The sequence below is a fragment of the Rhizobium brockwellii genome (assembly GCF_000769405.2).
Lineage (GTDB): Bacteria > Pseudomonadota > Alphaproteobacteria > Rhizobiales > Rhizobiaceae > Rhizobium > Rhizobium brockwellii.
Window position 1 is genome coordinate 223,721 of the sequence record NZ_CP053439.1, and the last position, 227,134, is coordinate 450,854.

The window sequence follows — 227,134 nt, forward strand, 5'->3', positions numbered from 1 at the left end:
CATTTCGGACTCCGGCTTCCGGTCGAGCATTTCTATGTCACCGGTTCCGGCATGCAGGCGATCCAGATCGCCGTGCAGGCGCTGACCTCGCCTGATGACGAACTGGTTTACCTCTCGCCTTCCTGGCCGAATATCGCCGCCGCTCTTGAAATCTCAGGTGCGCGCTCCGTTGGTGTCGAGCTGCAGTTTGAAGGCGGCAAATGGGCGGTCGATCTTGACCGCATCGAAACCGCGATTACGCCGAAGACCAAGGGCATCTTCATCAACACGCCGTCGAACCCGACGGGCTGGACGGCAACGAAGCAGGATCTTGGCGATCTCCTGGCGCTTGCCCGCAAGCACGACCTCTGGATCATGGCGGACGAAATCTACGCCCGCTACTATTTTGCCGGCGGCCGCGCCCCCTCTTTCCTCGATGTGATGGAACCGGACGATAAGATCATCTTCGTCAATTCCTTTTCGAAGAACTGGTCGATGACCGGCTGGCGCGTCGGCTGGATCGTAGCACCCCCTGAAATGGGCCAGGTGCTCGAAAACCTCATCCAGTATTCGACATCGGGGGTGGCGCAGTTCATGCAGAAGGGCGCCGTCGCAGCCCTTGATCAAGGCGACGATTTCGTCGCTGCCAATATCGCCAAGGCGGCCCGCTCTCGCGACATTCTCTGCGATGCGCTTGTCGCCACCAACCGCGTCGAGACACTGAAACCGGACGGCGCGATCTATGCCTTCCTGAAGATCGACGGCGTCACTGAGAGCCGCAAGGCAGCGCTCGACATCGTCGACAAGACAGGCGTCGGGCTTGCCCCCGGAACAGCCTTCGGACCGGGCGGCGAACTCTTCCTGCGCGCCTGTTTCCTGCGCGACCCCACGCAGGTGGCGGTCGCCGCCGAGCGCCTCTGCGACTATATCCTCAAGCTCTGAGAAGCGTCGGCCAAGTCGATTTTGTGCCGGAATCGCCGGATCGATAAAACTCTAGCAAAGCCCGAAATCGGCCTCTAACCACGACTCCAAACTTACCGGTTCAAAGGCCTTCCAAACGCCGTTCGATAAGAAAATTGGAAAGAAAAACCGGCGCCTGATGCCCCTGCTTATAAAAAACGAAAGCAGGGATGCGGGACATGGCAGTTTTGGTGACGGGCGGGGCCGGTTATATCGGCAGTCACATGGTTTGGGCGCTGCTCGATGCGGGCGAGGATGTGGTCGTGCTCGACCGCCTCTCCACAGGCTTTCGCTGGGCCGTGGCGCCGGCGGCGCGTTTCTATCTCGGCGACGTTGCCGATCCCGACATATTGAAAAAGGTCTTCATCGAAAACGACATCGAGGCGATCATCCATTTCGCCGGCTCTGCCGTCGTCCCGGTCTCGGTCGCCGATCCGCTCTCCTATTACGACAACAATTCCGGCAAGACCCGGGCGCTGCTGAGCGCTTCGGTCAAGGCAGGTATCCGCAACTTCGTCTTCTCCTCGACGGCGGCCGTCTACGGCCAGCAAAAGACCGACCTGCCGGTGAAGGAGACGGCCCCTCTCAATCCGGAAAATCCCTACGGCCAGTCGAAGCTGATGACCGAATTCATGCTGCGCGATGCCGCCGCCGCCTATGATTTCAACTATGTCGCGCTTCGTTATTTCAACGTCGCCGGCGCCGACCCGCACCACCGTGCCGGCCAGTCGACCTCAGGCGCCACCCACCTGATCAAGGTCGCCTGCGAGGCAGCGCTCGGCAGGCGCGACAGCGTCAATGTCTACGGCATCGACTATCCCACCCATGACGGCACCGGCGTGCGCGACTACATCCATGTCAGCGATCTCACGGATGCACATCTGAAAGCGCTGCAGCACCTGCGCAGGGACAAGGGCTCGCTCGTGGCCAATTGTGGTTACGGCAGCGGCTATTCCGTGCTCGATGTGCTGAACATGGTCACCCGCCTGCACGGGCATTCCTTCAAGATCCACATGGCGCCGCGCCGCGCCGGCGATTCGGCAAGCGTCGTGGCGGACGCTTCGCTCGCCCGGCAGGTGCTCGACTGGAAGCCCAGATACGATTCGCTCGAAACCATCGTCCAGAGCTCGCTCGATTGGGAACTGTTCCTGTCGAACAAGAATGTCGACGACCTGCACAGCATCCACCGGGCACTCGCCGCCGCTTCGTTCTGATCCGGGAACCCGTTTACCATCCCCGCGCCTGCGGGGGCGCATGCGTTACGTGAATAAGGAAAATCAAGCTTTCTCTGGCTGGCTCTGGCCAACGGAAAAGAGAAGATGAAGAACTTTCTGGCCTCATTGCAGCTGCAAAAAGACAATCCGACGCTTCTGCTGGCGCAGTTCCGGGCCCTGTCGTCGCAGATTCCCATTCTCTATGTCCTGTTGATTATCAACGCCCTTGCCGTGGCGATCACCCACCTAAAATCCGCCCCCCTTTGGCTCTCGCTCTACATTCCCGTGACCTTGAGCGTCGTCTGTGTCTTCCGTCTCTGCTGGTGGGAGATCAGGGGCAAGGAAGATGTGACCGCCGAGCGGGCCTACAGGCTGATGAAGATCACGATGGCAGGCGCCGGTATCCTGACCGTCGCTTTCGGCGGCTGGGCGATTGCGCTTTACCAATATGGCGATGCTTCCCAGCAGGGCCAGATCGCCTACTTCCTCGTCGTGACAGGCATTTCCTGCATCTTTTGCCTGATGCATCTGCCGATGGCGGCGGCGCTGACCACGGTCATCACCTTCTCGGCCATGGTCGCGACCTTCATGTTTTCGGGCAATCCCGTTTTCGTCGCGACGGCCATCAGCGGCCTCTTCCTGATCCTGCCCTTCCTCCGGGTGATCAACAGCTATTTCCAGAATTTCGTCGGTCTCGTGCAATTGACCGAGGAGCTGAAGCAGAAGCAGGCGGAAGCCGAGGAGTTGAACCTCGTCAACAGCCGCAACGCGCTGCATGACCAATTGACGGGCCTTGCCAATCGCCGCAGCTTCTTTCTCTCGCTGGAAAAACGGCTGCAGAAGGATCCGTCCTCGCCGCCCGTCCTCGGCATTCTCGATCTCGATGGCTTCAAACCTGTTAACGACGTCTTCGGCCATGCCGCCGGCGATCTCGTGCTGAAGGAGACTGCCCGCCGCTTCGTCGCGCTGGTCGGCGAAGAGGGCATCGTCTCCCGTCTCGGCGGTGATGAGTTCGGGATCATCTTCCCCTGCTCAATGACACGCCAGGCGATCGCCGATCTCGGCCAGGCGCTCTGCGCCGCCGTCCGCGACCCTTTCGAAATCCCCGACGGCTCGGTCCGCGTCTTCGGTTCCTGCGGCATCGTCTATCCCGATATCGGCGAGTACACCGCCGAGGATCTCTACGAGAAAGCGGACTTCGCCCTCTACCAGGTCAAGAGCAAGCGCAGCAGCGGCGTCGAATTCTTCTCGGCCGACCACGAGAAGATCCTGACGCAGCGCCACCTGATCGAACTCGAGCTACAGGCGAACGATTTCGCCAAGGAATTGAAACTCGATTATCAGCCGATCGTCGAATTGAGGAGCGGCCGCGTCGTCGCCTACGAGGCGCTGGCCCGCTGGGACAGCGCCCGCTTCGGCCGCATCAGCCCAGACGCCTTCATCCCCGCTGCCGAGCGCACGGCGGTCATCGGCCGCATGACCCGCATCCTTTTCGCCAAGGCGCTCGAAGCGCTGGCAATCATTCCACGGCATCTCAGGCTGTCCTTTAATCTCTCGGCGCGCGATATCTGCGACCACGAGACCTCGATGGCGCTGCTCGCCATGATCACCCGCTCCGGCATTGATCCGAAGCGCATCGAATTCGAGATTACCGAGACCGCGCTACTCTCCGATTTCGACACCGCCGACCAGGTGATATCTATGCTGCGCGCTGCCGGCATCTCGATTGCGCTCGACGATTTCGGCACCGGCTATTCGAGCCTCAGCCACATTCATCGCCTCGCCTTCGACAAGCTGAAGATCGACAAGTCCTTCGTGATGAACTTCGATCGCGACGCCCGTTGCATGAACATCACCCGCTCGGTCGCCAATCTCTGCCAGAACCTCGGCATTGCCTCCGTCGCCGAAGGCGTCGAAAGCGAAGAGATTGCCGAGGGATTGAAGGCGATGGGCGTTCGTCTGGCGCAGGGCTATCATTTCTCGCGGCCGCTGCCACTCGAACTTGCCATCGATTACGCCGCCCGGTGCGAGGCCGCAGCCTCTGCCCGCAAATCGCTGTCTGCCTGAGCTACCTTAAATCGACTGGAGCGATGCGTCATCGTCGTCTATTCATGGTCGTAGTAGATGAGGTGAACCATGCAGGACGGCGAACGGCAAAATGAAGTCATCATTGAACGGCGGGGTACCGCAGGCGTCATCCGGCTCAACCGGCCGCGAGCACTGAACAGCCTGACGTTGCCGATGATCCGCACGATCACCGCGGCCCTTCACGACTTTGCCGGTGATCCCGAGGTGGCGAGCGTCGTGGCGACGGGAGAGGGCGAACGCGGCTTCTGCGCCGGCGGCGATATCCGCGCCCTGCATGAGAGCGCCCGCGCCGGCGATGGCCTCGCAGGTACCTTCTGGCGCGAGGAGTTCCGCCTCAACCATATGATTGCCGCCTATCCCAAACCCTATGTCGCGCTGATGGACGGCATCACCATGGGCGGCGGCGTCGGCCTGTCCTCGCATGGCCGCCACCGCGTCGTCACCGAGCGCACGCGGCTGGCCATGCCCGAAACCGGCATAGGCTATGTCCCGGATGTCGGCGCCACCTGGCTGCTGCCGCGTGGCCCTGGCGAGGCCGGAACATGGCTCGGTCTGACAGGGCTCGATATCGGTGCTGCCGATGCGATCCACGCTCGCCTTGCCGACCTTCAGATCGCCTCGTCGCGGCTTGGCCAAGTGATCGATGCTCTCTCGGGCCTGCCGCGTGGCAGTTCATCCAGCGACGTCGATGCAGTGTTGCAGGGGCTTTCGGAGCCTCAGGGAGAAAGCCGGCTCAGGCAGAACGCGGCGGTGATCGATCGCGCATTCCGTTTCGACAGCGTCGAGGAGATCCTGGCGGCACTCGCAGAAGAGGAAGACGAATTCGCTGCCGAGACGCGCCGGGTGATGCTGACGCGTTCGCCGACCAGCCTGAAGCTCGCTTTGCGGCTGCTGAGAGCCGGTCGCCGCAGCGCCTCGCTTGCCGAATGCCTCGGCCGCGAACTCGGCGCCTGTCTGCAGATGCTTGATAATCCCGATTTCTTCGAGGGCATCCGCGCCGCCGTCATCGACAAGGACCGCAATCCGCAATGGTCGCCGGCAACTGTCGAGGCTGTGCAGGCATCAACGGTCGAGCATTTCTTGAAACCGGCCGAGCCGCCGCTTTCACTCTGAACGCTATCCAGTTATCGCCACATGCCGCGCATGCGGGCGCCGACATCGATGCGCACCTGCCGCGCCTGCGCTTGCGCGGCCTCCGATTTTCCTTGCGGCCAGCTGCAAGCTTCGAAGAACTGCAGCAGGGTCGCGGGAATGAAGCGGCTGCGTGAGGCATAGACATGCCGGTCGCCCTGCGAGTTCTGCCCGTAGGTGAAGAAGCGTTGCGGCACGACGAGGTCGAGACCATCCCGGGCGCGTGTCATGGCGACATAGAGCAGCCGGCGTTCCTCTTCGATTTCGGCGGTGGTGCCGACGGCGAGATCGCTCGGTATACATCCGTCGACGACGTTCAGCATGAAGACCTTCGTCCATTCCTGGCCCTTGGCGGAATGAATGGTCGACAAGATGAGATAGTCTTCGTCGAGAAGCGGCACGCCCGCCTGGTCGCTGGTCGCATCCGGCGGATCGAGGGTGAGTTCGGTCAAAAATCGCTCGCGCGAGGCATAACCGCTAGCGATCTGCTCGAGCTGCAGCAGGTCGGCCTGCCGCGTCGTCGCATCCTCGTGCAGCCGTTCCAGATGCGGCGCATACCATTGCCGCGCCAGGCCGATCTCTGCCGGCCAGCCGGCCTTGCCGGTCTTCAGCTCCTGCAGCATCGAAACGAACATTGTCCAGTCCTCGCCGGAGCGCGGCGGCGCTGGCATGGCGCCAAGAGCAGTAATCGGGCTGGCATCCTCGGCCATCAGGTCGAGCGTCTTCTGCGCCGTCGACGGGCCGACGCCCGGCAGGATCTGCATCAGCCGGAAGCCCGCCACCCGGTCGCGCGGATTCTGCGCGAAGCGAAGGGCGGCCAGCATGTCCTTCACATGCGCGCTGTCGAGAAACTTCAGCCCGCCGAATTTGACGAAGGGGATGTTGCGCCGGGTCAACTCGACCTCCAGCGGCCCGCTGTGATGCGAGGCACGAAAGAGCACGGCCTGCTGCTTGAGCTTCAGGCCTTCCTCGCGATTGTCGAGCACCATGTCGGTGATATACCGCGCCTGCTCGGCCTCGTCGCGCACGGTGACAAGGCGCGGCCGCTCGGACGATTGCCGCTCGGTCCAGAGATTCTTGGTGAAGCGCTCCGAGGCGAGATCGATGACGGCGTTGGCGGCGGCGAGGATCGGCTGCGTCGAGCGGTAGTTGCGGTCGAGCGTGACGATATTGGCGGCCGGGCTGAAGGCGGCGGGAAAATCGAGGATATTGCGCACCGTCGCGGCGCGGAAGGAATAGATCGACTGCGCATCGTCACCGACGACGGTCAGCCCCTGGCCTTGGGGCTTCAGCGCCAGCAGGATCGAGGCCTGCAGCCGGTTGGTGTCCTGATATTCGTCGACCAGCACATGGTCGAAGCGGCTGCCGATATCCTCCGCAATCATTTCTTCGCCAACCATCTGCGCCCAGTAGAGCAGCAGATCGTCGTAATCGAGCACGTTCTGGCTCTGCTTGGCCTCGACATAACTGGCGAAGAGTTCGCGCAGCTGTTTCTCCCACGTCGCGCACCAGGGAAAGACGTCGCGCAGCACGAGGTCGAGCGCGGTTTCCGAATTCACCGCCCTGGAATAGATGGCAAGGCATGTGCCCTTTGTGGGAAAGCGGCTTTCCGTCTTCGAGAAGCCGAGGTCGTGCCGGATGAGGTTCATCAGATCGGCGCTGTCTTCGCGGTCGTGGATGGTAAACCCAGGATCGAGACCGATCTGCTCCGCATAATCGCGCAGCAGCCGGGCGCCGATGCCGTGGAAGGTGCCGGACCAGGAAAGCGCATCCGCCATCACGCCGGCATTCGCACCAAGCACGTCGCGGCAGATGCGCTCGACGCGTCGTGCCATCTCGGCTGCTGCCCGGCGCGAGAAGGTCATCAGCAGAATGCGGCGGGGATCGGCGCCTTTGACGATCAGATGGGCGACGCGATGCGCCAAAGTATTCGTCTTGCCGGAGCCGGCGCCGGCAATGACCAGCAGCGGCCCGGCAATATGGCTGCCGTCGATGAGCGTGCCGTGCTCGACGGCCATGCGCTGCTGCGGATTGAGCTTTTCGAGATACATCCAGCCGTCCGGTCGGGCTCCCGCAGAATCACTGGGGAAAGATTAGATGTTCCTTGAATGTTCGCGATTGCCGCCTCTGTCAAGCGCCACGGCCCCCGAAGGCCTCAATCGGGGAAATCCGGGCCGATCTCGCGCCGCACCAGCTTCAGGCTGCGGTCGGGCTGAAGGATATAGGTTTCCTCGACGCGCTGGCCCGTCCCGTTGTAGAACTGGTTGTAGACGGCGCTGCCGACCGGCGACTTGCTGAGCTTCGTTCGCGGCTGGCCGCCATAGGTAATGCTGCCGGGAATGGGTTCCAGCGCCGGCGTATCGGCCGAGGAGCAGCCGGCAAGCATTGCCCCGGCAAACAAGGCGGGCAGAAACGCTTTCATCGTCATCATCCCTCTTTCGACTGCTGCCAGATATGGAAGCCGCGGCGCCTTTCGCCAAGGGGTGCCCATGCCACCGCGCACGTATCGCTGTCGAACAGGCTCTTCTTTTCCCGGGGACGCAACGAAATGCGTCGCTGCGGCGTTAACAGTCATCAACCAACATCAGGAAACGTTCACGGTGCTCGGCTTTCCAGCATTCACGGGGCATGGCGAGCCCCGCCGCCAGGGTCACAGCGATGCGGCGACGCGCGCCTCGGTGGAGAGCGCCCTTCATGCGGCCGCCGATATCGAAGTCGGCGAAATCACCGTCAGCCTATCGGGCTCCTATGTCATCCTGGAGGGCTTCGTGCGCCGGCGGGGCGATGTCGAGCGGGCGATCGAGATCGCCGAGGGCGTCGTCGGCCGAGGCTATGTGCGTGCTCGCTTGCTGCGAAGCTAATGCATGTCGCCTAAAGGTGTGCAGCGGTTTTAGGACAACGACCTGCATCAAATAAAAGTCCGGTGAAGGAGATGCTCCGCCGATCTGCGCGCTCATCTCTTTGCGATGCATGAAGGGAACCAAAATGCTCTCTCGCGTGTTGAAAGGCCGGACCTAAACGCTGGAGACTCTCATGCAGTTGCTTCCTCGCCTGTGGGCAACGACCTTGATAGTGGGGTGTGGTGTCTTTGCCGGCTCCGCCCATGCCTCGCTGGAAACCGGCACGAATTATTCCGCTTTGCCGAAGGACCAGATCGCCCTCAACGAATATACCTGGACCGTCGCCTGCCAGCCGGTAGAGCCTCACTATCTCCCCTCTTTCATTCGCGCGGCAGATGGCACGATCATCGGCGTCGGTTATGTCGAGATCGAGAATGAGAGCGGCGCGGATTGCTGAAAAAGGCGGTCCTGCTCGGACGAGGCTCGCCTGCGTTTCCGCAGAGAGTACGAGCCTTTAACCATCATCATGATGGCTGGGCATCTTCTATGAAGACACCTGTATTGGGCGCAACGCCTGTTGCATCAAATCCCGGCACGCATTTGTTGCAGGGTTAAACCAAAATTAAAGCCCAAAATTAAAGCATTATCCCGTTCCGGCACGCTTGCGCGCCCAGAAGGCGAAAATCGCCCGAAATTCCTTGCCGAAGTGCAGCGCATAACCCCGAAAATCGGAATCGATTTTCGGAAAGGATTATGCGCCAGTTCAATGCAACTTCAGCTTCGCCTCTTCGGCGGCCGCCAGAAACTCGGCTCTTGCTTCTTCCACGCTCTTGCGCCCATCGAGCGCTGCCCGGCAGGTGCTGCGGGCCTTGATATAACGAAGCCCGCGCATACTCGGCCACAGATCCGCCAGGCACTTCAGCGCATCGAACGGACCATTGACCGTTCGCGCATCCGCACCTTCGAAACCAACCTTGACCGGGCTGTTCCATCTTTCAGTTGCCATTGACGCTCCTCCACGATTGTCGACAGAACGAAGCGCAGCATCTCCCAGTTCCTCCGGGGAGACTTTGCGATAGTTAATACTCTAGCGTGATTTTTGCCGTCAGCAATGGTGAATCGTTGGTTGCTAATGAGGCGAAATGTCAGCTTGCGGGTGAGGTTGCGTGCGCACGCACGCCAAGAGGAATTTTTATCGGTCGCAAATAAGTTGTATAGCGCCGGCGCGCTGCCATCGCTACCATGTTCGGCAAGCTGAGGGCTCGACATGCGTTTAGATCGACAATTGATCCAGGCTGCTTTTCTCTACGGCGCGCTGGCAATGCCGGCCCTCGCCGGCGGCACGGCGCCGTCTGCTGAAGACGCTTTCTTCGCGCGTCTCTCCATCGAGGCCATCCCAAGACTGCAGCGGGAATATTTACGGGCGACCCTGCCTCGGCACGGTGAAGGGACGGCGATCGACCTCACTTCCCGTTTCATGTCGGAGAATGCGCCTCGCTGGTATATCGAAGGCATTGATGATGGAGTGTCCCCGCGACCCCACGCGCCGATTCCAGGCGAAGAAATGGTGGTAACCGGAGAACTGTTCGAACTGTGGCAGTTATCCCCGTTCATACCTTATCATCTCGAAGTAAGCGAGCTTCCCGATTGCGCTGCGTGGCTGTCCGGTTCATGCAGATGGCTGCCCCTCACCCTAACCCTCTCCCCGTAAAAACGGGGCGAGGGGACGTGCCCTGCGAGAGGTGAGCGGGAGACGGAGAGGTTGCGGCATATCCCCTTCGCCCCGTTTACGGGGAGAAGGTGGCGGCAGCCGGATGAGGGGCTGGTCTCGCCGATCTACTAAGTCGGAATGTTGCGTGTGACGTTAAATAACGCCCTCCGCCCAGTCCACACTTTTACAGCAGCGAACTGTTGTCCAGTTGTCGCCCGCCTCGCTGAGGAAGAAAAGTGATTTCCCGATATCTAAGAGAAAGCTGGTGCTGCCGAGTGGGATTGAACCACCGACCTCACCCTTACCAAGGGTGTGCTCTACCACTGAGCTACGGCAGCAGGACCAGGACCCGTGCGAGCCGTGTGGCTCAATCGCGAGAACGGGGGGCTATTGCCACAGCTTGGCGGCCAGTGCAAGCCGCAAATTCCAACTTCGCGTCGATTGCGATGACGGGCCTTTTGGATTGGCGCGAATTCGGCTAATCCTGTCGCATGAACGAAAAGACCGAAACCGGCCAGCAGAGCCGCAAACAGGCGATCGAGGCACAGGCGAAACTGCGCCGCGACCGCGCCGCCGAAAAGCTCAGGGAAAATCTGGGGCGACGCAAACAGCAGGTCCGCGCCCGCCGTTCGGGCCAGGCCGACGAAACAAATGGGCTGCCCGCCGCAAAAATGGACGAATCGTAATGTTCCGTCCGTCGCGAATTGAAGCGTGTCGAGAAATCCCCTAAACACCTCACTCCTTATTCCAAGGCAGAACTTTCAGGAAAGGCGGGCTCGGCCCGTAAGCGCACATGGATCGTATCAGAATCGTCGGCGGTAATGAGCTGAATGGCATCATTCCGATTTCCGGCGCCAAGAATGCCGCACTGCCGCTGATGATCGCCTCGCTTCTGACCAGCGATACGCTGACGCTCGAAAATGTGCCGCATCTGGCCGACGTCGAGCTGCTGATGCGCATCCTCGGCAATCACGGCGTCGACGTCGCCGTCAACGGCCGCCGCGAGCGCCAGGAAGACGCCTATTCGCGCACGATCCATTTCACCTGCCGCACCATCGTCGATACGACCGCATCCTATGAACTGGTCTCGAAGATGCGCGCCTCCTTCTGGGTCATCGGCCCGCTGCTGGCGCGCGAAGGCCATTGCCGCGTTTCGCTGCCGGGCGGCTGTGCCATTGGCACGCGCCCCGTCGATCTCTTCATCGAGGGCCTGACGGCGCTCGGCGCCACCATGGAAATCGATGCCGGTTACATCAACGCCAAGGCTCCGGCTGGCGGCCTGATCGGCGCACGCTATACCTTCCCGAAGGTCTCCGTCGGCGCCACCCATGTGATGATGATGGCGGCAACGCTTGCCCGCGGCACGACTGTCATCGGCAATGCCGCCCGCGAGCCTGAGGTCGTCGACCTCGCCAACTGCCTGAACGCCATGGGCGCCAAGATCACAGGTGCCGGCACCGCGACGCTCACCATCGAAGGCGTCACCTCGCTCTCCGGCGCCCGCCACCGCGTCCTGCCGGATCGCATCGAGACCGGCACCTATGCCATGGCCGTCGCCATGGCCGGCGGCGACGTCGTGCTCGAAAATACCGATGTGGCGCTGCTCGAAACCGCGGTGGAAACGCTGCGCCGCGCCGGCGCGGAAATCTCGTCGACCAACAACGGCATGCGCATCAAGCGCAATGGCGCCGGCATCAGGCCGGTCGATATCGTCACCGATCCTTTCCCGGGTTTCCCCACAGATCTGCAGGCGCAGTTCATGGCGCTGATGACCCGCTCTTCCGGCGTCTCGCATGTCACCGAGACCATCTTCGAAAACCGTTTCATGCATGTGCAGGAGCTTGCCCGCCTCGGCGCCAGGATCTCACTGTCCGGCCAGACGGCGAAGATCGAGGGTGTCCAACGCCTGCGCGGCGCGCCTGTTATGGCGACCGATCTGCGCGCCTCCGTCTCGCTCGTCATCGCCGGCCTTGCCGCTGAAGGCGAAACCACGGTCTCCCGCGTCTATCACCTCGACCGCGGTTTCGAGCGGCTCGAGGAGAAGCTGACCCGCTGCGGCGCCATCGTCGAGCGCATCAGCGAATAAGCACCGTTCATCCCGGTTGCGTAATTGGCCGCCGCGCCTTATTTCCCTTGTCTGACGCATCGCCATCCCGGAGGTGCCGGCTGGGGATGAGGCTGAATGACCGACCTGAAACTTGTTGCGCTCGATAACGAGGATCTTGCGATCATGTCCGCGCATATGCAGGACAGCGTCTTCAAGGTCGGCGACATCGACTGGTCGCCGCGCGACGCGCAGTTCGCGCTTGCCGCCAATCGGTTCGTCTGGGAAGGTGCCGAGCGCAAGCGCAAGGGTTTCGAGCGCCGCCGGGCTGCCCTGGTCTTCAAGCGCGTGCTTGCCGTTCGCTCGCTCGGCATCGATCGCGGCAAACGCGACGAGGTGCTGTCACTGCTGGCGCTGCGCTTCGAGCAGAAGGGCGAGGGGCCGGAGGGCACGATCGAGCTTTCGCTGTCCGGCACGGCCTCGATTGCGCTCGATGTCGAATGCATCGAAGCCCAGCTGGCCGATATCGGCGGCGCTTGGGAGGCCTCCTCCAAGCCTCGCCACCGCTGACATGACGCCCTAAAGTTTGAACATCGCAGTTTCGAGTTGAGAAGGAATATCGGCCTTGGCAATCTGGCTGGATCAGGCATCGGAAGGTTTCGAGCAGCATTTTGCCGCCTTTCTGACGACGAAGCGTGAAGTCTCCGAGGATGTGAACATCGTCGTTCGCGCCATCATCGATGACGTGCGCGCCCGTGGCGATGTGGCACTGGCCGAATATTCGCTGAAATTCGACGGCATCGATTACGCCACCGTCCCGATGCGTGTCACGCCTGAAGAGATCGACGCCGCCGTCGAGGCGGTGCCTTCGGAAGTGCTGGGGGCGCTGAAGCTCGCCGCACTGCGCATTGAATCCCACCATCGCCGGCAGCTGCCGAAGGATGATATCTACGAGGACGACCTCGGTGTCGGTCTCGGCTCGCGCTGGACGGCGATCGAAGCGGTCGGGCTCTATGTTCCAGGCGGCACCGCGAGTTATCCGAGCTCGGTGCTGATGAATGCGGTGCCGGCCAAGGTCGCCGGCGTCGATCGCATTGTCATCGCCGTTCCTGCCACAGGCGGCGCCGTCAATCCGGCAGTGCTTGCTGCCGCTAAGCTTGTCGGTGTCACCGAGATTTATCGTGTCGGCGGCGCCCAGGCGATCGCCGCTCTTGCCTATGGCACCGAGACGATCGCTCCGGTCGCCAAGATCACTGGCCCCGGCAATGCCTATGTCGCTGCCGCCAAGCGCCATGTCTTCGGCACCGTCGGTATCGATATGATCGCCGGCCCCTCCGAGGTGCTTGTCATCGCAGACAAGGACAACAATCCGGATTGGATCGCCGCCGACCTCTTGGCCCAGGCCGAGCACGATGTCAGTTCCCAGGCGATCCTGATCACCGATGATGCCGCATTCGGCAAGGCGGTGGAGCAGGCGGTCGAACGCCAACTGAAGACGCTGAACCGGGCTGAGACGGCGGCAGCAAGCTGGCGCGATTTCGGCGCGGTCATCCTCGTTTCCGATCTTAAACAGGCCATTCCGCTGGCAAACCGTATCGCTGCCGAGCATCTGGAGCTCGCTGTCGTCGATCCGGACCGGCTGCTCGACGGCATCCGCAATGCCGGCGCGATCTTCATCGGCGCCCATACGCCTGAAGTCATCGGCGATTATGTTGGCGGTTCGAACCATGTGCTGCCGACGGCGCGTTCGGCGCGCTTCTCCTCCGGCCTTTCGGTGCTCGATTTCGTCAAGCGCACCTCGATCCTGCGCCTTGGGCCCCAGCAGCTTCGCACCCTCGGCCCGGCGGCGATCGCCCTTGCCGTTTCCGAAGGCCTTGATGCCCATGCGCGATCGGTCGCGATCCGCCTCAACCTCGAAAGGTGAGGGCATGGCGAAGGGCGATTTCCGGCTTTGCGACGTCGTCCTTGACGATACGATCGGCCGTTCGACGCCCGATGTCGAGCATGAACGCGCCGTCGCCATTTTCGATCTGATCGAGGAGAACAGGTTTACGCCGCTCGGCCATGCCGGCGGCCCTTACCGACTGAACATCTCGCTGGTCGACTCGAAGCTGGTTTTCGCCATTACCACCGAAGAAGGCGTCGGCGTTGCCACTCATATTCTGTCGCTCACGCCCTTCCGGCGGATCGTCAAGGATTACTTCATGATCTGCGAGAGCTATTACGAAGCGATCCGTTCGTCGACGCCGAGCCGCATCGAGGCGATCGACATGGGCCGGCGCGGCATCCACAATGAAGGCTCGCAGACGCTGAAGGATAGGCTGGCCGGCAAGATAGAGGTCGATTTCGATACCGCCCGGCGCCTTTTCACGCTGGTCTGCGTGCTCTACTGGCGCGGATGACGGCAATGGAGCGCGCCGCCGACGTCGAGGAGGGAAAGCGGCCGGGCGCCATCCTCTTCATGTGCGGGATGAATGCCATCCGCTCGCCGATGGCCGAAGCGATCGCCCGTAGCATTTTACCTGCCAATACCTATATCAGGTCCGCGGGCGTTCGCGCCGGCGAGCGCGATCCCTTCGTGGATGCCGTGCTCGAGGAGATCGGGCTTTCCCTCGGGCGCCGCCAGCCGCAGACGCTGGAAGAGCTCGAGGATGATTATTTCGATCTGATCATCACGCTGTCACCGCAGGCCCATCATGCAGCACTTGAGCTGACCCGGTCGAATGCGGTCGATGTCGTGTACTGGCCGACCATGGATCCGACGGTTGCAATCGGAACGCGCGAGCAGATTCTGGAAAGCTATCGCGAGGTCCGCGATCACTTGGCCGGCCTCATCGAAAGCCGGCTACTCAAACGAAATGGCATTGCCGCACAATCGGCATGAAAACAAATAAAGGAAAGCCTGATCAACGAGGTTCACAAACCTGCGTTGATTGTGTAGTTTCCGCCCAAATTTTAAAGGCGCGCGCTGCGCTGCCTATTCAACCCACAGGAAGAAAACACTTATATGCCTAAAGAAGAAGTCCTCGAATTCCCGGGAATCGTCACCGAACTTCTGCCGAATGCGACGTTCCGCGTGAAGCTCGAAAACGAACACGAGATCATCGCCCACACCGCGGGCCGCATGCGCAAGAACCGCATCCGCGTTCTCGCCGGCGACAAGGTGCTTGTGGAAATGACGCCCTACGATTTGACCAAAGGCCGCATCACCTACCGTTTCAAGTAAGTTTGCCCGAGGGTCCTGCAAGGGTTCTTGCTCCCGTCTGCCGATGGTCGAGGTTCCATGGCGCTGAAATACAAGCTCATTCTGGCCTCAGGCTCGCCCCGGCGCGTCGACCTGCTCAACCAGGCCGGCATCGAGCCCTCGCGCCTGATGCCGATGGATATCGACGAGGCGCCGAAGAAATCGGAGCATCCGCGTTCGCTCGCCCGCAGGCTTTCGGCTGAGAAGGCTGAAGCGGCTCTTGCCGCCATCAAGGGCGATATCACCTGGAAGGGCAGCTATATCCTGTCTGCCGATACGGTGGTCGCTGTCGGCCGGCGCATTCTCGGCAAGGCTGAGTTCGCCGACGAGGCGTTGAACTCGCTGCATCTCCTCTCGGGACGCAACCATATGGTCTACACCGGCGTTTGCCTGGTGACGCCGGATCGCAAGATCCGTCAGAAGATCGTCGAGACCAAGGTCCGCTTCAAGCGTCTCTCCGGTTTCGAGATCGAAAACTACCTGGCCTCCGGCCAGTGGCGCGGCAAGGCAGGCGCCTACGGCATCCAGGGCCTCGCCGGCACCTTCGTGCAGAAGATGGTGGGCTCATACACCAATGTCGTCGGCCTGCCGCTTTATGAAACCATTCTGCTTTTGACCGGCGAAGGCTTCGATGTGCATAGCCGGTGGCCCGAGGGCTGAGCCCGACGGCCGATCGCATAGGACAAACCGATATGCCTGAAGACAAGAAAGCGGCCGCCAAGGTCGAACCGCTGCGCAAGACGCGCCCTTGCCCCGAATGCGGCAAACCTTCCCACCGCGAACATTACCCCTTCTGCTCAAACCGCTGCCGCGAGGCCGACCTCTCCCGCTGGCTGACCGGCGCCTATGCCATTCCGGTTGCCGACGACGAGACGAAGGCTGATTATCCCGATGACGAAAACTAGAGAATTCCGCCCGCGAAGCTCTTATTTTTCCTCATGAATCCGCAAAGCCGGCAAGACCGTCAAAAAAGAGTCATTTGACGCTTGCCATGGGCGAACAAGATGCTATAACCCCGCTCGCTTCCGGGGTGAACCAAGACCCTGCGGTTCCTTTTTCTGAAAGGGACCATCGGAAGCAGGTTAGCCCAGGTAGCTCAGTTGGTAGAGCAGCGGATTGAAAATCCGCGTGTCACTGGTTCGATTCCGGTCCTGGGCACCACTTTGATTTCCTTGCATAATTAGCAAATTTGTGGCTTTGATAAAAGCGCTAAACGTGGTTGCGAACGGCGAACTATGCTGTTCCGAGGCGGACGTGTTGGGCTGCCCTCCGTGCAGACAACCGTCCTAGAAAAGCCTCACTTGAAATCGCATCTGCGCAGGGCGAACGCATCGCGTCGCATACCGAACCTAACTATTTGCTTATAGAGAATTTTGATGTCAGCAATTCGCAAGCTCCTCTTCGGGCTGACTGCAGCTTTGGCCGTTGTGATTGTTGTCGGCGCCGGTTGGCTCTGGCAGGTCGCGGGCGTCTATGGGTTCAACACGATATTGCGCCGTGGCGGAACCTACTGGATCACCGTGAAGCCTGACGATGAGCGGCTATCGGCCTCGATGCAGCTGGCGTTGAAGAGCCCAGTCCCGGCCGTGCAGCCGGGGTCGCTGGTCTGGCAAGAACCAGAAATTGGCTTCGAGGTGGCGGAGCTGCCGGTGTTTGCCGATGGTCGTGAAGTCGATCGCATTTTCCTCAGCAGGATTGATCCGGCGCGCTTCCGCTTCGTCGTCCACAATGCGCCCAAGGGTGATGCGGGCATTGACGAATGGGAGCACGCCTTGCCCAAGGCCGTGCTGATCGTCAACGGCAGCTATTACGACATGCATGGCCGGCCCGACACGCCCTTCATCAGTGAGGGCGTTGCAATGGGACCGCAGCAGTATGATGCGAAGGCCGGCGCTTTCTTTGCAGACGCAAACTCCGCTGATATCCGTGATCTGACCCATCAAGATTGGGCAAGTGCCTTTGCGGGCGCGAGGAATGCCATGGTTTCCTATCCACTGCTGATTGGCAATGACGGGCAAACCCATGTGAATGTGAAAAGCCGCTGGCTGGCCAATCGAACCTTCGTCGCTAAGGATGGCTCAGGCCGTATCGTGATCGGCACCACAAAGGAGGCGTTCTTTTCTCTCGATCGGTTAGCGGAATTTCTCAAGGCGTCGCCACTTGATCTCAAAGTAGCCCTTAACCTCGACGGCGGACCCCTCGCGCACCGCAGCGTCCGATTGAACGGGTATAGCCAGAAATTTTATGCGCGATGGGAGGCGCAGGTCGACGACGACAACGTCAGATTGCTGCGCTGGCCGATTCCTCAGGCCACCTGGGCCATGCCAATGGTTTTGACCGTCGAGCACAAATAGTGAAAGGAACCGCAAGTCCGAGATGAGAATGCCGGGCTCCCGATATGGGGGGCCTGAAGGCGGCCAACAAACCCCTGTGTTCAGAAGTTAGTGTCGCCCTTTCAATGTCTTCGCCAGCATCTCGCTCAGTGTTGCCGCCGAGAGCATGGATTCGGCCAAAAGCTTCTTGAGCTTCTGGTTCTCTTCCTCCAGTGCTCTCAACCTTTTGGCATGGAGACCGACATTCCCGAACTGCAAGGATTGCCACCGATAGAAGGTCGGCTCGCTGATACCGTGCTTGTGGCAAACATCTGCCACTGTCACTCCGGCTTGGTGCTCCTTCAGAATACCGGTAATCTGGTCGTCGTCGAATTTTCGCTTGCCCATCACCGCCTCAGTCCTCGCGAAATGCTCTGTTGAAACTGTCGAGGAGTGGTCTGACGGCATAGAGCGCCACGCTGCTTTTGCCCGTTTCGATCAGTGTCTGCGCGGGCATGCCCGCGACCAGTTCGACATCTTTCATCTTCGCCAACCGCTCGTCCGTTACACGGATCGTCGCGGCAAAGTAGGGCTGGCCGCTCTGCGGATCGGTGAGACGGTCCGCTGATACATACTCCACTCGACCTTTCAGGAGTGGCACGCGCCGCTGATTATATGGAAGGAGGTGAACCTGTGCCTCGAGCCCGGCATGGACGAGATTGATGTCTTCCGGTCTGACGTGGGCAGACACGACAAGGCGATCGGAGCGTGGCAGAAGGTCGACGAGCGGTTCACCCGCGCCGATCACCCCACCTGATGTGTGGATGCGCAGGTTCATGATTGTTCCATCTTCGGGAGCACGGATATCGGTCCTTGAGAGTTGGTCGTCGATCGCCCGCAAACGCTCGCGCAGTTGCATGATCCGGCTCTCCGTATCGCGCATGCCTTGGGCGACTTCGCTCAACCGGTCGCTCTCAAGCTTTGCGAGATCGGCCTGTGACCCGCTGATCACCTGGTAGGCACGAGAGATCTGTGCCTCGACTTGACCCTGCTGGCCATCAAGGTCTGCTTTTTCCCGCTGGAGGTTGAGAAGTCTGCTCCTTCTTTCCAGTCCTTTGGCGCTGAGGATCGTAACCTGATCCAGTTCTTCCTGCGAGATTGTCGCTCTGTCGGCCAGTGCCGCCTTCTGCGCGCCAAGTCCGACGATTTCTTGCCGCACCTGCGCGATCTTTTCGTTGGCGATCTGAATTTCGGCCTGCATGACCCGGCGACGGGCTTCGAAGATTTTCTGTTGCCCGATCAGAATTGCGCTGACCGTGGGGTATTTGTCCATTGCTGCCCTGAGATCCTCAGGATAGGCGACATGGTCGCCGCCCGTCTGCTCCGCAAGCAGGCGGGCGCGGCTTCCTTCGGCGTCCCAAAGTTGCCCTTGAATGCTGTCGCGCTCCGAGCGGGACTTCGTATCGTCGAGCTCTATCACGATTTGTCCGCCCATGACCGCATCGCCGTTTTTAACGAGTATCCGTCGGACAATCCCGCCTTCCAGATGCTGAATGGTCTTGCGGCTGGACTCCGGTTCGACAACGCCGGATGCGATCGCAGCGCTTTTCAGCGGCGCCATGACCGACCAGATTCCCAATCCGACGATGAAGACCAGGATCAACAGGTTCCCCGTCCAGACAACACCTCTGAGCCCCGGCATCGGCGAAGGGGGGGCGGGTCCGCGCTGTTTCGACTCGATCACCGGCAAATAGGCCGTCTGTTGCTTGGCCAACCGCCGACCCGTCCTTGGCGAATTTGAAAATTTCGCCGGCGTTGCATCCAGTTGAACAAGGGCCATGGCAGCGTTTCTCCCTATGTTCCTGTTCGAGACGGTGGTTGAAGATAGGTTTCGTAAATCCGCTCGCTGTCGCCGACGGCAGCCACAGTCCCGTCACGCATGATGGCAATCTTGTTGGTGACTGGCAGGATCCCCATCCGGTGAGTTATGATAACGACGGTCATCCCCCTGGATTTCATGCGCTCGATTGCCGTGAACAGCATGCGTTCGCCGTCATAATCCAGGCTCGAATTCGGATCGTCGAGAACGATCAGAGACGGATTTCCATAGGCCGCCCGTGCCAAGCCCAGTTGTTGGCGCTGCGCTCGAAGGAGCAGGTTTCCACCTTCACCGATATCGGTCTCGTAGCCCTGGGGCAGCCGCATGATCGCGTCGTGCAATCCAACCAGCTTCGCGGCGTCGATCGCCTTGCCGGGGTCTCCTCCATCCAGCCGGCCGATCACATCCTTGATCGCTCCGCCGAAAAGTTCGATGTCTTGTGGCAGATATCCGACGTGGCGGGTCCCGCCACAAAGGCGCAGAGCCGATATATCCACTCCACCAAGAAGAGCGCATCCGCTCGTTGCTTGCACAACGCCTGCTATGACGCGACCGAGTGTCGATTTCCCTGATCCCGACGGACCGATGAGCGCTATGCAATCGCCGGGCGCGAGGCGCAATGTGATGCCTGTCAATATCGGCCGATTGCCGAATGGCTTGATATAGCTGACGTTATCGAGAACGAGGCCATTGGGTTCCGGTAGCGGCACCATTCGGGCATCGTGTTCAGATGCAACTGATATCAGCATTCTGTTCAAGCGATTGAAGGCATTGCGCGCAAACGTAAAGGAGCGCCACGCCCCTATTGCGCCCTCGATTGGTGCAAGCCCGCGCCCGAGCAGCAGGCTCGCAACGAAGATGATTCCAGCACTGCCATTGTTCGCGAGCACCAGCCACGTCGCCGATCCCATCATGAGGATCTGCGCCAGTGTGCGGATCGATTTGGAGAAACCAAGAATGATCTCCGTCCGATGCATCGCGATGTCCTGCGCCCTTCTTGCCATTTCCGCGTCGCGATAGACGATCAGCGCTGCGCCGTCCTGCATGCCCATTGCCCGGATCACCTCGATATTTTTGAGGGCGGTCGTAAATCGGATATAGCTCCTCGAAAGAGCAAGATTGGCGTGGGCAAGCGGCTCGCGCGTCGCCAGTTCCGTCATGACCGCAAACAGCAGAAGTGCAACTGCGCTCAGAAGACCGATGGTCCCAAGCAGCGGATGAACAAGAAAGAGCAGGAACAGGAATACCGGTGCCCAGGGAACATCAAAAAAGAGCGAGCTAGCCGGTGAATCGAGGAACTGGCGTAGTGCGGCCAGGTCCCTGTAGCATTCCGTGGCGCCTCCAGTATCGGCGCGAGCGGCATATTCGAACGATGCTGTCAGCACCAGGGGCCGCAGCCTGTGGTCCAGCCAGCTGCCGATGCGCGAAAGAGCTGCCCTGCGTACGATATCCAGCGTGGACCCGACCACCACGGCGATGGCGATGATCATCGTCAGCATCAGCAGCGTGTCGGCGCTTCGGCTCGACAGGACCCTGTCATAGATCTGCAGGAGATAGATGGAAGGCGCGAGAAGAAAGAGATTGTAGCCGCAGCTGTAGAGGAAGACCAACCCGAAGGCTCCGGCACAAGCCCGGAGCGCAACAACAAGCTGCGTCGGCGGGCGCGGTGGCTTTATGGAAATCGTTGTCATTACCAGATCTCGCTGCATTGGATACTGACGAGAAAAGACTGCGTGCTGGTTCAGCAATTCAGGAGGGTCGCCAGCCGAAACCGGCGACCCTCAGAGTCTGAGTTCATGAGCCGAGATGGCTGACGTCGATATGGCCGAAGGCGTTTATGAAATGATCCATATCATTGTTCACCGTCGTCGTTTCAGGGTCCGAGTGAACCAATGCTGACGAGATGTCGCCGCCGAGAGCCTGGTTGCCATTACCGCCGTTGCCGCCGACGCCTGCGAGGATGGTGGCATGCTGATCGGCCACGAGCTGCGTATATTGTGTCGCGGTCGTAGCCGCATTCACCGTAGCCGTGTCACCGCCGCTCGTGTTTCCCTGATCACCGTTGGAGTGAGCGTTTCCGCCCGCGCCGCCGGCGCCGCTGGTGAGCGATGCCAGGAAGCCGTTCTGGGCCTGGCTGAAGCCACCGGGTCCGCCACCGCCGGCGTCCCAATCTGCCGTCTGCCAAACATGATCGCCGTTGTGCAGATGGGTATCTGCCCCGTCGACCGTTTGTACCGGGTTCACATACGCAACCGGGTTGTAGTTAATGTTCCCATCGTTGTGGCCGTCACCGCCGTTGCCGGCATTCGCGTCACCCGCATCCGGGTTGTGGAGTTGAATCGTGTCAGATATTTGTGGAATAGGCATTGATTTCGCTCCTTCTACTTCGTTTCGTCCGTGTTCCTTTTACGGCGTCCCCTTACGGCGTGGGTATTCAGATGTCACCGCCAGCCAATACAACCGCGAGAGAATATTGCCTGCGATTTAATCTATGGGCTACCCGGATATTCGGTGACATTCCTTCGAATGTATACTTGAAGGTGCCGGAAAGTTATTTTGGATTAGTACGAAGTAATTTGGCGTGGGATGGAATGGTCATGATCTCTCGCCGAAGCGACGCCGCCTTTTTGAAGAGGCCGCCCCATAGCGAACCGGCTGTATTCCGGGGTTCTGATCAGGTAGCGCTTGGCAAAGACGATCTGTCCGGGTCTCAAAAAACGTTTATGTGCAATCGCGCGAAAGATGCGGGACCTCTAATCCGAAAGCGGATTGAGTGCTCGCAAACTCGCACAACGGGCGCTGCGGTCATGACAGCCAAATGGCTACAGTCCTAGCCGACGGGATGTAGACGAATTGCAGGCTCTGCTTTTCTGACGTTCAGATGCACAATGCCTGAACAATTCAGGCTGCATGGCGCCGCACGCTCGGTGGACGTGCGGTTGACCGCGGATGGAGACGGTAATGGCGGAAACTCGTTCCTTATTGGAAGACTTGCCCAAGGCGGGCACCGATCAACACCTCGCCTCCAATGTGGCCGCGGGGCATCTGGCGCTGGTGCCGACTTGGCTTCCATTGGATGTCGCTTCTGGTCCAAGCTCTAATTCAGCCGGCAGCGGTGGCGATGGGATAAGCGAAGGCGTGATCAGCAGCAACGCGTTGGCCGTCTTCATGCCGTCCAATGCCGCTATTGCGGGACCTCATTCGGGCGCCGATGCCTTCCAGGGCAATGATGCGCTGATCAATCAGCATCCCACCGAAATGGCCGGAATAGGCGGGAATGGCGGAAGCGGCAATGTTGCCATCGGCGGCGGCGATGGCGCCAATCATGCCGGCAGCGGGGGCAATGGGCTTTTCTACGGCGGACTCGTCAGCACCGAAGTCGCGCTGTTTGCCCCCGTGAATACTGCCGTGGCTGCAGGCCCCGGCGCGACGGCTCACGCTGAGCAATCGAATAACGCCCTGTTCCTGCAGGGCGCAACCCAGATCGGCGGCATGGGCGGCTCGGGCGGAGACCATAACGTCGCGAGCCATGGCCCGTCGATGAGCCCAGGAACTGCGCTGACATTGACCGGCGACTTTTATGCGGGTCATGGCGGCGATGGATATTTCGTCGGCACTATGGTCGACGTGAGTATCGCCATCTTCTCACCGATCAACATCGCCATCGGCGCCGCGGGCGGCGCGGCGGAGGCCCATCAGACAAACAATGTCATTTTCGATCAGGGCGCTGTACAGATCGCAGGCATCGGCGGCAATGGCGGTGGCTTCAACCTGTCGTCAGACACGATTTTCACCGGCAACCATGCGCTCGGCGGTGGCGGTGACGGGGTCGGATCGTCAACCGGCAGCATGGTCGATGTCAATTTCGGCTATTTCCATCCCATCAACATTGCCGTTCCCGCCGGCGGGACGGCGGACGCCCAACAGATCGATCATGTTCTCTATGACCAACATGCGCTCCAGTTGGCCGGCATCGCCGGCCACGGCGGAGAAGGCAACCTCACCGACGCCCATTCGGCGCTCGTAGACGACATTCTGGCCTTCATGCATAGCTAGAGCAGGATGATTTTAGGCCGGGTCGCCGAAAACCACTCACACTTTTCGGCATCATTCTCCAGCGGGTAGAATCCCAATTTGCATGGCAGTGGCTCAAATGCACGAAACCGTTCTTCGTGCGATCTTTCAAGCCATCTGTTGAATTGTTCCCCCCGCCCGGCATTCGTCTCCTTGGCCGACATGGCACTGAACGGCGGGCTCCCGAGATGCCGCACCTTCCACCATGACCTCATCAGCATTGCCGCCGATTTCGGCCGCCAGGGGCCGGACCTCTGCCCAGCACCCGGTGGTGCCGGCGCAGTGCTGCCTGAGTGAAGCAACTGGTATTATTGCGTCATTAGAGCGCAGTTTCACTAATCATAACGGGTAATCAGCGATCTCAGGCTTTTGTTGCTTTTCGCGTTTGTCGCTTTGCTGTCGGGTCTGCGACTGCTTTGAATTGAGATAGGGAAACAAAGCCCGGCCGATCGGCAAGTCGCTATATCCAATGGCGCTTTCCTGAATGGGTCTGTCGCAGATCGGGTGCCTTTTCAGTGCCTTTGAAAGCTTTGTTGACCCGCTTGCCGTACGTGAATTCAGCGAAAGCTGGAAAGTCTGCAGCGACAAGTCGAACCAGCAGGCCTTTATAAAAAATCTCTTCAATGTGCTCTGCAAGCCCAGTTATCTATCGTTGATATCTTATAAACTATAAGAATTATCATGAGAGGTCAGACTATTGATATCCGAAATACACTCGCTTTTTCTCATGACATGGAGTGAGAACAGGAATAATATGACCAGCTGTTGCGTTGCAAATATTCTTGGGGAGCACGCAAGTGTCCGACATTACTGGAAATAAGCGCCGTATGGGGCGCAATGCACCAACTGTGATCATCATCGAGCATTCTACATTGGCGCGCACGACCGTGGTGAAGCTTCTTGAGCGTGAACTCGTTGGATGGAACGTTATAGATTTGATCTCGACCGAGAGTCTCGATAGTGCTCTTGGAACTGAGGTGCGTTTGATTGTATTGGATCTGGCCGGCAGAGGTGTTGAGAGCACCAGCCTGCGTGACGATCTCGCGGCGATTGCTGCACGTTTTCCTGAGGCTCCTGTCACGTTGCTCTCGGGTTCGGATGACGCCATCATAGCCCGTCAAGCACACAAGATGGGCATCAGAGGCTTTTTCTCGACTTCACTTCCCGTTGACATTGCTCTTGCCGGTCTTCATCTCGTTCTGGCAGGAGGAACATTTTTCCCGCAGCTATTGGGAGCCGTTACAGCTGGCTCAAGCGAGCATAGTCCGGCCAGAAATGAGGCCGAAAAGAGCTTGGATGATAGGACGCAGTACCTGGCGTTTGCCGATTTCACTCCCCGGGAGGCGGATGTCCTCGCAGAGTTGCAATGCGGCTGTTCAAATAAGGTCATTGCAGGAAAACTCAATTTGTCGGGGCATACGGTGAAGATGCATTTGCAACACATAATGCGCAAGTTGCAGGCGCAGAACCGCACTGAAGTGGTTGCCCGCTTAATTCAAAGAGCCGCCGGTGGGCCCGACGTCTCGCCGGGTTAGGCGGTGTCGCCAGTACCGGGGAGCGGCGGGGCGTTCGTTTCAATGGGTCTCATATCGTGATGCCCTTTATGGGAACCGCGACTCCGCCTGTCCGTTACCTTTTGAGCAACGGAGAACATGGATATGCGCAAGAAAAAAGCCATCGTCGAGGCGGCGCTCGAGTCCGAGTACGAGCGCCAGGCACTGGGGATCATGAATACGGAGCAAGCTCTAAAGCTTGAGGATTCCGACGGTCTAGTCTTCAGTCATCCGGATAAAGAGGCCGGAGTGACGGATCATTTTGTCGATCAAGACGAGCTGCGCCGGTTGGTGCGGCGGTCAACCTCGCCGCTTCCCGTGCTTCAATCGCAGGATCGTACGACACGTTAGTCTCGAACCTCAAGCAATCATATAGCCGCCGTCCACCGGCATCGATATGCCGTTCACCATGGCAGCCTGGTCGGACAGCAGGAAAAGAACAACCTCGGCAATGTCTGCCGGCTCAGCGAAGCGCCCGACCGGAATTCGCTTCATCATCCCCGCGGCCTTTTCGGGATCGCTCCATGCCTTCACCGCCATTGGTGTCAACGTTACCGTTGGATGGACGCCGTTGGCGCGGATGCCGTGAGGCGCAAGCTCCTTTGCCATGACCCGCGTCAAGCCATCCAAACCACCCTTCGACGCACAATAGGCCGCGTGGTCAGGGATGCCGACGAAGGACGCGACCGACGAGACATTGACGATGGCGCCCTTGCGGCCCTGCTTGATCAGCGAGCGGGCATATTCCTGGGCGACGATCATCGGAGCACGGGTATTGACCGCGACAAGTCGATCGAATGCTTCGACTGTCGTCTCCAGGAACGGCTGGAGCTCGGTCGTGCCGGCGCAGTTGACGAGGAAATCGGCGGGAAGGGCAGCGATGACAGCCTCTCTGGTCGCATCGGCATCCGCGAGGTCGACTTGGATTGCCCGGCAACCGAATTCCCCTCGCAGCGCTTCGACGTCGGCAGCACTGCGGGTCAGGGCGACGACTTGCGCACCCCGTTCGGCGAGCATCCTTACAATTTCGCGTCCGATGCCTTTTCCGGCACCGGTCACGATCACCGTCTTTCCTTTAAACTCCATAGATCGTCCTCCTAAAGTCTCTGGCCTGTTTCCCGATCGAAGATATGCGCACGCCGGGGATCGATGTGGAAGTACATTGTCCGCCCCGGGTCGACCTCGATACGCTCGCGGATCAGGGCGTCGATCGGCACGCCTCCCGTGCGGCCGAAGATCAATGTCTCCGAACCGGTGGGCTCGAACACCGATACCTCCACAGGAACGCCATCCTCGCCGATCGTGATATGCTCCGGTCGGATGCCGTAGGTAACGGCTCTTCCTTCATCCACATTTGTATCTGCCATCGGAAGGGTGATGCCCTGGTCGGTAACGACGATCTTCCTGCCGTCGCGGGTGGCTATGCGGCCCTCAAGGAAGTTCATCGATGGGCTGCCGATGAAGCCGGCGACGAAGAGGTTGACCGGGAAGTCGTAGAGATCGAGAGGCTTGCCGATCTGCTCGACCCTCCCGTCACGCATCACCACGATCTTGTTGGCCATCGTCATCGCCTCGATCTGATCGTGCGTGACGTAGACGGTGGTGGTCTTCAGCCGCTGGTGAAGCTCCTTGATCTCGACGCGCATGGTGACGCGGAGTTTAGCGTCGAGGTTCGACAATGGCTCGTCGAATAGGAAGACCTTCGGGTCTCGGACGATGGCACGACCCATCGCTACGCGTTGACGCTGTCCGCCCGACAGTTGCTTCGGATAGCGGTCGAGATAACGCGTCAGATCGAGGATCTCGGCCGCCCTGCCGACCTTCTCGTCGATCTCCGCCTTCGGACGTTTGGCCATCTTCAGCGGAAAGCCCATATTCTCGGCGACCGTCTTGTGGGGATAGAGCGCGTAGCTCTGGAAGACCATCGCGATGTCACGCTCCTTCGGAGGAGCGTCGGTGACGACACGGCCGCCGATCCGGATGTCTCCGCTGCTGACCGTCTCCAGCCCGGCGATCATCCGGAGCAGGGTGGACTTGCCGCATCCGGAGGGACCGACCAGAACGACGAATTCCCCGTCCTCGATGTCGACGCTGACGCCATGCATGACCTGAAGAGAGCCATACTTCTTGGTGACGTCGCTAACCTGTACGTTTGCCAATGTCATTCCCCCTAAAGCAGCGTAGTTTGTGTTTTGATGTCGTTGACGGAATTCATCGGCTCATCCCTTCCAGACGACATAGGCGCCAAGGACCGCCGAGATTGCCGCCGCAAACCATACCGAAGGCCCGAACGGCTCGATGAACCGCATCCAGAACAGCGAGAGCGCGACCCAGATCACGATCGAGATGAAGAGTCGGTCGAACCAGTTCGTTTCGATCGGCAGAAATCCCGGCTTGCGTTCGTTATTTCCTGATTGAGACGTCATCGTTTCATCCTTTCACGGCGCCGAAGGTCAGGCCGGCGACGATGTGACGCTGGACCACCGAAAAGACGATGAGCGCCGGAACCAATGTCAGCATTGAGATCGCGGCCATGATGCCCCAGGCCGTCCCCGTCGTCGTCACATATTCAGACAGGCCGGTGGTCAGAGTCCGCGCGTGGAAGTTGGTGAGCGTCGCTGCCAGCAGGTATTCGTTCCACGCAAACACCCAGGTCAGGATCAGCGTCACCGCAAGTCCGGGCCGTGCCAAAGGGAAGATGATATCGTAGAGGACGGTCCATGGGCTCGCGCCGTCCATGTAGGCCGCCTCGTCCAATTCCTTCGGAATGCCTTCCACCGTCGGACGCAGCGTCCAGATGGCGAAGGGAAGGTTGAAGGAGCAATAGACCAGGATCATGCCCAGCTTGGAATCGGCGAGCGAGAAGTCGCCGATCCTGTAGACCTGCGTCAGCAGCAGGAAAAGCGGCAGGAGGAAGACCGCCGGCGGCGCCATGCGGTTGGTGATCGTCCAGAAGAAGATGCTTTCCTTGCCGGCGAGGTCGAAGCGCGTCAGGGCGTAGCAGGCAAGGAAGCCGAGCGTGGTGACGAGCAGCGCGTTGCCTGACGAAATGATCATCGAGTTGAGCATGTATCCGCGCAAGGTCGGATTGGTCAGCACGTCCTGGTAGTTCTTCCAGAAGAAGCTCCGGAGAATGACATCGGGCGTCGAGAACAGGTCGAAGGGCTGTTTCACCGATATGACGAAGAGCCAGTAGATCGGGAAAAGGGTCGCGAGGCTTATCAAGGTCCACAGGACGACCGGAAGCCAGGGAAAACGGGTCTTCATCGCGTCAACCTCTCTTCACGCGGGGCGCAATCAAACCGACGTAGAGCAGCCAGCAGACGACGATTGTGAGATAGAGGACGATGACGGAGATCGCCGAGCCGTAGCCATAATTCGTCTTGGGAAAGACTTCCTTGAAGATATGGACGCCGATGTAGCGCGTCGATGAACCCGGACCGCCGCCGGTCAGCATCAAAACTTCGTCGACGGTGCGTAGCGCATCCATCAGCCTGATGAACACTGTGGCGAGCATGGCCGGGCGGATCAAGGGGAGCGTGATGTGCCAGAAGATCTGGCTCTTGCCGGCGCCGTCGATCTGCGCCTGCTCGAACGGATCTGATGGAAGCGAGACGAGTGCGGCGATCAGCGAGAGGGTGACGAGCGGCGTCCAGTGCCAGATGTCCATGATGACAGTGACGGTGAAGGCCGCGACGGCGCTCTGGCCGATATTCAGATCATAGCCGAACCAGCTCCTCAGAAGATAGGGAATGATGCCGATGGACGGGGTGGTCATCAGCTTCCAGACTGAGCCGACGATGATTGGCGCCATGATCAGCGGCAGCGTATGGATCGTGCGAAACACCGCTTTTCCGGGAAAATCCTTGAGCAGCGCCTGGGCGAGGATGTAGCCAAGGACCAGCTCCGACACGACCGCGAAGAAGACGAACGTCAGGGTTATGCCGAGCGATGCCAGGAACTGCGGGTCGAAGACGAGCCGCCGATAGTTCTCGGCCCAGTTGAAAATCATGCCCGGATTGGCCGCGAACGGGTTCCATGAATGGAAAGAGACCCAGAGGACGTAGATGAAAGGAAAGATCCCGAAAAGTCCGAGGATCACTATGGTCGGTGACAGCAACAGCCACCCGAGCTTCTGCGAATGCATCGCCTATCCCCCATTGAACACTATGTCGACGTCCGCTCCATCGGGGAACGGAAGATGACGGGTCGTCGGAACGACCCGTCAAGTTGGGGAGGATGGTTTATTTGCGATAGCCGAGCGAGGTGAGCTCTTCTTCGGCCTTGGCCGCCATCTGGTCGAGGCCTTCATCGGGCCCGATCTTGCCGGTCAGGATGTCGTAGAAGATAGGAGCTGTCGCTTCACGCACCTGCGCATGGAAGGGGTACGGGGGAGCGCCGGCGAAGAGCTTGCCGTCGTCCTTCAGCATCGTGTAGAAGCCGCCGAGCTTGACGTCCATCTCCTTCACCTTCGGATCGTCGAACGTCGCCTTGTTGGTGATGCGCGGTGCGGCGATCGCCCAATCGGGCTGCACTTCGTTCTGGCCGATGAATTCGAGGAACAGCAGTGATGCTTCCTTGTTCTTGGACGTGACCGGAACGCCGAAGGCGCCGCCATCGTAGTAGCCGATATAGCCCTTTCCGGCTTTCGCGTCGTCCAATACGCCCGGCTCGAGCGGCGGCAGAGCGAATCCGACCTGGCCGACCACCTTCGACTGAGCTGGATCGCTTGCGATCCACGCGGCGTTCTCACCGTAGATCAGGCCCTGGGCGACGCGGCCCGCGGCGAAGGTCGTTGCGGTTTCCGTCCAGGTTGACTGCGTCGATTCCGGAGGAGCGATGTCGCGCAGGTGCAGCCAGTACTTCAACGCGGCCTTCGCCTTGTCGCCGTTCATTGCGCCGCCATGTTCGACCGTCGCCGCATAATTGTTCTTGGCGTCGATGCCCCAATTGTAGACGCCGAAGGTCGGCGCGATGGACTCGAAGAATTCATACCAGGACGCCGGATGGCCGGTATGTGCCTGAGCGGTTGTGCCCCAGAGCTCCATACCGTTGTCCTTGCCGTACTTCGTGAAGAATTCGGCGATCTCGGTGTATTCCGCGTGTGTGGTCGCCGGCTTCAGGTCCTTGCCGGTTTCCTTCTTGAAAGCTTCCTTGATCTTCGGATCTTCGAACAGGTCCTTACGATAGAGATACGCCTTCAGGAAGGCTTCCATCGGAACGCCGAAGAGATCGCCGCTCGCGTCCTTGAAATAGTCGGCAAAGCTGGTGAAGTTCGCATCGTCGTAGGTCGGCGCCTTGAGATCGGGCTGGTCTTTCAGCGTCTTCGTGATGTCGACGAGGAAATTCCTGGCGAGATAGGAGTAGATGATGTCCTGCTCGATGTAGACCATGTCATAGATGCCGGTCTTGGCTTCCATGTCCTTGATGGCCTTGTCGTACATTTGATCCCAGGACGTCGTCTCGATGTCGACCTTGATGCCGGTCTTCTTTTCGAATTCCGGAGCGAGCACGTTCCTGATGTAGTTCGATGGCGGAGTGCTTTCGGTGACCCCGTGCAGTGTCACGCCCTTGAATTTGGCGCCGGCGTCGGACCAGAAATCAGCCCAGGCCGGCGACGCGGTAGTGGCGAGGCTGAGCGTCAGCGCAAGCGCGCTAGCCTTCAAAGCATAGTTCATTTTCAATCCTCCCAAATTGCAGCGAGATCATTTCGCCGGTGCATTGTGTAGGCCAAAAAAACCGCCGGCGCAACATTTGTTGTCTAAACATGCAAATCATGGATCTATCCCATTGATTTTTGCAGAAACTAATTTCCGGCAGAGAGTGGAATGCATTAGTAAGAAGCTTAAAATATTGCATTGCAAGGTAATTTTGCAAAGCAGCAAAAGATTTTCAGCAAAAATTATTTGTTGTCTTGCCAAACTAAATGGCATAGCACTGTGCGCAGCCAAAGGCATTTTTTGGAGGAAAAGGCTATGCGTCGATTGGGTATCCATTCATTTGTATGGACAGGCGGCCAAACGCAGGAAGGGCTGGAGATGGCCCTCAACAAGACGGCCGAACATGGATATCGCACCATCGAATTTGCCTATCTGCGCCCCGAGAAATTCAATCTCGATCGACTGGCAAAGCTTGCGCAGTCGCTTGACGTGGAGATTGGCGTGACGATGGGCCTGCCGCTCGACAAGGATGTATCGAGCGAGGACATGTCTGCGGTGTCCGCCGGCAAGCAGACGCTGGCCGACGCCGTTCGGGCGGTCCGCGATATCGGCGGCAACAAGCTGGGCGGGATTCTCTATTCCGCGCACACCAAGTACAATCGCCAGCCGACGAAGAGGGGCTGGGACAACAGCGTCGCCGCGATTGCCGCGACTGCCGAAGTCGCGAGACAAGCGAACGTCGACCTCGTCCTGGAGGTTGTCAACCGGTTCGAGACCAACCTGCTGAATACGGCGGCGCAGGGGCTGAAATTCATCGCCGAGACGGGATCGGAGCATGTCCGTCTCCACCTCGACACATTCCATATGAACATCGAGGAAGCCAATCCGGCCGCCGCGATCCGCCTGGCCGGCGACAAGATCGGCTACTTCCACATCGGCGAGAGCAATCGCGGTTATCTCGGCGACGGCGTCATCAACTTCGATCTGATCTTCGACGCTCTGCTCGACATCGACTACAAGCGCGACATCGTGTTCGAAAGCTTCTCAACGACGGTCGTGGACGAAGGCCTGTCGCTCGCCTGTGCGATCTGGCGCGACACCTGGGAGGATAATGATCCGCTTGCGGCGCACGCGAAGCGCTACATCGAGCTGAAATATGACGAGGCCAAGCGCCGCCGCGCCACAAACGCGCGGCCCTGATTATCCCTCTGACAGCCTGTTCCAGTCGTGTAAGGGTTGGGCCGACTGAAGGGAATTGAAACATGAACGACACCGTCTCCATCGGAAGTTCGCCGCGCAGGATCCGACAGAACAATATCGTCGCCGCCTTGCAGACGATCTATGCCCACCGAAGCCTCAGCCGGGCGGATCTCGCCCGGAAGCTCGGGATGAATCGCTCGTCCTCGGGAGAGATCGTTGCCGAGCTGACGGAAGGCGGGTTCGTTCAGGAGTCGGACGAGAGCGGCAAGCAGCGCCTGGAGCATTCCCGTGCCGGTCGTCCTGGCATCATGCTCGAACTGGTCCCCGATGCCGCATTTTTCGTCGGGATCGAGATTGGCGTCGAGCATATATCGGCTGCAGTTGTCGATCTCTCCGCCGAAGTCCGGGCATGTCGGAAAATTGCGTTCGACACCATGTCGTCGACCGTGGAGGAGGCCATGGCGCGGGGCGTCGAGCTGATCATCGGCGCAATGGGGAAGAGGATGATCGGACGGTGCAAGGGTCTCGGCATATCGGCGCCGGCTCACATCCGGCCGGACGGAACCGTCACCCTCGCACCCATCATCGGCTGGCGAGAGGTGCCGTTGAAGGAGATTGGCCGATCCGCCTTCCTGGCCGCCTTCCCGGCCGCCGTTCCGATCGCGGTTGAAAACGACGCCAACGCCTTTGCGATCGGCGACAGCTATCGTCACGGCGTCGCGGGCGTGACCCTGTTCCTGCTGATGGAAACGGGCGTCGGCGGCGGCATCATGATCGACGGCAAATTATTCCGGGGCGGCCACGGCCTGGCGGGAGAAATCGGTCACACCCTGGTGCCGGGAAGCGGCGGTCAGAAGTTTGAGCAACTGATCGGTCGCGAAGTGCTGATCAGGCAGTATCGCGAGGCTATTGGACGTAAACACGTCGATCTGCAGGAGTTCCTCGGCGACGTTCATGACCGTGTTCCAGCCGCGGTCAATATCGCCGAAACCTGGTCGCGCCATCTCGCTTACGCATTGCTGCAGGCCTGTCGGCTGCTCGACCCCGACAGGATCGTGCTGGGTGGCTCTGTGGCATCCCTCTACCCGATGGTGGCCGCCCGGGTGGCGGTCCACATGTCGGAGGGCCAGAGTATACCTTTCCCCACGCCGGAGATCGTCGTGGACGATGATGCGGAGTTCGGTTCCGCCTTCGGGGCGGCGTGCATGTTGCACCAGCGCTTTCTGTCATTGGAGAGCGAGGAGTTCGGCGGCGAGGACGGTGCGCCGGTCCAGTCGGCGACGAGTTGACGACAGGAACTATCGAAAGCAGGATTGCAAATGGCTTCAGTACTGGCTCCGGACCAACTTGGTCCCACGGTTTGCGTAGGGGAGATCCTCGTCGAGATCGTCGCCACGACGGTCGGAGACGGGTTTCTCGAAGCCCAGCCGCTCGTCGGTCCGTTCGCGAGCGGAGCGCCGGCGATCTTCATCTCGCAATGCGGGCGCCTGGGCGGCAAGGCGGCAATGGTCGGCGCCGTCGGCGATGACGATTTCGGTCGTGTCAATACCGATCGCCTCAAACGCGACGGCGTCGACGTTTCGACGATCTCGATCGATCCGGATTATCCCACAGGAAGCGCCTTTGTCCGCTACCGCAAGGATGGCTCTCGGGATTTCGTCTACAACATCGCCACATCCGCAGCCGCACGCTTCGGCTGGTCTCAAACGGTCGGCGATCTCATCAATCGTAGCGGGCATCTTCACGTGATGGGCTCGGCTCTTTCTGTCCCCAGTGCGCGCGCGGTGATCGACAAGGCGGTCGACATCGTCAAGGCGCGCGGGGGAACGCTCTCGGTGGATCCGAATATTCGCAAGGAATTGAAGCTGGACGAGGACACCGAGCGCCGTTTTTCCAAGCTTGTCGCCGCCGCCGATCTGCTTTTGCCGTCCGGAGAGGAGCTTGAGCGTGCCGCAGGTGTCGAAGGCGAGGCAGAAGCGATCCGCCGCTTGTTCGAGATGGGCGTCAAGGAGATCGTGCTGAAGCGCGGCGCCGAAGGCGCAACCTATTTCGGCAGGGCAGGAGACCGCATCGACGCACCGGCATTTGTCGTTCAAGAGGTCGACCCGACCGGCGCCGGCGACTGCTTTGGGGGCGCCTATCTCACCTGCCGGCGGCTCGGAATGTCTCCGCAGCAAGCCCTGACCTATGGCTCGGCCGCCGGCGCCCGCAACGTGACGGTCCTGGGTCCGATGGAAGGTGCCGGCACGCAGCAAGAACTCGATGCGTTTATCGCTTCAACGGAAAGGCGCCCGTGATGCAGGTGCATCTCAACGAACTGGCCAGGCTGAGGATCGAAGGCCACCCGAGAGGCGTGACCTCCGTATGCTCCGCCCATCCGATCGTGCTTCGAGCAGCACTCCGACACGGGCGGCAACACGAGAGCACCGTCCTGATCGAAGCGACCTGCAACCAGGTCAATCACCTCGGCGGCTACACCGGAATGACGCCAAGCGACTTCGCGTCCCTCGTAATGAAGATCGCCGCGGAGGAAGGGTGCCCCGAAAAACTCATCATTCTCGGCGGCGATCATCTCGGCCCCAATCCGTGGCGCGACCGCCCGGCCGAAGAGGCCATGGCCGAGGCCGAGAAGATGGTTGCCGCCTATGCCGAGGCCGGGTTTCGCAAGATTCACCTCGATGCCTCGATGGGCTGCAAGGGCGAACCGGTAGCGCTCGACGACGAAACCACCGCTCATCGCGCCGCCCGGCTTGCGGCGGTCGCCGAGGCATCGGCAAAGAAGACCGGCGGCGCAATGCCGGTTTACGTCATCGGCACCGAAGTGCCGCCGCCAGGCGGGGCCGATCATGCCCTGACAGCGATCGAACCGACAGTGGCCTCAGCGGCGCTGAAGACGATCGAAGTCCACCGCCGGATCTTTGCGGAGGCAGGACTCGGGCAAGCGTTTGCACGGGCCATCGGGCTGGTCGTTCAGCCGGGCGTCGAGTTCGGCAATCAGAATGTCATCCTTTATGATCGCAGCAAGATAGACGCGTTGAAATCGGTGCTCACCGACGAGCCGCAGTTCGTCTTCGAGGCGCATTCGACGGATTATCAGGGGACCCGGCCGTTGACGGCGCTGGTCGAGGACGGCTTTCCCATTCTGAAGGTCGGTCCCGAGCTGACCTTCGTCCTGCGCGAAGCGCTCTACGCGCTGGATGCGATCGCTTCGGACCTCTTGCCCGATTACTGCCAGCGTCCGCTCTATGCGGCGATGGAAGCGCTGATGCTCGATCAGCCGGGCAACTGGAGCCGCCACTACCACGGGACAAACGCCGAGATGCGATGGCTGCGGCATTACTCGCTGTCGGATCGCATCCGCTATTATTGGGCGTCGGCTGAAGCACAAGATGCCGTCCGGCAGCTGTGCCAGGCGCTTCGAGGGCAAATCGTACCGCTGCCCTTGCTTTGGCAGCACATGCCGGCCGCACAGGAATTCGCAGATGCGCCACTCGATCCGGAACAGGTTTTGATCTGGAGAGTGACGAAGAGTCTCTCGGACTATCACGCCGCCTGCGGCGTCGCGAAGAATTAGCAATCAGGATCAAGACAGGAGGAGAAATCGATGACGGAATTGAATGGGAAGATCGCGGCGGTCACCGGCGCAGCGTCCGGAATAGGACTCGCTTCGACGGAGGCAATGCTTGCCGCCGGCGCGACGGTCGTGCTGGTGGACCGCGATGAGAAGGCCCTTGAGACAGTTTGCTCCCGGCTTGGCGAGCGCGCTATTCCGCTCAAGATCAACTTGCTGGATCCGGGCGAGTGTGCCGGAATGCTCGAGGGCATTCTGTCGAAGACCGGCAAACTCGACATCCTGCATGCCAATGCAGGCACCTATATCGGCGGCGACCTGATGGAAACCGACCTCGATACCATCGATCGGATGCTCAATCTCAACGTCAACGTCGTCATCAAGAACGTTCGAAACGTCATTCCCCACATGATCGAACGTGGCACTGGCGACATTGTCGTCACCAGTTCCGTCGCCGGACATTCGGCGATTCCATGGGAACCGGTCTATTCGTCGTCGAAGTGGGCGATGACCTGCTTCGTCCAGACGATGCGACGCCAGCTGCTGAAAAGTGGCATTCGTGTGGGGTCGGTTTCTCCGGGGCCGGTGATCAGCGCTTTGCTTGCGGATTGGCCGGAGGAAAACCTTCGCAAGGCCAAGGAGGCCGGAGCCTTGATCGAGCCCAAGGAAGTCGCCGACGCCATCATCTTCATACTGACCCGGCCGCGCAACGTCACCATCCGCGACATCGTCGTGCTTCCAAGCGCCTTTGACATTTGAGGAGACGTGAGATGAGCTACCAACAGAAATTTCGCGTCGACGGTGATCGGGCGGTGGTTACGGGGGGAGGGCGTGCGATCGGGCTCTGCTGCACCGAGGCGCTGGCGGAGGCGGGTGCCGCCGTCGTCGTCATCGAACGCAGCGAGGCCGACGCCGAGCAAGCGCTTGCGCTGCGCGACAGAGGCTACGACATCGAAGTCCGGGTCGGCGACGTCACCGACGCGGCTCGAATGGACGCAATCGCAACCGAGCTTGCCGATGCCGGCCGGCCGGCGACGATCCTCGTCAACAATGCCGGAATTGGCCAGAGCGGCATCCCGGCGCAGGATCTCACCGACGCCGATTGGCTGCGCATGATGGACGTCAATCTCAATGGCGTCTTCTGGTGCTCGCGTGCCTTCGGTCGTCCGATGATTTCGATGAAACGGGGCGCCATCGTCAACCTCGGCTCGATGTCTGGGCACATCTGCAACCGGCCTCAGCCTCAGACGGCCTATAACGTCTCCAAGGCGGCCGTCCATCACCTCACGCGCTCTTTGGCCGCCGAGTGGGCGCATCACGGCATCAGGGTAAATGCCGTCGCGCCCACCTACATCGAGACGCCGATGGTGGTGGCCGTCGAAGCCAATCGCGAGCGTATTCCGCTCTGGCTCGCCGATACGCCGATGGGCAGGATGGGAACGCCGGAAGAGGTAGCCAGCGCCGTTCTCTTCCTCGCATCGGGCGCCGCCAGCCTGATGACCGGATCAATCGTCAACGTCGATGCAGGCTTCACCTGCTGGTAGTGCTTGCGCGGACGAGGCGCGAGCGGCGCCTCGTCCGCATTAGGAGGCTTGCTGCGAACAAATCGACGAATGTGGAAACGTTACCACATTTTCTTGACTCGCAATTATGCTCCGTTTATTCGAATGTGGAAACGTTGCCACATTGGGAGGAAGCTTGATGAAATCCGCGCGGTTGAACCGACTTTTCGGCGTGTCTGGAAATTGTCTTGACGTTGCCATCGATCACGGCATGTTCAATGAACGAACTTTCCTCGCCGGCATCGAGAACATGAAGACGGCCATCGAGGTGATCGCGCAAGCGGCGCCGGATGCCATTCAGCTGCCGCCGGGAACGGCACCCATGCTGCAGGCTATTCCCGGCAAGCATCGTCCGGCATTGGTGCTGCGCACCGACATCGCCAACATCTATGGCAATCCCCTGCCGTCTCAGCTGTTTTCCGAAATGATCGACAGGGCGGTGGAACAGGGCGTTGCGTTGGATGCTGCCTGTGTCGTCGTCAATCTTTTGATGCTGCCGGACCAGCCGGAAGTCTACCGCGCCTGCGTGCGCAATGTGAACAGCCTGAAGCGCGAATGCGAGATCTACGGCATGCCGCTGATGGTCGAGCCGCTCGTCATGCAGGACAATTCCAAGGGCGCCTATATGGTCGACGGCGCGATCGACAAGATCCTGCCGCTCGTGCGCCAGGCGGCTGAACTCGGCGCCGATATCATCAAGGCCGACCCCTGCGACAATGTCGAGGAATATCACCGCGTGGTCGAAATCGCCCAGGGCCTGCCGGTGCTGGTGCGCGGCGGCGGCCGCGTTTCCGATCAGGAAATCCTGATCCGCACCAAGCAGTTGATGGAGCAAGGCGCCCGTGGCATCGTCTATGGCCGCAACGTCATTCAACACAATAATCCCGGCGGCATGACGCGGGCCTTGATGGCGATCGTCCATGACAAGGCTTCCGTCGAGCAAGCCTCGCTGCATATTGGCTGACGCGCGTCTGGGGAGGGCATGTCATGACGAAAATATTCCGCTTCGGCGTCATCGGCTGCGGTCTGATGGGGCGCGAATTCGCGAGTGCCGCGGCGCGCTGGCTGCATCTGGCCGATGTGAAGGCGCGACCGGAAATCGTCGCCGTCTGTGATACCAACGCGACGCTGCTCGACTGGTTCAAGGATCATGTACCGACGGTTCGGCAGTTCACCGCCGATTATAGGGAGCTTCTGGCCAATCCCGAGGTCGATGCGGTCTATTGCGCCGTCCCGCATGTGCTGCACCAGCAATTCTACATCGACGTCCTGAAGGCCGGAAAGCATCTTCTCGGCGAAAAACCCTTCGGCATGGACGCCGCGCAGAACCGGGAAATCATGGCGGTGCTGGCCGAGCATCCCGAACTCCTGGTCCGCTGCTCGTCGGAAATGCCGTTCTTCCCCGGCGCACAGAAGGTCATCGCGCTCGCAAAAAGCGGCGAGATGGGGGATATAATCGAAGTCGAGGCGGGTTTCCTGCACTCTTCGGATATCGACCGGCAGAAGCCGATCAACTGGAAGCGCATGGCCGAGATCAATGGCGACTATGGCTGCATGGGTGATCTCGGCATGCATGTGCTGCACGTGCCGCTGCGTCTCGGCTGGCGCCCGACGACCCTCCATGCGCAACTGGTCAAGAAGGTTACCGCACGTCCCGACGGCAAGGGCGGCATGCTGCCCTGCACCACCTGGGACAATGCCACGATCAGCAGCCGCGTACGCACCGGGGATCAGGATTTCCCGATGGTGCTGAAAACCTGGCGCATCGCGCCCGGCGAATCCAACACCTGGTACATCAGGGTTCTCGGCATGAAGAAAAGCGCATTCTTCAGCACGAAGTCGCCGCGCCAGTGGCAGTGGATGGATTATAATGGCGGAGCGCAGGCCTGGAGCACCGAGGATCTCGGTTATGGCTCGCTGTTTCCGGCCATCACAGGCAAGATCTTTGAATTCGGTTTTGCCGACGCCATACAGCAGATGTGGGCGGCCTTCGTCGATGAGCTTGCCGGCGGGGATGCGAACGGTTTCGGCTGTGCGACGCCGGCGGAAGCCCAGGCGCATCATGCGGTCCTGACGGCAGCCCTCAAATCCGGCCGCGAGGACGTCGTCGTACCGGTCGCGTATGGTGGGGCATCCGTCTGATGCAGCGCTCCGAGATCAACGCCGCGTTGCGGCGAGCAACCGAGACCCTCGAGCGCTGGCACTGGTCTCTGCCGGCATGGGGTTCCTGGACGGCGGCGGATTTTGCCGCTCATCCCGAGGTGTCGGCCTATTTGCGCGCTCATCAGCTGGGTTGGGATGTCACCGATTTCGGCTCGAACCGCTTCGCCGAATGCGGCCTCGTGCTGTTTAGCCTGCGCAATGGCATCGTTGATATCTGGGGTGAGCGGACCTATGCCGAAAAGTTGCTCTTCGTTGGCGAAGGGCAGGTTACGCCGACGCACCGTCATGCGGCGAAGATGGAAGACATCATCAATCGCGCCGGCGGCGATCTCGTCATCGAATTCGCCGCAACCGATGCCGATGGCAATGTGCTGACGGAGGATGTGACGGTGCCGGTCGACGGGCTGCCGCACCGGCTCGCTGCATGGGAACCGCTGGTTCTCCAGCCTGGCCAGAGCGTGACGATCCGCACCGGGCTCTACCACCGCTTTTACGGCAGGAAAGGCGGCGGACCTGTCCTTGTCGGCGAGGTCAGCCAGGTCAACGACGACAACAGCGATAATTTCTTTCTGGAGCCGATCGGGCGCTTTGCCGCGATCGAGGAGGACGAGCCGGCGCTCAGACCCTTGTGGAACGAAGGAGTCAGCTGATGCGAGCCGGGGAGGAGGTTTGCGATCGCGACGGCCAGAGGCAGGGCGGCATCGTCTGCGCGGGAAACTTCATCGTCGATCGCGTCCACACACTGTCCTATTGGCCCGAACAGGGCAATCTCGCCCATATCCTGCACCAGGATCTGGGCGTGGGGGGTGGTGCCGCCAATGTCGTCACCGATCTGGCCTCGCTTGGATTTCCAGGAAAGCTGGCGGCGGCGGGATGCATCGGCGCTGACCAGGACGGAGAAATCGTCAAAGCCCGCCTTACTGTTGCCGGCGTCGATGTCGGTGGGCTGACGGCGCTTGCCGACCGGGTGACGGCGCATACGCATGTCATGAATGTGCCCGGCCAGAACCGGACCTTCTTCTATCATGGCGGCGCCAACGATGCCGTCACGGATGAGCTTGTCTCACCCGCGGCCTTCGGCAAGGCCGGCTATCGGCTGTTCTATCTCGGCTACCTCATGCTGTTGCCGGGTCTCGACCGCATTGGCCCCGACGGCCGTTCGGGAGCATCGCGCCTGCTGGAAGCGGCGCGGCGCGCCGGGCTTACGACCTGTGTGGATTTCGTATCGAGCGAAGACCCGGAATTTGCGGCCAAGGTCGGCGTCGCTCTGCCCTTCTGCGATTATCTGATCATCAACGAGATGGAGGCGGGTCGGGCAACCGGCGTTACCGTTCGCGATGCGAAGGGAGATTTGATCGAGGCGGGGTTTTTGGAAGCGGGCGAGCGCCTGCTTGCGGCGGGCGTCGCCAAGGGCGCGATCATCCATGCGCCGGAAACCTGCTTCTGGTTTGCATCAGGCGCTTCCCCGATCATCACGCGTTCACGACCTGTCGATCCCGATGACATCGTCAGTACCGTCGGCGCAGGAGACGCTTTCTGCGCCGCCGTGCTCTACGGCCTGCATGAGAACTGGCCGGTCGAGCATATCTGCTGCGTCGCCCATGCCGCAGCTGCGCGTTGCCTCAAGGGGGCGACAGCCACCGATGGCATCCCCGACATGTCCGTTCTTCTTCGCGAGGCGAAGGAGACGAACCCGCAATCCGCTTAGCCCATTGGCGTCGCCTCAGGAGGGCGGCTCCGATCATCGTTCAGTCAAAAGGGGAGGAGCAAACATGAAGCTATTCGTTACGGCGGCCGCGCACGACACCTTTGCCGATTTAGGCGCGACTGGGGAGGGAATGCGATGACGTATGCGGAAACGGCGCGGCTCTCCGGCAAGGTGGCATTGGTCACGGGGGGAGCGAGCGGCATCGGCAAGGCGGTCTGCGAACGCTTCGCCGCCGAAGGCGCGAGGGTTGTCGTAGCGGATCTCGATGGTGAACGATGCGCACGGGTGGCGGAAGCGATCGGCCCTCAGGCCTGGGGTGTGGCGCTTGATGTAACCAGCCAGGACAGCATCGAAGAAGCTGCCCGCTTCACTATATCAACCGCCGGCAAGATCGACATCCTGGTCAATGCCGCCGGCATTTACGAGGTCGAGTCCATTCTGGAAATATCCCGGGAGCGCACCGCTAGGGTATTTCAGGTCAATATCGAAGGCCTGATCTTCATGACGCAGGCCGTTGCCCGGCACATGGTGGAGAGAGGGGAAGGTGGACGCATCATCAACTTCTCGTCCCAGGCTGGGCGTCGGGGCGAAGGACCGGCCGTGGCTTACTGCGCTTCCAAGGCGGCCGTCATCAGCATCACGCAAAGCTGCGCTCTGGAGCTGATCCGTTATGGCATCAACGTCAACGCCATCGCTCCCGGCGTCGTCGATACGCCGATGTGGGATGTCGTTGATGCAAAGCTCGGCAGCCGGGAAGGTTTGGAACCCGGTGACGTCAAGCGCCGCGTGGCCGCCGCCGTCCCGGCCGGACGATTTGGCGCCCCCCAAGAACAAGCTGCGATGGCGGCCTTCCTGGCCGGACCCGATGCAGCATACATCGTGGCGCAGTGCTACAATGTCGATGGCGGCAATGTCATGAGCTGAGCGCTTGACCCGTGCCCGGGATGGTCGATGCCGTGTGGCGCGTCATCCCGCGATACGGCTTTATCACGCACGAAGAGGCAATCGAACTTGATGTCTGGAGGAGTGGAATGAGGGCTGTACGCTTGGAGTCGATCGGGTCTTTGACCATGCGCAGCGTCGAGAAGCCGGTTGCCGGGCCAGGCGAGCTGCTGGTCCGGGTTGCGGCGGCCGGCATCTGCGGTTCCGATCGCCACATGTACAAGGGCGAATATCCGACAGCGATCCCCGTGACGCTGGGCCACGAATTCTCCGGAATCGTCGAAGGGATCGGCGATGGGGTGACACGGTTTACCGGCGGTGAGTTGGTGACGGTCGACCCGAATATTGCCTGCGGCACCTGTCGGGCTTGCACTCAGGCGCGGCCGAACTTGTGCGAGAGCCTGACCGCCATCGGGGTGACACGGGATGGCGGCTTTGCAGAATATGTGGCGGTGCCGCACGCGCAAGCCTTCATCCTGCCGGCCGACCTCGATCCCGTTCACGGCGCCTTCAGTGAACCGCTGGCCTGCTGTATCCACGCCATCGACAAGGCAAGGATCCGTCCGGGCGACAGCGTCGCGATCCTCGGCGGGGGCGTGATCGGCCTGCTCATGGTGCAACTGGCTCGCCTGGCTGGGGCAGGCGAGATCATTTTGATAACGCGGCAGCAATCCAGACGCCAAACGGCTCTGCGCCTAGGGGCGACGCACGCCTTCGATCCCATCTCTTCAGCTACAATCACTTCTGTTCGAGAGGTCACGAAAGGCGGCGCGGACGTGGTCATCGAGTGCGCCGGCGTCAGCGATACGCTGCAAAGCGGTCTGAAAATGGCGCGGCGCGGTGGTACCTTCGTGCTTTTCGGGGTCACACCGGCGGGTGTCGAGGTGCCGGTTCTGCCCTTCGATCTGCTGGTAAACGAAGTCGATATCAGGCCGGCCTACCTCAACCCCTTCACCCATTCGCGCGCTGCGGCAATGGTCGCGAGCGGGGCGTTGGAGCTGGATGCATTGGTCACCAAAACCATCGGTCTCGAGGAGGTCGCCGACGTGGTGGGCAACGCGCCATTGCCAGGCGAGATCAAGGTCATCGTCCGGCCCTAGCTTCGGGGTCCATCTCAGTTGCGGACGGGGCCGGTGGAATCGCGTTCGATCAGGGTGACCGGCACTTTTACGATCGCGCCTTGCCGAGATTCGTCTCCTGTTTGGTGCTCCTCGATCAGCGCTTCCAGCAGCCGTGCTGCCTGCTGTCCAACATCGCGGATCGGCTGTGCGACCGTTGTCAGCCGTGGAAAGACGTAGGCGGCCTCCGGCAGATCGTCGAAGCCCACGACCGAATAGTCGCCCGGAACGGAAAATCCGCGATCCTGGATGGCATGGATTGCGGCAATCGCCGAAACGTCGGTCGTGCCGATGATCGCGGTGACCTCAGGTCGAGACGCCAGCAGCTCCCGCGCCAACCGGTAGGTCTCTGCAAAGCTGTGCTCTTCCGCCATCGCCACGGTGGCAGGCGCGATCCCATCTTTCGCCATCTCCGCCGTGATGCCCTGAAGGCGAAGCTGGATCGGCTGGCTGTGGGCCGGCGCGCCGACGATGGCGATTGCCCGGTGGCCGAGATCGATCAGATGGCGCGCCATCAGCCGTCCGCCTTCCTCGTGATCGGCCATGACAGCGTCGTCAGCGATGCCGCTCAGCTCGCGGTCAATGGCGATGATCGGAATGCCAGCGTCCCGCAGCACCCCGAAATGCTCGATGCTGCCGAAGGCGCTTGCCACGATGACGCCGTCGACGCGCTGGGCGAGCAGCATCGAGATGTAGCGCACCTCATGGTCCATATTTTCCGCCGTGCTGCAGATCAGCGTCTGATAGCCATGCTGGAACAGTTCCTGTTCGATCGCATGGGCGAGGATGCCGAAGAAAGGCACCTCGATCGACGGCAGCATCAGTCCGATCATCCGGCTTGGTGCACCGCGCAGCATACGGGCACCCTTGCTGGGCGTGTAGTTCAGCGTTCGGATGGCCGCCTCGACCCGCTCCCTGAGCTCAGGCGAGGCATAACCGCTGTTGTTGAGCACGCGCGAGACCGAAGAGACCGATGTTCCTGCAAGTTTAGCGATATGTCTGATGCTGGTCGTCACGTGCTCGCATTTCTTTCTCTACAGCGCCGCGCGTCTTTTCAGGCGCGCAAAGGACGCTAGCATAGGAGCGGTCGAACATTCATGAGACGGGCTGCTGAAGTTCACCTTCATTTCATCATCCACTAGATCACTAGCGGGACGCCGCATCAAGCGCGCCGCTGGTGCACTTCCGTGCAGGCTCAGCAAAGACTTTTCCAGGTGCCGAATATTTTGGCGATCACCTTCCCATTTTCGCGTCGTAGCTGCCCATGGACAGTTTTTTGCTCGTCAGAAAAATCAAGGAGGTCGAAGAAGACGCTTTCATTTCGTTCGATATTTCCAAGGAAGAAAACGTCTTTTCGGACGACCGGCCCCTTCAGGGGAAACCAATTTTCCAAGGCGCGATCGGCCAATGCCTGATACTCGGCAAAGTAAAACAGGCCTGCGCCGTTGAACTCCTGCGAGGCGCTGGGATCGAACTGAAAGGCTCTGAGCGTTTTGTTGGCGGGGACCTGAAACCCGAAATGCGTTGCTGACCGCCCATTCCGGATGTCTGCAGCCTTCTCAGCCAGACGGCTGGGTTGGAACCGCTCTCCCTGCGGCTCAGGCAACGTCACGCGGGCGATCGAGTGATTGTTGTCTTTGATCGTTCTGTGAACGAAGGTTGAGATGAGTTCGATCGCGCCGACGCTTATTCCGTGGACGGACAACTCGTGTCGGGTCGACATCCGGGTTCGCGAGACTGCGGACAGTCTCGAGTGGATGGTCAAAATGTCGTTTGCCTGCACGACATCAAAACGTGCATCCGTCAGTGACGTTGCACAGATCGCGGCATAGGCCTCTTCTCCATCGGCCGTTCTGAAATCCGCATTGTCGAGCCCGAGATGACAGGCAAGCATCAGCCAGTGACGATGGCCGAGCTCCTTCATCAACCAGGTCTCCGATAGCCCGTTTCCATTCAGATGGGGCATGCCCAGCAATATATGCGGATCAAGGGCACGTTCCATCAGGTCGCGTGCTGAAGGTCCTGCGGGCGTAAAGTCGAGAAGGACTGCGCTCATGATCAGGCGCTGACCGATTGCTTGAGAGACGATGTCTGTGCCGAATGTCGCGCTGCGAGATGCCCCACCACATGTTCGGCATCCCTGCCGACGCTGAGGAACCGGCCCGAGCCCCAGGTCCAGAGCCAGGGAAGTCCCAGCACGTAGACGCCATCGACGGCAGTGACGCCGCGGCGATGAACGGGATAGGCGTTGCCGTCGAAGATCGGCAGTCCGACGAAGGACCAATCCGGGCTGAATCCCGTGGCCCAGATGACCGAGGTGATCCCCTCCGCCTTCAGGTCGAGTTCGGTAATCTCAGCCTCAGGCTCCCAGATAGGGACATAGGGGGATGCGGCCGGAGCATCGATGCCTTTCTCGGCGATATGCCGGTCAATCAGGGCATTGATGCCATTATAGACACGGTCGGCGCCGTCGAGATTGGCCTTCAGGTTCGGCTCGAACAGCATCCGGCCGGCGGCGATGCCGGACATGCGGCCATACAGCGCCATGCCCTCCAGCGCGAACTTGCGCAGATCGATATCGCGTCCGCCGTCGCGTCCTGTCAGGTAATGGTTGGTGTCGTGCTTCTTCTTCGTCATGCCATCATGTTCGACCGTGATGTCGTACTGGCCGATATCGGAAAGCCAGTCGACGACATCGCGACCGCGATAGAACCGGGCGCAACGCGGCGCATTGCCGGTGACGAGATGCACCTTGCGGCCGGCAAGATGCAGATCCTCTGCAATCTGGCAGCCGGACTGGCCGGAGCCGACCACGATGACCCCGCCGTCCGGCAGTTGATCGGTATTGCGGTAGGCGGCGGTGTGGATCTGCGTGATGTCCTCGGGCAGGCGCTCGGCAGCACGCGGAATGGCCGGATCCGCATAGAGGCTGGTGGCGATCACCACGGCATCGGCGGTCACCGCGCCAGCCGAGGTTTCGAGCCGGAACAGGCCGCCATGCTTTTCGAGCGACGTCACGCCGGTTTGCTCGAAGATCGGAGCATCGACCTTCTTCACGAAGCGGTCGACATAGGCAAGGATCTCGTCCTTGACCATAAAACCGTGCGGATCCGCGCCGTCATAGGGATGATCGGGGAGCTGGCACTGCCAGTTCGGCGTCACCAGGCAGAAGGCGTCCCAGCGTTCGTTCTTCCATTTATGCGCAACGGTCTTCTTCTCGAAGACCACATGGTCGACGCCGTGCCTCTTCAGGTAATGACTGGCGGACAGGCCGGCCTGGCCACCACCGATGACGGCGGTGCTGTAATGCTGCTTCAGGTTCTGGGGCATGGACTAGTCCTTTCAGAGGATGAAGGTTTTGCAGTGGACGCGGGCATCTGCGTCATTCAGGAAGGCGACAGCGGCGCTTTCAATTCGGGCGAGTTGGTCGTTTGCGGATGAACAGGCAAAACCAAACTTCGCCTCCACGCGATCACTGGCGATGGTAAGCGCCCTGCGGCTGCGATCGACGAAATCGGCGACCGAATAACTTTCACCCTCGGTGAAAAACTCACGGATGATCAGCGAGGGGGAATAACAGCTCTCTTCCTGGCCATCGGGCCAGGTTATGACAAAGCGCATTTCAGGCATGGTCAGGCTCCAGCAGCGTGTGATAGCGGGCAAGATGGGCTGTTGCGGTTTGCTGCCAGCCATGGCGGGCAGCAATCGCGAGACCACGGGGGATGATCTGCTCGCGGATCGGTGCGACCAGCGCCAGCGCCATGCCTTCGGCAATCGAGACCGGATGATGCGGATCGCACCAGATCGCATCGCCCGGACCCAGATATTCGGTGAAGGGCGCAATCGAGGATGTCACGACCGGAATGCCGCTGGCCATGGCTTCCAGAACGACGAGGCCGAAGCCTTCCTTGAGCGAGGGAAACACCAGCGCATCCGCCAACCGGTAGAGGCTCGGCATGTCGGCATCGGCGATCGCACCGGTGACGTGCACCGCCGCGGCGTCCCGACCGAGGCAGGCGAGGCACGAACGGAACTCCTCCTGATAGTCGCCATGGTCCAGGAGAGAGGCGCCGCCGGCAATGACAAGCTGGGCATCCGGCCGGATGGCGCGGACCTGACGAAAGGCTTCGAGAATACCAAGGGTGTTCTTTCGCGCCTCGATGCCGCCGACACTGAGGAAGATTGGCCCGCTTCCCAGCTGCAGCCTGTCGCGCAGAGCGACCTGCTCCCCGCTCCAGGCAGGCGAGAAGCGGTTGGTGTCGACGCCATTGCCGACCACTGTCGCCTCGATGCCGCGCTCGTCTCTCAGCCTGTCCTGCCAGAGGCGGCTGACGGCGAAGAAGATATCGGCCGCATCGATCGCGCGGTCCTGTAAAGCCATCAGGCGCGGATCGGCAAACTGGTCGATGTGGTGGACAGTGCGGGCAAAATTCGGGATCAGGCCCTGCAGCTTGAGGGTTGCCAGCGCATTGCCGGAAATGCCGTCATGGGCGTGGAACAGGTCGAAGCCATTGGTTCCGATTCTTCGGAAATAACCGACATAGTCGGCAATCCGCTGCTCGACCATTTGCGTCATGTACGCGGGTGCCGGAGGCACGGCAATGCAGGCCGTGCCGCAGGAGGGTTGACGAAAGAAGCCCGCCGCCTTGGCATCAGGCGCATGCAGGACCACCTGATGACCAAGCGAGGTCAGCGCTTCCGAAAGCTGCATGGCATGAACCACGCCGCCACGCGGATTGGTGGAATGGGTCAGCATGGCAATGCGGAGCGCTCGGTGCGACGGGAGGCTCATGCGGCGACATTCTGCCGACCGAGCTGCAGCAGCGGTGTTTCGGCATGATTGCGCACCACTGCACGGCTCTCGCCGTCGACCAGCGCGACTTCGGCGCCGGCCACGACCGCGCCGATGACCGCAGCGCTGATGCCGCGCGCGGTGAAGCGGGTGACGACATCGGCCGCGTGTTCCGGCGCGACCGAGAGCAGATAACCGAAGCTCGGAAAGGTGACGAGCCAGCGGTCGAGACTCACACCGGCGGGCAGGGGAATGGCGGTGAAGTCGATATCGATGCCGACACGGGAACATTCGGCCAGCATGATGGCGGTGCCGATGATGCCGCCCTGGCTGATATCCTTCGCAGAAAGCGCCAGCCCGGCCTCGGCGATCTCGGGCAGCAGCTCGAGGTCGCCGCGCAGGCGCGCCGGCGCGGCATCGGTGGCGGCTTCCCAGTTGTCGAAGGGTTCGCGGTAACGGCCGCGATGGTCGATCGCTGCAACCAGCACATCGCCGGGCCTCGCGTCGAAGCTCGTCAGCAGCGTCTTGGCGCGACCGAGAATGGCGACCGATAGCTGGCCGCGTTCGGTGCGGATATTGGTGTGCCCGCCGACGATCGGCACGCCAAAGGCGCTGGAAGCCGCCCGCATGCCTTCGAGAACGGGAGTCGCGCCAGCTTCGCCATTGGCCCAGACGGCATCAACCACGGCGATTGGCCGGCCGCCCATGGCAACGACGTCGGAGATATTGACCATGACGCCGCACCAGCCGGCGAACCAGGGGTCAGCGGCGACGAACTCGTTCATGAAGCCTTCAATGGCAAAAAGCAGATAACCGTCGCCATCGGGCAGCGCGGCGCAATCGTCGCCGACGGCAATCTGCTGTCCCTGCAGGCCGAGCCTTGCCGCGATCGTGCCGATATCCTGCTTGGCGGCGATGCCGCTGCTGGCCGAGAGTTTTGCCGCCAGGGCCCTGATGTCGATTGCGGCCATTCTCACGCGGCCTTTCTGGAAAGGGCGGTGAAGCCTGCCTCGGGTGTGGCGCAAGGCGGATAATAGGCAAGATCGGCCTTCATCCTGAGATGCGGCTTGCCATAGACCTCGAACTCCTCGATCACATCCCAGTGCAGCCTGCGGAACAGCAGACCGTTCTGCACCTGCACATTGGCGAGGAACGTGTGGCATCCGATCGCGTTGGCGGAGGACACTGCGAGTTTGATCAGGGTCGCCCCCAAGGCGCCGATCTTGCGGAAGTCCTGATGGACCGCTAGTCGCGAGCCCCACCAGAGGCCGGGTTCGGCCTGATGAATGCGCACCGTTCCGACCAGCTGATCGGCGGCAATGCCGAGCATGGAGAGAGCCACGATCGGGATTGCCTGATCGTCGATCGCGTCGCGGTCATCGCCCTCGAAGATCCGCTGTTCCTCGCAGAAGACGGCACGACGCAGCGCATGCGCTTGGCTGCGCTCCCAGGCGGAGGTTGCGAACTTCACCTGGAATTCGCTCGAGCGATAGGGAGCAAAGGTTTCGAGCATCATTTGGTGAGCATCCTTTCATAGGTGGAAAGGGCGGAGCAGGCGCCGCATTTGCCGCAGCCGGCCTTGATGTCGACGGCCTTCAAGCCGCTGGCGACCAGCATCCTGGACAAGGGCCCGAGGATCGAGTGCATGAAGTCGGGCCTCGGCGCCGGATGGCTTTCGAGCGGCGTGCCGGAGATCGGTACGAAGGGCACGACGAAGGGATAGACGCCGAGCGCAACCAGCTTTTCGCAGATGTCCAGAATGGCGTCACGGCTGTCGCCGAGCCCCGCCAGGATATAGGTCGAGACCTGGCCGCGCCCGAAGACCTCCACTGCGGCCTTGAACGAGGCCATGTATTTGGCGATCGAGACCTGCGCCTTGCCCGGCATGATGCGGGCACGCACCTCTGGCGTCACGGCTTCCAGATGCATGCCGAGTGCATCGACGCCGGCTTCTTTCATGCGGGTGAACCATATATCGTCTTCCGGCGGCTCACATTGCGCCTGGATGGGAATGTTGACGGCCGTCTTGATGGCGCGGGCGCTGTCGGCGAGGATCGCAGCGCCGCGGTCATCGCCCTTCGGCGTGCCGGTGGTCATCACCATATGCTTGACGCCGTCCAGTTCGACGGCGGCCTTGGCGACTTCCGCAAGCTGCTCTGGCGTCTTGTGGGCGATGGTGCGGCCGGCGGCCAGCGATTGGCCGATAGCGCAGAACTGACAGGTCTTGGTGCGGCTCTGATAGCGGATGCAGGTCTGCAGCACGGTCGTGGCAAGCACGTCCTTGCCGTGCAGAACGGCGATCTGCGAATAGGGAATGCCGTCGGCGGTCGAGCGCTCGTAGAAGCGCGGGCGCAGGGGAAAGGAAACCTCGCCCAGCACCGTACCATCCCGGCTGATACGGCTACGGCCCATCTCGTCCGGCTTTTCCACCAGATAGGGGCTCTCGAACGCAGGTGCGGTGTGAACCGGCACCATCACCGTCATGCCGTCAATGGTCAGCGCCTTGTGGTCGGAAGGTCCGGCACCACCGCGGCGGCTTTCATGTCCGGCCTTGGGGTCAACGAGCCGGGCTCCGTAGGACTGCAATTCGTTGATCAGAACCTCGGTCGGCAGACGTGTCGTATTCTCCATCGGAAAAGGTCCTTGCTTCGGCTGTGGGGAGGGATGGCTGGGTGGTGGTGACCATCGGCGCCGTGGCGCGGCCATCCATGACAAGATGCAGCAGCTCGGGTCGGGCATAATGGCCGACCGAATCCATCATCCGCTTGCGTTTGACGATCAAGCTCATGTCGAGATCGGCGATCAGGATGCCTTCGCCTTCTGTCAGCGGCGGCACGACGTGTTTGCCTTCGGGTGAGATGATCGCGGTCATGCAGCCGCCGCGCAGGGCCTTCTGCAGGCCGGCGTCGGACGTGATAGAGGCGATCTGCCCGTCGGTCAGCCAGCCGGTGGCATTGACCACGAAGCAACCGCTTTCCAGCGCATGGTGGCGGATGGTGACTTCCATCTGGTCGGCAAAAATCGGCCCGACCATCGAGCCTGGAAACTGGGCGATATGGATGTCCTCGTGCTGCGCCATCAGGGCGTAGCGTGCCAGAGGATTGTAATGCTCCCAGCAGGCCAGCGCCCCAAGGCGTCCGACGGCGCTGTCGACCACCTTCAGGCCGGAGGCGTCGCCCTGGCCCCAGATCATCCGCTCGTGAAAGGTCGGGGTGATCTTGCGACGCTTGAGGATGAGCGTGCCATCGGCATCAAACAGCAGCTGGGCATTGTAGAGCGATCCGTGGTCACGCTCGTTGACGCCGAGCGCCACGACGATGCCATGCTCGCGGGCGGCTGCCGAGACGGCATCGGTGGCAGCGCTCGGCACCGTGACGGCTTCCTCGTAAAGTCGCACGTGCTCCTTGCCGGAGAGAACAGGCGGTAGCACGAAAGAAAAATAGGGGTACCAGGGGACGAAGGTTTCGGGAAAGACGATCAGCTCGGCGCCTTTGGCTGCCGCTTCACGAATTGCATCCAGCACGCGGGCCAGTGTTTTCTCGCGTGAGGTCAGATCCGGCGCGATCTGCGCGGCGGCAACCCGGACGCTCGGTTTTTTCTCCATGACGAATCCTCGATTAACGGGGCATGAGGCGGAGCGCCAAGGCTCCGCCTCTTATTCTTCGGAGCGCCATGGTGCTTAGAGCGTCCAGGTATCCAGGATGAAGGCGCCGTCGCGGCGATGGATCAGGATCAGGTCGAGAACGTCGAGCGGGCTGATCGGCGTTATGCCGGGGATCAGCGCGCCTTCGCCATGGCCGTAGAGCGCCTGAAGGGCAAAACGGCAGGCATAGACCTTACCGCCTTCTTCCATGAACTTGACGATCTGGTTGTTGAAATTCAGATGGCCGGGAAAGGCCTCCGCACCGAGCGTCGGAAAACCGCGCTGGACGCCGAGCGTCACGCCCGGGCCGTAGAGAAGGATCGAGGTTTCGAAACCTTTCCGCTTCAGGCGTGTCGCCTGCAGCAGGTTGACGAATCCGATCGATCCTTCGAAGGCCACGGTATGGAAAGTGACGAGGGCTTTTTCGCCTTCGCCGGCCTGTACGTCTTCGAAAACCTTGTCCTCGTAATCGACAAGAAAATCGCCTTTTTGATTGGCTGGCTTGGTCACTGCGGGCATGGATGGCTCCTTGATTGAAATCCGATCCCCATCCGGGGAGCATCCATCCAATTGCAAGCGCCATGCCACATTGATTATGCATAAATAGCAGTCAAATATACCAATAATGCATTCAATTATGCGGTCAATAGTCAGGGTTAAAGTTTTAAAGCTAATTTTCTGGGCGATCGAATGCAAAAAGCGAATGCATGAAAGCTCAAAACGGATGCATTCAATTGATCGTCAATTGGTGCAGGGAGACATAATATTTGTTCGGCATGAGCCGCTTTCGCGCGCGGGGTTTCGGGGAAGTTCTGCGCGCTTGCTGCCTCTTCCGGCGCTGGTCACATGGCCATTCGACGGAGGGCCCTGCGTCCAAGATGCTTTGCTGCATCAAATCGGAAAATTCTAACTATATTGAATGCAATCAATAAATGTATTTGGATGTATTGCGAGGGCTGTTCGTGTGCCAACGGGGCAAGCCGCCAATTCCGTCGACGGAAGAGCGGAGGCTCGCCTGCGCTTCTCCTGCGTCGAAAGGGGATGCTTGGATTCCGTTCTCACCGATCACGGGCGTGTCGCTCTTAGCTTCGAGCATGTGTGCGCCACAACGAAACTGTTCGGATGTCTGGCTGTTCGGCATTGATCGACAAGGTTCACCTTGAAAGCTACAGGATAGACCCGATCGATAGCAGCACGTTGAGCGAACACTGATGAACGACACAGTTCTCCTTTTTCACGGCATTGCCCGGACGAAAAAAAGCATGGAGAAGCTCGCCAGCTTTTTGTCCGGCCACGGGTATCGGGTTGTGAATGTCGGTTACCCCTCCACCCGGTTTTCGATCAGCGACCTCGTCGACATCATTCGACCAGAGATCGACGACGCCGTGAAGAAAGCAGGCGATGGCCGGATCCACTTCGTCGGTTATTCGATGGGTGGGCTGGTCATCCGCGCTTTTCTCAGCCGCTATCGCCCCGCCAAGCTGGGGAGAGTTGTGATGGTCGGAACGCCGAACAACGGCAGTCAGATTGCCGATTTCCTCAAGAGCTGGCCCTTATACAGGAAGGTCTATGGACCGGCAGGCCAGCAGCTGATTACCGATCAAACCGCCATGACCGAGCTATTCGGCACGGTCGATTACGAACTTGGCATCATCGCCGGGAACCGGACCATCGACCCGGTCTCTTCGCTTATCATCGGCCTCAGGGTTCCGAATGATGGAAAGGTTTCGGTGGAGAGCACCCGTCTCGACGGCGCGGCGGACCATATCGTCATTCCGGCAAACCACACGTTCTTACCCGTCAACAAGATGATGTGGAGCCAGACCCTGTCGTTTCTGAAAGATGGACGGTTTACAAGCTGAATGACCAAATATTCAAACATCCGCCACATGCCCTCTGCTTAATCCCCCGCTGCACCGGTATCGAAGGAAATGCAATGACCGCCATCCTGCGAAAGAAAATTCACGGCGCGTCCACACGCGGACAGGTCATCGACGGTGCGCCCGATGTCGGCGTCGCCTATCAGGTGTTTTCCGATACGGTGATCGAAGACGTTATCGTCAAGAATTCTCCTCGCGGCTTTAAATTTCACAATGGCAAGAACCTAACCGTCAGGCGCTGCGAAACAGAGAATGTGAAGGGCGACGGCATCTACCTGACGAAGACGACGCACGTTTTGCTGGAGAATAATCGCATCGGCGCGGCCCCGGGCGAGGGAGCAGACTGCTGCCAGTTCGCTTATCAAAACAGCGACGACAATATCAGCTCCGATATCGTGATCCGCGGCAACCTCTTCCTGCAGTCGCCGGCGAGCGCATCGAACAAGGGCGCGCTGGTCTGCGACAAAACGCGAAAATACCTCGTCGAGTACAATTTCATCGGCGGCAAGAATTTCTCCTTTTCGTCGATCGGGGATGACGCCGTGGTGCGCAGCAACATCATGCGCGATGGCAGGATGAATGACTATTCCTTCGGCTACGGCGTCGCAGACAAGGCCGACCACGCCGGCCATCACATTTATGACAACTGGATCGAGAACACCAATCGTGGCATCAGCCTGAGCGGCTTTTCGGATCAGGAACGGGCATTTCGCAAAGACATCGATATCCACGACAACGTCATTAGCCAATGCGACATCGCGTTCTTCGCCAATCGACCGTGGTCCGGGAGCTTTCGGCGCAACATATTCCTGCGGTGCGAGCAGGATATCGTTCTCAAGGGAAACGGCAAAGCGACTGCGGGTGATATCGATGGCAATTATCGCAACGATGGCAGCTTTCTGAATATCACCCCGCCGCCGCTTCGCTTCAAGCCCGATGGCAACGCCTCCGTTGCCTCCGGCGAATGGACATCCGAGCCCGACGAAATCCGCATCCAGTGGCGGAACAAGGGGATCGATATCCCAGGCGCCAATCGGCCTTCCATTACAGTTGAGCCTGGCATGGAATTGTCATGCGTGCTGCTGGCCCGCAAGGCGCAGAACTGGATGCTAGCGATCGCCGAGACTGCCTATGACGACTTCACGCCGCGCGCATGGCAGGAACACAAGCTGCCTTGGCAGAAGCGCTATCTCTCGATTTAAGCGGTATGGCGCCCGCAGCCGCGCATCTTTATGAGGCGCGCGACGGGCGCTGTAGCATTTTGAATGGCTGCATAATCTATCCTCAAATCGATTCCGATTTAAGGAATTATGCGGTAGCCGCCGGGGGCCAGGCGACGAGCCATCGTCAAGCCTCACGCGGTCTCCGGTTTGCCAGCAGCCTCGGACGCAGTTCGGAAAGAGCAATCACGGTATGTGGCCAGAGAATAAAAGGTGCGAGCATCATCCCTGCCTCAGTCATGGACCCAAGCATGATCAGGATAATAATGACGATTTCCTTCCGTCTGACGCCTGATTCCTCTCGATCGGATTCGACGATCGTCATCTTTTTGAAGAGACGAGTCACCAAAAACAACACCCATGCGGCAATACCCGGAATGCCGATATTGAGGGCAAGCTCAAGATATGTGTTATGAGTCGACCGTGCGTCGAAGGTCACCTTGACATATTCTTCCATGACTTCTGGCTGGCGAAACATCGCAAATCCATAGCCTGTTATGGGCTTGTCCCATATCAGTGGAAGCAACTGTTCCCAGATGTTGGTGCGACCCGAGAAGGTAAGGTCTTTGCCGAAAGCTTCAGCAACGGCAGAGGCCACACCCAAATAAATGAAACTGGCGGCAAAACCCACGAGAACAAACAACAGGGCGACGACAAATGAACGAAAAAGGCGATTTGGATAGACGTGGATAATCCGGATGGCATACAGCATGACACTTCCGAACATCGTCAATACAACTGCAGTCGAGGACTTTGTCGCAACAATCAAAGCGAGGAGACAAAGCATCGCAGCCCAGCGTATAAGTGTGCTGTAACGAAGCCGGCCTTGCTTCTGCGTTGACAACAGACAAACAAAACTGACTGAGCAAAATTGCCCCAATGTATTCTTGTGGTAAAACGCCCCTTTTACCATGCCGGCATAGCTTCCGCGCATGATTGCGAATTGCGGGAAAGCGACAGTGTAGAGAACGTTGATAAATGCAGCGGCGATCGCAAAACGCCCAAGGATGCGAAATGCTTCGACGTTGCCATACCGCGCGCGAAAAAGAAGCGGCGGGACCGCAAGAACGATGACGGCGGCCAATCCCTTTAAAGACGCACCTCTGTCAATCGAGAAGACGATTGATGTCAGACAGGAAATGGCAACGATCCCGATGAGCGGTGAAATCCTTGAAAAGGTTCTCAGGAATTGCCGTTGTTCCAACAGAAAATACAAACCGGACAATGGGATAAGGCTGTAAAGCATCAACTTCATCGGTAGCGGGTCAACTGCCGCGCCATCATCGAAATTTGCAGGCAGACCGTACCACATGCTGGTCGCCCGCCAAAGGGCCGCGTAAAATGCGACAGTAAGAACCAGTTTCGCCAACACGTCTCTTCTGACGCGCCATCTGGAAGCAGTCCGCCGACGGTGGCTGCCTTGATAATAGTCTCGTGCTATAGACGCGTCTTGTATCGCCATTAAGAGCTCTTCTATCTCATGTTCCGGGATGTTCCTATTCGAAATAGGACTGAGCCAAAATTACAATTTACCTCTGTTGGACTCTGCATGCGACATTGAAATCATCGACACTGGTTTCTGCCTGCGACCCATATAAATCGATCGGTTGGCCACTCCCACAATCCAAAACAGCCGACACGTTGCTCTGCCTGCAGTATATGGTTGGCGTGAAATTCATGAACCAGATCAATAAGTTATTGCTTCAATTTCTGCCTAGGCTGCCATATGGGCGCCACTCTAAGCCATATTATTCGCCGAATCCAGTTTGCTAAACCTTCCAATATGTCGCGCCAACTGGTCCCAGCCATCCTGTCACGCGCTCGCAGCTGCGCAACGCCACTATTATTTTATGTGGGCCGCGCGCGCCGGGAGGTTGGCTGTTGTCGTCATTCGAAACCTCATTCCGCTCCCGGAACCAAAGAACGAATCCGCCGTTGATAGCCATGCCCAACCGTGTCCGGGAGACAGGACAGACATGGCACGTCAGACATTCTGGAAAGGGTATCTCAAGCTCTCGCTCGTCACCGCCGCCGTCTCGTTGACGCCGGCGACGACCGAAAGCAACAAGGTGCGTTTCCACGTCCTCAACCGCCAGACGAAGAACCGCGTCGAAAGCCGCTATGTCGACAGCGTCACACACAAGCCGGTGGCCGAGAGGGACCAGGTAAAGGGTTATCCGCGCGGCGAGGACGACTATGTGCTTCTCGAGGACGAGGAGATCGAGGAAGTCGGGCTCGAAAGCACCCGCACCATCGAGATCGACAATTTCGTGCCTAGCGGCTCGATCGATTGGATCTGGTACGACAAACCGCATTTTCTGGCGCCCGAGGACAAGGTGGGGGTGGAAGCCTTCTGTGTCATCCGCGAGGCGATGAAGGCAAATGACGTCGTCGGCATCGCCCGCCTTGTCCTCTATCGCCGTGAGCGTGCGGTGCTGCTGGAACCGCTGGGCAAAGGCATCGTTCTCTGGACTCTGCGCTATGGCGACGAGGTGCGTGATCCCGTGGCCGAACTCGACAGTAAAACTGAAATCGACAGCAAGCTGCTGGCGCTGATGACGCAACTGGTGCAGGAGGAGACGAAGGATTGGAGCCCGACCATGGTGCAGGACCCGATCCAGAAACGCCTGAAGTCGATGATTCGCGGCAAGCAGAAGAGCCTGAAGAAGGCGGCGCCCGCGCAAAAACCTGCACCGGTGAAATCGACCGGTAACGTCATCAATATCATGGATGCGCTGAAAAAGAGCCTGGCGGCCGAAGGCGGCCAGAAGCCGCGCCAATGAAAAAGTGGCCAGAGATTTCGGGAAACTGCATATATAAATCAAAGATTTAAAGCGCGCCGCGGGAATCCACTTTGACGCGCTTCAAGTCCAGCGGCTTCGCCGGCGCGACAAACCGATGCATTCGCGCGAGGTCGGATGCGCTTGAGATTGCCCATCTCCCGCCAGGGTCGAGGCCCTCTCAGCTTGCCTTCTTGCCGCGGCTGTCGCTGCGCGCCGGCGCCTTCTTCTTCGCCAGGGCCTTATTTGCTGGAGCCTTGCCGCTCATCTTGGCGCTCTGGCGCAGTGCTTCCATCAGGTCGACGACCTTGCGTTCCGGGGCCTGTTTCTTCTTCGGTGGCGCCCGGCCTTCGATCTTCGCCTTCACTAGCTCGACGAGGGCGGCCTCGTAGCGATCCTCGTATGTGCTCGGTTCGAAGCTGCCTTGTTTGGTGCCGATGATATGGCCTGCAAGCGCGATCATTTCCTTGTCGAACTTGATGTCGGGAATGTCCTCGAAAACCGTATCGGCCGCGCGTACCTCGTAGTCGAAATTCAGCATCGTCGCGACGATGTAGTCGTCATGCGGCCGGATCAGCAGCGTCCGGTTGCGCCGGAAAAGCACGGCTTCGGCCAGCGCCGCAACTTTGCCGTCACGCATGGCCCTGGCGATCAGCGACAGCGCCTCCTCGTCATGTTCGTCGACGGGTGCGAGATAGTAAGGGCGGTCGAAATAGAGCTTGTCGATATCGTCATAGGCGATGAAAGCCTTGATATTGAGGACCTTGTCGCTTTCTGGCATGATTTCGGCTATCTCGTCGCCCTCGATGACGATGTAATCGCCGTTCTCCATCTGGTAGCCCTTGACCTGGTCGCCCCGCTCGACCGGTTTTCCGGTCTCGCTGTCGACGAATTGCCGTTCCACCCGGTGGCCGGTCCTGCGGTTGATGATGTTGAAGGAGACGCGGTCGGAGGAGGAAACAGCGGTATAGAGCCCAACGGCGCAGGCAAGGTCGCCCACCTTCAGATGACCCTTCCAGCTTGCCCGAGCGGCCATTCCATCCTCCGTCGCCAATCAGAGCCGGCTGCCGCTCTTGTCGGTTTCGAGTTCCTGAAATGCCCAGCCGCGGCCGTCAGGCGCGGGATAGGCGAGCAGGGCATCACCATCGCCGATCTTCTGGCGCGATGCGGCGTCTTTGGCATGGATGATCGCTTCATCCGCTGTCGCATAGGTTTCCGAAAGTGTGTCGCCGAGCTTATAGGCCCAGCCATTGTCATGCGGCACGACCTGATAGGTGATATCGGCCATTTCGGATCTCCTCTTCTCAACTAAATAGGGCGCATGATGTCGTTGGCATCATGCTCAGTTCCGATTTGGTTTGCGCCGTTCATCGAGCGCAATGATCTTCTCCAGCGATGCGATATCCTCGCTGGTGAGGACGGGAACCGGATCGGCAGCGATTGCTTCCAGCACCTCCCGTGAGACGGCGCCGTTGCGGATTGCCCATTCCAGTGTCTCGCGCGTTTCGCGCTCGGCTTTCAGCTGCGCATAGAGCACAACGATCAGCCGATCGCGGGCATCCATCCGTCGGCTTTGGCGATCCATGCTGCGGACATCAGGCATCGCAATCCACCTTTGTCACTGATTTCGTTCAGGTGTATTCAACTGACGACGGATAGAAAGGTTCCGAAACCCAGGGGCGGCCGCTTGCCATTGCCACCTGAGGCGGAAATCACTATCTGCAAGATATTCGCAAGAGGATTTCAACATGGCCGATCTCAAGGCTCGTCCCCGCCCGACCGGCGCCACCGCCGTTCTCGGCCGTACCGGTTTCCCGCACGTCACTTCCGCGACCAAAGGCGAGCTCGATATCGTCACCGCGCCGTCGCAGCCGGGTTTCAATCCGCTCGATCTGCTCTATTCCTCGCTCTCGGCCTGCCTGGTGCTCAGCGCCCGTATCGCCGCCAGCCACATGGGTATTCTCGACAAGATCAGCGAGATCACTGCCGAGGTCACCGGAGAGAAGGCGACGGAAGGCCTTTCCCGCGTTGCCAAGTTCAACATCGCCTTTTCGATCAAGGGCGATATCGACGAGGAAACCCGACGGAAAATCGCCCATGCCGCCGAAGACGAGATCTGCACCGTGAGCAACACCATCCGCGGCAATCCCGAGTTCTCGACGACGATATCGGGGTAAGGCTAAATCTATATAATAATTATAGACAATCAGGGGAGGAGGATTGCGTGACCACTGCCCCGCTTCTATGCTCGGGCATCGAAAGCAATGATCCCGGCCACCATGCAGCCCAAGCCTCTCCCGACGTCTGAACAGCCCGTCGTCGCCATCATCGGCGGCGGTGTCTCCGGCGCCGGTGTCGCCTATCATCTCGCGCGCACCAACTGCGGCGAGCGCCCTGCCATCGTGGTCTTCGAGCCGCGCGCCGAACTCGGCCGCGGCCTTGCCTACGACACGGCCGATCCGGCCCACCGCATCAATGTTCCAGCCGCCAAGATGAGCCTGCAGCCCGACGACCTGGGCGAATTCCTGGCTTGGATCGAAGCCCGCGACGCCGTCGCCGGCGACCCTGAGGCCAGGCAGCCCGACGGCTCACTCTTCCCCCGGCGCCGGCTCTTCGGCGATTATGTCGCCTCGCTGCTGAAGCCGCTGCTGGAAGACGGCACCGTGCGTCATTGCCGTGCTGCGGTGACGGCTGTCGAACGCCGTGCCGGCCGCTGGTCTATCCTCGACGACAGAGGCGGCGTGACGGAGGCCGATATCGTCGCGATCGCCACCAGCCATCCGCCGCCGGCAGCCCCAGGCCGGCTTGCGACCCGGCTTGCCGCCCATCCCCGTTTCGTCGCCGACACCACCAAGCCGGGTGCGCTCGAGGTGATCCGCCCGCATGACCGGGTGCTGGTCATCGGCAATGGCCTGACGGCCGCCGATGTCATTGCCTCGCTTGCCGTGCGCGGGCATGACGGTCCGGTGACCGCGATCTCGCGCCGCGGTCTGCGGTCTCGCGGCCACGCGCCGGTTCCGCAGGAGCTCTTCGGCGATTTCGTCTCCAATGCGGCCCATTCCGCCGTGTTGCTGCTGAGGGGGATCCGCACCGCCGTAGATGCGGCGAAGGCGCAGGGCATAAGCTGGCATGGGGTGATCGATCAGGTGCGGGCACAGGGATACGATCTCTGGCAGGCGCTGCCGGTTGCCGAGCGCCGCCGTCTCGTTCGCCATCTGCGTCCCTATTGGGATGTGCACCGTTTCCGCATCGCGCCGCAGGTCGAGGCCGTGCTCGACGCGGCGATTGCCTCGGGCCGCCTCGATATCCTGGCCGGCTCGGTCGCCGATGCGCACATCGACGGCGAGTTCATTCTTTGCACGTTGCAGCCGCGTCATCAGCGCCAGCCGTTGGAGGGTCGCTATGACGCCGTCGTCGTCACCACCGGCCCGGCGCATGGCGGCATTCTCGAAACCCAACCCTGGCTCGCAGTCTTGGCGGAAAGCGGTCACCTGACGCTCGATCCGACCGGCCTCGGCCTTGCCTGCACCGAGCGCTCGGAGGCGATTGGCCGGTCAGGAAAGGCAGATCCTTCGCTGCTGATCTCCGGTCCGCTGGCGCGCGGCACCTTCGGCGAGCTGATGGGACTGCCGCAGGTGACCGAGCATGCCTTTTTCGTCGCCGGCGAGATCGCCGAAAAGCTGCGGACCAGCGCGACGAATAGGCATCCTGCCTGATTTTGCACCAATATGTCGCTCTTCGACTGTCCCCGGTGATCGACTTCTGATAGTCCCTCGGCCACCACTGCATAATTCCTTAAATCGAAATCGATTTAAGGATAAAATTATGCAGCAATAAGTGTTACAGCGTCCTTTGCGGCTCTCGAAAAGACGTGCGGCGCTGTAATATTCCGCCGGCCCGGCATTCGGGCGACCAGAAATATCGAGACCATGTCGCAGGCCGCTCCCACCCTTTCCGAAGCCTCGCCTTCCAATCGTTTCGCCCTTGCGGCGCTCCTTCTCGGTGGCGCGGCGATCGGCGGCTCGCCGATCTTCGTCAGACTGTCCGAAGTCGGCCCGATGGCGACGGCCTTCTGGCGCGTGGCACTGGCGTTGATCCCGATCGTCATCGTCTCGCTGCTGAAGAAGGAAAGGGGGCCGAAGCCGCAAAGCCTTTCCGACTATGGCATGCTCATTCTCCCAGGCGTCATGTTGGCGCTCGACCTCGCCGCCTGGCACCTTTCGCTCACCATGACGTCGGTCGCCAATGCGACGCTGCTTGCCAACCTCGCACCGGTTTTCGTCACGCTGATTGCCTTCGTCTTTTTCAGCGCGAGGATCAGCCGCGTCTTCGCGCTCGGGCTTGTTCTGGCGCTCTCAGGTGTCGTCATTCTGAAGGGCGGACCGTCAGCCATCGGCAATGGCGACCTTAGCGGCGATGGTATCGCGACGGTCGCCGCCTTCTTCTATGCCTGCTACATCCTTGCGATCGGCAGGCTGCGCAGCCGCTTCGATACGATCCGCATCATGCTGTGGAGCACGGCCTGCGCTGCCGTCTGCATCTTTCCGATCGGCCTGATCTATGAGGGACATATGCTGCCCGCGACCGTCTACGGCTGGTCGATCGTCTTCGGTCTGGCATTTATCAGCCATGCCGGCGGACAGGTGGCGATCACCTATGCGCTCGCCTATCTGCCGCCAGCCTTTTCCTCGCTGACATTGCTACTGCAGCCGGTCGTCGCGGCAATCCTTGCCTGGGCGCTACTTAACGAGGCGATCGGGACGATGCAGGCGCTCGGCGGCGCCGTCGTGCTTGCCGGCATCATGGTTGCCCGGACGTCCCGCGTTCAGGTGTGAAGCCGCGGCTGATCAGCGGTTTTCCTGCAGCAGCCATTTCTGGATGATCGGCACGTCGGCATCGCCGAGATCGTGGCCGCCGGGGATGACGTCGGAATCGACGGTGGCGCCCGAGCTCTTCAGCCTCTCTTCCAGTTGGCTCGCATATTTGCCGTAGGCATCCGTCTTGCCGCTGATGACGAGCAGGTCCGTGCCCTTCAGATCGGCATGCGGATAGTCGCTGAGAACAGGCATGGAGCGCAGCAGCACCGCCTTGTGAACCAGGTTCGGGTGCAGATAGAGCAGCGAGTTCAGAAGGTTGGCGCCATTGGAATAGCCGACATAGACGACCTTCTGAGGATCGAGCCCGTAGGATTTGACGGCGCCCTCGATGAAGGCTGCAAACGCCTCCGCCTCGGTCTTGATGTCGTTCTGGTCGAAGGAGAAGGGCGTAATGCGCTTGTACCAGCGCGGAAAACCTTCCTCCGTCGCCCGGCCGCGCACGCCGAGCAGCGTCGCCCGCGGCGCCACTTTGTTCAGGAGCGGCATCAGCGTCGTCTCATTGCCGCCGGAGCCGTGCAGCAGCACGAAGACGCTGCCGTCGGGATCCGGGGGCGTATAGAAGCGGTGGACGAATGGCAGCTCGCGATAATTGACACGCGGCTGGCCGGGCATCGAAAATTGCGGCAGCATCACCTTCAGGTCGTAAAGATTGGTGATGGCTTCGGGTGGCGCGAACAGCTTGCTCCCGAGGGCGGCCTGCTCTTCGTCCACAGTCATGCCCGGCTTGTCGGTCGCAAGCTCCACCAGCGTGCCGCCGGGCTCGCGGGCATAGAGCGAGCGGAAATATTTGCGGTCATGCATGTTGGTCGGCGATGCCTCGGTCGTCTCCAGAGCCTTGCGAACCGAAAACAGCGTCTCTTCGTCGGCGGCGCGGAAGGCGACGTGATCGACCGTGCCGGTGCCCAGCGCGCCGGACCAGAAACCGCGCGCATCGCGCACGTCGATGATGTCGCCGGATTGCGACACCAGCCTGTCGATCGTGCCTCGGCTGGCCTGGAAGCGGTAACCGAAATGGCTCTCGAGGAAGCTGCGGCTTTCGGCGGGCTTCTCCGTCAGCATGGTTGCGCCGCGCACGCGCTGGATGGCATGCTCGACCGGGATCGAGGCGCCGTGCCAGGCGGCCGGCGATACCAGGTTCTTTGCGCCGGTGAGCTTAAGGATGATGTTATCAGGATCCTTCAGCCGCAGGACGGGCTCGCCGAATTCGTCGGCCGGTCCCTCGGAGCTGAGACCGAAGCTCATGGCACGCGTCAGCCAGTAGCCGATGCTGGCGGGGTTGATCGACAGCGATATTTCACTGATCTGGCCATAACCGGCCCGGCCGGGCGCACCATCTTCCCAGGCGAGGAATGTCAGCAGCGAACCCGGCGTCCCCGCTGCATCGCCGTAGAAGAGATGAAGCTGCGTCGCGTCCTCGTAACCGGCTGTCTGCTTGACGAGCCGCATGCCGAGAAATCCCGCGTAGAAGTCCACATTCGCCTGCACCTTTCGGGTGACGGCCGTAACGTGATGTATGCCTGATACCATCGAGAGCAGTCCTGATTGAAGCGGCGTCGTCAGGAGCGCGAGTATGAGAGCTGCGAAGGTCATACCGTTGCCAATGACGATCGCTTAGTTTTGTTCCGCACAAAGCGCAAGCGAATCGCCGCGCTGCAACAACTCCAAATGCTCGACATCTTCGAGTGCCTCTTCCAGTTGCTGCAGGGTCGGCGGCTTGACCATATAGGCGCGCGCGCCGAGATTTCTGGCCCGCTGCATGTCGGTCTCATCGCTTGAGGTGCTGAGGATGCAGACGGGAATTTGCTTGAGGCGGACATCGGCAGAAAGCGCATGCAGCACCTCGAAGCCGTCCATGATCGGCATGTTGATGTCGAGCAGCATCAGGTCGATCTGCGGCACATCGGCGATGCCGGCGCGTTCTTCGAGCAGCCGCATTGCCTCGCGTCCGTTGGTGGCGACATGCAGGTTGAAATTCACCTTCTCGCGCCGCATCAGCTTGATCTTCAGAAGCTGGATGTCGGCCGGGCTGTCTTCGACCAGCAGCACTTCGGCGAGCCTGCCCGAACCTTCGCCGGGCTGCTCCGCCGGCCTGGCGCTGTGCGGGATGGCCGATGCGACGGATGGCGCGGGCCTGGTCTCGGCGAGCGGCACTTCGAGAATGAAGGTGGCGCCCGGCCCATTTTCCGCCTCACACCAGATCGAGCCGCCATGCATCTGCGCGATGCGGCGGCAGATGGCAAGGCCGAGCCCAGTGCCTTCGATGCCACGCCCGACAAGGCGCTTGAACGGCTGGAAGATCAGCTCGCGGTGCTCGGGATCGATGCCGGGCCCGTTGTCACGCACGGTAAGCCGGCAGATATCGCCCTGCGCTTCGCCTGTGATGCTGATCTCCGGAACCTTCTGTTCGCAATAGCGGACGGCATTCGACACCAGGTTCTGCAGCAGCTGGGTCAGCAGCGTCGCATCGCCCATGACCTCCGGCAGCGCCCCGCGGATGATGACGGCGCCGCGGCTTTCGGTCTGCTGGCGAAGATTGTCCTCCACCTGGTCGAGTACATCGGAGAGCGAGACCGGCCTGAGTTCCAGTCCGCCGGAGGCCTCAAGCTTGGTGAAGCCCGAGACCTTGACGATCAGGTCTTCCATATGGTCGGCGGCGCTGAGCACGTAATCGAGCAATTCCCGGTCTTCGGCCGGAAGCGCTGCAGAACCGTGCAGGATGCGGCTGAAGGATTTGATCGTCCGGAGCGGCTCCTTCAAATCATGGGCCATGGCGCGGGTGAAGATCTCCAGTGATTGCCGCTTCTGCTCCAGTTTCGCTTCCAGCATGCCGTGCATGATGGCGTTTTGAATGCAACGATGCAGCGTCTCGGGCGACAGCGAATCCTTTGTCAGATAGTCGCGTGCCCCGCTCTTCATCACCTCGACGGCAACGGTTTCGTTGCCCTGGCCGGTCAGCATGATGACGTTGGCGGCGGGATCATCCTCCAGGATATCGGCAAGAACGCCGAGCCCGTCGCGCCCCGGCAGCGAATAGTCGAGCAGGATGCAGTCCGGCCGTTTCCGGCCATTCAGCGCACGACCCTCTTCGCCCGTCTCCGCCTCCACGACGGTATAGGCAGTGCTGGAAACGCGGCCCAATATGCGGCGATAGACCTCGAGATCGTCAATGTTGTCGTCGATGATGAGAATAGAGCAGTGTTCCGCCAATCTGTCAGTCCTCGAGTGGCAGGATCGCGATTTCGAACCAGTATTCCTTCAGCCGCTGGATCGCGGCAAAGAGCCCGTCGAGATCCACCGGCTTCTGCACATAGGTATTGGCGCCGAGAGCATAGCAGCCTTCGATATCGCGTTCGTCGTCGGAGGTCGTGAGTATCACCACCGGGATCTTGCGCCAGCCGGCGTTCGACTTGATCGCCTCCAGCGTCTTGCGGCCGTCAAGGCCCGGCATGTTGAGGTCGAGCAGGATCAGCCCCGGTTTCGGCACCATCTCGGCGAGCATGTCGAGCGCTTCCTGACCGGAGGCCGCCCAGCGGATAGAGTTGCGCAGATTGGTGCGTTTGAAGGCGCGCATCGTCGCTTCGAAATCGTCTTCGCTGTCCTCGACGATCAGGATCGGTTGCGTATCACGCTGCTGCATTCTGCCCCTCGCGCTTTTTTCCCAGAGTGAAGTAGAATGTCGTGCCGGTGCCAACCTCGGATTCCAGCCAGATATCGCCATTGTGCCGCGCGATGATCTTGCGAACGAAGGTGAGGCCCGCTCCGGTCCCGTCGTCGGAATCCTGCGACTTTTCCAGCCGTTTGAAAATGCGGAAAATATCCTCGTGGAATTCCTGCGGAATGCCCTTGCCGTTATCCTTAACGAAAAACACGTTGCGAGCAACCGTGCCGTCCTTGCCGACGAACCGGTCAAGATAGCCGATCGAGACGAGCGGCGCCGGCTTGTCGTTGTATTTGATCGCGTTGGTGATGAGATTGCGGAACACTTCGGTCAGCCGCGTCGCGTCGCAGACCACCTCCGGCAGCCGGCCGTCGATGATGACCTTGGCGTGTCGTTCCTCGAGCAGCAACTCCATCGTCGCGACGACATCCTTGACGATCAGGCCGATATCGGTGCGTTTGACCGCCAGCTGCTGGCGTCCGAGCCGGGAGAAATAAAGAAGCTCGTTGACCAGTTTCTCCATGCGCTGGCTGAGACGCACGAGCCGGTTCAGCCGGCGCACGCCGTCCGCATCGAGCTTGTCTTCATAATCTTCCAACAGGAAGCGAGAGTGGTTGTGCAGGCCGCGCAGCGGCTCCTTGAGATCATGCGAGGCGATATAGGCGAATTCATCGAGGTCGTGGTTGCTGCGCTCAAGCTCGGCCGTATAGGCCTCGAGCTGGGAAAGCGTCGTTTTCATCCGTTCTTCCTGCCGGACGCGCTCGCTGATGTCGCGCACGATACCGACGAAGGTTCTTGTATGGCCGGTGACGACGGCGCTGATGGAAAGATCGATCGGAAAGACGATGCCGTTCTTGCGTCGTCCGGAGACCATCCGCGTCGTGCCGATGATGCGCTCCTCGCCAGTCTGCCGGTAGTGGGCGAGATAGCCGTCATGCTCGGAATGGTAGGGTTCGGGCATCAGCATCTTGATGTTTTTGCCGATTGTCTCCTGCGGGGAGTAACCGAACATGGCTTCAGCCGCCGGATTGAAATTCCTGATCGTTCCACGCTCGTCGATGACGACGACGGCATCGGGCGTGCCGCGTACCAGCGCGCCGAAGCGGACGCGCTCGGTTTCGAGGTTATAGTTGTTGCGCATGGAATAGAAGACGAGGATCGCGATCAGCCAAAGCGTGGCAGCCGTGATGGCACGGTTGGCGATTTCCTGCCAGAACGCCGCCTCGTTGTGCTTGACGGCGAAGAAGCCGAGCATCAAGAGCACGGTGCAGGCAAAGGCGAAGAAAAGCGGCGCGTTCCGGTTGCCGAACCAGAGCGCCGTCAGCACCAGCGGTACGTAGAGAATGCCATTGGCGACACCCAGCGGCGTATAGAGATCGACGAGAAGACCGGTGAAGCAGACCGCAGCCGGGATCCAGAGCGGGATCCGTGCCCGGTTTGCCGGCTGCATCCACCAGGAGCGGGCGAGAAGCCCCGATCCGAAGATCACCATGCCGACCGCCGTGTGCAGCGCCATCGCCGCATAGGGTCCCCAGCGGTAGCCCTGTTCGGCATCGGTGACATAGCTGGCGAGCGCGATCATGCCGAGCGTGATAACGACATAGCTCGTCAATTCCTGCACCACCTGGCTTCTCGACTTCTCCACCTGGAGCGAGAGCAGCAGCGAAAGATTGGCAATCAGGAAGACCAGCGCCGTGTTCGGCCCCATGCCGCCGCCGATCTCAGCGAGGAAATCCGGCGAAACCAGGAAGCGCGAGATCAACACGTCGACATTGTGAAAAGACCGCCCGATCGTGACGATTTCGACGAGGCGGGCCGCGGCGATCGCCGCCGCAAGCCCCATCGTGATCGCTGCCATTATTCGAAAACGGCGGGCGGCCAGTGTCGAGGCGACCAGCCCTGCGCCGGAAAGCACAAAGCAGAGCGCGGTGTTGAAAGCCATCGACGGAAAGCCGGGAAACAGCGAAATGACAATCTCGGCCTGCAGCAGCCAGCCGGTAAGCGCCGTCGCGCCGAGAAGCAACATCAGGCAGCCGACGGCAATCGCAAAGGCACGGTAGTGCTGTCTTGACTGGTCCTGCAGGTCCACGTTGCCCTGATCCTGCACCCCTGTGTCCTCCTTCGGTTTGCGCGGCCATCTTTTCCGAAATCGAGGAATACTCAATAGGCAAGGCAGGGCGGTGCCGCGCTTTTTGCGAAATGATCTGCGATGAGGTATATCGAATTTTAGTGGAACCGCGATATGGTGATGTCGAAGGACAGCGAGGTTCATTCGAACAATATCCAAATCACGGTGCTAGATGACCACCCTATTTTATGTCGATGACAGCAAGGATGACCTCTTCTATCTCGACTATATGAGCAGAAAGCAGCAGATAGACGTTGATCTATTCTGTTTCTCCGCAGCCGAGACGGCGCTGGAGGCTTTGGAGACGCGCGCGGCAGAAGGCAAGACCTCGCCCGATCTGCTGGTCGCCGATCTCTATATGCCGCTCGATAGCGGCATCGGCCTGATCACGCGATTGCGCCTGGATGATCGTTTCAAGGCGATGCGGCTTGCTATCTGCAGCGGATCGGATGCTGCCGAGGACCGCGCCCGCTCACTCGATGCCGGCGCCGACGTCTATCTGGAAAAGCCACTTGACCTTGCCACGATCATTCTCAATCTTGAGATGTAGAAAACGGCGAAAGCCGAAAGCCTTGTTTCCTCTCATTCGTCCAAGCCATCTGACAAACCGCAATTGACAAGGTCGAGGACGCATCACAAGATGCAACCGAAGCGAAGAATATGATAAGCGCTGAGAGAACCGATCAACCCGCGTTCGCCGCCACGAACATCAGCCAACCCCTTAGCTGAATGGGTCTATCGGCTCTCTCGCGCTTACGTCTGGCACTGCCTTCTCGCATTCATGGATGTTGAATGCAGGAAGAATACGATACCCAGGTAAGAACTACTGCCCCTCAGTAAAATCTGCCCGTGCATCACCTGTCGTTGAGATAATTGATGATTTCCGCCTTACATATCGAAAGTCCCCGTTTTCGATATCTCTCATCAACCGTCTCGCAATTTTTGTAGCTCTTCGCGTTTAAGACGTATATCCCAAGATTTCGGGATTAGAGGCATTGGCGGGAGGAGAGGAAGAGTAGGAATGAACAATGCCCCGGCAATTCCCTTTCATGCCGGACCAGAGCTGAGCCGGGCGATCAATCGCACCGATTTTTTCCGTCTGCTGAAATCGGCGGCGCAGCATTACAACTTCGACAATTTCGCGCTGGCCCGTATTTCCGAGGCTTCGGCCCCTTTCGGTGAACGTGATGTCGTCATCACCAACGTCGCCGAGCGGCGCGTCGGCCTTTTCATCACGACGTTGAAGGAAGCGCTGGGCACCGTCCGGGCAAAGACTGCCCAGTTCCTGGCAACGCCGGTCCATGGCAGGAGCGCACAGCCGGAAGTTTATCCGTCCGATCTTGTTTTCAACGAATTCCTGAGTGGCGTCTTTCTCTTCATCCCGCTGTTTACGCCGGAAGGGCGGCGATATTGCCTCGTGCTCAGCGGCGAGCGTCAGGAGCCGGATCAGAGTGAGATCGCCGACATACTTCTCGACGCCATGCGCATTTTCGACAAGCTCTACGAGGAAATCCTGACGCCGGAAATGTCCGGACGGCTGACGCAGCGCGAATCGGAAATCGTCAAATGGACGAGCGAAGGCAAGACGTCGGCGGAAATCGCCATCATTCTCGGTCTCTCCGAACATACGGTCAATTCGCACATCACCGCGGCCGCGCGCAAACTCGACGCTGTCAACCGCGTTCATATGGTGGCGATCGCCTTGAGGAATGGTTTGGTTTCGTGAAGTTGGTTTCGGGATTGGGGAAATGAGACGATGATCACCGAAACGGGCCGGAGGAACGCCGTAAAGGTTCTCTTTGTCGACGACGAATTCATCGAATTCCGCGCGCTCAAGAAGAAGATCGCCGATCTCTCCGAGCCGGCCGTCGAAGTCGAATATTCGCCATCGATCGGTGACGCGCTGGAAAAGATCCGCTTTGCGCGCTTCGATCTTATCCTGCTCGACAATCGCCTTCTGCCCAATGCCGATTTCCGCGAAACGGTACCGGAGCTGCGTGGCATTGGTTACACCGGCCCGATCGGCGTCGTCTCCACCGATATTTCGGGCGGCTATTTCCAGGAATTCCCGGATTACGGCGTCGATTTCCGCATCGGCAAGGACGAAATCGATGCCCAGACGCTGCAGCACATCATCCGCGAATATGTGACCTATGACGTCCCGGATTTCTGGAAGGACGATTATAGTATCTAACCATCAAGCGATGGGAAGACGGATGATGAAGCGACTGCCGCTTGCATCCGAATGTTCGAGACCGATATCGCCGCCAAGCGCCGCCAGAAACTCACGGGCCGTCGTCAACCCGAGACCGGCGCCCGGGACCGCTCCCGCCTTCGGCAATTTCCAGAACGGCTCGAATATCCGCTCCCGATAAGCTGGATCAATGCCTGACCCATTGTCGGAAATCCGGATGAACCAGTCCGTCCCCTCGCGCTCCGCGGCAATGGCCACATGCGGCGAGGCTTCCCCGCGGTAGGTGAGGGCATTGGTCAAAAGGTGCCGCAGCACCAGACCGAGGAGGGCACGGTCGGTACGGATGGAGGGCAGGCCGTCGCTTTCAAGCGTCGCCTCGGCGACCGCCGTCTCGTCGGTCAGTTCGCCCCAAACATTTTCGGCCAGCGCCTGCAGATCGACCTCTTCAGGCGTCACCTGAGGTGTGCCAGCGGCAAGGCTCATCAATGCCTTGGTGAGGCGCTGCGCCGTCTGCGCCTTTTCCATGATCATCCGCAGGCTCTGAAGCTGTTCGCCGTCGAGCGTCTCCTCAAGATCGTCGAGCAGCAGCTCGGCATACATGGCGATATGGCGGAGCGGCGATTGCAGGTCGTGCGAGGCAGTCGCGAGAAAACGCTTGATGCGCTCCTCGCTGTCTCCGGCAACGGTAGTTTCCGGCAGTCTTGTCGGGTTGGATGACATCTGGCGGCTTCCCCGATCTCAATTACAGCGTCCTTTGCGCGTCCTTTCAGACGCGCGAAGGACGCTGTAACACCTTGAATTGGAACATAATGCAGTAGTCGACAATAGAAAGAGGGCGCCGGCTCTGCAACCGGCGCCCTATCAAGGATGCGTCAACGGGATCTTAGCTCGCGGACTTGCGCGGGCGACCCTGTTCCGGCGGAATGATCTCGACGGCCGTATCGGTTGCCGATGCCGCCTTGGCATGGCGGCGGCGCCAGTCGCCGAGGAAGAGCAGGATGGGTGCCGCGATGAAGATCGACGAGGCGCCGGCCACGAGAATGCCGAAGACCATCGGGATCGCGAAGCTCGAGACAGCACTACCGCCCCAGATCGCCATCGGCACCAGTGCGAGGAAGGCCGTCGCATTGGTGTAAAGGCTCCGCGCCAGGGTCTCGTTGATCGACTTGTCGATGATCTCGCGCAGCGGCATCGACTTATAAAGCCGCATATTTTCGCGCATGCGGTCATAGACGACGACCTTGTCGTTCACCGAATAACCGACAAGCGTCAGAATGGCGGCGATCGCCGTCAGATTGAAGTCGAGACCGGTGATCGCGAAGAACCCGATCGCCTTTGTGACGTCGAGCACCAACGTGACGATGGCGCCGACGGCAAACGGCCATTCGAACCGCACCCAGATGTAGATGAGCATCGCGAAGCTTGCGATCACCACCGACAGGATACCGGCCCAGGCAAGCTCGCCGCTGACCTTCGGGCCGATGACGTCGGTGCCTTCGATGGTGGCGGTCGGATCGATCTTGGTGACTTCGGCCTTCAGCTTGGTTACCGCTGCCGTCTGTGCCTCTTCGCCGCCTTCCTGCCGTTGAGCGCGAACGAGAATGCTGCTTTTGTCGCCGAAGGACTGCAGAGTGATTTCGCCGAGGCCGAGACTATCAAGACCTTCGCGGAACTTCGCAAGATCGGCCGCGCCCTGGGTCTTGACGGCCATCTGGATGCCGCCGCGGAAATCGACGCCGTAGTTGAGGCCCGGATGAATGAAGAGCACGACGGAGGCAATCGAAAGCAGGGCCGAGACGGTGACGCCGAAGAAGCGCGCCTTCATGAACTCGATGTGCTTGTCATAGGGGCTGAACGGGATCAACGGCCTGATGTTCAGCACCTTGAGCTTGCGGCGGCGAGTGATCTCGATCATCGCCACCCGCACGAAGGCGACCGATGTGAACATCGAGATGATCAGGCCGAGCGCCATGGTCACGGCAAAGCCACGAACCGGCCCGGAGCCGAAAAAGAACAGGATGGCCGCAGCGATCAGGGCCGTCATGTTGCCGTCGATGATGGTCGAATAGGCGCGGCGGAAACCGGTATCGATGGCGGCGAAGGCGCTCTTGCCCTTGCGCGTTTCTTCGCGGATGCGCTCGTTGATGAGAACGTTGGCGTCGACCGCAAGGCCGATGCCGAGAACGACACCGGCAATGCCCGGCAGCGTCAGCGTCGCACCAACCAGCGTTAGCGCCGAGAAGGTCAGGATCGTGTGGATCAACAGCGCGATATTCGCCAGGAAGCCCCAGGTGCCATAGAGAACGAAGATAAAGACTGCGACGAGCACAAAGCCGACGATGCCGGAATAAATGCCCATCTTGATGGCATCGGCTCCGAGGTCGGCGCCGACGGTGCGCTCTTCGATGACCGTCAGCTTGGCGGGCAGGGCGCCGGCGCGCAGCATGGCGGCCAGCGTCGTGGCGCTATCGGCCGAGAAACTGCCGGAGATCTGGCCGGAACCACCGGTGATCGGCTCGCGGATAACAGGCGCGCTCAGCACCTTGTCGTCAAGGACGATGGCGAAGGGATTGCCGACGTTCTGGCGGGTGATCTCGGCAAAGCGGCTGGCGCCGGCGCTGTCGAAGCGGAAGCTGACGATTGGCTCATGTGTGTTCGGGTCGAAGCTGACGCGGGCATCCGAAAGGCGGTCGCCGGAGATTTCGACGCGGTCGAGGACCGGAAAGGAACGGCCTTCATCGTCCTTCAGCATGGTCACGCCGGGGCCGGGCGCATTGTTCGGCGACAGCATGTGGAACGACATCTTGGCGGTGGAGCCGAGAAGTTCGCGCAGGCGTGACGGATCCTGCGCGCCCGGAAGCTGGACGAGCACGCGATTGGCGCCGATGCGCTGGATAGTCGGCTCGGAGACGCCGACCTGGTCGACGCGCTGGCGGATGACTTCAAGGCTTTGCTGGACGGCATTGTCGACATTGGCGGAGATACCGGCCGGCGAGAAGCCGACGGTGATGGTGGCGCCGTTTGCGGTGACGGCCAGATCAGCCTGGCCGGCGCTGAGGCCGGTGCTGATCGGGTTGGCAAGCGTCTTGAGTTCGGTGACGGCAGCATCGCTCTGCGCGGCATCGGCAAGCGTCACGACGATCTGGTTCTGGCTGCGGACCACGGCCTTCGGCTGAATGCCCTTTTCGCGCAGCACGCGGCGCGCGTCCTGAAGCAGCGATTGCAGCCGCTCCTTGGTCAGGTCGGCTTCGTCGACTTCCAGAACGAGGTGCGAACCGCCGCGAAGGTCGAGGCCGAGTGACACCTGCTCATGCGGCAGCCAGGCCGGCACGCGCTGGAGGACGGATTGCGGCAGGACGTTCGGCAGGGCGATCAATAGGCCGAGTAGGATGATCACCGAATAGGTGACCACCAGCCATCGTGAAGTACGCATGTTGTATTCCTTGATATCGAGGGCCGGCGCTCGGGCGCTGGCGGCATGTCGTCAATGGTCGGAAGCGCCGATCGGCGCGAGCGTCAGGCAGCGACCGGCGGTGCGCGCGGCTGATGGGTCCTGGAGACTGCGGCATGAAGCGAGGCTTCAAATGCCGGAAAAGGCGCGGCTATGGTCCAGCCGGAAAAATCGACAACCGGGGCGGCGGCAAGGGCAAGCGGTCCGGCGTCATGCGCCGCCTGCTTCGGTGCAAGCCTGCGTTCAGTGGCAAGCAGCCCGCGCACGGCATCGCGCGCAGTCAGCTGCGGCGGCTGCGAATCCCGATCGGAAGAGGAAAGCGTATTGGCGGTGGCCGCCGGGGAGATCACCAGATTGCCGCCGAAAAGCAGGCCGAGATAGGCAAGGATGGCGACGAGGAGGGAAGCGGCGATACGGCTCGTCAGACGGCGCTGTTCCAGCTCCATCTTCTCCGTCCCGGCGATGTCACTCCCGTATCGGCTCAAAAGCGCGCCAATCTCTCATTCTCTTTCCGGCGGAGGGTCATCCGTCGGGGCAATTGTATCAGGCCCATGGCTGTCTTCATAGGGCACACTCTCATGATGCACTTGGGCGAGCCGGTCAACCATGCCAAGCGCAATTTCACGCTCACCCATGATGACGGTGTCGGCGCCATATTGCCTCAGCTCATCGACCTCTGCGTCAGAATGGGCGCGGGCGACGATGAGGATCGATGGATTGACGCTGCGTGCCTGCTCGGCGATGCGGCAGGCTTCGAAGGCGTTGGGGATGGCGATGGCAATGCTGCGGGCGCCGGAAAGATTGGCAAGGTCGAGGGTTTCCCGCATCACCGCATTGCCCGCCAGAGTTTCGATACCCTGCGCCTTCAGCTCGCCGATGCGCTTGTCGGAGTCCTCGATGACGAGAAAAGGTGTGGCTGACGACTTGAGATTCTGCCCGACGATGCTGCCAACCCGCCCGTAGCCGACGAGAATGGCGTGGCCGCGGAGAGCGGTCGGGTGCACCTCGTCATCTTCGGGCGGTATCTCCTCCGGCGCTGCTATTGCATCTGCAGCGGGAGCAGGGTCTGCCGCGACGTCTTCGCGCTTTGCACCATCCAGCAGCGGCCGCATGCGGTCACAGAGGAAGAACAGTAGCGGATTGAGGATGATCGAGATGATGGCGCCGGCAAGGATCAGATCGCGGCCTTCCTCCGGCAGCAGCCCCAGTTCGACGCCGAGGGCGGCGAGGATGAAGGAGAATTCGCCGATCTGGCCGAGGCTGGCCGAAATCGTCAGCGCCGTACTGAGCGGCTTCTTGAAGGCGAGCACGATGAGCAGCGCGGCGACGGACTTGCCGATGACGATGATGAAGATGGTGGCGAGGATCGGCAGCGGCTTGTCGATCAGGATGTTCGGATCGAACAGCATGCCGACCGAGACGAAGAACAGCACGGCGAAGGCGTCCCGCAGCGGCAGGCTTTCCTGTGCGGCGCGATGGCTGAGCTCGCTTTCGGCAAGCACCATGCCGGCAAAGAAGGCGCCGAGCGCCAGCGACACGCCGAAGAGCTTCGCCGCCCCGAAGGCGACGCCGAGCGCGATCGCCAGCACGCCGAGCCGGAAGAGTTCTCGCGAACCGGTATGGGCGATGCGATGCATCGTCCAGGGAATGAGCTTGCGGCCGAAGACCAGCATCAGCGCCACGAACAGCGCCACCTTCACCAGCGTCATGGCAATCATGCCACCGATGCCGAGATCGAGGCCGAACAGGCGGCTGAGCGCGGCTGAGAGCGGCTCGACGGGAGCGTGACCCTCACCGCCGATGCTGGCTGCGGCCGGGATCAGCACCAGCGCCAGCACCATGGCGAGATCCTCGACGATCAGCCAGCCGACGGCGATCCTGCCGCGCTCGGTCTCGACAAGGCGCCGCTCCTGCAGCGCCTTCAAGAGCACGACGGTGGAAGCGACCGAAAGCGCCAGGCCGAAGACCAGGCTGCCGCCGGTCGGCCAGCCCATGAAGGCGCCGAGCCCCCAGCCGAGCAATGTCGCAAAAGCGATCTGCACGATCGCGCCGGGCACGGCGATGCCGCGCACCGACAGCAGGTCTTTCAGGGAGAAATGCAGCCCGACGCCGAACATCAGCAGGATGACGCCGATTTCGGCCAGCTCCGGCGCAAGGTTCTGATCTGCCACATAACCTGGCGTATGTGGTCCGACGAGCACGCCGGCGATCAGATAGCCGACGAGCGGCGGCATCCGCAGCCGATGGGCGAAGGCGCCGAAGATGAAAGCCAGCACGAGGCCGCCGACGATTGTCGAAATCAAGGGCGTATCGTGTGGCATCGCTGTCTCCCGATCTGGAAATCCCGTTCGTAATATGACATATATGGTCTATATCGACCAATATGGGCAACTTGAAATCATGGGTCAAGGCGCAAGAGAAACAATTCTCACTCCCGCTCTCTGCCGCGCGGCGCGCGGCCTGCTCGACTGGACTCAAACCGATCTTGCCGAAAGGGCTGCCGTCTCGCGCAGCACCATCCGCGATTATGAAGGCCGGCACCACGACATCCACCGCGCGACGGAAGCGCAACTGCGCCTCGCCTTCGAGGAAGGCGGCGTCAAATTCGTGGAGATCGAAGGGGCAGGCACCGGTGTTTACCTGCCGACTGCATAAAATGATGCAGCAATTCAAAGTGTTACTGCGTTGCGCCTCTGAAAAGAGGCTTGGTGTTGTCATTGGGCAGACTGAACACGCTCAGGGCGCCAGGCAGGCGGCAGAGACCTTGTAGATGGAAAGCGTCTTGCCCTTGTAGTTGCCTTCCGTCGGCTGCCAGTTCTTCAGCACCTCGGGCGTCTCGGTGGCGCAGGTGAAGGCCCCGTCCGTCAGGAAAAGCACCTTGCCGGTGATGTCGGCGGGCAGAGCGAATTCCTGCTCGTAATAGCTCTCCGGAAGGCCCGCCGGCGCCCGCGCATAGATCCGGTAGGATGCATCGCGCAGCGTATAGAAGAGATCGGCGACCATATCGCGATTGTCGGTGACGATGATGTCGGTGCCGGCCTGAGCTGCGAGTGCGGCGGCCTCGCGGCTGACCTCGGCGCGGCCGAGATAGCGCTTCATCAGCGCGTCGCCGTTCGGCAGCAGCAACTGATGCGGAAAAATCGTCGCCAGCGGAAAGAGCAGGCTGGCGATGCCGTTGATGGTCAGCGACAGCCTGAGCCCCTTCGGCCACTTCAGGTAAAGCAGCCAGACGGCAAGGATGGTGCCGGCGACATAGGCGGTCACCGCCCAGTTGGCATAGGCCTTGGCGACCGTTGCCTGCAGCGTGATGAGCACGACGACCGGCATCGACAGCCAGACCAGCATCTTCTCGCGGTCGTCGCTCATGCCCTTGATCATGCGATAGACCGCCCAGAGCATCGCGAAGAAGATGATCGGCCCGACGACGCCGAATTGGGCGGAGAAAAATTCAAGCCCGCGACGGAGATTGATGCCGAGTTCGCTCCAATGGGCGATGTCCTGGGTATGGCGCACCGTCGTGTTGTCGTGCTGCAGGTTCCACCAGAGGTTCGGCAAGGCGACGACCGCCGCGACCGCGACTGCGATGATGAAATCCCGGATGGCGATGCGCGCCGCCGGAATGAGGAGGAGGGCAATCGCGCCGCCCGGAACGACGAACAGCACGGCATACTTCGTCAGGAAGGCGAGGCCGACGCCAAGGCCCATGACGAGCGCCAGCCCAACCGAGCGCCGCTGCGTCAAGCCGAAATAGGCAAGCAGCGCGATCGCGATGAAGAACAGCAGGATCACGTCGGTCGAGAAGAACACCGAAGACAGCGCGACGCCCGGGAGGGTGATGTAGGTGGCGCCTGTCCAGCCTTCGATCTCCGGCCCGACGAAACGTTTTGCCGTCTTCATCAGCACCAGTGCCGCCGCCATGTGGATCAGCGGTCCGAGCAGCCTGATCCAATAGATGGCGTTGGAGCCGGAAAGCTCGGTCATCGCCCGGATCACCCACGCAATCATCGGCGGCTTGGAATAATAGCCGAGGTCGAGGTTTTGCGACCAGAACCAGTACTGCGCCTCGTCGACGAAAAGGTCCGTCGTATCGAAATTGAGCATGACGACGCGCCAGAGCGTGAAGCCAAGAACGATGAGGAGACCAGATCTGGGGGACATGAACCGATAGTTCCGCTGACATGAAAGGCGCGAGTGCGATACACCAAAGGTGCCGGACTGCCAACGGGGAAGGGTGGCTCTAAAGCATGTCGCGCAAAACTGTGCAGCGTTAAAGCACGAGGAGCCTATCTGAAAGATTGCGACGCGTTTAGAACACCCGAAGGGCGCGGATGTCGCGGTTTGCGGCGATGGAATCGAGGCGTGCGACGGCTGCAAGCAGCGTCATTGCAATCAAGCAGGCACCCAATCCGAGAACAATCATTGCTCTGTCCTTGTCGACGTCATGTCTTGGTTATCCACCGGCATATAACACGGAGCTTGCGTGTGCCTTGTAGCAGCCATGCAACTCCGCAACAGTATTTGCTGCGAACTGCCTCGAATTGCTTGAAAAGCCTGTTCTCCGAAAGGCTTATTAACCTTCAAGCAAGGAATTAACCATAAACATTGGTCTATACGTCGGAATGGGAAGATGCACTCGTTCCCACCAGGCATGACGCCGTCCCGCCGTACCGGGTTGATCCGGTATCCATCTCTTCAGACAGCTCCGAAACATAGCTGATCAGGGGGCTTCGCTCCGCCGGTTGTAACCGGTGGTGAGGACCGTCTCAACGCTTCGCGTTCATCGGATGCTGCACAAGTTTTTGGCCGGGCTTTCGCCCGGAAAGTGGTTGGGGACAGGCGTTGAGGCAGGACATGCCATCAGATCAGGCTCGTGGAGCGCAGGCAGGCAGCTTGCGCGACCGCCTGCGCTTTGCCGGTCTCGATGCCGACCAGTGCGAGCTGGTGCGCCGTAACCGGCCGGCGCTCGAAGCGCATCTGAAGGCGGGCCTCAGGGATCTCTTCCACCGGTTCCAGTCATTCCCCGACGCCTCGCGCAATTTCGAGAGCGAACGCCAAGTCGAGCGTCTGCACGATCTGCAGTCCTCGCATTGGGACGTGCTGACGGATGCACGGTTCGACAGCCTCTATGCCGAGCGCGTCAAGGTGCTCTCCGATACCGAAAGCAAGATGGGTCTTGACCCGCGCTGGCACGTGGCCGGCCATGGCGTCATGCTGGAGCATGTTGTTTCCGGCCTCGCCGAGCAGATCGCCGGCCGTCCACTGCTGCCGTCGGCCAAGCGCCGCACCCGCGAAATCTCCGACCTGATGACGGCGATCATCCGCATCGTCATGGTCGATGTGGAAATTGCTGTCTCGCTCCGCTTCAATGCACTGCGCGCCGGGGAACAGCGCGCGCTTGCCGAGCAGCGCGCCGACAACGAGGCCGAGATCGCCCGGATCTTCGGCGATGTCATCGACGGTCTTTCCGCACGCGACCTGACGCGACGCGCGCCCGTCGACGGCGCCTATGCCGGGATCGCCGCCGCACTGAACGGTGCGTTGGATGGCCTCCAGGCCGAATTCACCGCCATCACCGAGCGCACGGTCAAGGCCGAAGCGGCGACGGGCTCGCTTGCCGGTCTGTCGCGGCAGTTCGCCGGCACCGCTTCCGGCCAGGCCGATCGGCTGCAGCTTTCCGCCGCCGCCCTTGCCGGCATTGCCGGCAGTGTGCGCAACGGTGCTGCCGACAGCCGCGCTGCCGAACAGGCGGCCGCCACGACGCGCGCCGCCGTCGAGGAAAGCGGTGAAGTTGTCGGCCGCGCGATCAGCGCCATGGCCGATATCGAGCAGTCGGCCGAAAAGATCGGCCAGATCATCGGCGCGATCGACGAGATCGCCTTCCAGACCAATCTTCTGGCGCTGAATGCCGGCATCGAAGCTGCTCGCGCCGGCGATTCCGGCCGCGGTTTTGCCGTCGTCGCCCAGGAAGTCCGCGCCCTTGCCCAGCGCTCGGCCGAAGCCGCCCGCGAGATCAAGACACTGGTGACGACGACCAAGGCGCAGGTCGACGCCGGCGTGCAGATGGTCGGCCGCACACAGGATTCGATCGGCAGCATCGTGCGCCAGGTCACCGACATCAACGCCGCCATCGCAGGCATCGCCACCCGAACCGGCGAACATGCCGCAAGCCTCGACAGCGTGACATCAGACGTCAAGGGCCTGGGTGGCGAGGTGGCCGATAGCGCCGGCCTGGCGGAGCGCTCGGCGCAAGGCGCCGACCACCTCCACAGCGTCATTCTCGAGCTCGGCCAGACGATTCGCGAATTCCGCATCGCCCGGGAAAACGCCACTGCCGGGCGCCCGACGCCGGTGCGCGTGACACCGCCGCGCGCCCTTGAGGGCGCGACCGGCCCGGCACCGGTCGTGGACGAATACGAAAATGACGATTTTGGCCTTCAGCAGGCGTTCGCAAGCGTCGGAGGTGGGCGGAATGTTTACTAACCTATCGGATGATTGCCTCAGCTCGTCTTTTCGGGCCGGGGACAAGGGGACAAGGAAAAGCTGATGGCAGCAAAGAAGAGTGGCAAAACGCTGGATTTGACAGCGGTGCTCGACCTCAACGAGGCTTCCGCCTTGCGCGATAAACTCCTCTCCCTCCGGGGTAGCGGTCTTTCGATAGACGCTTCCGGCGTCGAACGGATCGGTGCGCTTTGCGCCCAGGTTCTGATGTCCGCCGAGAAGACCTGGGAGCAGGACAAGCAGCCGTTCACCTTCTCCAAGGTGTCCGACGCATTTCAGAAAACCATGCAGCTGGTTGGCGTCAATATTGACCACCTGCTTGCCAAGGAGATTCGGCAATGAAGAAAAAAGTGCTGACCGTGGATGATTCCCGCACCATCCGAAACATGCTTCTCGTGACGCTGAACAATGCCGGCTTCGAGACGATCCAGGCGGAAGACGGCATCGAGGGCCTCGAGGTTCTCGAAGAGTCCAATCCCGACGTCATCGTGACCGACATCAACATGCCGCGCCTCGACGGTTTCGGCTTCATCGAAGGTGTCCGCCGCAACGAGAAATATCGGGCGATCCCGATCCTGGTCCTGACCACCGAAAGCGACGCGGAAAAGAAGAACCGCGCCCGCCAGGCCGGTGCCACGGGCTGGATCGTCAAGCCTTTCGACCCGGCCAAGCTGATCGATGCCATTGAGCGTGTAACCGCTTAAACCCAGGATTTGCTCCGATGGATATGAACGAAATCAAAGAGATCTTTTTCCAGGAGTGCGAGGAACAGCTCGCAGAGTTGGAATCCGGTCTTCTGAAAATGAATGATGGCGATCGCGATCCGGAAACCGTCAATGCGGTGTTCCGTGCCGTGCATTCGATCAAGGGCGGCGCCGGTGCCTTCGGCCTTGACGATCTGGTAGCCTTCGCCCATGTTTTCGAGACCACTCTCGATTGCGTTCGATCCAACAAGCTTGAGCCGAACCAGGACGTCCTGAAGGTGATGCTGAAGTCGGCTGACGTGCTCGCCGACCTGACGAACGTTGCACGCGACGGCGGCAGCGTCGATGAAAGCCGCAGCCGCGGCCTCGTCAGGGAGCTCGAGGCGCTGGCCAACGGTGAAATGCCGTCTCCCTCGGCGTCAGTCGAGGCGCCTGCGCCGAAGGCCGCCGCAAAGGCCGCTCCGGCGCCGACCCCCAAACCGACGGACGACAGCGGCTTTCAACCAGTCCCCTTTTCCTTCGACGATTTTGGCGGCGAGGGCGATGCGGGCGACATGCCGGCCTATGAAGTCATCTTCAAGCCGCGCTACGAACTCTATTCCAAGGGCAATGACGCCACCCTGCTGCTGCGCGATCTCTCGCGCGTCGGCGAAATGACCATCTATTGCAATACGGATGACCTGCCGGGCCTCGATGAACTCGATCCGGAAGGCGCTTATTTCTTCTGGAACGTCACGGTCAAGACGGACAAGGGCGAGGACGCCATCCGCACCGTCTTCGAATTCGCCGAGTGGGATTGCGAACTGACGGTGAAGCCGGTCGAAGAAGCAAGGGCCGACGCGACCAGCAACGACGAACTGCCGATGGTGCCGGTTCCCTTCGATCTGTCGATCCTGGATGAGACAGGCGCAACGGAAGAGGTTTCCGCCTCAGACGCGCGGGCCGAAGAGACGGCCGCCGCCGTTGCCGCCGCCGAAACTGCCTCCAACGTCACGCAGATGGCCGCAGCCGCAGCCCGTGTCGAGAAGAAGGAATCGGCAGCCGCCGCAGCGGCCGCAGCAAGCGCTGCCGCCCAGAACAATGCCGCCGGTGCCGGCCAGACGATCCGCGTCGATCTCGACCGTGTCGACCGCCTGATCAACCTCGTCGGCGAATTGGTCATCAACCAGGCGATGCTGTCGCAGAGCGTCATCGAGAACGACACGACCGGCACCTCCTCGATCAATATGGGCCTCGAGGAGCTGCAGCAGCTCACCCGCGAGATCCAGGACTCGGTCATGGCGATCCGCGCGCAGCCGGTGAAGCCGGTGTTCCAGCGCATGTCGCGTATCGTCCGCGAAATCGCCGACATGACCGGTAAGTCGATCCGCCTTATCACTGAAGGCGAAAACACCGAAGTCGACAAGACGGTCATCGACAAGCTGGCCGAGCCGCTGACCCACATGATCCGCAATGCCGTCGACCACGGCATCGAAACCCCTGAAAAGCGTGCGGCCGCCGGCAAGAACACCGAAGGCACTGTCCGCCTGACCGCCAAGCATCGTTCGGGACGCATCCTGATCGAGCTTGCCGACGACGGCGCCGGCATCAACCGCGAGAAGGTCCGCCAGAAGGCGATCGACAACGACCTCATCCCGGCCGACTCCAACCTGTCGGACGAGGAAATCGACAATCTGATCTTCCTGCCGGGCTTCTCGACGGCCGACAAGATCTCCGACATCTCCGGCCGCGGCGTCGGCATGGACGTCGTCAAGCGCTCGATCCAGGCGCTCGGCGGCCGCATCAACATCACCTCGAAGCCGGGCCACGGTTCGGTCTTCACCATGAGCCTGCCGCTGACGCTCGCCGTCCTCGACGGCATGGTGGTCACCGTCGCCGGCCAGACGCTGGTCGTGCCGCTGACCGCAATCGTCGAAACCCTGCAGCCGGAAGCTGCCGCGATCCATTCCTTCGGTGCCAACCATCGACTGATCTCGATCCGCAATAGCTTCTGCCCGCTGGTCGATGTCGGCCGCATCCTGAACTTCCGCGCCACCCAGGCCAATCCGGTCGAAGGCGTGGCGCTTCTGGTGGAATCCGAAGGCGGCGGCCAGCGCGCCCTGATGGTCGATGCCATCCAGGGTCAGCGCCAGGTGGTCATCAAGAGCCTGGAAGCGAACTACACCCACGTGCCGGGCATTGCCGCCGCCACCATCCTCGGTGACGGGCGCGTCGCTCTCATCCTCGATGTCGACGCGGTCGTCGGCGCCTCGCGCGGCCAGTCGCTCAAAGCGGAAATGTCGTTAGCAGCGGTGGGCTAAGGGAATGTCGTACACTGTAAAAAATCTGAACGAGGGGGATCGCGAGCTGATCGCGTTCCGCATCGGGGATCAGGAATTTTGCGTGAACATCATGTCGGTTCGCGAAATCCGCGGCTGGACCCCCGCGACCGCGATGCCGCATTCGCCTGGCTATATGCTGGGTGTCATCAACCTGCGCGGCGCGGTGTTGCCGATCATCGATCTTGCGGCGCGGCTCGGCATGAAGCCGGCCGATCCGACTGCCCGTCATGTCATCATCGTCGCCCAGGTCCGGCGCAAGGTCGTCGGCCTCCTGGTCGACGCCGTTTCCGATATTCTGACGGTGACCGATGAAACCATCCAGCCGACGCCCGAGATCTCCTCCGAGCTCGAGCGTCAATTTGCCCGCGGCATTCTCGCCATCGAGAAGCGAATGATCTGCCTGATCGAACTCGAATCCCTCTTTCCAGAGACCGAAAGCGAAGCCGCATGAGTGTAATGGGCGCAAAAGATCAGAGACAGGGATCCGACGAGGTCCTGGCGAGCGGAGAATATCCGCTGACGCGCCGCGACCTCACCGAGATCGCCGCGATGATCTATTCGGATGCCGGCATCTTCCTCAACGAGACGAAGGCGTCGCTCGTCTATTCGCGCTTGTCGAAGCATATCCGCAATCTCGGCCTGTCCGGCTTCCGGGAATATTGCGACCTCGTCGCTTCGCCGGCCGGTGCTGCGCCGCGCCGCGAGATGCTTTCGCATCTGACGACCAATTTTACCCGCTTCTTCCGCGAAAACCACCATTTCGATCACCTGCGCGACCATGTCCTGCCGGAGCTTCTGCAGCGGGCGAGATCGGGCGGCAGGGTGCGCATCTGGTCGGCCGCCTCTTCCGACGGGCAGGAACCCTATTCGATTGCGCTGACGGTGCTGTCGCTGATGCCGAATGTCGCCGATTACGACTTCAAGATCCTGGCGACCGACATCGACCCGAAGATCCTCGCAATCGCCCGGGCCGGCGCCTATGACGAAAATGCGCTCGAAACCGTGTCGCCGGCCATGCGCAAACAATGGTTCAGCGAAGTCGAGGTGCAGGGCCGCCGGAAGTTCCAGGTCGACGACCGCGTCAAGCGCCTGATCACCTACAACGAGCTGAACCTGATGGCGCAATGGCCGTTCAAGGGCAAGTTCGACGTCATTTTCTGCCGCAATGTCGTCATCTATTTCGACGAGCCGACGCAGATGAAGATCTGGCAGCGTTTCGCCGGGCTGCTGCCGGAGGGCGGTCATCTCTATATCGGCCATTCCGAGCGGGTTTCCGGCGAGGCAAAACACGTCTTCGACAATATCGGCATCACGACCTATCGCTATACGACCAAAGGTCTCGGGAGGAAGGCATGAGCGCTCCGGCAAGGGTTCTCGTTGTTGACGACTCGCCGACGATGCGGGGGTTGATCACTGCCGTGCTGAGTTCCGACCCCGAGGTCAACGTCATTGGCCAGGCCGGCGACGCTCTGGAAGCGCGAGAGGCGATCAAGCGGCTGAACCCCGACGTCCTGACGCTCGACATCGAGATGCCGAACATGAACGGTCTCGATTTCCTCGAAAAGATCATGACGCTGCGGCCGATGCCGGTGATCATGGTATCCACAATGACCCATCGCGGCGCCGAGGCGACGCTTGCGGCGCTGGAGATCGGCGCGTTCGACTGCGTCGGCAAGCCGGCGCCGGGCGAACTCAGGCCGTTTGGCGACCTTGCCGAGAAGGTCAAGGCCGCCGCACGCACGCAGCGCCAGTATTCCCAGCCTGTTGCCGCCGTCGCGCCTCCGCCCTCGGTCGCCGATTTCCGCGTCGGCCGCAAGATCGTCGCGATCGGCTCGTCGACCGGCGGCGTCGAGGCGCTGATTGCCGTGCTGCAGAAATTTCCGGCGAATTGCCCGCCGACCGTCATCACCCAGCATATGCCACCGACCTTCACCAAGAGCTTCGCCGAACGGCTGAACCGCCTCTGTGCGCCGGTGGTGCAGGAAGCGACCGACGGTGCCCGTCTCGAAATCGGCAAGATCTATCTGGCGCCCGGCGGCGAGCGTCACCTCCAGGTCAGCAACGCCTCAGCGCCGTGCTGCCGTCTCATTGATCGGGCACCGGTCAACGGTCACCGCCCCTCGGTGGACGTGCTATTCGATTCGGTCGCGGAACTGGCGGGCCGTAATGCCGTCGGCGTGATTTTGACCGGAATGGGCCGCGATGGCGCCGCCGGATTGTTGAAAATGCGCCACGCCGGCGCCAGAACGCTCGGCCAGAACGAAAAAACCTGTGTCGTTTACGGAATGCCAAGGGTTGCCCACGAACTTGGCGCCGTTGAGCAGCAGCTGCCGCTGTCTGCCATTGGTGAAGAAATATTGAAAATGACAGCCGCCCGAAAGGAAGGGACCGAATAAATGTCGATCGCGGAGAAAATCAAAGTTCTGATCGTCGACGATCAGGTAACGAGCCGGTTGCTGCTCAGCGACGCGCTGACCCAGCTCGGTTTCAAGCAGATCACCTCGGCCGGCGACGGCGAGCAGGGTATGAAGATCATGGCCGAGCAGCCGCACCACCTGGTGATCTCGGACTTCAACATGCCGAAGATGGATGGCATCGGCTTCCTTCAGGCCGTGCGCACCAACCCGAACACCAAGAAGGCGGCTTTCATCATCTTGACCGCCCAGGGCGACCGCGCACTGGTGCAGAAGGCGGCCCAGCTCGGCGCCAATAACGTGCTCGCCAAGCCGTTCACGATCGAGAAGATGAAAGCGGCTATCGAAGCCGTGTTTGGAGCCTTGAAATGATCACTGAGGGGGCAGTCCGCCGCGTGCACATCATTCAGGGCGAGTACAAGGTTCTGAGCGATCCGAATGCGGTCCTGTCGACCATTCTCGGTTCGTGCGTGGCTGCGTGCCTCAGAGATCCTGTCGCCGGTGTCGGCGGCATGAACCACTTTCTGCTGCCCGGTTCGGCGACGTCGCCGACTTCAGGCGGCGATGCCACGCGCTACGGCGTGCATCTGATGGAACTGCTGATCAACGGCCTCCTGAAGCAGGGCGCCCGGCGCGACCGGCTGGAAGCAAAAATCTTCGGCGGCGCGAAGACGATCTCGACATTCTCCAATGTCGGTGAGCAGAACGCGGCCTTCGCCGTGCAGTTCCTGAGGGATGAAGGCATTCCGGTGGTCGGTTCCTCGACCGGCGGAGAGCATGGACGCAAGCTTGAATATTGGCCGGTCTCCGGTCGTGCCCGGCAATACCCCCTGACCGGCGCCGAAACGCAGAGAACCGTCGCTCTCGAGCAGCGCCCCGCCGCTCCGCCGAAGCCCGTCGAAACCAGTATCGAATTTTTTTGATGGCGAGGATTTTCATATGACATTTACCCAGATGATGGAGCCGCCCGCGCCTGTCGAAGCGCTGAGCGACATCCTGATGCGCATCGTGTCCGAACTGCACGATGTCGCCTATCTCATCGAGCGCATCGAGCCGCAGCTTCTCGAAATCGGCGGCGCCGAAATCCTGAATTCGCCGGATGCCATGAAGGTCATGCAGGGCATCGATCTGGCCGTGCAGAAATCGCGCGGCCTTGCCGAATTTATCGACACCATCACCGGCGAAATCCCGCACGGCTGGGCAGTCGACGTCGCAACCGCGCTCAGCCTCGTCAAGCTGGCCGAGATGCAGAAGGCATTGGGCGGCGCCACACGCCACGGCCACTCCCAGCCACTGAGCAAGGCAGCCGGCGACTTCGACTTCTTCTAGAACGTCTCCGTTTTCTCCTTGTTCTTGCGCAATTCCGGACGCAAAACCGCGGCGCACTTTTGCTGGAATTACTTTAGGCCTTTTCGCTCCCGCACGCTCTCACGAAACGCTCGCACAAGTTTCGCCGACTATTCGTCTGATGAGGCAATAAGCCTGCTTTGTCTTTGACGGATCGTGCGAGAACAGAATGAATCTGTTAAATCAATTAGTTCAGATCTTTAAGAACTTCGGTTCCCTTGGCCGAACACGCCTGATGATTCTTGGAGGCGTCGGTGCCGTTTCCATTGCAATCGTCCTTGCGGCCGCTCTTTTCGTCAACAAGCCGGCACAGGAAACCCTCTATGTCGGTCTGGATTCGCCGGATCTCAATCAGATCAGCATGGCGCTTGCCGAAGCCAACATCAATTTCCAGGTCGGCACGGACGGCTCCAGCATCAGCGTCCCCGCGGGGATGACGGGCAAGGCCCGCCTGATGCTTGCCGAGCGCGGCCTGCCGAACAGCGCCAATGCCGGTTACGAACTCTTCGACAATGTCGGCTCCCTCGGCCTGACCTCCTTCATGCAGGAGGTGACGCGGGTTCGAGCGCTGGAAGGCGAAATCGCCCGCACCATCCAGTCGATCTCGGGCATCACCGCCGCACGTGTCCATATCGTCATGCCGGAGGTCGGAAACTTCCGCAAGGCGGAGCAGAAACCGACCGCCTCCGTCATGATTCGCGCAAGCGCTACCACCGGGCGCAGCGCAGCGACCTCGATCCGCCACCTCGTCGCCTCGGCCGTGCCGGGGCTTGACGTCGATGACGTGACCATCCTCGATTCCGCCGGCCAGCTGCTCGCGTCCGGCGACGAGGCGAGCAACAGCTCGCTGAACCGCTCGCTCAACATCGTCCAGAACGTCCAGCAGGAAGTCGAATCCAACATCGACAAGGCGCTGGCACCCTTCCTCGGCATGGACAACTTCCGCTCCAGCGTCACCGCCGATCTCAACACCGACGCCCAGCAGATCCAGGAAACGACCTACGATCCCGAATCCAAGGTCGAACGCTCGGTCCGCTCGACGAAGGAAGCCCAGCAGTCGCAGCAGAAGCAGTCCGACAGCGCGACGACGGTCGAGCAGAACATTCCGCAGGCAGCGCCCGAAGCCGGCGGTTCCGCCGGGCCTGAATCGCAGGACAAGTCCGACAAGCGCGAAGAGCAGACCAACTACGAAATCAACAGCAAGACGACGGCGACGACCCGCAACAGCTATAAGGTCGAAAAGCTTTCGATTGCCGTGGTGGTCAACAAGGGCCGCATCGCCAAGATGGTCGGCGAGCCCGCCGACCAGACCAAGGTCGACGCCTATCTTGCCGAAATGCAGAAGATCGTCGCTTCGGCGGCCGGCATCGACGCCAAGCGCGGCGACGTCGTCACCGTCACGGCCATGGACTTCCTCGAAAATCAGCTGCTCGAAGACGCCACCGGTGGTGTCCGCGTCATGGATATGCTGAGCCGCAATCTTGCCGGCATCATCAACTCGCTCGCCTTTGTCGCGGTCGCCTTCGTGGTGGTCTGGATGGGCCTGCGGCCTCTGGTGCGCAGCGTCAGCGGTAACGGCAGCTCCGCGGCTTTCGGCGACGCGACGCCAGAAGCAGCCGGCCTCGAGCTTCCGGACTTCGCGCCTGCATCGGGCGCGCCCGGAGGCGCTCTCATGGACGGCTTCGGGTCCGACTTCGGCTTCGACAGTACCGAGGACCTGCTCAGCCTCGGCGACGACGATGGAAACTTCAATCGGCGCGTCAAGGAAGGCCCGGAACGCAAGCTTTCCCGTATGGTCGAGATCAACGAGGAACGCGCCGCGAAAATCCTCAGGAAATGGGCGATCGACGAAGCAGCGTAAAACAAAGGCCGGGCAACCGGCCTTTTTTCATGTCGGTACCGAAGCTTGATTCCCTAACCGCTGTTTGCTGAAAAGCCGTGACTGGAGATGCGAGAGACCCGCCATGACAATCACGGTCGGGAATTCGAATAAGACGATAGACCCGACCAGTGAAATGCGGCTGTAGCGCGACATGATGAGATGGATTCGCGTAAAACGCGAAGCAAGTTGCGATGCCGCCAGAATCACCTTAGCCTCCCTGTATCTTGAAGGCTGGAACGAGCGGTCGAATCAGTGCATTGGCGACAGCGAAAGTAAATCCCTAGAAGTCGGAGATGGTGATTTGCATCGACTGGCTTACCCTTGGGTGATTCGAAATGGGATTCGAGCGGAACTTGACTTGAATCCCTTACAGAAAAATTGCTGTTGCACCGAGTTCGGTCGTTTCTCAGCCGCAGGACATTGCCAATGGATATGAATGTAATTCAGGCGAGCAAAGGCGAGAGGCAGATGGCGAATTTCGCGAGTGCGGTGGTGCCGGATTTGTTGCCGCGCGATGAGCTGCTCCAGCGCCTCCACGGCGTCGCCAGCACCGGCAGGTTGCAGTCTGGTCTGCGCGCACTGACGGACTACGTGGGTGCTTCGTACTACCTTCTGGCGCGCTGCGATCTCCTCCAGGAAAGTGGCCTCGATTTCATCGTTTCGTCTGACTGGCCTTTCGACCTGGTCAGGGACATCGCCAATGATCTGGTCCGCGGCTATGCCCGATCGACCGAGCTGGAAAAATGCATGCAGGTCTTCCAGCCGAATTTTGCTCTTCTGCCTGACAGTGCCGAGGTTCCGGATGGCGCCAGCCGCCAATATTGTTCGGTGACCTTCAATGTCGGCCGGTCGCGGCTGGCCTTGATGTTTCTGTTCGGCGAGGGGTTCATCCTTTCGCCGGAGCGCCTGCGCGATGTCGGCCTGCTTGCAGGTTATGTCGCGAGCTTCCTTCGCTGCGGCGGTACGAAGGTCGATCGCGATTTCGATTTGACCGACCGCGAGCTGGAATGCCTGTTCTGGATCGCCGAGGGCAAGACGAGCGACGAGATCGCGATGATTCTTGGAATATCCCGCAATACCATCAACAACTACATCACCAGCGTGATGCGCAAGACGGCGACCAAGACCCGGTCCGAGGCCATTGCCTTCGCCGTCCGCAATAATCTGGTATAGGGGGATCTATGGGGTATCCATCAGGCAGGACGATGAGCAGCGCCGAGCAGCTGCGCATGGTACGTGTGAACAGGATTTCCAGCCGGTCCGATCTTTTTCCGCGGCTGATCGCGATGCAGAAGCTCGCCGATGCGCAAGGCTTCGCGATCTTCCGCGTCAGCGGCTCGGGCATTCCGGCAAAGCAGCGGCTTGTCTGCGAACTCGAGAACTGGGGGTCTTCCAATGCCGGTTTCGGCAAGGCCTTCACGGATGCCTACGGCGATATTCTTCTCGACCATATCGACAAGTCGCTGCTGCCGCTCTCATGGGCCGGCGGTTACGATCGTGCGGCACCCGGACCGGCGGACTTCTCGCCGTTCATGACGCGGCTGCAGGACGGTATTCTGCCTTTCTCCGGACTTGCCTTTCCGGTGCGGCTTGGCGCCGTCGGCAACGGCTTCATCCTTTTCACCGGCGATGAGATCGATCCCTCGAGCGATACCATCGTCGAACTGCACGGTCGCTGCTGCCATATCATGATGGATCTGCTCTCGCTCGACGAGCGCCGCACGGCTGCTGCCGAGGCGCTCAGCGAACGCGAGATCGCCTGTCTTCAGCTGGCCGGCGACGGCCGCATCAGCGAAGAGATTGCCGACAAGCTCGGCCTCTCCGTGCACACCGTGAACGCCTATCTCGGCTCGGCGACCATCAAGCTCGATTCCGTCAATCGCATCCAAGCGATCGCCAAGGCGATCCGGCTCGGTTATATCAGCTGACCCGCGCAGTCCTTTTCAGACGCGCAAGCAACGCTGTAACGCTTTGAGTTGCTGTCCAAGGCGAATGTGAAAGCTCGACTGTCTTGAAGAAAGTCAGCCGGCCAGTGCCTGAGGCGGCTGGTTGACGCTGTAACGCGATTCCCGAAGGCTTCTTCTGAGGAATATGGTGTTCTCGTCAGGATCCGCCGAAGGGTCCTGGAATGCGATATGATTGATCTCGATGCCGGCGTGATCTTCGGCAAGGGTGAGCTGCGCGTAGACGGTGACGCCGCGTGGCTTGATTTCCAGATCGAGAACGACTTCGGGCTTGCCACCCCACTCCAGAGTATAGTTGCCGCCCAGGCCGAAATTCACCGTGCCCGGATGAAAGAAAAGCTCCGCCGCCGAAGCGACGAGATCGGAAAGGTTGCCGTAATACTCGAAGCGCAGCAGTGAAATAAGGTCAGAAGCATCCAGAAGGCGCAGTTCAGTAGCGACCGGGCTGATCGCGTCTGCGAGGATCTTTTCACGCTGGGTAGAGTGAGGGCATTTTTTCATTCGGCTTATCTTACCCGTTTGTTCTTGGCGTCCGCAGCGTAGACCCGGTGGATGAGCTCCGCTACCGCCTTATAGAAGACTGACGGGATGACACTATCGATCGAGACTTGCGCAAACATGGAGCGCGCAAGGGGCGGATCTTCGAACACCGGTATGCCGTTCTTCTCGGCGATCTCCCTGATTTTGAGCGCAATCAGGTCCTGACCCTTGGCCAGCACCACCGGCGCATCGTTCTCCTCACGCGCGTAACGCAGCGCCACCGCATAGTGCGTCGGGTTGGCGATCACCAGCGTCGCGCGGTCCACGTTGGCGATCATGCGCCGGCGCGCGCGGTCGCGCATCAGCGAGCGCTGCCGGCTCTTGACGAAGGGGTCGCCCTGCGCCTGCTTGTTTTCTTCTTTCACCTCGTGCCGCGTCATCTTCAGCTCGGTGAACCAGTGATGGCGCGTCCAGAAAAGGTCGGCGATTGCCACGATCGCGGTGGCGATCAGCATGACGATGATGATCTTGCGCATCGCCGCCATCAGTCGCACCAGAATCGTCTGCGGATCGGAGAACATTGCGTCGATCGAGCCGAAATATTCGCTCCTGAGCACGAAGAACAGGATCACCCCGACGACGACGACTTTGAACAGCGATTTTCCGAATTCGACCAGGCCGGGCACGCTGAAGAGCCGTGACCAGCCTTTGATCGGCGAGATACGCGAGGCCTGCGGGCGGATGCGTTCAAGCACCAGTGTCGGCAGATTCTGGAAGACGGAGGAGGCGATGCCGAACACCATGAACAGGATGAAGGCGGGCGCCACCAGCGCCGCACTTGCCCAGCCGATCCGGACGAACAGGGCCAGGACATCCGGCCCCGTCTCGATCTTCCACTGGTCGGGCTGTTCGAAGATGTCTCGCAGCGTTTCACTCATGCGTCCGACGCTGTCGGGAAGGAAGAATACGAGATAAATGTAGGTCCCAAGGATGGTCGCAAAGATCGAAAGTTCGCGCGAAGACGGCACGTTGCCCTTTTCCGCGGCATCGCTTTGCTTTTTCGCGGTTGGGGCTTCTGTTTTGCTGTCCTTGTCATCGTCTGCCAAGTCGCGGCCCTCCGTCAAAGAAATAGGCCGCAGCTAGTGCATGTCGCCCAAAAGTGTGCAGCGGTTTTGGGATGACGACATGCATCAAAACAAAGACCTAAAGCGCGTCGCAGAAACCGAGTTCTATGCGACGCGCTTTAGTGCGCGGTCCATTGCTGGAAGGGTAGTCGCCTATGGCATGGCGATCAACAGCCGCCTTTCGGCATGCCGGATTTGTCAACAGTCTCGACGTTTTAGGCGGCCGCCGAAGCGTCGCCTTCCTTTTCCTTGAGCTCGATCTGGCCGGAATTGGCCAGGCGAATCGCTTCCTGTGCCACGGCGCGGCGGGCAATCGCGATCTCGCGCGGATTGACGCCGCCCATGCCGCTCTGCAGATCCGATTCGATCATGCGGCGCTGACGTGGGCTGATGGCGGAGAGAACCGATTCGCGGATCTCGGGTGGCGACCCGCGCAGCGCAACGGTGAGCACATCCGTCGAGATGTCGTTGAGCAGCATGACGCGGCTGCGCTGCGGCATGTACATGAGGTCCTCGAACAGGAAGATCTTCGGGCGAACCTTGTTGACCGATTCGCGGCTGATCGATTCGAGCGAGCTGAGCAGCGTGTCGACCTGCGGCTTGTCGAGTTCGTTCATGAGATCGGCGACCTTCGTCGAGCCGGCTGCATTGCGCTCTGCCTCGACCTCGGCAAGCAGCGTCATGACCTGGTTTTCAATGATCTGCGCAGCTTTCGGGCTGACTGCCTTCATGTTGACCGTTCTGTTCATGATGTCGGCGCGGCGGTTGTCGGGAAGCTGCAACAGCACCTTGGCGCCGAAGGAGGAGGGCATCATCGAAAGAATATAGGCGACGGTCTGCGGATGTTCGCGCAGCAGGAACTGCGCGACGAATGTCGGCTCAGCCTCGCTGAGGCGATCCCAGATTGAGGTTTCGTAGGCCTGGAATGCGGTGCGGCGCCCGAGCAGGCTGTCGACTTCGTCGGGCGTCAGGCCTTCTTCCAGAATGGCCTCGATCGCCTTGGCGTTGTCCATCAGCCCGGCGCCCTCGGTGAAGAGGTCTTCGAACTCGGAGACGAGCAACAGCAGCTCGTCCGGCGGAATGGCGCGCAGCGACTGGGCGGATGAGATAATGGTCTGCAGCTCGGCCTGGGTGAAATATTTCAACAGCCGGCCGGCGACTCCCTTTCCCATAGCGAGAAGAACAGCCGCCGCCTTTTCAGCCTGGGTCAACGGTTTCCCGGCTAGCGCGCCGCCGAAATCGTCAAAGTCCATCATGGTCTAACCTCTCCGTCCCACACAGGGATCAGGCTTTTTTCGTACTCAAAACTTCTATCAGTTTCACACCGAATCGCGTGTCGTCGTTATCAAGCACCGTAATTTCGCCGCGGGCAATCCTGCGGCCATTCACCATGATCTCGACCGGTTCGCCGATCTTCTTGTCGAGGGCGATCGTCGCCCCTTCATTGAGGTTCATCAGGCCGGAGACCTGCATGCGGCTGGTGCCAAGCATGATCTGGACGTCGATCGGGATGTCCATGATCAGATCGAAGTTGGAATTCAAAGCGCTGCCGAGCGGGGCCGGCGACGCCTCGAAGGAGGAGCTGCTGCCGAAATCCATGCCGGCAGCCGGGCTGGCATCGCCGCCGCCGAAATCGCCGCCGAAATCGTCGCTGCCAAAGGGGGGTTCCGAAGTCTCGCCACCAAAGGCTGCCAGGTCTGTTCCTGCTGCGAAGGGCTCGCCCTGCAGGTCGTCGCCAAACTGCGACAGGTCGCCATCGGCATCCTGCTTCAGCACGCCGCGCAGATCGTCGATCGCCTGGTCGAGATCCGCTTCGCTGCCCGGAAGATCCAGGGAGAGGTCGCTGTTCTGCTGTGTTTTCTTCGTAGCCATGAAATCACTATTCCAGTTGAAACTTGCCTCAAACTGCCTTTGCAGCCCAAAAGCCAGAGAACCGATTAATTCATTAAATGACGGATGAGTTCGTCATCCGAGTTCATCGTATCCTTGACGCGGACCATGTAGTTTTCGCCTGAACGCCCGAACTCGCACACATACAATTCCTTGCTGTTGGCGCTGACCTCGACACGCACGTCGCCGTGGTCGCGGAACGGAATAACGTCGCCGACCATCAGCTTCGATATCGTGCGCAGCGTCAGGTCCTGCAGCCTGATCTTCGCCTCGAGCGTGACATGCGAGCGGCGGACCTGGTCGCCGAGCTGCTCGGTCCATTCCGCGGAGTTGCTGCTGGCCTGGCGTTTCGGCTTCGGCGGCGTCACCTTGGTCTTGAGAAGTGCCGTCTGCGGAACGATCAACGAAAATTCCGAAACGATGCCGGCAAGCGTGATCGACATGTTGATGGCGGCCGCGAATTCATCCGGACGATCCTCCTGCGGCCGGGCGCGCATGTCATGGGCGTGCGGGGCCGAAAGACTCGGTTCGAAACCGCCCGGCGCGTTAACGGCCGAGCGCAGCACCTTGGCGATCTTGTCGAAGACCATGACCGCCAGATCGAGCTCGATGATCGAAAGCAGCCGGTCGGCCGGTTCCTCGATCGTATCGGCGGTGGCGCCGAGCAGGTGCTCCATCAGCGTGATGACGAAGCCGTTGCCGCAGGCAAGCGTGATGTTCTGCGACCAGTTGCGCAACGTCGCATCGACCAGCGTGACGTTCGCGCTCAGGTCTTCGATCAGGTGGTTCTTGTAACCGATCTCGCAGCCGAGATAGTTGACCGTCACGTCGAGGCCGGTCTCGCTTTTGATGACGTCGGGAAAGAATTCGCTGTAGATTTCCCCGAAAGAACTGCAGATCTTGGCGACCCGGCCTCTGTCGCCGAGCCCGCCTGTCAGCTTGGCGAGAAGGGCAGGATCCATTACCGGTTTGTCATGCGAAGCATTGCTCATAGTCATTTAAGCCGCCTTGTTTTCGCCACCAGGGTTCATCATTTCCTGCTCGACCGCGTCGATGGAAGGACGCTCGTAAGCCGAGATCGTCTTGCGGCCGTATTCGAGAGCGACCTGCGGCACCGAGCCGTTCATATAGGCAAGCAGCGTCTGCTTGACGATGACGTAGAGGCGGTGCTGCTTGTTGCGCACGACCTTGATCTGGGAGACCAGCGGCGAGCAGACGCAGTAGGACAAGAGAATGCCGAGGAAGGTGCCGACGAGCGCCGAGCCGATCAGGTGACCGAGCACTTCGGGCGAATCGTTGATGTGGGCCATCGCCTTGATGACGCCGAGAACGGCTGCAACGATGCCGATCGCCGGGAAGGAATCGCTCATGATCTGGATCGAGTGATAGGGCTTCATCTTGTCGTGCATGATGGTGTTGAGCTCTTCGTCCATCAGCGCCTCGATCTCGTGGCTGCGGGCGTTGCCGATGATGATCAGGCGCACGTAATCGCAGATGAACGCCGTCAGTTCCTTGTTCTTCAGAACCGTCGGCGCCGACTGGAAGATCGTTGATTCGGCCGGATTGTCGATATGGGCTTCGATTTCGTTTCGCGACTTGGTGCGCAGGTCGCGCATCAGCGAATAGAGCACGCCGAGCGTATCGAGATAATTGCGTTCTTTCGGTACGGCGTGCCGGAAGGCTTCGCTGAGCGCCTTGCCGGAGTCCTTCACCACCTTCATCGGGTTCGCCATGATGAAGCTGCCGAGGCCGGCGCCGCCGATGATGAGGAATTCGAAGGGCTGGAACAGCGCGTCCACTTCGCCGCCCATCGCCATGAAGCTGCCGACGATACAGCCGCAAGTCACTATAAATCCGATAATGATGTTCATCGTCAGCCCAATCTGAACGTTGCTTTTCTTTGAGACGGATAGGATTTCTGCCTTGCGTGAGGCTGATGAAAGGCCCGATCGCAAGGCATTTCCGCGTGCCAGCTTCGCGCAAGCATCTGCGGTCAGTCTAAAGGAGACGAATGGGTGCCCGCGCCCGTTTCTGAGATGCCGCCTCAGCGAAATCCCGGCCGAACCACATCAGACGACCCCCGGCTTTTCGTTCCGTTCATCGCCAATGCTTGGAGCTTACCGACATGCAATCCGGTCTTTATGTTTCTCTGTCGTCGCAGATGGCCCTCGAAAAGCGTCTGAACACCATCGCAGACAACATGGCGAACGTGAACACGACCGGTTTTCGCGCCACCGAGGTGAAGTTCGACGAGATGGTGGCGAATACCAAGAACAAGCTGAACACCAAGGTTGCGTTCGTTTCCCAGGGCAACGACTATCTGAACGAGGGAAACGGCGAGTTGCAGCACACCGGCAACATGCTCGATTTCGCCATCAAGGGTGATGCCTGGTTTTCGCTCGATACGCCGGCCGGCCGCGTCCTGACGCGGGACGGTCGCTTCACGATCAAGGATACCGGCGAGCTCGTCTCGATCAGGGGATATCCCGTGCTCGACGCCGGCGGCGCGCCGATTCAGCTTAACACGAAGGGCGGCGAGCCGGCCGTGGGCACCGACGGCATCATCTATCAGGACAAACGCCAGGTCGCTTCGCTCGGCTTGTTCGAGGCTGATATCAGCAAGGGTTACCTGCGCTACGAAAACAGCGGCATCATGACCACCGACCAGCCGCGCGCCGTCGTCGACCGCTTCAATGTCGGTGTCGAGCAGGGTTATCTCGAAAACTCCAACGTCAACGCCATGCGCGAGATCACCCAGCTGATTGAAGTCAACCGCGCCTTCGAAAGCGTCTCGTCGCTGATGCGCGACAGCGAGGATTCCTTCAAGGAAGCCGTCCAGACACTTGGGGGCAGCCGCTAGGCGAAAGTTGAAAGTTAAAGCATGAGCACCACGCTACTGTCTGAGGACGACCTTTCCCCGAAGCTGGCGCATCTGGCGGGCCTCGTCGAGCGATACGCATCGCCGGAGTTCGCGGTTGCCCATGGCGGTCGCGTGCAGACCATCGCCGCCGGCCACTACACGGTTCACGGTCTCTCCCGCCACGTTCGTCTCGGCGAGTTCGTGGCCCATAAATCGGCGACCGGCATCCATCTCGGCGAAGTCGTGCGCGTCGAGCCGGAACTGATCTATGTCTGCCCGATCGAACCCGGCGAGCCGATCGGCATCCACGATACCGTCATCCGCAAGGGCGCCTTCCGCATTGCACCGACGGACAGCTGGTGTGGGCGCACCGTCAACTCGCTCTGCGAGCCGATCGACGGGCTGGGCCCGATCGCCGAGGGGCTCGATCGCCGCTCGATCTCCAATACCGCGCCGCCCTCGATGACCCGCAAGCGTGTCGATACCGGCTTCAAGACCGGCGTACGCGCGATCGACATCTTTTCGCCGCTCTGCCTCGGCCAGCGCCTCGGCATCTTCGCCGGCTCCGGCGTTGGCAAGTCGACGCTTCTATCCATGCTCGCCCGTGCCGATGCCTTCGACAAGGTTGTCATTGCGCTCGTCGGCGAACGCGGCCGCGAGGTGCGCGAATTCATCGAGGATACGCTCGGCAGCAATATGAAGAAGGCGATCGCCGTCGTCGCCACCAGCGACGAGAGCCCGATGCTGCGCAAGATGGCGCCGTTGACGGCGGTTACCATCGCCGAGCATTTCCGCGACAAGGGCGAGAACGTCCTCTTCATCGTCGACAGCGTCACGCGTTTCGCACATGCGATCCGCGAGGTGGCGACCGCCTCCGGCGAGCCGCCGATCGCGCGCGGTTATCCCGCCTCCGTCTTCACCGAGCTGCCGCGCCTCCTGGAACGTGCCGGTCCCGGTCCCGAGGGCGCCGGCACCATCACGGCGATCATCTCGATCCTCGTCGACGGCGACAATCACAATGACCCGATCGCCGATTCGACCCGCGGCATCCTCGACGGACATATCGTCCTGCAACGCAGTCTCGCCGAAGAAGGGCGCTATCCCCCGATCGATCCGCTCGCCTCGATCTCACGTCTTGCCCGCAAGGCCTGGACGCCGGATCAGGAAAAGCTGGTATCGCGGTTGAAGGTGCTGATCCACCGTTTCGAAGAAACGCGCGATCTACGCATGATCGGCGGTTACCGTCAGGGTGCTGATCCCGATCTCGACATGGCGATCAAGCAGGTGCCGATCATTTACGACGTCCTGAAGCAGTCTCCGGGCGATCGCGACTCGCTTGACGCTTTCGCCGATCTCGCCGGTGCGCTCAAGGCTGCAGCCGGCATGGGCAATCAGGGCGCCCCTATTCAGAGGAGAGGCTAGACGTGGCTGATTTCGACGACGAACGCATCGCTTCCCTGAAGCAGCGCAAGAAAGCCGCCATCCTGGATCGGTTTCTGACCTTCGCCGGCCTGGCGCTTGCCGGCGCCTCCGCCTTCTTTCCCTGGTACGTCTTCTTCAACGCAGACAAGTTCGGCATCAATGTCGCCAGCAGCAGCAACTCTCGCGAACTGCCGGACTGGCCGGCCCGCAACGTCTTCAGCGTATCGCCGCTTGCCATGGTCAACAAGAACGAAGCGGACAAGAAGGCCCCGCCGATCGATCCGCTGACGACGGCGACGGTCTCCGATCTCGGCAAGGAGCGCGATGGCCGCGCTATACAGGAGGATCAGCCGTTCCCCGGCAAATCATCCTTCCGCCTGCTGCATGTTTCCAACGGCCGGGCGCTGATCGAGGATCCCTCCGGCATGTATGTGGTGCGCATCGGCTCGATCCTGCCCGATGAAAGCCGCCTTGCGACACTCGAGCAGCGCGACGGCAAATGGGTGATTGTGACCTCCAAGGGCGAGACCTACCAGAACAATTGAACCTGTCCGCAAATCCAGGCAACAGGGGCTCCGCCGCGAACCGGCCGGAGCCCCTGTTCTTTCGATAGCGGCGGCGTTCGCACAAAAGCGTCTCGGAGCCTGAATTCCCGTAAGTCCCACGCAAGATTACCGCACTAGGTTCGGGACAGTAAAAACGGAGAGTTTCATGCAACCAATCCAACTTTTCGACTTGGCTTCGCGACAGGCGGAATGGCTGACGATTCGTCAGCAGGTTGTTGCCGGCAACATCGCGAATGCCAATACCCCGAAGTTCCACGCCAAGGACGTTACGCCCTTTGATGCGGTGCTCGACAATTCCAATATCAACATGGCGCGCACCAATCCGGCGCATCTGAGCGGCAACGATTTCAGCGACAGCGGCGATATCGATGTCAAGGAAGCCGCACTCGACCAGGAAATCGGCGTCCAGGAATCCGGCAATACGGTCGGTTTGGCCGAGGAGCTCTCCAAGTCGGGCGATATCAAGCGTCAGTACGATCTGAACACCTCGCTGGTCAGTTCCTTCAACCGCATGATGTTGATGACCGTCAGGAAGTAAAGTCATGGATCCGCTTTCAGCAGCAATGAAAATCGCCGGTTCCGGGCTCGAGGCACAGTCGACGCGCCTGCGCATCGTCTCGGAAAATATCGCCAATGCCCGCTCGACCGGCGACACGCCCGGTGCCGATCCCTATCGCCGCAAGACGATCACCTTCGGCCAGCAGATGGATCGCACCAACGGTGTCGAGACTGTCGGCGTCAAAAAGGTCGGCGTCGACGAAGGCGACTTCAGCACTGAATTCGACCCCAGCAATCCGGCTGCGGACCCGAAGGGCGTCGTCAAACTGCCGAACGTCAATATCCTGGTCGAGATGGCCGACATGCGCGAAGCCAACCGCTCGTATGACGCCAATCTGCAGACCATCAAACAGACCCGCGATCTCATCTCCTCCACGATCGACCTCCTGAAGAGCCAATAATAATGATCAGCAGCGTCCAGAACGTCAGCAACCTTTCGATGACCCGTGCGCTCGGCGCCGTCGACACCGAAAATTCCACCTCGTCGTCTGCCGCCACCATGTCGGGCGCCGCAGGTGCGGCCAACGGCATGAGCTTCGCCTCCGTCATGGGTAACATGGCGAGCGACGCGGTCAGCAGCCTGAAGGGTGCGGAAAGCATGTCCTTTGCCGGTATCAAGGGCACGGCGACGACGCGCGAAGTCGTCGATTCCATGCTCCAGGCCGAGCAGACGCTGCAGACCGCGATTGCCATCCGCGACAAGGTCGTCTCGGCCTTTCTCGAAGTCACCAAGATGCAGATGTAACTGATTTGAGGACGAACACATGAGAGCGCTCGCCATCGCAGCAACGGGCATGGATGCCCAGCAGACCAATCTGGAAGTCATCGCGAACAACATCGCGAACATCAATACGACCGGTTTCAAGCGCGCCCGCGCCGAATTCTCGGATCTTCTCTACCAGACCGAACGTGCCAAGGGTGTCGCCAACCGCGCCAACCAGGCCGTCGTTCCGGAAGGCGCCAATATCGGCCTCGGCGTCCAGACCTCGGCGGTGCGCAACCTGCATCTCCAGGGCGAACTGACCCAGACAGGCAACGATCTCGACGTGGCGCTGATCGGCAAGGGCTTCTTCCAGATCCAGTCGACCGACGGTACGACGCTCTATTCCCGCGCCGGCGCCTTCAACAAGAACGACCAGGGCCAGCTCGTCACCATCGACGGTTACGAGGTCCTTCCCGGCATCACCATTCCGACCGGCTCGACCGAGCTGACGATCAGCCGCTCCGGCCAGGTTTCGGCCAAGCTGCCGGGTGCGGCGGATGCGACCGTGCTCGGTCAATTGACGCTTGCCGACTTCGTCAACGAGGCGGGTCTCCAGCCGCTCGGCGACAATCTCTTCCAGGAAACGCCGGCCTCCGGCGAAGCCGTCATCGGCAATCCCGACGAGGAAGGTTTCGCTTACATGAAGCAGGGTTACCTGGAATCTTCGAACGTCGACCCGGTGAAAGAAATCACCGAGCTGATCTCGGCCCAGCGCGCATACGAAATGAATTCCAAGGTGATCACCACCGCTGATGAAATGGCCTCCATCGTCAGCAAGAACCTGAAGTAAAGGGAAGGGCCGAAACATGATGTTTTGCCGGGCAGGACACATCTCAGGATGGGTGGCGGCAGCCACGGTCGCAGTCGCGGGCATTTTCTTGCCCGCGGACGTGGATGCCGGCATGGGTTATGCCGTCGTTCCGACGACGATCATCTACCCCGGCGACACACTGTCGGCCAGCCAGCTTCAGGAGGTCGAGGTCACCAACCCCAACCTCGCCGGCGATTATGCCAAATCCCTTTCGCAGGTCGAAGGCATGGTTTCCAAGCGCACGCTGTTGCCGGGCCGCACAATCTCGGTTTCGGCCCTGCGCGACGCCTATACGGTGACCCGTGGCTCCTCGATCCGCCTGGTCTTCTCGCTCGGGGCGATGACGATCTCCGCCGCCGGCACGCCGCTCGAAGACGGCGCGACCGGGCAGGTCGTCCGCGCGCGCAATATGGATTCCGGCGTCATCGTCAGCGGCACGGTGCTTGCGGACGGCACGGTCCATGTGAGGGCAAAATGAAATTGTTCTTTCGTTTCGTTACTCTTGTCGCGGTTCTCGCCATGAGTTTGGCTGATGTCGCACCCGCCTGGGCGCTGACCTCCCGCATCAAGGACATCGCCTCCCTTCAGGCCGGCCGCGATAACCAGTTGATCGGTTATGGCCTCATCGTCGGCCTCCAGGGGACCGGTGACGGCTTCCGGTCCTCGCCCTTCACCGAGCAGTCGATGCGCGCGATGCTGCAGAATCTCGGCATCTCGACGCAGGGCGGCCAGTCCAACGCCAAGAACACGGCGGCCGTGATGGTCACCGCCAACCTGCCACCCTTCGCAAGCCCCGGCAGCCGCATCGACGTGACGGTGAGCTCGCTCGGCGATGCGACGTCGCTGCGCGGCGGCACGCTCGTCATGACCTCGCTTTCCGGCGCCGACGGCCAGATCTATGCCGTCGCGCAGGGTGCCGCCATCGTTTCCGGTTTTCAGGCGCAGGGCCAGGCGGCGACCGTAACCGAAGGCGTCACCACCGCCGGCCGCGTGCCCGGCGGCGCGATCATCGAACGTGAACTGCCGTCCCGCTTCAAGGATTCCGTTAATCTCGTCCTGCAACTGCGCAACCCCGACTTCTCGACGGCGATCCGCATCGCCGACATCGTCAACGGTTATGCCTCGGCGCGCTTCGGCGGCCCGGTTGCCGAAGCCAAGGATTCGCAGGAAGTCGTGATCCAGAAGCCGCGCACAGCCGATCTCACTCGGCTGATGGCCGATATTGAAAATCTCATCGTCGAGACCGATACGCCGGCCAAGGTGGTCATCAACGAACGCACCGGAACGATCGTCATCGGCTCCGACGTCCGCGTCTCGCCGGTCGCCGTCAGCTACGGCACCTTGACGGTCCAGGTCACCGAGACGCCGCAGATCATCCAGCCCGAACCCTTCTCGCAAGGCCGGACCGCCGTCCAGCCGCAGACCGATATTGCGGCCGAACAGACCGGTGGGCGCGTCGCGATCATCGACGGCCCCGACCTCCGGACGCTCGTCGCCGGCCTCAACAATATCGGCGTGAAACCGGATGGCATCATCGCCATTCTCCAGGGCATCAAGTCGGCGGGCGCCCTGCAGGCGGAGCTTGTGCTGCAATGATTGATATCTTCAACCCTGACATGACGGTTTTGCAACTGCTGCGCCGGCTCGCGCTGCCGGCCGCAGGTCTCGTCCTTCTGTCGATCCCCAGCGCCTTCGCGCAGGAACATGCGCCGGCTGGCGACATCACCTCCCAGGACGAGATCAAGCAGTTCTGCACCAACATCGCCGAGCCCGCCCGCGACCAGCGTTACCTCTTGCAGAAGCAGGAACTGGAAAAGCTTCGCGCCGATATCGACGCCCGCATGGCGGAGATGGACAAGCGCAAGGCCGAATACCAGGACTGGCTGAAGCGGCGCGATGATTTCCTGAAGCAGGCGGAAGCCGGCCTCACCGAAATCTACAGGAAGATGAAGCCCGATGCGGCCGCACTCCAGCTGCAGGACATGAAGATCGAGGTGGCCTCCGCCGTGATCATGCGGCTCGGCCCGCGTCAGTCGAGCCTCATCCTCAACGAGATGGACCCTCAGAAGGCTGCGGTCATCGCCAGCGTCATCGCCAGCGCGTCCGATCCCAATACGTCGAAGGACCCTTCATGAATATGCGTTTCCCGGCCGCGATCGCCGCCCTCGCACTCCTTGCAGGTTGCCAGTCTCCGACGGCGGTCAGCGAGATCGGCCGTGCGCCTGCCATGAGCCCGATCGGCAGCGGCCTTGCCTACGGCCAGACGCCGCAGATGGCGCTCTATCCGAAGCAGCCGCGCGCGGTGGCGCAGGGCTATTCGCTGTGGAGCGATTCGCAGGCCGCTCTCTTCAAGGATGCACGCGCACTCAACGTCGGCGACATCCTGACCGTCGACATCCAGATCAACGACAAGGCCTCCTTCGACAACGAGACCAACCGCAGCCGCACGAATTCGAGCGGCATGAACTGGGATGTCAACGCCCAGATCTTCGGCTGGACACCCGAGTCCAAGACCGACCTGACTTATGGTTCCGATACCAGCACCGACGGTAAGGGCAAGATCGAGCGCACCGACAAGCTGACCCTTCTGGTCGCCGCCGTCGTCACCGGCATTCTCGAAAACGGCAACCTTGTCATATCAGGCTCGCAGGAAGTCCGCCTGAACCAGGAACTGCGCATCCTGAACGTTGCCGGTATCGTTCGTCCGCAGGACGTCAATGCCGAAAACCAGATCTCCTACGACAAGATCGCCGAAGCCCGCATCTCCTACGGCGGCCGCGGCCGTCTGATGGAAGTGCAGCAGCCTCCGCGCGGCCAGCAGGCCGTCGATCTTTTCTCGCCGCTTTGAGGCTGAACGACGATGGCAGAGCCAGACGCAAGCGCAGGTCACTCGCAGAAGAAATCCGGCTCGCTGATGACGATCATCGGCATCGCCGTCCTGACCCTGCTCGGCGCCGGCGGCGGTTGGGCGGTCGGCACGATCGTCGCGCCCAACATCAAGGGTGCCAAGGAGGTCGAGCAGGCCAAGGATGCCGAGGCCAAGAAAAAGGCCGAGGAAGGCCTGGCGCGCATTTCGACCGAGGCCAACAACGTCGTCCAGCTCGAGCCGATCACCTCGAACCTCGCCTACCCTTCAGAAAACTGGGTGCGACTCGAAGTCGCGCTGCTGTTCAACGGGCCGCCGGATGTCAAGGTTTCAGAGGATATTCATCAGGATATCCTCGCCTATATCAGAACCGTTTCCCTTCAGCAGATCGAGGGGCCGCGCGGCTTTCAATATCTCAAGGATGACATACAGGAACGTGTTGACCTTCGCTCGCAAGGGCGGGTATCGAAGGTCATGTTCAGGACATTTGTCATCGAATGATTCGTCTCATAGTTTTCCTTGCCGCCATGATGGCGGTACCGGAACTGGCGGTGGCACAGCAGCTGCCGACTGACTTGTTGAATGTGCCGGTCGATGGCTCGGTCGCCGCCTGGATCATCCGCACATTCGGCCTGCTGACCATTCTTTCGGTCGCGCCGGGCATTCTGATCATGGTGACGAGCTTCCCGCGCTTCATCATCGCCTTCTCGATCCTGCGCTCAGGGATGGGCCTCTCCTCGACGCCCTCCAACATGATCCTTTTGTCGCTGTCGCTGTTCATGACCTTCTACGTCATGTCGCCGACCTTCGATCAGGCCTGGCAGAACGGCGTGCAGCCGCTGCTTGCCAATCAGATCAACGAGACCGAGGCGGTCCAGCGTATCGCCGAACCCTTCCGCACCTTCATGGCGGCCAATACCCGCGACAAGGATCTGGCGCTCTTTGTCGATCTGGCGCGCGAACGCGGACAGAATATCCAGACGACTGATCCGATCGACTACCGTGTGCTGATTCCGGCCTTCATGATTTCCGAGATTCGCCGCGGCTTCGAGATCGGTTTCCTCGTCGTGCTGCCGTTCCTCGTCATCGACCTCATCGTCGCGACCATCACCATGGCGATGGGCATGATGATGCTGCCGCCGACCTCGATCTCGCTGCCTTTCAAGATTCTCTTCTTCGTGCTGATCGACGGCTGGAACCTGCTCGTCGGCAGCCTGGTGCGCTCGTTCAGCTGATCGGCTGCCGCCGCTTGGATATTCGCCAATGAAAGAACCCGCCGGATCGCTCCGGCGGGTTCTTTCATTATGCAGCAATTCAAGGTGCTACAACATCCGTTACGCGTCTGAAAGACGCGCGGCGGCTGTAGTTGTCGAAATGCCTTACTCGGCCGCGAACGGTGCCGTGCGCGGCGGTAGCGCTGGAATGTCCATGTGATCGGGGGCAAGACCCTGCTTGGCGCGCTCGGCCATGATTTCATAGGCCTGCTCCAGATGGTCGCAGAACCGTTCGGCATCGAAGAGCGGCGCGATATAACGCTTCTCCTTGAGATGCGCCTTGTACTCAGCGATCCGTTCGGGATTTTCAGCCAGTTCGACGGCCATGTCCTCATAGGCCTGCAGGTCGTCTGCGACGAGATCGGGCAGGTCGATGGCCCTGAGCAGGCTCTCGCTGACGCGCGACGCGAAGTTGGTACCCTTGACGGTCAGAACCGGCAGGCCGCCCCAGAGCTGCTCCGAGGTGGTCGTATGGCCGTTGACGGGGAAGGTATCGATGCCGATGTCGGCCGCCTGCTGGCGGTCGATGTGCTCTTCGTACGGCGCGCGCGGGCAGAAGATGATCCGCTTGGCGGAGATGCCCGCCGCCTGGAATTGCTTCAAGAGGTTTGCCTGGTTGCGTGGCGTATTCGCCATCAGCCAGAGCACGCTGTTCGGCGCGCGCTTGAGAATGCGGCACCAGCTGCCGATCGTCTCCGGCGTGATCTTGCGGTTGCCGTTGAAGGACGCAAAGATGAAGGCGTCATCAGGCAGGCCGAGTTGCTGGCGGGTGACAGGACGCGGCTTCGGACGATGCATCGGGTCGTTCGGCTGATAGCTCTCCGGCAGCCGGCAGAATTTCTCATGGTAGAAGGGCTTGGCCACCTCGGGCAATACCGAATGGTCGCCGATGACGTAGTCGAGATCGATATTGACCGTGCTGCCGGGAAAACCGAGCCAGCCGACATGCACCGGTGCCAGCGGCAAGTTGAAGGCTGACGCGCGGCTGCCCGAAGTATGGCCCTTCAGGTCGACCATGATGTCGATATTATGCTCGCGCACCACTTCCAGCACCGCTTGATCGGAGAAGCCGTGAACCGTGACGATCCGGCCCCAGCGGCTGCGGTCGATCGAGTTGTGCTTGAGGTATTCCGGCCCCGTATGGCAGAAGAGCGTCACCTCGAACCGGTCCTTGTCGTGCAGTTCAAGGATGCGCTGCAAGAGCTTCATCGTCGCGTGGCGATCCCAGAAGTCCGATGACATGTAGCCGATCCGGATCTTGTCCGACCAACTGTTCGGCTGGTTGCGGCGGAGGGCCACCCGTTCCGGGTTGAGGGGGGTGGTGCCTATCGTCGCATATCGGTTGAAATCCTCGTTGCCGCACCAGTGCAGATGATAGAACGGGTTATCCTTGCGCAGGATCTCGATATCGCCCTTTGCGAGTGAGGCATCGATCACCGCCTGATGTTTGCCGGCCTCTTCGAACTCATTGAATTCGCGGGCGAAAACCAGATGCAGGAAGCGGAATGCAAGATTGCCTGGAAACCGCTTGAAGAGGTTGCGCGAGAGGGTCTGGTTGGTTGCGTCGTTCAGATCGTCGCTCAGTAGCAGGGCCGCTAGGCGCATATGATCGGGGTTGGCACTCTGCGACAGCACCGTCTTGAATGGACGGATGATATCCCGCTGCTGGCGCTTCAGATAGATCGCGGTGATGATGAAGGCGAGTTCCGGATCTTCCTGCGCCTTGCTGAGGTTTCGCATGGCGATCAGCAGAGCATCGTCCTCGCTGCCGGTCTCGTAGTGCAGCTTGGCCGCCTGCTTCTGGTATTCGTAGGAATTCGGTCCTTCACAGTTGCCGGCCAGGCCATAGGCTTTCGCGGCATCGGCCTTGAACCCGAGCTGCACGAGGTTCTTGGCCAGCAGCGCATAGGTCTTGGCGTCCTGCTGAATATCCATGAGCTGGTTGAGCGTTGCCAAGGACTGTGTGTAGCGGCCCATCTGGTAATCCTTGGATGCCGCAGAGAACGAAACTTTGCTGTTCAAAACCCAACTCCGTGAAGGAAATGTTCTGGCGTCGATCGCCGAGGCACGGACAGGCCGTCCTCCGCAAAAACGGGCGGATCGGTCCGATGGTGCTATCCCGGCGCCTGCCACATTGGCATTCGAAGCTTGCTTGAAACCGGTGCGCTTGGTGAGCCTCTGTTTTTGCGGGAAAATGCTGACTTTTGCCTAGGGAAAACGCTTGGTTTTCAAGAGAATTAGGATGCCAAGGAATATATTCAGCAAGCATTAACTATGCCCCGCGAGGAGCCGGCCTGGGGCCTGTATTTTTAAGGAGTTGGCAAGCATTGGCTGCGAAATTGCCCTGGACATGACGGGTTTGGGCCAAACAAAAAAAGGCGCCGAGTAGCATGAAGCTGGTCCGTCATCGCCGGTACTATAGTCCGGTATGTCCTCCTTTTTGTATCTAGTTTTCCAGGGGACAGACTTATGACAAGCATTAACACCAATACTTCCGCACAGGCCGCTCTCCAGACGCTGCGTAGCGTCAACCAGGGCCTCAACCAGACGCAGAACCACGTTTCGTCGGGCTATCGCGTTGAAAAGGCTTCCGACAACGCTGCTTACTGGTCGATCGCAACGACCATGCGTTCTGACAACAAGGCTCTCTCGGCTGTTTCCGACGCTCTCGGCGTAGGCGCTGCCAAGGTTGATACCGCTTACACCGCAATGGACAGCGCCATCGACGTCGTCGGCGACATCAAGGCCAAGCTGGTTGCCGCGACTGAAAACGGCGTCGACAAGGCCAAGGTCCAGGAAGAAATCGGTCAGCTGCAGCAGCAGCTCCTGAGCATCTCTCAGTCGGCTTCCTTCAACGGCGAAAACTGGGTTGCCGGCGCTAGCGGCACCAAGAGCGTCGTCTCCTCGTTCGTCCGCGACGGCTCCAACGCCGTTTCGATCAAGACGACCGACTACGTTCTCAACAGCGGCTCTGCGGGCAACGTTCTGTTCGGCATGAGCGGTGGCTCGGTCGAAACCTCCACGGGTATCCTCGGTACTTCGAATGGTGCGACCGGTTCTGTCTACGCAATGGACATCACCAACTTCACCTCCGGCCAGATCGCGTCGGCTCTGACCAACGTTGAAGCGGCCCTGAAGGCCATGACCAGCGCCGGCGCTGCTCTCGGTTCGCTCTCCAGCCGCATCGACGCCCAGGACGACTTCGTGTCCGCTCTCAGCGACTCGATCGACTCCGGTGTCGGCCGTCTCGTTGACGCCAACATGGAAGAAGAATCTTCCAAGCTCAGCGCCCTGCAGACCCAGCAGCAGCTGGCGATCCAGTCGCTGTCGATCGCGAACTCCTCTTCGCAGAACATCCTGTCGCTCTTCCGCTAAGACCGGTCGGCACAAGGTTTCCAAGTTTCGCGGCCGGGTCATCCCCGGCCGCGAAATGTTTTAATATAAGGTTAATGGAAAACCTTCTAAGCCTCAGATATTTTTGAGTAATTCCCGATCCTGATTTAGCTTTCTTTAACCATCTTGCTGTTTTCTAGGCCCATCGAAACGGCGAGTTAACCCTAACAGAGATGGTTAACAGGCATGATGCTGATCGCTGTGGGCCGGCCGAAAATCCGGAATGTCCCTTCTTAAGATCTGCCAACAAGGGGCAAGCAAACTATGACGAGCATCAACACCAATAACGCTGCAATGGCAGCCCTCCAGACTCTCCGTGGCATTAACCAGGGTCTCCAGGAAACCCAGGCTCACGTTTCGTCCGGCTATCGCGTCGGCAAGGCTTCCGACAACGCTGCTTACTGGTCGATCGCAACGACCATGCGCTCGGACAACAAGGCTCTCTCGGCTGTTTCCGACGCTCTCGGCCTCGGCGCAGCAAAGGTCGACACCGCTTACTCCGCCATGGACAGCGCCATCGATGTCGTCGGCGACATCAAGGCCAAGCTGGTTGCCGCGACTGAAAACGGCGTCGACAAGGCCAAGGTCCAGGAAGAAATCGGTCAGCTGCAGCAGCAGCTGATGAGCATCGCGCAGTCGGCTTCCTTCTCCGGTGAAAACTGGGTTGCCGGCGCTGACGGCACCAAGAACGTTGTTTCCTCGTTCGTCCGCGATGGCTCCAACGCCGTTTCGGTCGTCATGACCGACTATGTTCTCGACGACAGCTCCACGGGCAACGTTCTCTTCGGCATGAGCGGCGGTTCGGTCGAAACCTCCTCGGGTATCCTCGGTACTTCGAATGGTGCGACCGGTTCTGTCTACGCAATGGACATCACCAACTTCACCCTCGGCCAGATCCAGTCGGCTCTGACCAACGTTGAATCGGCTCTGAAGGCCATGACCAGCGCAGGCGCTCAGCTCGGCTCGATCTCCAAGCGCATCGAGCTGCAGGAAAACTTCGTGTCCGCCCTCAGCGACTCGATCGACTCCGGTGTCGGCCGTCTCGTCGATGCCAACATGGAAGAGGAATCTTCCAAGCTCAGCGCCCTGCAGACCCAGCAGCAGCTGGCGGTCCAGTCGCTGTCGATCGCGAACTCCTCTTCGCAGACCATCCTCACGCTGTTCCGCGGCTAATAACCCGCCGAAACATCGGCCCGCCGGTCTCCGGCGGGCATCCAGGAATCGAGCCGCGCTTCTATGGAGCGCGGCTTTTTTAATTTCCGTTAACCGTTGATTAACCATAATGCTGTCTTCTGCGATCAACGAGACGGCGGGTTAACCAAAATTAAGAAGCGGTTAACAGGCATGAGGCTGGTCCCCGTTCCCGGTAGCTTTCCGGAATGTCCCTTTTTTCCATCTGCCAACAAGGGGCAATCATTTTATGACCAGCATTTTGACGAACGTCGCGGCGATGGCCGCTCTTCAGACACTCCGCGGCATCAACGACAGCCTTGAGACGACGCAGAACCACGTATCGTCGGGTTACCGCGTCGAAAAGGCGGCCGATAACGCCGCCTATTGGTCGATCGCAACGACCATGCGTTCGGACAACAAGGCACTTTCCGCCGTTTCCGACGCTCTCGGCCTCGGCGCCGCCAAGGTCGACACCGCTTACTCTGCCATGGACAGCGCCATCGACATCATCAGCGAAATCAAGGCTAAGATCGTCGCCGCGACCGAAAAGGGCGTCGACAAGACCAAGATTCAGGAAGAAATCGGCCAGCTGCAGCAGCAGCTCCTGAGCATCGCGCAATCGGCTTCCTTCTCCGGTGAAAACTGGGTTGCCGGCGCTGACGGCACCAAGAGCGTCGTTTCCACCTTCGTGCGCGATGGCAACGGCAATGTCTCGGTCAAGACAACGGACTACATTCTGAACTCGAGCTCGTCGGGCAACGTCCTCTTCGGCATGACCTCGACTGGCACGATCGAGACGAGCTCCGGCATTCTCGGCACATCATCCGGTACAATCGGCTCGATCTACTCGATGGATATCAGCACGTTCGGCTCACCCGAGATCGCCATGGCCCTGACGTCAATCGAGGCCGGCCTCGAGGCGATGACCAAGGCTGCATCGCAGCTCGGCTCGATTTCCACTCGCATCGATCTGCAGGAAAACTTCGTCAGCGCGCTCAGTGACTCGATCGACTCGGGCGTCGGCCGCCTCGTCGATGCCGACATGGAAGAGGAATCGAGCAAGCTGACGGCGCTGCAAACGCAGCAGCAGCTGGCCATCCAGTCGCTATCGATCGCCAACTCCAGCGCTCAGAACATCCTCACGCTGTTCCGCAGCTAAATCAGGCGCTGAAGCTGGACCGAATCTTGCGCCATCGTCCGGCAGCAATCGAAAAGCCTCCCGAACCGCGCCCGAAATGGCGCGGTTCTTTCTTTTATATCAAAGCTTTGGTCGGCATTGCGATCGCGGCGCCAGGCTCGGTGCTGCGCTCTTGCCCAACAGGTTGTTATCGAGTTAACTTCGCCTCGAGTTGATTTGCTTTTGCGACACGCCGGTAGAAATTCTGCCGGAGGCATGACGCCGCTTCAGTCGCTGCCGGCAATCCGGCCTGCCCTTTCACCCCGATTCCGAGACCTGTCGATGACCGTTAAGATTACCAGCGCGGCCGCGGTGAATGCGCTTGCGGTGCTGCGCAGCATCAACAAAGAAGCCAACCAGACCCAACAGCAGGTGTCCTCGGGATATCGTATCGAGACGGCCGCCGACGATGCGTCCTACTGGTCGGTCGCGACCGTCATGCGTTCGGACAGCACCAATCTCGGAACGATCGGAGACGCGCTCGGTCTCGGCGCTGCCAAGGTGGATGCGACCTACACGGCGATGGACTCGGCGATCGATCTCATCGGCCAGATCCGCGCCAAGTTGGTTTCGGCAAGAGAGCCGGGCGCCGACAAGGACAAGATCAATGCCGAGATCAGCGAATACAAGGAACAGTTGCAGACGGTCGTCGAATCGACGTCGTTTGCGGGTGAAAACTGGCTGTTGAATGGCGACACCGCTGCGCCGCCGACATGGCAGGTCATCTCTGGCTTCGTGCGCGCTCCGACCGGCGAATATCAGGCCCAGACCATCGATTTCCCATCCTCGCAGACCATTCTCGTCGATAAGAACAATGCGAGCGGCGGCCTGCTGACCAAGTCGGTCGATGCCAATGCGATCAATAACAGCGGCACGACGTCGCGGAATTATTATCTGCTGAACGCCAACTCCACCACGCCGGCGACAGGTACGGAAATTGCGATTGGCAAGAACACGACCGATGCGCAACTGACCGACATGCTTGACGTCACCGACTCGCTGCTCTCCTCGCTGACGACGACGGCCGCGTCCATCGGCGTGATGAAGACGCGCATCGACGATCAGATCGACTATACCGCCGATCTGTCCGATTCGATCGACAAGAGCGTCGGTGCGCTCGTCGATACCGACATGGACGAGGCTTCGATCCGGCAGAAGGCGATCGAAACCCAGAAACAAATGGCCGTCGAAGCGATCTCGATCCTCAACACGGCCGCAAGCAAGATCCTGATCCTGCTGGAATAGGGGAGGGCGCGATCACGGGTGGCGGCGGTGCCATTCATCCTCGCGCAAGTTTGACTGCCTAGTTTCCGGCATGAAGGCATCGTCCGAATCCGTGCCGGCGCAAGGTCAGGCCCTTGCCCGTTTGGAAGGGGATGCCGGCGCACAACGTCACTTTAAGCGGGGGCGGGCATGCTGCATGCCTCCCGAATGCTGGATGGTTTTTTATGAGCATTGCGCTTTCCCGGTATTTGAAGGATTTCGGTGAACCGGAATCGTCAGCGCCGATCATCGACATGGATGATTTCGGCGGCGACGCTTTCCCCGAAATGCCGAGCGAACCGGCGATCGACGTCGAGGCGGAGCGCCGCGAAGCCTATACGGAAGGTCATGCCGCAGCGACCGCGGAATTGACTGACAAATACGAACGCGAGGCGCGGACGCTGGCGGAGGTCCATGCGCGTGAACTCGAGGAACTGAAGCTTCGCTACGAAGTCGAGGCGGCGGCGGTCATTGCGTCCCGCATCCGCGATATCGCCGAAGAGGTCGCTCAGCTGGTCAGCGCCGGCGCCGCCCAGGCCATTGCGCCTGTGATGACGGAAGCGCTTGCCGCCAAGGCTGCCGAAAGCCTGGCCGCCCTGCTGCGTGATGCGATCCTTGAGGGCGCGGCCGGAGCGATCGTCGTCAGAGGCCCGACCCGGCTTTTCGACACATTGAAAGCCGGGCTCGGCGAACATGCAGGCGTGGTTCGTCACATTGAGACCGAGGATATCGATCTTGCCGTCGAAATCGGCGATTCCGTCATCGTCACCCGTATGTCCGCCTGGGCGGCCAGCTTGAAGAAAGTTCTGGAATGAGCGAAGGCGAAAACCACCACCACGGCAAGAACGAGATCATCATCGTCAAGAGACATGGCGGCGGTGATCACGATGGCGCCCATGGCGGTGCGTGGAAAATTGCCTATGCCGACTTCATGACGGCGATGATGGCGTTCTTCCTGGTCATGTGGCTGGTCAATGCCGCCAACGAGGAGACCAAGGCCTCGGTCGCGACCTATTTCAATCCGATCAAACTCTCCGACGAAAAGCCGACCGAGAAGGGTCTGAAGAAGCCCGTCGACAACGCCGAGGGCGAGGAGAAGCAGGAGAAGTCGAAACAGAAGGAAGAAAATCCGAACGACGGCAAGGCTGCTGCCGATGGTGACGACCAGACATCGACATCAGGCGACCAAACCAATTATTCCGAGGCTGATTTCTTCGAAAATCCTTATTCGGTTCTGGCCGAGATCGCCCAGGAAGTCGGCCAGCAGGCCAATGTCAGCGCCAAGGGCGACGGCGGTGCCGCCGATTCCGGCCCGGCCACCGGCGCCGATGGCGGCGAGGCCTATCGTGATCCCTTCGATCCGGATTTCTGGACGAAACAGGTCGAGGTCACGACGGCCGGCAAGACGTTGCCGCCCGGCAAGAGCGACCAGCAGGCGGTCGAGAGCGAGACAAGCGAAATCGCCAAGGTCGAGGATATGAAGCCTATACCGCTGACCACCGATCAGAAGGCCGCCAAAGAAACGAAGGAAACCAAGGGCGCGGTCGAAGCCAAGGACGGCAAGGCGCCGGCCGGCAAGTCGAATGAGGACAAGAAGGCCGAAGCTCAGAAAGACGCCGATCATCAGAAGGATGCGGACAAGAGCGAGGCCGATACCGAGCAGCAGCAGAAGGAAGCAGAGCAACTGCAGGCGCAGATCGCCCAGCAGATCGGCGGTGTTGCAGGCAAGCTCGCCGAAGGTCTGACCGTGACGGCGTCCGAGGGCGGATTGCTGGTCAGCATCTCCGACCAGACCGACGATTCGATGTTCAATATCGGTTCTGCGGTTCCGCGCCAGGAGATGGTGCTGGCCATGGAAAAAATCGGCGCGATCCTGAAGGCGAGGGGTGGTGCGGTCGCCGTCCGCGGCCACACGGACGGGCGTCAGTATAAGGGCACGCAAAACGAGAACTGGCGGCTTTCGATGGATCGCGCCCAGAGCGCCTACTACATGCTTGTGCGCGGCGGGCTCGACGAGAAACGTATCTCGCAGGTCTCCGGCTTCGCCGACCGTCGGCTGAAGCTGCCATCTGACCCGTTCAACGCGACCAACCGCCGGATCGAGATTCTGGTGCAGGCGGATCAAGGATAGTCGAATGGCGCGTCGGCAGCATCGCTACGTCGGATTTGTGGCCCTTGGCCTGGCGATGTTTTCGCCGGCCGCAGGCAACGCGCAGGATCCGGACGACCTCGCGCCGTACAAGATGCTGCGGTCGCTGCAATTCGTGCAGGATTCCGTCGTCAGCGGCGATCATTCGGCCGGCGAAATGCAGCGCTTCATGCTGGGTACGATCGACGAACGGCTGCGCACCGTCGATCCTTCGATCTTCGACGACGACCGCAATGTCGACGCAGCGCTGATCTATGCGATGAGCGGCGGCAATCCCCAGACGCTCGAATATCTGATAGGCCACGACGTCAACGGCTATTTCGACAACCGCGTCACCGATGTATTGCGCAAATATCTGAGCGGCAAAGGGCTGCTCGTCGCCAAGACCCTGGAGGAGACGGCCAGGGAATATCGCGACAAGAAGATCGGCCCCTATCTTGCGCTGATCGGCGGCAACGTATTGATCGCGACGAAACCGACAGACGCGCTGGATCTCTATGACCAGGCGCGCCTTGCAGCACCCGGTACGATCGTCGAGGAGGCGGCATTGCGCCGCTCTGTCGCCATCTGCGTCGACAAGGGGATGCTTGATAAGGGAATGGCCTATTCGCAGCGCTATGTCAGACGCTTCCTGCATTCGCCTTATGCCAGCCAGTTCGCCGATCTTTTCGTCACGCTCGTCGTCGGTCACGATCACGACGTGAAACCGCAGGACGTCATCGATATCCTGTCCTTCATGGACGCTCCGCGCCAGCGCGAGGTCTATCTGCGCATCGCCCGCGCCGCCGCGATATCAGGCAAGCCGGAGCTGGCGCGCATGGCGGTCGGACGTGTGCAGTCGCTTGGCGCCGGCACCGACAATGCCTTCGGTCCGCTCGCGGATTTCTATGGCGGCATGGCCGGCCTTCCGACGGAGGATATCGACCGGGCGGCGAAGAATGTCAGCGGTATCGACGGCAATGCGCTTTCGCCGCGGGATCAGGCGCTGCAGGAGGCGGCGCGATCCGTTGCCGAGCAGATCCTGCGCGCTCCCGACCCGGCAAGCCTGACGCAAGCCTCGGATCCTAACACTGACCATCAAGAAATCACTTCTGAAAAGGCTGCAGCTATAGCTGCGCAACCGGGAGCGCCAGGCGCGCTTCCCGAGCCTGTTCCGGGAGGTGTGGCATCGACTGGCCAGGGCCAGGATACCGACCCCTCATTCAACGCATTTGTGACGACCAATCGATCCAAGCTCGACGAGATCGACGGTCTTCTGGCGCAGGAAGGCAACGAACAATGATGGATATGAGCGTCTCGGGCGGAGCCCCCGGTGCGGAGTCCGCCGCGATTGCGAAATCTGCGCGACCGGCCGGAAAAGACGATGCCGCCGGCCAAAGAAACGGCTTTTCCGACGCGCTTGCCAAGGCAAGCGGCAGTGCTGCCAATGACGATGCCGACGATGCGCAGCCGGATCAGGGCGTGGTTGCCGACGGAGGCGCTGAGAAAGTGGCGCGGACGATCCGCGGCCGCAGCAGCGCAAAGCCGTTGATCGATCTTGGCGACGCCGCGCTGAAGGCACAGGCGGAGGTGCAGCCGAAAACGATTGCCAGTGTTGAAAAGGCCGCGGCAAAGCCCGTAAAGGCTGAGATCAAAATGCCGGACGATCTCGCCTTCGGCAAGCTCGATCCGAAGGACAGTCCCGCAGGCGAGGTCGCTCCGGCAGCCAAGGGCGGCAAACACACCAAGGCCGATGCGCTGGAAACCGATACGGACAAAGCCAGCGACGATGATGACAGCGGCATTTCCGATGTTCTGGGTCTGCTGAAGCAGGAGCCCGCCGACGGGGCCGTGACTTTGCCGGCGGCCACCGCGCATCACGTGTCCGCCAAGGTCGACGAGGCTGGAGCGGCCGACAAGAAACTCGACGCCAAGGCGGGCGGCCATGCGTCCGACGCTCTTGCCGCCGTCAGCGGCAACGTCGAGAGCGGCAAGGCGGATAATATCAAGGTCCCCGGATCGGAAGCTGCCGAAGCCACTGATGGCAAGACATTCAGGATCAGCCGCGCAGATGGCCGCGGCGTGTCGATGGATGTCTACATCGGCGCCGATCAGGCCGGTCCGAAAGATAGCTCGAAGAAGGCCGATGTCGAAAACGTTTCGGTGCTCGAATCGCGTCGCTATATCGGCCTGATGCAGAATTCGAATTCCGCTGCGGTTACCGCCGCTCTCTCCGGCGATTCCGAATGGGCGCGCGCCATGGAGCCGAGCTCGGCTCTCTCCAACGCGGCGGAATGGACGAGCACCGGCAAGGTGGTCAATACGTTGAAGATCCAGATGAACCCGCTCGATCTCGGCCTGGTGACGGCGACCATGCGCCTGTCCGGCGACGCCCTGAACGTCGACCTTAAGGTCGAAACAGGGGCGGCCTATCGTCAAATGAAGGAAGATCACGGCAAGATTCTCGAAGCTCTGCGCAGCCAGGGCTACGCGGTCGAAAACGTCACCATCAGCATGGCGCCGGTCGAGCGTCCTGACGCTGGCAACCAGGGCCAGGCCTCCCAACAGCAATCGCCTCCCCAGCAGGGGCAGGGCGGCGAGGCGCGCGAGCGCCACAATCAGACGGCACAGCGGACGGACGGAGGCTTCAATGGTGCAGGCGAGACTGGTATTGAAGACGCTCGCACTGGCGGCGGCAGCGGCACTGGCGGCGTTTACCTCTGAGGCGGTTGCCTCCACCGGCGCCTGCGAACGCGAAATCCAGTCGGCAGCGGCCAAATACGGCATCCCGGAAGGCATCCTCTATTCGGTTGGTCTGACGGAAACCGGCCGCAAGGGCTCACTCTATCCCTATGCCATGAACGTCGAAGGCAAGGCGATCTTTCCGCCCTCGGAGCAGGACGCGATGCGGCAGTTCGATGTCGCCCGCAACAGCGGCGCCAAGCTCATCGACATTGGCTGCATGCAGATCAACCATTATTATCACGGCGAAAACTTCGGCTCCGCCGAGGAGATGTTCGACCCGCATCGGAACGTGGAGTATGCTGCAAAATTCCTCCGCAACCTGCATGAGCGTCACGAGACGTGGACGATGGCGGTAGCGAGATACCACGCCGGACCCAACAACAATCCGGCACAAAAGCAATATGTCTGCCGCGTCATCGCCAATCTGGTCGCCACGGGCTACGGCAAGTGGACTCCTAATGCGAGTAACTTTTGTCAAAATTGATTCAACTAAAGATAGAAGAGCCGTATTGTGACGAAACTGTGTCGCAATGTGGCAGGAATCCGGCATGAATCCCCTACGCAAGTCATATTTAACCAATCGTTAACTTTTCCACGAAATTTTGGTGCGCATAATCAGGCGTACCCACTAGATATAGATCAAATCGCTACCCGGATCTTAATCAATTATTAGTTTCTGCCATTAACTTTAACGAGTTGTCGCCGATTCGTGCGATTCGTACCCATAGATCATCGAAGTGCCACACTGATTCGGAGGCGGACGAATGATCGTAGTGGTTGATGAGCGTGAGCTCGTGAAAGATGGATACACATCTCTGTTCGGTCGTGAGGGCATTCCCTCCACCGGCTTTGATCCAGCGGAATTCGGCGAGTGGGTACAGACCGCCGCCGATTCCGATATAGCTGCAGTCGAGGCCTTTCTGATCGGTCAGGGCCAGCGCAACTTCGAACTGCCCCGGGCGATCCGGGATCGGTCGATGGCGCCGGTAATTGCGGTCAGCGATCAGCACTCGCTCGAAAACACCCTTGCGCTGTTCGACTGCGGCGTCGACGACGTGGTGCGCAAACCGGTGCACCCCCGCGAAATCCTCGCAAGAGCGGCTGCGATCCGGCGCCGGCTGAAGGCGATCACCAATTACACCGAGATCGGCGGGATCCGCGTCTTCTCGGATGGCCGCGACCCCGAGATCAACGGTGAAGTCTTCGCACTTCCAAGGCGCGAGCGCCGCATCCTCGAATATTTGATCGCCAATCGCGGTCGCCGGGTCACCAAGACCCAGATCTTCAATGCCATCTACGGCATCTTCGATGAAGAGGTCGAGGAGAACGTCGTCGAAAGCCACATCTCGAAGCTGCGCAAAAAGCTGCGCAAAAAGCTCGGTGTCGACCCGGTCGATTCCAAGCGCTTCCTTGGCTACTGCATCGATTGGGCCTGATTTTCTCGGCCGGGCGGCGGCGCCCGGCTGAACCGCATTAAGCGGCCTCGCAGCTCGAATGACAGACAGCTTCACGCAAGGCCCGACAAATACTCTCGTGCATAACAGGTAAAACGAGGTTTTCAGATGAGCATTTTCGGCAGCATGAAGACGGCAGTATCGGGGATGAACGCTCAGGCCAACCGCTTGAGCACGGTCGCCGACAATATCGCCAACGTTAACACCACCGGTTACAAGTCCGTGTCGACGAGCTTCTCATCGCTGGTTCTGCCCTCCTCGGGCGGCAATTACAATTCCGGCGGCGTTCAGTCCTCGGTCCGCCAGTCTGTCTCCGACCAGGGCGATATTTCCTACACCACCTCGGGCACCGATCTTGCGATCTCGGGCGATGGCTTCTTCATCGTTCAGGGGGCTGACGGCACGCCGGTTCTGACCCGCGCCGGTGACTTCACCAAGGACGACGAAGGCAATCTCGTCAATGCCGCCGGCTTCATGCTGATGGGCTATTCCTACGACGCCGGCTCTCCTGCTGTTGTCGTCAACGGCTTCGATGGCCTCGTTCCTGTCAACGTCAACCAGGAAGGGCTGACCGCCATCGCCTCGACCTCAGGGGTCTTCAAGGGCAATCTCGATTCTGGCGCCAACATCGCCCCGGTCGCTCCTGCGACGCTGCCGAGCGCCAACGCCGCCACCACGACGGCTGATACCAAGAAGTTCTCGATGGTCGCCTACGACACGCTCGGCAACAAGGTGATGTACGATTTCTACTTCACCAAGACCTCGGTCGCGGCGACGCCGCCGCCGGCACCTCCCGCCGTTAACAGCAGCTGGCAAGTTGCGATCTTCCGCAACGCCAATGCGGCAACGGGCGGCACGAGCTCCTTTCCATACAGCGCTGGCGGCGCCGTTGGCACAACCACGCTCGATTTCGACGCCACCGGCAAAATAACCAATTCGACGGGCTCTGTTAACATCGCCGATACGGTGACCGGTCAGACCATCAAAATGGATCTCTCCGGCTTCACGCAGCTCGGCGCCGCCTTTGCCGGCACGGGTACGCCGAACGGCCAGGCTGCAAGCCCGGTCAAGGACGTCACAATTGATGGCGACGGCATCGTCTACGCCAAGTACGAGGATGGCACGAACAAGCCGCTCTACCGTATCCCGCTCGCCAACGTCGCCAGCCCGGACAAGCTGACGCTCCAGAGCGGCAACGTCTACAGCGCCAACGGTCAGTCCGGCGTCACCGTCACCGGCTTCCCGCAGACCAACGGTCTTGGCACGATCAAGTCAGGCGCCCTCGAAGGCTCGAACGTCGACCTCGCCGGCGAACTGACCGAGATGATCGAATCGCAGCGCAGCTATACCGCCAATTCCAAGGTCTTCCAGACGGGGTCCGACATTATGGACGTTCTCGTCAACCTCAAGAGATAAGCAAGGTACCGGGTAAGCCATGTCGCTCACGTCAGCACTTAATACCGCGCAGAACATATTCAACAATACGGGCACTCAGAGCAGTGTCGTATCGAACAATATTTCGAATGCCGGCAACAAAGATTACGTGCGCCGGCAGGCGATGCTCACCACGTCCTTGAACGGCGCGCAGGTTGTCAAGATCGACCGGGCGCAGGAAGATGCGCTGCTGCGCCAATATCTGAAGACATCCTCTCAAGACAGCGCCCAGCAGGCGCTGCTCGGCGGTCTCGAGGACCTCAAGTCGATCGTGGGTGGCAACGACTACGAAACGTCGCCATCCACCTATCTCGGCGTTTTCCAGCAGAAGCTTCAGGCCTTCCGCACGACGCCTGGCAGCACCGTCGCCGCCCAGGGGGCCATCACCGCCGCCCAGGACGTCGCCAACTCGCTGAACAATGCCTCGCAATCCGTTCAGGACGTCCGCGCCACCGCCGACAAGCAGATCGCCACCGACGTCGATAAGCTGAATACGCTTCTCAGCGACTTCGAGAAGGCCAACAACGCGGTGAAGACCGCCACGGCCTCGGGTGCGGATGCATCCGGCGCCCTCGACGAGCGTGAGAAGGCTCTCAAGCAGATTTCGCAGATCGTCGGCGTCAACACGACGACGCGCGACAATAACGACATGGTGCTGAGCACGTCTGACGGGACGATCCTCTTCGAGACGGTCCCGCGCAAGGTGACATTCAAGTCTCAAGACGTCTATACCGCGACCATCACCGGCAATTCGGTCTATGTTGACGGTGTGGCACTTCCGCGCGGCAGCGGGTCGACGACGACGGGGCAGGGGAGCCTTCAGTCGCTCCTGCAGGTCCGTGACGAGATCGCTCCCAACTTCCAGAAGCAGCTCGATGAAATCGCCCGCGGCTTGGTCTCGCTCTTCAAGGAGCAGAGCACGTCGGGCACGCCGGCCTATGTGCCCGGTCTCTTCACCTGGAGCGGCGGCACGGTCGATACAGGCAGCGCTGCGGTTGCCGGCATGGCGTCGACCATCAGCGTCAGCAGCACCGTTATCACCTCGCAGGGCGGCGATCCGATGCGCTTGCGCGATGGCGGTGTCAACGCCAACGGCGTCGTCAACAATCCTACCCACCTCAGCGGCTATACGACAGACCTCGATCGTCTCTATACCGCCTTGGGCTCCGACATCGATTTCGATCCGGCGGCGGGACCGGCGGTCGGCTTCGACGCTACGACCGGCATCGATTCGAACGTCAGCATCATGGAATACGCCACGAATTCCCTCGGCTGGCTCGAGCAGTACCGCAGCAACGCGACGACGGCGGCGGAAAACACCTCGGCGGCGCTGTCGCGCTCCGACGAAGCCTATTCCAACGAGACCGGCGTCAATCTCGACGAGGAGCTGACGCTGCTCCTCGACATAGAGCAGTCCTACAAGGCGGCGACCAAGATCCTGAACGCCGTTGACGAAATGTTGAAGTCATTGCTGGATATTGCGAGTTAAGCCATGAAGAGCTCATTTATTTCAAGTTCGGCCATTCAGAACGCGATGCGGTTGACGATCCGTCAGGCGCAGAACCAGATGACGAAGGCAACGATGGAAGCGACGACGGGAGTCTATGCGGATATCGGTATCTCGCTCGGCGGCAATGCCGCGAGGAGCGTCGATTTCAGCCGCGAGGTCGACAGGATAGACTCGATCAAATCAAGCAATTCGCTCGTCACCGCACGCATGGAATCCTCGCAGCTCGGCCTTTCCAAGATGAAGGACGTCGGCGACGGCCTCGTTTCGAAGCTGACGGCGCTCCAGGGCAGCCACGATCCCGGCAGCATCACCGTCGCCATCCAGTCGGCGACCAGCGCCCTGTCCACGATGATGGACACGGCCAATACCATGGTAAACGGCGAATATCTGTTCTCGGGCATCAACACCGATGTGCAACCGTTGACCGACAAGACGACCGCGACGAGCGCAGCCATTGTCACGCAGTTGAACACCTATGCAACGGGCCTCGGCAAGGCGGTCAGTGATCTCACCGGCGCCGAAATGAGCACCTTCATCACCACGACGGTAGAGCCGATGTTCAGCCAGGCTGCCTGGACCGATCCGACGACCGGCTGGTCACAGGCATCGAGCCAGAACATGACGAGCCGCATCAGCAACTCGGAAGTGATCGAATCCTCGACCAATGCCAATTCCGAGGGCATGCGTTACTTCGCGCTCGCCTCGGTGATGACCTCGGCGCTGTTGGGCCAGGGTCTCAGCAGCGATGCGATGAGCACGGTGTCCAAGCAGGCGATCAGCTATACGACAAAGGCTACCAGCGGCCTCGTGACGCAGGCAAGCCAGCTCGGCCTTTCGCAGGAGCGCGTCAAGAAGTCCAATGACGCCCTCGACGCCCAGTCGAACATCATCAAGAACAAGCTCGTCGATCTCCAGGGGGTCGATCCTTACGAAGCCTCGACCCTGGTCAAGACTTTGGAAACGCAGCTTGAAACCGCTTACACGATCGTCTCGAAGATCCAGCAGTTGAGTCTCGTAAACTACCTTTGATGATCAAAGGCGCGCGATAAAGAAGGATGCATGAATGTATCAGTTCTCATATGCCGAAGTCATGCAGGACTCGGTGGCCGACGCGAAAGAGCGGGAATGGCAGGTTCTTGACCGGTCCATAGACCTGCTGGCGGCGGCGCGCGAAAAGGAAAAATACGGCCGGGAAGCCATTGAAGCCCTGTTTTATACCCGCCGGGTGTGGATCAGCTTCATCGAGGATCTCAAACATCCCGACAACCAGCTGGAGATCGGGCTCAGGGCCAACCTCATCTCGATCGCGATCTGGATATTGAAGGAATGCGACAGGATCAGAAGACGTCAGTCTAATAACTACCAGGGCATCATCGACGTTACCACCATCATCAGGGATGGACTTAAATGAAAAGTACACTTCGCATTTCTCTGAAAGCCGGAGAAAGAATCTTCATCAACGGCGCCGTCCTACGCGTCGACCGCAAGGTCGCGCTGGAATTCCTGAATGATGTGACGTTCCTTCTCGAAAACCACGTCCTCCAGCCGGAGGGTGCCACGACGCCGCTGCGTCAGCTCTATTTCATTGCGCAGATGATCTTGATCAACCCTGAGGGCAAGGACCACTCGACGGCGTTGTTCCGCAAGTCGATCACCATGCTGCTCTCCTGCTTCAAGAACGAGGAGATCCTCGCAGAACTGAAGCGCATCGATGCGCTCGTCTCGACGGGCCGCGCCTTCGATGCGTTGAAGGCGATCCGCGGCCTCTACGCGATCGAAGACAATATCCTCAACAACCACGAAATGCCGCCGACGATGGTCGAGCAGATTCGCAGGGAGATTGCACCATGGCGGTAGATGCCACATCAAGCGTCAGCACGACGGGCACTTCGAGCTCGACCAGCTCGGCCCAGCAGAAGGCGACGCTGAACTACGACAATTTCCTTCAACTGCTCATCGCGCAGATGAAGAACCAGGATCCGACCGATCCGGTCGACGCCAGCGAGCAGATGTCGCAGCTGGCGAGCTTCTCGCAGGTCGAACAGACGATCCAGACCAACACCAAGCTGGACACGCTGCTCGCCAGCTCGAGCCTCACCCAGGCCAGCAGCTATGTCGGCAAATACATGGAAAGCGCCGACGGCACCGTCAAAGGCACCATTGAATCCGTCAAGGTTTATTCCGACGGAATCATTGCGACAACCACGGCTGGCGGTAATATACTCGTGCAGGCGGGAATCACTGTTGCCGACAAGGCACCGACCAGCGATACCTGATACCCACGGCGCCGGTGCGCCGTATGGCTCGGTTGATACCAATCAATGGCGGTCCGGCCACGGCGGGGCCACTTCAAGGCGATATGAGGTTGCCTTCGGATGAATGAAGCTGATGCATTGGATCTGTTCCAGGCTGCGATCTGGACCGTCCTGATTGCCGCCGGTCCCGCCGTCATCGTCGCGATGGTGGTGGGTCTCGTCATTGCCTTGATCCAGGCGCTGACCCAGGTGCAGGAAGCGACACTGACCTTCGTGCCGAAGATCGTCGCGGTACTGATCACGGTCGGCGTCACTGCGCCTTTCGTCGGCTCGCAGGTCTCGATTTTCACCAATCTCGTCTTCTCGCGCATCCAGTCCGGCTTCTAGAGCATGTCGCGCAACAGTGTGCGGCGGTTTTGCGATAACGACATGCGCAAAAACAAAGGCCTAAAGCGCGAAGAGCGAATCTGAAAGATCGCGACGCGCTTTAGAGCAATTCCAGCAAAGTGCGCAGCGCTTTTGCCGGGGATTGCCTAGAAACAAAAGGTTAGAGCGGTTCTACGCTTCCATGAAAAGCTGAACCGCTCTGAGCCACCTTCGCGCAAGCTTCGCCATTTAACTCTCGATTCGAAATGGGCGGGCCGCATGCCCGCCTCCTCTCATGAAGAGACGGAATCGTCATGGCGCAACCACCCGCACTCCCCCTTCCGAAAGTCGCCCCGAATCTGCGCGATGTCGGTTTTGCCCTCGGCATCATCGTTATCATCTGCATCCTCTTCCTGCCGATCCCGCCATTCCTGATCGACATGGGACTGGCCTTCTCGATCGCCCTCTCGGTGCTGATCCTGATGGTCGCGTTGTGGATCCAGAAACCGCTCGATTTCTCGTCTTTCCCGACCATTCTTCTGATCGCGACGATGACGCGACTGGCGTTGAACATCGCGACGACGCGTGTCATTCTTTCGCATGGTCACGAGGGCCACGATGCGGCGGGCGGTGTCATCGCCGGTTTCGCAAGCCTGGTGATGTCCGGTGACTTCGTCATCGGTCTGATCGTCTTCCTGATCCTCATCACCATCAACTTCATCGTCATCACCAAGGGCGCCACGCGTATCGCCGAAGTCGGCGCACGTTTCACCCTGGATGCCATCCCCGGCAAGCAAATGTCGATCGACGCCGATCTCTCGGCTGGCATCATCGACGAGAGGGAAGCTCAGCGCCGGCGCAAGGAACTCGAGGAGGAAAGCTCCTTCTTCGGCGCCATGGACGGTGCGTCGAAATTCGTGCGCGGAGATGCCGTCGCCGGCCTGATCATCACTTGCATCAACATCTTCGGCGGCATCATCATCGGCTACTTCCGCCACGGCATGCCGATTGGCGAAGCCGCTGACGTCTTCGTCAAGCTCTCCGTCGGCGACGGCCTCGTCGCGCAGATGCCGGCTCTGATCGTCTCGCTCGCGGCTGGCCTTCTCGTCTCTCGCGGCGGAACCACCGGCTCCACTGACCAGGCGGTTGTCAACCAGTTGAGCGGTTATCCGCGCGCGCTCTCCGTCTCGGCCGTGCTGATGTTCATCCTGGCCCTGATGCCGGGCCTGCCCTTCGTGCCCTTCGTATCTCTCGGTGGTCTTCTCGCCTTCGGCGCCTGGTTCATCCCGCGTCAGGTCGAGGCAGAGAACATGCTTCGCCGCGAGCAGGAAGAAAAGAAGGTCGTCCAGAACAAGGAACTTGAAAAGGATTCGGTCAAGGCAGTGCTACGCACCTCGGAGATCGAGCTCGCACTCGGCAAGATGGTTTCGACGCGCCTGCTCGGCGCCCACCAGGAGCTCGCCTTCCGTGTCGGCAAGATGCGCAAGAAGTTCGCCACGCAATACGGTTTCGTCGTGCCCGAGATCAAGGTGACCGACGATATCGCCATCGCCGAGAAGTCCTACCAGATCCGCATTCACGGCACGACGGTTGCCTCCAATCTGTTGCGCGTCGGCGAAGTCCTCGTCGTGACCGGCGCCGGCCGCCGGCCGAGCATTCCCGGCGACGAAATCCGTGAACCCGCTTTCGGCATGCCTGCCGTCTCGATTCTCGAAAACTTCGCCGACGATCTGAAACGCGAGGGCTTCCAGCCGATCGACAACGTCTCCGTCGTCTTGACCCATATGAGCGAGGTCATCCGCAACAACCTGCCGCAGCTGCTGTCCTACAAGGACGTCAAGGTGCTGATCGATCGGCTCGATCCCGAATACAAGAAGCTTGCCGACGAGATCTGCTCGTCGCACATGTCCTATTCAGGCCTGCAGGCAGTGCTCAAGCTGCTGCTTGCCGAACGCGTCTCGATTCGCAACCTGCACCTCATTCTCGAGGCGGTTGCCGAGCTCGCCCCGCATGTCAGGAAAACCGAGCAGATCGTCGAGCATGTCCGCATCCGCATGGCCCAGCAGCTCTGTGGCGACCTCGCCGACAATGGCGTGCTGCGCGTCCTGCGGCTGGGCAGCAAGTGGGATCTCGCCTTCCACCAGGCCCTGAAGCGCGACGCCAAGGGCGAGGTGATCGAATTCGACATCGATCCGCGCAGCCTGGAGGAGTTCAGCGAGCAGGCCACCAAAGTTATCCGTGAGTTCATGGATCGCGGCCTGCCATTCGCCCTTGTAACGTCGCCTGAAACACGCTCCTATGTGCGCATGATCATCGAGAGGCTGTTCGCCACGCTCCCGGTCCTGTCGCATGTCGAACTGGCCAAGGGCATCGAGATAAAGATTTTGGGCTCTATTTCATGATAACAGACCCGCAAGGGACCGTTCTCGCGCTGTTTCTGGTTTTCTGCCGAATCGGTGGCTGTGTGCTGGCTCTTCCGGGTTTTTCCTCGGCGCGCGTGCCCGAACAGCTGCGCGTCTTCATCGCCGGCGCGCTGTCGATCGCCGTCATGCCGTTGCTCTGGGACACCGTCTATCCGGCCGTTCACACCGGTGCCGGAACCTATATCGGCCTGATCTTCAGCGAATCGCTGATCGGCGTGATGTACGGCATGCTGGCGAGGATCTACACGATCGGCATGCAGTTCGCCGCGACCATCATCGCGATGATGGTCGGCTACACCCAGCCGGGTTCCGCCGACATCGTCGAAGACACGCCGGAGACCAGCCTTTCCGGCTTCATTACCTTTGCCGGCATCATGATTCTCTTCATCTTGGATTTCCATCATATCGTGTTCCGCGCGCTGATCGATTCCTACACGACCATGCCCTTCGGCGGCATGATGCAGATGCGCGCGACGCTGATCTCCTTTACCGACACGCTGGAGCAGACCACCTACATCATGCTGCGGCTGGCGAGCCCGTTTTTGATCTACGGCATGATCTTCAACGTCTCGATCGGTTTCATCAACAAGCTGGCGCCGCAAATCCCGGTCTACTTCATTTCCACGCCCTATCTGCTGATGGGCGGGCTCTTCCTGATCTATTTCTCGATTGCGGCGATGGTCAGCCAGTTCGGCCAGTCCTTCGGCTCGATCTATATCGGGCGATGAGGCTGATATGATCGAAAAGAAGCGCTCCCAGAAGCTCAAGCGGCTACTCTCGGTGCAGCGGCATATCGAAAGAATGGCCGAGAACGACCTGGCCGAAACCAGCCGTCAGCGCGTCGAGGTCAATGTGGCGATGGACGACGTCATCCTCGCGCTCGGCTCGATGGACCCCGTCCACCACGCCTTCTCGCAGAATTACGCCGACCGATTCGGCAGGCTCACCATCAAGGACCAGCAGCTGACCGGCATGCAGCAGATCCACGAGATGCGGCTGACGCGCGAGCGCGCTAAGGGCGACCGCCTCGACGAGGGCATGCAGGAAGCTCTCGAAGCCGAGCGCCGCGAGGACGAGGACAACGCCGTCTACGATGTCATCGATCAGCAATTCGCAACGCCAGCCTCCAGCAAGCTTCAAAAACCATAGTCGTTACGATCTTAAATTCAGAGGATTGTAACGTGGCTATTTCGCCCCCCAGTGATCTGGTCCTGGACGTTGTCAAAGCTGCCGACCCCATGGAGGTCCAGGCAGCCCAGGAAAAGTTAAAGGCAAATCGTGCGGCCTTTGCCGCAACGAGCCTCGCCGAGAATGGCAAGGGCTTCTCCAATACGGTCGACGTTCTCGATCATATCGGCCAGAAGAGCGGCCTCGCCAACATCCAGAACCGCACCAAGGCCGAGGACGTTCCGGAAAGCTACCGGAAGTTCGAGGCCATGGTCCTGCAGAATTTCGTCAAGTCCATGCTGCCGAGCGAAAGCGAAGACGTCTACGGCAAGGGCGCGACCGGCGATATCTGGAAAGGCATGATGGCCGAGCAGCTCGGCAACACCATGGCCAAGGGAGACGGCATCGGCATCGCCAAGCAGATGTACAGCGAGCAGCTGCGCCGGCAGGAAGGCAAGATCGTCAATGCCTCCACCGACGACGATGATCGCAACACCGCGCTCAGCATGATCGACGACTTCCAGCGCAAGACCTTTGGCACGCCGACCGCCGAAGCCAAGACCGACAGAACAGGATGATTTTAGGCCCGTTGGGCTGAAATCTGAATTCTGTTCTCAATTACAGAGTTAGAGCGTGATGTCGTCCGAAAACCGCGCACATTTTCGGCATCATGCTCTAAGCGACGCATAACCGAGGGTACAATGGAAATAGTTTCGAACGAATACAGGATCAAATCCGTTCTCGGACGCCTCGAAATGATCATCGACAATGAGAACACCCGGATCGGCAACGATCCGCAATTCGATCTCAAGGTCTCCAATGCGCATAAGAGCCGCTGCCTCTACGAGCTGTCGATGCTTTTCCGGGATACCGATCCGGCCGAGCTTGCCGCTGCCCATCTCGATCAGCTGCACGGCCTGAAGAAGAAACTGGTTCTCAATGCCCGCCGCGTCGAGGCGCATCTCGAAGCGGTTCGCGCCGTCGCCGACCTCCTGAAGAACGCGGTTCAGGATGCCGATGCCGACGGCACCTATTCCCAGGAACAATTCGCCGCGCGTGGAAACTGATGATCAAGCTCGTCCTCACCGGTGTCTGGGTTTGCGCCATCACCTTGGCATCGGTCTATTTCTCGGTGTACCTGGCGACCGCGCCGGCACCGGCGGCTACAGATTCCAAGCAGAGCGCTCTTGAGCTGGTGAAGGGCGAAACGATCACGGTGCCGATCATCGGCAACGGTGCGATCACCGGTTACTTCCTCGGCCGCGTTTCGTTCATGATGAACAAGGACATGCTGAAAGGCGTGACGCTGCCGCTCGCCGAGATGACGACGGACGAGCTTTTCAGCCTGCTCGTCGGCAACAAGATGGTCGATATCGCCCACATCAAATCCTTCGATCCGAAGGCTTTCCGCGAGGAGATCAAGAAGGGCATGAACGAGCGCCTCGGCGGCGAATACGTCGCCGACGTGATGCTGGAGCAGCTCGACTATCTTTCCAAGGAAGAGGTCAAGGAAAGCTCCGCCGGTCAGCCGAAGAAGGTCGGCAAACCCGTCAAGATCGTCGAGACCGCACCGGCCGCCGAAGCACCGGCGCCAGCGGCCCACTAAACATCATTTGATCATCGACGACAAACGGCGCCCGAGGGCGTCGTTTGTCGTTGGCGCGCATGGTTAACAATCCACTTATACGAGCATTGAAATTCAAGGAATTTTCCTAAGGGTTGTTTGAAACCGTCCTGTTATATCAGGTGTCACAGCTTGGCATGCGCCGCTTATCCGAGATCGGAGCGACGCCGTCCCGGCGGGACGCGACCGGTCCTTTCGAGACCTCCGGTGCGGAATATGGGCTTGTTTTCCGGGATGTCGGGCGCATGCAGCACCCTCGGCAGGAGGTAGGAATGAATCTGATTGCAAACTTCGCGGTGCTCGCATCGCGGCGGACGATCTTCGATCTGCCGGTCTGCGATCTCGGCTGGGACGACGCCCTCGTTTTCATCAACGAGCTGGCCTCTATTCCCGTCGGCCAGACCGTGGTTTGCTTCGTCAACGCCCACAACATGCTGACGGCGTTGCGCGACGACGAATATTACCGGATCATGTCGCACAATCTGGTGCTGCCCGACGGAATCGGCCTCAACATCGCATCGCAGATCGCCCATGGTTCGCCATTTCCCGCCAATCTGAACGGCACCGATTTCGTGCCGGCCTTCCTGACCTTCATGGAGGCGCCGCGCCGCATCGGCCTCATCGGCGGCGAGCGTTCGGTCGTCGATGCGGCGGCGGAAAATTTCCGCAGGCACACGCCCTGGCACGAATTCGTCGTCGTTTCCGACGGTTACTTCGACAAGGTCGATCCCACTGATGTCATCGAGGAGCTCGAGCGCCAGAAGGTCGATATCCTGATCGTCGGCATGGGGACCCCGCTGCAGGAGAAATGGGTTCACGATCATATTCGCGCCGATCATGCGCGTCTGGTGCTGACGGTGGGCGCTCTTTTCGACTTCGTTTCCGGCGCCGTTCCACGTGCGCCGAGGACGGTGCGGATGATGCGCCTGGAATGGGCCTATCGCCTACTGCAGGAGCCGACGCGCCTCTGGCGCCGTTACATCATCGGTATCCCGGTCTTCCTCTTCCATGTCCTGCGCTACCGCTTCCGCCGGCGCGAAAGGATCCTCAGCCACCCGGAGGAGCACGGCAGCGCACTGCAGCCACAGTCGGATCGTAAGAGGGCGAGCTGACCTTATCGCGCCGCGCGTCTAACAAGACGCGCGGCTTAGCAATTCCTGCCCGCTGCGGTTAACCATTTCTTTGCCATGAATATTTAGAGTGGCTTAATCATCTGCATTCGTGCGGATGAGCGAACTCGGCCATCATGTGCATGAGATGTGGCGCAATGTACGATATCAAGGCCCGAAACAGCTTCCAGGATCGCGCAGCCGCAGGGCCGCGCGCCCATGACGATTCCTATGGGACGCCCCGGTCGGGCCGGCTTGATATCGCGCCGCCCGAGGCCGAATTGCTGCGTGTCATCGGCCGGGTGTTGGAGGAGCAGCGCACAAGAGCGGCGCGCACCGCACCGCTGGTCGACCGCATCGAAACCATCCTCGGCAACCGCCTCCGGGCCGCCAACGACGTCGGCCATCCGCTTCTTCAGGAGCCGGCGGGCGATGAAGAGCTGAGTGCTCCGGCCGACGAGCCGATGATCTCACCCGCACCGCCGGCCACGCTCCGTGAAGAACCCGCCGAGCCCAGGTCGGCAGCGCCGCGCCGCCGCGTGGGCGGCATTGGTCTTGCGATGATGGTGGCCGCCGCGACGATCGTCGGCGCGGGCTTGCCGGCGCTGATGCCGGCCTCGCCAGCCCTCTACCGTGCCGAGGCGACGCTTGCGGTGAAGAGCGATGCCGCAAGCCGCGCTGCCTTCACCCAGGCCGCGGCGAAAGGGATGCTGTCGGCGCGGGTGATTGCTTCGACGGTGGCTGCCCTGAAACTCGATCATGATCCCGAATTTGCCGGCGCCAGTGCTAATGCGCTCGGCGTCGCGCTCGATCTCCTCTCCGCGACCGGCGCTGCTGCCGATCCGGCCTCGCGCGCCGAGGCGACGCTGAAACATGCGGTCGAGATAACACCCGATGCCGCCGCCGGCACCATCCTCATCAGCGTAACGACCGGCGATAGCGGCAAATCCATGCGCATCGCCGCAAAGCTTGCCGAAGCGGTGTCCGCAACAGACGGCCCCGGCGGCAACGTCGAAACCGATGCCGCCTTGCGTAAAACCTATGACGAGGTGAAGGCGGAGCTTGCCGCCTTCACGGCGAAGAGCGGCGAGGGCAACGTCAAGGTGGCGATCGATCTTCGCCGCCAGATCGACCGGCTCGATGCCGATCTGAAAGCGGCCGACCAGAATATTCTTACCGCCAAGGCGCAGACCGACCGGCTCAAGGTCGCAAAACTTGCCGAAGTGCTCGACGGTTCGTTGCCCTCCGATATGCTCTCGCCGGCGCTGCAGGACTGGCGCGACAAATATGCCGTCGCCAAAACGACGCTTGCGCAGCTGTCGGCCGAGCTCGGCCCGCGCCATCCGCGCCTCCTGCAGCAGCAGGCCGAAACCGACGGCCTGAAGGAGAATATGGGCAAGGAGCTTACCCGTCTTGCCCAGACTGCCAACCTCGCCGCCAAAGCCGCCGTCGATGCGCGCAAGGGCTTGAACGCTCGCCGCAACACGCTGATCGCCCAGAGCCGGGACACCGGCGTCGATTTGTCACGCCTGACCGAGCTCAGCGAAAAGGCGAATGCCGCCCGCTCGCGCCTCGAAGAGGCGACGTCCGCAGCGGCGGAAACGGCCACCGACGGTCGTATCGTTCTCCTGAAGCCGCCGCTGGCGACGGCGGTATCGGCAACGGATGGCCGGATCGGTCGCTCGCTAATGGGCGCAGCCGCGGGCCTTGTGGTCGGTCTTGCCTCGGCTTTCCTGCTGCGCCTGCGTCGGCCCGTCGCCAATCCCGCAGGTGAGAAAATGCCGGCATCCCCGCCGCAGACCCCACTGCCGCCGACGTTCGCGCAGGACCCCGCTCCGGTCGACGAGATGGAGGTGCTGCGCTCCGAAATCTCCGGCCTGCGCGACCGGCTTCGTCTTCATGCGCTCGACGCGCGGCAGCCGCTGCGTTGAACGAACATTTCCTTGCATTTTTGATATTGCATTGCTGCTTTCCGACAGGATAGGGCGTTAGCGGGCATTTGACGCTCGTCAACTATCCATAGATTGACGCGAAACAGGGCGGAGAGACGCGTGACGACAGTAATCGACGGAAAGAACGTAGCTGCATCGGTCATTCAGACGGTCAAGAGTGCGACGGCGGCGCTGGAAAAGAGCAGCGGCGTCACCACCGGTCTTGCGGTCGTCATCGTCGGCGACGATCCGGCAAGCCACGCCTATGTCGGCTCCAAGGGCCGCATGGCCAAGGAATGCGGCTTCAAATCCGTTCAGCACACGCTGCCGGCCGAGACGAAGCAGGAGGAACTGGCAGCTCTCGTCGCCAGCCTCAACGCCGATCCGTCGATCCACGGCATTCTGGTGCAACTGCCCTTGCCGAAGCCGCTCGACAGCGAGGCGATCATCCAGTCGATCCTGCCGGAAAAGGATGTCGACGGCCTGAGCGTCGTCAATGCCGGCAAACTGGCCACCGGCGACCTGAAGACCGGACTGGTCTCCTGCACCCCCGCCGGCGCCATGGTCTTTGTCCGCCGCACCCATGGCGAGGATCTCTCCGGCCTCAACGCCGTCGTCATCGGCCGCTCCAACCTGTTCGGCAAGCCGATGGCGCAATTGCTGCTCAACGCCAATGCGACGGTGACGATTGCTCATTCCAGGACCAAGAACCTCGCCGAGGTCTGCCGCAACGCCGATATCCTGGTGGCCGCCGTCGGCCGGCCGGAGATGGTCAGGGCCGATTGGGTGAAGCCCGGTGCAACGGTCATCGACGTCGGCATCAACCGTGTTGCAGCCCCCGAAAGAGGCGAGGGCAAGACCCGGCTCGTTGGCGACGTCGCCTTCGAGGAGGTCTCGGCGATCGCCAGCACCATCACCCCGGTTCCCGGCGGCGTCGGGCCGATGACCATCGCCATGTTGATGGCCAATACGGTCATTGCCGCCCACCGCACTGCGGGGCAGACACCGCCGCAGTTTTGATTAGAGCATGATGCCGAAAAGTGTGAGCAGTTTTCGGACGACATCATGCTCTAACTACATGATGTAGAACAGGATTCAGATTTTAGGCCGATCCGGCCTAAAATCATCCTGCTCTAGGCCTGGGGAACAGGACCGGTCGAGGCCCTGACGATCAGCTCGGTCTTCCAGAGCTCTTGGTCGGGGAAGGGGCCGGCCTGCTTTACGGTGCCGATCAGCCGCTGCGCGATGCGAACGCCCGCCGCCCGCAAGGAAGAGCGCGTCGTCGTCAGCGGCACGGAAAAGCTTTCCGGTTTCAGCAGCGGCAGCACGTCGTCATGGGCGATCAGCGAGATATCCTCGCCGAGCCGCAATCCCGCCTGGTTGACCGCGCGGATCGCGCCGAGCGCCAGCACCGTGCTGGAGCAGAGGATCGCCGTCGGCCGTTCCGGCAATTGCAGGAAGTGTTCCATTGCCAGCAGGCCTTGTTCGTCCGTCATCAGCGCGTGGCTCATACAACCCTCATCGAGCGCGAGCCCGCGCTCGGCAAGGGCTGATATGACGCCGTTCTTCCTGCGGATGGCGAAATCGAGATGCATCGGTCCGTTCATCAGCGCAAAGCGCGTATGGCCGAGCTGCAGCAAGAGCCGCGTCGCATCGTAGAAGGCGCCTTCGTTGTCGATGTCGAGATAGGGATAGTCCGGCTCCGAACCGAAGGAGCGGCCGTGCACGACATAGGGCATCGAGAGCGATTTCAGCATGGCGAGCCGCGGATCGTGACCGCGCATATAGGCGACGAACAGGGCATCGACATTGCCGCTGATCGCAAGGCGGCGCAGCGCCGCCACCTCGTCATCCGGGTCGGCCGGCATGATCACGAAGTGGAAGTCGTGGCGCACGGCTTCTTCGCCGAGCCCGGCCAGGAATTCACCGAAATGCACGTCGGACTGGTGGCCGGGCGCCGTCGGCATGACGAGGCCGATCGAGCCTGCCTTGCCGGTCGCAAGCCGTTGCGCCGCCTTGTTCGGGCGGTACCCGGTTTCCTTGACAGCCTGAAGCACGCGCTCCCGGGTCGCCTCGTTGACCTCGGGATAGCCGTTCAGCGCTCGGCTCACCGTCGTCTGCGACAGCCCCAGCAATTCCGATAGCTGTTTGAGATTCACCTGCTATGCTTCCTCCCGGCCCGCCCGTCAGCCGTCCTGAAAAGGCCCACCGCCTCCCAGTGGCATCCAAAGCGCTTTCAATTATGTATCATCTGGCGCGCTTGACTCAAGAAAAATCGATCCATATTTCCCGATAGACGTTGCTGCGCTGCGATATCTAGCATGTTCACAGCGGGTTTTCGCGAATTGACTTGACTCCATTCCACCGAAAGTGAAATGAGTTGGGTGTCAAAGCGCTTTGAAATTTCTTTTGGAGGGAATTCGGCGCGGTTGGGATTGTGATGGGAGGTTGATCACATGAAAAAGTCATTTTTGATGGGCGTTGCCGTGGCAGCGCTTTTTGCCGGTGCTGCGTCCGCGGCCGATCTGAAATTTGCCCCGGGACAGGATGCCAAGTTCAACTGGAAGAGCTATGACGAGTTCAAGGCTGCTCATGCCGATCTGAAGGGTCAGCCGCTGACGATCTTCGGGCCGTGGCGCGGCGAGGACGAGGCGTTCTTCCAGAGCGTCCTTGCCTATTTCACCGAAGCCACCGGCATCGATGTCAAATACTCCTCTTCCGAAAATTACGAACAGCAGATCGTCATCGATACGCAGGCAGGCTCGCCGCCGAACATTGCCGTTCTGCCGCAGCCCGGCCTCCTGGCCGATCTCGCCAGCAAGGGCTTCCTGACGCCGCTCGGCGATGACAACTCCAAGTGGATCAAGGACAATTACGGCGCCGGCGACAGCTGGGTCGGCTACGGCACCTACAAGGGCAAGGACGGCAAGGAGGCCTTCTACGCCTTCCCGTATAAGGCCGACGTGAAATCGCTGGTCTGGTACGTGCCGGAGAATTTCGAGGAAGCCGGTTACAAGATCCCGACAACCATGGAAGAACTGCATGCCCTGACCGACCAGATCGTCAAGGACGGCGGCGTTCCCTGGTGCATCGGTCTCGGTTCCGGCGGCGCCACCGGCTGGCCGGCGACCGACTGGGTCGAGGACCTCATGCTGCGCATGCAGCCGCCGGAAGCCTACGACAAGTGGACGACCAACGAGCTGAAGTTCACCGATCCGGCCGTCGTTGCCGCGATCGACGAGTTCGGCAAGTTCGCCAAGAACGCGAAATACGTCGATGGCGGCGTCGCAGCGGTGGCCTCGACCGATTTCCGCGACAGCCCGAAGGGCCTCTTTGCGGTTCCGCCGAAGTGCTACATGCACCATCAGGCCTCGTTCATCCCGTCCTTCTTCCCTGAGGGCACGAAGCTCGGCCAGGATGCCGACTTCTTCTACATGCCGACCTTTGCGTCGCATCCCGAACTCGGCAAGCCGGTTCTCGGCGCCGGCACGCTCGTCTCGATCGCCAAGGACTCGAAGACGGCCCGCGCCTTCATCGACTTCCTGAAGACCCCGATTGCGCATGAGGTCTGGATGGCGCAGTCGAGCTTCCTGACGCCGTATAAGGGCGTCAGCACCGAGGCCTATGCCAATCCGCAGATGAAGAAGGAAGGCGAGATCCTGACCTCCGCCACCACCTTCCGCTTCGACGGTTCCGATCTGATGCCGGGCAAGATCGGCGCCGGCGCCTTCTGGACGGGCATGGTCGATTTCGTCGGCGGCAAGTCCGCTGAAGAGGCCGCTGGCGAAATCCAGAGCGCCTGGGACGGCATCAAGTAATCTTTCAAAATTATGCCGCCGGCTTGCCGGCGGCATGGCTTGCATGACTGGCCGGGCTCGCAAAGAGCCCGGCCATCGCAGGATATACTGTGATTGGGCTATACAAAAAGATTGACGGTGACCGGCGTTGACCCGTCAGAATAAAAACCGGTCGGAATAAGATCAGGGGAAGCAGGGGAGGGACGAAATGCTGTCGCAGATAGTGTCCGCTTTGGGCGTCGTGGTCGGAGCCGTTATCGCATGCTCGGCCTATTTCTATTTTTCGAACAAGATCCTGGATCTCGCACTGCCGGTGAAGGATGGCGACATCCGCGCCGCATCACGCAATCTCAACCGCCGTGCACTCGTCCGGCCGTGGTTGTTCATCGGCCCGGCGCTCTTCCTGCTCATCGTCTATCTCGTCTATCCGGTCGTTGCGACCTTCATCCTCTCCTTCTACGACCGCACCGGTCTGCAATTCGTCGGCCTCGCCAATTACAAATGGGCAATCGGCGACCGCGAATTCCGCCAGTCGATCTTCAATAACATCCTCTGGCTTGCCGTGGTGCCGGCCGCCTGCACCTTCTTCGGCCTCGTCATCGCCGTGATGACCGATCGCATCTGGTGGGGCAATATCGCCAAGAGCATCGTCTTCATGCCGATGGCGATCTCCTTCGTCGGCGCCTCGGTCATCTGGAAATTCATCTATGAATATCGCGGCGGCAACGACGTCCAGATCGGCCTGCTGAACGCCATCGTCCAGACTTTCGGCGGCACACCGGAGGTGTGGATCTCTATTCCCTTCTGGAACAACTTCTTCCTGATGATCATCCTGATCTGGATCCAGACCGGTTTTGCTATGGTCATCCTGTCGGCGGCTCTTCGCGGCATTCCGGAAGAGACGATCGAAGCCGCCGTCATCGACGGCGCTAATGGCTGGCAGATCTTCTGGCGCATCATGGTGCCGCAGGTCTGGGGCAGCATCGCCGTCGTCTGGACGACCATCACCATCCTCGTCCTCAAAGTCTTCGACATCGTGCTGACCATGACCAACGGCCAGTGGCAGACGATGGTGCTGGCGAACCTGATGTTCGACTGGATGTTCCGCGGCGGCGGCGATTCCGGCCGAAGCGCGGTCATCGCCATCATCATCATGCTCGCCGTCACGCCGATCATGGTCTGGAACGTGCGCCGCGCCAATCGCGAACTGAAGGGGCACTGAGATGACCGCTATCGGAAGCTACTTCAAGATCGGCCCCGCCCGTCTCTTCGTTCACGCAGCCGTTCTGCTGATCGTCATTATCTGGCTGATCCCGACGCTCGGCATCTTCGTCAGCGCGCTGCGCGACAAGGACCAGATCGTCGTCTCCGGCTGGTGGACGGCCTTCGTCGGCTCGACGCAAACCGCCGCGGTCCGCCTCGGTACACCCGACCAGCAAAAGCAGGAAGGTGCGACCTACGTCATCTCGGGCAATGTGCTGGAAGGCCAGACCGGCCGGGCGGTGAAGGCCTTCGGCAACCGCATACAGCAGCCCGCCGCTTATAAGGCTGGCGAGACCGCCGATCTCGGCGACGGCGAAACTCTGCAGATCAACAGCGACGGCAGCTACCGCTATGTGAAGAACGCCGCCTTCTCGCCCGACGAACGCCCGAAGCGCATCTATGCATCCGTTTCTGCGCCGCCGGAGTTCACGATGGCGAACTACAAGACGGTTCTGACCGGCGAGGGCATTGGCCAGTCCTTCATCAACTCGCTGACCGTGACGATCCCGGCGACGATCATCCCGATCCTGATTGCCGCTTTCGCCGCCTATGCCCTGAGCTGGATGGAGTTTCCCGGCCGCGGGCTGCTGATTGCGCTCGTCGTCGGCCTCATCGTCGTGCCGCTGCAGATGTCGCTGATCCCGCTGCTGCGCCTCTATAACGAGATCGGCAACCTGCTCGGCCAGCCGTCGAAGACCTATCCCGGCATCTGGCTGGCCCACACCGCCTTCGGCATGCCGCTCGCCATCTATCTCTTGCGGGCCTATATTGCCGGCCTGCCGAAGGAGATCATCGAATCCGCCCGCGTCGATGGCGCGAGCGATTTCGAGATCTTCGTCCGCATTGTTTTGCCTCTGTCCTTCCCGGCACTCGCCTCCTTCGCCATCTTCCAGTTCCTGTGGGTGTGGAACGACCTGCTCGTCGCCATGGTCTTCCTCGGCACCGACAAGGACCACCTCGTGCTGACCGGCAGCCTGAACGCGCTGCTCGGCTCGCGCGGCGGTAATTGGGAGATTTTGACGGCGTCAGCCTTCGTCACCATCATCGTGCCGCTGCTCGTCTTCTTCGGGCTGCAGCGTTACCTGGTGCGCGGTCTGCTGGCGGGTTCGGTCAAGGGAGGCTGACCATTCCCGAACGTGACTTCAAACAGGATATTCCATGAACGTGGCTTCCCAATCGATCTCGACCCCTGACAAGGACTGGTGGCGCGGCGCGGTGATCTATCAGATCTACCCGCGCTCCTACCAGGATTCGAACGGCGACGGCATCGGCGACCTGAAGGGCATCACCGCCCGCCTGCCGCATGTGGCAAGCCTTGGCGTCGATGCCATCTGGATCTCGCCCTTTTTCACCTCGCCGATGCGCGATTTCGGTTATGACGTCTCCGATTACGAGAATGTCGATTCGATCTTCGGCACGCTGGTGGATTTCGACACGATGATCGCCGAGGCCCATCGCCTCGGCATCCGCGTGATGATCGACCTCGTCATCTCCCACAGCTCGGATCAGCATCCGTGGTTTGCGCAGAGCCGCTCCAGCAAGACCAACGCCAAGGCCGACTGGTATGTCTGGGCCGACGCCAAGCCGGATGGCACGCCGCCGAACAACTGGCTGTCGATCTTCGGCGGCTCGGCATGGGCGTGGGATCCGACGCGCATGCAATATTACATGCACAATTTCCTGACCTCGCAGCCGGACATGAACCTGCATAACCCTGAGGTGCAGGACCGTCTGCTGGATGTCGTGCGCTTCTGGCTCAATCGCGGCGTCGACGGCTTCCGCCTCGACACCATCAACTTCTATTTCCATGACACGCAGCTGCGCGACAATCCGGCGCTCGCGCCCGAGCGCCGCAACGCCTCGACGGCGCCGGCGGTCAATCCCTATAATTTTCAGGAGCATATCTACGACAAGAACCGCCCTGAGAACCTTGCCTTCCTGAAGCGCTTCCGTGCCGTTCTCGAAGAATTCCCGGCGATCGCCGCCGTCGGCGAAGTCGGCGACAGCCAGCGCGGCCTTGAAATCGTCGGCGAATACACCTCCGGCAATGACAAGATGCATATGTGCTATGCCTTCGAATTCCTGGCGCCCGATCCGCTGACGCCGGAGCGCGTCGAAGAGGTGATGCAGGATTTCGAAGCCGCCGCGCCCGATGGCTGGGCCTGCTGGGCCTTCTCCAATCACGACGTCATGCGCCATGTCAGCCGTTGGGGCGGGCTGGTCGCCGATCATGACGCCTTTGCCAAGCTTTATGCCTCGTTGCTGATGACCATGCGCGGCTCCGTCTGCCTCTATCAGGGCGAGGAGCTGGCGCTGACCGAGGCCGATCTCGCCTATCAGGACCTGCAGGACCCCTATGGCATTCAATTCTGGCCGGAATTCAAGGGCCGCGACGGCTGCCGCACGCCGATGGTCTGGGACAGCCAGGTCGCCCAGGGCGGCTTCTCGACGGTCAAGCCCTGGTTGCCGGTGCCGGTCGAGCATATCCTGCGTGCCGTCAGCGTCCAGTTGGGCGACGAGGCTTCGGTGCTGGAGCACTATCGCCGCTTCATCGCCTTCCGCAAGCTGCACCCGGCTTTTGCCAAGGGCGAGATCGAATTCGAGGAACAACAGGGCGATAGCCTGGTCTTCACCCGTGAATACGGCAATGAGAAGCTGCTTTGCATCTTCAACATAAGCCCGGCCGAGGCCGCCGTCATCCTGCCTGCGGGAGAATGGCAGGCATTGACGGGCCACGGCTTTACCAGCAACAACTATGGCGACAAGATCGATATTCCGGCCTGGGGGGCGTATTTCGCCCGTCTTGCCTAAGGAACATAGGCCTAAGGAAACACAGGCCCAGGGAACACAGGGAGAGAGAAATGACTGGACTGACGCTGAAGGATATCCGCAAATCCTACGGTTCCGTGGACGTTCTCCACGGTATCGACCTCGATATCAAGCAGGGCGAATTCATCGTCTTCGTCGGTCCGTCCGGCTGTGGCAAGTCCACGCTTCTGCGCATGATCGCCGGTCTCGAGGCGATCACCGGCGGTGAGATGTATATCGATGGCCATCTCGTCAATGACGTGCCGCCCTCCAAGCGCGGCATCGCCATGGTCTTCCAGTCCTATGCGCTCTACCCGCATATGACCGTGTTCGATAACATGGCTTTCGGCATGAAGATCGCCGGCGAAAGCAAGCAGGAAATCGATCGCCGCGTCCGGGCGGCGGCCGAGAGCCTGCAACTGACCCAATATCTCGGTCGCCTGCCGAAGGCGCTTTCCGGCGGCCAGCGCCAGCGCGTGGCGATCGGCCGCGCCATCTGCCGCGATCCCAAGGTCTTCCTGTTCGACGAGCCGCTGTCCAACCTCGATGCCGCGCTGCGCGTCGCGACCCGCATCGAGATCGCCCGCCTGAACGAACAGATGGCCGATACGACGATGATCTACGTTACCCACGACCAGGTCGAGGCGATGACGCTGGCTGATCGCATCGTCGTTCTCTCCGCCGGCAATATCGAGCAGGTCGGCGCACCGCTGGACCTCTACGAGCGCCCGGCAAACCTCTTCGTTGCAAAATTCATCGGCTCGCCGGCGATGAACATCATTCCGGCGACGGTCGCCGGAACCGGAAGCCAGACAACGGTGACCCTGACCGGCGGCATGTCGGTGACCCTCGATGTGGCGACTGACACGTCGGAAATGGGCAAGCAGGCAAGCTTCGGCGTTCGTCCGGAGGATCTCCGAGTTGCCGATGGCGCCGACTACCTGTTTGAAGGTGAAGTGTCGATCGTCGAAGCGCTCGGCGAAGTGACGTTGCTTTATATCGAGGGCCTGGTCCCGGGCGAGCCGATCGTCGTCAAGCTGCCCGGCATCTATGATGTCAAGAAGGGCCAGAGGATGCGGTTTGCCGCCGACAGGCAGAAGTTGCATCTGTTTGACGCAACCGGCCATACCTACCGGAAGTGAGGCGGCCATTTTTGGGGTGATGTTCCTAAGAATTGTGCGGGACGGACCGAATTCTCACTTTCTGTTAAAGATCGGCTGCTACCTTTTCCCTGTCAATTTATGAGGGGGATAAGCAGGTGGCCGCTTCCAATCCGTCACAGCCAAAATCTCATTTCCTGAGCAAGGAAGAATCCTTCATGTATGACCGCGAGGCGCGGTTCAAAATGGAGGACACCATGAACGCCGCGCGCATCGAATATACGGAAAAGGGCGTCATGCACGCGGCTTCGCGCCGCTGCGACATTGTCCGGATTTCGATGAGCAGCGCGACGCTCGCGATCCTGACCCAGTTCAACCTGCCGAAGCAGTTCTATCTGGATATTCCGGATGCCCGCATCACCAAGGTCGGCTGCCTGCTGATGAAGGTCAACGCCAACAACACAGTGGAAGTTCGCTTCCTGCGCCTGCTGACGCAGAAGGAGCTGAACAAGATCTTCGTCTACAGCACCCATCCGGCGCACCGCGACTACGTTCTCGATATTCGAGCCTAAAGCCGCGCGTCCGCCAGGACGTGTGAATGCTCACTACTTGAGTATGCGGATTGAAATCAAAAACCCGCGGGGGCTTCAGGCTCCCCGCGGGTTTTTGTTTGCCAGAAGCCACCCGCTCAGTGGTGGAAGAGCACGCTCGCACCCTGGTCCGAAGCTCCGACGGCGCGGCGGAACGGCGCGAAGAGTTCGCGGCCCATGCCGAATTCATTGTCGGAGAGATCGACGACGACAGGCTCGCGCTCGGCCAAATCAGCCGCATCGACGAGCAGCTCGAGCGTGCCCTTGATCGCGTCGAGGCGAATGATGTCGCCCTCGCGGATGCGGGCGATCGGGCCGCCGTCGACCGCTTCCGGCGTCACGTGGATCGCGGCCGGCACCTTGCCGGATGCGCCGGACATACGCCCGTCGGTCAGCAGCGCCACGCGGAAGCCGCGGTCCTGCAGCACGCCGAGCGGCGGCGTCAGCTTGTGCAGTTCCGGCATGCCGTTCGCCTTCGGGCCTTGGAAGCGCACGACGGCGATGAAATCGCGGTTGAGCTTGCCTTCCTTGAAGGCGTCCTGCAGCTCCTGCTGGCTGTGGAAGATGATTGCCGGCGCCTCGATGATGTGGCGCTCCGGCTTGACGGCCGAGATCTTGATGACCGCCTTGCCGAGATTGCCGCGCAGCATCTTCAGCCCGCCATTCGCCTGGAACGGTGTTTCGATGCTGGAAAGCACTTTGGGGTCGACGCTTTTTTCCGGCGACGGCTCGCGCAGGACGGCACCGTTTTCACCGAGACGGGCGTCGACCGTATAGGCTTGGAGACCGTGGCCGAAGACGGTGCGGACGTCGTCATGCACCAAGCCGTGTTTCAAGAGTTCCTTGATGAGGAAACCCATGCCGCCGGCCGCCTGGAAATGGTTCACGTCGGCAAGTCCGTTCGGATAGACGCGAGCAAGCAGCGGGACGATTTCCGAAAGCTCGGCAATGTCCTGCCAGGTAAGATGGATGCCCGCCGCCCGCGCCATGGCGACGAGGTGCAGCGTATGGTTGGTCGAGCCGCCGGTCGCATGCAGGCCGACGACGCCGTTGACGACCGAGCGCTCATCGATCATCTCGCCGGCAGGCGTGAATTCGTTGCCGAGCGCGGTGATCGCCAACGCCCGCTTGGCGGCTTCGCGCGTCAGCGCTTCGCGCAGCGGCGTGCCGGGATTGATGAAGGACGAGCCGGGCATGTGGAAGCCCATGATCTCCATCAGCATCTGGTTGGAATTGGCGGTGCCGTAGAAGGTGCAGGTGCCGGGGCCGTGATAGGATTTCGATTCCGCCTCCAGCAGTTCGGCGCGTCCGACCTTGCCCTCGGCAAAGAGCTGGCGCACGCGTGACTTTTCGTCGTTCGGCAGGCCTGTGGTCATCGGACCGGCCGGAACGAAGATCGACGGCAGGTGTCCGAAGGACAGGGCCGCGATCACGAGGCCCGGCACGATCTTGTCGCAGACGCCGAGGAAGAGGGCGGCATCGAACATGTTGTGCGACAGGCCGACGCCCGCCGACATGGCGATCAGGTCGCGCGAGAACAGCGAGAGCTCCATGCCCGGCTGTCCCTGGGTGACGCCGTCGCACATCGCCGGCACGCCGCCGGCCACCTGCGCCACGCCGCCTGCTTGGGCTGCCGCCTCGCGGATGATCGCCGGATAGGTCTCGAACGGCTGGTGGGCCGAGAGCATGTCGTTATAGGCGGTGATGATGCCGAGATTGGGGATGCGGTCGCCGGCGAGCGCATCCTTGTCGGCGGGGGAACAGACCGCGAAGCCATGGGCAAGGTTGGCGCAGCCAAGCACCGAGCGCGCGACACCCTTGGAAGCGGCGGCGCGCAGGCGTTCAAGGTAGCGCTCGCGGCTTGGTTTCGAGCGTTCGACGATGCGATCGGTGATCGCAGAAATGCGTGCGTGAGCGGACATGGAAAATCCCTGCCTTGTTCGTTGTCTCTATCTGTTTCGGCGGCTCTGGCCTGAATCTCGGTCCGGATGACGGCGGATCAGGGAGCCCAGTAGATCTCGACCGGGGAAGTGGCCCGGCGCAGAACGGCGCGGATCGGCATTTCTGCCTCGTCACCGCTGCCTTCCGCCTTGGCGAGAACGTCTTTTTTGCCTTCGCCCTCAATATGGAGAACCAGGAGTGCGGCATCCTGAAGACTGGAGAAGGTGAAGGTCAGGCGCGGCTCACCGGCTCCTTCCGCTTCCATGGTGATGATGCCGCGCGGCGTCGATGCATCGATTGCCTTGGCAAGATTGCTGCCGCCGGGAAAGAATGAGGCGGTGTGGCCGTCGCCACCCATGCCGAGGATGACGATGTCGAAGGGTGAACTGATCGCCCTGGTCTTCTCGGTTGCGAGCCTTGCCGCCTCCTCCGCGGAGGCAGCATCCTGATAGAGCGGCAGGAAGCGTGCCGCCTTTGCCTTGTTCTGCAGCAGATTGGCATCGACCAGCAAATGGTTCGAGCGCGGATTGTCGGCCGGCACGAAACGTTCGTCGACAAGCGTGATCGTCACCTTGTCCCAGGCGATGTCGCGCGTCGAAAGCGCCTGGAAGAAGACCTTCGGCGTCGAGCCGCCGGAAACGGCGATGGACGCCGTTCCGCGGGCGGCAATCGCCGCCGAAAGCGTATCGGCGACCTTGTCGGCGAGGCTGCCGGCGAGGTCTGCGGCGCTGGCGAAGGAATGCAGGGTCGATACCATCGATTTCGTCCTAGATTTCGTCATGCCAAGTGCGGCCGTCACGCTCGATCAGCGCGATGGCCTGGCTCGGCCCCCAGGTGCCCGCCGTATAGCCCTGCACCTGCTGGCCGGTCGTTTCCCAACCCTTGAGGATCGGATCCACCCATTTCCATGCGGCTTCGACTTCGTCGCGGCGCATGAACAGCGTCTGGTTGGAACGGATCACGTCCATCAACAGGCGCTCGTAGGCGTCGGGATTGCGGACGTTGAAGGCCTGGGCGAAGCTCATGTCGAGCGAGACGTTGCGCAGACGCATGCCGCCCGGACCCGGATCCTTGATCATCAGCGACTGCTTGACGCCCTCATCCGGCTGCAGGCGGATGATCAGCTGGTTGGCGTTGATGCGCCCGGCCGCCTGGTCGAAGATCGCGTGCGGGATCGGCTTGAAGGTAATGACGATCTCGGACATGCGCCCGGTCAGGCGTTTGCCGGTTCTTATATAGAAGGGAACGCCGGCCCAGCGCCAGTTGTTGATCTCGGCCTTGATGGCGACGAAGGTTTCGGTGTTAGAGACGCCGCCTTCGAGTTCTTCGAGGTAGCCCTTGACCGGGCCGGTGCCCGATGCGCCGGCGCGATACTGGCCGCGCACCGTCGCCTGCTCGACGTTGGAAGCATTGAGCGGCTTCAGCGCGCGCAGCACCTTCAGCTTCTCGTCGCGCACGGCTTCCGAATCCATCGACGAGGGCACTTCCATCGCCGTCAGGCAGAGCAACTGCAGGATGTGGTTCTGCACCATGTCGCGCAGTGCGCCCGCCGTGTCGTAATAGCCGGCGCGGCCTTCGAGGCCGACCGATTCAGCCACGGTGATCTGCACGTGGTCGATGTAATTGGCGTTCCACAGCGGCTCGTAGAGCGCGTTGGCGAAGCGCAGCGCCATCAGGTTCTGCACCGTCTCCTTGCCGAGATAATGGTCGATGCGGAAGATCTGCTCTTCCTTGAAGGCGCGGCCGATCGTGTCGTTGAGCTGCAGCGCCGAGGCCAGGTCGCGGCCGATCGGCTTCTCGACGACGATGCGGGTCGACTTGGTGATTAGCTTGTGGTCGTGGATCTTCTGCGAGATATCGCCGAAGATGCCCGGAGCGACGGCGAGGTAGAAGGCGCGCACGCGATCCTTGCCTTCGTCGAGCAGCTTCTTCAGCTGATCCCAGCCGGCATCCGTGCGGGCGTCGACCGAGACGTAGTAGAGGCGGGCACAGAATTTCTCCACCTCCGCCTCGTCATATTCACCCTTCTTCAGGTGCTCGTTCAGCGCATCCTTGGCGAATTTGCGGTATTCCTCGTGCGTCAACGGGCTGCGCGAGGCGCCGATCACGCGGGTCGGTTCGCTGAACTGGCCTTCGATCTGGCGATGATACAGCGCGGGCAGAAGCTTGCGTTCTGCAAGGTCGCCGCTGCCGCCGAAGACGACATAATCAAAGGGCTCAACGGGAATGATTTGGCTGCTCATGAGCTTGTCTCTCAATCAGGCTGGTTGGCGGCTCTTTTAATCTAATCGATTTAAAAAAGCCAGTGTGCAGTGCAATGAATCTCTCAGGAACCGGTTTTAGAGCGAATTTCCAGAAGAGGAAATCCGCAATCGGACTAAAATTTGTCGCGAAGTGCAAACCACGACAAGGCGAGGAAAAGCAACGGCGCCCGCATCCGGGCTCCGCCGGGAAAGGCGGGAATATCGAGCGATGTGAAGAGATCGAGATCGCCGGATTTTCCAAGCACCGTTTCCGCATAGAGCTTGCCACAGTAGTTTGACAGCATGACGCCATGGCCGGAATAACCGCCGATCGAGATGACCCCGGGCATGACCTCGCGCACGAAGGGTTGGCGCGGCAGGGTGATGCCGACGCTGCCGCCCCAGGAATGGGTGATCTCGATATCCCTCAGCTCTGGATAGATCTCGGCGATCTGTCGGCGAATGTGCTCTGAAATGTCCCGCGGATTGTCCGAGGTATAGGCCTCGCGCCCGCCGAACAGCAGGCGGCCGTCACCGAATTTGCGGAAGTAGCGCACGACGAAGCGCGAATCGGCCACGGCCTCGCCCCCGGGCAGCACGTCGGCATGCCCGTCGAGCGGCGCCGTGGCGCCGATGAAGGAGCGGATCGGCATGACATGGCTTGCCGTTACCGGCTCGAGGTCGCCGATATGGCCGTTGCAGGCGATCAGCGCGCGCTCAGTGGTGATCGTTCCCCTTTCGGTTTCGATCGTCACCTTGCCGCCGCTTTGGCGGATCGCCGTCGCCTTGGTCATCTCGAAGATTTCAGCACCGGCATTGGCCGCGACCCGCGCGAGCCCGACCAGCAGCTTCAGCGGATGGATGTGGCCGGTGCCGACATCGCGTACACCGCAATGGAAACGCTTCGAACCGAGCCTCTCCTGCGTTTCCTTCTCGTCCATGAAGCTCAGATGCGGATAGCCGTAGCGTAAGGCGGCGATTTCGGCATTTTCGTAATAGTCGCGTTTGTAGCTCGCCTTGTGTGCGACGTTGAGCTGGCCGGGCACATAGTCGATCTCGATCTGATGCTCGCGGGCGAAATCGATGAGATGGCGCTTGGCCGCTTCGGCAAGATCGAACAGCGCCTTCGAGCGTTCGTAGCCGATCTTCTCCTCGAGTTCTTCCGGCCACCATCGCTGACCGGTGCCGAGCTGGCCGCCATTGCGCCCGGACGCCCCGTCGCCGAAGCGGCAGGCGTCGATCAGGATCACCGAAATGCCTGATTTGGCAAGATTATAGGCGGCCTGCAGGCCGGTATAGCCGCCGCCGATTATGGCGACGTCTGATGTTCTCGAGCCGTCGAGAGCGGGGTAGGTGGGGCGCTCCCCGACGGTTGCCTGATACCAGGACAGCCCGGGCGCGATCGGGCTCTGCCACGTCTCCTGCGATGCCATTTGGTGCTTGCCTCACACGTTGAGCAGAAGGAATTCCCGCTCCCAGGGGCTGATCACCTGCATGAAGGTCTCGAACTCGCCGCGCTTGACGCCGGCATAAAGGCCGATGAACTGCTTGCCGAATATCTCCTCGAAGGCGGGTTCGTCCTCGAGCAGCGCCACGGCCTCCAGCAGGCCGCGCGGCAGGTCGATCGATCCTTCATTGGCCGAATCCTCGGTCGGCGCCGTCGGCTCGATCTGCTTCATGATGCCGAGCAGGCCGGAGGCGAGCGAGGCGGCGAGCGCGAGATAGGGATTGGCGTCCGAGCTCGGCAGCCGGTTTTCCACGCGCCGCGCCTGCGGATCGGAGACCGGGACACGGAAGGCCGTCGTCCGGTTGTCGTAACCCCAGGCATTGTTGACCGGGCAGGACATATCGGGCTGCAGGCGCCGGTAGGAATTCACATAGGGCGCCAGCATCGCCATCGCGCTCGGCACGAATTTCTGCATGCCGCCGATGAAGTGGAAGAATTCCTTCGAAGCCGATCCATCGGCATTGGAGAAGATGTTCTTGCCGGTCTCGATATCGACCACCGACTGGTGGATATGCATCGCCGAACCCGGCTGGCCCTGCATCGGCTTGGCCATGAAGGTTGCATAGATGTCGTGTTTCAGCGCCGCTTCGCGGATCGTCCGCTTGAACAGGAACACCTGATCGGCAAGCTCGATCGGATTGCCGTGGCGCAGGTTGATCTCGAGCTGCGCCGGTCCCTCTTCATGGATCAGCGTGTCGATCTCCAGCCCCTGCTTCTCCGAGAAATGATAGACGTCATCGATCAGTTCGTCGAACTCGTTGATGCCGGCGATCGAATAGCCCTGGCCGCCGAGGATCGAGCGGCCGGACCGGCCTTTGGGCGGGTGGAGCGGATAGTCGGGATCGTCGTTTTTGGCGACGAGGTAGAATTCGATCTCGGGCGCCACGATCGGTTTCCAGCCGCGCTCATGATAAAGGCTCATAATCCGCTTCAGCACGTTGCGCGGCGTATAGGGCACTTCGCCGCCGTCCGAATCGACGATATCGCAGATCACCTGCGCTGTCGGGTCGGTCTCCCAGGGCACGACGGACAGCGTCGAAAGGTCGGGCATCAGCTTCAGGTCGCTGTCGCGCGGCTCGTAGCGGAAGCTCTCCGTCTCGTCGGGATATTCGCCCGATATCGTGTGCCGGTAGATCGCCGAAGGCAGCGCCAGCGAGGTGTTGGAGGTGAATTTCGAGCTCGGCATCATCTTGCCGCGCGCAACGCCGGCAAGGTCCGGCGTGATGCATTCGATGTCTTCGATGCCCCTGTCCCTCAGCCACCGCGCTGCTTCCTTCCAGTTCGCAACGCCGCGCAGGGATCCGGGTTCCGGGGGAGTTTTCTTCGAGGCGGGTACGTTTCTGGCAGGCTTGAGCGTCGTCTTTTTTGGGGACATGACACACCGGTTTGTATTGATCGTGGCGCCATCATAACCAGACTTTGCCAATTGGCGAGGGGTGGCAAACGTTGACTTTCGCCCTTTGATGGAAAAAGAAGACGTGATTTTGATCGGGGAAACGGGTTTGCAGCGCAAAAGCGACGTTATCGTCATCGGCGCCGGAGCGGCGGGCATGATGGCGGCCATCCGCGCCGGAAAACGCGGCCGCTCGGTCGTCATCCTCGACCATGCCAGGGCGCCCGGCGAGAAGATCCGCATATCAGGCGGCGGCCGCTGCAATTTCACCAATATCCATGCCGGACCGAAGAATTTCCTCTCCGCCAACCCGCATTTCTGCAAATCGGCGCTCGCCCGTTTCACACCTGCCGACTTCATCGCCATGGTCGACCGCCATGGCATTGCCTGGCACGAAAAGACGCTCGGCCAGCTTTTCTGCGACGATAGCGCCAAAGATATCATCCGCATGCTGCTGGCCGAGATGCGCATGGCCGGTGCAGTGCTGCATCTCGCCACCGAGATATCAGGCGTCGAAAAGACCGAATCCGGCTTCCGGGTATCGACGAGCGAAGGTCACTGTGAAGCATCGTCGCTGATCGTCGCCACCGGCGGCAAGTCGATCCCGAAGATGGGCGCTACCGGCCTTGCCTATCGCCTCGCCGAGCAGTTCGGCTTGGCTGTGCTCGAAACTCGACCCGGCCTCGTGCCGCTGACGCTCGATCCCGGCCTGCTGGAAAGCATCGCGCCGCTCGCCGGCATTGCCGCCCCGGCCGAAATCCGCCACGGCAGGACCGCCTTCCGCGAAGCGCTGTTGTTCACCCATCGCGGGCTGAGCGGCCCGGCCATCCTGCAGATTTCCTCCTATTGGCGCGAGGGCGACGAGGTCGTGGTCGCCATCGAACCGGATATCGATATTGCGGCGCATTTGAAGACGGCAAAGCAGCTCAATGGCCGCCAGTCGCCGCAGACAGCCCTTGGCGACATCCTGCCGAAGCGGTTGGCACAATTTCTCGTCGAGCGCGAAAAGATCTCCGGCAACATGGCCGACCTGCCCGACAAGGCGCTGCTGCGTCTTGCCGCCGGCGTCCAGAACTGGGCGGTCAAACCGTCCGGCTCGGAAGGCTACCGCACCGCCGAAGTGACGCTCGGCGGCATCGACACGGCAGCGCTCGATTCCCGCAGCATGGAAACAAAAGCCGTGCCCGGCCTTTATTTCATCGGCGAGTGCGTCGACGTCACCGGCTGGCTCGGTGGCTATAATTTTCAGTGGGCCTGGGCTTCCGGATTTGCCGCGGGCGAATGGGCCTAGAAAAGCCGATTCAAGACTTCTTAATAGAGGTGCGCCATCCTGTCTCAATTGGCGGTTTGCAAGGTCGTTCCTAAATTAAGCTTTACCGGCAAGCCGATTTGTTGGATTGTTGTTGTGTCAGAGAGAAGTGAGGTTTCGACAATGAACAGAAACGCACGACGCGCCCGCGCCATCGCAATTGCCGAGGCAAAGCCGAACGCTCGAATGGTCGCCCTGCGCTATCTGATGCTTGCAGCCGGCGCCACCGCCGCCAGCCTCGCGCTGCTGCTCTCGCACTTCATCTGATCCCGTCCGCAGGCCTGGAGCAAACGTTCCGGCATGGGTGATCACCTCACCGCAACGACGCGGCCCATAATTTTGCAACTATTTCACTGCCTTGGCTTAACCCGCCGTCACTGCTTATCCGAAAATTAATATCTAATCTGACACAATTGCTCGCGAATATTTGGGCATCTCCAAGTTGTTTGGACATGAACTGGCAATGACTGCCGCCTGGCTTCCGGGTTCCCCAATGTAAAATAAGAACAGCTCGATGTGCACCCGGCTGGCGCCATGTGGCCGCCTGCGGGAGGAGTGGTGTATGAAAGGCCCGGAACGCCATGTTGATTGATAAGATTCTTTCCCGCTTCAGGATCAAGACGAAGGTTCTGATCTTCGTTCTGCCTTTCGTCGTCACCATTTCGGCGGTGGGCCTGACCGGCCTCTACGCTTCGGGACTTCTGCAGGGCCGCATGGAAATATCCAACAGCGTGCTGCAGTCGCTCAGCGGCTTCAAGGATCTCTATGGTTCGATGGATGATTTCCTGCGCGTCACCAGCCCTGAGGCGCGCGACAAGCTGCTTGCGGATCTGAAGACCCAGCAAGGCGTGCTCGACCAGACGCTGAACCAGGTCGGTGAAGAGGCCGCTGGCCGCGACAGCCTTGCGGAGGCATCGCGCCGCACCAAGGAAATTTCCGGCGTCGTCGGCAAGCTCTGGGCCCTGCACGAGCAGGAACAGGCATTGCATGAGCAGATCGACGCGGCCCAGAAAAGCGTGATCAGCACCCGTTTCACCGTGTCCTACCAGGCCGAACAGTTGCAGAGCACCGTCCAGAGCGACGAGAGCGCCGCCACCAGCACCCTTCGCACGGCCGACCGCCTGCTGAAGGGCGGGGATTTCCTCGGCACCGTCGCCAGCGGCTTCAGCAAGCCGCAGACACCGCAGGACAAGATCGCCTTCATCAACGAACAGATGCCAGAGATCATCAAATCGCAGCGTCTGATCGCCATCTCCGTTCCGACCAATCAGAAGAATGTCATCGACGCGCTGGCTGCGACCATCGACGGCATCAAGGCGATCGTGCAGACGCCCAATCCGACCGACGAGACGGCAACCGAACTCGGCCGCCTTGTTTCGCGCTTTCGCCAGACGTCGACCTATACGCAGCTGACCGCAACGCAGAAGATGCGTGACGCGACCCAGGAATTCGCCGCGCTCGACGGCCGGATCGCCCAGGCCAACTCGGTCCTGCAGGATACGAGGCGTCTCGAAAATTCCGTCTATTCGCTGCAGATCGTTCTTTCCGACTTTCTCGCCGACTCCAGCAAGGAAAATCTCGTGCGCCTGCAGCAGCAGGCCGGCACGCTCGGCAAGGACATGCAGGTGCTGGTCACCAGCGCCAAGGGCATGGGCTTTGCCGAAGGCATATCCGGCGCGATCCAGCCGGCGCTCGACGTCATCTCCGGCGGCGGCTCGAAGATCGTCGACACGATCGGCGAGCGCGTCACCGCCTATGCCGCCGCCCGCCAGGAGCTCGACCAGATCTGGAAAAAGCTGACTGATTTCGCCGAGCTGCAGAAGCAGACGGCCGGCACCGAGCGCACGCAGGCAAACAGCATTTCCGTCATGACCACCGGTCTCGGCATCCTGCTGTCGATCCTCGGCGGCATTGCCCTGGTGCTGACACTGCAGCGCCCGATCAGCCACATCACCGCCGCCATGCGCCGCATCGCCGAAGGGGCGCTGGATACCAGCATCTCCGGCGAGCAGCGCCACGATGAAATCGGCGACATGGCCCGCGCGCTCGGCATCTTCAAGGAAAACGCCATCTCAAAGATCCGCATCGAGGAGCAGAGCGACGAGGAACGCGCCGCCGCCGAACATGAGCGCCAGCGCAACGACGCCGAAAAGCGCGAGATGGATCGTCAGATCGAATTCGCGGTCAATGCGCTTGCCGCCGGCCTCGAACGCATGTCGCAGGGCGATATCTCGACGACGATCGAAACGCCCTTCATCGGCCGTCTCGAACAGCTGCGCCAGGATTTCAACGGTTCGATGATGCGCCTGCAGGCGACGATGAGCCAGATCCGCGACAATGTCGAATTGATCCAGGGCAACGGCAACCAGATGGCCCAGTCTGCCGAGGATCTCTCCAAGCGCACCGAACAGCAGGCTGCCTCGCTCGAAGAGACCGCGGCTGCCGTCGATCAGATCACCGTCACGGTCCGCTCGTCGGCCGAACGCGCCAAGGATGCCGACCAGATCGTCCGCCAGGCCAAGCGCAGCGCCGACGATTCCGCCGTCGTCGTCAGCAATGCGATCGACGCGATGAGCCGCATCGAAGGTGCCTCGCGCCAGATCGAGCAGATCATCGGCGTCATCGACGAGATCGCCTTCCAGACCAACCTCCTGGCGCTCAACGCCGGCATCGAGGCGGCGCGCGCCGGTGAAGCCGGCAAGGGCTTCGCAGTGGTCGCGATGGAGGTCCGCGAGCTTGCCCAGCGTTCCGCAGCCGCGGCGCAGGAGATCAAGGGGCTGATCAACAAGTCGACCAACGAGGTCAATTCCGGCTCGCAATTCGTGCAGGAGACCGGCACGGTGCTCGCCAAGATCAGCGCCCAGATCGTCACGATCAGCCAGCATGTCGAGATGATCGCTCGCGCCAGCCATGACCAATCCAACGCGCTGCAGAGCGTCAACGCGACGGTCAACCAGATGGACCAGATGACGCAGCAGAACGCCGCCATGGTGGAGGAGACGACTGCCGCCAGCCGCGAACTGGCCGACGAGGCCGGTTCGCTGCGCCGGCTCATTCAGCAGTTCAAGATCGACGGCGAAGCGACCGGTGCGCCGGTCTATCGCGCCGCCTGATCATCGACCGACCCGCCTTCGTGCAAACGGCCCCGGAGTTTTCCGGGGCCGTTTTTCTTTATTTCGCAGAAATCGCGCTCCGGTCGGATTGCGAGCGGCGGCGCGGCCATCACGCAGAGATGGTCCGTCCGAAAACGAGACCGATGAATAGCTCCGACAGCCCTGATTTACGGAGAATCTTCCTTAACGCTTTTAGTCTAATTTAACCTTGGTCTATCTCCCGGGGGTCTCGATGCTGCGCCTTTTCTCTACGTCGATCGTACGCCAGATCGTTGCGATCACGCTGTTTCTGCTGGCGATCAGCACGGCCGCCATCGTCGGCGTGACCTATTACAATCTGAGCCATCAGGTCATGGCCGGGGCCGTCTCCGACGCGAAGGACGCCGCCCGGGCGATGGCTGTTCTTTACGGTGCGGCCGATCAGGCTGCAAAGGTCGAACTGAAGGACAATCAGCTCTCCGCTGTTACCGAAGACGCCATTCCGGCCCTTGCCGATCATTCGCTGGTCGATCGCACGGCGCAGTCGATCGCCGGTGTCGCGACCATCTTCCAAAAGCAGGGCGGCGACTACGTCCGCATATCCACAAACGTCAAGAAGGAAAACGGCGACCGCGCCGTCGGCACCAAGCTGATCGCCGAGCACCCCGCCCAGCCGGTTCTCGCCAGAGGCGAGGCTTACTACGGTCCGGCGGAGCTTTTCGGCCGCAAGTTCATGACCGGCTATTTCCCCATCAAGAATGCCTCGAACGCCAATGTCGGCATTCTCTTCATCGGCATTCCGATGGAGGTCTATTACCAGCGCATGTATGAGCTGCAGATGCTGGTTCTCGGTGTCGGTCTTGTCGTCATGCTCATCGTCGGCGTTCTCGCCTTTTATGCGATCCGCCTGTCGGTGAAGCCTTTGCAGGCGCTGACCGCGAGCGTCCACTCGATTTCTGCGGGCGATCTCGAAGGGGCGATCCCCTGTGTCGAAAAGAAGAACGAGTTCGGCGACATCGGCCGGGCCTTGGCGCTTTTCAGCGATAGCGCCCGCGCAAGGCGCGACCTGGAAACCCAGGCTGCCGAACAGCGCGCCTTGAGCGATGCCGAACGGGCCAGGAACGATGCCGACAAGCGCTCGCTCGACGGCCAGATCGACTTTGCCGTCAACCAGCTCGCCGCCGGCCTCGGGCGCCTGTCGCAGGGCGATGTCTCGCAGACGATCGGCACGCCCTTCGTCGGCCGGCTGGAGCAGCTGCGCGTCGATTTCAACGCTTCTCTCTTGCGGCTCCAGGATACGCTGTCCGGTATCCGTGACAGCGCGTCGACGATCCAGCGAAACAGCAGCGCTGTCTCCGCTTCTGCCGGCGAGCTTTCGAAACGCACCGAGGCGCAGGCGGCGAACCTCGAGGAGACCGCAGCCGCGGTGGAAGAGATCACCGTGACGGTTCGTTCTTCCGCCGAGCGTGCCCGTGAAGCCAACAATGTCGTGGCTGCCACCAAGAAGACGGCCGACAGTTCCGGCGCCGTCGTCGGCGATGCCGTCGCCGCCATGGATCGCATCGAGCAGGCTTCGCAGCGCATTGAGCAGATCATCGAGGTGATCGACGACATCGCTTTCCAGACCAATCTTCTGGCGCTGAATGCCGGCATCGAGGCGGCGCGCGCCGGCGAGGCGGGCAAGGGTTTTGCCGTCGTCGCCCAGGAAGTCCGCGAACTTGCCCAGCGCTCGGCCGATGCGGCGCGCGAGATCAAGTCGCTGATCGAGACATCGAGCCGCGAAGTGACGGCAGGCTCCGAACTGGTCCAGAAGACCGGCAGCGTCCTTGCCTCGATCAGCCAGGAGATCATCGCGATCAGCGGCCATGTCGAAACCATCGCCACCGCCAGCCGCGACCAGTCGGCCGCACTGCAGGAGGTCAACGGTTCCGTCAACGCCATGGACCAGATGACCCAGAAGAACGCGGCGATGGTTGCCGAGACGACGCAGGCAAGCCGCCTGCTTGCCGGCGAGGCCGATACGCTGATGGCGCTGATCGAGCGCTTCCGCATCGTCGCAGAATCGGCACCGGCTCATCTCGGAGCAAGAAGAGTCGCCTGAACCGCGCAGCCGCAGCCGCTGCGGGATTGCGCCGCAGCCTTGCGGCGTCTTCCTAGATTGAGGTCGAGTGACGGCAGCCAGGCGGCGAAGCCAATGAGGCTGTTGTTTCCGAACTCGGCATAGAATCTATCCTCCTCCGCCTTGCAACCGCTTCGCTTGGGAGAGTGCCGATAGCCGATGGTGCCTGCGATGGTGATCATGTCGATCATGACGATGTCCTTTCCTGTGTAAGACATCACCTGATCTAGGCGTCGAATTTCTCTTTATAAACGGGAAAAATCCCGCTATGTTTTTCATCAATGAAAAACGCGAGTTGGGATTCCTATCAGCTTTTCCTGCAGGTGGCCCGGCTCGGCGGGCTGACGGGGGCAAGCACCGCAAGCGGGCTCAGTCCTGCGACCGTCGGCCGGCGCATGCTCGATCTCGAGCAGGAGATCGGCCGCGCATTGTTTTCGCGCAGCCAGACCGGATACCGTCTGACCCAGGATGGCCAGGCGCTGCTCGATCACCTGCAGGAGATGGAGGCCGCCGCCCGCAAGGTGGCGGCATGGCGGCAATCCGGCGAGGGCGGCACGACCGTCAGGGTCGCCGCCGGCACCTGGCTCGCCTGGCTGCTGACCGAGAATTTCGCCGCAATCCGCATGCCGGGCGATGCCTTCGCCATTTCGCTTACCATCGGCGAGGCGAGGGCAAGCCTTGCCTATCGTGAAAGCGATATCGGTATTCGCGCCTTCGAGCCTGAGGAGGCCAATCTCGCCGCACGTCAGCTCGGAGAGGTGGCCTATGCCGTCTATATCAGACGCAACGCCGCCGAGACCGACGAGCGCTGGATTGCCGTTGCTGAGGAAGAGGCGATATCGGCCTATCTGCGTTGGCCGCACGCCCATGCCGCAACAGGGATCGTCGCCACCGTCAATCGACCGCGTTCGCTGCCGGATCTGGTGCGCGCCGGCGTCGGCAAGACCGTGCTTCCCTGTTTCGTCGGCGATCTCCATCCCGAGTTGCAGCGGCAGGGCGGCGAGTTGCCGGAGTTGCGCCACCGGCAATGGATCGTCATGAATGCCGAGGACCGCCATCGCCCGGAGATCCGCACGGTCGCCGACCGCATGACCAAACTGATCAAAAGTTATGCCGATCTCTTCGCCGGAAAACGACCGAGCCGCGGCTGAAGCTTATGGCATCAGCCGGCGCACCAGCGCCCACCGCGCTCGCCTGAGCGCATATCCGCGTACATCCTCCGACCGCTGGTCAGCGCGAATTTGTCACTTCGCCTGACCATTTGAGAGAAGTAATCGGCTTGCAAGATCGGCAATTCCGATAACTCCAGCCCGTGCAGCCAGTTTAGCGGGCACTATGTTCGATCTTATGGCGGAGGGGGCTTGAATGCTGATATCGCGAACCAGATCGAGATAGCCTTCGGCAAGGCCGACACCACCTCCAATCACAATCTCCGCGGGATCGAGTATAAGTTGAATATCCCGGCAAAGCATGGCGATCCCACGCGCAGATCGTGCAACGATCGCTTTCGCCCAAGTTTCGTCGTTCCGCGCAGCGTTAAAAATGTCGGGGGCGGGCGTGGCGCCAAATCCCTGTCGCGCCGCTTCTGCCTGCATCCAGCGCCCGGACACTTGGTCCTCCAGATAAGTGGAACTACCGCCAAAACTTTGCATCAGCCCGAAATGCCCAGCGAGACCGCCAAGTGGCCGACCGTTGATGACGATACCTCCACCGACACCCGTCGATACGGTCAGAAAAACCAGATCGCCACCAGACCCGGCGCCAAAGCGATACTCGCCCCACGCCGCCGCCTGAGCGTCGTTCATCGCGAGGGCGCGTGCGCCAAACAAGGCCGAGGTTTCGTCGACCAGAGGGTAGTTTTCAGGTATTCCGAGTGTCTCAGGATTCATGGCTGACCAAAGCCCATTGCGGATGAAGCCCGTCACAGCAAGGCCGATTGCATCATACTTACCATGCCAACGCTCCGCGGCAGCGTGGGCGTTGGTGAGCCAGGTATCCGGTCCGTCAGAACGCTGTGTTGGAACGGTCACCTCCTCAAGGACTTCGGCGTCAGACACGAGCGCCGTCATCGTTTTTGTTCCACCGATATCGATGGCAAGCACCGGCCTCGTCACGCGTCAATCTCCAACGCCAGTATGCGATCAAGCTCGTGGGCGGCGTCCCTGTCCAGCACAATGGTCGTATGGGCATGGCGTGCGAGCGCGGAGCCGGGAACGGCATCTGTTATTGGCCCTGCAAGGCTTGCCGCAACCGCGCTGGCCTTCTCGATGCCGGTCGCCAGAACAACGATTCTCCGCGATTCTAGAATAGTGCCGATTCCCATCGTGATGGCATGCGTGGGTTGGCGTGAGCCCGGTGCGAAATAGCGCGCATTAGCTTCCATCGTCGAAGCTGTCAGCGCAACCCGCCGGGTGCGGGTGTCATGCGGGGATCCTGGTTCGTTAAAGCCGATGTGGGCGTTGCGGCCAAGGCCGAGAAACATCAGGTCGATGCCTCCACGCGCTGCAATCTGCGTTTCGTAGCGCGTGGCCTCCGCGCTCGCATCCGCAGCTGAACCGTCCGGAATATGGATATTTCTCTGCATGAAATCGATGTGCCGGAACAGGTTTTCACGCATGTAGAAGGCATAGGATGCAGTGTCGGTGCCTGGAATCCCAAGATACTCATCAAGATTGAAGGCGTGGGCACGATTGTAGCAACCACAGCCGTTTCGAAAGTCCTCAATCAGACGAGCGTACACCCCAAGCGGCGTCGCTCCCGTCGGCAAGCCGAGCGCGCAGTCCGGCTTTTCTTCGACTTGCCGAAGGAGAATTTCCGCGACGATGGCAGAGGCTTCGTCGACTGTATCCTTGACGATGATTTCCATGGTTTTTCCGTTCAATTCAGGCGTTGTCCAGTCGCGGCGTCGAAAAGGGACGCTTTCTCGGCCGCTATCTGTACCTTGATCGTCTGCCCAGGGGCGGTGCTCCCGGTTTCCAGCCTGGCTGTCGCCGTCTGTCCGTTGATCGATAAAGTGACGTTGTCCTCAGGGCCTGTCGACTCGACCAGGTCGACGATGGCGTCATGACCCTCCTCATCGTGACGGGCCAACTTTATGTGTTCCGGCCGCACACCAAGAATGACGTCTCCCGAAATGCCTTCGGAAAGTCCTGGGAGTGGAAGAGGCAGTTTCCAATCCTTTCCATCCGTGAAGATCACTGCGGTCCCATCCATAACAAGGCGGCCGCTGATAAACTGCATGGACGGCGAGCCGACGAACCGGGCCACAAAGGTGTTGGCCGGTTTGTGATAGATCTCATAGGGCGAGCCGACCTGCTGAATATCGCCCTTGTTCATCACGACAATTCTGGTCGCTAGGGTCATGGCCTCGATCTGGTCGTGGGTCACATAAACCATTGTCTTTCCGACGCGCTCGTGCAGTCTCTTGATCTCGGCGCGTGTCTCGACACGCAACGTCGCATCGAGATTCGACAGCGGCTCGTCAAAGAGGAAAATCTTCGGGTCGCGCACAAGAGCCCGTCCGATGGCAACACGCTGGCGCTGGCCACCCGAAAGCTCGCGCGGCTTCCGCTCGAGAAGCGGTTCAATTTGCAAGAGGCGTGCGACCTCCGACACCCTTTGCGAAATTGTCTCACGCGAGAGTTTGCGCATCCGGAGCGGAAAGCCGATGTTCTGCGCAACCGTCATGTTCGGGTAGAGCGCATAGGATTGGAACACCATTGCGACATCGCGCTCCCGTGTCGGGATGTGTGTCACTGGTCGACCCTCGATCACGATTTCTCCAGAGTCGATCGAATGCAGACCCGCGATCGCATGCAGCAGGGTGGATTTGCCGCAGCCGGAGGGGCCGAGAAGGACGACGAACTCGCCTTCATCGACCTCGACATCAATCCCTTTCAGCACCGAGATCGGGCCATAGGATTTTGTGATTTTCCGTAGGGAAAGCGACTGCTTGTTGGCCTGGATCATGCCGGTCATCCTTTTATACTTCCGAGTGACATGCCACGTACGACCTGGCCTTGAACCAACATGCCGAGAACGAGCATCGGCAGCATGACAAGCGTTGCGGCTGCCGTCAGCGGTCCCCACTGCACCCCCTGAAAAGTCAGGAACGACGTGATACTGACGGGCAGTGTCTGGGTGTCCCGCCCGGTCAGGACGAGGGCGATGAAGAACTCATTCCAGGTAAACAGCACACACAGGATCATCGTCGCGACGATTCCGCCCTTGGCAACCGGCAGGAACACGTTCCAGAAGATCGTCAGTTCGCGTGCGCCGTCGACTTTTGCCGCGTCGCGCAGCTCCTTCGGTATGTCCTCGAAGAAGGTGATGAGCAGCGATATGGCAAAGGGCACATTGATGAAGGCGTAGACCGCAATGATCACCCAGTGATTGTTGAGCAATTTCAACTGCGCGGCCAGAAAATACGTGGGAATGATGAAGATCAGGGGTGGTGCTATCCTGAGGCTCAGCACGAACTTTTCATTGCTGCGGCGCACCGGTTCTTCCTGTGCCACGAGCCCATAGGCGACAAGCGCACCGATCGCCACCGATATAGCGCTTGCCGTAATGGAGATAAGGACGCTGTTCATGAAGGCGCGAATGAAGACGCCATTGTTGAGAACGCGCTGGTAGTTCTCCCAGGTCGGTTCGAAGAACCAAACCGGTGGGATCGCAAAGGCATCCTTTGTCGTCTTTACCGATGTGACTACCACCCAGTAGAGCGGAAACAGCACGACCACGATGAGGACGAGGACGGCGATATAGAAGGCCATTTTGCGCATCACGCGGCTCCCCGTGCTTGAGCCTTGAAGGCCAGGTTGTACAGCAACAGCAGCGCGACATTGGTGAAGATCGTCAACACCATGGCAATGGTCAGGGCGTAGGAAATGTCGAAATTGGTGAATGCCGAAATATAGCCGTAGAGATTGAGTGTTTCCGTCGATAGCGCTGGCCCGCCGCGGGTCATGATGTAGAAGATGTCAAAGGTCTTCACACTGTCGATGGCGCGGATCAGGGCGACGACAAGAAGCGCACGGTGAAGCGCTGGCAAGGTGATGTGCCAGAGAACCTGCCACTCCCGAGCGCCGTCGACACGCGCGGCGTTTTGCGGATCGCCCGGCAGCGCTTCCAGTGACGCCATCGTCAAGAGCACGACAAAGGGTGTCCATTGCCAGATGTCGGCAATCATCACTGAGAACAGGGCGACGTTTGGATTGCCAAGCCAGTCGACCGGACCGAGATGAAGCTGGGACAGGAGGTAGTTCGCCATACCGCTCGACGGGTCGAACATGAAACGCCATGTCAGCCCGACGACGATGGGCGTCATGACGATGGGCACGAGCATGATAGCTCGCGCAATCCTCTTGCCATGGAATTCCCGGTCGAGCAGCAAGGCGACGAAAAGGCCGATGATCAGTTCGATGGTCGTGGCCAGCACTGTGAAGAGGACCGTGCGCCAGAGAGCATTGAGGCCGCGCGGGTCGAGCAGAAGCCGCAAGTAGTTGTCCAGCCCGATGAACTGTTCCTGCCCTGGCCGCATCAGACTGATATTGTGCAATGTCAGCCACACGACATAGATCGTGATGACCACCGAGACCGCGCCGAAAAAGGCAATCACCGGCTGATAGAAAAGCTTTGTCGCGTCGTTGAGCATAATGATCCCCGCAGTGTAGCCACGTCCGGAAATCCGGACGTGGCGCCCGTTTATTAGCGGGCGACTGCTGCGTCGTTGGCCGTGTTGGCTTCCGCCAGTGCGTCCTTTGCCGAAGCGGTGCCGGCGAGCGCCTTGGATACGGCGATACCAGCATTGTTGATGATTTCGTTCGCAGCAGTGACAGTCGGCAAATATTGCGGATTGCCCTGGTTGATCGAAGCCAGCATCGCTTCCTTGAAGGCTCCGTAGCGCTTGTTGAATTCATCCGAATTCAACGCAGCTTCAGACGTCACACCAGAGTTGGGCGCGATGCTAAACGACTTGATTTGCTGCTCCTTCGCCGTTGCCCATGACACAAATAGCCATGCCGCTTCTTTCTGGGCGGAGGCCGACGTGATATAAAGGCTGTGCACAGCGAGGGACGATGAGCCACCCTTCAATGCGTCGGTCTGTTTGGGAACCGGCACGTAGCCAACCTTGCCGACCACTGACGACACAGCCGGGTCCTCGTTGAATGCTCCGTTGACCGTTGCATCCATTGTCATGCCGGCCTTGCCCTGCTGGAAGAGAACGTGGTTTTCTTCCCAACCGAAATTGGCAGCACCGACGGGACCGTAGTCGCGTAGGACTTTTGCAAAAGCATCGAGCGAGGCGGCGGCCTCTGGCGTTCCAAGGGCCGATTTTCCATCCTTGGTGAGGAATTCGCCGCCGTAACCCCACAGCCAGCCCGCCCAGACATAGACGTTCTGGATACCTTGGGCGCCACGCATGGTAATGCCTGCGATCTCGCCGTTGGACTTTTCCTTGATGGTCTTAGCGGCGCTGGTAACCTCGTCAAAAGTCTTCGGCGGGGTGAGACCGTATTGCTCGAACAGATCCTTGCGATACATCAGGAACGTGCTCTCGCCGTAAACCGGCAGGCCGTAGAGTTTGCCGTCGACAATATTCGTGTTGAGGTAGCCGGGCACGAAATCGGCGCGGTCGAGATATTTGGGCAGCTTTTTCGTCAGATCGTCGAGTGGATCGATATATCCGGCCTTAACGAAGCCCGGAATATAGATGATGTTGTTCTGGACGACGTCGTAGCGGCCAGAGCCGGAGGAGAACTCCAGGAGCATCTTGGCGGTGATGTCGGATTCCGGGATGACCTCGAGTTCCACCTCGATGCCGGTTTCCTTGGTGAACTCTGGTAACAGCTTCTGGATGCCGTCGGTGGTCGGGTGGCCTTCCATCAGAACCGCAATATGCGTTCCCGCATAGGGCTGATCGGCGTCAGCCATTGCCGGCAAGGCCGAAGAGGTCGCAAGTGCAAGCGTGAGTGCAAGTAGTTGGCGTCGTTTCATGTCATTCCCCTTTTTTTGAACTGTCCATGCGTTGCGTTGAATTGCTTGATCGATGATGCGCTAGAGTCTCTCCACCTCGCCGCTTTCCGCCGATCGGATGAGGGCTCGGGTCAATTCCAACGAGCGAATGGCTTCTTCACCGCTGGCCACCTGAGAGGGGCCGCCGTCGAGCCATTCGAGAACGCTGGCAAGCTGGAGCTTGAGGTCGCCGCCAACCCGATTTTCGACGATCGGCCAATGCTGGGTGTCGATCTCGCGCGATGTCTGATTGTCTGCGAAATAAAGGCCGCTATCGCCGCACTGCACTTCGAATGAACCTTCGGTGCCGATGAGTTCCAGGCGTGCGTCGATCATGTGGCGAGCGCCGGCAGGCAATGACCAGGCGCTTTCAAACGTCACGACGGTCCCGCCCGAGAAGCGTACGACCGCCGCGATCGTATCCTGCGTGCCAAGCGATCCGAGGAGAATGTCAGTCTGCTGGGCGTAGACGGAAACTGGGGTCTGACCCTCGAGCATCCAAAGCACCATGTCGACATCATGCACTGTGACATGCAGTGCGAGCGGCAAGGTGCCGCCGTAACGCTTGGGGCCTTCGGTTCGGGCGCTGTTGCGGCGGGCATAGATGTGAATAGGCGTGCCGATCTTACCCGACGTAATCAGTTCGCGCGCCTTGTAGTAGCGTGGGTCGAACCGAAGCAGATAGCCGACCCCGAGCTTAACGCCCGCCGCCTTGCATGCAGCGACGATCTTGGCTGCATCATCCATGGTCGAGGCAATTGGTTTTTCAACGAAGAGATTTATACCTTTAGCCGCAATGGCGAGCGCCGGATCGAGATGAAGGTGATCGGGCGTGCAGATACTGACCAGATCAAGCTCTTCGGCAGCCAGCAGTTCCAGATGGGAGCTGTAGGCTTTGACGTTGCCGCGCAACTGACCTGCCAGCGCAGCGGCGCGTCCGATGTCGCTATCGACGACGGCGACGAGTTCAGCGCGGGGTTCGTTTGCGAAAATCGAAGCATGCATCGAACCCATGAAGCCGGCTCCGATCACGGCAACGCGAAATTTCCTTGTCATCTGCTTTCTCCATTGAATTCAGGCGTTGTGCGCGCACCGGCCACAGCATCCGCAAACCGCCGCGTGATCACATCCGGACGGGTGATGGCAGAACCGACCACGACAAACGCTGCGCCATATTCGATGGCTCTGCGTGCATCGGTGGGTTCCCAGATGCGGCCCTCGGCCACAAACGGGATGCCCGCGCGGAAAAGATCTTCCATCAGCTTAAAATCCGGCGCCTCGGTCTGTGGCGAATAGGGCGTGTATCCAGACAGGGTCGTGCCCGCGAAGTCGGCACCTGCGGCAACCGCCGCCCGCCCTTCGTCCAAGGTGCTGATATCGGCCATGGCGATTCGGCCCGCCTGATGCACCGCCTCGACAAGGGCAGCGACGCTGCAGGGTCTTGGTCTCGCTGTGGCGTCAAACGCCACAATGTCTGCGCCCGCCTCGCAAAGCTGGCGAACGTCTTCCAGCGTCGGTGTGATGTAAATCTCTGAATCCGGATGCTCGATCTTGGTAATGCCGATGACGGGGACGCTGACGGCATTTCGCACGGCGGACACATTTGCGACGCCCTCGATACGAACCGCCTTCGCGCCGCCCAATACCGCCGCCTTGGCAAGTGCCACAATGTGATCTGTCGGCTGCAAGGGGCTGCCGTCAGCCGCTTGACAGGAAACGGCAAGTGTTCCGCGCAAGGCTTCAAGGATGCTCAAGTTCCAATACCCTTCGTCTCAAATTCGAGGTCACGGTATCATAGTGAAATAAACCGTCAAGAAATTACTTATGATGAAAATTTCCGCCAAACCGTAAGAGCAAAAAAACAACTCGGCGAAAAGGGCGTTCGCAGGGGTCTTAAACGTTACGGTCGGTAACGCTTTGGGCGGTGTCGAGAATGGTAATAAGGCGGTCCGGCTCAGCCATCGTCATATAGGACGCCAGAGCATCGACAATCAGTAACTGGCTGATCTTTGAGGGAAAGGCGCCCCCCGTAAGCGGGGTCTCCGGCCAGGATGCCAACAGCACATGCGTGCATGTGGCTGCCAGCGGGCTTTTCGATCGATTGGTGATCCCGATCACGCGTGCGCCCCTCGCATGCGCAAGCTCGGCAATCTTGACCGTATCGAGGGTCGAGCCCGAACTTGAAATCAGGAAATAGACATCAGCGGGATTTGAGGTGGCAGCAGCCATCGTTGCCAGATGCGCGTCGCGGGCGATGTGGGAATGCACACCCAGGCGTGCGAGCTTGTATTCCAGATATTGCGCTGTGATCGCCGAAGCGGCGACGCCAAAAATCTCGATATGTTTTGCCTGCAGCAATTCCTGGGCAACGGCTTGTATTATCCTACGGTCGAGCAGCCGCTCGGTTTCATCGAGGGCCGTTCTTGCGGTCTCCACAAGGTTCTGAACCGGATCTCCCGTTGATATCGGGACGCTGGTTTGGCTCTGTGTCGCCAACTCCTGCGCCAAAGCCAGCTTGAAATTCTGGAATCCAGTGAATCCCAGTTCACGGCAGAACCGCATCACGCTGGCTTCCGAGGATTGCGCGTCTTCTGCAAGCTCAGTGATACTTTTGTAAAGTACCGCCTGCGGGTCTTCCAACGTGTAATCTGCGACACGCTGGAGCGCGCGCGTCATGTTCGGAGCGCGGGAGCGAATACTCGCAACGAGAGCCATATGCGGTGTCGGATTCACGTGATGTCCTTAAAAATGTTCTCCGACCCAGGGGGGCGGGCCGGAAAATATGCGGTCGCATGCCATTACGCCATCACGATCACCGTTTATCCACCCCGCTCTTGCAAGAAAACTCGCGGAGCGAAAGCCGCTATAGAGTGTTGCAAGATGTTCACTTGCGATTTTCACGATGGGTGAGCCGGCTTCATGCGTTCGGCAATACGGTGTGCCGTTTGCGATGGAGAGCGATAGCGTCTCGACCTGATCGCCCTTCATTATCTCCAACGTGACCTGCTCGGTCACTGAGTTGTAGCCGCGTGCCAGAAGCGCGTCCCTTGCGGAAAGGACCCGCATTAGAAACTCCTCCTGATGGACGAGACGCCATCCCTTGTCCGGCATCGCGAAAACCAACTTGTCCTGCGCCGAACCGTGCCACCGCACCCGCGGGTATACGGTCGAGAATGTCCCCAAAAACCGCAATATGCACCGAGCCGCCCGTCCCGACAGCGCCGCCCAATCCCGGATGATCATACATTCGGGATTGCTCGTATCGATGATCACATACGCAGCGTCCTCGTCGAAGACGTAAATGGATGTAGGGGGCTCCGGCCATGTCAAAAGAATGGACCATTGTGCCGCACTACGCTGCAGATTGCCTGCCTCCACCACGCATTGTCGCTCATGGATAGAGGCTAGGGTCGGCAGCGCGGCAGGCAGCGTCAACTGACGGCAATGGTACTTTTCCTTGATTTTATATAGCTCTGACGTTTCCGCTTCGTAGACAATTTCCGATCCGGCCAATTCATATCCGCCTCTTCGATAGACGGGGCGGGTTGATGCAAACAAGGTTGTCAGGAGGGCGCCCCTGCTGGCAGCGATCGCACCGGCGTCCTCCAGGATGGCATCTGCGAGGCCTAGGCCGCGATATTCGGGTAGAATGGCCACATGTGCAATGTTGCATGCTGGCACGGCTCTGCCACCGAACCAGTGCCCTGTGGCGATGAGAGCGAATACCGCCGCCGGCCTATCCTCATGGTCGGCGATATAGAAATTTTCGAGGCCCACCTTGCCCACATAGGCTTCAGTCTGTTGCACCGTAAACCCGAAGGACGTTGCGTAGGCCTTTTCGATGAAATCCGCATCTTGTGTTGCTGCAATACGTGATGTCATGGTTCGCCTTGGTGATAATTGCCAGAAAAATTCAAACTCTGAAAAATATTTTTATATGAGCGATGCCGAGCTGTCGAGGGCCACCGCAGCTGATCTGAACGGTCCGTAATTTTCGATCCGGCAAAGGTTAACCGATCCGGCACTGTGACCACGCATCGTGCGACCGGCGCGCAAGCCCCAGATCGGGATGAGTTTTCGAAAAGGATGAGCGCCCACGCGTCTCTCTGACACGCGGGCGCTCTGATTGAGAAATGGGGCCGACGTCATCGGCCCCGAAACTGGCCGGTCTTCGTCAATGCCGGTTGGTGACGACGACGGGGATCAGCAGGTCGCCCCAGTGGCCGTCGCCGCCATGATGACGGGCCGAGCGCACCAGTTCGACCGAGACGCCGGCCTCGACGGCTTTCATGACCGATTGGTTCAGCCGGTGCAGGTCGTTGGCGAGCATGCGGATCGTCGTCTGCTGATCCTCGCTCATGCTGCTTGCCTGCTCCTCGGCCCGTTCCCTGACGCGTGTGATGGATGCCATGATCTTTTCCTCCTCTTCGAGTTATTCCGCAGCCGGCTTGAACTGCGCATGTTCGGTCGAGCCGTGCATCGCCGTGGTCGACGACCGGCCGCCGGTGATGGCGAGCGAGACGGCGTCGAAATAGCCGGTGCCGACCTCGCGCTGATGTTTGGTGGCGGTATAGCCATTGACCTCGGCGGCGAATTCCGCCTGCTGCAGCTCGGAATAGGCCGACATCTGCCGCTGCCGATAGCCGCGAGCCAGTTCGTACATGCCGTAATTCAGCTGGTGGAAGCCGGCGAGCGTGATGAACTGGAACTTGTAGCCCATTGCGCCGAGTTCGCGTTGGAACCGCGCAATCGTCGCCTCGTCGAGGTTCTTCTTCCAGTTGAAGGAAGGTGAACAATTATAGGCGAGCAGCTTGCCGGGATGGACCTTGTGCACGCCTTCGGCAAAGCGCCGCGCCTGATCGAGGTCCGGCTTCGAGGTCTCGCACCAGATGAGATCGCAATGCGGCGCATAGGCGACGGCACGCGCGATGCAGGGCTCGATACCGTTTCGCACCTGATAGAAACCTTCGACCGTGCGGCCGGCATCATAGTCGACGAAGGGCTGGTCGCGCTCGTCGATATCAGACGTCAAAAGCTTTGCCGCTTCCGCGTCGGTGCGGGCGATGACCAGCGTCGCAACGCCCATGACGTCGGCGGCAAGTCGTGCGGCATCGAGATTGCGGATATGGGCGGCCGTCGGGATCAGCACCTTGCCGCCGAGATGGCCGCATTTCTTCTCCGAGGCGAGCTGGTCCTCGAAGTGAACGCCCGCAGCACCCGCCTCGATATAGGCCTTCATGATTTCGAAGGCGTTGAGCGGTCCGCCGAAGCCTGCTTCCGCATCGGCAACGATCGGCGCAAACCAGGTCTCGACGGAAAGTCCCTGAGCTTCCGCGGTCTCGATCTGATCGGCACGCTGCAGCGTGCGGTTGATGCGTTTGGCAAGTTCCGGACCGGCATTGGCCGGATAGAGCGACTGGTCGGGATACATGGCGGACGCCGTATTGGCGTCGGCCGCCACCTGCCAGCCGGAGAGATAGATCGCCTTCAGCCCGGCGCGCACCATCTGCATGGCCTGGTTGCCGGAAAGTGCGCCGAGCGCGTTGACGAAATCCTCCTGGTGCAGAAGCTGCCACAACCGGTCCGCCCCCATTTCAGCCAACGTATGGCGTAGCGCCACCGAGCCCCTGAGCCGCCGCACGTCATCGGCCGAGTAAGGTCTTTCGATGCCGTCGAAACGATCAGCTGGTGCGTTTGGAACCAGTTTGTAAAAATCCGTCATGCTGCTCTCCTCACTAAAAAGCCCGACAAAGGTGCTGCATGACAAGATTGACAATATCAGCCGTTGTGACCAGAAAAACCTTTGATTTCCTGCTCGGAAAGAGGTTAAGATGACGAGGATTGACAGAGTGGCGCTGTGAATTTGTAAAATTTTGTAAATACAGCGCTCCTTGCTTGTCAAAGGGTGTGAGATGGCGGAACGAAAGATATTCGCAGGCCCGAAAGTCAGGCGCATCCGCAATGCGCTGGCGCTGACGCAGACCGCCATGGCCGAGGCGCTGGAAATATCGCCGTCCTATCTGAACCTGATCGAGCGCAACCAGCGGCCGTTGACGGTGCAGCTGCTTCTCAAGCTTGCAAGCGTCTATAGGGTCGATCTGGAGGAATTGCGGGGGCAGACCGGCGGCAGTCTCGGCCAGCTCAAGGAGGTCTTTGCCGATCCGCTACTATTGGGCGAGCTACCAGGTGATCAGGAATTGGTGGAAGTGGCCGAGGCCGCACCCAATGCCGCAAGCGGCATGATCAAGCTCTACCGCGCCTATCGCGAGCAGGCGGCAAGGCTGTCCGATCTGACGGCGCTGATGGTCGCCGAAGGGCATGCGCCAATCGCCGCCGGCCGCTTGCCGCTGGACGAGGTGCGCGAGACGCTGGAGCGCCGGTCCGGCTATTTCGCGCGGATCGAGACGGCGGCGGAAGCCTTTGCCGTAACGCTCCCCGGCGGCCTCGATCTTGCCGCCGGACTGAAGGATTGGCTGCGCTCCGAGCGCGGCATCGCGGTGCGTGTCTTGCCCGTCCATGTCATGCCGGATCTGCGCCGCCGTTTCGATCGCCATTCGATGCGGCTTTTCATCTCGGAGCGCCTGTCGCAGGCCGACCGGGCGCACGAAATATCAGTCGAGGCCGCGACTCTGGCCCTGCTGCCGGCAATCGATGCCGAGCTCGACGATCTCTCGCTCTCCTCCGCCGAGGCGCGCCGCATTGCCCGCTTCGAGCTTGCCCGCATCGCCGCTCTGGCGCTTGCAATGCCCTATGAAGCTTTTCTGTCAGCGGCCAAGGCAACGCGCTACGATATCGATATTCTGCGTGCGCGCTTCGGCGTCTCCTTCGGCCATGCCGCCGCGCGCCTTGCCATGCTGCAGCGGCCCGGGACGGCCGCCATTCCCTTCTTCCTGATCGAGATCGATGCCGCTGGCCATCGGCTGCGCCGGGCAGGCGCCCAGGGCTTTCCGCAGGCCCGTTTCGGCGGCGGCTGCCCGAAGCTCAATATCCACGCCGCTTTCCTGCAGCCGGGCCAGATCCTCGCCGAAACGGTGGTCATGCCTGATGGCGCATCCTTCCTGACGGTCGCCCGCACCCTGGAAGGACCGAGCGTCGAATTTGGCGAAAGGATCAGGCGCACCGCGATCCTGATCGGCTGCGACGCCGCCCTTGGCGAGGGCGTGGTCTATGGGCAAGCGATGGCGCTCGATCCGGTCGCGGTCGGTCCGGCCTGTCGCCTTTGCGAGCGGCGCGGCTGCCTTTCCCGCGCCGAGCCGCCGGTGACGAGACCGCTCGGGCTCGACGAGATGGTGGCAGGCCTCAGCGCCTTCGATTTTCAATGATTGTGAAATCATTGAGGACGCAGGATTTTGCGCTTGTGGGCTGTGAAATTCCTTCTTAGTCTGCGTGGAAAACCAGAGGGAAAAGATGTCCGGGGGTGCGGAATCTTTGAACAAACAGGAGAAGTTATGAGGTCAACCATCCTATGCGTGACGGCCGCCGCCGTTACCGCACTCCTTGCTGCCGCTCCGGCCTTTGCCCAGGAGCGCGTGGTCAACGTCTACAACTGGTCGGATTATATCGACAGTTCCATTCTTGAGGATTTCACCAAGGAAACCGGCATCAAGGTCGTCTACGACACTTTCGATTCCAACGAGACGCTGGAAACCAAGCTCTTGGCCGGTGGTTCGGGGTATGACGTCGTCGTCCCCACAGTATCCTTCATGCAGCGCCAGATCGCCGCCGGCGTCTACCAGAAGCTCGACAAGTCGAAGCTGCCGAACCTGGTCAACATGTGGGATGTCATCATGAAGGGCGTGGCGTCCTTCGACCCCGGCAATGAATACAGCGTCGACTACATGTGGGGCACGACGGGCATCGGCTATAATGTCGACAAGGTCAAGGCTGCCCTCGGCACCGACGAAAAGCCCAATTGGGACGCGTTGTTCGATCCGGCGAAAGCGGCGAAACTCAAGGATTGCGGCATCTATATGCTGGATTCCCCAACCGACGTCGTGCCCTCGGCGCTCGCCTATCTCGGGCTCAATCCGAACAGCACCGATCCGGCCGATCTCAAGAAGGCGCAGGAGGTTCTCACGGCCGTCCGCCCCTTCGTCCGCAAGTTCCATTCTTCCGAATATATCAGCGCGCTGGCGAACGGCGATATCTGCATCGCGCTCGGTTTTTCCGGCGACGTCTTCCAGGCCCGTGACCGCGCCGCGGAAGCCAATGCCGGCGTCAAGGTCGATTATTCGGTCCCGTCTCAGGGCGCCCAGATCTTCTTCGACGTCTTCGGCATTCCGAAGGATGCGCCGCATGTCGCCGAAGCCCATGAATTCATCAACTACATGATGAAGCCGGAAGTGATCGCCAAGGCGTCGAACTTCGTCTTCTACGCCAACGGCAACAAGGCCTCGCAGCAGTTCCTCGACAAGGAGGTCCTCGACGATACGGCGATCTACCCGACGCCCGAGATAATGGCGAAACTCTTCACCGTTCCGCCGCTCGATCCAAAGACCCAGCGGATCGTGACGCGGCTATGGACCACCGTGGTCACCGGCCAATGATCTGATCGTGGCCCGGGCGGAAACGTCCGGGTCTTTTTTTTGACGATCGCGGTTGGGTGAAGCCGGGAACAAAAGCCGAGAACAAAAGAACATAATGTATTTTCGGGGAACAATATGAAGTCTCTAGGCAATATTCGCCGCTCTTTCGCACCTTGGACCGATCCGTCCGCCAAGCCCTTCATTTCAATCAAGAACGTCACCAAGCGTTTCGGTGATTTCACCGCCGTCGATAACCTGTCGCTCGACATCTATCACCGCGAGTTCTTCGCGCTGCTCGGCGCTTCCGGCTGCGGCAAGTCGACGCTTCTGCGTATGCTCGCCGGCTTCGAGCAGCCGACCTCGGGCGAGATCGTGCTCGACGGCACCGACATGGCCGGCACGCCGCCCTATCGGCGTCCCGTCAACATGATGTTCCAGTCCTATGCGCTTTTCCCGCACATGACGGTCGAGAAGAACATCGCCTTCGGCCTGAGACAGGACGGCATGGCGAAGGACGAAATGACCGACCGCGTTTTGCAGATGTTGAAGCTCGTCAAGCTGGAGCAATTTGCCTCCCGCAAGCCGAACCAGCTTTCCGGCGGCCAGCGCCAGCGCGTGGCGCTGGCCCGCTCGCTCGCCAAGCGCCCCAAGGTGCTGCTGCTCGACGAACCGCTCGGCGCGCTCGACAAGAAGCTGCGTGAGGAAACCCAGTTCGAGCTGATGGACCTGCAGCAGAATCTCGGCCTCACCTTCGTCGTCGTCACCCACGACCAGGAAGAGGCGATGACCATGGCCGATCGTATCGCCGTCATGAGCCACGGCAAGGTCGTGCAGGTGGCGACGCCGGCGGAGATCTACGAGGCGCCGAATTGCCGTTTCGTCGCGGATTTCATCGGCGACGTGAACATTTTCGACGGCAAGGTCGCCTCATCGGGCAACGGCACCGTCGAGATATCAGTCGACAGCGGCTTCAGCGTGCGTGTCGCCGCCTCCGAAACCCCTGCTGCAGGCAGCGCCGTCGGCTTCGCCATCCGGCCGGAGAAGATGCGTGTCGGGCGTACGGCGCCTGCCAACGCGTCCGTCAACGCCGCCAAAGGCGAACTCTGGGATATCGCCTATCTCGGCGACATGACTGTGTTCCATGTGAAATTGCAAAGCGGCAACGTCGTCAAGGCCTCGTCCCTCAATGCGCAGCGCTCCGTCGACGACCCCTTCACCTACGATCAGGAAGTCTGGGTCTCCTTCGACGAGAATGCCGGCGTCCTGCTGAAGGATTGACATCATGGGCAAGTTCACCTCCGGCCTCTACAACCGCCTCGTCATCGTCATCCCTTACGGCTGGCTTCTGCTCTTCTTCCTGGCGCCCTTCTTCATCGTCTTCCGCATTTCGCTGTCGACGACGGCGATCGCCATGCCGCCCTATGAGCCTGTCTTCTCCTTCGCCGATGGCTGGGCCGGCCTCTTAAGCAAGATCGGCGAATTCTCCTTCGACAATTACACCTACCTCACCGACGACCCGCTCTATTTCAACGCCTATGTGTCGAGCGTGGTGATCGCCGGGATCTCCACCTTCCTGACGCTGCTGATCGCCTATCCGATCGCCTACGGCATGGCGCAGGCGCCACGTGGCCTGCGGCCGACGCTGGTGATGCTCGTGATCCTGCCCTTCTGGACGAGCTTCCTGATCCGCGTCTACGCCTGGATCGCCATCCTCAAGCCGGAGGGCCTGTTCAACCAGCTGCTGCTGTCGCTGCACCTGATCGATACACCGCTGATCATCCTCAACACCAATACCGCCGTCTATATCGGCATCGTCTATTCCTATCTGCCCTTCATGGTGCTGCCGCTTTATTCGGCGCTCGAGAAGATGGACGGCACGTTGATCGAGGCTGCGCAGGATCTCGGCTGCCCGCCGATCACCGCCTTCTGGCGCGTCACCTTCCCGCTGTCGATCCCCGGCGTTGTAGCCGGCTGCATGCTGGTCTTCATTCCGGCCGTCGGCGAATTCGTCATTCCCGATCTGCTCGGCGGGTCGCAGACGCTGATGATCGGCAAGACGCTGTGGAACGAGTTCAATTCCAATCGCGACTGGCCGGTCTCCTCGGCGGTGGCGACCATCCTTTTGCTGATCCTGGTCATCCCGATCGTCTTCTTCCAGAATGTCCAGGCCAAAGCCGAAGAGCGGGGGAAATAAACCATGCTGAAATGGACCCGTTTCAACATCCTCTCCGTCACGCTCGGCTTCGCTTTCCTCTATCTGCCGATCGTGCTTCTCGTTATTTTCTCCTTCAATGAATCCAAACTCGTGACCGTCTGGGGCGGCTTCTCGACGAAATGGTATGTCTCTTTGATGAGCAATCAGGCCTTGCTCGACGCTGCGTGGGTGACGCTGCGCGTCGGACTGCTGTCGGCAACGTTTGCAACCATCCTCGGCACGATGGCGGCGCTGACATTGGTGCGCTACACGCGCTTTCGCGGACGCATGCTGTTTTCGGGCATGGTCTATGCGCCCCTCGTCATGCCGGAGGTCATCACCGGCCTGTCATTGCTGCTGCTCTTTGTGGCGATCGGTCTCGACCGCGGCTTCTGGACGATCACGCTCGCGCATACGACGTTGACCATGTGCTTCGTCGCCGTCGTCGTGCAGTCGCGCCTGCTGAGTTTCGATCATTCGATCGAGGAAGCGGCTCAGGATCTCGGCGCGCCGCCGGTGCGGACTTTCTTCGAGATCACCCTGCCGATCATCGCGCCCGCCGTCGCCTCCGGCTGGATCCTGGCCTTCACCCTGTCGCTCGACGATCTGGTGATTGCAAGCTTCACGTCGGGGCCTGGCGCCACCACGCTGCCGATGAGGATCTACAGCCAGGTCCGCCTCGGCGTAACGCCCGAGATCAATGCGGTGTGCACGATCCTGATCGGCATCGTCGCCCTCGGCGTCATCTGCACCTCGATCATCACCAAGCGCCGCGAAACGCAGCGCCAGAGAGACGAGCGCGCGGCCGCCGCCGGCGCGTGAGCTAAAGCAATTGCAGCAAAAGTGCGCAGCGGTTTTGCGTCCGGAATTGCGCGAAAACAAAGAGATAGAGCACGTCTGCGATTCGAAGAAGAACCGAAATGTTCTATTGTGCGTGGGGCGTATTGCCGAAAAGTGGAACCGGCGAGATCACCGGGTTCGGCCATGAACCGCCGATGAAGAACGGCAGAAGCGGCAGCTCCGCCGCCTTGGCCGGATCGGTTGCATCCAGTGATCCGGAAAGCGCCAGCCCGTTCGAATGATAGGTGATGATGCCGGAAAGCGTCAGTGTCTGTGTGGGTCCGGCGATGTGGGCGTCATGGATCTCGGCGGAGCCGTTGGCGAAATCGGCCTGTAGGTTCAACTGGTTGAAGGCGAAGGCGCCGCCTGCTGCGGCGCTCAGCGGAAAGAACGGTTTTTCGGCCGCCTGCGTCCGAAGTGCTGCGGCATCGATGCCGGGAATCGTGCCTTCCCCGGTCCAGAAGTGCAGCTTGCCGGTAACGTCGGCAAGGCCGGTCGTCCAGATCGCCTTCGGCGACTGCAGGTCGAGATCGAGCGATCCTGTCGCGAGCGGCAGCGGACCCTTCAGCTGCAAGCGCTCGGCAAGGGCTGCGAAGTCGGCATTGCGGATCGAAAGCTGAAGCTTGCCGCCGCCGTCGAAGTCGCGCTGCGTCGCTTCCAGATGCGCGGTCATTTCACCGCCTTCGAACTGGCTGTCGCCAATATCGAATTTCGCCTCGCCGCCGGCAACGATCACACTGGCGCCGACATCGGAAAGCTCGAAGAGACCCATCTGCGCGCGCCGCGCCGAAAGCCTGACGTCGATATCGAGCACCCGCAACGGTCCGCTGATGCCCGCGGAAATTTCCTCCGCCTCGCCGGCTGCGAGCCTGAGCGCGAAGGCGTCGAGGAAGGGCTTGAGGTTCATCTGGTCGAAGGCGAGCGTGCCGCCGATTTTCGGTCGTTTGCCGGGTTGGGTGAAAAGGTCCATCACCCCGGTGGCGCTCGCTTCGTTCAGCGAGAGGCTGAGATTGTTGAAACGCAGCCCGTTGCCCGACGACATAATGTCGGATTCCAGCGAGGCGCTCTTCAGCGTTGCGATACCGGGGATCGATTTGCCCGACCATATCAGCAGCGCCGGCACGTCGGGAATGCTGGCGGTGATATTGCCGGAAAGGGCCGAAAGGTTGGCGATGCTGGCGATGCCCTGGAAGTGCGCGGTCAACAGGTTTGATGTGAGCGACGTCCGTGTCTCGGCATTCCTGCCGGCAAAGGCGAGTAGCGGCTGGCGCGAGGCGAAATCGACTTTCAGGTCCTCGCCGTTGATACGGGCGATGACGACCGCCGAGATCGCGCCGGATAGTCTCGGCCAGGCAATATCGGCGGTGACGCTGTCGAAATGATAGGTCTTGGCGGTCTTGGTGTCGGTGACCACAAGCATGCCGTCCTCAACGGTCACCGCGCCGATCTCGGCGTCGAGATCGGGATCGAGCACCTCAGCTCCATTTTCGGAGCGTACGCCGCTGATCGCGCGTGCGAGCAGGCCGGCATAATTCCAGTCGATCAGCCCTTTTTCGTCGCGCGTCAGCGCTAGGTTGGGGCGCACCAGGTGGAATTCGTGGAAACTTGTCCGGCCTCTCAACGCGTCGATGAGGCTGAAATCGGCCGACAGGCTTTCAATGCTGCCGAGCAGCTTGTCGCCGCTTTCGCGCGGTTGACGGATGGTGATCTGGTTCAGCGTGATGCGTGGTGTCGGCCAGAATTCGAGAACCGGACTGCCCTTGATCTCGGCATGGTAGCCCGTCCATTTCGACAGCGCGTCCTCGATGCCGGAGCGCACGAAGCCGGTCGAGATGAGATAGGGTGCGGCGACCCTGAGCGCCACGAAAAGCGCAAGCGCGATCAGCAGGAATACCGTCGACAGGCGGGCGAAGGCCGGAAGCCAGCGCGAAACGGGTCCGATCTTCCTGCGCCACCTGCGATGTCTTGACGTGTTCATGATCTCCGCCGGCAAATTAAGCCGGTCATCCCGTTATGCGCTGATTTCGCCGGATATAGGAAATATCAGGCATATGCAAATCCCTACAGCGTCGCGCGTCTTTTCAGGCGCGCAAAGGACGCTGTAGCACTTTCAATTAAATAGTTGGAGCATGATGTCGTCCGAAAATCGCTCACACTTTTCGGCATCATACTATAGGCGTCGGATCGCGTCGGTTCCACGCTTTATAATGCAATGCAGCATGATATAAGGACGGCATTGGGAGGAGGATTGAATGCAGGATAACAGACCACTTTGGGTACCCTCGCAGGACGCCGTTGCCAAAAGCCCGATCCATGCCTTCATGGAACGCTGCAATGCCGATTTCGGGCTTTCTCTTTCCGGCTTTGAGGATCTGCATGCATGGTCGGTGGCCGAGCGGGAGAATTTCTGGTCGACCGTCTGGGATTTCTGCGGCGTCAAGGGAGAGCGCGGCGCCGAGGTGCTTGCCAATGGCGACCGCATGCTGGACGCCCGCTTCTTTCCTGATGCGACACTGAACTTCGCCGAAAATCTGCTGTCGGGCCGCGGTGACGGCGATGCGATCATCTTCCGCGGTGAGGACAAGGCCGAGGACCGCTGGTCGTGGGACCGGCTGCACGTGCTGGTCTCGAAGCTGCAGCAGGCCTTCGCAGCACACGGCATCGGCAAGGGCGACCGCATCGCCGCTATGATGCCGAACATGCCGGAGACCGTCGCCGCCATGCTCGCCGCCGCCTCGGTCGGCGCCATCTGGTCGTCCTGTTCGCCTGATTTCGGCGAGCAGGGTGTGCTCGACCGCTTCGGCCAGATTGAGCCAAGGCTCTTCATCGCCTGCGATGCCTATTGGTATTCCGGCAAGCTGCAGGATGTCGGCGCCAAGGTCGCCACGGTCGCAAAGAGCTTGGGTGTCCCCACGGTCATCGTCCATTACGCCGGCGATGCCGAGGCCGTGGCACGCCAGACGCCGGGGGGGTTAACGCTCGAGGCCTTTGTCGCGCCCTACGAGGCAAAGGAGGTCGAGTTCACGCAGCTTGGCTTCGCGCATCCGCTCTACATCCTCTTTTCGTCAGGCACCACGGGCGTGCCGAAATGCATCGTGCATTCAGCCGGCGGCACGCTGCTGCAGCATCTGAAGGAGCAGCGGCTGCATTGCGGCCTGCAGGCGGGCGAGAAGCTGTTTTACTTCACCACCTGCGGCTGGATGATGTGGAACTGGCTGGTCAGCGGTCTCGCCAGCGGCGCGACGCTCTGCCTCTTCGATGGCTCGCCCTTCGCCCCCGATGGCAACGTGCTGTTCGACTATGCCGAGGCCGAAAAATTTGCCATCTTCGGTACCTCGGCGAAATATATCGATGCGGTGCGCAAAGGCGGCCTGACGCCGCGCGTCAGCCACGATCTCTCCAGCCTGCGGCTGATGACCTCCACCGGCTCGCCGCTGTCGCCGGAAGGGTTCACCTTCGTCTACGAGGGCATCAAGAAGGATGTACAGCTGGCTTCGATCTCAGGTGGTACCGATATCGTTTCCTGCTTCGTGCTCGGTAATCCGCTGCAGCCGGTCTGGCGCGGCGAGATCCAGGGGGCCGGCCTCGGCCTTGCCGTCGACGTCTGGAACGACGACGGCAAACCGGTGCGCGGGGAGAAGGGCGAACTCGTCTGCACCAAGGCCTTCCCCTCGATGCCGGTGATGTTCTGGAACGACCCCGATGGCGCCAAATATCGCGCCGCCTATTTCGACCGGTTCGATAATGTCTGGTGCCACGGCGATTTCGCCGAATGGACGGAGCATGGCGGCCTTGTCATCCACGGCCGTTCGGATGCGACGCTCAATCCTGGCGGTGTGCGCATCGGCACGGCCGAGATCTACAATCAGGTGGAGCAGATGGAGGAGGTGGCCGAGGCGCTGTGCATAGGCCAGGACTGGGACGACGACGTGCGCGTCATTCTTTTTGTCCGCCTAGCCCCCGCTGTGACGTTGACCGAGGATCTCGTCAAGGCGATCAAGACCCGCATCCGCACCGGCGCCTCGCCCCGGCACGTACCGGCGAAGATCATCGCGGTTGCCGATATTCCCCGCACCAAGTCCGGCAAGATCGTCGAGCTTGCGGTACGCGAGGTCGTTCACGGCCGGCCGGTGAAGAACCAGGAAGCGCTTGCCAATCCAGAGGCGCTGGGGCTCTTCGCCGGGCTAAGCGAGCTGAAGGATTGACGGCGATCGTACATTACAAGCTTTCACCCTTTATCAATCTCCTGTCATGGAAACCTTTCGTTAAGAAAGGTTTGTCAAAGGTGAAGCTAACTTGGGGGCCGCACATGAACGATGCGGCCTGGGGCCTTCCGGCCTCCGAAACATGACGTTGATCGACTGAGCTCTTGTTGAACAGCACTAAATTCAAAGGCAGCCTCTTGGCTGCCTTTTCTTTATCAGCCGGCCAGCACGCGCTGTGACGGGAAGGTGATCTCGACGAGCGTGCCCTCGTTCGGCGCCGAATTGATCGTGAAGGTCGCCCGGTTGGCATCGACCATCGCCTTGGTCAACGGCAGGCCGAGCCCGGTGCCGTCGCCGCGATGACGCGATTGGGTCGAGGAGACTTGCCGGAACGGCTTCATCGCCTGGTCGAGTTCGCTGCGCGTCATGCCGATGCCGGTATCGCGGACCCTGAGGACAACGCTGCCATTCGCCTCATAGGACGTCGAAACGACGATCTGCCCGCCTGACGGGGTGAAGCGGATGGCGTTCGACAGGATGTTGAGCGCGATCTGCTTGATCGAGCGCAGATCCGCTACGACCTCAGGTACTGCCTGCGACAGCGCCGTGCGGATGATGACGCGCTGGCCGTTCGCCTGCGGCTGTACCAGAGCCACGGCTTCGGAGACCGCTTCGTTGAGGCCGACGGCGGCAAAATCGAGATCCATCTCGCCCGCCTCGATCTTCGAGATGTCGAGCAGGTCGTTGACGATATCGAGGACGTGCCGGCCGGAGCGGCCGATGTCGTTGGCATATTCGATATAACGGGGATGGCCGATCGGCCCGAAGCGCTCGCCGGCCATCATGTCGGAAAAGCCGATGATGGCGTTGAGCGGCGTGCGGATCTCATGGCTCACGCGGGCGAGGAAATCGGTCTTGTGGGCGTTGGCGGTTTCGGCCGCACCCTTGGCGTTGCGCAGCTCGTCCTCGGTGCGCTTCCACTGGGTGATATCGCGGATGACGGCGCAATAGCCGTTGGAGGAGGTGAGCTGGCCCATCGTCATGAACAGCGGCACGAAGCCGCCGGCGGCCTCGCGGCCGATCACTTCGCGTCCGTCGTTCAACACGCTTGCTACGCCATGGCCGGCGAGGCCGTTCAGATAGTCGATCACCGCCTTCTGGCTCTCATGGGCAAACAGCATGACGAAGGGTTTGCCACGCGTCTCCTGCTCGTCGTAATTGAAAAGCGCGCTGGCCGACCGGTTCATCGAGCGGATGTCGCCCTCGGTGCCGATGACGACGACGCCGTCGGTCGCCGTTTCCAGGATCGAGCGCAATTCTTCCACTTCGACCTGGAGTTTAGCGACCTTCTCGACCATCCGCTCGGGGCGGTCTTCGGACCGACCGTCGAAACGGTTTGCGTCGCCGCGGCCATCGTCCTTGCCTTCCACCGGCATCAGCGCCAGCATCAGGGCATTGGCGTCTTCCCAGCGCACCGATTGCAGCCGCGCGGTCACCGGCGCCAGCGTATCATCGGCCTTGACGAGCATCATGGTGCCGGAGCCCGCGGCCTTCTCCTCGAGTTCGCGGCGCTGCAGCAGGCCTTCGATGCCGCCTACCTCGCGCAATGCGTCGAGCGTGCCGTAGCCCGTCAACCGCATGAATTCCGGATTGGCGTGGATCAGCGCATCGCCGATATGGATGAGCACGGCAACAGGCAGTTGGTCGACCGTTCCCACCGAAAGCCCGTCCGTCATCTTGATGCGCGGCGGGATGAAGCTGGTGAGAACCTCGATCTGGCTGGTCGTCTCCTCCAGCCCTTCCGTTGCCTCGTCCTCGGCGATGACAGCCGGTTCTTCGGCGGCGCCGTCGTCTTCGCGCTCCGCCTCGACGGCATTCTCGAAGATCGCTTCCTGCGGCGCGATCTCCTCGATCGATGGTATCTCCGCCTGGTCGGCGGTGGGTGTTTCGGCCTCGAACGCTTCGGGTCCGGAGGCCTCTTCGAAGCTGGAGGTTTCGGTGGCAGCGGGTTCCATCGGCGCAGGGACGGCAGGCTCGTCCTTGTTGGCGCCGAAGGCTTCGAGGCGCTTGGCGATCTCGCGGAAATTGGCCTGTTCGGCGGCCGTCAGTCCGGCACCGGTGTTGTGGAGCTGAACGATCTTGTCGGAGAGCCGGCGGTTGGGCGTTTCCGAAATCCGAAGCGCCGGCGGCTCTTGCGGAAGTTCCGCTATCGGCTCGGCGGTGGAAACGTCGCCGGCATCGGCGCTGCCTTCCGCTTTTTCGGCAGCACTTTCCCAGGCAGGAGTCTCGACGGTCGTTTGCTCGGTGGCGATCTCTTCCGGCGCTGGCTCTTCCGGCACTGGTTCCGTCTGCGGTTCGCTTGCCGTAGGCGGCTGATCCTCGACCTCCTGCGTCGGGGCGGGATCGGTCAGGGGCTCTTCAAGCACTGTCTCCGCTTCGTGTGCCACCTCGGCAATGGTCTCGGCGGGCGGGCCGAGGCTCGCTGCATCGTGGCCGATACCATCAGGGCCGAGCGTCAGGCCGAGCGCCAGCGGATCTTCCTGCGCATCGGAAAGCCGGACGACGCCGAAGCCGCGGAAACCATCGAAGTCGCGGTTGCGGGTATAGGTCGGCAGCGCCGCCAGATCGACCGGAACGACGAGGCTGGTGCCTTCGACTGGCCAGAGGATCGTCTTGCCCGACCATGTGTCGCGGCGGGCCAGCGCCTCAGAAAGCTTGCCGTCAGGATCGAGATTGAAGAGGGCGGCGACATCGCCGAAGGCAGAGCCGATGATGTCGGACGCATGCGGACCGACGGCCGCGGCAAATTCGTGGCTGACCTCGTTGAACCGGCCTTCGGCGTCGATCTTCCAGACGAAGCGCGTGGCGCGGCTATTCGGTCTGAAGACAAAGCCGGGCTCAGCCTCAAGCTGAGGGGCAGGGGGCACGTCGGGGACCACAGGCGTTGCGATAGCGGCCTCTTCGTGGACTGCTTCCGGCGCGTCTTCGATAGGCGTTTCGCTGGCTTCAACAGGCGGTTCCGCCGTCGTCGCCGTTTCCACCGTCTCCACAATAGAGGTCACATCGTCCTCGATGACGGCGGCGGGGTCATCCGCGCTGCTATCGATCACGCCGTCGTCGCTCTCCGGCACCGCGTCCTCGGCAGGATCCATCCCGTCAATCGCCTTATCTGCGGATGCCACAGCCGTTTCAGCCGGTTGCTCGTTTTCGCCGGCGATCTCCTCAAGCGTCTCCTCGACCTCTTCGATCCCCGAGACCGCGTCGATGATTTCGGTGAAGCCTGTAGCGGCGACGGGTTCGTCCTGAAGCACTTCGGCAGACGGTGCGCTTTCTTCCTGTGCGGGCGCATCGACCGAGTCGAGCGCTGGCGCATCGACTGGATCGAGCGCGGGCGCATCGACCGGGGCAAGCGCGGGCGTGTCGACCGGGTCGAGATGACCGACCGCGGTCTCGACAGCAAAGAGCAGATTGAGCGCCGGATCGTCGCTGAGCTTGCCGACCGCGGCCGGAAGATTGCCTCTGCCGGTGGCGACAGGTCGCTTCACCAGCCGGTCGGGATGCGCGCCGGCAAGGTTGATCAAGGTCTTTGCCGTCTGCTCGGAGATCCCGAGTGAGGCAAAGCCCGGCGAAGCCGCGATGACCTCGCCATTTGCGCCGATCACCGCCATATGCGTGTCGGGATCATCGAGCCCCTGCAGCATCTGTGCCGCCGATGCGCCGGCCGCGAGTGGTTTTACCGAGACCGGCACAGAAAAAAGGATGGCCTTTTCGCCTTGGGAAAGCCGGATCAGTTCGGCAGCCGCCTGTACCTGCGCACGCTGAAAGCCCTTGGCAACGCGGATCATCAGGCTGCGGCTGTCGCCGATATCGGTGAGCTGGCGCGCCGCGGTTTGCAGCTGGCGGAAGGTGATGTCGGTGCGGTCGACCCCCTGATCGAGCAGGTCATAGACTGCCGAATGGCCGAAAAGCTCGGCACCTGCACCGTTCGCCCAGAGCAGACGGGCGAGATCGGCCGAAAACAGCACCATGGCCTCGCCGCGTGAAAAGCGTTCCCGCACCCGTGCATGCACGGCGATATCGATGAACGGATATTGGACTGCGGGCATGTTCGAACCTTGTCGCTGTCGGCCTTCTTAAATTAACGGCTTATTAATAACTGCGGGGCGCATGCCGGTCCAGAAGAGCAGGGGGTTTTCGGCCGGAAAGGTTAACGTCTTGTGCGATGCACAATAATTGTTGCAATGCACAATGAAATGTCTTATATAAGCATCATCCAACTAATCGCAGGCAGCGGCTGCCTCAACGCAAAGGATGCGACCCATGGCTACCATAAAGACCGACGACGCTTTTTCAATCGCTTCTTTCGATCCGTCCAAGTTCACGGAATCTTTCCGTGAATTCGCCGAAAAGGGTGCTCTGCAGTCGAAAGACGCTTACGCAAAGCTGAAGACCGCTGGCGAGGAAGCCGGCAAGACGCTCGAAGCCACCGTCCAGACGGCTCAGGCCGGCAGCGTCGAGATCGGCCTGAAGGCGATCGATATCCTGCGCGTCAATTCCGAGAACTCGCTGTCGCACTTCGAAGCGCTGCTCGGCGTCAAGTCGCCGGCCGAATTCTTCGAGCTGCAGACCTCGTTCATCCGCAAGCAGGCCGAGCTCACCGTCGAGCAGGCGAAGTCGATCCAGGAAACCACCAAGCAGGTGGCCGAGAAGCTCGCAAAGCCCTCTAAGGACGCCGCCGAAAAGGCCATGGCTTCCTTCAAGGTTGCCTGATCGGTCTTTACCGATCGGAGATAAAAGGCTGGACCTCGCGTCCAGCCTTTTTGTATATTGACGAGGAATGGGGCTTGAATTCCTCGCCAAGTCCTCGTATGTGACCCCCGTCGCGCCAAGCGCGATTTATGCGGTTGTAGCTCAGTTGGTTAGAGCGCAGGTTTGTGGCACCTGAGGTCGGAGGTTCGAGACCCCCCAACCGTACCATCTCCCCACGATCAGAATGAAAACCCGGCTCCCATCATTTCGATGGAACCCATGCCGCACCGGGTCGTTCTCCATGTTAACGGGAGAATATGCATGTCGAAAACCCTGCTCTACGGTGCGACGAAGATCGACGAGACCAACGGCGCTTATGCGCCGGCCGAAAGCCTCGCCCAGTTTCAGTGGAAGAACCGCGTCTTCGTTGTTTTCGCCGACGGGGATAATTCCCGCGCCGCCCGGCAGGAAAATCAGTTGCTCGCCAACCGCTCGGCCCTCGATGATCGTGACCTGGTGGTGCTGAAGATTTCCGGCACCGGCGTCCGACCGCTCTTCGGTGCGGCTGACGGCCTCGACGGCGAAGCGATCCGCCGCGATCTCCAGGCGCCGGAGGTCGGCGAATTCGCCGCTTTCCTTCTCGGCAAGGACGGCACCGTCAAGCTCAAGATCAGCGAGCCGATTACCGATGGCGAGCTCTTCGCCATCATCGACAGCATGCCGATGCGCGCTGCCGAATCGCTGAAGCCGGACAAGTCGTCCTGATATCGCGCAGAACCATCACGAAGCAGAACCAAGATGATGAAAGGGAGGCGGTCATGTCCGTGCCCAACGAACCCATTCCCGATCAGCCGCCGATGCCCGGGCCCGGCTGGAAGCCGGTGCCGCCGATCAAGGAACCGGAGCCGGACCGGCTGCCCGACGAGGCGCCCGTTCCAAATCCCGACGAGAACGACGAACCGGCAAAACACACTTTCGAGACTTAAAGAAAGATGTGCCGCTCGGCGCTGACGAGTTCCTGCACGAAATCGGCGACGGTCCTGACGCGCATGAGGTCGCGCGCCGTTTCGTGATAAGTCGTCCAGTAGGCGCGCCGGATCGAAACCTCCGGCAGAATGCGCTGGAGTTCCGGATATTGCCTGGCGATATAATCGTGCAGGATGCCGATGCCGGCACCTGTTCGTACCGCCTCGGTCTGTCCGATCGCCGTTGAAATCTCGAAGCCTGCATCCCAGCTCCGCATGACTGCGCCGGAAAAATTCAGTGACGCGGTGAAGATCAGGTCTTCGACATAGCCGATGCGGCGATGCGCCTTGAGCGCGTCGACATCGACGGGCGCTCCTTGTGACGCCAGATAATCCCGCGAGGCATAAAGGCCGAGCGTGTAATCCGTCAGCTTGGAGGAGACGAGCCGGCCTTGTTCGGGCCGCTCCAGTGTGATGGCGATATCCGCCTCGCGCAGCGAGAGTGAGAAAGAGCGCGGCACCGGTACGAGCTGAATCTTCAGCTCTGGATGACGCTCGATCAATCTGCCCATGCGCGGCGCAAGAAAGGAAACGCCGAACCCATCAGGCGCCCCGACGCGCACGGTCCCGGCGATTGCCGTATCGGTGTGGCCGAGGCTGGCCTGTGCTGCGAGCATTTCCGTTTCCATCCGCTCTGCGGATGCCAGGAACACTTCGCCTTCGGCCGTCAGCTCGCAGCCATTCGTGCGGCGGATGAAAAGCCGCGTCTTCAGCGCCTCTTCCAGCGAAGTCAGTCGACGCGAGAGCGTGGCGTGATTGAGCCCCAGCCGCTTCGAGGCGGCAAGGATCTGCCCGGTGCGGGCGACGGCGAGGAAAATACGAACATCGTCCCAGTTCATGGCTTGGCACGCATTGCGATCGGATCGACCTCGATAAGCGTCAGCGATGTGACCATGCGCGCCGTCTGGTTCTTGTATTTAATGAAATGCGGTGTTCGCAGATGGGCCTCGTATGCTTCCTGGTCGGCGTAGACTTCAAGGATACGGATCCGGTTTGGGTGGTTCCTAATGGAAACGGCGCTCAGGGAAAGGACGCCGTCTTCTAGCGCGACGGATGCTTCGATCTCTTCCGTGAGCAAGGTGCGATAGGTTTCAAGCGTGTCCGGATCGATCTCCAGCTCCGCCATTCTGACGACGGGTTTCCGGCTCATCGGTTTGACCTCCCCCCAGGGTTTGACTTGTCGGCGTTTGACTTGTTGGCGTGCGGTGTCAAGTTTGAAGCAGCCGCACCGACCAATGCAACGACAGGGCTATCATTTACGCACAACGGTTGCTTATATCAGCGCATTGATTTGTGCAAATTGAAGTGCGATTGTCGGCCATCGAAAAACAGGAGGAATACCCATGCGTGAGATCGGTCATTTCATCGGCGGCAAACATGTTGCCGGCACCAGCGGCCGCGTGAGCAATGTCTACAATCCGGCGACGGGTGAAGTGCAGGCGACGGTCGCACTCGCAAGCGTCGAGGAACTGCGCGCCGCCGTCGAAAACGCCAAGGCTGCGCAGCCGAAATGGGCTGCCACCAATCCGCAGCGCCGCGCCCGCGTCTTCTTCAAGTTCGTCGAACTCTTGAACAAGCACATGGACGAGCTTGCCGAAATCCTCTCCAAGGAGCACGGCAAGACGATCGAGGATGCCAAGGGCGACGTCATTCGCGGCCTCGAAGTCTGCGAATTCGTCTGCGGCATTCCCCATCTCGCCAAGGGCGAGTTCACCGAAGGCGCCGGGCCTGCGATCGACATGTATTCGATCCGCCAGCCGGTCGGCATCGGCGCCGGCATTACCCCCTTCAATTTTCCGGGCATGATCCCGATGTGGATGTTTGCGCCGGCGATCGCCTGCGGCAACGCCTTTATCCTCAAGCCCTCCGAGCGTGATCCCTCTCTCCCGATCCGCCTTGCCGAACTGATGATCGAGGCCGGTCTGCCCGCCGGCATCCTCAACGTCGTCAATGGCGATAAGGGTGCCGTCGACGCGATCCTGACCGATCCCGATATCGGCGCCGTCTCCTTCGTCGGCTCGACGCCGATCGCCCGCTACGTCTATGGCACCGCGGCGATGAACGGCAAGCGCGCCCAGTGCTTCGGCGGCGCCAAGAACCACATGATCATCATGCCGGATGCAGACCTGGATCAGGCCGTCAACGCGCTGATGGGTGCAGGCTACGGTTCGGCCGGCGAGCGCTGCATGGCAATCTCGGTTGCCGTTCCGGTCGGCGAAGAGACCGCCAACCGCCTCGTTGAGAAGCTGGCGCCGAAGATCGAATCGCTGCGCATTGGCCCCTATACCGACGACAAGGCCGACATGGGCCCACTCGTCACCAAGGAAGCCTATACCCGTGTTCGCGGGCTGATCGACCGCGGCATCGAGGAAGGTGCGAAGCTCGTTGTCGACGGGCGCGATTTCAAGCTCCAGGGTTATGAAGACGGCTATTTCGTCGGCGGTTGCCTGTTCGATAACGTCACGCCTGAGATGGATATCTACAAGACCGAGATCTTCGGACCTGTTCTCTCGGTCGTCCGTGCCCAGAACTACGAAGAGGCGCTGTCGCTGCCGATGAAGCACGAATATGGCAACGGCGTCGCCATCTTCACGCGTGACGGCGATGCCGCCCGCGATTTCGCCTCGCGCATCAATATCGGCATGATCGGCATCAACGTCCCGATCCCGGTTCCGCTCGCCTACCACTCCTTCGGCGGCTGGAAGGCTTCGAGCTTCGGCGACCTCAACCAGCACGGCACGGATTCGATCAAGTTCTGGACGAAGACCAAGACCGTCACCGCCCGCTGGCCCTCGGGCATCAAGAGCGGCGCCGAATTCGTCATGCCGACGATGAAGTGATCGTCACGACATTCCAATCTGAATTGTGTATTCGGGGGCCTTTTGGCTCCCGAATTTTTCCTCGTCATGTTGATTGCCGGCAATGTCGGTCGGCGTCGAGGATGTCCTGAGGCAAGGGCGCGGTCTGCTCGCCATCTCCTATTTCCCCAGCGCCGAGGTCAAACTGATGCGCAAGGCACGCCCGAGTGCAAGCAGGCAATCCTCGATGACGTCGGGATCCTGGAGCAGGATTGACGTCGCGGCAAAAGGCCTCATAAGCTGAATGCGAATTTCATATTTTGGAATTGTTCAAAACTAGCAAACCGCCTATATAGGTCTGAACAGACGAGTCAGGAGAATGGCATGCGGTTGACGAAGCAGACGAACTATGCGGTTCGCATGTTGATGTATTGTGCTGCCAACGACGGGCACCTGAGCCGGATTCCGGAAATCGCCAGGGCCTATGGCGTTTCCGAGCTTTTTCTTTTCAAGATCCTTCAGCCGCTCAACAAGGCGGGTCTGGTCGAAACGGTGCGCGGTCGCAATGGTGGCGTGCGGTTGGGCAAGCCGGCCGCCGACATTAGTCTTTTCGACGTCGTTCGGGTGACGGAAGACAGCTTCGCCATGGCCGAATGCTTCGAGGATGACGGTGAGGTCGAATGCCCGCTGGTCGATAGCTGCGGTTTGAATTCGGCTCTGCGCAAGGCGCTCAACGCCTTCTTCGCGGTGCTGTCGGAATATTCCATCGAGGACCTCGTCAAGGCGCGTCCACAGATCAATTTCCTTCTCGGAATCACCGGCGAGCCGGCATATCGCAAACCCGCGATCGTTGCCCCCGCCGCCTGAATTAAAGATCAGAATTTGCTTCTGAACCGCGGTTGCCCTGGCAGCCGCGGTTTTTGTTTTTTGCAGCGTCTGGTTGGTCTCCGGCATACGGGGAAATGCCGTCGGCATGTCGCGATGGGCGCTCTTTTATACCAAATGCGACAAAATTTCGGTCATTTTTGTGCGAAAATTTCCGAATGAGGCTGATTTTTGACGGAAAATTTCTAAAATTGTCTAGGTGGAAAAATTTTCTGCGTAGCCCGTTGCTTTCAGTAAATAAATATCGTTCCATCGAGCGTCGACCGAGATGCCAATCTATGGTCTCCAAACATCAAAAAAGAACAACCGGGAAACAATATTATGAAAAAGATCTCTGTCCTGCTGGCAGCGACGGCCCTGATTTCCGTCATGGCGACGTCGGCCTGGTCCAAGACCCTTGTTTATTGCTCCGAGGGCTCGCCGGAAGGCTTCGACCCGAGCCTCTATACGGCAGGCACGACCTTCGACGCGTCGTCGCGCACAGTCTATAGCCGCCTCGTCGAATTCAAGCATGGCGGAACCGAGATCGAGCCGGGCCTGGCTGACAGCTGGAGCGTTTCAGCCGACGGCACGGAATACACCTTCAAGCTTCATCCTGGCGTCAAGTACCAGACCACCGACTTCTTCACGCCGACGCGCGATTTCAACGCCGACGACGTTGTGTTCTCCTTCGAGCGCCAGCTGAAATCCGACAATCCGTGGAACAAATATGTCGAGGGCGGTTCTTACGAATACGCTGCCGGCATGGGCTTTCCCGAGCTGATCAAGTCGGTCGAGAAGGTCGATGACCTCACGGTCAAGTTCACGCTCAACCATCCCGAAGCGCCGTTCCTCGCCGACCTTGCCATGGACTTCGCGTCGATCGTCTCGAAGGAATATGCCGACAAGCTCGCCGCCGACGGCAAGATGGCGCAGCTCAACCAGCAGCCGCTCGGCACTGGCCCGTTCACCTTCGTCGCCTACCAGCCGGATGCCGTCATCCGCTACAAGGCGAACGAAACCTATTTCAAGGGCAAGGAAAAGATCGACGATCTGGTTTTCGCCATCACCTCTGACGCTGCCGTGCGCGCCCAGAAGCTGAAGGCCGGCGAATGCCAGCTGATCCCCTATCCGAATGCCGCCGATGTGCCGGAACTGAAGAAGGATGAAAATCTGACCGTTCTGGAACAGGCCGGCCTCAATGTCGGCTTCCTCGCCTACAACACCCAGATGGCCCCGTTCGACAAGCCGGAAGTTCGCCGCGCCCTGAACATGGCGATCAACAAGCAGGCGATCATCGACGCCGTCTTCCAGGGTGCCGCGGCCGTTGCCAAGAACCCGATCCCGCCGACGATGTGGTCCTATAACGACGCCGTTCAGGACGACAAGTATGATCCGGACGCTGCCAAGAAGGCTCTTGCCGATGCTGGCGTCAAGGATCTCAGCATGAAGATCTGGGCAATGCCGGTGTCGCGTCCCTACATGCTGAACGCGCGCCGCGCCGCCGAACTGATGCAGGCGGATTTCGCCAAGATCGGTGTCAAGGTCGAAATCGTCACCCATGAATGGGCCGAATATCTGAAGCTCTCCTCCGACGTGAAGCGCGACGGCGCCGTCATCCTCGGCTGGACCGGCGACAACGGCGACCCGGACAACTTCATGGATACGCTGCTTGGCTGCGATGCCGTCGGCGGCAACAACCGTGCTCAGTGGTGCAACAAGGAATATGACGACCTGATGACCAAGGCCAAGCTGACGGCCGATGTCGGCGAGCGCACCAAGGCCTATGAGCAGGCGCAGCTGATCTTCAAGAAGGAAGCTCCCTGGGCAACCATCGACCATTCACTCGTCTTCGTTCCGATGAGCAAGAAGGTCTCGGGCTTCCAGATGGACCCGCTCGGCATTCACCGTTTCGACGGCGTCGACGTATCCGAATAACAAGAATAATGTAAGAATGCCCGGCAGAGCTGGGCGCAGCCGGCGGTCAGGGTCTCCTGACCGCCGGAAACTATTGGACATCTGCCATGTTGCGTTTTTTTATCGGCCGCCTTGCGGTGCTGATCCCGACATTCCTCGGCGTTTCCCTCATTGCCTTCTCGTTCATCCGCATGCTTCCCGGCGATCCCGTCATGCTCCTGTCGGGAGAACGCGTCATGGCGCCGGAGCGGCACGCCCAGATCATGCATGATCTCGGTTTCGACCGGCCGATGTATGTGCAGTATTTCGACTATCTCGGAAAAATCCTGCATGGCGATCTCGGCACCTCGATCGTCACCAAGCGGCCCGTTCTCGGCGAATTCCTGACGCTGTTTCCGGCAACGCTGGAGCTCTCGCTCTGTGCCATCATCCTCGCCGTCTGTCTTGGCGTGCCCGCCGGTATCTTTGCCGCCGTCAAGCGAGGCACGTGGTTCGACCAAAGCGTGATGGGTATTGCTCTTATCGGATATTCCATGCCGATCTTCTGGTGGGGGCTGCTGCTGATCATCTTCTTCTCCGGCTATCTCGGCTGGACGCCCGTTTCCGGCCGCATCTCGCTGATGTATTTCTTCAAGCCGGTCACCGGATTCATGCTGATCGACAGCCTGCTGTCGGGCCAGAAGGGCGCGTTTTCCTCGGCCGTCAGCTACCTCATTCTGCCGACGATCGTGCTGGCGACCATCCCGCTTGCCGTCATCGCCCGCCAGACGCGTTCGGCGATGCTCGAGGTTCTGGGTGAGGATTATGTCCGCACGGCGCGCTCGAAAGGCCTGAAGCCGCTGCGCGTCGTCGGCGTGCATGCGCTGCGCAATGCGATGATCCCGGTCATCACCACCATCGGCCTGCAGATCGGCGTTCTTCTTGCCGGCGCCATCCTCACCGAGACGATCTTCTCCTGGCCGGGTATCGGCAAATGGATGGTCGATTCGGTCTTCAAGCGCGATTACGCCGTGGTCCAGGGCGGCCTTCTGCTGATCGCCGGCGTCATCATGCTGGTCAACCTGATTGTTGATGTTCTCTACGGCTTCATCAATCCGCGCATTCGTCATTAGGAGCGGCCCATGAGCACGGTCACCGTCAAAACCGGCCAGCCATCCGCTCTTGCGGAGTTCTGGCATTATTTTTCCCGCAACAAGGGCGCCGTCATCGGCCTGGTGGTTTTCACCATCGTCCTGGTCGTCGCAGTCCTGGCGCCGCTCTTTGCGCCACATGAGCCGAACGAGCAGAACCGCGCGGTACTGCTCGCCGTGCCGTTCTGGATGGAGGGCGGCAGCGCCTCCTTCCCGCTCGGAACAGATGCCGTCGGCCGCGATATCCTTTCGCGCCTGATCTATGGCGCGCGGTTTTCGCTGTTCATCGGCGTCGTCGTCGTCACGCTTTCGGTCATTTCAGGCGTCCTGATCGGACTCGTTGCCGGATTTTTCCGCGGCAAGGTCGATACGGCAATCATGCGCCTGATGGATATCATCCTGGCCTTCCCGTCGCTGTTGCTCGCCCTCGTTCTGGTGGCCGTGCTTGGGCCAGGGCTCACCAATGCGATGATCGCGATTTCGCTGGTCAATCAGCCGCATTTCGTGCGGCTGACGCGCGCCTCGGTCATTTCTGAGCGTGAGAAGGAATATGTCATCGCCTCGCGTGTCGCCGGTGCCGGCACCTTCCGGTTGATGTTCAAGACGATCCTGCCGAACTGTCTTGGGCCACTGATCGTTCAGGCGACGCTCGCCTTCTCGGCGGCGATTCTCGATGCCGCCGCCCTCGGCTTTCTCGGCATGGGCGCCCAGCCGCCGACACCCGAATGGGGGACGATGCTCGCTGAATCCCGTGAGTTCATCTCGCGCGCCTGGTGGGTGGTGACATTCCCGGGTCTTGCCATCCTCATCACCGTTCTCGCCATCAACCTGATGGGTGACGGCCTGCGCGATGCGCTCGATCCCAAACTGAAGAGGTCGTGATGCCGCTCCTCGAGATTGAAAATCTGACGGTCGAATTCCAGACCTCTTCCGGTCTCTTCCGCGCCGTCGACGGTGTGTCGCTTGCCTGCGACAAGGGCGAGATCCTGTCGGTCGTCGGCGAATCCGGCTCGGGTAAATCCGTTGCCATGCTGGCCCTGATGGGGCTTCTGCCCTGGACGGCGAAGATCACCGCCGACCGCATGCAGTTCGACGGCAAGGATCTGCGCGGCATCTCCGGCCGCCAGCGCCGCAGGATCGTCGGCAAGGATATGGCGATGATCTTCCAGGAGCCGATGTCGAGCCTCAATCCGTGCTTCACGGTCGGTTTCCAGCTCGGCGAGACCCTGCGCTTCCATATGGGCCTCAACCGCAAGGAGCGCCGCGAACGTTCAATCGAACTGCTGAACCTCGTCGGCATTCCGGCTCCGGAAGACCGCCTGTCTAACTTTCCGCATCAGATGTCCGGCGGCATGAGCCAGCGCGTCATGATCGCCATGGCGCTCGCCTGCAATCCGAAGCTCTTGATCGCCGACGAGCCGACAACGGCGCTTGACGTGACGATCCAGGCACAGATCCTCGATCTTCTCGTTCGCCTGCAGAAGGAGCAGGGCATGGCGCTGGTGCTGATCACCCACGACATGGGTGTCGTTGCCGAAACCGCCGAGCGCGTACAGGTACAATATGCCGGCCAGAAGGTTGAGGAACAGCCGGTGAGGGCGCTGTTCCGCGACCCGCATCATCCCTATACCGCTGCCCTGCTCGCAGCCCTGCCCGAACGCGCCAAGGTCGGCCAGCGTCTTCCCTCGATCGCCGGTGTCGTTCCCGGCCAGCATGGTCGCCCGACGGGCTGTCTGTTTGCGCCGCGCTGCGGCTTCGCCACGGTCGAGTGCGATCGCGGTGTCGTCCGTCAGGGGCCGGAGCTCGGACTGGCGCTCTGCAACTATCCTTTGAAGGACGGCAAGCCGCTCGGACATCCGGGCATCATGGCCGTTGAAACTGCAGGAGATCTTGTATGACGGGCGCTGTTCTCGAGGGCAGGGATCTCGCCCGCTTCTACACCGTCAACCGCGGCCTCTTCAAAGCCGATGCCACCGTCAAGGCGCTGAACGGCGTCAGCTTCAGCCTGCATTCCGGCAAGACGCTCGCCGTCGTCGGCGAATCCGGCTGCGGCAAGTCGACGCTCGCCCGCCTGGTCACGATGATCGAGAACCCGACATCGGGAGAATTGCTGATCGACGGCAAGCCCGCCCATGTCGGCGATCGCAGCCTGCGCAGCCAAGTGCAGATCGTCTTCCAGAATCCTTATGGCTCGCTCAACCCGCGCCAAAAGGTCGGCTCGATCCTCGAAGAGCCGCTGAAGATCAACACCGATCTCGACGGCGCCGCCCGCCGCCGCAAGGCGGAGGAGATGATGGCCCGTGTCGGCCTGCGTCCGGAGCATTATGGCCGATATCCCCATATGTTCTCCGGCGGTCAGCGCCAGCGTATCGCCATTGCCCGCGCCCTGATGCTGCGGCCAAAGGTGCTGGTGCTCGACGAACCGGTCTCGGCGCTTGACCTGTCGATCCAGGCGCAGGTGCTGAACCTGTTGATGGACCTGCAGAAGGAGATGGGGCTTGCCTATCTCTTCATCTCGCACGGGCTCTCCGTCGTCCATCATATCGCCGACGAGGTGATGGTGATGTATCTCGGCCGTCCTGTGGAAACCGGTCCCGCCGCCGAGGTCTTCGCTAGGCCGCGCCATCCCTACACGGCAGCCTTGCTATCGGCGACACCGATTGCCGATCCCGACCGTGCGAAGAACCGCATCCGCCTGCAGGGTGAATTGCCTTCGCCGCTGAAGCCGCCGACGGGCTGCCACTTCAATCCGCGCTGCTGGAAGGCGCAGGACCATTGCCGCCAGGTTTCTCCCGAATTAACTGGGGAAGGCACACATCAATATGCCTGTCACTTCCCGCTCGATTGAGCGGGAAGATAAGCCCGAGGAGCAAACATGCCGGATGAGCAGATGAACAAACCCCATGCGATCATCGTCATGGGAGTCAGCGGCTGCGGCAAATCCTCCGTCGGCGAGAAACTTGCCGAAGCCCTGCACCTGGCCTTCGTCGAAGGCGATGCGCTTCATCCGGCCGCCAATGTCGAGAAGATGTCGAAGGGCGTTCCGCTGACCGATGAAGACCGGATGCCGTGGCTCGACCGCATCGGCGAAGACATCAAGGCCTCGTTGGAGAAGAGCAAGGGCATCATCGTCTCCTGCTCGGCGCTGAAGCGCCTCTATCGCGACAGGCTCAGGGCTGCTGCCGGCGGCAATCTGTTCTTCGTATATCTCGAAGGTTCCAGGGCGCTGCTGATGAAAAGGATGGGTGAGCGCAAGGGACATTTCATGCCGGTCTCGCTGCTCGACAGCCAGCTGGCGACGCTTGAGGTGCCTACAGGCGAGCCGGGCGTCGTCACCGTCGATATCGACGACACGGTGGACGGCATCGCCGCAACCGCTCTCAAAGGCCTCGCCCCTCTGGGCATCACGGGTTGAAACGCTGCGGCGAATAGGCCGCGATATCGATGAACGGCTTCTCGCCGGTGATGAGTTCGGCAAGCACGCGGCCGGTCACCGGCCCGAGCGTCAGCCCGTGATGGGCATGGCCGAAGGCAAACCATAGGCCCTGATGACGCGGCGCTTTGCCGATGATCGGCATCATATCCGGCGTGCAGGGGCGCGCCCCCATCCAGGGTTCGGGATCGAGCCTGCCTCCGAGCGGGAAGATGGTACGCGCCACGGCTTCGGCGCGGTCGAGCTGGACCGGCGTCTTCGGCGCATCGAGCGTTGCAAACTCCGCCCCTGTTGTCAGGCGGATGCCGCGGCGCATCGGCGCAAGGAGATAGCCGCGTTCGGCATCCAATGTCCAGTTGTGGAGCACGGCACTGCCCTCGGCGGCATAGTGCATGTGATAGCCGCGCTTGACGCCGAGCGGGAAGGAGTAGCCGAGCCGGCGCGTCGCAACGGCCGCCCAGGGGCCGAGCGCCATCACAGCATCTTCGGCTTCGAGCGGACCTTCCGCAGTCATGATTTTCCACCCGGAGCCGAACGGACCGAGCGAGGCGGCGTCACCCGTCACGAAGCGGCCGCCGATACTTTCGAAATAGCGGCGATACGCCGATGTCAGCGCATGCGGGTCGAGCACCGACCAGGGATCGCGCCAGCGGATACCGCCGGCGAAATCGCCGGTCATATGAGGTTCCATGCGGGCGATATCGGCCGGAGTCAGGCTGTCATACTCCACGCCGAATTCATTCTGCCAAAGTGCGGCCTCAGCAAAAGCCCCGTCGCGCTTGGCTTCAGTGCGGAAAATCTTTATCCAGCCGTCCTTGCGGATCAGCCCTTCGGCCTGCGACGCCTCGATCAGATCCTTGTGTTCGACAACCGAATTTTCGATCAGCGGTGCATAGGCCCGGGTAATGATCACGTGGCGACGCGCATTGGAATTCCACCAGTAGCGAGCGAGAAAGGCGATCTGGCTCGGCAGTGTGCGCAGATGATAATGCGCGTCGATGCGGTTATTCAGCGCATAACGCAGTAAAAGCCCGAGCTGCTGGGGAAAGCCGTAGGGTGCCACACCTTCGCGCTGGATCAGGCCGGCATTGCCGAACGAGGTTTCGTTGCCCGGATCCTTGCGGTCGATCAGCGTCACCTGCCGGCCGCGCCGCTGCAGATGGATGGCCGTGGAAACCCCGACGATGCCGGCGCCGAGCACGATTGCGTTCTTCGTCATTTCCGCTTGCATTCCGCTTTGTCTAACGCGGTGAAAATGCCCGTGCCGATACCGCGACGCAAACGGAAAATCGCATTCATTTCAAAATCATTGCGCTTTTCAGTGCGGCATTTTCAGCCTTCACGCGGACATGGAGGATAAGCGCGTTGATAAGGGAAAAGACGATCGCGTAAAGCGGTAGGCCGAAGGCGAGCGGAAGGGCGGCGATCTCGCCGACGACGATCGCATAGTTCGGATGGCGGAGGAAGCGATAAGGCCCGGATCTGACGAGCGGCGCGCCGGGCAGGATGATGATGCGCGTCGTCCAGCGGCCTTTCAGCGTCGCCAGCACCCAGAGCCGCAGCGCCTGCAGCCCCATGAACACCAGAAACCAGAAGAACGCCACTGGCCTGCCCGGTGCAAGCAGCCAAAGCCCGATGATCCAGCCTGCATGCAGCGCCACCATGACGGGATAATGCTCGGGTGCCACCTCTCTGGCGCCCCTCGCAAGAAGGGCGGCGGTGTTGCGCCGGGCGAGCACGAGTTCCGCCAGCCGCTGCAGCGTCACGAATGCCAGAAGCGCGATCGATGGCCACATCATGCCGCCCTCCTGAGCGTCACGCAGCTCGCCGAAAAGCCCGGCCCCATGGCGATCATCGCGGAGCGCTCCGGCAATCCGGCGCGGATTGCCCGCTCCAGCACGAACAGGATGGTCGGCGAGGACATGTTGCCGTATTCGGCAAGCACGGCGCGTTCGTGATCGAGCGTGCCCGGCACCATCGAAAGCGCGCTCTCCATCGCAGCCAGCACCTTCATGCCGCCGGGATGGCAGATGAAGCGGTCGATATCCTCCACCTTCAGCCCGTTTCGCGCCAGAATGGCCGTCACCGCCGGGCCGAGCTCCTTTTCGGCAAAGGGCGGCAGCGATTGCGCCAGCACGATACCGAAACCGCCGTCATCGATCTTCCAGCCCATGATATCGAGCGTGTCGGGAAAAAGATGCTCGCCAGTCGATTCCACCTCCGCTAGCCCGTCTTCGCCTGATCGCAGTACGCAGGCGGCAGCGCCGTCGCCAAAAAGCGCCGTCGCGATGATGTTCGGCCGCGTCAGCTCGTCCAGCCGGAAGGCGAGCGTGCAAAGTTCGATCGAGACGAAAAGCACAACAGCGCCCGGCCGGCTCCGCGCCAGCCGCGAGGCGATCGCAAAGCCTGACACGCCGGCGGCACAGCCGAGCCCGAAGACCGGCACGCGTTCGATATCGGGTCTAAAACCCATCCTGCGGCTAAGCTGCGCATCGAGGCTCGGCGTCGTAAATCCAGTAGAGGAGACGGTCACGACACAGTCGACATCGCCGGCCTCAAGCCCTGCCTGGCGAAGGGCCGAGTTGGCAGCCTCGACGAAAAGCCCACCTGCCACCTCCGCAAAGGCCTGCATCCGGTCCTGCCAGCCATGTGGCTCGTCGAACCAGGCAAGCGGCCGCGCCGCATGGCGCTTGTCGATACCGGCGCTATCGAAGACGCGGGCAAGATGGCGGAAGTCCTCGAAGCGGTCGGCAAACAACCGGGCCGAGGCTTCGACCGCCTGCTTTTGGAAAATGACATGTTCGGGTGTGGCAACGGCGAGGCTGACGAGTTTGACGGTGTCGGTCACAGAATTCTCCTTGTCCCTCCGGCGGAACGAAGGAAAACACGCAGGCGCCCAAATTATTCAGCTCTGAAGCTTCACGAAAGGGTGAAGAAAGAAATGCAAGCGGCAGCCGAATAAAGCTGGATGCAGCGGTGTTCTCTCGTCGCAACGTCACTTTCGAGGAGTTTCCCCATGACGATCATGACAGCCCGCATCGCTTCCCTCCTTCTCGGCGGCTGCCTCGCCGCCTCTGTTGTCTCCGGCCCGGTCTTTGCGATCGGCGATGATAGCAGCACGACACCGGTCTGCAAGAAGGGCGAGATCTACGACCAGAAGACCAAGAAATGCGTCAAGCAGCAGAGCGCCAACGTCTCCGACGAGAACCGCGCCGACTATGCCTATTCGCTGGCCAAGGCCGGTCGTTATGAGGAGGCGCTTGCCGTGCTCGACACGGTCAAGGATCAGAACACCGCCGAAGTGCTGAATTACCGCGGTTATGCCACCCGCAAGCTTGGCCGCACCGACGAGGGCATCTCCTATTACCTGCAGTCGGTGAAGATGGACCCGCAATACGCCAAGGTCCGCGAATATCTCGGCGAAGCCTATGTCATCAAGGGTCAGCTCGATCTCGCCAAGGATCAGCTGAAGTCAATCAAGGCGATCTGCGGTACCGGCTGCGAGGAATATCAGGATCTGAACGCAGTTATCCTCGATCCCTCGAAGATCTGATCGGTGCGCCACGAAGCGGGAAAATGGAAGCACGAAAGGGACGTCAGAATGTCGGTCGCGCGCACCCATTTTCCTGCCTATAGTCACGCGAGAATGGAATCGCCGGTTCACCCGGCGGTTTCGAGGGATGCAGGATTGGCGGAGGCGGCCATCGCGAGCGAAGCGGATATCAGGAGCGGCCTGACGGAAAATCTGGCAAGGCTCTGGCGTTATGGTCTCGTTCTCTCGCATCAGCGCGATGTCGCCGACGACCTGGTGCAGGCGACCTGCCTTCGCGCACTGGAGCGCGCCGATCAGTTCATCCCCGGCACCCGGCTCGACCGCTGGCTGTTTTCGATCCTGCATTCGATCTGGCTGAACGAGATCCGCTCTCGCCGGGTACGCCAGGGCCAGGGTTTCGTCGATGCCGGAGAGACGCTGACCTTCGACGGCGCGCACGACACCGAAACGCAGGTGATGGCCCATCAGGTGCTGAAACAGGTGAATGCGCTGCCTGAAGCGCAGAGGACGGTGGTTTTCCTCGCCTATGTGGAAGGACTTTCCTATCGCGAGGTCGCAGGCATATTGGATATCCCGATCGGAACCGTGATGAGCCGGCTGGCGGCTGCCCGCGCCAAGCTCTCCGGCGCCGGACCGGAAGGGGGACGGCAATGACGACGAAACACACCATTCCCTCCGACGAGGACCTGACCGCCTTCATCGACGGCGAACTGACGCGTGAAGAGGCTGCGCGCATTGAAGCCATGGTGAACGAAGACGAGGCCACCGCCGAGCGGCTGGAATTCCTGGCGCGCGCCAATCTGCCGTTCGAGCAAGCCTTCGCCCGGCTGCTCGCCGAAGCCCCGCGCCAGAAACTGGAAGCGATGCTCGCCGCCATCCCGGCACAGCAGAGCGCAAGACCCGCCTCGACGCCGGCATTCGCCACTCGACGCCGCTTCCTCGGCGCGCTCGCCGCCTCGCTGGTCGCCGGTATCGCGGTCGACCGCGCCGTCATCGGCATCGGCAGAGGTTTTTCGGCAAAGGACGAAAACAGCGAATGGCGCGCTGTGGTCGCCGACTATATCTCGCTCTATACCGCCGAAACGCTCGCCGGCCCCGCCCCCAGCAGGGAGGATCAGGCCGCCCAGCTCGCCGGTCTTGACGAAAAACTCGGCCTGTCACTCTCCCCCGAAACCGTCTCGCTCCCAGGCATCGATTTCAAACGCGCCCAGTTGCTACAATATGACGGCAAGGCGCTCGCCCAGATCGCCTATCTCGACCCCGAGACCGGCCCGATGGCGCTCTGCATCGTCAAGTCTGACAAGGGGCCGAAGGCACCGGACCTCGAAAGCCGCAAGGGTATGAACGTCGTCTACTGGTCGAACGCGATGCACGCCTTCATGCTGATCGGCAACGCTGCGGCGGACAGGATGACGGCGATTGCGGAGGGGGTGAGGGGGAGGGTAGCGGTGTAAGCCTGCCAGCAAATGGATGAGCTGAGCTGGCGAGACAACCCCGGCGGCTGGACTCGCCCAGCGCCTGTAGCATGCAAACCATTTGCTGCTTACAATCCAGGACGTGTGACGAACTGGCGGCCACGCGAAAGCAGTTTATTGCAGATGAACGAAACGGGGGACCATTTCAGTCCGCTCTCATTGAGCGCGCGCATGATTTCGCCGTTCTGCTTGATGATGTTCTTGATGCTTTTGTTGGTTGTTCCGCCGAGCCGCATCCTGACCATCATGTGAGGCAGATGAAGCGTGGAGATACGCCCTACTTCCAGAAACCGCATCATGAGTTCTATATCAGCCGCGATCCTATAGCTGAGATCGAAGCTGCCGTGTTTTGCAAACACGTCGCGTCTTGCGAAAAACGTTGGGTGCGGAGGGTTCCAACCCTGCGAGAAACGGCCCGGCTCGAAATCAGAGGAACGCCAGTACCGTACGATGGAATCGATATGGTTTTGGCGGACATAGCATAAATCGCCGTAACAAGCGTCTACGTCTGCCGAACTGAAGCCTCCAGCGACTAACTCAAGCACATATGGGCCTGCATAGACATCATCAGCGTTCAGAAAACCGATTACATCACCGGTAGCCAGAGCAATGCCCTTGTTCATCGCATCGTAGATTCCACGATCCGGTTCGGAAATGCACCGGGCAAGATGGGCTCCATTTTGCCGGACAACATCCATTGTGCCGTCTGTGGACGCACCATCGATCAGGATATGCTCGACGTTTCCATAGGTTTGACAGGATACTGAGCGCAAGGTATCGGCAATGGTCGCCTCGGCATTAAAAGCCACGGTAACGATGCTAATCTTCATGACGCTACACCTCGGTCTGCATATCCGCTTCGTCCCGAAGCCTTCTCTGTGACTACCCATGCCCCTGATTCTTGCAGGCGAGCAGGTCAGAGTTTTTTGGACGTCGGCTTCAGTACAAAGAGAATGCTATCTCCCATGCCGGCGGCATCCAGAATCCTGTTACCCAACCCCATTACCATTCCGGCACCGCGTGCGCCGCGGGACAGTGCCGCATTCTTCAGCCGGGTGAAGAATGGTGGTCTGCCTCCGATTGCGTCAACGTCATGCACCCAGGTGGATGATGACTTGCCTTCCTGCTTTCTTTCTCGCGCGGTGCGTAACTGCAGCACCGACCAGAGATTGGGCGTAACTGTTCTGACGGTTTCGATCCCATAACCAAATTGGCCAGCAAGCTTGGTAAAGGAGATACGGTTGAAATGGTTCTGATGATAGGGAATATGCCAATTGATCCAGCGGTCTTTCCAGATCTTGCGGTGAAACGAGCCGGTATTGGGAAACGCCATGACCACCCGACCCTGCGGGGTGAGACGCTCTCTTACCGCACGCAGCATTGCTGCGGGATCTGGCACATGTTCCAGGACTTGATTCAACACGATCAGGTCGAATTTCATGTCGGGAAAAGGCAGATCGTAAATGTTGCCGATATGGACCTGCAAACCGAAATGATCAGCGATTGTCCGCACATTTGGATCCGCCTCGATCCCCCAGCTTTCAATACCCTTATTGCGCATTTCAAGGAGTGAAATGCATGAGCCGCAACCGACATCCAGGACCTTCTCACCGGGCCGCGCCAGATAGTGGCCTTGGTGATCGGTGCCGGCCATCCAACGATTGAAAGCGGCGAAAGGCTTGTTTACCAACGCAGCTTCTCGCTCAATGGCAGAGAAATCGACTTCCCGGCGCGGATAATACGTGCTGTAAAGCCCGGGTAGATCTTCTTCCGTCAGCGGCGGTGTCGTCGTCATATGACCGCAAGACACGCACCTTTTGATCGAATATACACCGGGGCAGCCGTATCGATCGTCGGATATGCGCTCGATAAATGTTTCCATGTTCGAACCGCAGGCAATACACTGCATCTGATGATCGCTCTTCATCGCGTCGTCATTGTCCTTTTTCATTTCTTCGCTCGCAGAGCATGGGCCGTCCGGATAATCATGAAGGCCCCCATGCGCAGTGGCGCTGTCATCCGTTGCAAAGGTGTGCCGATCAAAGAAAAGAACGCGACCCGCTGAAATACATTGTGGGGCGAGCGCCGGCCAAAATGTTTCTTCCACGAAGACGTATTCGACACGTGAGCGCCGTAGATCGGCGGTGAATAAACTATGGCTTCGCTGGAAACAAGAAGCGGTACGCCCGTTCGTGCGAAGCGCATGGATATTTCGTAGTCGGCCATATAATGCGGCAGGAGACGCGGACGCATGGTTCCATGCCGTTTGAACAGTTCTGCGGGAAACAACGTTCCGCGACCGCTGAGCGCGTCCGCCCTATAGAGCGGCTTGGGATTCCGCCGCTCCTCTTCACTCAAATCGGCGAGAATGTCCCACACCGCAATGCGATTTATGTTCAAGCGCGGTCCCACGCCCGTCAAAGGCGGATCGCTCTCCTCCTCATGAACGACGCTGCCGACAATGGCCTCCCGATTTTCGCGTGAACACCGTATCAATGTCTCGACATAGGTCGGGCCAAACCACGTGTCATTGTTGACGAACAGGATGTAGTCTTCGGGGCCGCAGTCGGGCAGAACCCGCTTCAAGCCGACCTCTATGGCTCCGCCCCACCACAGATTACCGTGGCCTCTTATGCCCGTCACGTCAGGCTGCGCCGCGAGGAACTCAGCCGTTTCATCGGTGGAGCCGTCATCAATAACGACGATCCGGATATTGTCCGCAATCGTTTGGGCTCTCAAGGCCCCGATGACTTTGCGAGTATGTTCAAGCCGATTGAAGACCGGGATTAAGACATTTACGCGCATCAAACGCTGTCGACCTTCTTTATAAACCAACCGAGATAAGGCCATTCAGGAGTAACCTCGGATCCAGGAACTTCGATGCCCCACCGCTCTAGATCCTTTAAACCTGTTGGCATTCGCTTGCCGAAAGTCTCATGGTTCTCAAATCGGTCGATGATCTCGTAACTATGTTCCCGAAAACTATCTTCGATATGATTTGCATCCATAAACCAGGAGGCATAACTCGCTTCGTAGATCCATTTGGGGACATGTTGCACATATGGACGCTCGGGCGTGTCGTATTGTGCCGTGGTTCGATCGATAAGAATGAAATCTATCCCTTTGGCAAAGCATGTCCTAAGGAATGTATGAGGTTCCTCCAGATACTGCAGAACGCCGGAAAGTATGAGCAAATTTGGACGGAGGTTTTGAACCGCCTCGCCGAAATTGGCTGAGAAAGACAGAGCCTCGTTGCTGAGCTCGGATTTTGCAGCATCGACGAGATGTTGTTGTTCGACAACACACCATTTTAGTTCATCAAGATGTGTAAGGGCAGCCCGGTGCTGAAAATAGGAACTCCCTAAAGCGCCGCCGAAATCGACCACCCGCAGCCTGTTGTCCTTAACTGATGCAACAAAGAAAAGCCAAGCAAGCATCTCATGAGAGAAAGACTGCTTGTAGAACAAAACCGTATCTCGTTCATATTTTGCACCGCCTGCGGCGACCACTCTCGCAGAATCGATCGCCTTTCGAAGGATAATAGGTGCGTCATACCCGCCCGCAACCGATGTCGCTGCACGCCAGTTTTCGAAAGGGCCATCGAAATATATATTGTTTTCCCGAAAATCCCCAACGATCCGATCATATCTCTGCGACGGAGATTCTCGGCTTATCTCGAGAGCTGCGGAAACCCGGGGTGACGAAAAATGGAATGTTTTCATGGATGTAACCAAAGATCGAAATCGACGCGCTCGAATTCGTCCAACTCGCCCCCCGGCGTGGAGTTGACGATCCGAATGCCATTCGCTTGGGCTATCTGAGAAAGGAAACGGTATTGCCGCCAGAGCCGCGCGAGCGAGTGAAATTCGTCATATCGACTTATCTTTAGCGTGCCGTCCTTGTGAAGCGACGAATCCTTGCCCTTCTGCACCTTGAGTTCAAAAGCATAGTCATACCGCGCAGACCGAAAATGATCGTGGTCCACGCCAAGCAGGACGATTGTCTTGAACCCGAGGAACATTGCGATCGTCAGGGCCATGACCGGCACGGATTCGACCCCTGGCGCAGGCTTTGAAATATCGACAATCTCCTTGTTCGTGTAATCCTCTACGCTGCCTGCAAAGTGCTGATAATGGACTTGGCGACCTGCAAAAAGCTTCCGCTGTTCGACCAGCGGCGCTTCAGTCGTGCTCAGAAATAATTCCGCTCCGCCGAGATGTGCATGCATCTCGTTGAACCATGTCACCACGTCTTCATCGGTCATCAGGCCATAGGTGATCTGCGGAACGCAGTGGTACTTCGGCATGAAATCCGCATAGTTGCTGTGCAGATATCCGTTCGAGACACTGATAACGGTTTCCCCTCGCAGCTTCGACAGATCGAGCGCTTTCGCGCTTGGTCCGTTGCCGAGAATAAAGCACCGTTCGCCGGCGTGCCGTCCGGCCAATTCCCGGTTAACAGCCAACAGCGACGTGATATTGGAAGGTAAGATTATGCGGCTTTTCCGTTGGCGTTGCAGCTCATGATAGCCATAAGGCAATAACATGTATCCGAGAGTTTTTAGCTTTCTCAGGACTGAAGCCACTTCACCACCTCGAACACTTCGGCATATTTTACGCCGATACGCTGTCCGGCATTCTCGGCCTCATTGCGGAAAAAGCTGACCCATTTGCGGCCGGTTCTTTCCATTTCGGATTCATGTGCGAGGATCGCACGCTCCTTCTGATCCCAATAGGACGTAATGTCGACGTAGAAATTCCCCCTGAAATCGACTGTCGAATGATACCAGTTGCTGCGATACATCAGGAGGCGGGGCACGTGGCGGCAGCTATGCAGGGATGCGCGCGACAATGCCAGATGGTCATGGTGAATGTCCCCGACCCAATGTGTATAGACCATGTCGATCTTCAAATCCTGCACGAGCTTGAGGATCTCGATATTCAGCGGATCGACGAATTCGATCTGAAGCGTCTTGAAGTCGCCGCAAACCATCTTATGGACGCCGAGGATTTCCATCGCAGCATCCGCTTCAGCCCTGGCGACCTCGCTGCTGCGCACGGACTGATCATATTGGTTGGAAAAGCCGGATACGGTCGCAACATAGACGTAAACCGTGTCGCCGTTTGCCGCATGGCGTGCCAATGCACCGCCACAGCCCAGTTCCACATCGTCAAAATGGGCACCGATCGCGAGAATATTCATTTACAACTCCAGAGCAGCTCTTGGGTGCCTGCAATACCACAATTCAGCAGTGTGTCGAGGATGCTGAGATAGGGAATGAACTCGCCGAATGGCTGTGGATAAATCGGATGAACGAAATGCTGCCATTCGATTTCGATTCCGGCTGCCTCGAATACTTCAGGCCGCATGTAGTCGCGCGCGCCCAGACCTGAGAGATAACGTGTCGCTCCCACTTTGCGCAGCAGTTCGACAAGCAATTCGTTCCTATGCCCTTCCGGACTTAAGGTACTCGATCGCACCGTCGGCATCGTGATTTCAAGCATATCCAGAATGCCGTCCAGGAAATGCATATTGAAATCGGCTAAGAGGTCGAATCGCTTGCTGTAGAGGGCTTCGATGCGGGGAAAGACTTCGCTCCAGCCGGCGGACTTGCGATAGTTTTCGCGAAGCAGCGAAAGGTTCTGATCTATCCATCCGGTGCCGGGCGCCAGTTCCACCGCATTGATTGCAGTGCCCAAACTCGGCTTTCGGATTCCGACGGTGAGCCAGCGGTCGCCTTGCGCCGTCTTTATCTTGTCACGATGCGTCCAGCTTTTGCTCGTACCATGGACGAACTGCACGTGATCCAGAACGATATAGAGGTTGGCGTTCAGGAAACGTTGAAAAAAGCCGAGATATGAAGCGAAATCCGGCTGGTGAATAACCGCTGTGATAGTCATGCAGCCAGTCTTTCCAGCAAATCGGCAACGCGGCCGACTCCGCCAAGGTCCACCTTGGTCATGGCAGTCTCGCTCATGGTCCTGATGGGGATCTGCTTTTCCAGGATGCCGAGATCGAACGCCGAGTGATGGCCGGCAAAAAACGCCGCTCCCAGCTCTTCGAGCGCACGCCCGACCGGGATTTCAAAAGGTTCGTTGGCGATCACCACACAGGGCAAGCCAGCCGCACAGGCTTCGAATGGGGTAACACCGCCGCCGGTAATCGCCAGATCATGCCCATGCATCTCTACCGCAAGCGACGGCACCTGGTTGAGCAGTTTGAACCGATCGGGTGCCGCGGTCGCGACGACCTCTTCGAGCTCCGCCATGTGTTGGAAGCTCGGGCCGGTGACGATGGTGACAGGAAAAGGCTTGCTGCTCAGCCATTTGGCAACGCGGACGGTCACTCCGTAAGTATCGGCGCCGCCGAGCGTGACAAGGATCGATGCAAGGCTTTGTCGAACCCTACGATACGCTGCGATTTCAGGATTGAGTATCATATACTCCACCCCCAGCCGAACATCCTTGCCCTTGAGACCCTCAGTCTTTTCGAACAGGAGAGCGCAGACATTGATGTCGGCAAGTTCCGCGCCATCACCACGATCATCAAAGGTAACAAGCTTGGCGCCCAATCGCGTGATCGTCTCGCTGTGGGACAGCTGCGTATTGAGGCGGTCGTTAATCCAGATCGAGGACGGAGCGGCGGCTTCGAGGAAATCCTTCTCCCATCCCGTCACAGCGGCGAGCTCATAAAGCGCCACGTCAAAGCCGCGCTCCCGGATGATCTTCAACGAATTCGGATGATCGTTCGCTAGAAATAGCACCGACTGACCGCGTGAACGCAGTTCGGTGGCGAGCGTCAACGACCGAAACAGATGCCCCATGCCGCGTGCATGCGAACTTTCTATGCAGAAGACGAACATAGTCTGATCGCTTCTTCTGTCCCGAGCCAGCTCCCACCCCCGCGCGTTGCCAGAGCACAAGCACGTCTCCAGTCTTCTTCAGTATCGACCGTCAGGCGCAGTTCGGGGGATATTTTACCCGGCGGCACGTCGAGCTGGCCGATCTTGAACAGTTCCGGCCGATCGGTGAAGTATTCATTCACGTGCTCGCGATGGTGCGGCAGCTTTCCGTCGCGATGACTGCGCGCCAAAGCTTCGAACGTAAATATCTCGGCACCAACGCCGATCGGCAACTGGCCGAACGCATGCGTGTAGTCGAATCCCTGCTTTTGGTGCAGATCGATCAGCCTCTCGAGTTCCTCGATGTCAGTGAAAGGATTATCTGCGGTCAATCGAACAATGTCGGACATTCCGAGCGATTCTGCGCATTGAAAATAACGATCGAGAACATCGACTTCGTCGCCACGAAAGCAGCTTACGCCATGCTCAAGGCACCAGGCTTCGATCATATCGTTCTCGCCGGCCGATGAGGTCGCAACGACAACCTTGGCAGGCTGCTTCAACATCTGAAGCCGACCCAGGACATGTCCGAGAAGCGGCTTGCCGGAAATGTCGCGAAGCACTTTTCCCGGCAATCGGGTCGATCCCATCCGCGCCTGGATAATGATGCCAAGCGTCACGCCAGATCGCTCCACTGGAGAACGGCGTCCGCATCAAGATCCTTTACGAGCCGTCGCCCCGCAAGAGTTTCGAGATGCTTAGGTTCAATCCCTGTCCCAGGTCGTTTGACCGAGATATCGCCAGCAGAGATGACATGGCCGGCTTTGAGCGGTCGATTGACGACAATGCTCTTGCGGTTGTTCAATCTTGTCGTCGCTTCACTGGCGGCCGGTTCCTTGCGACCACTGCCTTTCATGACCTCGAACGCCCGTATCGCATCGACAAGCCATTTCATTTCTGCTGGATCGGCCGAGAGCATGTGGTCGGGACCGTCGGCGGCTTTATCATAGGTGAAATGCCGCTCTATAACCCGTGCGCCCATCGCGGCCGCACAAAGGCTTGCGACCGGGGTCAACGTATGGTCGGAATAGCCAACGTCGAGATCCGGAAACGCTTCCATCATCGTTTGCATGGCGCGCAGGTTCACATTTTCCGGATGCGTCGGGTAGCTTGTGATGGCGTGCAGCAGAATGAGCTTCTGATTGCCTGCCTCCTTGATTGCGGCAACGGATTCCCGAACTTCATCGAGCGTCGACATTCCGGTCGACAGGATTATCGGCTTGCCCGTTTTTGCCAGGTAGCGGAGGAAGGGAATGTTGACCGCATCGTCCGAGCCCACCTTGTGGGCACCAACCCCGCACTTCTCCAGCAGGTCGACATCCGTTTCGTGTGAGGGTGATGAAAACCAGTCCAGCCCATGCTCCTCAGCATAGCGGAAAACCGCTTCGTGAAGCTCGTGGCCGATTTCATATTTACGGAAAAGCTCAAATTGCGAGGTAACGCCGGTGTTTTCCATATCGAACATGGCATTGCGGCTCGACAGGGTCTCTGCCCGATAAGTCTGGAGCTTGACAGCGTCTACGCCGGACGACTTTGCCTCGTCGATCAACCGTCTTGCCTGATCAAAAGTCGTAAAATTCCCGCCGATTTCGGCGATAATATAACACCGGTCGGGTCGGTAGTTCCGGAACATCTGCTACTCCTGCAATTCACCCATACAGCCGGCGTTCCAATAGCGGTAACACAGCTCAGTCCAGCTCTGTGCGATGACATCCCGCACACGCCCGGTATACCACTCCCGGCTGCTTCTCTATTTTCCGATTTCCTGGGCCCGATCCACGTAATTTCGGACGATCACTTTCCGGCCGCAGATTTCGGTCGGCTCGTCATCCGTCAGGCGAGGCAGGTAGCATCGGCGGCATACTTCGCTTTTCAAGAAGCCCTGCGGTTCTTTGTGCAAAGCACGCACTGCATTCATTTTTTCGCCGTGCCAAATCTGGTGTACCGTCTCCGTCGTCGCGTTACCAATGACTTCGCGATTTTCCTCGTCGTTCGAGCACTTCATCACAAGCCCGTCGGCGCCGATAACCAGGCGTTGGTATTGCTGTGGGCAGGTGAAGTTATCCAGATATTGAACGTCGGAATCGTTGCCGAGATAATCGATCAGCGGATTGAAGGCGACAAGATCCACGTGAGGCGCAAAGGTTTCATAGTAGAGATCCGGATTTTCCCTGATCGCCGGCCAGATGCCCTGCACCTTGATAACAGGACGGTGGAGCCCGCGCTCGTCTTTGTACTTCTTGATGTCCTTGATCTTGTCGAGCAGGGCCTCGAACTTGATCGGCTTGCGGATTTTCTCGTAGGTCTCACCGGTGCCGTCGATGGAAACGGTGATCCAGTCGATCCCAGCGTCGACAAGCTGAGCGAAATAGTCTCTGTTGAGCTTGAAGCCGTGGGTGAGGGTCGAGACTTCCTTGATCCCATGGTCCTTGGCATAACGCACACAGTCGGCGAAGCGCTTGTGCAGTGTGGCCTCGCCACGCAACGACAGACGGATCGCAGGAACCTTGCCGCCGATCTCATCGATGATGCGGCAGTAGAGATCCCAGTCCATCCGCGTCGTGTTCACGCTTTTCTTGAACTCGTCGCTGATCGTATAGCACATCGGGCAGCGCAGATTGCAGATCGATGCCAGCTCGAGATCGACCAGCAGCGGATAATCCGAAACCTGCTGGTTCAGGGCATATTCTGACCATTTGCGACGGTAGTCCGCGTATTCGGCTTCCCACCCTTCGCCCCGGAATTTGTCGAACGCGGCTTCGCGCTCGACCGTGTCCATCGAGTAGTTGCCCTTGTTGATCGGAACGTAACGTTCGTTCAATTTACGACTCCTTTATCATCGCGCGCATCCCGGCCGGCAGATCCCATTCCGGCCGCCATCCGAGAACGGTGCGAGCCCGCGTGATATCGGCCCGCACGTCAGGTATTTCATTCCGCCGAACTGTGCAAGATGACGCTACAGGTAGATCGGTGCCGGCAGCTTCTTGCAAGATGTCGATTATTTCCTGCACCGAATACGACATTCCGGAGCCGATATTGATGCAATGATAGCCTTCCACGACGTCCATGGCCTTGGCAAAGGCGCTCAGGACATCTTCAACGAAGATATAGTCACGCCGGGGACTGAGATCCAGAACCTGTATTTCCTGCTTCGTCCGTATCCGGTTCAGAAGCGTCGGTATCAGGAATTCGGGGCGCTGCCCTGCGCCGTATATATTGAAAAGACGCAATACCACCACCGGTATCTGCTCGTGCGTGGCGGCGAACTCACAAAGCTGTTCGGCAAGATGTTTCGAAAGAGCGTAAGGATTGTTCGGCCTGACCGGATCGCTTTCACGGATCGGCAGCCGCTGGGGCACCCCATAAACATAGGCGCTTGCGAATATGAGCTTGGCCTTGTGTCGCTTGCACCAGTTCAAAGCGTGCTGCGTTCCGAGGACGTTGGCGGCCATGAAACTCGGTCCTTGGCTCCAGCTATCCGGAACGAATGTCTTGCCGGCAAGGTGAAACAGCGTGCGCGCCGCGGGAAGCTCCTGCCAAAGCTGCTCTTCGCTTATATCTCCGTGTGTTCGGTCAAACGCAAGCACGTCAAAACCAGTCTCCTCGAGCCGTCTGACCAGACGCCTCCCGAGAAAACCGCCAGCACCGGTGACGATGGCATCAACCATTCAAGAACCTGGACTGCATGGATTCAAACTGCTCGATCGCCAAGGCATAATCGTCAGGCCGCCCGATATCGAGCCAATAGCCCGCAAAATCTCGAACCGTGGCCGGTTTGCCAGCCGCAAGAAGATCAAGCATCAACTGATCAAAGCCGAAGGCGCCACCTTGTGGTATGTGCTCGACGGCTCTCGAAGACACCATGTAGACGCCCATGCTGACTTTGTATTCGGCCGTCGGTTTCTCTCGAAAACCGGTCAGCAGCCCGGCCTCGCCGGTGTCAAGAACGCCATAGTCTATGCGATGCTGACGCGTCTTGGACGAGATCGTGAATATATTCCCGTCGCGGACGTGAGCATCATGAAAATCGGCATAGTTGAGATCCGTCAGAATGTCGCCGTTCATCACCAGAAAATTCTCCGGCAGATCCTTTATCAGCCGCAGCGGCCCCATGGTGCCAAGAGGCTCGTCCTCGAGCGAATAGTCGATGCGTACGCCCCACTTGTCGCCATCCTGGAAAAAAGCCTTGATCAGTTCGGCCTGATGGTTGACGGCAAGCGTTATATGCTGAAATCCGCCTGATATCAGCTGACGAATGATCACCTCAAGAATAGGATAATCGCCGATCGGCATCAGAGGCTTTGGAAGCACGACAGTATAGGGCCGCAACCGCGTTCCCATTCCGCCCGCCAGAATGACTGCGCGCCTAGACATTGAAGATATCCGCCTTGTATCTCGCCAGATTCTGCGGTTGACGCAGCCAGTCGATCGTCGCTTTCAGACCATCTTCCAAGCTGTAACGCGGCGAAAATCCTGTCAGAGACTTGATCAGGCTGTTGTCGCAGCACAAACGTTCCACTTCGCTGTTTGCCGGACGCAAACGCTGTTCATCGCATTCGATCTCCACGCTGACGCCGATGATGTCGGCGATCAGCCGAACGGTATCGCCGATCGATATCTCGCTGCCGGAGCCGATATTGACCGTCTGGCCGATGGCTTCGTCGCAGGCTGCGAGCGCCAGAAAGCCGTCGCATGTATCCTGCACGAAATTGAAATCCCGGGTGGGCGAGAGCGTACCAAGCTTCAGCGTCGTTCGTCCATTCAGAAGCTGCGAAATCACAGTCGGAATAACCGCCCTTGCAGATTGTCGCGGGCCGAAAGTGTTGAAAGGCCGTGCGATCGTCACCGGTAGATCAAAACTCGAATGATAACTATATGCCATCGCGTCAGCACCGATTTTTGACGCCGAATAGGGCGACTGTGCCTGCAGCGGATGACTTTCGCTGATTGGGACAACGCGAGCGGTGCCGTAGACTTCGCTGGTCGAGGTCTGGATGACACGGCCAACGCCGGCATCGAGAGCGCCCTGAAGCACATTCAATGTGCCATGCATATTGGTGTCAACGTAACTTGACGGCGCCTGGTAGGAGTAGGGGATGGCGATAAGCGCAGCCAGGTGAAATATCGTATCGACGCCTTTGGCAACGGTGCGCATTTGCGAGGGGTCGCGTACATCGCCCAAGACAGCTTCAAATCTGCCGCGGTATTCAGACTGATCCAGCCAGCCCCAACTGGAAAACGAATTATACTGGCAAAGGGCGCGGACTTCCACGCCTGCCTTGACCAAGGTTTCAACGAGGTGAGAGCCGATGAAGCCGTCCGCACCGGTCACGAGTACTTTCTTCATTTCAATAGGCCCTCAGAATCGCGGAGGTAGAGCATCTTCACATCCCAAGGCAGTTGGATCGCCGAAATCGATGGTTTTCGCTGCTGCCCCAGCATCTGGATGATCCCGACATTGTCTTCGACTTCGAACCGAATACCCTCAACCACCGAATAGATCGAAAAACGGCTGGAAATGCCGGCGCGGAGATAAAAGGTTCCGGTGTTCAACAAGCCGGCCGGTATGGTGACTTGCGCCCGATAATAACCTGGAGGTCTGGCGTCGAGGCGGCTTACATCGAGTTCCGGATCAGATAGGCTGATGACGGCGGAGTAGCCATCCTCCATCATGACCTGCAGTCCGACTGACAATCCCGTCAACGGCTCTCGCAGCTCATACTCAACCTCGATGATGAAGTTCTTTGTAAGCTCAACGGTTTGAGCGATCTCACCATCTTCATTTTTGATGGAAAGGCGACATACTACCGCCTTGCCGTCGACATCTTGGGGAGCCGCTTCAAAATGCATCTTACCATTAAGCTCGGGTCGGTCGAAGTAAGAGCGTATGACGTCTGACGTGCCGCCAATGGCAGCCACCCGTCCGTCGGATAGCAGAATGGACCGAGGGCAAAGACTGCTCACCGCCGTCATATTATGGCTGACGAACATGATTGTTCGGCCCGCCTTTGTCACCTCCTGCATTCGGCCCATGCATTTGTTCTGGAAGTTGACATCACCGACTGCAAGAACCTCATCGACAAGAAGTATTTCTGGGTCGAGATGTGCCGCTACGGAAAAGGCAAGCCGGACATACATGCCCGAAGAATACCGTTTGACGGGGGTATCGATGAACTCACCAATTTCTGCGAACTCAACGATTTCATCGAATTTCCTGCGGACCTCGGCATGCGTCATTCCGAGAATGGCGCCGTTCAGGTACACATTTTCACGCCCTGTGAGCTCGGGGTGGAACCCGGTTCCAACTTCCAGCAGGCTCGCAATCCGGCCTCGAATGCCGATGTAGCCCGAGGTCGGGCGCGTTATGCGAGACATCAGCTTCAGAAGGGTCGATTTTCCTGCGCCATTGCGGCCGATGACGCCAACGATATCGCCACGGGAAATCTCGAAAGAAACGTCGTCGAGGGCATGGAAAATATCGTTGTCAAGGCGAGCCTTGTTCTTTCGGTCGGATGCGTAATCCGACATAGAGACATTTGGGTCAGGCAGGTTGCGGCGCCGCGCCCACCAGCTTTGAAGGTCGCGATATAAGGTGCCGTGATTGATGATTCCCAACCGATAATGCTTGCTGACATTCTCGGCGCGTACAACGATATCATTCATCAGACCGTATCCATAGCGGTTGCCTCGGCCCGTGCGAAAAGTATCAAACCGGCAATCATAATCACCAGGGTGGCGGTCACATTCGCCAGGCAAACGCCAAGTGGGAGCGGCGACGCGTCGAACAATGCCCAGCGAAAGAGCTGAACCGGTGTCGTCATCGGATTCAGGTGATAAAACCATTGATATCGTTCCGGAATCTGACTGTAGGAGTAGACGACGGGTGTCGCATACATCCAAAGCTGAGCCACGAAGCCGACGGCGTAAACCAGATCACGATATCGGACTGTCAGCGCGGAAACCGCGAGCCCCGCTCCCACACCAAGCGTCGCAACATAGAGCAAAATCAGCGGTGTCGCCAAAACGAAACGCAAGTTGATCACTATTCCATCCTGGCTAAGCCAGAGCGCAAAGGAGATTGTAAGCAGAAGCATGATCTGGATGAAAAATGCGACCAGGCTGCTCATCGCGACCGCGAGTGGTACAACCAGGCGGGGGAAATACACTTTCCCAAACAGGTTCGAGTTCTTCGAAAATGTTTCTGAATTGTTGGTCAAGCAGGACGAGAAATAATTCCAGATGATGGTGCCGGACATATAAAAGACCAGCGGTGAAATTCCATCGGTGGAGAGATTGGCAATCTTTCCGAAGACGATGTAGTAGGTGATCGCCGTTAGCGTCGGTTGTATGAGATACCAAACCGGCCCAAGGACGGTTTGCTTGTAGAAAGTCGTGAAATCTCTTTTAAAAAACATCCAGATAAGTTCACGATATTTCCACGCAGCCGTCAGCCCGACGCCTGTCTTGCCGGTCGGCCTGATTATTATATCCCAGGATTCGGTTCCGATCTCACTTTCCCGCTTCGTCACGTGACCTGTCATATCAGTATGCTCAAACTCTCCGTTAGCGGTCGGCCGCGCCATATCTTCTAAGGCCTTAGGGGGTTGCATGGAGCAACTCATGTATCACGCGACTCCCGCAAGGACACGCCCCAAAATGTCTTTTAGACGGTGGTCGAAATCCTCTTGCTTCCACAAGGAAGCTCTTTCAAGTCCCTTTTTGATCAAAACGGAAGATAGGGCTTCGTCTTCCCACAGGCGGCTCATCGCGCCGTGTATTTCCTCGACGGATTGGGGTGAGAAATAAAGCGCTGCGTCACCGCACTGTTCCCGCATGCCATACTTGTCTGATATCAAGACGGGACAACCACACACCATCGCTTCAAGCGGCGGGATGTTTGTCGGGCCGAAGAATGTCGGCATGACCAACCCTCTGGCACGACGATAAAACCCAGCTAGATCCGAATCCGGTACATAACCGACGAAGTGAACCGCTTGCGACAGCCCAAGCTCGTTTGCCATCGCCTTGACGGCCGCATATTCGCGCTTTGTGCTGCCCGCCAAGACCAGTTCCATGTCCGGATGAGTCGTGCGCGCGGCTGCCAGCGCTTGCACGAGCCGCAAGTGATTCTTGTGAGGCCAGAATTGCGCCGGATAAAAATAGAATTTTTCCGGAAGCCGGTAGCGTTCGGCGAAGGCGGACGTCTCAACCGAATCTGTAAGATAGTTCGGAGCGATATAAGGCAGCGGATATATGTGATCGTCTGGCGTGCCGTAGCTTTCCATGACATGCCGCCGCCCGGTTTCGGAATCGACGAGCACGGCAGCACTCTGGTTCGCAAGATGACGGAATCGGCTTTCTCTCAGCTGAAAGCGCAACCAGCTTCCGGCTTCTGGGAAGCTGCGTTCGTATCTGTGCATCAAATCGTGAATGGTTGCGATCGAGGGCTCCCTGATCTGCCAGGTCAGGGCGTCTTGAGCCGGGAAAATCCACAGATCACATTGGAGAGCTGCCAATTCCCGCACGAGTGGGTTCACCCATCTCGCGACGACACGCGCTACGGAGCCGGGTATGGCCATGAACAGCTTGGCAAGTGTCTCGCCCCGCTTCCAGTGCTGCAGCGGGACGGCCTTCAGCGGGCTGGCGTCAAGTTCAGAGCGCCAGGCTTCGTCCCCATAGGCAACGATGACCTCCACGTCCGTGCCGTCGATTGAAGACAGGGCCTGCACCAGGCTTTGGGCGTACTGGAACATGCCGCCGGCATGGCGGCCTACTCCGAGATAGAAACCAATCCTCTTCCGATGCAAGGCAATTCGGCCGTCCAGATGTGTCGCCAACAGTCAGCCCGCGTTCTTGCGCGCTACGACACAGACGCCCCAGGTTTCGGTCCCCGGCGGCGAACTGGACATCCACTCTTCGGCAATCACACGGCTCATCCCCGCATTCGTCAGCAGGCGGTCTATCTCGTTCAGGAAGAGGTAGCGCATGCGGTGGGTTTCGCAAACCATTTCGGTCTTGGCGCTCAGCTTCTCCGTCGCGAAGATCGTGTAATTGACATCCACGACGTTCTCGGCGTCATGCACGACAGACTCTGCGACGCGAACGACGGAAATCTCATCGTTTTCCAAGCGCTTGACGCGGGTGCTCGGGCGCTGCCAAAGGACCGCTGGTCCGTACCAGAAGTCGAATATGAAAATTCCGCCATCTTCGAGATGGTGGGAGACAGTCTCCATCATCGCTTCGAGATCGGCATCGGACGTTTGATAGCTCAGAACATGAAAAAGGGAGATGACCGCCTGGAATCGCCGATCCGTCCGGAATGTGCGTGCATCGCCCAGCGTGAAATCAAGTTTGCCGCCCGACTGTGCCGCCTTCGGCATGGCCGCCGCAAGCATGGTTTCCGACAGTTCTACCCCCAGCACCCCATATCCGGCTTCTGCGATCTTATCGGCGTGAATGCCGGTGCCGGAGCCTAGCTCCAGAATCTGCGAGATTGGGCCGGTGGCATAACGCTCCAGCAGAGCTTTCACATAAGCTGTTTCGCCCTCGTAGTCCTTGTCCTTATAGAGAAGATCGTAATACTGGGAGTACAATCCGAAACTGGTCGTCAACGGATGACCTCCGTTACGATAACCGCGACTTCGCGAATTTGATCTTCCCTTAGCGCCATGCCGCTTGGAATATAGAAGCCGCGGCGCGCAAGCTTTGCGGCAATGGGAAGATCGGCGTCCTTGAGGAAGCCCATCTTCTGCAGAACGGGCTGCTCGTGCATCGGCCAGAAAAACGGACGGCAGCCTACGCCCTTAGCCGCCAATCGTTTCATCGCTTCGGCGGCGTCGAAATCGATCTCGTCCTTCAGCACGATGCCATAGACCCAATAGATATTCCGGGCATAGCTTGTCTCGGGCAACGGCAGTTGAATGCCGGGCAAGTCCTGAAGCAGTTCGGTATACAGTCTGCCCATCGCACGTTTGCGCTCGACGAATTCCGGAAGGCGCTCAAGCTGCGCGCAACCGAGAGCCGCCTGCATATTCGTCATACGCATATTCCAGCCCAGCTCCTCATGAACAAAGCGGCGGGCAGGCAGGAAGCAGAGATTTCGCAGGCTCCGAGATCTGTCGGCAAGGGCGTCGGAATCGGTGACGATCATGCCACCTTCGCCTGTGGTAATGTGCTTGTTGGGATAAAAGCTGAAAATGCTGACATCGCCGAAACTGCCGCAAGGCTGGCCGTTATATGTCTGGCCATGCATTTCTGCAGCGTCTTCGATGATCTTGAGGTTGTGGCGGCGGGCGATCTCGTTGATCGCGGTCATATCGCACGGCAGGCCGTAGATATGTACCACCATGATGGCGCGCGTCTTCGGCGTGATAGCTGCTTCGATCTTCGTCGGATCGATATTCCAGGTTAGAGGATCCGAATCCACCGCAACCGGCACACAACCAGCTCTCACGATGGCTGCGGCGCAGGAAATGATCGTGAAGGACGGCATGATGACCTCAGTGCCTTCCTGCAGGCCAAGCGCCATCATACCGGCGTCGAGAGCCATCGAACCATTCGCAACGGCGATTGCGTGCTTGCGGCCGACAGTCGCGGCAAACTCACGCTCAAAACGTGTGATGAAAGGGCCTTCGGAGGAAATCCAGCCGGTCTCGATGCATTCCAGCAGATACTTGCTCTCGTTACCATTCAGCAGCGGTTCATTGACCGGGATCATTCGGCACCCTTTATCTTCAGTTCCTGCGCCGACGGTACAAATCGCGTCTTGTCGGATTCCCCGGCGTAAGGCCCCTGCTTAACTTCGATGATTTCAGCTTCTTCGATAATTTCAAAACCATGTCCGCCGAAGGCAAGCAGGATGACGTCGCCTGCGCGTAGGATCGCGCTTTCGTAGTATTCCTGCGCGTCGGAATAGAAGTCCACGCGGACAACGCCCGACTTTATAAGCAGGACCTCCTTCGTATAGAGAACCTCCCGCGCAACGGCGTTGTGGACGTGGGGCTGGATGACATAGCCGGTCGGTCGCTTCATATAGGCAAGTTGCTGCGAGAATTCGTCCGGCGTGAAAAACTGGATGCCGTCGAACGTGTAGTTCGACCGCAATATCATGGCCTGCAACTCGCCACCGTTCGTGATCTTTTCTATCATGTTTCTCTTTCCCAAATCGACCGATGCGTCAGGATGCCGCCAAACCGGCCACCTTGCGCATGCGTTTAACCCCGGCCGAGAATACGAGTTTGTAGAAATCTTTCATCCGCTGGCGGCGCATTCTCTCGAAGAAGCCCAACACACGCAGCCGCATTTGTTCGTTAACTTCAACGTCGATCTTTTGCAATTTCTCCGGCGCATGCCCGAGGTTGCCAGCGTAATAATCAACATCGCTGCAGTGGACTCCGCTGTCGTCAAACCCTGAGTTCTTCACAAGGCTCTGGCGAGGGTAGAGAGTCAGCATATTGTCCAGATAAGCGCTGGCATGCCACCTGATCGCCCAGGATTGATTCTTGCCTTTGACTTGATTGCGCAGCATCGCGAGGAAAAAGGCATTCCCACCATAGTCGAAAGCTTTAGCAAGGCCTTTCTCTTTCAGGCCCATCAGAAGCTTAGCCCCATTGGGTTCGAAATGTTTCCATGCCCGGGCCCACGTGGCCCATCCCCAACAGTCCGCCCCACGTAGGAAATAGCTCTCGGGAGCATCGTCATTGGGGACCGGATAGGCGTAGCCGTGAATGCTGGCGACGCGCTCCTCATCTGCATAAAGATCCAGCCCCTGGTTCATATAGCGCAAGAAGTCAGGCGAGGTTATCAGGTCGTCCTCGACGACGATGACGCGGCCATATTGTTCGCACAGACGGTCCACGCCATCGATGATAGAACCTGCAAGGCCATAGTTTCTTTCGCGTTCGACGACGGTGACCGACTTGAAACCCGTTACCGTCTTCGCCTGTTCACGGACTTGGTGCACGCGCTCCGCTTCTTTTTCATTGCGCTGACCGTCGCAGTAGATGAACAAGGGCGTCTGTTCCGCCAGCTCGTTCGCCTGCAATGCCGTCACGGTCCTTGCCATATGCATGGGACGATTGAAGACGAAAAGTATAACCGGTGCGCATTCCATGGCTATTCCCAGCACTTCCTACGTTGTGCAAATTGTTCGAGCCTGCGTACGAATAGGGCCTCAGCTTCGAGCCGCTCCGCATCGACTACCTTTAGCTGCTTACGCCCTTTTTCGATCAGATCAACTGCCACCGCAGGATCTCGGATGCGCAACATGGCGTCGGCCCACTGCTCGGCGTCATCAGCATCGGCCAACAACGCCGCATCACCGATCTGCTCGTTAAGGTGCGCCGAATAGATCAGCGGGCGACCGAGCGCCCAAGCTTCCAACGGCGGCAAATTGGTTGGGCCAAAATAAGTCGACATCACGACGGCCAGCGCACCTTCGTAGAGTGCGCGCATATGATCGACCGGCACGAAGCCGAGGAATGTCACATTGTCAGATACGCCCAGCTGTTGCGCTTGCTGTCTTATCCACGCAACATTGCCATGATCCCCACCTGAAAAGACCACGCGTATGTCGGAATCAACCGCTAGCTTTTGTTTTAAGAGTGAGATCGCTTCGAGAATGCGGATGTGGTTCTTGTGCGGCCAGAATTGCGCTGGATAGAAATAATAGCCATCCTTCAGCCCATAGTTCTCGAGCGCGGCCACCCGGTCGATCGAATGCGCTTCAGTTAAGAATGGAGATGGTTCGAAGGGCATCGCAATCATGCGCTCTTCGTCAATTCCGTAGCGAGTGACAATCCTTTTCAGGAGCTGACGTGAGGCCACCATGATGGCGACGGCACGTGGCAGGCATGTGGAAAAATGCCACTCGCGTTCTTCGAATTTGCCATCGGAACTCACTTCGGGAAATTCAAGATCGTCCCGATGACAGAGATCGAGGACCGTCGTGATGTAGTTGAGCTTACGGAAGTAATTCGGAGTTGAGGAGTGGGTAACGAAATATGCCAGATCCAAGCCGGTTTCCAGCAGCGCATTTTCGATCTTGGCTGCCATCCGCGCATTGCCGCTTTCCTTGCGGCCTAAGCGTCGCAACACGGTGCGTGCAATTCGACGTAGCCCCACCGGCCCTGCTATAGACAGGTGCTGCGCATGAACCCCTAGCCGTTCAAGATGCTGCAGATTGGCTTCGATTGTCGTGAAAGCCACGACCTCATGCTGTTTCCCGATGATACGCTGGAGTTGCAGGATCGCATTGAGTGCCTGATTGAATCCTCCACCGACATGTATCGGATTTTCCAGCAAGACGCCAATTTTCATGCTTTAACTAACCTCAGCGTCCACACTGGCAGACGGCTACTTCACATATTGATCAACGCCAGGGAATTACGTCGATTTTCACAGACAATCTGAAAAGCGGATGCCGTCCCGCCTTTCTCGTTGGATTTGCCTTAGCATATCCTGTGATCACGACAACACCCACAAGGCCCGACATAAGTACGGTCGGAAGCGGTTGAGGGGATGTCGTTGCAATCTTGGAACAGAGATCGCCAATTCATTCTCATGGTGCTTGAGCGGCCAGCAAAACCTGGCGCGTGACCGCGAATTGACAGGCAAGATTACCTCTTGTTCGGCGAGGATGGCCAAGGAAGAACCGACCGAGGAGGCCTTTATGCTCTTGCAACCTGGGCAGACCGGCCTTAGGACGTCAGTTTACGAAACTTGGATGGTTTTCAGAGGTATTGCTGCAGATGCGTGCATAGCCGCTGAACTGGGGCATAAACGGTTGTCTATGAAAAAAGCACTTATTACCGGGGTCACTGGCCAGGACGGATCCTATCTCGCAGAGTTCTTGCTGTCGAAAGGCTACGAAGTCCACGGCATCAAGCGGCGCTCGTCTTTGATCAATACCGACCGTATTGATCACCTATATCAGGACCCCCACGTCGAAGGTCGGCGTTTTGTGCTGCACTACGGCGACATGACCGATTCCTCCAGTCTCATTCGGATCATTCAGCAGGTCCAGCCGGACGAGATCTACAACCTCGCGGCACAGAGCCATGTGGCGGTGTCTTTCGAGGAGCCGGAATATACGGCGAATTCAGACGCACTCGGCGCGTTGCGGCTGTTGGAAGCGATCCGCATTCTCGGCCTTGAGAAGAAGACACGCTTCTACCAGGCGTCGACTTCCGAGCTATACGGCTTGGTTCAGGAAATTCCGCAACGTGAGACGACGCCGTTCTATCCGCGTTCACCATACGCGGTTGCAAAGCTCTACGCTTACTGGATCACGGTAAACTACCGTGAAGCTTACGGTATCTATGCCTGCAACGGCATTCTCTTCAATCATGAAAGCCCGGTCCGCGGTGAAACCTTCGTCACACGCAAGATCACCCGAGCTCTCGCACGCATTAAGCTCGGTCTTCAGGATCGACTTTATCTCGGCAACCTCAATGCCTCCCGCGACTGGGGTCATGCGCGCGATTATGTCATTATGCAGTGGATGATGTTGCAGCAAGATCAACCGGAAGACTTCGTCATCGCCACGGGGGTCCAATACAGTGTGCGGGATTTCGTCGATGCCGCTGCAAAGATCATCGACATGCCGATTCGCTGGGAAGGCAGTGACCTGGAGGAAAAGGGCTACGATTCCGAGGGACGTTGTATCGTCGCCGTCGACCCGCGCTATTTCCGCCCCACGGAAGTGGAAACACTCCTGGGTGATGCGACGAAGGCGCGCGAGAAGCTCGGATGGACGCCAGAGGTGACATTTGCAGAACTCGTATCGGAAATGATGCTCGAGGATCTGCAAGCCGCCAAGCGTGACGAACTCGTCAAGCAACACGGTTTCACGGCGTATGATCGGCATGAATGAGGTCATGAAAAAATCGGCCAAGATCTACGTGGCCGGCCACCGCGGCATGGTGGGCTCGGCGATTGTCCGCGGCCTGGAGGCGAGCGGCTATGCCAATGTGGTAACGCGTACCCACGCGGAACTCGATTTGACGAGCCAAGTCGATGTGAGATCCTTTCTCGCGGCGGAAAAGCCGGATTTTATTTTCATGGCCGCTGCGAAGGTCGGAGGCATTCACGCCAACAATACTTATCGCGCTGATTTCCTCTATCAGAACCTCATGATCGAAGCGAACATCGTCGATGCGGCCCACAGGGCAGGCGTCGAGCGCATGCTTTTCCTCGGGTCGAGCTGTATATATCCGCGCAACTGTCCTCAGCCGATCTCTGAAGATTACCTGCTCACGGGGCCGCTGGAGCAGACGAACGAACCCTATTCCATAGCCAAAATCGCCGGCATCAAATTGTGCGAGAATTATAATCGCCAATTCGACACGCGTTATTATTCTGCCATGCCGACCAATCTTTATGGGCCGAACGACAGCTACGATCCGGCAAACAGCCACGTTTTGCCTGCTCTGATTCGTAAGGCGCACGAAGCCAAGATTTCCGGGGCTAAGGAAATGGTTGTCTGGGGAACGGGAAAGCCGCTACGCGAATTCCTCTACGTCGACGATCTTGCGGAAGCCTCCATTTTCCTCATGGAGAATGACGTACGGGAGCCCATGCTCAACATTGGCGTGGGAGAGGATCTGTCCGTGGCAGATTTGGCTGGAAAGATCATCCAGATTGTCGGCTTTGAAGGAGAGCTGGTATTCGACAGGTCGAAGCCGGACGGCACGCCTCGCAAACTTTTGAATGTCGATCGTATCAATCGACTTGGCTGGTCGGCAAAAACGAAGCTGGATGACGGGATTGCGCTCGCCTACAACGATTTTGTCTCGCGATACAGCTGACCAACAACAGGTCCATTGCTAAGAGCATTTCCGTTTTTCTTCGAATTACGGAAATGCTCTATTTCTTTGTTTTCACGCAATTTCGGACGCAAAACCGCTGCGCGGATTGAGCTTGAATCCCTATAGTTTGGCTACCCCTGCAGATGGTTGTGAACCATCAGTATGAGCGTGGGAGTATTGCCAATTCCAACAGCGCACCGACAGAAAGCGTCATCCGCAATCCTGTCTGCTTCTTTATGTTCGATGCGAGTGAAATACTGGCTGGGGAACCTGGATTCGAACCAAGATTAACGGAGTCAGAGTCCGTCGTTCTACCATTGAACTATTCCCCAGCATAAGCAAACCGGCGGGCGGTCGGCTGGTGTGCGGCGCTTATAACCAAAACCCGGAGGATTGCAAATAGCTGTTTTGAAAAAAATCGGTGCTGCCGCGGAAAGGTGAAACCGCTGCAAATCCCCTGTCCAAAAAAGAATTTGGCGATTTCGGCAGGCGCTGATATTCTTGCCGCAACGCAAAAATCGAATGAGCGCCTGCTGCATATCTCAAGACTTGCGCGGCGCGGTGGAAAAACAACGTGGAAGACCCCGAAGGCGGCGCAAAGCCGCAATTTGACGGGGCGTCGGCGGCAGGGCGCAAGGACGGCAAGAAGTCCAGGCGCCGCAAGGGCAAACGTGGCGGGCAATCCCGCAACGCGGCCCATCCCGCTTCGCATGAGCCTTCCGGCGGTGCCGGACAGCCTGCGCGCCCGATGGAAGATGCAGCCGGCAATCCGGCCCGCAAGCGCAAGCGTCGCCGTCGTGGCGGCCATGGTGCTGCGCAGGATGGTTCACTTCAACCTCATGTGATGGAACAGGCCGGAGCGGCAGATCATGCCGCCCGCTCCGATGGCGATTCGGCGCCCAGCCGTCGCAACCGCCGCAAGCATCGCGGCAAGCGCGGTCTGCAGGGCCGGCCGCTGACACCGGCAAAACCATCAGGTGTCTCGCAACAGGAACGCCGCGCGGAAGAGACGGCGCTCGGTGGCGAACTGCGTGAAACACTGAATGGCGCGAGCGCCAACCGCAGGGGCCGCCAGGAAAGCCATGCCCATTCCGGGCATCAGGGGGATCGCCAGGCCGGCGAGCATGTGTGGCCGGAGGAGCTCTATGCAGCCCTCGATCTCGGCACCAACAATTGCCGCCTCCTCATTGCCCAGCCGACCCGTCCGGGACAATTTCGCGTCGTCGATGCCTTTTCCCGCATCGTGCGCCTCGGCGAAGGCCTTGCGGCCAGCGGCCGTCTGTCGGATGAGGCGATGGAGAGGGCGATCGAGGCGTTGAGGATCTGCGCCTCCAAGCTCAGGAACCGGGAGATCCGCCGCATGCGGCTGATCGCCACCGAAGCTTGCCGCCAGGCCGTCAATGGCGAGGAATTCCTCAGCCGGGTCGTTGCCGAAACCGGCCTTGCGCTCGAGATCATCGATCGCGAGACCGAAGCGCGGCTTGCCGTCTCCGGCTGCTCCTCGCTGGTCGGTCGCGAGACGCGCTCCGTCGTGCTGTTCGATATCGGCGGCGGTTCGTCGGAGATCGCCGTCATCCGTATCGGCGACAATCGCTTCAGCCGCCTTGCCAATCACATCACCCACTGGACCTCGCTGCCGGTCGGCGTCGTGACGCTGTCGGAGCGCCATGGCGGGCACGACGTCACGCCGGAGGCCTTCGAAGGCATGGTGCGTGAAGTCGAAGGCATGCTGGGAAGCTTCAATTGCCCGGAGATCGAGGTCGCCCAGAGCGGCGATTTTCACCTGATCGGCACATCGGGCACGGTGACAACGCTTGCCGGCGTGCATCTCGACCTGCCGCGTTATGACCGGCGCAAGGTCGATGGCATCTGGCTGTCCGACGACGAGGTCTCCGCCATGCAGGCAAAGCTGCTCTCCTGGGATTTCGCAAGCCGCGCCGCCAATCCCTGCATTGGGCCCGATCGGGCCGATCTGGTGCTCGCCGGTTGCGCCATTCTCGAGGCGATCCGCCGCCGTTGGCCGAGCCCGCGCATGCGGGTTGCCGATCGCGGCTTGAGGGAAGGTCTGCTCACCGACATGATGGCCGATGACGGCGTGTGGCGGCGCAATCGCAACCGCCGCGGCCAGCGCGTGAGATCGTGAGATAAGGAATAGGCATGACCAAGGCACCGATCGCGGGAAACCGCACCGGCCGCAAGCTCGGCCAGCGCGTCAAGAACAAGAAGATGAAGGCCTCCTCCCGCCAATGGCTGGAGCGCCACATCAACGATCCCTATGTGCAGCGCGCCCAGCTTGAAGGCTATCGCGCCCGGGCTGCCTTCAAGCTGCTGGAGATCGACGAGAAACATCACATCCTGCGCGGCGCCAGGCGCATCATCGATCTGGGGGCCGCTCCCGGCAGCTGGTCGCAGATCGCCGCCAAGGTCACCGGCTCGACGGATGATGATATTCGTGTGGCTGCGATCGATTTCCTTGAAATGACCCAGCTGCCGGGGGTCAAGATCCTGCAGCTCGACTTCCTCGATCCCAGTGCGCCGGAAAAGCTGTTGGAGGCCGTCGGCGGCACGCCTGATCTCGTCATATCCGACATGGCGGCGCCGACCACCGGCCACCACCGCACCGACCATCTGCGCACCATGCATCTCTGTGAGGTGGCGGCGCATTTCGCCGTCGAAGTGCTGGGGGAAGGCGGGCACTTCCTCACCAAGACCTTTCAGGGCGGCACCGAGCGTGAGTTGCTCGCCATGCTCAAGCAGAACTTCCGCCAGGTCGTCCATGTCAAACCGAACTCGTCGCGCGCCGAATCGGTCGAGATGTTCCTGCTGGCCAAGGGGTTCAAGGGGCGCAAGGCTGAGGGCGACGCTGAAGAAGCTTGATCTTCGGGCCGGTCCTGACGGATGATGGCAATCGACTGCATAGCTCCTTAAAACGGTATCGAATTAAGGATGAGATATGCAGCAATGGAAAGCGTTGCCGCGTCCTTGCGCATCTGAAAGGGCGCGCGGCGCGGCAGGATTTGAACCGCTGATCCCATGCTTCTTTACGTCACGCTCGGAACCAACGACCTCTATCGCGCAGGGCATTTTTATGATGCCGTGCTGTCTCCCCTCGGCTATCGCCGCCAGCGCTCTTCCGAAGAGGAAATCGGTTATGCCGCCGAGGGCGATACGCGCTGCCGCTTCTGGGTGGTGACGCCGTTCAATCGCCGCCGGGCGACCGCAGGCAATGGCGCCATGATCGCGCTTGCAGCCGAAACGCGGGCGGATGTCGACGCCTTCCATGCGGCGGCAATCGCGGCAGGCGCCGTGGATGAGGGCGAGCCCGGCCTGCGCTCCTACCATGCCCATTTCTATGCCGCCTATGTGCGTGATCTCGACGGCAACAAGCTCTCTGCCGTCTGCGAAAGCCCGGAGTAATGGCTGCCTGAAGCGCGTCGCAATCTTTCAGATTCGCTCCTCGCGCTTGAGGTCTTTGTTTCCACGTTACCGCAAAACCGCTGCACACTTTTGCGCGACATGCTTTATTTCACCGCGTGCTGTTCGGCTTCAACAGTTGCTGCCGTCAGCGCCTTCGAACGGTGGCCCGAAACGAGCGCGCCGGCATTGCGGTCCATCCGGATGAAGGGAATGGTCGCAATGACAGTCAGTCCGGCGATGATGTAGAAGGCGAGGTGGAAATCGGCCACTTGCAGCGCTTCGCCGCGGAAATAGATCGAGCTCTCCAGGATGGCGGCGGCGACCGCAACACCGAGCGCCAGGCTGACCTGCTGCATCACCGAGCTCATCGATGTCGCTTGGCTGGCTTCCGCATCATCGATATCGGCGAAGGCAAGCGCATTCACCCCGGTGAACATGAAGGAGCGGGAGAAGCCGCCGAGCAGCAGCACGCCGATGATGACGAGATGCGGCGTCGACGGCGTGAACAGGCCGGTGACGACAGTCACCAGGGTCGTCACCATGGCGGCGCTGAGAAGTGTGGTGCGGAAGCCGGCGGCGGCGAAGACGCGCTTTGCCATGAACTTGGTGGTGATCGCCCCGATCGCGCCGGCAAAGGTGATGAGGCCGGATTGGAACGGCGTCAACCCGAAGCCGAGCTGCAGCATCAACGGCGTCAGGAAGGGCATGGCGCCGACGCAAATGCGAAACAGCATGCCGCCCAGAGTGGAGGCCCGAAACGTCGGGTTCTTGAACAGGTTGAGATTGAGGATCGGCGCCGGATGACGCTTGGCATGGCGCACGTAGAGGACGCCGCAGATGAGGCCGATCAAGGTGGCGGTGACGCCGATGATCGGGGGCAGGGCCGGCAGACTGACCACCGACAGTCCGAAGACGACGCCCGCAGCCGATAGCGAGGTCAGCACGAAACCGGTGAAATCGAGCCGCGGCGGCGCCGTCGCTTCCACTTCCGGCAGAAAAATCGTCGCAAGCCAGATGCCGATGATGCCGACCGGCACGTTGATCAGGAAGATCCAGTGCCAGCTGAAATAGGTGGTGATGAAGCCGCCGAGCGGCGGTCCTGTGAGCGGACCGACCAGCGCGGGGATGGTGAGCAGCGCCATGGCCGAGACCAGATCGCTGCGCTTCGTGGTGCGCACCAGCACGAGGCGGCCGACCGGTGTCATCATCGCGCCGCCCATGCCCTGCAGGAAGCGGGCAAAGACGAATTCGACGAGGTTGGAAGAGACGGCGCAGAAAATCGAGCCGATGACGAAGACCGAGATGGCAAGGCGGAAGATCTTCTTGGCGCCGAACCTGTCGGCCATCCAGCCGCTGACCGGGATGAACACCGCCAGCGCCACCATGTAGGAGGTCAGCGCCAGCTTCAGCGTGATCGGCCCGACATTGAGATCCGCTGCGATCGCCGGCAGCGCCGTCGCAATGACGGTCGAGTCCATCTGTTCCATGAAGAGGGCGACGGCAAGGATCAGCGGGACGATGCGATTCATAGGCGGGAGCCTTGATGGGGCAGCGGATTGGAGCTGGAAAGGCCCGTGCTGTTTAGTCCCAGCGGCGGGTTCTGCCAATCCCCAAATCCGGGTCGACGACACGTTTGCTTCACGTCTGCGTG

The 227,134-nt window shown here is 60.1% G+C and carries 223 protein-coding genes, 4 tRNA genes and 1 pseudogene (1 of these 228 only partly in view); 133 read left to right on the forward strand and 95 right to left on the reverse strand.

The features are described from left to right. The 4 genes from RLCC275e_RS01110 to RLCC275e_RS01125 form a co-directional block, all read left to right on the forward strand. Positions 1-921: the 3' portion of a pyridoxal phosphate-dependent aminotransferase gene (locus RLCC275e_RS01110; protein ID WP_033181527.1), read on the forward strand. It extends 246 nt beyond the left edge of the window; only the last 921 of its 1,167 coding nucleotides appear in the window; its start codon lies off the left edge, out of view; it ends in the stop codon at positions 919-921. Between the two features lie 197 nt (positions 922-1,118). Beyond that, positions 1,119-2,153: a UDP-glucose 4-epimerase GalE gene (gene galE, locus RLCC275e_RS01115; RefSeq protein WP_003556317.1), complete on the forward strand. Its 1,035-nt coding sequence runs from the start codon at positions 1,119-1,121 to the stop codon at positions 2,151-2,153. A gap of 105 nt (positions 2,154-2,258) precedes the next feature. Next, positions 2,259-4,220: a putative bifunctional diguanylate cyclase/phosphodiesterase gene (locus tag RLCC275e_RS01120; protein WP_033181528.1), complete on the forward strand. Its 1,962-nt coding sequence runs from the start codon at positions 2,259-2,261 to the stop codon at positions 4,218-4,220. Between the two features lie 69 nt (positions 4,221-4,289). Beyond that, the gene (locus tag RLCC275e_RS01125) at positions 4,290-5,354 is read left to right on the forward strand and encodes an enoyl-CoA hydratase/isomerase family protein (protein WP_033181529.1); all 1,065 of its coding nucleotides are present in this window, start codon (positions 4,290-4,292) and stop codon (positions 5,352-5,354) included. An 11-nt stretch (positions 5,355-5,365) separates the two neighbouring features. Here the strand turns inward: RLCC275e_RS01125 and RLCC275e_RS01130 are convergent, their stop codons facing one another. Both RLCC275e_RS01130 and RLCC275e_RS01135 read right to left on the reverse strand, forming a co-directional pair. Further along, a complete protein-coding gene (locus RLCC275e_RS01130; protein WP_033181530.1) occupies positions 5,366-7,423 on the reverse strand; it encodes an ATP-dependent helicase in 2,058 nt (685 codons plus the stop codon). A 104-nt stretch (positions 7,424-7,527) separates the two neighbouring features. Further along, a complete protein-coding gene (locus tag RLCC275e_RS01135) occupies positions 7,528-7,794 on the reverse strand; it encodes a hypothetical protein (protein ID WP_033181796.1) in 267 nt (88 codons plus the stop codon). Positions 7,795-7,972: 178 nt separating this feature from the next. On the opposite strand from RLCC275e_RS01135, the gene RLCC275e_RS01140 reads away from it, so the two are divergent. Both RLCC275e_RS01140 and RLCC275e_RS01145 read left to right on the forward strand, forming a co-directional pair. Next, positions 7,973-8,233 (forward strand): BON domain-containing protein, encoded by a 261-nt coding sequence (locus RLCC275e_RS01140; protein ID WP_033181531.1) that lies wholly within the window; start codon positions 7,973-7,975, stop codon positions 8,231-8,233. A 172-nt stretch (positions 8,234-8,405) separates the two neighbouring features. Further along, positions 8,406-8,669: a hypothetical protein gene (locus RLCC275e_RS01145; RefSeq protein ID WP_033181532.1), complete on the forward strand. Its 264-nt coding sequence runs from the start codon at positions 8,406-8,408 to the stop codon at positions 8,667-8,669. Positions 8,670-8,975: 306 nt separating this feature from the next. On the opposite strand, the gene RLCC275e_RS01150 is transcribed toward RLCC275e_RS01145, so the two are convergent. Continuing rightward, entirely contained in the window at positions 8,976-9,218 is a 243-nt protein-coding gene (locus RLCC275e_RS01150) for a DUF982 domain-containing protein (protein ID WP_003545294.1), read from the reverse strand. Between the two features lie 261 nt (positions 9,219-9,479). Between RLCC275e_RS01150 and RLCC275e_RS01155 the strand changes: the two genes are divergently transcribed. After that, the gene (locus RLCC275e_RS01155) at positions 9,480-9,923 is read left to right on the forward strand and encodes a hypothetical protein (RefSeq protein ID WP_033181533.1); all 444 of its coding nucleotides are present in this window, start codon (positions 9,480-9,482) and stop codon (positions 9,921-9,923) included. A gap of 263 nt (positions 9,924-10,186) precedes the next feature. Here the strand turns inward: RLCC275e_RS01155 and RLCC275e_RS01160 are convergent. Further along, positions 10,187-10,261 (reverse strand) — tRNA-Thr (locus tag RLCC275e_RS01160). 153 nt (positions 10,262-10,414) lie between these two features. Here RLCC275e_RS01160 and RLCC275e_RS01165 point away from each other — a divergent pair. From RLCC275e_RS01165 to RLCC275e_RS01215, 11 genes are all read left to right on the forward strand, one after another. Then, positions 10,415-10,609: a hypothetical protein gene (locus RLCC275e_RS01165; RefSeq protein WP_025393091.1), complete on the forward strand. Its 195-nt coding sequence runs from the start codon at positions 10,415-10,417 to the stop codon at positions 10,607-10,609. Positions 10,610-10,716: 107 nt separating this feature from the next. After that, positions 10,717-12,009 (forward strand): UDP-N-acetylglucosamine 1-carboxyvinyltransferase, encoded by a 1,293-nt coding sequence (gene murA, locus RLCC275e_RS01170; RefSeq protein ID WP_033181534.1) that lies wholly within the window; start codon positions 10,717-10,719, stop codon positions 12,007-12,009. A 96-nt stretch (positions 12,010-12,105) separates the two neighbouring features. After that, positions 12,106-12,537: a DUF2948 family protein gene (locus tag RLCC275e_RS01175; RefSeq protein WP_003556337.1), complete on the forward strand. Its 432-nt coding sequence runs from the start codon at positions 12,106-12,108 to the stop codon at positions 12,535-12,537. A gap of 55 nt (positions 12,538-12,592) precedes the next feature. Next, positions 12,593-13,891 (forward strand): histidinol dehydrogenase, encoded by a 1,299-nt coding sequence (gene hisD / locus RLCC275e_RS01180; protein WP_033181535.1) that lies wholly within the window; start codon positions 12,593-12,595, stop codon positions 13,889-13,891. A gap of 4 nt (positions 13,892-13,895) precedes the next feature. Further along, positions 13,896-14,369 (forward strand): UPF0262 family protein, encoded by a 474-nt coding sequence (locus RLCC275e_RS01185; RefSeq protein ID WP_003556341.1) that lies wholly within the window; start codon positions 13,896-13,898, stop codon positions 14,367-14,369. After that, entirely contained in the window at positions 14,366-14,851 is a 486-nt protein-coding gene (locus RLCC275e_RS01190; protein WP_171816929.1) for an arsenate-mycothiol transferase ArsC, read from the forward strand. The genes RLCC275e_RS01185 and RLCC275e_RS01190 overlap by 4 nt, the downstream gene beginning before the upstream one ends. 123 nt (positions 14,852-14,974) lie before the next feature. After that, the gene (infA, locus tag RLCC275e_RS01195) at positions 14,975-15,193 is read left to right on the forward strand and encodes a translation initiation factor IF-1 (RefSeq protein WP_003545338.1); all 219 of its coding nucleotides are present in this window, start codon (positions 14,975-14,977) and stop codon (positions 15,191-15,193) included. A gap of 57 nt (positions 15,194-15,250) precedes the next feature. After that, the gene (locus tag RLCC275e_RS01200) at positions 15,251-15,871 is read left to right on the forward strand and encodes a Maf-like protein (protein ID WP_003556345.1); all 621 of its coding nucleotides are present in this window, start codon (positions 15,251-15,253) and stop codon (positions 15,869-15,871) included. A gap of 32 nt (positions 15,872-15,903) precedes the next feature. Next, positions 15,904-16,116: a DNA gyrase inhibitor YacG gene (yacG, locus tag RLCC275e_RS01205; protein ID WP_003556347.1), complete on the forward strand. Its 213-nt coding sequence runs from the start codon at positions 15,904-15,906 to the stop codon at positions 16,114-16,116. Positions 16,117-16,296: 180 nt separating this feature from the next. Further along, a tRNA-Phe gene (locus RLCC275e_RS01210) sits at positions 16,297-16,372 on the forward strand. A gap of 215 nt (positions 16,373-16,587) precedes the next feature. Further along, positions 16,588-17,565, forward strand: coding sequence for a phosphodiester glycosidase family protein (locus RLCC275e_RS01215; RefSeq protein ID WP_033181536.1), 978 nt, complete (start codon positions 16,588-16,590; stop codon positions 17,563-17,565). 102 nt (positions 17,566-17,667) lie between these two features. On the opposite strand, the pseudogene RLCC275e_RS01220 reads toward RLCC275e_RS01215, so the two are convergent. The 4 genes and pseudogenes from RLCC275e_RS01220 to RLCC275e_RS01235 form a co-directional block, all read right to left on the reverse strand. Next, a pseudogene (locus RLCC275e_RS01220) lies at positions 17,668-17,931 on the reverse strand (transposase); the annotation flags it as partial. A 7-nt stretch (positions 17,932-17,938) separates the two neighbouring features. Beyond that, complete coding sequence (locus RLCC275e_RS01225) at positions 17,939-19,363, reverse strand: HlyD family type I secretion periplasmic adaptor subunit (protein ID WP_003556353.1); 1,425 nt, start codon at positions 19,361-19,363, stop codon at positions 17,939-17,941. A 14-nt stretch (positions 19,364-19,377) separates the two neighbouring features. Beyond that, positions 19,378-21,093: a type I secretion system permease/ATPase gene (locus RLCC275e_RS01230; RefSeq protein ID WP_033181537.1), complete on the reverse strand. Its 1,716-nt coding sequence runs from the start codon at positions 21,091-21,093 to the stop codon at positions 19,378-19,380. Positions 21,094-21,196: 103 nt separating this feature from the next. After that, on the reverse strand, positions 21,197-21,769 hold the full coding sequence (locus tag RLCC275e_RS01235) for a hypothetical protein (RefSeq protein WP_003556357.1): 573 nt from the start codon (positions 21,767-21,769) through the stop codon (positions 21,197-21,199). Positions 21,770-22,363: 594 nt separating this feature from the next. On the opposite strand from RLCC275e_RS01235, the gene RLCC275e_RS01240 reads away from it, so the two are divergent. Then, complete coding sequence (locus RLCC275e_RS01240; RefSeq protein ID WP_003556359.1) at positions 22,364-23,458, forward strand: hypothetical protein; 1,095 nt, start codon at positions 22,364-22,366, stop codon at positions 23,456-23,458. Positions 23,459-23,629: 171 nt separating this feature from the next. After that, positions 23,630-23,773, forward strand: coding sequence for a hypothetical protein (locus tag RLCC275e_RS01245; protein ID WP_165419058.1), 144 nt, complete (start codon positions 23,630-23,632; stop codon positions 23,771-23,773). A 42-nt stretch (positions 23,774-23,815) separates the two neighbouring features. On the opposite strand, the gene RLCC275e_RS01250 is transcribed toward RLCC275e_RS01245, so the two are convergent. Next, positions 23,816-24,100: a hypothetical protein gene (locus tag RLCC275e_RS01250; RefSeq protein ID WP_245494035.1), complete on the reverse strand. Its 285-nt coding sequence runs from the start codon at positions 24,098-24,100 to the stop codon at positions 23,816-23,818. Positions 24,101-24,246: 146 nt separating this feature from the next. Between RLCC275e_RS01250 and RLCC275e_RS01255 the strand changes: the two genes are divergently transcribed. Both RLCC275e_RS01255 and RLCC275e_RS01260 read left to right on the forward strand, forming a co-directional pair. Further along, positions 24,247-25,011: a LuxR C-terminal-related transcriptional regulator gene (locus RLCC275e_RS01255; protein WP_033181539.1), complete on the forward strand. Its 765-nt coding sequence runs from the start codon at positions 24,247-24,249 to the stop codon at positions 25,009-25,011. 117 nt (positions 25,012-25,128) lie between these two features. Next, positions 25,129-25,380 carry a hypothetical protein gene (locus RLCC275e_RS01260; protein WP_033181540.1) on the forward strand — a complete coding sequence of 84 codons (252 nt, stop codon included), beginning with the start codon at positions 25,129-25,131 and terminating at the stop codon, positions 25,378-25,380. 9 nt (positions 25,381-25,389) lie between these two features. Here RLCC275e_RS01260 and RLCC275e_RS01265 read toward each other — a convergent pair whose 3' ends face one another. The 6 genes from RLCC275e_RS01265 to RLCC275e_RS01290 all read right to left on the reverse strand — a co-directional run bounded on the left by RLCC275e_RS01265 (position 25,390) and on the right by RLCC275e_RS01290 (position 30,707). Further along, complete coding sequence (locus RLCC275e_RS01265) at positions 25,390-26,115, reverse strand: SDR family oxidoreductase (RefSeq protein ID WP_033181541.1); 726 nt, start codon at positions 26,113-26,115, stop codon at positions 25,390-25,392. Positions 26,116-26,126: 11 nt separating this feature from the next. Continuing rightward, on the reverse strand, positions 26,127-27,188 hold the full coding sequence (locus RLCC275e_RS01270) for an ABC transporter ATP-binding protein (RefSeq protein WP_033181798.1): 1,062 nt from the start codon (positions 27,186-27,188) through the stop codon (positions 26,127-26,129). Between the two features lie 60 nt (positions 27,189-27,248). Then, positions 27,249-27,455, reverse strand: a complete 207-nt coding sequence (locus RLCC275e_RS01275) for a DUF2160 family membrane protein (RefSeq protein ID WP_003556377.1) — start codon at positions 27,453-27,455, stop codon at positions 27,249-27,251. Between the two features lie 4 nt (positions 27,456-27,459). Then, positions 27,460-28,296, reverse strand: a complete 837-nt coding sequence (locus tag RLCC275e_RS01280; RefSeq protein WP_003556379.1) for a carbohydrate ABC transporter permease — start codon at positions 28,294-28,296, stop codon at positions 27,460-27,462. A 4-nt stretch (positions 28,297-28,300) separates the two neighbouring features. Further along, positions 28,301-29,176, reverse strand: coding sequence for a carbohydrate ABC transporter permease (locus tag RLCC275e_RS01285; protein WP_012756005.1), 876 nt, complete (start codon positions 29,174-29,176; stop codon positions 28,301-28,303). Between the two features lie 97 nt (positions 29,177-29,273). Then, a complete protein-coding gene (locus RLCC275e_RS01290) occupies positions 29,274-30,707 on the reverse strand; it encodes an extracellular solute-binding protein (protein ID WP_003556383.1) in 1,434 nt (477 codons plus the stop codon). Positions 30,708-31,004: 297 nt separating this feature from the next. Here RLCC275e_RS01290 and RLCC275e_RS01295 point away from each other — a divergent pair, with 297 nt between their 5' ends. From RLCC275e_RS01295 to RLCC275e_RS01350, 12 genes are all read left to right on the forward strand, one after another. Beyond that, on the forward strand, positions 31,005-31,889 hold the full coding sequence (locus RLCC275e_RS01295; RefSeq protein WP_033181542.1) for a sugar phosphate isomerase/epimerase family protein: 885 nt from the start codon (positions 31,005-31,007) through the stop codon (positions 31,887-31,889). A gap of 62 nt (positions 31,890-31,951) precedes the next feature. After that, entirely contained in the window at positions 31,952-33,178 is a 1,227-nt protein-coding gene (locus RLCC275e_RS01300; protein WP_003556388.1) for an ROK family transcriptional regulator, read from the forward strand. Positions 33,179-33,208: 30 nt separating this feature from the next. Further along, the gene (locus RLCC275e_RS01305; RefSeq protein ID WP_033181543.1) at positions 33,209-34,186 is read left to right on the forward strand and encodes a tagatose kinase; all 978 of its coding nucleotides are present in this window, start codon (positions 33,209-33,211) and stop codon (positions 34,184-34,186) included. Beyond that, the gene (locus RLCC275e_RS01310; RefSeq protein WP_033181544.1) at positions 34,186-35,463 is read left to right on the forward strand and encodes a D-tagatose-bisphosphate aldolase, class II, non-catalytic subunit; all 1,278 of its coding nucleotides are present in this window, start codon (positions 34,186-34,188) and stop codon (positions 35,461-35,463) included. The genes RLCC275e_RS01305 and RLCC275e_RS01310 overlap by 1 nt, the downstream gene beginning before the upstream one ends. A gap of 30 nt (positions 35,464-35,493) precedes the next feature. Continuing rightward, entirely contained in the window at positions 35,494-36,219 is a 726-nt protein-coding gene (locus tag RLCC275e_RS01315) for an SDR family oxidoreductase (RefSeq protein WP_033181545.1), read from the forward strand. A gap of 11 nt (positions 36,220-36,230) precedes the next feature. Then, positions 36,231-37,004 (forward strand): SDR family NAD(P)-dependent oxidoreductase, encoded by a 774-nt coding sequence (locus tag RLCC275e_RS01320; protein WP_003556395.1) that lies wholly within the window; start codon positions 36,231-36,233, stop codon positions 37,002-37,004. 157 nt (positions 37,005-37,161) lie between these two features. Next, positions 37,162-37,986, forward strand: a complete 825-nt coding sequence (locus RLCC275e_RS01325) for a class I fructose-bisphosphate aldolase (RefSeq protein WP_033181546.1) — start codon at positions 37,162-37,164, stop codon at positions 37,984-37,986. A 23-nt stretch (positions 37,987-38,009) separates the two neighbouring features. Continuing rightward, positions 38,010-39,164: a Gfo/Idh/MocA family protein gene (locus RLCC275e_RS01330; RefSeq protein ID WP_033181547.1), complete on the forward strand. Its 1,155-nt coding sequence runs from the start codon at positions 38,010-38,012 to the stop codon at positions 39,162-39,164. Beyond that, positions 39,164-39,835, forward strand: coding sequence for a D-lyxose/D-mannose family sugar isomerase (locus RLCC275e_RS01335; RefSeq protein WP_033181548.1), 672 nt, complete (start codon positions 39,164-39,166; stop codon positions 39,833-39,835). The genes RLCC275e_RS01330 and RLCC275e_RS01335 overlap by 1 nt, the downstream gene beginning before the upstream one ends. After that, on the forward strand, positions 39,835-40,893 hold the full coding sequence (locus RLCC275e_RS01340) for a carbohydrate kinase family protein (protein WP_033181549.1): 1,059 nt from the start codon (positions 39,835-39,837) through the stop codon (positions 40,891-40,893). The genes RLCC275e_RS01335 and RLCC275e_RS01340 overlap by 1 nt, the downstream gene beginning before the upstream one ends. 135 nt (positions 40,894-41,028) lie before the next feature. Further along, positions 41,029-41,817, forward strand: coding sequence for an L-iditol 2-dehydrogenase (locus RLCC275e_RS01345; RefSeq protein ID WP_033181550.1), 789 nt, complete (start codon positions 41,029-41,031; stop codon positions 41,815-41,817). Between the two features lie 107 nt (positions 41,818-41,924). Beyond that, on the forward strand, positions 41,925-42,935 hold the full coding sequence (locus RLCC275e_RS01350; RefSeq protein ID WP_033181799.1) for a zinc-dependent alcohol dehydrogenase family protein: 1,011 nt from the start codon (positions 41,925-41,927) through the stop codon (positions 42,933-42,935). A gap of 14 nt (positions 42,936-42,949) precedes the next feature. Here RLCC275e_RS01350 and RLCC275e_RS01355 read toward each other — a convergent pair whose 3' ends face one another. The 10 genes from RLCC275e_RS01355 to RLCC275e_RS01400 form a co-directional block, all read right to left on the reverse strand. Continuing rightward, positions 42,950-43,969 carry a LacI family DNA-binding transcriptional regulator gene (locus tag RLCC275e_RS01355; RefSeq protein ID WP_033181551.1) on the reverse strand — a complete coding sequence of 340 codons (1,020 nt, stop codon included), beginning with the start codon at positions 43,967-43,969 and terminating at the stop codon, positions 42,950-42,952. A 179-nt stretch (positions 43,970-44,148) separates the two neighbouring features. After that, positions 44,149-45,009 carry a Pnap_2097 family protein gene (locus tag RLCC275e_RS01360; RefSeq protein ID WP_033181552.1) on the reverse strand — a complete coding sequence of 287 codons (861 nt, stop codon included), beginning with the start codon at positions 45,007-45,009 and terminating at the stop codon, positions 44,149-44,151. Positions 45,010-45,011: 2 nt separating this feature from the next. Further along, a complete protein-coding gene (locus tag RLCC275e_RS01365) occupies positions 45,012-46,283 on the reverse strand; it encodes an MSMEG_0569 family flavin-dependent oxidoreductase (RefSeq protein ID WP_033181553.1) in 1,272 nt (423 codons plus the stop codon). 12 nt (positions 46,284-46,295) lie between these two features. Then, positions 46,296-46,583: an MSMEG_0570 family nitrogen starvation response protein gene (locus RLCC275e_RS01370; protein ID WP_018072518.1), complete on the reverse strand. Its 288-nt coding sequence runs from the start codon at positions 46,581-46,583 to the stop codon at positions 46,296-46,298. After that, positions 46,576-47,745 carry an MSMEG_0565 family glycosyltransferase gene (locus RLCC275e_RS01375; protein ID WP_033181554.1) on the reverse strand — a complete coding sequence of 390 codons (1,170 nt, stop codon included), beginning with the start codon at positions 47,743-47,745 and terminating at the stop codon, positions 46,576-46,578. The genes RLCC275e_RS01370 and RLCC275e_RS01375 overlap by 8 nt, the downstream gene beginning before the upstream one ends. Further along, entirely contained in the window at positions 47,742-48,716 is a 975-nt protein-coding gene (locus RLCC275e_RS01380) for a sll0787 family AIR synthase-like protein (protein WP_033181555.1), read from the reverse strand. The genes RLCC275e_RS01375 and RLCC275e_RS01380 overlap by 4 nt, the downstream gene beginning before the upstream one ends. Positions 48,717-48,718: 2 nt before the next feature. Further along, a complete protein-coding gene (locus RLCC275e_RS01385; RefSeq protein ID WP_033181556.1) occupies positions 48,719-49,261 on the reverse strand; it encodes an MSMEG_0567/Sll0786 family nitrogen starvation N-acetyltransferase in 543 nt (180 codons plus the stop codon). Continuing rightward, positions 49,258-50,376, reverse strand: coding sequence for an MSMEG_0568 family radical SAM protein (locus RLCC275e_RS01390; RefSeq protein WP_033181557.1), 1,119 nt, complete (start codon positions 50,374-50,376; stop codon positions 49,258-49,260). The genes RLCC275e_RS01385 and RLCC275e_RS01390 overlap by 4 nt, the downstream gene beginning before the upstream one ends. Next, a complete protein-coding gene (locus RLCC275e_RS01395; RefSeq protein ID WP_033181558.1) occupies positions 50,303-51,349 on the reverse strand; it encodes a Nit6803 family nitrilase in 1,047 nt (348 codons plus the stop codon). Before RLCC275e_RS01395 ends, RLCC275e_RS01390 begins: the two co-directional genes overlap by 74 nt. A 75-nt stretch (positions 51,350-51,424) precedes the next feature. After that, the gene (locus tag RLCC275e_RS01400; RefSeq protein ID WP_003545449.1) at positions 51,425-51,907 is read right to left on the reverse strand and encodes an MSMEG_0572/Sll0783 family nitrogen starvation response protein; all 483 of its coding nucleotides are present in this window, start codon (positions 51,905-51,907) and stop codon (positions 51,425-51,427) included. 692 nt (positions 51,908-52,599) lie between these two features. Between RLCC275e_RS01400 and RLCC275e_RS01405 the strand changes: the two genes are divergently transcribed. Then, positions 52,600-53,250 carry an esterase/lipase family protein gene (locus RLCC275e_RS01405; protein ID WP_033181559.1) on the forward strand — a complete coding sequence of 217 codons (651 nt, stop codon included), beginning with the start codon at positions 52,600-52,602 and terminating at the stop codon, positions 53,248-53,250. Between the two features lie 74 nt (positions 53,251-53,324). Beyond that, positions 53,325-54,470 carry a right-handed parallel beta-helix repeat-containing protein gene (locus RLCC275e_RS01410; protein ID WP_033181560.1) on the forward strand — a complete coding sequence of 382 codons (1,146 nt, stop codon included), beginning with the start codon at positions 53,325-53,327 and terminating at the stop codon, positions 54,468-54,470. A 145-nt stretch (positions 54,471-54,615) separates the two neighbouring features. On the opposite strand, the gene RLCC275e_RS01415 is transcribed toward RLCC275e_RS01410, so the two are convergent. Next, positions 54,616-55,950: an O-antigen ligase family protein gene (locus RLCC275e_RS01415; protein ID WP_033181561.1), complete on the reverse strand. Its 1,335-nt coding sequence runs from the start codon at positions 55,948-55,950 to the stop codon at positions 54,616-54,618. Between the two features lie 514 nt (positions 55,951-56,464). On the opposite strand from RLCC275e_RS01415, the gene ku (RLCC275e_RS01420) reads away from it, so the two are divergent. Then, positions 56,465-57,271, forward strand: coding sequence for a non-homologous end joining protein Ku (gene ku, locus RLCC275e_RS01420; RefSeq protein WP_033181562.1), 807 nt, complete (start codon positions 56,465-56,467; stop codon positions 57,269-57,271). Positions 57,272-57,449: 178 nt separating this feature from the next. Here the strand turns inward: ku (RLCC275e_RS01420) and ku (RLCC275e_RS01425) are convergent, their stop codons facing one another. From ku (RLCC275e_RS01425) to RLCC275e_RS01435, 3 genes are read right to left on the reverse strand one after another with little or no spacing between them, the layout of a single operon-like run. Further along, positions 57,450-58,304, reverse strand: coding sequence for a non-homologous end joining protein Ku (gene ku, locus RLCC275e_RS01425; RefSeq protein ID WP_033181563.1), 855 nt, complete (start codon positions 58,302-58,304; stop codon positions 57,450-57,452). A gap of 18 nt (positions 58,305-58,322) precedes the next feature. Next, positions 58,323-58,556, reverse strand: coding sequence for a DUF2188 domain-containing protein (locus RLCC275e_RS01430; protein WP_012756027.1), 234 nt, complete (start codon positions 58,554-58,556; stop codon positions 58,323-58,325). Positions 58,557-58,610: 54 nt separating this feature from the next. Beyond that, positions 58,611-58,871 carry a hypothetical protein gene (locus tag RLCC275e_RS01435; RefSeq protein WP_033181564.1) on the reverse strand — a complete coding sequence of 87 codons (261 nt, stop codon included), beginning with the start codon at positions 58,869-58,871 and terminating at the stop codon, positions 58,611-58,613. Between the two features lie 145 nt (positions 58,872-59,016). Between RLCC275e_RS01435 and RLCC275e_RS01440 the strand changes: the two genes are divergently transcribed. The 3 genes from RLCC275e_RS01440 (at position 59,017) to RLCC275e_RS01450 (ending at position 62,103) form a co-directional block, all read left to right on the forward strand. Beyond that, positions 59,017-59,445 carry an OsmC family protein gene (locus RLCC275e_RS01440; protein ID WP_033181565.1) on the forward strand — a complete coding sequence of 143 codons (429 nt, stop codon included), beginning with the start codon at positions 59,017-59,019 and terminating at the stop codon, positions 59,443-59,445. Positions 59,446-59,532: 87 nt separating this feature from the next. Beyond that, a complete protein-coding gene (locus RLCC275e_RS01445) occupies positions 59,533-60,984 on the forward strand; it encodes an FAD/NAD(P)-binding protein (RefSeq protein WP_171816930.1) in 1,452 nt (483 codons plus the stop codon). 213 nt (positions 60,985-61,197) lie between these two features. Next, a complete protein-coding gene (locus RLCC275e_RS01450) occupies positions 61,198-62,103 on the forward strand; it encodes a DMT family transporter (RefSeq protein ID WP_033181566.1) in 906 nt (301 codons plus the stop codon). Between the two features lie 12 nt (positions 62,104-62,115). Here the strand turns inward: RLCC275e_RS01450 and RLCC275e_RS01455 are convergent, their stop codons facing one another. Genes RLCC275e_RS01455 through RLCC275e_RS01470 form a run of 4 tightly spaced genes read right to left on the reverse strand, consistent with a single transcriptional unit; the run spans position 62,116 to position 68,075 of the window. Continuing rightward, entirely contained in the window at positions 62,116-63,735 is a 1,620-nt protein-coding gene (locus tag RLCC275e_RS01455) for a VOC family protein (protein WP_171816931.1), read from the reverse strand. A gap of 21 nt (positions 63,736-63,756) precedes the next feature. Further along, positions 63,757-65,352: a response regulator gene (locus RLCC275e_RS01460; protein ID WP_033181567.1), complete on the reverse strand. Its 1,596-nt coding sequence runs from the start codon at positions 65,350-65,352 to the stop codon at positions 63,757-63,759. A gap of 4 nt (positions 65,353-65,356) precedes the next feature. Next, a complete protein-coding gene (locus RLCC275e_RS01465) occupies positions 65,357-65,782 on the reverse strand; it encodes a response regulator (protein ID WP_003545468.1) in 426 nt (141 codons plus the stop codon). Beyond that, a complete protein-coding gene (locus tag RLCC275e_RS01470) occupies positions 65,769-68,075 on the reverse strand; it encodes a sensor histidine kinase (RefSeq protein ID WP_171816932.1) in 2,307 nt (768 codons plus the stop codon). Before RLCC275e_RS01470 ends, RLCC275e_RS01465 begins: the two co-directional genes overlap by 14 nt. 28 nt (positions 68,076-68,103) lie before the next feature. On the opposite strand from RLCC275e_RS01470, the gene RLCC275e_RS01475 reads away from it, so the two are divergent. The 3 genes from RLCC275e_RS01475 (at position 68,104) to RLCC275e_RS01485 (ending at position 70,125) form a co-directional block, all read left to right on the forward strand. Further along, positions 68,104-68,481 (forward strand): response regulator, encoded by a 378-nt coding sequence (locus RLCC275e_RS01475; RefSeq protein WP_033181569.1) that lies wholly within the window; start codon positions 68,104-68,106, stop codon positions 68,479-68,481. A gap of 471 nt (positions 68,482-68,952) precedes the next feature. Continuing rightward, positions 68,953-69,657, forward strand: a complete 705-nt coding sequence (locus RLCC275e_RS01480; protein ID WP_012756036.1) for a helix-turn-helix transcriptional regulator — start codon at positions 68,953-68,955, stop codon at positions 69,655-69,657. A 30-nt stretch (positions 69,658-69,687) separates the two neighbouring features. After that, positions 69,688-70,125 (forward strand): response regulator, encoded by a 438-nt coding sequence (locus RLCC275e_RS01485; protein WP_033181570.1) that lies wholly within the window; start codon positions 69,688-69,690, stop codon positions 70,123-70,125. 3 nt (positions 70,126-70,128) lie between these two features. Here the strand turns inward: RLCC275e_RS01485 and RLCC275e_RS01490 are convergent, their stop codons facing one another. From RLCC275e_RS01490 to ybaL, 4 genes are all read right to left on the reverse strand, one after another. After that, positions 70,129-70,845 (reverse strand): sensor histidine kinase, encoded by a 717-nt coding sequence (locus RLCC275e_RS01490; RefSeq protein ID WP_033181571.1) that lies wholly within the window; start codon positions 70,843-70,845, stop codon positions 70,129-70,131. A gap of 163 nt (positions 70,846-71,008) precedes the next feature. Then, positions 71,009-73,558 (reverse strand): protein translocase subunit SecD, encoded by a 2,550-nt coding sequence (gene secD / locus RLCC275e_RS01495; RefSeq protein ID WP_033181572.1) that lies wholly within the window; start codon positions 73,556-73,558, stop codon positions 71,009-71,011. An 83-nt stretch (positions 73,559-73,641) separates the two neighbouring features. Continuing rightward, entirely contained in the window at positions 73,642-74,022 is a 381-nt protein-coding gene (locus RLCC275e_RS01500; RefSeq protein WP_033181573.1) for a hypothetical protein, read from the reverse strand. Positions 74,023-74,076: 54 nt separating this feature from the next. Continuing rightward, on the reverse strand, positions 74,077-75,897 hold the full coding sequence (ybaL, locus tag RLCC275e_RS01505) for a YbaL family putative K(+) efflux transporter (RefSeq protein WP_033181574.1): 1,821 nt from the start codon (positions 75,895-75,897) through the stop codon (positions 74,077-74,079). Between the two features lie 34 nt (positions 75,898-75,931). Here ybaL and RLCC275e_RS01510 point away from each other — a divergent pair, with 34 nt between their 5' ends. Further along, complete coding sequence (locus tag RLCC275e_RS01510; RefSeq protein ID WP_033181575.1) at positions 75,932-76,231, forward strand: helix-turn-helix transcriptional regulator; 300 nt, start codon at positions 75,932-75,934, stop codon at positions 76,229-76,231. A gap of 81 nt (positions 76,232-76,312) precedes the next feature. Here the strand turns inward: RLCC275e_RS01510 and RLCC275e_RS01515 are convergent, their stop codons facing one another. Next, positions 76,313-77,734, reverse strand: a complete 1,422-nt coding sequence (locus RLCC275e_RS01515) for an ArnT family glycosyltransferase (protein WP_033181576.1) — start codon at positions 77,732-77,734, stop codon at positions 76,313-76,315. 693 nt (positions 77,735-78,427) lie between these two features. Here RLCC275e_RS01515 and RLCC275e_RS01520 point away from each other — a divergent pair. The 13 genes from RLCC275e_RS01520 to visR all read left to right on the forward strand — a co-directional run bounded on the left by RLCC275e_RS01520 (position 78,428) and on the right by visR (position 90,670). After that, a complete protein-coding gene (locus tag RLCC275e_RS01520) occupies positions 78,428-80,056 on the forward strand; it encodes a globin-coupled sensor protein (RefSeq protein WP_033181577.1) in 1,629 nt (542 codons plus the stop codon). Positions 80,057-80,119: 63 nt separating this feature from the next. Further along, the gene (locus RLCC275e_RS01525) at positions 80,120-80,416 is read left to right on the forward strand and encodes an STAS domain-containing protein (RefSeq protein WP_003545491.1); all 297 of its coding nucleotides are present in this window, start codon (positions 80,120-80,122) and stop codon (positions 80,414-80,416) included. Next, complete coding sequence (gene cheY1 / locus RLCC275e_RS01530; protein WP_003545492.1) at positions 80,413-80,778, forward strand: chemotaxis response regulator CheY1; 366 nt, start codon at positions 80,413-80,415, stop codon at positions 80,776-80,778. Before RLCC275e_RS01525 ends, cheY1 begins: the two co-directional genes overlap by 4 nt. 17 nt (positions 80,779-80,795) lie before the next feature. Next, a complete protein-coding gene (locus RLCC275e_RS01535; protein WP_033181578.1) occupies positions 80,796-83,078 on the forward strand; it encodes a chemotaxis protein CheA in 2,283 nt (760 codons plus the stop codon). 4 nt (positions 83,079-83,082) lie between these two features. Then, entirely contained in the window at positions 83,083-83,550 is a 468-nt protein-coding gene (locus RLCC275e_RS01540; RefSeq protein ID WP_012756045.1) for a chemotaxis protein CheW, read from the forward strand. Beyond that, positions 83,547-84,455: a protein-glutamate O-methyltransferase CheR gene (gene cheR, locus RLCC275e_RS01545; protein WP_003556484.1), complete on the forward strand. Its 909-nt coding sequence runs from the start codon at positions 83,547-83,549 to the stop codon at positions 84,453-84,455. Before RLCC275e_RS01540 ends, cheR begins: the two co-directional genes overlap by 4 nt. After that, positions 84,452-85,495, forward strand: coding sequence for a protein-glutamate O-methylesterase CheB (gene cheB / locus RLCC275e_RS01550; RefSeq protein WP_003556486.1), 1,044 nt, complete (start codon positions 84,452-84,454; stop codon positions 85,493-85,495). Before cheR ends, cheB begins: the two co-directional genes overlap by 4 nt. Next, entirely contained in the window at positions 85,496-85,885 is a 390-nt protein-coding gene (locus tag RLCC275e_RS01555; protein ID WP_003556488.1) for a response regulator, read from the forward strand. Further along, positions 85,882-86,436, forward strand: coding sequence for a chemoreceptor glutamine deamidase CheD (gene cheD / locus RLCC275e_RS01560; protein WP_033181579.1), 555 nt, complete (start codon positions 85,882-85,884; stop codon positions 86,434-86,436). The genes RLCC275e_RS01555 and cheD overlap by 4 nt, the downstream gene beginning before the upstream one ends. Positions 86,437-86,452: 16 nt before the next feature. Beyond that, positions 86,453-86,842: a chemotaxis protein CheT gene (gene cheT / locus RLCC275e_RS01565; protein ID WP_003545510.1), complete on the forward strand. Its 390-nt coding sequence runs from the start codon at positions 86,453-86,455 to the stop codon at positions 86,840-86,842. Positions 86,843-87,029: 187 nt separating this feature from the next. After that, positions 87,030-88,721, forward strand: a complete 1,692-nt coding sequence (fliF, locus tag RLCC275e_RS01570; RefSeq protein WP_003556492.1) for a flagellar basal-body MS-ring/collar protein FliF — start codon at positions 87,030-87,032, stop codon at positions 88,719-88,721. A 447-nt stretch (positions 88,722-89,168) separates the two neighbouring features. Next, the gene (gene visN / locus RLCC275e_RS01575; protein WP_033181580.1) at positions 89,169-89,915 is read left to right on the forward strand and encodes a transcriptional regulator VisN; all 747 of its coding nucleotides are present in this window, start codon (positions 89,169-89,171) and stop codon (positions 89,913-89,915) included. A gap of 8 nt (positions 89,916-89,923) precedes the next feature. After that, positions 89,924-90,670 (forward strand): transcriptional regulator VisR, encoded by a 747-nt coding sequence (gene visR / locus RLCC275e_RS01580; protein WP_012756051.1) that lies wholly within the window; start codon positions 89,924-89,926, stop codon positions 90,668-90,670. A gap of 93 nt (positions 90,671-90,763) precedes the next feature. Here visR and RLCC275e_RS01585 read toward each other — a convergent pair whose 3' ends face one another. The 6 genes from RLCC275e_RS01585 to motA form a co-directional block, all read right to left on the reverse strand. Then, on the reverse strand, positions 90,764-91,207 hold the full coding sequence (locus RLCC275e_RS01585) for a BspJ family T4SS effector nucleomodulin (RefSeq protein WP_003556497.1): 444 nt from the start codon (positions 91,205-91,207) through the stop codon (positions 90,764-90,766). A gap of 5 nt (positions 91,208-91,212) precedes the next feature. Then, complete coding sequence (gene flhB / locus RLCC275e_RS01590) at positions 91,213-92,292, reverse strand: flagellar biosynthesis protein FlhB (RefSeq protein WP_003556499.1); 1,080 nt, start codon at positions 92,290-92,292, stop codon at positions 91,213-91,215. 233 nt (positions 92,293-92,525) lie between these two features. Beyond that, positions 92,526-93,566, reverse strand: a complete 1,041-nt coding sequence (fliG, locus tag RLCC275e_RS01595) for a flagellar motor switch protein FliG (protein ID WP_003545520.1) — start codon at positions 93,564-93,566, stop codon at positions 92,526-92,528. Positions 93,567-93,594: 28 nt separating this feature from the next. Further along, on the reverse strand, positions 93,595-94,182 hold the full coding sequence (fliN, locus tag RLCC275e_RS01600) for a flagellar motor switch protein FliN (RefSeq protein ID WP_033181581.1): 588 nt from the start codon (positions 94,180-94,182) through the stop codon (positions 93,595-93,597). 65 nt (positions 94,183-94,247) lie between these two features. Beyond that, the gene (locus RLCC275e_RS01605; protein ID WP_033181582.1) at positions 94,248-95,198 is read right to left on the reverse strand and encodes a FliM/FliN family flagellar motor switch protein; all 951 of its coding nucleotides are present in this window, start codon (positions 95,196-95,198) and stop codon (positions 94,248-94,250) included. After that, positions 95,199-96,071 carry a flagellar motor stator protein MotA gene (gene motA / locus RLCC275e_RS01610; RefSeq protein WP_003556508.1) on the reverse strand — a complete coding sequence of 291 codons (873 nt, stop codon included), beginning with the start codon at positions 96,069-96,071 and terminating at the stop codon, positions 95,199-95,201. Between the two features lie 254 nt (positions 96,072-96,325). Between motA and flgF the strand changes: the two genes are divergently transcribed. The 13 genes from flgF (at position 96,326) to fliP (ending at position 105,281) form a co-directional block, all read left to right on the forward strand. Further along, positions 96,326-97,060: a flagellar basal-body rod protein FlgF gene (flgF, locus tag RLCC275e_RS01615; RefSeq protein ID WP_033181583.1), complete on the forward strand. Its 735-nt coding sequence runs from the start codon at positions 96,326-96,328 to the stop codon at positions 97,058-97,060. Positions 97,061-97,081: 21 nt separating this feature from the next. After that, positions 97,082-98,482, forward strand: a complete 1,401-nt coding sequence (gene fliI, locus RLCC275e_RS01620) for a flagellar protein export ATPase FliI (protein ID WP_033181584.1) — start codon at positions 97,082-97,084, stop codon at positions 98,480-98,482. Positions 98,483-98,484: 2 nt separating this feature from the next. Beyond that, the gene (locus tag RLCC275e_RS01625) at positions 98,485-99,027 is read left to right on the forward strand and encodes a hypothetical protein (protein WP_003556516.1); all 543 of its coding nucleotides are present in this window, start codon (positions 98,485-98,487) and stop codon (positions 99,025-99,027) included. A gap of 166 nt (positions 99,028-99,193) precedes the next feature. Continuing rightward, a complete protein-coding gene (flgB, locus tag RLCC275e_RS01630) occupies positions 99,194-99,586 on the forward strand; it encodes a flagellar basal body rod protein FlgB (protein ID WP_003556518.1) in 393 nt (130 codons plus the stop codon). A 4-nt stretch (positions 99,587-99,590) separates the two neighbouring features. Continuing rightward, positions 99,591-100,007, forward strand: a complete 417-nt coding sequence (gene flgC / locus RLCC275e_RS01635) for a flagellar basal body rod protein FlgC (RefSeq protein WP_003556520.1) — start codon at positions 99,591-99,593, stop codon at positions 100,005-100,007. Between the two features lie 2 nt (positions 100,008-100,009). Further along, a complete protein-coding gene (gene fliE / locus RLCC275e_RS01640; protein ID WP_033181585.1) occupies positions 100,010-100,351 on the forward strand; it encodes a flagellar hook-basal body complex protein FliE in 342 nt (113 codons plus the stop codon). 19 nt (positions 100,352-100,370) lie between these two features. Further along, positions 100,371-101,159, forward strand: a complete 789-nt coding sequence (gene flgG / locus RLCC275e_RS01645) for a flagellar basal-body rod protein FlgG (protein ID WP_003556527.1) — start codon at positions 100,371-100,373, stop codon at positions 101,157-101,159. A 16-nt stretch (positions 101,160-101,175) separates the two neighbouring features. Beyond that, a complete protein-coding gene (gene flgA / locus RLCC275e_RS01650; RefSeq protein WP_033181586.1) occupies positions 101,176-101,658 on the forward strand; it encodes a flagellar basal body P-ring formation chaperone FlgA in 483 nt (160 codons plus the stop codon). Further along, a complete protein-coding gene (locus RLCC275e_RS01655; RefSeq protein ID WP_003556532.1) occupies positions 101,655-102,776 on the forward strand; it encodes a flagellar basal body P-ring protein FlgI in 1,122 nt (373 codons plus the stop codon). Before flgA ends, RLCC275e_RS01655 begins: the two co-directional genes overlap by 4 nt. Then, positions 102,773-103,315, forward strand: a complete 543-nt coding sequence (locus RLCC275e_RS01660; RefSeq protein WP_003556534.1) for a MotE family protein — start codon at positions 102,773-102,775, stop codon at positions 103,313-103,315. Before RLCC275e_RS01655 ends, RLCC275e_RS01660 begins: the two co-directional genes overlap by 4 nt. Next, positions 103,312-104,028: a flagellar basal body L-ring protein FlgH gene (flgH, locus tag RLCC275e_RS01665; protein ID WP_017958993.1), complete on the forward strand. Its 717-nt coding sequence runs from the start codon at positions 103,312-103,314 to the stop codon at positions 104,026-104,028. Before RLCC275e_RS01660 ends, flgH begins: the two co-directional genes overlap by 4 nt. 12 nt (positions 104,029-104,040) lie before the next feature. After that, positions 104,041-104,547, forward strand: a complete 507-nt coding sequence (locus tag RLCC275e_RS01670; RefSeq protein WP_033181588.1) for a flagellar basal body-associated FliL family protein — start codon at positions 104,041-104,043, stop codon at positions 104,545-104,547. Then, positions 104,544-105,281, forward strand: coding sequence for a flagellar type III secretion system pore protein FliP (gene fliP / locus RLCC275e_RS01675; protein WP_003556541.1), 738 nt, complete (start codon positions 104,544-104,546; stop codon positions 105,279-105,281). Before RLCC275e_RS01670 ends, fliP begins: the two co-directional genes overlap by 4 nt. A 144-nt stretch (positions 105,282-105,425) precedes the next feature. Here fliP and RLCC275e_RS01680 read toward each other — a convergent pair whose 3' ends face one another. Beyond that, a complete protein-coding gene (locus RLCC275e_RS01680) occupies positions 105,426-107,342 on the reverse strand; it encodes an O-linked N-acetylglucosamine transferase, SPINDLY family protein (protein WP_033181589.1) in 1,917 nt (638 codons plus the stop codon). A gap of 447 nt (positions 107,343-107,789) precedes the next feature. Between RLCC275e_RS01680 and RLCC275e_RS01685 the strand changes: the two genes are divergently transcribed. The 26 genes from RLCC275e_RS01685 (at position 107,790) to folD (ending at position 133,492) form a co-directional block, all read left to right on the forward strand. Next, the gene (locus tag RLCC275e_RS01685) at positions 107,790-108,695 is read left to right on the forward strand and encodes a flagellin N-terminal helical domain-containing protein (RefSeq protein ID WP_003556544.1); all 906 of its coding nucleotides are present in this window, start codon (positions 107,790-107,792) and stop codon (positions 108,693-108,695) included. A 282-nt stretch (positions 108,696-108,977) separates the two neighbouring features. Beyond that, a complete protein-coding gene (locus RLCC275e_RS01690; RefSeq protein ID WP_003556547.1) occupies positions 108,978-109,886 on the forward strand; it encodes a flagellin N-terminal helical domain-containing protein in 909 nt (302 codons plus the stop codon). Positions 109,887-110,133: 247 nt separating this feature from the next. Beyond that, positions 110,134-111,045, forward strand: coding sequence for a flagellin N-terminal helical domain-containing protein (locus RLCC275e_RS01695; RefSeq protein WP_003556549.1), 912 nt, complete (start codon positions 110,134-110,136; stop codon positions 111,043-111,045). A gap of 300 nt (positions 111,046-111,345) precedes the next feature. Further along, on the forward strand, positions 111,346-112,308 hold the full coding sequence (locus RLCC275e_RS01700) for a flagellin N-terminal helical domain-containing protein (RefSeq protein WP_033181802.1): 963 nt from the start codon (positions 111,346-111,348) through the stop codon (positions 112,306-112,308). A 203-nt stretch (positions 112,309-112,511) separates the two neighbouring features. Then, a complete protein-coding gene (locus RLCC275e_RS01705) occupies positions 112,512-113,141 on the forward strand; it encodes a hypothetical protein (RefSeq protein WP_033181590.1) in 630 nt (209 codons plus the stop codon). Then, positions 113,138-114,457 carry a MotB family protein gene (locus RLCC275e_RS01710; protein WP_033181591.1) on the forward strand — a complete coding sequence of 440 codons (1,320 nt, stop codon included), beginning with the start codon at positions 113,138-113,140 and terminating at the stop codon, positions 114,455-114,457. The genes RLCC275e_RS01705 and RLCC275e_RS01710 overlap by 4 nt, the downstream gene beginning before the upstream one ends. A 4-nt stretch (positions 114,458-114,461) precedes the next feature. Further along, on the forward strand, positions 114,462-115,757 hold the full coding sequence (motC, locus tag RLCC275e_RS01715; RefSeq protein WP_033181592.1) for a chemotaxis protein MotC: 1,296 nt from the start codon (positions 114,462-114,464) through the stop codon (positions 115,755-115,757). Beyond that, positions 115,754-117,178, forward strand: a complete 1,425-nt coding sequence (gene fliK / locus RLCC275e_RS01720) for a flagellar hook-length control protein FliK (RefSeq protein WP_033181593.1) — start codon at positions 115,754-115,756, stop codon at positions 117,176-117,178. The genes motC and fliK overlap by 4 nt, the downstream gene beginning before the upstream one ends. After that, positions 117,126-117,683, forward strand: a complete 558-nt coding sequence (locus RLCC275e_RS01725) for a lytic transglycosylase domain-containing protein (RefSeq protein ID WP_033181594.1) — start codon at positions 117,126-117,128, stop codon at positions 117,681-117,683. Before fliK ends, RLCC275e_RS01725 begins: the two co-directional genes overlap by 53 nt. A 280-nt stretch (positions 117,684-117,963) precedes the next feature. Beyond that, positions 117,964-118,635: a transcriptional activator Rem gene (gene rem / locus RLCC275e_RS01730; protein WP_003545558.1), complete on the forward strand. Its 672-nt coding sequence runs from the start codon at positions 117,964-117,966 to the stop codon at positions 118,633-118,635. 126 nt (positions 118,636-118,761) lie between these two features. Continuing rightward, the gene (locus RLCC275e_RS01735) at positions 118,762-120,069 is read left to right on the forward strand and encodes a flagellar hook protein FlgE (protein ID WP_033181595.1); all 1,308 of its coding nucleotides are present in this window, start codon (positions 118,762-118,764) and stop codon (positions 120,067-120,069) included. A gap of 19 nt (positions 120,070-120,088) precedes the next feature. Continuing rightward, positions 120,089-121,576: a flagellar hook-associated protein FlgK gene (flgK, locus tag RLCC275e_RS01740; RefSeq protein WP_033181596.1), complete on the forward strand. Its 1,488-nt coding sequence runs from the start codon at positions 120,089-120,091 to the stop codon at positions 121,574-121,576. A 3-nt stretch (positions 121,577-121,579) separates the two neighbouring features. Next, the gene (locus RLCC275e_RS01745) at positions 121,580-122,626 is read left to right on the forward strand and encodes a flagellar hook-associated family protein (protein ID WP_003556567.1); all 1,047 of its coding nucleotides are present in this window, start codon (positions 121,580-121,582) and stop codon (positions 122,624-122,626) included. A gap of 34 nt (positions 122,627-122,660) precedes the next feature. Further along, complete coding sequence (gene flaF / locus RLCC275e_RS01750; protein WP_033181597.1) at positions 122,661-123,008, forward strand: flagellar biosynthesis regulator FlaF; 348 nt, start codon at positions 122,661-122,663, stop codon at positions 123,006-123,008. Continuing rightward, complete coding sequence (gene flbT, locus RLCC275e_RS01755; RefSeq protein WP_003556571.1) at positions 123,005-123,454, forward strand: flagellar biosynthesis repressor FlbT; 450 nt, start codon at positions 123,005-123,007, stop codon at positions 123,452-123,454. The genes flaF and flbT overlap by 4 nt, the downstream gene beginning before the upstream one ends. After that, positions 123,445-123,873: a flagellar hook assembly protein FlgD gene (gene flgD / locus RLCC275e_RS01760; protein WP_033181598.1), complete on the forward strand. Its 429-nt coding sequence runs from the start codon at positions 123,445-123,447 to the stop codon at positions 123,871-123,873. The genes flbT and flgD overlap by 10 nt, the downstream gene beginning before the upstream one ends. A 99-nt stretch (positions 123,874-123,972) precedes the next feature. Continuing rightward, complete coding sequence (gene fliQ / locus RLCC275e_RS01765) at positions 123,973-124,239, forward strand: flagellar biosynthesis protein FliQ (RefSeq protein WP_003556576.1); 267 nt, start codon at positions 123,973-123,975, stop codon at positions 124,237-124,239. A 293-nt stretch (positions 124,240-124,532) separates the two neighbouring features. Next, positions 124,533-126,620, forward strand: a complete 2,088-nt coding sequence (flhA, locus tag RLCC275e_RS01770; protein ID WP_003556580.1) for a flagellar biosynthesis protein FlhA — start codon at positions 124,533-124,535, stop codon at positions 126,618-126,620. Further along, the gene (gene fliR, locus RLCC275e_RS01775) at positions 126,617-127,369 is read left to right on the forward strand and encodes a flagellar biosynthetic protein FliR (RefSeq protein ID WP_033181599.1); all 753 of its coding nucleotides are present in this window, start codon (positions 126,617-126,619) and stop codon (positions 127,367-127,369) included. The genes flhA and fliR overlap by 4 nt, the downstream gene beginning before the upstream one ends. 7 nt (positions 127,370-127,376) lie before the next feature. Then, positions 127,377-127,790 carry a hypothetical protein gene (locus RLCC275e_RS01780; RefSeq protein ID WP_003556585.1) on the forward strand — a complete coding sequence of 138 codons (414 nt, stop codon included), beginning with the start codon at positions 127,377-127,379 and terminating at the stop codon, positions 127,788-127,790. 32 nt (positions 127,791-127,822) lie between these two features. After that, a complete protein-coding gene (locus tag RLCC275e_RS01785) occupies positions 127,823-128,386 on the forward strand; it encodes a rod-binding protein (protein WP_033181600.1) in 564 nt (187 codons plus the stop codon). Positions 128,387-128,509: 123 nt separating this feature from the next. Further along, positions 128,510-128,875, forward strand: coding sequence for a hypothetical protein (locus RLCC275e_RS01790; RefSeq protein WP_003556590.1), 366 nt, complete (start codon positions 128,510-128,512; stop codon positions 128,873-128,875). Then, on the forward strand, positions 128,875-129,414 hold the full coding sequence (locus RLCC275e_RS01795) for a hypothetical protein (RefSeq protein WP_033181601.1): 540 nt from the start codon (positions 128,875-128,877) through the stop codon (positions 129,412-129,414). The genes RLCC275e_RS01790 and RLCC275e_RS01795 overlap by 1 nt, the downstream gene beginning before the upstream one ends. Before the next feature lie 290 nt (positions 129,415-129,704). After that, entirely contained in the window at positions 129,705-130,544 is an 840-nt protein-coding gene (locus RLCC275e_RS01800) for a WecB/TagA/CpsF family glycosyltransferase (protein WP_033181602.1), read from the forward strand. Positions 130,545-130,699: 155 nt separating this feature from the next. Then, positions 130,700-132,472, forward strand: a complete 1,773-nt coding sequence (locus RLCC275e_RS01805; RefSeq protein ID WP_033181603.1) for a GumC domain-containing protein — start codon at positions 130,700-130,702, stop codon at positions 132,470-132,472. 120 nt (positions 132,473-132,592) lie between these two features. Continuing rightward, a complete protein-coding gene (gene folD, locus RLCC275e_RS01810; protein WP_033181604.1) occupies positions 132,593-133,492 on the forward strand; it encodes a bifunctional methylenetetrahydrofolate dehydrogenase/methenyltetrahydrofolate cyclohydrolase FolD in 900 nt (299 codons plus the stop codon). A gap of 113 nt (positions 133,493-133,605) precedes the next feature. Here the strand turns inward: folD and RLCC275e_RS01815 are convergent, their stop codons facing one another. Then, on the reverse strand, positions 133,606-134,631 hold the full coding sequence (locus RLCC275e_RS01815; RefSeq protein WP_018072597.1) for a LacI family DNA-binding transcriptional regulator: 1,026 nt from the start codon (positions 134,629-134,631) through the stop codon (positions 133,606-133,608). A gap of 297 nt (positions 134,632-134,928) precedes the next feature. On the opposite strand from RLCC275e_RS01815, the gene RLCC275e_RS01820 reads away from it, so the two are divergent. The 6 genes from RLCC275e_RS01820 (at position 134,929) to RLCC275e_RS01845 (ending at position 142,012) form a co-directional block, all read left to right on the forward strand. Beyond that, a complete protein-coding gene (locus tag RLCC275e_RS01820; protein ID WP_033181605.1) occupies positions 134,929-136,290 on the forward strand; it encodes an ABC transporter substrate-binding protein in 1,362 nt (453 codons plus the stop codon). A 187-nt stretch (positions 136,291-136,477) separates the two neighbouring features. Then, positions 136,478-137,491, forward strand: a complete 1,014-nt coding sequence (locus tag RLCC275e_RS01825; protein WP_033181606.1) for a carbohydrate ABC transporter permease — start codon at positions 136,478-136,480, stop codon at positions 137,489-137,491. A 1-nt stretch (position 137,492) separates the two neighbouring features. Next, positions 137,493-138,656 (forward strand): carbohydrate ABC transporter permease, encoded by a 1,164-nt coding sequence (locus tag RLCC275e_RS01830; protein WP_003556605.1) that lies wholly within the window; start codon positions 137,493-137,495, stop codon positions 138,654-138,656. Between the two features lie 34 nt (positions 138,657-138,690). After that, a complete protein-coding gene (gene bglA, locus RLCC275e_RS01835; protein WP_033181607.1) occupies positions 138,691-140,343 on the forward strand; it encodes a beta-galactosidase BglA in 1,653 nt (550 codons plus the stop codon). A gap of 50 nt (positions 140,344-140,393) precedes the next feature. After that, complete coding sequence (locus RLCC275e_RS01840) at positions 140,394-141,482, forward strand: ABC transporter ATP-binding protein (protein WP_003556609.1); 1,089 nt, start codon at positions 140,394-140,396, stop codon at positions 141,480-141,482. Between the two features lie 176 nt (positions 141,483-141,658). Further along, positions 141,659-142,012, forward strand: a complete 354-nt coding sequence (locus RLCC275e_RS01845; protein WP_008523602.1) for a hypothetical protein — start codon at positions 141,659-141,661, stop codon at positions 142,010-142,012. Between the two features lie 116 nt (positions 142,013-142,128). Here RLCC275e_RS01845 and edd read toward each other — a convergent pair whose 3' ends face one another. The 5 genes from edd to RLCC275e_RS01870 all read right to left on the reverse strand — a co-directional run bounded on the left by edd (position 142,129) and on the right by RLCC275e_RS01870 (position 149,096). Next, entirely contained in the window at positions 142,129-143,952 is a 1,824-nt protein-coding gene (gene edd / locus RLCC275e_RS01850; protein ID WP_033181608.1) for a phosphogluconate dehydratase, read from the reverse strand. A gap of 77 nt (positions 143,953-144,029) precedes the next feature. Further along, a complete protein-coding gene (gene pgl / locus RLCC275e_RS01855; RefSeq protein WP_033181609.1) occupies positions 144,030-144,728 on the reverse strand; it encodes a 6-phosphogluconolactonase in 699 nt (232 codons plus the stop codon). Between the two features lie 10 nt (positions 144,729-144,738). Next, the gene (gene zwf / locus RLCC275e_RS01860) at positions 144,739-146,214 is read right to left on the reverse strand and encodes a glucose-6-phosphate dehydrogenase (RefSeq protein ID WP_033181610.1); all 1,476 of its coding nucleotides are present in this window, start codon (positions 146,212-146,214) and stop codon (positions 144,739-144,741) included. 134 nt (positions 146,215-146,348) lie between these two features. Beyond that, the gene (locus tag RLCC275e_RS01865) at positions 146,349-147,647 is read right to left on the reverse strand and encodes an NAD(P)/FAD-dependent oxidoreductase (protein WP_033181611.1); all 1,299 of its coding nucleotides are present in this window, start codon (positions 147,645-147,647) and stop codon (positions 146,349-146,351) included. Positions 147,648-147,659: 12 nt separating this feature from the next. Then, positions 147,660-149,096, reverse strand: a complete 1,437-nt coding sequence (locus RLCC275e_RS01870; protein ID WP_033181612.1) for a glutamine synthetase family protein — start codon at positions 149,094-149,096, stop codon at positions 147,660-147,662. Between the two features lie 88 nt (positions 149,097-149,184). On the opposite strand from RLCC275e_RS01870, the gene RLCC275e_RS01875 reads away from it, so the two are divergent. From RLCC275e_RS01875 to RLCC275e_RS01890, 4 genes are all read left to right on the forward strand, one after another. Further along, positions 149,185-150,405 (forward strand): BaiN/RdsA family NAD(P)/FAD-dependent oxidoreductase, encoded by a 1,221-nt coding sequence (locus RLCC275e_RS01875; RefSeq protein ID WP_033181613.1) that lies wholly within the window; start codon positions 149,185-149,187, stop codon positions 150,403-150,405. Positions 150,406-150,546: 141 nt separating this feature from the next. Next, on the forward strand, positions 150,547-150,690 hold the full coding sequence (locus RLCC275e_RS01880; RefSeq protein ID WP_012756101.1) for a hypothetical protein: 144 nt from the start codon (positions 150,547-150,549) through the stop codon (positions 150,688-150,690). A gap of 314 nt (positions 150,691-151,004) precedes the next feature. After that, positions 151,005-153,536, forward strand: coding sequence for a methyl-accepting chemotaxis protein (locus RLCC275e_RS01885; protein WP_033181614.1), 2,532 nt, complete (start codon positions 151,005-151,007; stop codon positions 153,534-153,536). A gap of 232 nt (positions 153,537-153,768) precedes the next feature. Beyond that, positions 153,769-155,616: a methyl-accepting chemotaxis protein gene (locus RLCC275e_RS01890; RefSeq protein ID WP_033181803.1), complete on the forward strand. Its 1,848-nt coding sequence runs from the start codon at positions 153,769-153,771 to the stop codon at positions 155,614-155,616. On the opposite strand, the gene RLCC275e_RS01895 is transcribed toward RLCC275e_RS01890, so the two are convergent. After that, the gene (locus tag RLCC275e_RS01895) at positions 155,589-155,825 is read right to left on the reverse strand and encodes a hypothetical protein (RefSeq protein WP_033181615.1); all 237 of its coding nucleotides are present in this window, start codon (positions 155,823-155,825) and stop codon (positions 155,589-155,591) included. The genes RLCC275e_RS01890 and RLCC275e_RS01895 overlap by 28 nt on opposite strands. Positions 155,826-155,915: 90 nt before the next feature. Here RLCC275e_RS01895 and RLCC275e_RS01900 point away from each other — a divergent pair, with 90 nt between their 5' ends. Next, positions 155,916-156,785 (forward strand): LysR family transcriptional regulator, encoded by an 870-nt coding sequence (locus tag RLCC275e_RS01900; RefSeq protein ID WP_033181616.1) that lies wholly within the window; start codon positions 155,916-155,918, stop codon positions 156,783-156,785. 93 nt (positions 156,786-156,878) lie between these two features. Here RLCC275e_RS01900 and RLCC275e_RS01905 read toward each other — a convergent pair whose 3' ends face one another. The 12 genes from RLCC275e_RS01905 to aceA all read right to left on the reverse strand — a co-directional run bounded on the left by RLCC275e_RS01905 (position 156,879) and on the right by aceA (position 168,373). Then, positions 156,879-157,748 (reverse strand): ROK family protein, encoded by an 870-nt coding sequence (locus tag RLCC275e_RS01905; protein ID WP_033181617.1) that lies wholly within the window; start codon positions 157,746-157,748, stop codon positions 156,879-156,881. Further along, positions 157,745-158,500 (reverse strand): glucosamine-6-phosphate deaminase, encoded by a 756-nt coding sequence (nagB, locus tag RLCC275e_RS01910; protein WP_033181618.1) that lies wholly within the window; start codon positions 158,498-158,500, stop codon positions 157,745-157,747. Before nagB ends, RLCC275e_RS01905 begins: the two co-directional genes overlap by 4 nt. Before the next feature lie 11 nt (positions 158,501-158,511). After that, complete coding sequence (locus tag RLCC275e_RS01915; protein WP_082229766.1) at positions 158,512-159,612, reverse strand: ABC transporter ATP-binding protein; 1,101 nt, start codon at positions 159,610-159,612, stop codon at positions 158,512-158,514. Then, positions 159,609-160,418 (reverse strand): carbohydrate ABC transporter permease, encoded by an 810-nt coding sequence (locus RLCC275e_RS01920; RefSeq protein ID WP_033181619.1) that lies wholly within the window; start codon positions 160,416-160,418, stop codon positions 159,609-159,611. Before RLCC275e_RS01920 ends, RLCC275e_RS01915 begins: the two co-directional genes overlap by 4 nt. Continuing rightward, positions 160,418-161,290, reverse strand: a complete 873-nt coding sequence (locus RLCC275e_RS01925; protein WP_033181620.1) for a carbohydrate ABC transporter permease — start codon at positions 161,288-161,290, stop codon at positions 160,418-160,420. Before RLCC275e_RS01925 ends, RLCC275e_RS01920 begins: the two co-directional genes overlap by 1 nt. 53 nt (positions 161,291-161,343) lie before the next feature. Next, complete coding sequence (locus tag RLCC275e_RS01930; RefSeq protein ID WP_033181621.1) at positions 161,344-162,633, reverse strand: ABC transporter substrate-binding protein; 1,290 nt, start codon at positions 162,631-162,633, stop codon at positions 161,344-161,346. A 60-nt stretch (positions 162,634-162,693) separates the two neighbouring features. Further along, a complete protein-coding gene (locus RLCC275e_RS01935) occupies positions 162,694-163,707 on the reverse strand; it encodes a Gfo/Idh/MocA family protein (protein WP_033181622.1) in 1,014 nt (337 codons plus the stop codon). Then, entirely contained in the window at positions 163,704-164,405 is a 702-nt protein-coding gene (locus tag RLCC275e_RS01940) for an N-acetylmannosamine-6-phosphate 2-epimerase (RefSeq protein WP_017967087.1), read from the reverse strand. Before RLCC275e_RS01940 ends, RLCC275e_RS01935 begins: the two co-directional genes overlap by 4 nt. Positions 164,406-164,544: 139 nt before the next feature. Next, positions 164,545-165,327, reverse strand: coding sequence for a MurR/RpiR family transcriptional regulator (locus RLCC275e_RS01945; protein ID WP_245494036.1), 783 nt, complete (start codon positions 165,325-165,327; stop codon positions 164,545-164,547). Between the two features lie 66 nt (positions 165,328-165,393). Further along, on the reverse strand, positions 165,394-166,533 hold the full coding sequence (locus tag RLCC275e_RS01950; RefSeq protein WP_017967089.1) for a GNAT family N-acetyltransferase: 1,140 nt from the start codon (positions 166,531-166,533) through the stop codon (positions 165,394-165,396). Between the two features lie 292 nt (positions 166,534-166,825). After that, a complete protein-coding gene (locus RLCC275e_RS01955) occupies positions 166,826-167,062 on the reverse strand; it encodes an SMc00767 family acetate metabolism repressor (protein ID WP_003545603.1) in 237 nt (78 codons plus the stop codon). Positions 167,063-167,083: 21 nt separating this feature from the next. Continuing rightward, positions 167,084-168,373, reverse strand: coding sequence for an isocitrate lyase (gene aceA, locus RLCC275e_RS01960; protein WP_033181623.1), 1,290 nt, complete (start codon positions 168,371-168,373; stop codon positions 167,084-167,086). 190 nt (positions 168,374-168,563) lie between these two features. Here aceA and RLCC275e_RS01965 point away from each other — a divergent pair, with 190 nt between their 5' ends. The 5 genes from RLCC275e_RS01965 (at position 168,564) to RLCC275e_RS01985 (ending at position 174,192) form a co-directional block, all read left to right on the forward strand. Continuing rightward, positions 168,564-169,973, forward strand: coding sequence for a helix-turn-helix domain-containing protein (locus RLCC275e_RS01965; RefSeq protein ID WP_033181624.1), 1,410 nt, complete (start codon positions 168,564-168,566; stop codon positions 169,971-169,973). A 126-nt stretch (positions 169,974-170,099) separates the two neighbouring features. Next, positions 170,100-171,197 carry a polyamine ABC transporter substrate-binding protein gene (locus RLCC275e_RS01970; protein WP_033181625.1) on the forward strand — a complete coding sequence of 366 codons (1,098 nt, stop codon included), beginning with the start codon at positions 170,100-170,102 and terminating at the stop codon, positions 171,195-171,197. A gap of 114 nt (positions 171,198-171,311) precedes the next feature. Then, positions 171,312-172,454 (forward strand): ABC transporter ATP-binding protein, encoded by a 1,143-nt coding sequence (locus tag RLCC275e_RS01975; RefSeq protein ID WP_033181626.1) that lies wholly within the window; start codon positions 171,312-171,314, stop codon positions 172,452-172,454. A gap of 4 nt (positions 172,455-172,458) precedes the next feature. After that, positions 172,459-173,370, forward strand: coding sequence for an ABC transporter permease subunit (locus RLCC275e_RS01980; RefSeq protein ID WP_033181627.1), 912 nt, complete (start codon positions 172,459-172,461; stop codon positions 173,368-173,370). 3 nt (positions 173,371-173,373) lie between these two features. Further along, positions 173,374-174,192 carry an ABC transporter permease gene (locus RLCC275e_RS01985; RefSeq protein WP_033181628.1) on the forward strand — a complete coding sequence of 273 codons (819 nt, stop codon included), beginning with the start codon at positions 173,374-173,376 and terminating at the stop codon, positions 174,190-174,192. Between the two features lie 103 nt (positions 174,193-174,295). Here RLCC275e_RS01985 and RLCC275e_RS01990 read toward each other — a convergent pair whose 3' ends face one another. After that, entirely contained in the window at positions 174,296-176,188 is a 1,893-nt protein-coding gene (locus RLCC275e_RS01990; RefSeq protein WP_033181629.1) for an AsmA family protein, read from the reverse strand. 274 nt (positions 176,189-176,462) lie between these two features. Here RLCC275e_RS01990 and RLCC275e_RS01995 point away from each other — a divergent pair, with 274 nt between their 5' ends. Beyond that, positions 176,463-178,415, forward strand: coding sequence for an acetoacetate--CoA ligase (locus RLCC275e_RS01995; protein ID WP_033181630.1), 1,953 nt, complete (start codon positions 176,463-176,465; stop codon positions 178,413-178,415). A 215-nt stretch (positions 178,416-178,630) separates the two neighbouring features. On the opposite strand, the gene RLCC275e_RS02000 is transcribed toward RLCC275e_RS01995, so the two are convergent. Continuing rightward, positions 178,631-182,521, reverse strand: coding sequence for an ATP-binding protein (locus tag RLCC275e_RS02000; protein WP_033181631.1), 3,891 nt, complete (start codon positions 182,519-182,521; stop codon positions 178,631-178,633). A gap of 214 nt (positions 182,522-182,735) precedes the next feature. Here RLCC275e_RS02000 and RLCC275e_RS02005 point away from each other — a divergent pair, with 214 nt between their 5' ends. The 4 genes from RLCC275e_RS02005 (at position 182,736) to RLCC275e_RS02020 (ending at position 184,150) form a co-directional block, all read left to right on the forward strand. Continuing rightward, on the forward strand, positions 182,736-183,185 hold the full coding sequence (locus tag RLCC275e_RS02005; RefSeq protein WP_033181632.1) for a phasin: 450 nt from the start codon (positions 182,736-182,738) through the stop codon (positions 183,183-183,185). Between the two features lie 130 nt (positions 183,186-183,315). After that, positions 183,316-183,392: transfer RNA gene (locus tag RLCC275e_RS02010), tRNA-His, on the forward strand. Positions 183,393-183,485: 93 nt separating this feature from the next. Beyond that, positions 183,486-183,929 (forward strand): DUF4174 domain-containing protein, encoded by a 444-nt coding sequence (locus tag RLCC275e_RS02015; protein WP_033181633.1) that lies wholly within the window; start codon positions 183,486-183,488, stop codon positions 183,927-183,929. A 53-nt stretch (positions 183,930-183,982) separates the two neighbouring features. Then, positions 183,983-184,150, forward strand: a complete 168-nt coding sequence (locus RLCC275e_RS02020) for a hypothetical protein (protein WP_017990318.1) — start codon at positions 183,983-183,985, stop codon at positions 184,148-184,150. Here the strand turns inward: RLCC275e_RS02020 and RLCC275e_RS02025 are convergent. Continuing rightward, positions 184,147-185,028, reverse strand: a complete 882-nt coding sequence (locus RLCC275e_RS02025) for a LysR family transcriptional regulator (RefSeq protein ID WP_033181634.1) — start codon at positions 185,026-185,028, stop codon at positions 184,147-184,149. The two genes, RLCC275e_RS02020 and RLCC275e_RS02025, sit on opposite strands and share 4 nt — an antisense overlap. Further along, a complete protein-coding gene (locus RLCC275e_RS02030) occupies positions 185,025-185,339 on the reverse strand; it encodes a putative quinol monooxygenase (RefSeq protein WP_033181635.1) in 315 nt (104 codons plus the stop codon). The genes RLCC275e_RS02025 and RLCC275e_RS02030 overlap by 4 nt, the downstream gene beginning before the upstream one ends. Positions 185,340-185,532: 193 nt before the next feature. Here RLCC275e_RS02030 and RLCC275e_RS02035 point away from each other — a divergent pair, with 193 nt between their 5' ends. The 8 genes from RLCC275e_RS02035 (at position 185,533) to RLCC275e_RS02070 (ending at position 194,313) form a co-directional block, all read left to right on the forward strand. Next, the gene (locus RLCC275e_RS02035; protein WP_033181636.1) at positions 185,533-187,029 is read left to right on the forward strand and encodes a CoA-acylating methylmalonate-semialdehyde dehydrogenase; all 1,497 of its coding nucleotides are present in this window, start codon (positions 185,533-185,535) and stop codon (positions 187,027-187,029) included. Positions 187,030-187,371: 342 nt separating this feature from the next. Next, entirely contained in the window at positions 187,372-187,854 is a 483-nt protein-coding gene (rirA, locus tag RLCC275e_RS02040; RefSeq protein WP_033181638.1) for an iron-responsive transcriptional regulator RirA, read from the forward strand. 339 nt (positions 187,855-188,193) lie between these two features. Continuing rightward, positions 188,194-189,789, forward strand: a complete 1,596-nt coding sequence (locus tag RLCC275e_RS02045; protein ID WP_003556666.1) for an ABC transporter substrate-binding protein — start codon at positions 188,194-188,196, stop codon at positions 189,787-189,789. An 86-nt stretch (positions 189,790-189,875) separates the two neighbouring features. Continuing rightward, entirely contained in the window at positions 189,876-190,880 is a 1,005-nt protein-coding gene (locus RLCC275e_RS02050) for an ABC transporter permease subunit (RefSeq protein WP_033181639.1), read from the forward strand. Between the two features lie 9 nt (positions 190,881-190,889). Then, positions 190,890-191,780 (forward strand): ABC transporter permease subunit, encoded by an 891-nt coding sequence (locus RLCC275e_RS02055; protein WP_003556670.1) that lies wholly within the window; start codon positions 190,890-190,892, stop codon positions 191,778-191,780. Beyond that, positions 191,780-192,796: an ABC transporter ATP-binding protein gene (locus RLCC275e_RS02060; protein WP_003556671.1), complete on the forward strand. Its 1,017-nt coding sequence runs from the start codon at positions 191,780-191,782 to the stop codon at positions 192,794-192,796. Before RLCC275e_RS02055 ends, RLCC275e_RS02060 begins: the two co-directional genes overlap by 1 nt. Beyond that, complete coding sequence (locus tag RLCC275e_RS02065; RefSeq protein WP_033181640.1) at positions 192,793-193,746, forward strand: peptide ABC transporter ATP-binding protein; 954 nt, start codon at positions 192,793-192,795, stop codon at positions 193,744-193,746. Before RLCC275e_RS02060 ends, RLCC275e_RS02065 begins: the two co-directional genes overlap by 4 nt. A gap of 27 nt (positions 193,747-193,773) precedes the next feature. Continuing rightward, entirely contained in the window at positions 193,774-194,313 is a 540-nt protein-coding gene (locus tag RLCC275e_RS02070) for a gluconokinase (RefSeq protein ID WP_033181641.1), read from the forward strand. On the opposite strand, the gene RLCC275e_RS02075 is transcribed toward RLCC275e_RS02070, so the two are convergent. The 3 genes from RLCC275e_RS02075 to RLCC275e_RS02085 all read right to left on the reverse strand — a co-directional run bounded on the left by RLCC275e_RS02075 (position 194,303) and on the right by RLCC275e_RS02085 (position 197,179). Beyond that, positions 194,303-195,550 carry an NAD(P)/FAD-dependent oxidoreductase gene (locus tag RLCC275e_RS02075; protein ID WP_033181642.1) on the reverse strand — a complete coding sequence of 416 codons (1,248 nt, stop codon included), beginning with the start codon at positions 195,548-195,550 and terminating at the stop codon, positions 194,303-194,305. The two genes, RLCC275e_RS02070 and RLCC275e_RS02075, sit on opposite strands and share 11 nt — an antisense overlap. Before the next feature lie 76 nt (positions 195,551-195,626). Further along, positions 195,627-196,130: an isoprenylcysteine carboxyl methyltransferase family protein gene (locus tag RLCC275e_RS02080; protein ID WP_033181643.1), complete on the reverse strand. Its 504-nt coding sequence runs from the start codon at positions 196,128-196,130 to the stop codon at positions 195,627-195,629. Further along, positions 196,127-197,179 carry a type III polyketide synthase gene (locus tag RLCC275e_RS02085; RefSeq protein WP_033181644.1) on the reverse strand — a complete coding sequence of 351 codons (1,053 nt, stop codon included), beginning with the start codon at positions 197,177-197,179 and terminating at the stop codon, positions 196,127-196,129. Before RLCC275e_RS02085 ends, RLCC275e_RS02080 begins: the two co-directional genes overlap by 4 nt. Positions 197,180-197,347: 168 nt before the next feature. On the opposite strand from RLCC275e_RS02085, the gene RLCC275e_RS02090 reads away from it, so the two are divergent. Genes RLCC275e_RS02090 through RLCC275e_RS02100 form a run of 3 tightly spaced genes read left to right on the forward strand, consistent with a single transcriptional unit; the run spans position 197,348 to position 199,338 of the window. After that, positions 197,348-197,884 (forward strand): tetratricopeptide repeat protein, encoded by a 537-nt coding sequence (locus tag RLCC275e_RS02090; protein WP_033181645.1) that lies wholly within the window; start codon positions 197,348-197,350, stop codon positions 197,882-197,884. Between the two features lie 48 nt (positions 197,885-197,932). Next, positions 197,933-198,538 carry an RNA polymerase sigma factor gene (locus RLCC275e_RS02095; protein ID WP_033181646.1) on the forward strand — a complete coding sequence of 202 codons (606 nt, stop codon included), beginning with the start codon at positions 197,933-197,935 and terminating at the stop codon, positions 198,536-198,538. Continuing rightward, positions 198,535-199,338: an anti-sigma factor family protein gene (locus RLCC275e_RS02100; protein WP_033181647.1), complete on the forward strand. Its 804-nt coding sequence runs from the start codon at positions 198,535-198,537 to the stop codon at positions 199,336-199,338. The genes RLCC275e_RS02095 and RLCC275e_RS02100 overlap by 4 nt, the downstream gene beginning before the upstream one ends. An 89-nt stretch (positions 199,339-199,427) precedes the next feature. On the opposite strand, the gene RLCC275e_RS02105 is transcribed toward RLCC275e_RS02100, so the two are convergent. The 22 genes from RLCC275e_RS02105 to RLCC275e_RS02210 all read right to left on the reverse strand — a co-directional run bounded on the left by RLCC275e_RS02105 (position 199,428) and on the right by RLCC275e_RS02210 (position 219,577). After that, entirely contained in the window at positions 199,428-200,189 is a 762-nt protein-coding gene (locus RLCC275e_RS02105; RefSeq protein WP_033181648.1) for a glycosyltransferase family 2 protein, read from the reverse strand. Between the two features lie 86 nt (positions 200,190-200,275). Beyond that, positions 200,276-201,310, reverse strand: a complete 1,035-nt coding sequence (locus RLCC275e_RS02110) for a class I SAM-dependent methyltransferase (protein ID WP_050516816.1) — start codon at positions 201,308-201,310, stop codon at positions 200,276-200,278. Next, a complete protein-coding gene (locus RLCC275e_RS02115; protein ID WP_033181649.1) occupies positions 201,307-202,164 on the reverse strand; it encodes a glycosyltransferase family 2 protein in 858 nt (285 codons plus the stop codon). Before RLCC275e_RS02115 ends, RLCC275e_RS02110 begins: the two co-directional genes overlap by 4 nt. Further along, positions 202,164-203,081 (reverse strand): methyltransferase, TIGR04325 family, encoded by a 918-nt coding sequence (locus RLCC275e_RS02120; protein ID WP_033181650.1) that lies wholly within the window; start codon positions 203,079-203,081, stop codon positions 202,164-202,166. The genes RLCC275e_RS02115 and RLCC275e_RS02120 overlap by 1 nt, the downstream gene beginning before the upstream one ends. Then, positions 203,078-203,944, reverse strand: coding sequence for a motility associated factor glycosyltransferase family protein (locus RLCC275e_RS02125; protein WP_033181651.1), 867 nt, complete (start codon positions 203,942-203,944; stop codon positions 203,078-203,080). The genes RLCC275e_RS02120 and RLCC275e_RS02125 overlap by 4 nt, the downstream gene beginning before the upstream one ends. Further along, a complete protein-coding gene (locus RLCC275e_RS02130) occupies positions 203,929-204,561 on the reverse strand; it encodes a PIG-L deacetylase family protein (RefSeq protein WP_033181652.1) in 633 nt (210 codons plus the stop codon). The genes RLCC275e_RS02125 and RLCC275e_RS02130 overlap by 16 nt, the downstream gene beginning before the upstream one ends. Then, positions 204,558-205,259, reverse strand: a complete 702-nt coding sequence (locus RLCC275e_RS02135; protein ID WP_033181653.1) for a WbqC family protein — start codon at positions 205,257-205,259, stop codon at positions 204,558-204,560. Before RLCC275e_RS02135 ends, RLCC275e_RS02130 begins: the two co-directional genes overlap by 4 nt. After that, positions 205,256-206,221: a PseG/SpsG family protein gene (locus RLCC275e_RS02140; protein WP_033181654.1), complete on the reverse strand. Its 966-nt coding sequence runs from the start codon at positions 206,219-206,221 to the stop codon at positions 205,256-205,258. The genes RLCC275e_RS02135 and RLCC275e_RS02140 overlap by 4 nt, the downstream gene beginning before the upstream one ends. Next, on the reverse strand, positions 206,203-206,880 hold the full coding sequence (locus RLCC275e_RS02145; RefSeq protein ID WP_033181655.1) for a cytidylyltransferase domain-containing protein: 678 nt from the start codon (positions 206,878-206,880) through the stop codon (positions 206,203-206,205). The genes RLCC275e_RS02140 and RLCC275e_RS02145 overlap by 19 nt, the downstream gene beginning before the upstream one ends. After that, complete coding sequence (locus RLCC275e_RS02150; RefSeq protein WP_033181656.1) at positions 206,877-207,893, reverse strand: N-acetylneuraminate synthase family protein; 1,017 nt, start codon at positions 207,891-207,893, stop codon at positions 206,877-206,879. The genes RLCC275e_RS02145 and RLCC275e_RS02150 overlap by 4 nt, the downstream gene beginning before the upstream one ends. 117 nt (positions 207,894-208,010) lie before the next feature. Further along, positions 208,011-209,081, reverse strand: a complete 1,071-nt coding sequence (locus tag RLCC275e_RS02155) for a radical SAM/SPASM domain-containing protein (protein ID WP_033181657.1) — start codon at positions 209,079-209,081, stop codon at positions 208,011-208,013. 1 nt (position 209,082) lies between these two features. Further along, on the reverse strand, positions 209,083-209,928 hold the full coding sequence (locus RLCC275e_RS02160) for an NAD-dependent epimerase/dehydratase family protein (RefSeq protein WP_033181658.1): 846 nt from the start codon (positions 209,926-209,928) through the stop codon (positions 209,083-209,085). Then, complete coding sequence (locus RLCC275e_RS02165) at positions 209,921-210,634, reverse strand: nucleotidyltransferase family protein (protein WP_033181659.1); 714 nt, start codon at positions 210,632-210,634, stop codon at positions 209,921-209,923. The genes RLCC275e_RS02160 and RLCC275e_RS02165 overlap by 8 nt, the downstream gene beginning before the upstream one ends. Further along, positions 210,627-211,607 (reverse strand): NAD-dependent 4,6-dehydratase LegB, encoded by a 981-nt coding sequence (locus tag RLCC275e_RS02170; protein WP_033181660.1) that lies wholly within the window; start codon positions 211,605-211,607, stop codon positions 210,627-210,629. The genes RLCC275e_RS02165 and RLCC275e_RS02170 overlap by 8 nt, the downstream gene beginning before the upstream one ends. Further along, on the reverse strand, positions 211,604-212,923 hold the full coding sequence (locus RLCC275e_RS02175; protein WP_033181661.1) for an ABC transporter ATP-binding protein: 1,320 nt from the start codon (positions 212,921-212,923) through the stop codon (positions 211,604-211,606). Before RLCC275e_RS02175 ends, RLCC275e_RS02170 begins: the two co-directional genes overlap by 4 nt. Further along, positions 212,923-213,801 (reverse strand): ABC transporter permease, encoded by an 879-nt coding sequence (locus tag RLCC275e_RS02180; RefSeq protein WP_033181662.1) that lies wholly within the window; start codon positions 213,799-213,801, stop codon positions 212,923-212,925. The genes RLCC275e_RS02175 and RLCC275e_RS02180 overlap by 1 nt, the downstream gene beginning before the upstream one ends. 84 nt (positions 213,802-213,885) lie before the next feature. Continuing rightward, positions 213,886-215,097, reverse strand: a complete 1,212-nt coding sequence (locus RLCC275e_RS02185; RefSeq protein WP_245483435.1) for a glycosyltransferase family 4 protein — start codon at positions 215,095-215,097, stop codon at positions 213,886-213,888. A gap of 3 nt (positions 215,098-215,100) precedes the next feature. Continuing rightward, entirely contained in the window at positions 215,101-215,871 is a 771-nt protein-coding gene (locus RLCC275e_RS02190; protein WP_033181664.1) for a class I SAM-dependent DNA methyltransferase, read from the reverse strand. Next, entirely contained in the window at positions 215,868-216,977 is a 1,110-nt protein-coding gene (locus tag RLCC275e_RS02195) for a DegT/DnrJ/EryC1/StrS family aminotransferase (protein ID WP_033181665.1), read from the reverse strand. Before RLCC275e_RS02195 ends, RLCC275e_RS02190 begins: the two co-directional genes overlap by 4 nt. Beyond that, positions 216,974-217,408, reverse strand: coding sequence for a hypothetical protein (locus RLCC275e_RS02200; RefSeq protein ID WP_033181666.1), 435 nt, complete (start codon positions 217,406-217,408; stop codon positions 216,974-216,976). The genes RLCC275e_RS02195 and RLCC275e_RS02200 overlap by 4 nt, the downstream gene beginning before the upstream one ends. 28 nt (positions 217,409-217,436) lie before the next feature. After that, positions 217,437-218,372 carry a glycosyltransferase family protein gene (locus RLCC275e_RS02205; protein ID WP_033181667.1) on the reverse strand — a complete coding sequence of 312 codons (936 nt, stop codon included), beginning with the start codon at positions 218,370-218,372 and terminating at the stop codon, positions 217,437-217,439. Between the two features lie 2 nt (positions 218,373-218,374). After that, positions 218,375-219,577 (reverse strand): glycosyltransferase, encoded by a 1,203-nt coding sequence (locus tag RLCC275e_RS02210; RefSeq protein ID WP_033181668.1) that lies wholly within the window; start codon positions 219,575-219,577, stop codon positions 218,375-218,377. Positions 219,578-220,049: 472 nt separating this feature from the next. On the opposite strand from RLCC275e_RS02210, the gene gmd reads away from it, so the two are divergent. Both gmd and RLCC275e_RS02220 read left to right on the forward strand, forming a co-directional pair. Then, positions 220,050-221,132 (forward strand): GDP-mannose 4,6-dehydratase, encoded by a 1,083-nt coding sequence (gene gmd, locus RLCC275e_RS02215; protein ID WP_033181669.1) that lies wholly within the window; start codon positions 220,050-220,052, stop codon positions 221,130-221,132. 4 nt (positions 221,133-221,136) lie between these two features. Beyond that, on the forward strand, positions 221,137-222,066 hold the full coding sequence (locus RLCC275e_RS02220) for a GDP-L-fucose synthase family protein (RefSeq protein WP_033181806.1): 930 nt from the start codon (positions 221,137-221,139) through the stop codon (positions 222,064-222,066). 258 nt (positions 222,067-222,324) lie between these two features. Here RLCC275e_RS02220 and RLCC275e_RS02225 read toward each other — a convergent pair. Beyond that, a tRNA-Gln gene (locus RLCC275e_RS02225) sits at positions 222,325-222,398 on the reverse strand. Between the two features lie 242 nt (positions 222,399-222,640). On the opposite strand from RLCC275e_RS02225, the gene RLCC275e_RS02230 reads away from it, so the two are divergent. From RLCC275e_RS02230 to RLCC275e_RS02240, 3 genes are all read left to right on the forward strand, one after another. Beyond that, positions 222,641-224,209, forward strand: a complete 1,569-nt coding sequence (locus RLCC275e_RS02230) for a Ppx/GppA phosphatase family protein (protein WP_033181670.1) — start codon at positions 222,641-222,643, stop codon at positions 224,207-224,209. A gap of 14 nt (positions 224,210-224,223) precedes the next feature. Beyond that, positions 224,224-224,943, forward strand: coding sequence for an RlmE family RNA methyltransferase (locus RLCC275e_RS02235; protein ID WP_017993025.1), 720 nt, complete (start codon positions 224,224-224,226; stop codon positions 224,941-224,943). A gap of 156 nt (positions 224,944-225,099) precedes the next feature. Continuing rightward, positions 225,100-225,483 (forward strand): VOC family protein, encoded by a 384-nt coding sequence (locus tag RLCC275e_RS02240; protein ID WP_033181671.1) that lies wholly within the window; start codon positions 225,100-225,102, stop codon positions 225,481-225,483. Positions 225,484-225,587: 104 nt separating this feature from the next. Here RLCC275e_RS02240 and RLCC275e_RS02245 read toward each other — a convergent pair whose 3' ends face one another. Further along, positions 225,588-227,012 carry a DHA2 family efflux MFS transporter permease subunit gene (locus RLCC275e_RS02245; protein WP_033181672.1) on the reverse strand — a complete coding sequence of 475 codons (1,425 nt, stop codon included), beginning with the start codon at positions 227,010-227,012 and terminating at the stop codon, positions 225,588-225,590. Between the last annotated feature and the right edge of the window lie 122 nt (positions 227,013-227,134).

Coding starts and splice junctions, on each gene's coding strand:
- RLCC275e_RS02160 (WP_033181658.1), bottom strand. CDS start 209,928: ATGGTTGATGCCATCGTCACCGGTGCTGGCGGTTTTCTCGGGAGGCGT.
- RLCC275e_RS01380 (WP_033181555.1), bottom strand. CDS start 48,716: ATGGCCGCAATCGACATCAGGGCCCTGGCGGCAAAACTCTCGGCCAGC.
- RLCC275e_RS01200 (WP_003556345.1), top strand. CDS start 15,251: ATGGCGCTGAAATACAAGCTCATTCTGGCCTCAGGCTCGCCCCGGCGC.
- pgl (WP_033181609.1), bottom strand. CDS start 144,728: ATGGTATCGACCCTGCATTCCTTCGCCAGCGCCGCAGACCTCGCCGGC.
- RLCC275e_RS01320 (WP_003556395.1), top strand. CDS start 36,231: ATGAGCTACCAACAGAAATTTCGCGTCGACGGTGATCGGGCGGTGGTT.
- RLCC275e_RS01790 (WP_003556590.1), top strand. CDS start 128,510: ATGGAAATAGTTTCGAACGAATACAGGATCAAATCCGTTCTCGGACGC.
- flgK (WP_033181596.1), top strand. CDS start 120,089: ATGTCGCTCACGTCAGCACTTAATACCGCGCAGAACATATTCAACAAT.
- fliF (WP_003556492.1), top strand. CDS start 87,030: ATGAATCTGTTAAATCAATTAGTTCAGATCTTTAAGAACTTCGGTTCC.
- RLCC275e_RS01370 (WP_018072518.1), bottom strand. CDS start 46,583: ATGCCTGAAATGCGCTTTGTCATAACCTGGCCCGATGGCCAGGAAGAG.
- RLCC275e_RS02205 (WP_033181667.1), bottom strand. CDS start 218,372: ATGGAATGCGCACCGGTTATACTTTTCGTCTTCAATCGTCCCATGCAT.
- flaF (WP_033181597.1), top strand. CDS start 122,661: ATGTATCAGTTCTCATATGCCGAAGTCATGCAGGACTCGGTGGCCGAC.
- RLCC275e_RS02150 (WP_033181656.1), bottom strand. CDS start 207,893: ATGTTCCGGAACTACCGACCCGACCGGTGTTATATTATCGCCGAAATC.
- RLCC275e_RS01950 (WP_017967089.1), bottom strand. CDS start 166,533: ATGACATCACGTATTGCAGCAACACAAGATGCGGATTTCATCGAAAAG.
- fliE (WP_033181585.1), top strand. CDS start 100,010: ATGATCAGCAGCGTCCAGAACGTCAGCAACCTTTCGATGACCCGTGCG.
- RLCC275e_RS01385 (WP_033181556.1), bottom strand. CDS start 49,261: ATGATGCTCGAAACCTTTGCTCCCTATCGCTCGAGCGAATTCCAGGTG.
- RLCC275e_RS02200 (WP_033181666.1), bottom strand. CDS start 217,408: ATGATAGAAAAGATCACGAACGGTGGCGAGTTGCAGGCCATGATATTG.
- RLCC275e_RS01490 (WP_033181571.1), bottom strand. CDS start 70,845: ATGTCATCCAACCCGACAAGACTGCCGGAAACTACCGTTGCCGGAGAC.
- flhA (WP_003556580.1), top strand. CDS start 124,533: ATGGCGCAACCACCCGCACTCCCCCTTCCGAAAGTCGCCCCGAATCTG.
- RLCC275e_RS01585 (WP_003556497.1), bottom strand. CDS start 91,207: ATGAAAAAATGCCCTCACTCTACCCAGCGTGAAAAGATCCTCGCAGAC.
- RLCC275e_RS01980 (WP_033181627.1), top strand. CDS start 172,459: ATGGGCAAGTTCACCTCCGGCCTCTACAACCGCCTCGTCATCGTCATC.
- RLCC275e_RS01995 (WP_033181630.1), top strand. CDS start 176,463: ATGCAGGATAACAGACCACTTTGGGTACCCTCGCAGGACGCCGTTGCC.
- RLCC275e_RS01130 (WP_033181530.1), bottom strand. CDS start 7,423: ATGTATCTCGAAAAGCTCAATCCGCAGCAGCGCATGGCCGTCGAGCAC.
- fliQ (WP_003556576.1), top strand. CDS start 123,973: ATGAATGAAGCTGATGCATTGGATCTGTTCCAGGCTGCGATCTGGACC.
- RLCC275e_RS01845 (WP_008523602.1), top strand. CDS start 141,659: ATGTATGACCGCGAGGCGCGGTTCAAAATGGAGGACACCATGAACGCC.
- RLCC275e_RS01475 (WP_033181569.1), top strand. CDS start 68,104: ATGACCACCCTATTTTATGTCGATGACAGCAAGGATGACCTCTTCTAT.
- RLCC275e_RS01330 (WP_033181547.1), top strand. CDS start 38,010: ATGACGAAAATATTCCGCTTCGGCGTCATCGGCTGCGGTCTGATGGGG.
- RLCC275e_RS01345 (WP_033181550.1), top strand. CDS start 41,029: ATGACGTATGCGGAAACGGCGCGGCTCTCCGGCAAGGTGGCATTGGTC.
- RLCC275e_RS01390 (WP_033181557.1), bottom strand. CDS start 50,376: ATGGAGAATACGACACGTCTGCCGACCGAGGTTCTGATCAACGAATTG.
- RLCC275e_RS01300 (WP_003556388.1), top strand. CDS start 31,952: ATGAACGACACCGTCTCCATCGGAAGTTCGCCGCGCAGGATCCGACAG.
- flgG (WP_003556527.1), top strand. CDS start 100,371: ATGAGAGCGCTCGCCATCGCAGCAACGGGCATGGATGCCCAGCAGACC.
- RLCC275e_RS02240 (WP_033181671.1), top strand. CDS start 225,100: ATGCTTCTTTACGTCACGCTCGGAACCAACGACCTCTATCGCGCAGGG.
- RLCC275e_RS02025 (WP_033181634.1), bottom strand. CDS start 185,028: ATGAACTGGGACGATGTTCGTATTTTCCTCGCCGTCGCCCGCACCGGG.
- aceA (WP_033181623.1), bottom strand. CDS start 168,373: ATGACGGATTTTTACAAACTGGTTCCAAACGCACCAGCTGATCGTTTC.
- RLCC275e_RS02060 (WP_003556671.1), top strand. CDS start 191,780: ATGCCGCTCCTCGAGATTGAAAATCTGACGGTCGAATTCCAGACCTCT.
- RLCC275e_RS01945 (WP_245494036.1), bottom strand. CDS start 165,327: ATGACGCGCGCGCTCCAGCGTGTCGCAGATTACACGTTGGAAGACCCG.
- cheD (WP_033181579.1), top strand. CDS start 85,882: ATGATCACTGAGGGGGCAGTCCGCCGCGTGCACATCATTCAGGGCGAG.
- RLCC275e_RS01865 (WP_033181611.1), bottom strand. CDS start 147,647: ATGGCATCGCAGGAGACGTGGCAGAGCCCGATCGCGCCCGGGCTGTCC.
- edd (WP_033181608.1), bottom strand. CDS start 143,952: ATGTCCGCTCACGCACGCATTTCTGCGATCACCGATCGCATCGTCGAA.
- flgH (WP_017958993.1), top strand. CDS start 103,312: ATGAATATGCGTTTCCCGGCCGCGATCGCCGCCCTCGCACTCCTTGCA.
- cheT (WP_003545510.1), top strand. CDS start 86,453: ATGACATTTACCCAGATGATGGAGCCGCCCGCGCCTGTCGAAGCGCTG.
- RLCC275e_RS01655 (WP_003556532.1), top strand. CDS start 101,655: ATGAAATTGTTCTTTCGTTTCGTTACTCTTGTCGCGGTTCTCGCCATG.
- RLCC275e_RS01190 (WP_171816929.1), top strand. CDS start 14,366: ATGACGGCAATGGAGCGCGCCGCCGACGTCGAGGAGGGAAAGCGGCCG.
- RLCC275e_RS01295 (WP_033181542.1), top strand. CDS start 31,005: ATGCGTCGATTGGGTATCCATTCATTTGTATGGACAGGCGGCCAAACG.
- RLCC275e_RS02065 (WP_033181640.1), top strand. CDS start 192,793: ATGACGGGCGCTGTTCTCGAGGGCAGGGATCTCGCCCGCTTCTACACC.
- RLCC275e_RS01455 (WP_171816931.1), bottom strand. CDS start 63,735: ATGACCTTCGCAGCTCTCATACTCGCGCTCCTGACGACGCCGCTTCAA.
- RLCC275e_RS01470 (WP_171816932.1), bottom strand. CDS start 68,075: ATGAACCTCGCTGTCCTTCGACATCACCATATCGCGGTTCCACTAAAA.
- RLCC275e_RS01350 (WP_033181799.1), top strand. CDS start 41,925: ATGAGGGCTGTACGCTTGGAGTCGATCGGGTCTTTGACCATGCGCAGC.
- RLCC275e_RS01485 (WP_033181570.1), top strand. CDS start 69,688: ATGATCACCGAAACGGGCCGGAGGAACGCCGTAAAGGTTCTCTTTGTC.
- RLCC275e_RS01235 (WP_003556357.1), bottom strand. CDS start 21,769: ATGCCTATTCCACAAATATCTGACACGATTCAACTCCACAACCCGGAT.
- ybaL (WP_033181574.1), bottom strand. CDS start 75,897: ATGCCACACGATACGCCCTTGATTTCGACAATCGTCGGCGGCCTCGTG.
- RLCC275e_RS01975 (WP_033181626.1), top strand. CDS start 171,312: ATGAAGTCTCTAGGCAATATTCGCCGCTCTTTCGCACCTTGGACCGAT.
- RLCC275e_RS02175 (WP_033181661.1), bottom strand. CDS start 212,923: ATGAATGATATCGTTGTACGCGCCGAGAATGTCAGCAAGCATTATCGG.
- RLCC275e_RS02050 (WP_033181639.1), top strand. CDS start 189,876: ATGTTGCGTTTTTTTATCGGCCGCCTTGCGGTGCTGATCCCGACATTC.
- secD (WP_033181572.1), bottom strand. CDS start 73,558: ATGCGTACTTCACGATGGCTGGTGGTCACCTATTCGGTGATCATCCTA.
- RLCC275e_RS02115 (WP_033181649.1), bottom strand. CDS start 202,164: ATGCGCGTAAATGTCTTAATCCCGGTCTTCAATCGGCTTGAACATACT.
- RLCC275e_RS01555 (WP_003556488.1), top strand. CDS start 85,496: ATGTCGATCGCGGAGAAAATCAAAGTTCTGATCGTCGACGATCAGGTA.
- RLCC275e_RS01335 (WP_033181548.1), top strand. CDS start 39,164: ATGCAGCGCTCCGAGATCAACGCCGCGTTGCGGCGAGCAACCGAGACC.
- RLCC275e_RS01920 (WP_033181619.1), bottom strand. CDS start 160,418: ATGCGCAAAATGGCCTTCTATATCGCCGTCCTCGTCCTCATCGTGGTC.
- RLCC275e_RS01700 (WP_033181802.1), top strand. CDS start 111,346: ATGACCGTTAAGATTACCAGCGCGGCCGCGGTGAATGCGCTTGCGGTG.
- RLCC275e_RS02005 (WP_033181632.1), top strand. CDS start 182,736: ATGGCTACCATAAAGACCGACGACGCTTTTTCAATCGCTTCTTTCGAT.
- RLCC275e_RS01150 (WP_003545294.1), bottom strand. CDS start 9,218: ATGGCAACTGAAAGATGGAACAGCCCGGTCAAGGTTGGTTTCGAAGGT.
- fliP (WP_003556541.1), top strand. CDS start 104,544: ATGATTCGTCTCATAGTTTTCCTTGCCGCCATGATGGCGGTACCGGAA.
- RLCC275e_RS01305 (WP_033181543.1), top strand. CDS start 33,209: ATGGCTTCAGTACTGGCTCCGGACCAACTTGGTCCCACGGTTTGCGTA.
- RLCC275e_RS01415 (WP_033181561.1), bottom strand. CDS start 55,950: ATGGCGATACAAGACGCGTCTATAGCACGAGACTATTATCAAGGCAGC.
- RLCC275e_RS01900 (WP_033181616.1), top strand. CDS start 155,916: ATGAAAAACGCGAGTTGGGATTCCTATCAGCTTTTCCTGCAGGTGGCC.
- RLCC275e_RS01925 (WP_033181620.1), bottom strand. CDS start 161,290: ATGCTCAACGACGCGACAAAGCTTTTCTATCAGCCGGTGATTGCCTTT.
- RLCC275e_RS01500 (WP_033181573.1), bottom strand. CDS start 74,022: ATGGAGCTGGAACAGCGCCGTCTGACGAGCCGTATCGCCGCTTCCCTC.
- RLCC275e_RS02100 (WP_033181647.1), top strand. CDS start 198,535: ATGACGACGAAACACACCATTCCCTCCGACGAGGACCTGACCGCCTTC.
- RLCC275e_RS01360 (WP_033181552.1), bottom strand. CDS start 45,009: ATGAGCGCAGTCCTTCTCGACTTTACGCCCGCAGGACCTTCAGCACGC.
- RLCC275e_RS01375 (WP_033181554.1), bottom strand. CDS start 47,745: ATGAGCCTCCCGTCGCACCGAGCGCTCCGCATTGCCATGCTGACCCAT.
- RLCC275e_RS01660 (WP_003556534.1), top strand. CDS start 102,773: ATGATTGATATCTTCAACCCTGACATGACGGTTTTGCAACTGCTGCGC.
- flbT (WP_003556571.1), top strand. CDS start 123,005: ATGAAAAGTACACTTCGCATTTCTCTGAAAGCCGGAGAAAGAATCTTC.
- RLCC275e_RS01875 (WP_033181613.1), top strand. CDS start 149,185: ATGGAAAAAGAAGACGTGATTTTGATCGGGGAAACGGGTTTGCAGCGC.
- visR (WP_012756051.1), top strand. CDS start 89,924: ATGGGGTATCCATCAGGCAGGACGATGAGCAGCGCCGAGCAGCTGCGC.
- RLCC275e_RS02075 (WP_033181642.1), bottom strand. CDS start 195,550: ATGACGAAGAACGCAATCGTGCTCGGCGCCGGCATCGTCGGGGTTTCC.
- cheR (WP_003556484.1), top strand. CDS start 83,547: ATGAGTGTAATGGGCGCAAAAGATCAGAGACAGGGATCCGACGAGGTC.
- RLCC275e_RS01520 (WP_033181577.1), top strand. CDS start 78,428: ATGCCATCAGATCAGGCTCGTGGAGCGCAGGCAGGCAGCTTGCGCGAC.
- RLCC275e_RS01395 (WP_033181558.1), bottom strand. CDS start 51,349: ATGGAGAAAAAACCGAGCGTCCGGGTTGCCGCCGCGCAGATCGCGCCG.
- RLCC275e_RS01705 (WP_033181590.1), top strand. CDS start 112,512: ATGAGCATTGCGCTTTCCCGGTATTTGAAGGATTTCGGTGAACCGGAA.
- RLCC275e_RS02220 (WP_033181806.1), top strand. CDS start 221,137: ATGAAAAAATCGGCCAAGATCTACGTGGCCGGCCACCGCGGCATGGTG.
- RLCC275e_RS01695 (WP_003556549.1), top strand. CDS start 110,134: ATGACCAGCATTTTGACGAACGTCGCGGCGATGGCCGCTCTTCAGACA.
- flgA (WP_033181586.1), top strand. CDS start 101,176: ATGATGTTTTGCCGGGCAGGACACATCTCAGGATGGGTGGCGGCAGCC.
- RLCC275e_RS01805 (WP_033181603.1), top strand. CDS start 130,700: ATGTACGATATCAAGGCCCGAAACAGCTTCCAGGATCGCGCAGCCGCA.
- flgF (WP_033181583.1), top strand. CDS start 96,326: ATGCAATCCGGTCTTTATGTTTCTCTGTCGTCGCAGATGGCCCTCGAA.
- RLCC275e_RS01915 (WP_082229766.1), bottom strand. CDS start 159,612: ATGACCGGCATGATCCAGGCCAACAAGCAGTCGCTTTCCCTACGGAAA.
- RLCC275e_RS01175 (WP_003556337.1), top strand. CDS start 12,106: ATGACCGACCTGAAACTTGTTGCGCTCGATAACGAGGATCTTGCGATC.
- rem (WP_003545558.1), top strand. CDS start 117,964: ATGATCGTAGTGGTTGATGAGCGTGAGCTCGTGAAAGATGGATACACA.
- RLCC275e_RS02045 (WP_003556666.1), top strand. CDS start 188,194: ATGAAAAAGATCTCTGTCCTGCTGGCAGCGACGGCCCTGATTTCCGTC.
- RLCC275e_RS01605 (WP_033181582.1), bottom strand. CDS start 95,198: ATGACTATGAGCAATGCTTCGCATGACAAACCGGTAATGGATCCTGCC.
- RLCC275e_RS01820 (WP_033181605.1), top strand. CDS start 134,929: ATGAAAAAGTCATTTTTGATGGGCGTTGCCGTGGCAGCGCTTTTTGCC.
- RLCC275e_RS01515 (WP_033181576.1), bottom strand. CDS start 77,734: ATGTCCCCCAGATCTGGTCTCCTCATCGTTCTTGGCTTCACGCTCTGG.
- rirA (WP_033181638.1), top strand. CDS start 187,372: ATGCGGTTGACGAAGCAGACGAACTATGCGGTTCGCATGTTGATGTAT.
- yacG (WP_003556347.1), top strand. CDS start 15,904: ATGCCTGAAGACAAGAAAGCGGCCGCCAAGGTCGAACCGCTGCGCAAG.
- RLCC275e_RS01745 (WP_003556567.1), top strand. CDS start 121,580: ATGAAGAGCTCATTTATTTCAAGTTCGGCCATTCAGAACGCGATGCGG.
- RLCC275e_RS01260 (WP_033181540.1), top strand. CDS start 25,129: ATGGATATGCGCAAGAAAAAAGCCATCGTCGAGGCGGCGCTCGAGTCC.
- RLCC275e_RS01685 (WP_003556544.1), top strand. CDS start 107,790: ATGACAAGCATTAACACCAATACTTCCGCACAGGCCGCTCTCCAGACG.
- RLCC275e_RS01285 (WP_012756005.1), bottom strand. CDS start 29,176: ATGCATTCGCAGAAGCTCGGGTGGCTGTTGCTGTCACCGACCATAGTG.
- fliK (WP_033181593.1), top strand. CDS start 115,754: ATGATGGATATGAGCGTCTCGGGCGGAGCCCCCGGTGCGGAGTCCGCC.
- RLCC275e_RS01800 (WP_033181602.1), top strand. CDS start 129,705: ATGAATCTGATTGCAAACTTCGCGGTGCTCGCATCGCGGCGGACGATC.
- RLCC275e_RS02180 (WP_033181662.1), bottom strand. CDS start 213,801: ATGACAGGTCACGTGACGAAGCGGGAAAGTGAGATCGGAACCGAATCC.
- flgC (WP_003556520.1), top strand. CDS start 99,591: ATGGATCCGCTTTCAGCAGCAATGAAAATCGCCGGTTCCGGGCTCGAG.
- RLCC275e_RS02245 (WP_033181672.1), bottom strand. CDS start 227,012: ATGAATCGCATCGTCCCGCTGATCCTTGCCGTCGCCCTCTTCATGGAA.
- zwf (WP_033181610.1), bottom strand. CDS start 146,214: ATGAGCAGCCAAATCATTCCCGTTGAGCCCTTTGATTATGTCGTCTTC.
- RLCC275e_RS02210 (WP_033181668.1), bottom strand. CDS start 219,577: ATGAAAATTGGCGTCTTGCTGGAAAATCCGATACATGTCGGTGGAGGA.
- RLCC275e_RS01885 (WP_033181614.1), top strand. CDS start 151,005: ATGTTGATTGATAAGATTCTTTCCCGCTTCAGGATCAAGACGAAGGTT.
- RLCC275e_RS01670 (WP_033181588.1), top strand. CDS start 104,041: ATGGCAGAGCCAGACGCAAGCGCAGGTCACTCGCAGAAGAAATCCGGC.
- RLCC275e_RS01165 (WP_025393091.1), top strand. CDS start 10,415: ATGAACGAAAAGACCGAAACCGGCCAGCAGAGCCGCAAACAGGCGATC.
- RLCC275e_RS01410 (WP_033181560.1), top strand. CDS start 53,325: ATGACCGCCATCCTGCGAAAGAAAATTCACGGCGCGTCCACACGCGGA.
- RLCC275e_RS01120 (WP_033181528.1), top strand. CDS start 2,259: ATGAAGAACTTTCTGGCCTCATTGCAGCTGCAAAAAGACAATCCGACG.
- RLCC275e_RS01990 (WP_033181629.1), bottom strand. CDS start 176,188: ATGAACACGTCAAGACATCGCAGGTGGCGCAGGAAGATCGGACCCGTT.
- RLCC275e_RS01240 (WP_003556359.1), top strand. CDS start 22,364: ATGGCGGAAACTCGTTCCTTATTGGAAGACTTGCCCAAGGCGGGCACC.
- RLCC275e_RS02030 (WP_033181635.1), bottom strand. CDS start 185,339: ATGAGCCGGAAACCCGTCGTCAGAATGGCGGAGCTGGAGATCGATCCG.
- RLCC275e_RS02105 (WP_033181648.1), bottom strand. CDS start 200,189: ATGAAGATTAGCATCGTTACCGTGGCTTTTAATGCCGAGGCGACCATT.
- cheY1 (WP_003545492.1), top strand. CDS start 80,413: ATGAAGAAAAAAGTGCTGACCGTGGATGATTCCCGCACCATCCGAAAC.
- RLCC275e_RS01780 (WP_003556585.1), top strand. CDS start 127,377: ATGATCGAAAAGAAGCGCTCCCAGAAGCTCAAGCGGCTACTCTCGGTG.
- RLCC275e_RS01895 (WP_033181615.1), bottom strand. CDS start 155,825: ATGATCGACATGATCACCATCGCAGGCACCATCGGCTATCGGCACTCT.
- RLCC275e_RS01970 (WP_033181625.1), top strand. CDS start 170,100: ATGAGGTCAACCATCCTATGCGTGACGGCCGCCGCCGTTACCGCACTC.
- RLCC275e_RS01275 (WP_003556377.1), bottom strand. CDS start 27,455: ATGACGTCTCAATCAGGAAATAACGAACGCAAGCCGGGATTTCTGCCG.
- RLCC275e_RS01340 (WP_033181549.1), top strand. CDS start 39,835: ATGCGAGCCGGGGAGGAGGTTTGCGATCGCGACGGCCAGAGGCAGGGC.
- RLCC275e_RS01870 (WP_033181612.1), bottom strand. CDS start 149,096: ATGTCCCCAAAAAAGACGACGCTCAAGCCTGCCAGAAACGTACCCGCC.
- RLCC275e_RS01280 (WP_003556379.1), bottom strand. CDS start 28,296: ATGAAGACCCGTTTTCCCTGGCTTCCGGTCGTCCTGTGGACCTTGATA.
- motC (WP_033181592.1), top strand. CDS start 114,462: ATGGCGCGTCGGCAGCATCGCTACGTCGGATTTGTGGCCCTTGGCCTG.
- RLCC275e_RS01890 (WP_033181803.1), top strand. CDS start 153,769: ATGCTGCGCCTTTTCTCTACGTCGATCGTACGCCAGATCGTTGCGATC.
- RLCC275e_RS01400 (WP_003545449.1), bottom strand. CDS start 51,907: ATGCCCGCAGTGACCAAGCCAGCCAATCAAAAAGGCGATTTTCTTGTC.
- RLCC275e_RS01145 (WP_033181532.1), top strand. CDS start 8,406: ATGCAGTTGCTTCCTCGCCTGTGGGCAACGACCTTGATAGTGGGGTGT.
- RLCC275e_RS01225 (WP_003556353.1), bottom strand. CDS start 19,363: ATGGCCCTTGTTCAACTGGATGCAACGCCGGCGAAATTTTCAAATTCG.
- visN (WP_033181580.1), top strand. CDS start 89,169: ATGGATATGAATGTAATTCAGGCGAGCAAAGGCGAGAGGCAGATGGCG.
- RLCC275e_RS01325 (WP_033181546.1), top strand. CDS start 37,162: ATGAAATCCGCGCGGTTGAACCGACTTTTCGGCGTGTCTGGAAATTGT.
- RLCC275e_RS01185 (WP_003556341.1), top strand. CDS start 13,896: ATGGCGAAGGGCGATTTCCGGCTTTGCGACGTCGTCCTTGACGATACG.
- bglA (WP_033181607.1), top strand. CDS start 138,691: ATGAACGTGGCTTCCCAATCGATCTCGACCCCTGACAAGGACTGGTGG.
- RLCC275e_RS01430 (WP_012756027.1), bottom strand. CDS start 58,556: ATGGCCGATATCACCTATCAGGTCGTGCCGCATGACAATGGCTGGGCC.
- flgB (WP_003556518.1), top strand. CDS start 99,194: ATGCAACCAATCCAACTTTTCGACTTGGCTTCGCGACAGGCGGAATGG.
- RLCC275e_RS02055 (WP_003556670.1), top strand. CDS start 190,890: ATGAGCACGGTCACCGTCAAAACCGGCCAGCCATCCGCTCTTGCGGAG.
- RLCC275e_RS02110 (WP_050516816.1), bottom strand. CDS start 201,310: ATGAAAAAGGACAATGACGACGCGATGAAGAGCGATCATCAGATGCAG.
- RLCC275e_RS01365 (WP_033181553.1), bottom strand. CDS start 46,283: ATGCCCCAGAACCTGAAGCAGCATTACAGCACCGCCGTCATCGGTGGT.
- RLCC275e_RS01310 (WP_033181544.1), top strand. CDS start 34,186: ATGCAGGTGCATCTCAACGAACTGGCCAGGCTGAGGATCGAAGGCCAC.
- RLCC275e_RS01290 (WP_003556383.1), bottom strand. CDS start 30,707: ATGAACTATGCTTTGAAGGCTAGCGCGCTTGCGCTGACGCTCAGCCTC.
- RLCC275e_RS01125 (WP_033181529.1), top strand. CDS start 4,290: ATGCAGGACGGCGAACGGCAAAATGAAGTCATCATTGAACGGCGGGGT.
- cheB (WP_003556486.1), top strand. CDS start 84,452: ATGAGCGCTCCGGCAAGGGTTCTCGTTGTTGACGACTCGCCGACGATG.
- murA (WP_033181534.1), top strand. CDS start 10,717: ATGGATCGTATCAGAATCGTCGGCGGTAATGAGCTGAATGGCATCATT.
- RLCC275e_RS02020 (WP_017990318.1), top strand. CDS start 183,983: ATGTCCGTGCCCAACGAACCCATTCCCGATCAGCCGCCGATGCCCGGG.
- RLCC275e_RS01965 (WP_033181624.1), top strand. CDS start 168,564: ATGGCGGAACGAAAGATATTCGCAGGCCCGAAAGTCAGGCGCATCCGC.
- flgD (WP_033181598.1), top strand. CDS start 123,445: ATGGCGGTAGATGCCACATCAAGCGTCAGCACGACGGGCACTTCGAGC.
- ku (WP_033181562.1), top strand. CDS start 56,465: ATGGCACGTCAGACATTCTGGAAAGGGTATCTCAAGCTCTCGCTCGTC.
- RLCC275e_RS01265 (WP_033181541.1), bottom strand. CDS start 26,115: ATGGAGTTTAAAGGAAAGACGGTGATCGTGACCGGTGCCGGAAAAGGC.
- gmd (WP_033181669.1), top strand. CDS start 220,050: ATGAAAAAAGCACTTATTACCGGGGTCACTGGCCAGGACGGATCCTAT.
- RLCC275e_RS02130 (WP_033181652.1), bottom strand. CDS start 204,561: ATGAATATTCTCGCGATCGGTGCCCATTTTGACGATGTGGAACTGGGC.
- RLCC275e_RS02165 (WP_033181659.1), bottom strand. CDS start 210,634: ATGTCTAGGCGCGCAGTCATTCTGGCGGGCGGAATGGGAACGCGGTTG.
- nagB (WP_033181618.1), bottom strand. CDS start 158,500: ATGGAAATCATCGTCAAGGATACAGTCGACGAAGCCTCTGCCATCGTC.
- RLCC275e_RS01135 (WP_033181796.1), bottom strand. CDS start 7,794: ATGAAAGCGTTTCTGCCCGCCTTGTTTGCCGGGGCAATGCTTGCCGGC.
- motA (WP_003556508.1), bottom strand. CDS start 96,071: ATGAACATCATTATCGGATTTATAGTGACTTGCGGCTGTATCGTCGGC.
- RLCC275e_RS01830 (WP_003556605.1), top strand. CDS start 137,493: ATGACCGCTATCGGAAGCTACTTCAAGATCGGCCCCGCCCGTCTCTTC.
- RLCC275e_RS01955 (WP_003545603.1), bottom strand. CDS start 167,062: ATGGCATCCATCACACGCGTCAGGGAACGGGCCGAGGAGCAGGCAAGC.
- RLCC275e_RS01930 (WP_033181621.1), bottom strand. CDS start 162,633: ATGAAACGACGCCAACTACTTGCACTCACGCTTGCACTTGCGACCTCT.
- RLCC275e_RS02080 (WP_033181643.1), bottom strand. CDS start 196,130: ATGATGTGGCCATCGATCGCGCTTCTGGCATTCGTGACGCTGCAGCGG.
- fliN (WP_033181581.1), bottom strand. CDS start 94,182: ATGGCTACGAAGAAAACACAGCAGAACAGCGACCTCTCCCTGGATCTT.
- RLCC275e_RS01535 (WP_033181578.1), top strand. CDS start 80,796: ATGGATATGAACGAAATCAAAGAGATCTTTTTCCAGGAGTGCGAGGAA.
- RLCC275e_RS01405 (WP_033181559.1), top strand. CDS start 52,600: ATGAACGACACAGTTCTCCTTTTTCACGGCATTGCCCGGACGAAAAAA.
- RLCC275e_RS01880 (WP_012756101.1), top strand. CDS start 150,547: ATGAACAGAAACGCACGACGCGCCCGCGCCATCGCAATTGCCGAGGCA.
- RLCC275e_RS01825 (WP_033181606.1), top strand. CDS start 136,478: ATGCTGTCGCAGATAGTGTCCGCTTTGGGCGTCGTGGTCGGAGCCGTT.
- RLCC275e_RS02140 (WP_033181654.1), bottom strand. CDS start 206,221: ATGTTCGTCTTCTGCATAGAAAGTTCGCATGCACGCGGCATGGGGCAT.
- RLCC275e_RS01985 (WP_033181628.1), top strand. CDS start 173,374: ATGCTGAAATGGACCCGTTTCAACATCCTCTCCGTCACGCTCGGCTTC.
- fliG (WP_003545520.1), bottom strand. CDS start 93,566: ATGATGGACTTTGACGATTTCGGCGGCGCGCTAGCCGGGAAACCGTTG.
- RLCC275e_RS01510 (WP_033181575.1), top strand. CDS start 75,932: ATGACATATATGGTCTATATCGACCAATATGGGCAACTTGAAATCATG.
- RLCC275e_RS01795 (WP_033181601.1), top strand. CDS start 128,875: ATGATCAAGCTCGTCCTCACCGGTGTCTGGGTTTGCGCCATCACCTTG.
- RLCC275e_RS01480 (WP_012756036.1), top strand. CDS start 68,953: ATGAACAATGCCCCGGCAATTCCCTTTCATGCCGGACCAGAGCTGAGC.
- RLCC275e_RS01465 (WP_003545468.1), bottom strand. CDS start 65,782: ATGCAGCAGCGTGATACGCAACCGATCCTGATCGTCGAGGACAGCGAA.
- RLCC275e_RS02170 (WP_033181660.1), bottom strand. CDS start 211,607: ATGAAGAAAGTACTCGTGACCGGTGCGGACGGCTTCATCGGCTCTCAC.
- RLCC275e_RS02120 (WP_033181650.1), bottom strand. CDS start 203,081: ATGAAAACATTCCATTTTTCGTCACCCCGGGTTTCCGCAGCTCTCGAG.
- RLCC275e_RS02235 (WP_017993025.1), top strand. CDS start 224,224: ATGACCAAGGCACCGATCGCGGGAAACCGCACCGGCCGCAAGCTCGGC.
- RLCC275e_RS01935 (WP_033181622.1), bottom strand. CDS start 163,707: ATGACAAGGAAATTTCGCGTTGCCGTGATCGGAGCCGGCTTCATGGGT.
- RLCC275e_RS01315 (WP_033181545.1), top strand. CDS start 35,494: ATGACGGAATTGAATGGGAAGATCGCGGCGGTCACCGGCGCAGCGTCC.
- RLCC275e_RS01690 (WP_003556547.1), top strand. CDS start 108,978: ATGACGAGCATCAACACCAATAACGCTGCAATGGCAGCCCTCCAGACT.
- RLCC275e_RS02070 (WP_033181641.1), top strand. CDS start 193,774: ATGCCGGATGAGCAGATGAACAAACCCCATGCGATCATCGTCATGGGA.
- RLCC275e_RS02015 (WP_033181633.1), top strand. CDS start 183,486: ATGTCGAAAACCCTGCTCTACGGTGCGACGAAGATCGACGAGACCAAC.
- RLCC275e_RS01215 (WP_033181536.1), top strand. CDS start 16,588: ATGTCAGCAATTCGCAAGCTCCTCTTCGGGCTGACTGCAGCTTTGGCC.
- RLCC275e_RS01155 (WP_033181533.1), top strand. CDS start 9,480: ATGCGTTTAGATCGACAATTGATCCAGGCTGCTTTTCTCTACGGCGCG.
- infA (WP_003545338.1), top strand. CDS start 14,975: ATGCCTAAAGAAGAAGTCCTCGAATTCCCGGGAATCGTCACCGAACTT.
- RLCC275e_RS02000 (WP_033181631.1), bottom strand. CDS start 182,521: ATGCCCGCAGTCCAATATCCGTTCATCGATATCGCCGTGCATGCACGG.
- RLCC275e_RS01230 (WP_033181537.1), bottom strand. CDS start 21,093: ATGACAACGATTTCCATAAAGCCACCGCGCCCGCCGACGCAGCTTGTT.
- RLCC275e_RS02135 (WP_033181653.1), bottom strand. CDS start 205,259: ATGACTATCACAGCGGTTATTCACCAGCCGGATTTCGCTTCATATCTC.
- fliR (WP_033181599.1), top strand. CDS start 126,617: ATGATAACAGACCCGCAAGGGACCGTTCTCGCGCTGTTTCTGGTTTTC.
- RLCC275e_RS02195 (WP_033181665.1), bottom strand. CDS start 216,977: ATGATCCCGGTCAATGAACCGCTGCTGAATGGTAACGAGAGCAAGTAT.
- RLCC275e_RS02090 (WP_033181645.1), top strand. CDS start 197,348: ATGACGATCATGACAGCCCGCATCGCTTCCCTCCTTCTCGGCGGCTGC.
- fliI (WP_033181584.1), top strand. CDS start 97,082: ATGAGCACCACGCTACTGTCTGAGGACGACCTTTCCCCGAAGCTGGCG.
- RLCC275e_RS01440 (WP_033181565.1), top strand. CDS start 59,017: ATGGCCGATCTCAAGGCTCGTCCCCGCCCGACCGGCGCCACCGCCGTT.
- RLCC275e_RS01435 (WP_033181564.1), bottom strand. CDS start 58,871: ATGCCTGATGTCCGCAGCATGGATCGCCAAAGCCGACGGATGGATGCC.
- RLCC275e_RS01710 (WP_033181591.1), top strand. CDS start 113,138: ATGAGCGAAGGCGAAAACCACCACCACGGCAAGAACGAGATCATCATC.
- RLCC275e_RS01445 (WP_171816930.1), top strand. CDS start 59,533: ATGATCCCGGCCACCATGCAGCCCAAGCCTCTCCCGACGTCTGAACAG.
- RLCC275e_RS01525 (WP_003545491.1), top strand. CDS start 80,120: ATGGCAGCAAAGAAGAGTGGCAAAACGCTGGATTTGACAGCGGTGCTC.
- RLCC275e_RS02035 (WP_033181636.1), top strand. CDS start 185,533: ATGCGTGAGATCGGTCATTTCATCGGCGGCAAACATGTTGCCGGCACC.
- galE (WP_003556317.1), top strand. CDS start 1,119: ATGGCAGTTTTGGTGACGGGCGGGGCCGGTTATATCGGCAGTCACATG.
- RLCC275e_RS01840 (WP_003556609.1), top strand. CDS start 140,394: ATGACTGGACTGACGCTGAAGGATATCCGCAAATCCTACGGTTCCGTG.
- ku (WP_033181563.1), bottom strand. CDS start 58,304: ATGGCCGCTCGGGCAAGCTGGAAGGGTCATCTGAAGGTGGGCGACCTT.
- RLCC275e_RS01540 (WP_012756045.1), top strand. CDS start 83,083: ATGTCGTACACTGTAAAAAATCTGAACGAGGGGGATCGCGAGCTGATC.
- RLCC275e_RS01735 (WP_033181595.1), top strand. CDS start 118,762: ATGAGCATTTTCGGCAGCATGAAGACGGCAGTATCGGGGATGAACGCT.
- RLCC275e_RS02095 (WP_033181646.1), top strand. CDS start 197,933: ATGTCGGTCGCGCGCACCCATTTTCCTGCCTATAGTCACGCGAGAATG.
- RLCC275e_RS01450 (WP_033181566.1), top strand. CDS start 61,198: ATGTCGCAGGCCGCTCCCACCCTTTCCGAAGCCTCGCCTTCCAATCGT.